The sequence below is a fragment of the Flavobacteriaceae bacterium GSB9 genome (assembly GCA_022749295.1).
Taxonomy (GTDB): Bacteria; Bacteroidota; Bacteroidia; order Flavobacteriales; family Flavobacteriaceae; genus Flavisericum.
This window is the reverse complement of the sequence record CP062007.1, coordinates 1,557,131-1,787,816: the sequence shown is the minus strand read 5'-3', so window position 1 is coordinate 1,787,816 and position 230,686 is coordinate 1,557,131. Positions and strand designations below refer to the sequence as shown.

The 230,686-nt window shown below is 36.9% G+C and carries 195 protein-coding genes, 3 tRNA genes and 2 riboswitches (2 of these 200 cut by a window edge); of the genes, 111 read left to right on the top strand and 87 right to left on the bottom strand.

What is annotated here, in order from left to right:
- From GSB9_01541 to GSB9_01539, 3 genes are all read right to left on the bottom strand, one after another.
- On the bottom strand, positions 1 to 613 hold the 5' end (the start) of the coding sequence (locus GSB9_01541) for a glycoside hydrolase family 28 protein (protein UKM64981.1). The gene continues 929 nt to the left of window position 1, outside the view; the window shows 613 of its 1,542 coding nt (coding positions 1-613); its start codon is at positions 611 to 613; the stop codon falls past the left edge of the window.
- 99 nt (positions 614 to 712) lie between these two features.
- Positions 713 to 1,372 carry a class I SAM-dependent methyltransferase gene (locus GSB9_01540; protein UKM64980.1) on the bottom strand — a complete coding sequence of 220 codons (660 nt, stop codon included), beginning with the start codon at positions 1,370 to 1,372 and terminating at the stop codon, positions 713 to 715.
- Complete coding sequence (locus tag GSB9_01539; protein ID UKM64979.2) at positions 1,373 to 1,912, bottom strand: RNA methyltransferase; 540 nt, start codon at positions 1,910 to 1,912, stop codon at positions 1,373 to 1,375. It abuts the gene before it with no gap.
- 224 nt (positions 1,913 to 2,136) lie between these two features.
- On the opposite strand from GSB9_01539, the gene mutS reads away from it, so the two are divergent.
- The 3 genes from mutS (at position 2,137) to GSB9_01536 (ending at position 5,029) form a co-directional block, all read left to right on the top strand.
- Positions 2,137 to 4,746, top strand: coding sequence for a DNA mismatch repair protein MutS (gene mutS / locus GSB9_01538; GenBank protein UKM64978.2), 2,610 nt, complete (start codon positions 2,137 to 2,139; stop codon positions 4,744 to 4,746).
- Positions 4,747 to 4,842: 96 nt separating this feature from the next.
- A tRNA-Gly gene (locus GSB9_01537) sits at positions 4,843 to 4,914 on the top strand.
- Between the two features lie 30 nt (positions 4,915 to 4,944).
- Positions 4,945 to 5,029: transfer RNA gene (locus GSB9_01536), tRNA-Leu, on the top strand.
- Between the two features lie 95 nt (positions 5,030 to 5,124).
- Here the strand turns inward: GSB9_01536 and GSB9_01535 are convergent.
- Together GSB9_01535 and GSB9_01534 are read right to left on the bottom strand one after the other, a co-directional pair.
- Entirely contained in the window at positions 5,125 to 5,418 is a 294-nt protein-coding gene (locus GSB9_01535; GenBank protein UKM64977.1) for a hypothetical protein, read from the bottom strand.
- A gap of 98 nt (positions 5,419 to 5,516) precedes the next feature.
- Positions 5,517 to 6,758 (bottom strand): 3-deoxy-D-manno-octulosonic acid transferase, encoded by a 1,242-nt coding sequence (locus GSB9_01534; GenBank protein ID UKM64976.1) that lies wholly within the window; start codon positions 6,756 to 6,758, stop codon positions 5,517 to 5,519.
- Positions 6,759 to 6,982: 224 nt separating this feature from the next.
- Between GSB9_01534 and GSB9_01533 the strand changes: the two genes are divergently transcribed.
- The 6 genes from GSB9_01533 (at position 6,983) to GSB9_01528 (ending at position 16,468) form a co-directional block, all read left to right on the top strand.
- Positions 6,983 to 8,137, top strand: a complete 1,155-nt coding sequence (locus tag GSB9_01533; protein ID UKM64975.2) for a DegT/DnrJ/EryC1/StrS family aminotransferase — start codon at positions 6,983 to 6,985, stop codon at positions 8,135 to 8,137.
- Positions 8,130 to 9,155, top strand: coding sequence for a UDP-glucose 4-epimerase GalE (gene galE, locus GSB9_01532; protein UKM64974.1), 1,026 nt, complete (start codon positions 8,130 to 8,132; stop codon positions 9,153 to 9,155). Before GSB9_01533 ends, galE begins: the two co-directional genes overlap by 8 nt.
- Before the next feature lie 204 nt (positions 9,156 to 9,359).
- Positions 9,360 to 10,880: a helix-turn-helix transcriptional regulator gene (locus GSB9_01531; GenBank protein UKM64973.1), complete on the top strand. Its 1,521-nt coding sequence runs from the start codon at positions 9,360 to 9,362 to the stop codon at positions 10,878 to 10,880.
- Positions 10,881 to 11,126: 246 nt separating this feature from the next.
- Positions 11,127 to 14,252 (top strand): TonB-dependent receptor, encoded by a 3,126-nt coding sequence (locus GSB9_01530; protein UKM64972.1) that lies wholly within the window; start codon positions 11,127 to 11,129, stop codon positions 14,250 to 14,252.
- Positions 14,253 to 14,270: 18 nt separating this feature from the next.
- A complete protein-coding gene (locus GSB9_01529) occupies positions 14,271 to 15,740 on the top strand; it encodes a RagB/SusD family nutrient uptake outer membrane protein (GenBank protein ID UKM64971.1) in 1,470 nt (489 codons plus the stop codon).
- A 23-nt stretch (positions 15,741 to 15,763) separates the two neighbouring features.
- The gene (locus tag GSB9_01528; GenBank protein ID UKM64970.2) at positions 15,764 to 16,468 is read left to right on the top strand and encodes a hypothetical protein; all 705 of its coding nucleotides are present in this window, start codon (positions 15,764 to 15,766) and stop codon (positions 16,466 to 16,468) included.
- 62 nt (positions 16,469 to 16,530) lie between these two features.
- On the opposite strand, the gene lspA is transcribed toward GSB9_01528, so the two are convergent.
- The 9 genes from lspA to GSB9_01519 all read right to left on the bottom strand — a co-directional run bounded on the left by lspA (position 16,531) and on the right by GSB9_01519 (position 26,588).
- Positions 16,531 to 17,046, bottom strand: a complete 516-nt coding sequence (gene lspA, locus GSB9_01527; GenBank protein ID UKM64969.1) for a signal peptidase II — start codon at positions 17,044 to 17,046, stop codon at positions 16,531 to 16,533.
- The gene (gene fabD / locus GSB9_01526; GenBank protein ID UKM64968.1) at positions 17,047 to 17,940 is read right to left on the bottom strand and encodes an ACP S-malonyltransferase; all 894 of its coding nucleotides are present in this window, start codon (positions 17,938 to 17,940) and stop codon (positions 17,047 to 17,049) included.
- 47 nt (positions 17,941 to 17,987) lie between these two features.
- Complete coding sequence (locus GSB9_01525) at positions 17,988 to 19,544, bottom strand: FAD-binding protein (GenBank protein ID UKM64967.1); 1,557 nt, start codon at positions 19,542 to 19,544, stop codon at positions 17,988 to 17,990.
- Between the two features lie 144 nt (positions 19,545 to 19,688).
- Positions 19,689 to 20,642, bottom strand: a complete 954-nt coding sequence (locus GSB9_01524; GenBank protein ID UKM64966.1) for a PmoA family protein — start codon at positions 20,640 to 20,642, stop codon at positions 19,689 to 19,691.
- The gene (locus GSB9_01523) at positions 20,639 to 21,898 is read right to left on the bottom strand and encodes a hypothetical protein (GenBank protein ID UKM64965.2); all 1,260 of its coding nucleotides are present in this window, start codon (positions 21,896 to 21,898) and stop codon (positions 20,639 to 20,641) included. Before GSB9_01523 ends, GSB9_01524 begins: the two co-directional genes overlap by 4 nt.
- A 122-nt stretch (positions 21,899 to 22,020) precedes the next feature.
- Complete coding sequence (locus GSB9_01522; GenBank protein ID UKM64964.2) at positions 22,021 to 22,731, bottom strand: hypothetical protein; 711 nt, start codon at positions 22,729 to 22,731, stop codon at positions 22,021 to 22,023.
- On the bottom strand, positions 22,709 to 23,551 hold the full coding sequence (locus tag GSB9_01521; GenBank protein UKM64963.1) for a hypothetical protein: 843 nt from the start codon (positions 23,549 to 23,551) through the stop codon (positions 22,709 to 22,711). Before GSB9_01521 ends, GSB9_01522 begins: the two co-directional genes overlap by 23 nt.
- Before the next feature lie 58 nt (positions 23,552 to 23,609).
- Positions 23,610 to 25,595 (bottom strand): alpha/beta hydrolase family protein, encoded by a 1,986-nt coding sequence (locus tag GSB9_01520; GenBank protein UKM64962.1) that lies wholly within the window; start codon positions 25,593 to 25,595, stop codon positions 23,610 to 23,612.
- A gap of 72 nt (positions 25,596 to 25,667) precedes the next feature.
- Positions 25,668 to 26,588: a dihydrofolate reductase gene (locus tag GSB9_01519; GenBank protein ID UKM64961.1), complete on the bottom strand. Its 921-nt coding sequence runs from the start codon at positions 26,586 to 26,588 to the stop codon at positions 25,668 to 25,670.
- Between the two features lie 307 nt (positions 26,589 to 26,895).
- Between GSB9_01519 and GSB9_01518 the strand changes: the two genes are divergently transcribed.
- Positions 26,896 to 27,192 carry an isoamylase early set domain-containing protein gene (locus GSB9_01518; protein UKM64960.1) on the top strand — a complete coding sequence of 99 codons (297 nt, stop codon included), beginning with the start codon at positions 26,896 to 26,898 and terminating at the stop codon, positions 27,190 to 27,192.
- A 189-nt stretch (positions 27,193 to 27,381) separates the two neighbouring features.
- Here the strand turns inward: GSB9_01518 and GSB9_01517 are convergent, their stop codons facing one another.
- From GSB9_01517 to GSB9_01512, 6 genes are all read right to left on the bottom strand, one after another.
- The gene (locus GSB9_01517) at positions 27,382 to 27,861 is read right to left on the bottom strand and encodes a hypothetical protein (protein UKM64959.1); all 480 of its coding nucleotides are present in this window, start codon (positions 27,859 to 27,861) and stop codon (positions 27,382 to 27,384) included.
- Positions 27,862 to 27,870: 9 nt separating this feature from the next.
- On the bottom strand, positions 27,871 to 28,695 hold the full coding sequence (locus tag GSB9_01516; GenBank protein ID UKM64958.1) for a thymidylate synthase: 825 nt from the start codon (positions 28,693 to 28,695) through the stop codon (positions 27,871 to 27,873).
- Positions 28,696 to 28,881: 186 nt separating this feature from the next.
- The gene (locus GSB9_01515; GenBank protein ID UKM64957.1) at positions 28,882 to 30,405 is read right to left on the bottom strand and encodes a Na+ dependent nucleoside transporter; all 1,524 of its coding nucleotides are present in this window, start codon (positions 30,403 to 30,405) and stop codon (positions 28,882 to 28,884) included.
- 16 nt (positions 30,406 to 30,421) lie between these two features.
- On the bottom strand, positions 30,422 to 31,045 hold the full coding sequence (locus tag GSB9_01514) for a bifunctional nuclease family protein (protein ID UKM64956.1): 624 nt from the start codon (positions 31,043 to 31,045) through the stop codon (positions 30,422 to 30,424).
- A 185-nt stretch (positions 31,046 to 31,230) separates the two neighbouring features.
- Positions 31,231 to 32,187 carry an electron transfer flavoprotein subunit alpha/FixB family protein gene (locus tag GSB9_01513; GenBank protein UKM64955.2) on the bottom strand — a complete coding sequence of 319 codons (957 nt, stop codon included), beginning with the start codon at positions 32,185 to 32,187 and terminating at the stop codon, positions 31,231 to 31,233.
- Between the two features lie 112 nt (positions 32,188 to 32,299).
- Positions 32,300 to 33,046, bottom strand: coding sequence for an electron transfer flavoprotein subunit beta/FixA family protein (locus GSB9_01512; protein UKM64954.1), 747 nt, complete (start codon positions 33,044 to 33,046; stop codon positions 32,300 to 32,302).
- A gap of 158 nt (positions 33,047 to 33,204) precedes the next feature.
- Between GSB9_01512 and GSB9_01511 the strand changes: the two genes are divergently transcribed.
- Complete coding sequence (locus tag GSB9_01511; GenBank protein UKM64953.2) at positions 33,205 to 34,185, top strand: pyruvate dehydrogenase complex E1 component subunit beta; 981 nt, start codon at positions 33,205 to 33,207, stop codon at positions 34,183 to 34,185.
- A gap of 67 nt (positions 34,186 to 34,252) precedes the next feature.
- Positions 34,253 to 36,757, top strand: coding sequence for a DUF5686 and carboxypeptidase regulatory-like domain-containing protein (locus GSB9_01510; protein UKM64952.1), 2,505 nt, complete (start codon positions 34,253 to 34,255; stop codon positions 36,755 to 36,757).
- Between the two features lie 284 nt (positions 36,758 to 37,041).
- On the opposite strand, the gene GSB9_01509 is transcribed toward GSB9_01510, so the two are convergent.
- Both GSB9_01509 and metK read right to left on the bottom strand, forming a co-directional pair.
- On the bottom strand, positions 37,042 to 37,425 hold the full coding sequence (locus GSB9_01509; protein UKM64951.2) for a PorT family protein: 384 nt from the start codon (positions 37,423 to 37,425) through the stop codon (positions 37,042 to 37,044).
- A 369-nt stretch (positions 37,426 to 37,794) separates the two neighbouring features.
- Positions 37,795 to 39,048, bottom strand: coding sequence for a methionine adenosyltransferase (gene metK / locus GSB9_01508; GenBank protein UKM64950.1), 1,254 nt, complete (start codon positions 39,046 to 39,048; stop codon positions 37,795 to 37,797).
- A 685-nt stretch (positions 39,049 to 39,733) separates the two neighbouring features.
- On the opposite strand from metK, the gene ilvD reads away from it, so the two are divergent.
- The 16 genes from ilvD (at position 39,734) to argH (ending at position 58,734) form a co-directional block, all read left to right on the top strand.
- Positions 39,734 to 41,422 carry a dihydroxy-acid dehydratase gene (gene ilvD, locus GSB9_01507; protein ID UKM64949.1) on the top strand — a complete coding sequence of 563 codons (1,689 nt, stop codon included), beginning with the start codon at positions 39,734 to 39,736 and terminating at the stop codon, positions 41,420 to 41,422.
- 48 nt (positions 41,423 to 41,470) lie between these two features.
- Positions 41,471 to 43,204: a biosynthetic-type acetolactate synthase large subunit gene (gene ilvB / locus GSB9_01506; GenBank protein ID UKM64948.1), complete on the top strand. Its 1,734-nt coding sequence runs from the start codon at positions 41,471 to 41,473 to the stop codon at positions 43,202 to 43,204.
- A 10-nt stretch (positions 43,205 to 43,214) separates the two neighbouring features.
- On the top strand, positions 43,215 to 43,748 hold the full coding sequence (gene ilvN / locus GSB9_01505; protein UKM64947.1) for an acetolactate synthase small subunit: 534 nt from the start codon (positions 43,215 to 43,217) through the stop codon (positions 43,746 to 43,748).
- A 30-nt stretch (positions 43,749 to 43,778) separates the two neighbouring features.
- The gene (ilvC, locus tag GSB9_01504) at positions 43,779 to 45,254 is read left to right on the top strand and encodes a ketol-acid reductoisomerase (protein ID UKM64946.1); all 1,476 of its coding nucleotides are present in this window, start codon (positions 43,779 to 43,781) and stop codon (positions 45,252 to 45,254) included.
- 92 nt (positions 45,255 to 45,346) lie between these two features.
- Positions 45,347 to 46,612, top strand: a complete 1,266-nt coding sequence (ilvA, locus tag GSB9_01503; GenBank protein ID UKM64945.1) for a threonine ammonia-lyase IlvA — start codon at positions 45,347 to 45,349, stop codon at positions 46,610 to 46,612.
- A gap of 167 nt (positions 46,613 to 46,779) precedes the next feature.
- Complete coding sequence (locus GSB9_01502) at positions 46,780 to 48,372, top strand: NADP-dependent glyceraldehyde-3-phosphate dehydrogenase (protein ID UKM64944.1); 1,593 nt, start codon at positions 46,780 to 46,782, stop codon at positions 48,370 to 48,372.
- A 10-nt stretch (positions 48,373 to 48,382) separates the two neighbouring features.
- Positions 48,383 to 48,889 (top strand): azurin, encoded by a 507-nt coding sequence (gene azu, locus GSB9_01501; protein ID UKM64943.1) that lies wholly within the window; start codon positions 48,383 to 48,385, stop codon positions 48,887 to 48,889.
- A 390-nt stretch (positions 48,890 to 49,279) separates the two neighbouring features.
- Positions 49,280 to 49,876 (top strand): hypothetical protein, encoded by a 597-nt coding sequence (locus GSB9_01500; GenBank protein UKM64942.1) that lies wholly within the window; start codon positions 49,280 to 49,282, stop codon positions 49,874 to 49,876.
- An 86-nt stretch (positions 49,877 to 49,962) separates the two neighbouring features.
- Positions 49,963 to 51,141, top strand: coding sequence for an argininosuccinate synthase (locus GSB9_01499; GenBank protein ID UKM64941.1), 1,179 nt, complete (start codon positions 49,963 to 49,965; stop codon positions 51,139 to 51,141).
- A 92-nt stretch (positions 51,142 to 51,233) separates the two neighbouring features.
- Positions 51,234 to 52,217, top strand: coding sequence for an N-acetyl-gamma-glutamyl-phosphate reductase (gene argC / locus GSB9_01498; protein UKM64940.1), 984 nt, complete (start codon positions 51,234 to 51,236; stop codon positions 52,215 to 52,217).
- 124 nt (positions 52,218 to 52,341) lie between these two features.
- The gene (locus tag GSB9_01497) at positions 52,342 to 53,499 is read left to right on the top strand and encodes an aminotransferase class III-fold pyridoxal phosphate-dependent enzyme (GenBank protein ID UKM64939.1); all 1,158 of its coding nucleotides are present in this window, start codon (positions 52,342 to 52,344) and stop codon (positions 53,497 to 53,499) included.
- 21 nt (positions 53,500 to 53,520) lie between these two features.
- A complete protein-coding gene (proB, locus tag GSB9_01496; GenBank protein ID UKM64938.1) occupies positions 53,521 to 54,285 on the top strand; it encodes a glutamate 5-kinase in 765 nt (254 codons plus the stop codon).
- A 110-nt stretch (positions 54,286 to 54,395) separates the two neighbouring features.
- On the top strand, positions 54,396 to 55,337 hold the full coding sequence (locus GSB9_01495) for an N-acetylornithine carbamoyltransferase (GenBank protein ID UKM64937.1): 942 nt from the start codon (positions 54,396 to 54,398) through the stop codon (positions 55,335 to 55,337).
- Between the two features lie 75 nt (positions 55,338 to 55,412).
- Positions 55,413 to 56,189, top strand: coding sequence for an acetylglutamate kinase (gene argB, locus GSB9_01494; GenBank protein ID UKM64936.1), 777 nt, complete (start codon positions 55,413 to 55,415; stop codon positions 56,187 to 56,189).
- A gap of 1 nt (position 56,190) precedes the next feature.
- A complete protein-coding gene (locus tag GSB9_01493) occupies positions 56,191 to 57,258 on the top strand; it encodes a M20 family metallo-hydrolase (GenBank protein ID UKM64935.1) in 1,068 nt (355 codons plus the stop codon).
- Positions 57,259 to 57,459: 201 nt separating this feature from the next.
- Entirely contained in the window at positions 57,460 to 58,734 is a 1,275-nt protein-coding gene (argH, locus tag GSB9_01492) for an argininosuccinate lyase (GenBank protein UKM64934.1), read from the top strand.
- Here argH and GSB9_01491 read toward each other — a convergent pair.
- From GSB9_01491 to GSB9_01489, 3 genes are all read right to left on the bottom strand, one after another.
- Positions 58,718 to 59,482 carry an ROK family protein gene (locus GSB9_01491; GenBank protein ID UKM64933.1) on the bottom strand — a complete coding sequence of 255 codons (765 nt, stop codon included), beginning with the start codon at positions 59,480 to 59,482 and terminating at the stop codon, positions 58,718 to 58,720. The two genes, argH and GSB9_01491, sit on opposite strands and share 17 nt — an antisense overlap.
- A 131-nt stretch (positions 59,483 to 59,613) precedes the next feature.
- Positions 59,614 to 60,732 carry a 3-isopropylmalate dehydrogenase gene (leuB, locus tag GSB9_01490; protein UKM64932.1) on the bottom strand — a complete coding sequence of 373 codons (1,119 nt, stop codon included), beginning with the start codon at positions 60,730 to 60,732 and terminating at the stop codon, positions 59,614 to 59,616.
- A 15-nt stretch (positions 60,733 to 60,747) separates the two neighbouring features.
- A complete protein-coding gene (locus tag GSB9_01489) occupies positions 60,748 to 61,923 on the bottom strand; it encodes a 2-isopropylmalate synthase (protein UKM64931.1) in 1,176 nt (391 codons plus the stop codon).
- 149 nt (positions 61,924 to 62,072) lie between these two features.
- Here GSB9_01489 and GSB9_01488 point away from each other — a divergent pair, with 149 nt between their 5' ends.
- The 20 genes from GSB9_01488 to GSB9_01469 all read left to right on the top strand — a co-directional run bounded on the left by GSB9_01488 (position 62,073) and on the right by GSB9_01469 (position 87,114).
- Positions 62,073 to 63,626, top strand: a complete 1,554-nt coding sequence (locus GSB9_01488) for a hypothetical protein (GenBank protein ID UKM64930.1) — start codon at positions 62,073 to 62,075, stop codon at positions 63,624 to 63,626.
- 95 nt (positions 63,627 to 63,721) lie between these two features.
- Positions 63,722 to 63,844: riboswitch (SAM riboswitch) on the top strand.
- A gap of 112 nt (positions 63,845 to 63,956) precedes the next feature.
- Entirely contained in the window at positions 63,957 to 65,231 is a 1,275-nt protein-coding gene (locus tag GSB9_01487) for an O-acetylhomoserine aminocarboxypropyltransferase/cysteine synthase (GenBank protein ID UKM64929.1), read from the top strand.
- A gap of 53 nt (positions 65,232 to 65,284) precedes the next feature.
- Complete coding sequence (thrA, locus tag GSB9_01486; GenBank protein ID UKM64928.1) at positions 65,285 to 68,683, top strand: bifunctional aspartate kinase/homoserine dehydrogenase I; 3,399 nt, start codon at positions 65,285 to 65,287, stop codon at positions 68,681 to 68,683.
- 158 nt (positions 68,684 to 68,841) lie between these two features.
- Positions 68,842 to 70,014 carry an aminotransferase class I/II-fold pyridoxal phosphate-dependent enzyme gene (locus GSB9_01485; GenBank protein ID UKM64927.1) on the top strand — a complete coding sequence of 391 codons (1,173 nt, stop codon included), beginning with the start codon at positions 68,842 to 68,844 and terminating at the stop codon, positions 70,012 to 70,014.
- 13 nt (positions 70,015 to 70,027) lie between these two features.
- On the top strand, positions 70,028 to 70,447 hold the full coding sequence (locus GSB9_01484) for an Rrf2 family transcriptional regulator (GenBank protein UKM64926.1): 420 nt from the start codon (positions 70,028 to 70,030) through the stop codon (positions 70,445 to 70,447).
- 161 nt (positions 70,448 to 70,608) lie between these two features.
- Positions 70,609 to 70,866, top strand: coding sequence for a DUF2061 domain-containing protein (locus GSB9_01483; protein UKM64925.1), 258 nt, complete (start codon positions 70,609 to 70,611; stop codon positions 70,864 to 70,866).
- A gap of 15 nt (positions 70,867 to 70,881) precedes the next feature.
- Entirely contained in the window at positions 70,882 to 71,502 is a 621-nt protein-coding gene (locus GSB9_01482; GenBank protein ID UKM64924.1) for a phosphoadenosine phosphosulfate reductase family protein, read from the top strand.
- A 10-nt stretch (positions 71,503 to 71,512) separates the two neighbouring features.
- Positions 71,513 to 72,418 (top strand): sulfate adenylyltransferase subunit CysD, encoded by a 906-nt coding sequence (cysD, locus tag GSB9_01481; GenBank protein UKM64923.1) that lies wholly within the window; start codon positions 71,513 to 71,515, stop codon positions 72,416 to 72,418.
- A 128-nt stretch (positions 72,419 to 72,546) separates the two neighbouring features.
- Positions 72,547 to 73,794: a GTP-binding protein gene (locus GSB9_01480; protein ID UKM64922.1), complete on the top strand. Its 1,248-nt coding sequence runs from the start codon at positions 72,547 to 72,549 to the stop codon at positions 73,792 to 73,794.
- A 9-nt stretch (positions 73,795 to 73,803) separates the two neighbouring features.
- A complete protein-coding gene (locus GSB9_01479) occupies positions 73,804 to 75,906 on the top strand; it encodes a HEPN domain-containing protein (protein UKM64921.1) in 2,103 nt (700 codons plus the stop codon).
- A gap of 9 nt (positions 75,907 to 75,915) precedes the next feature.
- Positions 75,916 to 76,677 (top strand): uroporphyrinogen-III C-methyltransferase, encoded by a 762-nt coding sequence (cobA, locus tag GSB9_01478; protein ID UKM64920.1) that lies wholly within the window; start codon positions 75,916 to 75,918, stop codon positions 76,675 to 76,677.
- A 3-nt stretch (positions 76,678 to 76,680) separates the two neighbouring features.
- On the top strand, positions 76,681 to 77,262 hold the full coding sequence (locus tag GSB9_01477; GenBank protein UKM64919.1) for a bifunctional precorrin-2 dehydrogenase/sirohydrochlorin ferrochelatase: 582 nt from the start codon (positions 76,681 to 76,683) through the stop codon (positions 77,260 to 77,262).
- 12 nt (positions 77,263 to 77,274) lie between these two features.
- The gene (locus GSB9_01476; protein ID UKM64918.1) at positions 77,275 to 78,327 is read left to right on the top strand and encodes an NAD(P)/FAD-dependent oxidoreductase; all 1,053 of its coding nucleotides are present in this window, start codon (positions 77,275 to 77,277) and stop codon (positions 78,325 to 78,327) included.
- A 125-nt stretch (positions 78,328 to 78,452) separates the two neighbouring features.
- Positions 78,453 to 79,196: a serine O-acetyltransferase gene (locus GSB9_01475; protein UKM64917.1), complete on the top strand. Its 744-nt coding sequence runs from the start codon at positions 78,453 to 78,455 to the stop codon at positions 79,194 to 79,196.
- A complete protein-coding gene (gene cysM, locus GSB9_01474) occupies positions 79,180 to 80,070 on the top strand; it encodes a cysteine synthase CysM (GenBank protein ID UKM64916.1) in 891 nt (296 codons plus the stop codon). The genes GSB9_01475 and cysM overlap by 17 nt, the downstream gene beginning before the upstream one ends.
- Positions 80,071 to 80,161: 91 nt before the next feature.
- Positions 80,162 to 80,288, top strand: a riboswitch (SAM riboswitch).
- A gap of 52 nt (positions 80,289 to 80,340) precedes the next feature.
- Complete coding sequence (locus tag GSB9_01473; GenBank protein ID UKM64915.1) at positions 80,341 to 81,354, top strand: homocysteine S-methyltransferase family protein; 1,014 nt, start codon at positions 80,341 to 80,343, stop codon at positions 81,352 to 81,354.
- Between the two features lie 15 nt (positions 81,355 to 81,369).
- A complete protein-coding gene (gene metH / locus GSB9_01472) occupies positions 81,370 to 84,042 on the top strand; it encodes a methionine synthase (protein ID UKM64914.1) in 2,673 nt (890 codons plus the stop codon).
- A 230-nt stretch (positions 84,043 to 84,272) separates the two neighbouring features.
- On the top strand, positions 84,273 to 85,229 hold the full coding sequence (metF, locus tag GSB9_01471; GenBank protein UKM64913.1) for a methylenetetrahydrofolate reductase [NAD(P)H]: 957 nt from the start codon (positions 84,273 to 84,275) through the stop codon (positions 85,227 to 85,229).
- Positions 85,230 to 85,264: 35 nt separating this feature from the next.
- The gene (locus GSB9_01470; GenBank protein ID UKM64912.1) at positions 85,265 to 86,365 is read left to right on the top strand and encodes an acyloxyacyl hydrolase; all 1,101 of its coding nucleotides are present in this window, start codon (positions 85,265 to 85,267) and stop codon (positions 86,363 to 86,365) included.
- A gap of 2 nt (positions 86,366 to 86,367) precedes the next feature.
- Positions 86,368 to 87,114 (top strand): DUF2807 domain-containing protein, encoded by a 747-nt coding sequence (locus GSB9_01469; protein ID UKM64911.2) that lies wholly within the window; start codon positions 86,368 to 86,370, stop codon positions 87,112 to 87,114.
- On the opposite strand, the gene GSB9_01468 is transcribed toward GSB9_01469, so the two are convergent.
- From GSB9_01468 to gldA, 3 genes are all read right to left on the bottom strand, one after another.
- Positions 87,100 to 88,287 (bottom strand): acetate kinase, encoded by a 1,188-nt coding sequence (locus GSB9_01468; protein UKM64910.1) that lies wholly within the window; start codon positions 88,285 to 88,287, stop codon positions 87,100 to 87,102. The genes GSB9_01469 and GSB9_01468 overlap by 15 nt on opposite strands.
- A gap of 4 nt (positions 88,288 to 88,291) precedes the next feature.
- A complete protein-coding gene (pta, locus tag GSB9_01467; GenBank protein ID UKM64909.1) occupies positions 88,292 to 90,382 on the bottom strand; it encodes a phosphate acetyltransferase in 2,091 nt (696 codons plus the stop codon).
- A 148-nt stretch (positions 90,383 to 90,530) separates the two neighbouring features.
- Complete coding sequence (gene gldA / locus GSB9_01466; GenBank protein ID UKM64908.1) at positions 90,531 to 91,427, bottom strand: gliding motility-associated ABC transporter ATP-binding subunit GldA; 897 nt, start codon at positions 91,425 to 91,427, stop codon at positions 90,531 to 90,533.
- A gap of 334 nt (positions 91,428 to 91,761) precedes the next feature.
- Here gldA and GSB9_01465 point away from each other — a divergent pair, with 334 nt between their 5' ends.
- The 4 genes from GSB9_01465 to GSB9_01462 are packed head-to-tail and all read left to right on the top strand — an operon-like array spanning position 91,762 to position 95,678.
- Entirely contained in the window at positions 91,762 to 92,589 is an 828-nt protein-coding gene (locus GSB9_01465) for a prephenate dehydratase (GenBank protein UKM64907.1), read from the top strand.
- A complete protein-coding gene (locus GSB9_01464; protein UKM64906.1) occupies positions 92,586 to 93,731 on the top strand; it encodes an aminotransferase class I/II-fold pyridoxal phosphate-dependent enzyme in 1,146 nt (381 codons plus the stop codon). Before GSB9_01465 ends, GSB9_01464 begins: the two co-directional genes overlap by 4 nt.
- Positions 93,732 to 93,733: 2 nt before the next feature.
- Positions 93,734 to 94,585, top strand: a complete 852-nt coding sequence (locus tag GSB9_01463) for a prephenate dehydrogenase (protein UKM64905.1) — start codon at positions 93,734 to 93,736, stop codon at positions 94,583 to 94,585.
- A gap of 10 nt (positions 94,586 to 94,595) precedes the next feature.
- Entirely contained in the window at positions 94,596 to 95,678 is a 1,083-nt protein-coding gene (locus GSB9_01462) for a bifunctional 3-deoxy-7-phosphoheptulonate synthase/chorismate mutase type II (protein ID UKM64904.1), read from the top strand.
- 57 nt (positions 95,679 to 95,735) lie between these two features.
- Here the strand turns inward: GSB9_01462 and GSB9_01461 are convergent, their stop codons facing one another.
- The gene (locus GSB9_01461) at positions 95,736 to 96,185 is read right to left on the bottom strand and encodes a hypothetical protein (protein ID UKM64903.1); all 450 of its coding nucleotides are present in this window, start codon (positions 96,183 to 96,185) and stop codon (positions 95,736 to 95,738) included.
- An 82-nt stretch (positions 96,186 to 96,267) separates the two neighbouring features.
- Here GSB9_01461 and rsgA point away from each other — a divergent pair, with 82 nt between their 5' ends.
- The 9 genes from rsgA (at position 96,268) to rlmN (ending at position 106,113) form a co-directional block, all read left to right on the top strand.
- On the top strand, positions 96,268 to 97,218 hold the full coding sequence (gene rsgA / locus GSB9_01460) for a ribosome small subunit-dependent GTPase A (GenBank protein ID UKM64902.1): 951 nt from the start codon (positions 96,268 to 96,270) through the stop codon (positions 97,216 to 97,218).
- Entirely contained in the window at positions 97,219 to 97,671 is a 453-nt protein-coding gene (gene dtd, locus GSB9_01459; GenBank protein UKM64901.1) for a D-aminoacyl-tRNA deacylase, read from the top strand. It abuts the gene before it with no gap.
- On the top strand, positions 97,671 to 97,877 hold the full coding sequence (locus tag GSB9_01458; GenBank protein UKM64900.1) for a metal-dependent hydrolase: 207 nt from the start codon (positions 97,671 to 97,673) through the stop codon (positions 97,875 to 97,877). The genes dtd and GSB9_01458 overlap by 1 nt, the downstream gene beginning before the upstream one ends.
- A 359-nt stretch (positions 97,878 to 98,236) precedes the next feature.
- Positions 98,237 to 100,150 (top strand): DUF3857 domain-containing protein, encoded by a 1,914-nt coding sequence (locus GSB9_01456; GenBank protein ID UKM64898.1) that lies wholly within the window; start codon positions 98,237 to 98,239, stop codon positions 100,148 to 100,150.
- 15 nt (positions 100,151 to 100,165) lie between these two features.
- The gene (locus GSB9_01455) at positions 100,166 to 102,172 is read left to right on the top strand and encodes a DUF3857 domain-containing protein (GenBank protein UKM64897.1); all 2,007 of its coding nucleotides are present in this window, start codon (positions 100,166 to 100,168) and stop codon (positions 102,170 to 102,172) included.
- Complete coding sequence (locus GSB9_01454; GenBank protein ID UKM64896.1) at positions 102,172 to 102,498, top strand: nucleotide pyrophosphohydrolase; 327 nt, start codon at positions 102,172 to 102,174, stop codon at positions 102,496 to 102,498. Before GSB9_01455 ends, GSB9_01454 begins: the two co-directional genes overlap by 1 nt.
- Before the next feature lie 89 nt (positions 102,499 to 102,587).
- Positions 102,588 to 103,814, top strand: a complete 1,227-nt coding sequence (locus GSB9_01453) for a 3-phosphoshikimate 1-carboxyvinyltransferase (GenBank protein ID UKM64895.1) — start codon at positions 102,588 to 102,590, stop codon at positions 103,812 to 103,814.
- 70 nt (positions 103,815 to 103,884) lie between these two features.
- Positions 103,885 to 104,934 carry a tRNA preQ1(34) S-adenosylmethionine ribosyltransferase-isomerase QueA gene (gene queA / locus GSB9_01452; GenBank protein ID UKM64894.1) on the top strand — a complete coding sequence of 350 codons (1,050 nt, stop codon included), beginning with the start codon at positions 103,885 to 103,887 and terminating at the stop codon, positions 104,932 to 104,934.
- A gap of 135 nt (positions 104,935 to 105,069) precedes the next feature.
- A complete protein-coding gene (rlmN, locus tag GSB9_01451) occupies positions 105,070 to 106,113 on the top strand; it encodes a 23S rRNA (adenine(2503)-C(2))-methyltransferase RlmN (protein UKM64893.1) in 1,044 nt (347 codons plus the stop codon).
- A 52-nt stretch (positions 106,114 to 106,165) separates the two neighbouring features.
- Here rlmN and GSB9_01450 read toward each other — a convergent pair whose 3' ends face one another.
- A complete protein-coding gene (locus GSB9_01450; protein UKM64892.1) occupies positions 106,166 to 107,035 on the bottom strand; it encodes a T9SS type A sorting domain-containing protein in 870 nt (289 codons plus the stop codon).
- Positions 107,036 to 107,451: 416 nt separating this feature from the next.
- On the opposite strand from GSB9_01450, the gene GSB9_01449 reads away from it, so the two are divergent.
- On the top strand, positions 107,452 to 108,429 hold the full coding sequence (locus GSB9_01449; protein UKM64891.1) for a polyprenyl synthetase family protein: 978 nt from the start codon (positions 107,452 to 107,454) through the stop codon (positions 108,427 to 108,429).
- 6 nt (positions 108,430 to 108,435) lie between these two features.
- Here GSB9_01449 and GSB9_01448 read toward each other — a convergent pair whose 3' ends face one another.
- The 4 genes from GSB9_01448 to GSB9_01445 form a co-directional block, all read right to left on the bottom strand.
- Positions 108,436 to 109,380 (bottom strand): transglutaminase family protein, encoded by a 945-nt coding sequence (locus tag GSB9_01448; protein UKM64890.1) that lies wholly within the window; start codon positions 109,378 to 109,380, stop codon positions 108,436 to 108,438.
- Positions 109,381 to 109,391: 11 nt separating this feature from the next.
- Positions 109,392 to 110,318: an alpha-E domain-containing protein gene (locus tag GSB9_01447; protein UKM64889.1), complete on the bottom strand. Its 927-nt coding sequence runs from the start codon at positions 110,316 to 110,318 to the stop codon at positions 109,392 to 109,394.
- Positions 110,319 to 110,340: 22 nt separating this feature from the next.
- Positions 110,341 to 111,783, bottom strand: a complete 1,443-nt coding sequence (locus GSB9_01446; GenBank protein ID UKM64888.1) for a circularly permuted type 2 ATP-grasp protein — start codon at positions 111,781 to 111,783, stop codon at positions 110,341 to 110,343.
- A 335-nt stretch (positions 111,784 to 112,118) separates the two neighbouring features.
- On the bottom strand, positions 112,119 to 112,499 hold the full coding sequence (locus GSB9_01445; GenBank protein ID UKM64887.1) for a hypothetical protein: 381 nt from the start codon (positions 112,497 to 112,499) through the stop codon (positions 112,119 to 112,121).
- A gap of 251 nt (positions 112,500 to 112,750) precedes the next feature.
- Here GSB9_01445 and dnaG point away from each other — a divergent pair, with 251 nt between their 5' ends.
- Entirely contained in the window at positions 112,751 to 114,706 is a 1,956-nt protein-coding gene (gene dnaG, locus GSB9_01444; protein ID UKM64886.1) for a DNA primase, read from the top strand.
- Here dnaG and GSB9_01443 read toward each other — a convergent pair.
- Together GSB9_01443 and nadE are read right to left on the bottom strand one after the other, a co-directional pair.
- Positions 114,701 to 115,333: a response regulator transcription factor gene (locus tag GSB9_01443; protein ID UKM64885.1), complete on the bottom strand. Its 633-nt coding sequence runs from the start codon at positions 115,331 to 115,333 to the stop codon at positions 114,701 to 114,703. The two genes, dnaG and GSB9_01443, sit on opposite strands and share 6 nt — an antisense overlap.
- Positions 115,334 to 115,432: 99 nt before the next feature.
- Positions 115,433 to 116,221: an NAD(+) synthase gene (gene nadE / locus GSB9_01442; GenBank protein ID UKM64884.1), complete on the bottom strand. Its 789-nt coding sequence runs from the start codon at positions 116,219 to 116,221 to the stop codon at positions 115,433 to 115,435.
- A gap of 75 nt (positions 116,222 to 116,296) precedes the next feature.
- Between nadE and gldB the strand changes: the two genes are divergently transcribed.
- Both gldB and gldC read left to right on the top strand, forming a co-directional pair.
- Positions 116,297 to 117,277, top strand: a complete 981-nt coding sequence (gldB, locus tag GSB9_01441; protein UKM64883.1) for a gliding motility lipoprotein GldB — start codon at positions 116,297 to 116,299, stop codon at positions 117,275 to 117,277.
- Positions 117,277 to 117,609 (top strand): gliding motility protein GldC, encoded by a 333-nt coding sequence (gene gldC / locus GSB9_01440; protein UKM64882.1) that lies wholly within the window; start codon positions 117,277 to 117,279, stop codon positions 117,607 to 117,609. The genes gldB and gldC overlap by 1 nt, the downstream gene beginning before the upstream one ends.
- Positions 117,610 to 117,614: 5 nt before the next feature.
- Here the strand turns inward: gldC and def are convergent, their stop codons facing one another.
- The 8 genes from def to GSB9_01432 form a co-directional block, all read right to left on the bottom strand.
- Positions 117,615 to 118,241 (bottom strand): peptide deformylase, encoded by a 627-nt coding sequence (def, locus tag GSB9_01439; GenBank protein ID UKM64881.1) that lies wholly within the window; start codon positions 118,239 to 118,241, stop codon positions 117,615 to 117,617.
- Positions 118,242 to 118,309: 68 nt separating this feature from the next.
- Complete coding sequence (gene rodA, locus GSB9_01438) at positions 118,310 to 119,587, bottom strand: rod shape-determining protein RodA (protein ID UKM64880.1); 1,278 nt, start codon at positions 119,585 to 119,587, stop codon at positions 118,310 to 118,312.
- Complete coding sequence (gene mrdA / locus GSB9_01437; protein ID UKM64879.1) at positions 119,587 to 121,524, bottom strand: penicillin-binding protein 2; 1,938 nt, start codon at positions 121,522 to 121,524, stop codon at positions 119,587 to 119,589. Before mrdA ends, rodA begins: the two co-directional genes overlap by 1 nt.
- Positions 121,521 to 122,027, bottom strand: a complete 507-nt coding sequence (mreD, locus tag GSB9_01436) for a rod shape-determining protein MreD (protein UKM64878.1) — start codon at positions 122,025 to 122,027, stop codon at positions 121,521 to 121,523. Before mreD ends, mrdA begins: the two co-directional genes overlap by 4 nt.
- The gene (gene mreC / locus GSB9_01435; protein ID UKM64877.1) at positions 122,028 to 122,846 is read right to left on the bottom strand and encodes a rod shape-determining protein MreC; all 819 of its coding nucleotides are present in this window, start codon (positions 122,844 to 122,846) and stop codon (positions 122,028 to 122,030) included. It lies immediately after the preceding gene.
- A 23-nt stretch (positions 122,847 to 122,869) separates the two neighbouring features.
- Positions 122,870 to 123,898 carry a rod shape-determining protein gene (locus GSB9_01434; GenBank protein ID UKM64876.1) on the bottom strand — a complete coding sequence of 343 codons (1,029 nt, stop codon included), beginning with the start codon at positions 123,896 to 123,898 and terminating at the stop codon, positions 122,870 to 122,872.
- A 180-nt stretch (positions 123,899 to 124,078) separates the two neighbouring features.
- Complete coding sequence (gene purH / locus GSB9_01433; GenBank protein UKM64875.1) at positions 124,079 to 125,611, bottom strand: bifunctional phosphoribosylaminoimidazolecarboxamide formyltransferase/IMP cyclohydrolase; 1,533 nt, start codon at positions 125,609 to 125,611, stop codon at positions 124,079 to 124,081.
- Positions 125,612 to 125,820: 209 nt separating this feature from the next.
- A complete protein-coding gene (locus tag GSB9_01432) occupies positions 125,821 to 126,276 on the bottom strand; it encodes a GAF domain-containing protein (protein ID UKM64874.1) in 456 nt (151 codons plus the stop codon).
- A gap of 174 nt (positions 126,277 to 126,450) precedes the next feature.
- Here GSB9_01432 and xrtF point away from each other — a divergent pair, with 174 nt between their 5' ends.
- The 6 genes from xrtF (at position 126,451) to chrA (ending at position 131,942) form a co-directional block, all read left to right on the top strand.
- Positions 126,451 to 126,987 (top strand): exosortase family protein XrtF, encoded by a 537-nt coding sequence (gene xrtF, locus GSB9_01431; GenBank protein ID UKM64873.1) that lies wholly within the window; start codon positions 126,451 to 126,453, stop codon positions 126,985 to 126,987.
- Positions 126,980 to 127,408 carry an exosortase F system-associated protein gene (locus GSB9_01430; protein UKM64872.1) on the top strand — a complete coding sequence of 143 codons (429 nt, stop codon included), beginning with the start codon at positions 126,980 to 126,982 and terminating at the stop codon, positions 127,406 to 127,408. The genes xrtF and GSB9_01430 overlap by 8 nt, the downstream gene beginning before the upstream one ends.
- A 51-nt stretch (positions 127,409 to 127,459) precedes the next feature.
- Positions 127,460 to 127,882, top strand: a complete 423-nt coding sequence (locus GSB9_01429) for a hypothetical protein (protein ID UKM64871.1) — start codon at positions 127,460 to 127,462, stop codon at positions 127,880 to 127,882.
- 69 nt (positions 127,883 to 127,951) lie between these two features.
- Positions 127,952 to 130,222, top strand: a complete 2,271-nt coding sequence (locus GSB9_01428; protein UKM64870.1) for a TonB-dependent receptor — start codon at positions 127,952 to 127,954, stop codon at positions 130,220 to 130,222.
- A 142-nt stretch (positions 130,223 to 130,364) separates the two neighbouring features.
- A complete protein-coding gene (locus tag GSB9_01427; protein ID UKM64869.1) occupies positions 130,365 to 130,736 on the top strand; it encodes a cation transporter in 372 nt (123 codons plus the stop codon).
- Positions 130,737 to 130,820: 84 nt separating this feature from the next.
- On the top strand, positions 130,821 to 131,942 hold the full coding sequence (gene chrA / locus GSB9_01426; protein UKM64868.1) for a chromate efflux transporter: 1,122 nt from the start codon (positions 130,821 to 130,823) through the stop codon (positions 131,940 to 131,942).
- Positions 131,943 to 132,134: 192 nt separating this feature from the next.
- On the opposite strand, the gene GSB9_01425 is transcribed toward chrA, so the two are convergent.
- The 11 genes from GSB9_01425 to miaB form a co-directional block, all read right to left on the bottom strand.
- Positions 132,135 to 133,214, bottom strand: a complete 1,080-nt coding sequence (locus tag GSB9_01425; GenBank protein UKM64867.1) for a hypothetical protein — start codon at positions 133,212 to 133,214, stop codon at positions 132,135 to 132,137.
- 48 nt (positions 133,215 to 133,262) lie between these two features.
- The gene (locus tag GSB9_01424; protein UKM64866.1) at positions 133,263 to 134,042 is read right to left on the bottom strand and encodes a hypothetical protein; all 780 of its coding nucleotides are present in this window, start codon (positions 134,040 to 134,042) and stop codon (positions 133,263 to 133,265) included.
- A complete protein-coding gene (locus GSB9_01423) occupies positions 134,029 to 134,607 on the bottom strand; it encodes an RNA polymerase sigma factor (GenBank protein UKM64865.1) in 579 nt (192 codons plus the stop codon). The genes GSB9_01424 and GSB9_01423 overlap by 14 nt, the downstream gene beginning before the upstream one ends.
- 440 nt (positions 134,608 to 135,047) lie before the next feature.
- On the bottom strand, positions 135,048 to 136,679 hold the full coding sequence (gene groL / locus GSB9_01422) for a chaperonin GroEL (protein ID UKM64864.1): 1,632 nt from the start codon (positions 136,677 to 136,679) through the stop codon (positions 135,048 to 135,050).
- A gap of 103 nt (positions 136,680 to 136,782) precedes the next feature.
- Positions 136,783 to 137,058 carry a co-chaperone GroES gene (locus tag GSB9_01421; GenBank protein ID UKM64863.1) on the bottom strand — a complete coding sequence of 92 codons (276 nt, stop codon included), beginning with the start codon at positions 137,056 to 137,058 and terminating at the stop codon, positions 136,783 to 136,785.
- Positions 137,059 to 137,229: 171 nt separating this feature from the next.
- On the bottom strand, positions 137,230 to 137,607 hold the full coding sequence (secG, locus tag GSB9_01420) for a preprotein translocase subunit SecG (protein ID UKM64862.1): 378 nt from the start codon (positions 137,605 to 137,607) through the stop codon (positions 137,230 to 137,232).
- Complete coding sequence (locus GSB9_01419) at positions 137,604 to 138,551, bottom strand: hypothetical protein (GenBank protein ID UKM64861.1); 948 nt, start codon at positions 138,549 to 138,551, stop codon at positions 137,604 to 137,606. The genes secG and GSB9_01419 overlap by 4 nt, the downstream gene beginning before the upstream one ends.
- A gap of 144 nt (positions 138,552 to 138,695) precedes the next feature.
- Positions 138,696 to 139,205, bottom strand: a complete 510-nt coding sequence (lptE, locus tag GSB9_01418) for an LPS assembly lipoprotein LptE (GenBank protein ID UKM64860.1) — start codon at positions 139,203 to 139,205, stop codon at positions 138,696 to 138,698.
- Between the two features lie 48 nt (positions 139,206 to 139,253).
- Positions 139,254 to 139,754, bottom strand: a complete 501-nt coding sequence (locus GSB9_01417) for a redoxin domain-containing protein (protein ID UKM64859.1) — start codon at positions 139,752 to 139,754, stop codon at positions 139,254 to 139,256.
- Positions 139,755 to 139,770: 16 nt separating this feature from the next.
- Positions 139,771 to 141,039 (bottom strand): sigma-54 dependent transcriptional regulator, encoded by a 1,269-nt coding sequence (locus GSB9_01416; protein ID UKM64858.1) that lies wholly within the window; start codon positions 141,037 to 141,039, stop codon positions 139,771 to 139,773.
- 18 nt (positions 141,040 to 141,057) lie between these two features.
- A complete protein-coding gene (gene miaB, locus GSB9_01415) occupies positions 141,058 to 142,506 on the bottom strand; it encodes a tRNA (N6-isopentenyl adenosine(37)-C2)-methylthiotransferase MiaB (protein ID UKM64857.1) in 1,449 nt (482 codons plus the stop codon).
- 227 nt (positions 142,507 to 142,733) lie between these two features.
- On the opposite strand from miaB, the gene GSB9_01414 reads away from it, so the two are divergent.
- The 11 genes from GSB9_01414 to GSB9_01404 all read left to right on the top strand — a co-directional run bounded on the left by GSB9_01414 (position 142,734) and on the right by GSB9_01404 (position 156,038).
- Positions 142,734 to 143,123, top strand: a complete 390-nt coding sequence (locus GSB9_01414) for a hypothetical protein (protein UKM64856.2) — start codon at positions 142,734 to 142,736, stop codon at positions 143,121 to 143,123.
- A 205-nt stretch (positions 143,124 to 143,328) separates the two neighbouring features.
- Positions 143,329 to 144,567, top strand: coding sequence for a hypothetical protein (locus tag GSB9_01413; protein ID UKM64855.1), 1,239 nt, complete (start codon positions 143,329 to 143,331; stop codon positions 144,565 to 144,567).
- Positions 144,568 to 144,692: 125 nt separating this feature from the next.
- Positions 144,693 to 145,463, top strand: a complete 771-nt coding sequence (locus GSB9_01412) for a hypothetical protein (GenBank protein ID UKM64854.2) — start codon at positions 144,693 to 144,695, stop codon at positions 145,461 to 145,463.
- Between the two features lie 18 nt (positions 145,464 to 145,481).
- Positions 145,482 to 146,249 (top strand): hypothetical protein, encoded by a 768-nt coding sequence (locus GSB9_01411; GenBank protein ID UKM64853.1) that lies wholly within the window; start codon positions 145,482 to 145,484, stop codon positions 146,247 to 146,249.
- Between the two features lie 139 nt (positions 146,250 to 146,388).
- On the top strand, positions 146,389 to 148,893 hold the full coding sequence (gene topA / locus GSB9_01410; protein ID UKM64852.1) for a type I DNA topoisomerase: 2,505 nt from the start codon (positions 146,389 to 146,391) through the stop codon (positions 148,891 to 148,893).
- A gap of 6 nt (positions 148,894 to 148,899) precedes the next feature.
- Positions 148,900 to 150,066 (top strand): formimidoylglutamase, encoded by a 1,167-nt coding sequence (locus tag GSB9_01409; protein ID UKM64851.1) that lies wholly within the window; start codon positions 148,900 to 148,902, stop codon positions 150,064 to 150,066.
- Positions 150,067 to 150,229: 163 nt separating this feature from the next.
- Positions 150,230 to 151,591, top strand: a complete 1,362-nt coding sequence (gene gldK, locus GSB9_01408; protein ID UKM64850.2) for a gliding motility lipoprotein GldK — start codon at positions 150,230 to 150,232, stop codon at positions 151,589 to 151,591.
- Between the two features lie 90 nt (positions 151,592 to 151,681).
- The gene (gene gldL, locus GSB9_01407) at positions 151,682 to 152,317 is read left to right on the top strand and encodes a gliding motility protein GldL (GenBank protein UKM64849.1); all 636 of its coding nucleotides are present in this window, start codon (positions 151,682 to 151,684) and stop codon (positions 152,315 to 152,317) included.
- A 48-nt stretch (positions 152,318 to 152,365) separates the two neighbouring features.
- Positions 152,366 to 153,928, top strand: a complete 1,563-nt coding sequence (gene gldM, locus GSB9_01406; GenBank protein UKM64848.1) for a gliding motility protein GldM — start codon at positions 152,366 to 152,368, stop codon at positions 153,926 to 153,928.
- Positions 153,929 to 153,994: 66 nt separating this feature from the next.
- On the top strand, positions 153,995 to 154,885 hold the full coding sequence (gene gldN, locus GSB9_01405) for a gliding motility protein GldN (GenBank protein ID UKM64847.1): 891 nt from the start codon (positions 153,995 to 153,997) through the stop codon (positions 154,883 to 154,885).
- 109 nt (positions 154,886 to 154,994) lie between these two features.
- Positions 154,995 to 156,038, top strand: coding sequence for an FAD-binding oxidoreductase (locus GSB9_01404; protein UKM64846.1), 1,044 nt, complete (start codon positions 154,995 to 154,997; stop codon positions 156,036 to 156,038).
- Positions 156,039 to 156,177: 139 nt separating this feature from the next.
- On the opposite strand, the gene GSB9_01403 is transcribed toward GSB9_01404, so the two are convergent.
- The gene (locus GSB9_01403; protein ID UKM64845.1) at positions 156,178 to 156,564 is read right to left on the bottom strand and encodes a DUF983 domain-containing protein; all 387 of its coding nucleotides are present in this window, start codon (positions 156,562 to 156,564) and stop codon (positions 156,178 to 156,180) included.
- A gap of 150 nt (positions 156,565 to 156,714) precedes the next feature.
- On the opposite strand from GSB9_01403, the gene GSB9_01402 reads away from it, so the two are divergent.
- The 6 genes from GSB9_01402 to GSB9_01397 all read left to right on the top strand — a co-directional run bounded on the left by GSB9_01402 (position 156,715) and on the right by GSB9_01397 (position 163,023).
- On the top strand, positions 156,715 to 158,625 hold the full coding sequence (locus GSB9_01402; protein UKM64844.1) for an ATP-binding cassette domain-containing protein: 1,911 nt from the start codon (positions 156,715 to 156,717) through the stop codon (positions 158,623 to 158,625).
- Between the two features lie 110 nt (positions 158,626 to 158,735).
- Positions 158,736 to 159,560: a Two component regulator three Y domain protein gene (locus tag GSB9_01401; GenBank protein UKM64843.2), complete on the top strand. Its 825-nt coding sequence runs from the start codon at positions 158,736 to 158,738 to the stop codon at positions 159,558 to 159,560.
- A 72-nt stretch (positions 159,561 to 159,632) separates the two neighbouring features.
- Entirely contained in the window at positions 159,633 to 159,815 is a 183-nt protein-coding gene (locus tag GSB9_01400; GenBank protein ID UKM64842.2) for a CPXCG motif-containing cysteine-rich protein, read from the top strand.
- 59 nt (positions 159,816 to 159,874) lie between these two features.
- Positions 159,875 to 159,947 (top strand) — tRNA-Met (locus GSB9_01399).
- Positions 159,948 to 160,282: 335 nt separating this feature from the next.
- Positions 160,283 to 162,091, top strand: a complete 1,809-nt coding sequence (locus GSB9_01398) for a M2 family metallopeptidase (protein ID UKM64841.1) — start codon at positions 160,283 to 160,285, stop codon at positions 162,089 to 162,091.
- A gap of 218 nt (positions 162,092 to 162,309) precedes the next feature.
- Complete coding sequence (locus GSB9_01397; protein UKM64840.1) at positions 162,310 to 163,023, top strand: DUF6090 family protein; 714 nt, start codon at positions 162,310 to 162,312, stop codon at positions 163,021 to 163,023.
- A 671-nt stretch (positions 163,024 to 163,694) separates the two neighbouring features.
- On the opposite strand, the gene GSB9_01395 is transcribed toward GSB9_01397, so the two are convergent.
- From GSB9_01395 to GSB9_01391, 5 genes are all read right to left on the bottom strand, one after another.
- On the bottom strand, positions 163,695 to 164,825 hold the full coding sequence (locus GSB9_01395) for a PepSY domain-containing protein (GenBank protein ID UKM64838.1): 1,131 nt from the start codon (positions 164,823 to 164,825) through the stop codon (positions 163,695 to 163,697).
- 63 nt (positions 164,826 to 164,888) lie between these two features.
- Complete coding sequence (locus GSB9_01394) at positions 164,889 to 167,312, bottom strand: TonB-dependent receptor (GenBank protein ID UKM64837.1); 2,424 nt, start codon at positions 167,310 to 167,312, stop codon at positions 164,889 to 164,891.
- Between the two features lie 675 nt (positions 167,313 to 167,987).
- Positions 167,988 to 172,028: a pectinesterase family protein gene (locus GSB9_01393; protein ID UKM64836.1), complete on the bottom strand. Its 4,041-nt coding sequence runs from the start codon at positions 172,026 to 172,028 to the stop codon at positions 167,988 to 167,990.
- A 50-nt stretch (positions 172,029 to 172,078) separates the two neighbouring features.
- Positions 172,079 to 174,016, bottom strand: a complete 1,938-nt coding sequence (locus GSB9_01392; protein UKM64835.1) for a GDSL-type esterase/lipase family protein — start codon at positions 174,014 to 174,016, stop codon at positions 172,079 to 172,081.
- A 74-nt stretch (positions 174,017 to 174,090) separates the two neighbouring features.
- Positions 174,091 to 176,805: a pectinesterase family protein gene (locus GSB9_01391; protein ID UKM64834.1), complete on the bottom strand. Its 2,715-nt coding sequence runs from the start codon at positions 176,803 to 176,805 to the stop codon at positions 174,091 to 174,093.
- 299 nt (positions 176,806 to 177,104) lie between these two features.
- On the opposite strand from GSB9_01391, the gene GSB9_01389 reads away from it, so the two are divergent.
- Positions 177,105 to 181,478, top strand: a complete 4,374-nt coding sequence (locus tag GSB9_01389) for a response regulator (protein UKM64832.1) — start codon at positions 177,105 to 177,107, stop codon at positions 181,476 to 181,478.
- A 294-nt stretch (positions 181,479 to 181,772) separates the two neighbouring features.
- Here the strand turns inward: GSB9_01389 and GSB9_01388 are convergent, their stop codons facing one another.
- Positions 181,773 to 182,834: a LacI family transcriptional regulator gene (locus tag GSB9_01388; protein ID UKM64831.2), complete on the bottom strand. Its 1,062-nt coding sequence runs from the start codon at positions 182,832 to 182,834 to the stop codon at positions 181,773 to 181,775.
- Between the two features lie 129 nt (positions 182,835 to 182,963).
- Between GSB9_01388 and GSB9_01387 the strand changes: the two genes are divergently transcribed.
- The 4 genes from GSB9_01387 (at position 182,964) to era (ending at position 186,639) form a co-directional block, all read left to right on the top strand.
- Positions 182,964 to 184,010, top strand: coding sequence for a sugar kinase (locus GSB9_01387; protein UKM64830.1), 1,047 nt, complete (start codon positions 182,964 to 182,966; stop codon positions 184,008 to 184,010).
- Between the two features lie 119 nt (positions 184,011 to 184,129).
- Entirely contained in the window at positions 184,130 to 184,801 is a 672-nt protein-coding gene (locus tag GSB9_01386; GenBank protein ID UKM64829.1) for a bifunctional 4-hydroxy-2-oxoglutarate aldolase/2-dehydro-3-deoxy-phosphogluconate aldolase, read from the top strand.
- A gap of 121 nt (positions 184,802 to 184,922) precedes the next feature.
- Entirely contained in the window at positions 184,923 to 185,630 is a 708-nt protein-coding gene (locus GSB9_01385) for an FKBP-type peptidyl-prolyl cis-trans isomerase (protein ID UKM64828.1), read from the top strand.
- Positions 185,631 to 185,754: 124 nt separating this feature from the next.
- A complete protein-coding gene (gene era / locus GSB9_01384) occupies positions 185,755 to 186,639 on the top strand; it encodes a GTPase Era (GenBank protein ID UKM64827.1) in 885 nt (294 codons plus the stop codon).
- Positions 186,640 to 186,755: 116 nt separating this feature from the next.
- Here the strand turns inward: era and GSB9_01383 are convergent, their stop codons facing one another.
- Complete coding sequence (locus GSB9_01383) at positions 186,756 to 187,286, bottom strand: GTP-binding protein (GenBank protein ID UKM64826.1); 531 nt, start codon at positions 187,284 to 187,286, stop codon at positions 186,756 to 186,758.
- Between the two features lie 168 nt (positions 187,287 to 187,454).
- Here GSB9_01383 and der point away from each other — a divergent pair, with 168 nt between their 5' ends.
- Together der and GSB9_01381 are read left to right on the top strand one after the other, a co-directional pair.
- A complete protein-coding gene (der, locus tag GSB9_01382) occupies positions 187,455 to 188,759 on the top strand; it encodes a ribosome biogenesis GTPase Der (protein ID UKM64825.1) in 1,305 nt (434 codons plus the stop codon).
- A gap of 81 nt (positions 188,760 to 188,840) precedes the next feature.
- Positions 188,841 to 189,845, top strand: a complete 1,005-nt coding sequence (locus tag GSB9_01381) for a sugar kinase (GenBank protein ID UKM64824.1) — start codon at positions 188,841 to 188,843, stop codon at positions 189,843 to 189,845.
- 220 nt (positions 189,846 to 190,065) lie between these two features.
- On the opposite strand, the gene GSB9_01380 is transcribed toward GSB9_01381, so the two are convergent.
- The 5 genes from GSB9_01380 to GSB9_01376 form a co-directional block, all read right to left on the bottom strand.
- Entirely contained in the window at positions 190,066 to 190,917 is an 852-nt protein-coding gene (locus GSB9_01380) for a TPM domain-containing protein (protein ID UKM64823.2), read from the bottom strand.
- A gap of 10 nt (positions 190,918 to 190,927) precedes the next feature.
- Positions 190,928 to 191,365, bottom strand: coding sequence for a TPM domain-containing protein (locus GSB9_01379; GenBank protein UKM64822.1), 438 nt, complete (start codon positions 191,363 to 191,365; stop codon positions 190,928 to 190,930).
- Entirely contained in the window at positions 191,365 to 191,952 is a 588-nt protein-coding gene (locus GSB9_01378; protein ID UKM64821.1) for a LemA family protein, read from the bottom strand. The genes GSB9_01379 and GSB9_01378 overlap by 1 nt, the downstream gene beginning before the upstream one ends.
- Before the next feature lie 92 nt (positions 191,953 to 192,044).
- Positions 192,045 to 192,374, bottom strand: coding sequence for a MerR family transcriptional regulator (locus GSB9_01377; GenBank protein ID UKM64820.1), 330 nt, complete (start codon positions 192,372 to 192,374; stop codon positions 192,045 to 192,047).
- Complete coding sequence (locus GSB9_01376; protein ID UKM64819.1) at positions 192,374 to 193,345, bottom strand: M23 family metallopeptidase; 972 nt, start codon at positions 193,343 to 193,345, stop codon at positions 192,374 to 192,376. Before GSB9_01376 ends, GSB9_01377 begins: the two co-directional genes overlap by 1 nt.
- Before the next feature lie 185 nt (positions 193,346 to 193,530).
- Between GSB9_01376 and alaS the strand changes: the two genes are divergently transcribed.
- The 6 genes from alaS to GSB9_01369 all read left to right on the top strand — a co-directional run bounded on the left by alaS (position 193,531) and on the right by GSB9_01369 (position 203,116).
- Positions 193,531 to 196,149 carry an alanine--tRNA ligase gene (gene alaS, locus GSB9_01375; GenBank protein ID UKM64818.1) on the top strand — a complete coding sequence of 873 codons (2,619 nt, stop codon included), beginning with the start codon at positions 193,531 to 193,533 and terminating at the stop codon, positions 196,147 to 196,149.
- Positions 196,150 to 196,270: 121 nt separating this feature from the next.
- Positions 196,271 to 197,236, top strand: coding sequence for a GSCFA domain-containing protein (locus GSB9_01374; GenBank protein ID UKM64817.1), 966 nt, complete (start codon positions 196,271 to 196,273; stop codon positions 197,234 to 197,236).
- Positions 197,237 to 197,316: 80 nt separating this feature from the next.
- Positions 197,317 to 199,167 (top strand): PQQ-binding-like beta-propeller repeat protein, encoded by a 1,851-nt coding sequence (locus GSB9_01373; GenBank protein ID UKM64816.1) that lies wholly within the window; start codon positions 197,317 to 197,319, stop codon positions 199,165 to 199,167.
- 522 nt (positions 199,168 to 199,689) lie between these two features.
- Entirely contained in the window at positions 199,690 to 201,636 is a 1,947-nt protein-coding gene (locus tag GSB9_01371; GenBank protein UKM64814.1) for a sensor histidine kinase, read from the top strand.
- Between the two features lie 11 nt (positions 201,637 to 201,647).
- A complete protein-coding gene (locus GSB9_01370; GenBank protein UKM64813.1) occupies positions 201,648 to 202,298 on the top strand; it encodes a response regulator transcription factor in 651 nt (216 codons plus the stop codon).
- 203 nt (positions 202,299 to 202,501) lie between these two features.
- On the top strand, positions 202,502 to 203,116 hold the full coding sequence (locus GSB9_01369; protein UKM64812.1) for a DUF4230 domain-containing protein: 615 nt from the start codon (positions 202,502 to 202,504) through the stop codon (positions 203,114 to 203,116).
- Here GSB9_01369 and GSB9_01368 read toward each other — a convergent pair.
- The gene (locus GSB9_01368) at positions 203,111 to 203,416 is read right to left on the bottom strand and encodes a rhodanese-like domain-containing protein (GenBank protein ID UKM64811.1); all 306 of its coding nucleotides are present in this window, start codon (positions 203,414 to 203,416) and stop codon (positions 203,111 to 203,113) included. The two genes, GSB9_01369 and GSB9_01368, sit on opposite strands and share 6 nt — an antisense overlap.
- 85 nt (positions 203,417 to 203,501) lie before the next feature.
- Here GSB9_01368 and GSB9_01367 point away from each other — a divergent pair, with 85 nt between their 5' ends.
- Entirely contained in the window at positions 203,502 to 204,254 is a 753-nt protein-coding gene (locus GSB9_01367; GenBank protein UKM64810.1) for an enoyl-CoA hydratase/isomerase family protein, read from the top strand.
- Positions 204,255 to 204,319: 65 nt separating this feature from the next.
- Here the strand turns inward: GSB9_01367 and GSB9_01366 are convergent, their stop codons facing one another.
- A complete protein-coding gene (locus GSB9_01366; protein ID UKM64809.1) occupies positions 204,320 to 206,086 on the bottom strand; it encodes an aromatic amino acid hydroxylase in 1,767 nt (588 codons plus the stop codon).
- Between the two features lie 347 nt (positions 206,087 to 206,433).
- On the opposite strand from GSB9_01366, the gene GSB9_03295 reads away from it, so the two are divergent.
- A complete protein-coding gene (locus GSB9_03295; GenBank protein UOR30063.1) occupies positions 206,434 to 206,577 on the top strand; it encodes a thermonuclease family protein in 144 nt (47 codons plus the stop codon).
- Between the two features lie 31 nt (positions 206,578 to 206,608).
- Here GSB9_03295 and GSB9_01365 read toward each other — a convergent pair whose 3' ends face one another.
- Both GSB9_01365 and GSB9_03290 read right to left on the bottom strand, forming a co-directional pair.
- Positions 206,609 to 207,175, bottom strand: coding sequence for a DUF4136 domain-containing protein (locus GSB9_01365; GenBank protein ID UKM64808.1), 567 nt, complete (start codon positions 207,173 to 207,175; stop codon positions 206,609 to 206,611).
- 109 nt (positions 207,176 to 207,284) lie between these two features.
- Positions 207,285 to 207,449, bottom strand: coding sequence for a DUF5522 domain-containing protein (locus tag GSB9_03290; GenBank protein UOR30062.1), 165 nt, complete (start codon positions 207,447 to 207,449; stop codon positions 207,285 to 207,287).
- A gap of 48 nt (positions 207,450 to 207,497) precedes the next feature.
- On the opposite strand from GSB9_03290, the gene GSB9_01364 reads away from it, so the two are divergent.
- Genes GSB9_01364 through hemL form a run of 4 tightly spaced genes read left to right on the top strand, consistent with a single transcriptional unit; the run spans position 207,498 to position 210,838 of the window.
- Positions 207,498 to 207,848 (top strand): hypothetical protein, encoded by a 351-nt coding sequence (locus tag GSB9_01364; protein ID UKM64807.1) that lies wholly within the window; start codon positions 207,498 to 207,500, stop codon positions 207,846 to 207,848.
- The gene (locus GSB9_01363; GenBank protein ID UKM64806.1) at positions 207,826 to 208,737 is read left to right on the top strand and encodes a pyridoxal-phosphate dependent enzyme; all 912 of its coding nucleotides are present in this window, start codon (positions 207,826 to 207,828) and stop codon (positions 208,735 to 208,737) included. Before GSB9_01364 ends, GSB9_01363 begins: the two co-directional genes overlap by 23 nt.
- Positions 208,738 to 208,739: 2 nt before the next feature.
- Positions 208,740 to 209,543, top strand: a complete 804-nt coding sequence (locus tag GSB9_01362; protein UKM64805.2) for a glucosaminidase domain-containing protein — start codon at positions 208,740 to 208,742, stop codon at positions 209,541 to 209,543.
- Between the two features lie 8 nt (positions 209,544 to 209,551).
- The gene (gene hemL, locus GSB9_01361; protein ID UKM64804.1) at positions 209,552 to 210,838 is read left to right on the top strand and encodes a glutamate-1-semialdehyde 2,1-aminomutase; all 1,287 of its coding nucleotides are present in this window, start codon (positions 209,552 to 209,554) and stop codon (positions 210,836 to 210,838) included.
- A gap of 72 nt (positions 210,839 to 210,910) precedes the next feature.
- On the opposite strand, the gene GSB9_01360 is transcribed toward hemL, so the two are convergent.
- From GSB9_01360 to GSB9_01355, 6 genes are all read right to left on the bottom strand, one after another.
- On the bottom strand, positions 210,911 to 211,378 hold the full coding sequence (locus GSB9_01360) for a DUF4890 domain-containing protein (GenBank protein ID UKM64803.1): 468 nt from the start codon (positions 211,376 to 211,378) through the stop codon (positions 210,911 to 210,913).
- A gap of 110 nt (positions 211,379 to 211,488) precedes the next feature.
- Positions 211,489 to 212,709 carry a hypothetical protein gene (locus GSB9_01359; GenBank protein UKM64802.1) on the bottom strand — a complete coding sequence of 407 codons (1,221 nt, stop codon included), beginning with the start codon at positions 212,707 to 212,709 and terminating at the stop codon, positions 211,489 to 211,491.
- Positions 212,710 to 213,017: 308 nt separating this feature from the next.
- Positions 213,018 to 215,072, bottom strand: coding sequence for a response regulator (locus tag GSB9_01358; GenBank protein UKM64801.1), 2,055 nt, complete (start codon positions 215,070 to 215,072; stop codon positions 213,018 to 213,020).
- A 159-nt stretch (positions 215,073 to 215,231) separates the two neighbouring features.
- Positions 215,232 to 216,920, bottom strand: a complete 1,689-nt coding sequence (gene lysS, locus GSB9_01357; GenBank protein ID UKM64800.1) for a lysine--tRNA ligase — start codon at positions 216,918 to 216,920, stop codon at positions 215,232 to 215,234.
- A 118-nt stretch (positions 216,921 to 217,038) separates the two neighbouring features.
- Positions 217,039 to 217,482: a DUF1573 domain-containing protein gene (locus tag GSB9_01356; protein ID UKM64799.1), complete on the bottom strand. Its 444-nt coding sequence runs from the start codon at positions 217,480 to 217,482 to the stop codon at positions 217,039 to 217,041.
- Positions 217,483 to 217,583: 101 nt separating this feature from the next.
- Positions 217,584 to 218,645, bottom strand: a complete 1,062-nt coding sequence (locus GSB9_01355) for a helix-turn-helix transcriptional regulator (protein UKM64798.1) — start codon at positions 218,643 to 218,645, stop codon at positions 217,584 to 217,586.
- A 123-nt stretch (positions 218,646 to 218,768) separates the two neighbouring features.
- On the opposite strand from GSB9_01355, the gene GSB9_03285 reads away from it, so the two are divergent.
- Genes GSB9_03285 through GSB9_01353 form a run of 3 tightly spaced genes read left to right on the top strand, consistent with a single transcriptional unit; the run spans position 218,769 to position 220,519 of the window.
- A complete protein-coding gene (locus GSB9_03285) occupies positions 218,769 to 218,927 on the top strand; it encodes a YqaE/Pmp3 family membrane protein (protein ID UOR30061.1) in 159 nt (52 codons plus the stop codon).
- 29 nt (positions 218,928 to 218,956) lie between these two features.
- The gene (lipB, locus tag GSB9_01354) at positions 218,957 to 219,661 is read left to right on the top strand and encodes a lipoyl(octanoyl) transferase LipB (protein ID UKM64797.1); all 705 of its coding nucleotides are present in this window, start codon (positions 218,957 to 218,959) and stop codon (positions 219,659 to 219,661) included.
- A 57-nt stretch (positions 219,662 to 219,718) separates the two neighbouring features.
- Positions 219,719 to 220,519: a class I SAM-dependent methyltransferase gene (locus GSB9_01353; GenBank protein UKM64796.1), complete on the top strand. Its 801-nt coding sequence runs from the start codon at positions 219,719 to 219,721 to the stop codon at positions 220,517 to 220,519.
- A 107-nt stretch (positions 220,520 to 220,626) separates the two neighbouring features.
- Here the strand turns inward: GSB9_01353 and msrA are convergent, their stop codons facing one another.
- From msrA to GSB9_01350, 3 genes are all read right to left on the bottom strand, one after another.
- Positions 220,627 to 221,286, bottom strand: a complete 660-nt coding sequence (msrA, locus tag GSB9_01352) for a peptide-methionine (S)-S-oxide reductase MsrA (GenBank protein UKM64795.1) — start codon at positions 221,284 to 221,286, stop codon at positions 220,627 to 220,629.
- Between the two features lie 108 nt (positions 221,287 to 221,394).
- Positions 221,395 to 222,177 (bottom strand): hypothetical protein, encoded by a 783-nt coding sequence (locus GSB9_01351; protein ID UKM64794.1) that lies wholly within the window; start codon positions 222,175 to 222,177, stop codon positions 221,395 to 221,397.
- 3 nt (positions 222,178 to 222,180) lie between these two features.
- Positions 222,181 to 223,275: a Nif3-like dinuclear metal center hexameric protein gene (locus GSB9_01350; GenBank protein UKM64793.1), complete on the bottom strand. Its 1,095-nt coding sequence runs from the start codon at positions 223,273 to 223,275 to the stop codon at positions 222,181 to 222,183.
- Positions 223,276 to 223,322: 47 nt separating this feature from the next.
- Here GSB9_01350 and lpxK point away from each other — a divergent pair, with 47 nt between their 5' ends.
- Positions 223,323 to 224,327, top strand: coding sequence for a tetraacyldisaccharide 4'-kinase (gene lpxK, locus GSB9_01349; GenBank protein ID UKM64792.1), 1,005 nt, complete (start codon positions 223,323 to 223,325; stop codon positions 224,325 to 224,327).
- On the opposite strand, the gene GSB9_01348 is transcribed toward lpxK, so the two are convergent.
- The 6 genes in view from GSB9_01348 to GSB9_01343 are tightly spaced (at most 51 nt apart) and all read right to left on the bottom strand, a layout consistent with a single transcriptional unit that may run on beyond the window.
- Positions 224,317 to 226,545 carry an ATP-binding protein gene (locus tag GSB9_01348; GenBank protein UKM64791.1) on the bottom strand — a complete coding sequence of 743 codons (2,229 nt, stop codon included), beginning with the start codon at positions 226,543 to 226,545 and terminating at the stop codon, positions 224,317 to 224,319. The two genes, lpxK and GSB9_01348, sit on opposite strands and share 11 nt — an antisense overlap.
- 36 nt (positions 226,546 to 226,581) lie before the next feature.
- Positions 226,582 to 227,598, bottom strand: coding sequence for a type I glyceraldehyde-3-phosphate dehydrogenase (gap, locus tag GSB9_01347; protein ID UKM64790.1), 1,017 nt, complete (start codon positions 227,596 to 227,598; stop codon positions 226,582 to 226,584).
- Positions 227,599 to 227,600: 2 nt separating this feature from the next.
- On the bottom strand, positions 227,601 to 228,479 hold the full coding sequence (gene lipA / locus GSB9_01346; GenBank protein ID UKM64789.1) for a lipoyl synthase: 879 nt from the start codon (positions 228,477 to 228,479) through the stop codon (positions 227,601 to 227,603).
- Positions 228,480 to 228,530: 51 nt separating this feature from the next.
- Positions 228,531 to 229,745, bottom strand: coding sequence for an Nramp family divalent metal transporter (locus tag GSB9_01345; GenBank protein ID UKM64788.1), 1,215 nt, complete (start codon positions 229,743 to 229,745; stop codon positions 228,531 to 228,533).
- Positions 229,745 to 230,290 (bottom strand): sigma-70 family RNA polymerase sigma factor, encoded by a 546-nt coding sequence (locus GSB9_01344; GenBank protein UKM64787.1) that lies wholly within the window; start codon positions 230,288 to 230,290, stop codon positions 229,745 to 229,747. Before GSB9_01344 ends, GSB9_01345 begins: the two co-directional genes overlap by 1 nt.
- Positions 230,281 to 230,686: the end of a glycosyltransferase gene (locus GSB9_01343; protein UKM64786.1), read on the bottom strand. The gene runs 707 nt beyond the window's last position; the window shows 406 of its 1,113 coding nt (coding positions 708-1,113); the start codon falls outside the window, past its right edge; it ends in the stop codon at positions 230,281 to 230,283. Before GSB9_01343 ends, GSB9_01344 begins: the two co-directional genes overlap by 10 nt.

Below are 230,686 nucleotides of genomic sequence, written 5' to 3'. Positions count from 1 at the left end.
GTTCTTCGGCAGGTTTCGATAAATCGACTAAACTTTCAATGGGTTGGGTGTACGAGCGTTCTTTGATTTCGCCGTCAAACGGACCAATCAATTTTCCTTTTCCGGTAATGGCTATATTTTCTTGTCCGTTAGCATAAATACAAGAACCCAACGCCATGACTTCCAAACTTTCAACACGGGTAAAAACAACGGGTAGGTAATCTTTTATATCGGTGCTAAAACGCAGGGTTGCACCTTCTTCGATATGTAAATTCACGTTGCTTTTTAGCGAAATACGTCCTGTGTACCATTCGCCTTTAGGGATAATGACTGTTCCGCCACCAGTTTCTGTAAGGCTATCTATGGCATTTTGTACCAAATTGGTTATTAGTGTGCTTTTATTTTCCGGAAGTCTGTCTTCTAAATTTATGTTGGTATCAGGAAATGTTGGCTTTTTGAAATTAGGCATGTTAAACGGCACCGAAACAGGGGCAATTGTATCGGGCATAACCAAGTGGCCAACCTCTTCTTTAGTGGGTATGTCGCTTAATTGAGAGTAATCGGCGCCAATGGGAGGAGCTTGTTTGCAGCTAAAAGTTATTGTTAAGATAATCAATGCAATGGAAAGTCTCATAGTTCTAGTGTCGGTTTATGATACGTAAAAGTATAGGATTTATTTTAACAACGATCCAAGTTTTGTTCGTTGTTTTTTCTTATAATAGGGGCTTAGTGTTTAAAAAACACTGTACAATGTGGTAACTATTTTGCCTTTGTTGTTTTCTAAATGGTGTTGGTCGAGGCACTCTTCTTCTTTAACATTAAAATTAAAAGGTGGTTCTAAAATATTAACACCACTATGGTGTTTTGTACGATTGCCTTGCCCGGAAATAATGTCGACATTGGGCGTAAAATGACCTAAAGGAATGTGCTCTGTTAAAATGATGTATTTAAATGAAGTCAATTTTTTTAAGATATTTTGAATTTCAGAGTTGGACAAATGTTGAAGTACTTGTCTTAAAATGATACAATCAGCTTGCGGAATATCGTCTTTTGAAATATCGAGACAATAGAACTCTAAGTTATTAGCGTGAAAACGTTTTTTATTATGTTCAATCAGTTTTTCTACAATATCGACGGCTATATATTTTTGGGAATATGGCGTTAGGTGTTGCCCGATATTAAAATCGCCGCAGCCCAAATCGCAAACAGTCAAAGGGAACTCAAAAGATTTTAAAAAGGAAATTACGGAGTTTAAATACGGATTAACAATATTAGACTCATGTGAGCCTGCGCCAGAATAAAAGTCGAAATCGGTGCCGCCCCAAAGGTGTTTGTCGTAAATCTGCTCCATTACTGCTTTGGTTGGCCAAGGTGTTTTTGTTCTTTTTGTCACTTACTGTTTAATTTCAGAAAGTTTACTAAAAACATCCCAAACCACAACACCGCAGCTCACCGAGATATTCAACGAGTGTTTGCTGCCAAATTGAGGTATTTCTATAACCTGGTCACTTGCAGACACTACATTTTGTGCAACGCCTTTTACTTCGTTACCAAAAACCAAAGCATATTTGGTGTTGCCTACAACTTTAAAATCGCTAAGCATGGTGGCATTTTCGGCTTGTTCGATGGAACAAATTTTTACACCTTCTGCTTTTAATTTTTCTATAGCCTTTAAAGTTTCTTCGGTATATTCCCAATCAACGGTTTCGGTGCTGCCAAGTGCTGTTTTGTGTATGTCTTTGTGGGGCGGTTTCGCGGTAATGCCGCATAGGTAAATTTTTTCAATTAAAAATGCGTCACTTGTTCTAAAAACCGACCCAATGTTGTTAAGGCTTCTAATGTTATCCAACACAATAATAATGGGTGTTTTTTTTGCATTTTTAAAGTCGTCGATACTCAATCGGTCTAATTCGCTGTTTTTCAGTTTTCGCATAATTACTAAGTTCTCCATTATTGCAAAGACAAAAGACGAAGCAACCTGTTCTTTTTAGCTCTGGATAGAAAGATTGCTTTATAGTGTTCGCAATGAGTTACATTGTTGAAATCTTAAAATAATTGTAGATAACTTGATTGTTTCCAATTTCAAGAAACATGAAATTAATAGTACATTGCATGCTACAATTTTTTCAAAAATAACATTAAAAAACCACTTCACCATTGGCTAAAAAGGCAAAAAAAGAAACCCCGTTAATGAAGCAGTACAATACTATAAAAGCAAAGTACCCTGATGCCTTGTTGTTGTTTCGTGTGGGCGATTTTTACGAGACTTTTGGCGACGATGCTGTTAGGGCGGCCGGTATTTTGGGTATTGTGTTAACCAATAGGAATAATGGTGGTGAAAAAACCGAATTGGCCGGATTTCCACACCATTCGTTAAACACCTATTTGCCAAAACTGGTAAAGGCAGGCGAGCGTGTGGCCATTTGCGATCAGCTGGAAGACCCTAAACAAACCAAAAAAATTGTAAAACGCGGTGTAACCGAACTAGTGACGCCTGGTGTGGCACTAAATGATGAGGTGCTGGTGTCTAAATCGAATAACTTTTTGTGCTCGGTGTATTTTGATAAAAAGCAAATTGGTATTTCGTTTTTGGATATTTCAACTGGCGAGTTTTTAACCTCGCAAGGTAATGCTGAGTATATTGATAAATTATTGCAAAACTTCAACCCGAGTGAAGTTTTGGTGTCCAAACAAAAACGTACACTCTTTAAAGATACTTTTGGTGAAGATTTCCATACCTTCTACTTGGAAGACTGGGTCTATCATACAGATTATGCCTACGAAACGTTGATTAAACATTTCGATACTAAAACGCTTAAAGGTTTTGGGATAGAAGATTTATACGAAGGCATTATTGCATCGGGTTCCATTTTACATTATTTGGGCGAAACACAGCACCATAAATTGGAGCATATTACTTCAATTGCCCGAATCGCAGAAAATGAGTATGTGTGGATGGATAAGTTTACCATCCGAAATCTGGAACTTTACAATTCGACCAACAATAATGCGGTAACGTTGTTGAATATTATCGACAAAACCATTTCGCCCATGGGAGGGCGCATGTTAAAACGCTGGTTGGCTTTACCTTTAAAAAGTTTAGATAAAATTAAGCAGCGGCATGAGGTGGTTAGTTTTTTAACCAAGGAAAATAGCGTGCTTCAAAAAATACAAAGCCACATTAAGCATATTGGCGATTTGGAGCGGTTAATTTCAAAAACAGCCACAGGAAAAGTGAATCCACGGGAGGTTATTCAGCTTAAAAATTCCTTGGAAGCCATTGTACCCATTAAAGCTTTGGCAACACATTGTGATAACGAATCGCTTAAAATTATTGGCGATACACTGCAAAGTTGTGATGTGCTCCGTGAAAAAATAAAGCAAATCTTGAATGAAGATGCACCGGTTAACGTTTTAAAGGGTAATACAATTGCTACTGGATTTTCTTCAGAATTAGACGAACTCAGAAACCTTTCAAAATCAGGAAAGGATTATTTGGATAATATGCTGGAACGCGAAAGCGAGCGTACAGGAATAACCTCACTAAAAATAGCATCTAATAATGTTTTTGGGTATTACATAGAAGTACGTAATACGCACAAAGATAAAGTGCCTGACGATTGGATTAGAAAGCAAACTTTAGTAAGTGCTGAGCGTTATATCACCGAAGAGCTAAAAGAATATGAAGCAAAAATTTTAGGAGCCGAAGAACGAATTTTGGCTATTGAGCAACAATTGTTTGCCGAATTGGTAAGTTGGATGAACCAATATATTAAAGCCGTACAGCAAAATGCCTATTTAATTGGGCAGATTGATTGTTTGTGTGGTTTTGCAAAATTAGCTAAAGATAGTCAATACGTGTATCCAACCATCGATCAGTCGCACGATTTGGATATAAAGGAGGGGCGTCATCCCGTTATTGAAAAACAGTTGCCTTTGGGAGAGGCTTATATTGCCAACGATGTGGTTCTAGATCGTACATCACAACAAATCATTATGATTACAGGGCCAAATATGTCTGGTAAATCGGCTATTTTACGTCAAACAGCCTTAATTGTGCTATTGGCTCAAATAGGAAGTTTTGTGCCCGCCAAGGAAGCCAAAATAGGATTGGTGGATAAAATTTTTACTAGAGTAGGAGCTAGCGATAATATTTCTATGGGCGAATCGACTTTTATGGTGGAAATGAACGAAACGGCTTCCATTCTCAACAATATTTCAGATAGAAGTTTAGTGCTTTTAGATGAAATTGGTCGTGGCACCAGTACTTATGACGGTATTTCCATAGCATGGGCCATTAGCGAATATTTGCACGAGCACCCAGCGAAGCCGAAAACACTTTTTGCTACCCATTACCACGAGCTTAATGAAATGACCGAAACTTTCGAACGTATTAAAAATTTCAATGTTTCGGTAAAAGAACTGAAAGACAACGTGCTCTTTTTGAGAAAATTGGTTGAAGGTGGCAGTGAGCATAGTTTTGGTATTCATGTAGCTAAAATGGCAGGAATGCCACAACAAGTTTTGCATCGAGCTAACAAGATTTTGAAGAAATTAGAGCAATCGCATTCCAGTGAAGAGCTTACCGATAAGGTGAAATCTATTCAAGATGACATGCAGCTTAGTTTTTTCAATTTAGACGATCCTTTACTCGAAAATATAAAGGATGAAATTTTACACACTGATATCGATACACTTACACCAGTTGAGGCGCTTATGAAATTGAATGAGATTAAACGCATGTTGGTAAAGAAAAAGCAAGCCTGAAAATAATTTCATTTATTTTTACAAAAGGCTTTGGAATTACTAGAAATATTTTAAATTTGCATCCGCAATACGATATTGCACGTTCAACAACACACTGCGAAAGTAGCTCAGGGGTAGAGCATCACCTTGCCAAGGTGAGGGTCGCGGGTTCAAATCCCGTCTTTCGCTCTGAAAATTATCTTGAAAAAATACCAAGATGCTGAAGTGGTGGAATTGGTAGACACGTTGGACTTAAAATCCAATGGCCATTATGGCCGTGCGGGTTCAAGTCCCGCCTTCAGTACAAAGCCTTTACAAGATTTCTTGTAAAGGCTTTTTTTATTAAAAAAACCACCTGTTTAGGTGGCTTTAATCTCTTTTTTTAAAAAAAAACTAATGTTATTCTTGTAGTTCTTTAGCTTTGTTTTGAACTGCATCACCAGCCTCTTTTATGGCATCGCCAGTTTCTTCAATAGCTTCGTCGGTTGCGTCAACGGCATCATCCATAGCTTTTCCTGCTTCTTCAAGGGCACCTTCAGTGGCATCAGCAGCATCGTCTGCAGCTTCTTCCATAGCATCACCAGTGTTTTCGATAGCTTCTTCTACAGAATCGGCTTTTTTGGTGTCTCTACAAGATGTAAAACTTAAGGTTAATGTTGCCATTAAAATGGTACTTAAGAATAATTTTTTCATTTGATTTTTCATTTTAGTGTTAATTATTAAAGTCGGTCATTAATTTAGTGACTTTTTTTATTAAAACTGTTAAAATTTTAACAAATATTATTTTGACCTCATTTAGATATACGAAGATAGTCTAGGATTTGGATTACGGCACCTTTGTTTTTTTCTATAAACTTTAGATTTGCAAGTCCCGTCTGGTGGCGTTTTTTTTTATTTTTTATTAATTCATTTAGAATCTGGTTGAGTTCTTTTTGGTTGGATACTGAAAACGTGCCGCCATTGGCAATGAGGTCTTTGGCCTCGGGGAATTTGTCGTAGTTGCGGCCAATAATAACAGGCACGCCAAAAACAGCAGGTTCTAAGGTGTTATGCAATCCGGTCTTGCCCATAGCCCCACCAACGTAGGCAATATCGGCGTAATTATAAATTTTGGTTAAAATACCAATGGTGTCAATAATAAAAACATTTTTATTTGAGAGTTGAACACCTTCTTTTTTGGTAAACAATACTTTAGTAACGGTTAAACGTTCTTCAATAGTTTTAATGTGTGAGGGTTTAATGTCGTGGGGAGCTAAAATGAATTTAACATGAGAAGGTGCTTCTTTATTAATGTATTCTGTAAGTAGGGCTTCATCTTCTGGCCAAGAGCTGCCAATAACCACACATAGGTGGTTGTTTTTAAAATTTTCAACAAAAGGTAAGTGATTGTTTAATTCTAATTGACTGGAAACTCTATCAAACCTGGTGTCGCCGCTAACTGTTACCTTATTGTAGTTTATAGATTCCAAAAGTTGCTTTGAAGCCTTATTTTGGGTAAAAATATGTTCGAATGCGAAAAGGGCATTCCTAAGCGGTTTGCCCCAAGTCTTAAAGTAAACTTGATTTTTTCTGAATGCTGCCGAAATTAAAATAGCCCTAAGGTCATGCTGTTTTATTTCATTTAAATAATTGGGCCAAATATCATATTTTACAAATATGGTGAGCTCTGGCCGTAGCAGGTTTATGAAGTGTTTTGCATTAGTTTTAGTGTCGATAGGTAAATATGTTACTATATCAGCTATTGGAGAATTTTTTCTTACTTCGTAACCTGAAGGTGAAAAAAAGGTTAGAACAATTTTGTGATTAGAATAATGTTCCCTTAAGATTTTAAAAACAGGAAGTCCTTGCTCGTATTCTCCTAACGAAGCGCAATGAAACCATAGTGTTTTATCGTTTTGGTTCAAAAACTTGTTTAAAGTTTTAAAAGCAGTTTTTCTACCTTCAACGCCCTGTTTTATTTTTTCGTTGAGCGGAGCTACGCAACGTAAAACAAAGCCAGCAATGTTGATGCCAATATTGTATATAAAAGTCAAAACAATCGTTATTTGTGGCTAAAATACGTTTCTTTGAGAAAATGGGTTTTATAAAATTTAAAAAACAGCTATCACTTTCATTAATACTGTTTTTCAATTAAATATTCGAGTTTGTTTGATTGTATAGCGTTAATGATTTTTGTAGTTTTGAATTCTGTTAATCCGCTAGGATTTACTTTAAAAAAGCTTTCGGGTTTTTACTGAAAGTACTAACATTTTTTTTGATGAAAAAAATTCAAATGGTTGACCTTAAAGGTCAGTATAACGGCATAAAAGATGTTGTTGATCCTTCTATACAAGAGGTTTTTGAAACTACCGCATTTATAAATGGGCCTAAGGTTCACGATTTTCAAAAGGAATTAGAGCATTATCTCGATGTCAAGCACGTTATTCCTTGTGCCAACGGAACTGATGCGCTCCAAATAGCGATGATGGGACTTGGGCTAAAGCCTGGGGATGAGGTGATAACGGCCGATTTTACTTTTGCTGCGACGGTTGAGGTTATTGCACTATTGCAATTAACACCTGTTTTGGTAGATGTTAACGAAGACGATTTCAATATCAACATCGAAGCCATAAAAAAGGCTATAACGCCAAAAACCAAAGCGATTGTTCCTGTGCATTTATTTGGGCAGTGTGCCAATATGGAAGCGATTATGGAAATTGCCGAAGCACATAATTTGTATGTTATAGAAGATAATGCGCAAGCTATTGGGGCAAACTACACTTATAAAAACGGCAAAAAAGTAAAAGCTGGAACCATTGGAGATGTAGGGGCAACTTCTTTTTTTCCTTCAAAAAATCTAGGATGCTATGGCGATGGTGGTGCTATTTTCACCAACAACGACGATTTGGCGCATACCATTAGAGGTATTGTAAACCATGGTATGTACGAGCGTTATCATCACGATGTGGTTGGTGTAAACTCAAGGTTGGATAGTATTCAAGCTGCTGTGTTGAGTGCCAAACTACCCAATTTAGATCGTTATAATGCATGTAGACGAGAAGCGGCCAAAAAGTATAGTGAAGCTTTCAAAACTTTTGAAAATATAATTACACCTAAAACAGTAAATGGCTGTGACGGTATTTGTGAAACTTGCGATTGCCATGTGTTTCATCAATATACTTTAAGAATTCAAGGAATAGACAGGGATGATTTGGTGAAGCATTTAAATGAAAATGAGATTCCTTGTGGCGTGTATTACCCTATACCGCTTCACAGACAAAAAGCTTATACAGACGAAAGATATAATGAATCTGATTTTTCGGTAACAAATCAGTTGGTGAAAGAAGTTATTTCATTGCCTATGCATACCGAGTTGGATGACGAGCAAATTGAATACATTACTTCAACCATAACACAGTTTATAAATGGATAAAATATTAGTTACTGGCGGACTTGGTTTTATAGGGTCGCATACCGTTGTAGAATTGCAAAACGAAGGTTACAACGTTGTTATTATTGACGATTTATCTAATTCTTCTGAAAATGTATTGGAAGGTATAACTGCAATTACGGGTAAAAAACCTGTTTTTGAAAAATTAGATTTAAAAGACAAGTCTAAAGTAGAAGCTTTTTTTGCAAAACATAACGATGTAAAAGGTGTTATCCATTTTGCTGCAAGTAAAGCTGTTGGTGAGAGTGTTCAAGAACCACTTTTGTATTATGAGAACAATATTGGTACATTGGTTTATATATTAAAGGAATTAAAAAAACTTCCGGAAGCCAGTTTTATTTTTAGTTCTTCGTGTACGGTTTATGGGCAAGCAGATGAATTGCCAATTACCGAAAATGCCCCGGTAAAACAAGCTGAATCGCCATACGGAAACACCAAGCAAATAGGAGAGGAAATTATTAGAGACACCTGCAAGGTAACCCCAAACTTAAAAGCTATTGCGCTGCGTTATTTTAATCCAGTTGGAGCTCACGAATCTGCTGAAATAGGAGAATTGCCCATTGGTGTTCCACAAAACCTGGTACCCTTTATTACGCAAACCGCCATTGGTATTCGTGAGCAGCTCTCGGTTTTTGGAGATGATTACCCAACGCCAGACGGAACATGCATTCGCGATTACATTCATGTGGTCGATTTGGCAAAAGCACATGTTGTGGCTTTGCAGCGTTTATTAGAAAATAAAAACAAAGCCAATTACGAAACCTTTAACCTAGGTACGGGAAAAGGAAGTTCTGTGCTCGAAGTGGTTAAATCTTTCGAAAAAGTTTCTGGTGAAAAGCTTAACTATAAAATTGTTGGCAGACGCGAAGGTGATATCATTTCAGCTTATGCCGATACCAAAAAGGCCAACGAAGAACTAGGCTGGAAAACCAAATTAACCCTTGATGACGCCATGCGTTCGGCATGGAAGTGGGAAAAAGCAGTTAGGGGTAAAGAATGAAACATTAATTTTTTTAAATGTTCAAAGCCATTCTAATTTTTAGAATGGCTTTTTTTGTACCCCATTATTGCGTTAAACAAGGTAAAAGATTATCGGCTATTACCTTTTTAAGAAACTTTTAAGAGTAAAAAACGACTTAATTAATAATTTTCAACATAAGTTGTGTCATGCTATATATTTAAACTAGTATTTAATTGTTAACTCATGTTTTCTAGACCAAAAATATTGTTTGTGGTCTTCAGTCTGGTGGTCATTTTTAATGGCTTTTCGGCCACACCATCATTGTATCAAATCGATAGCTTGATACACGAAAAAAATATGAGTCATGACATGACCAAGCTCGATTTGTTGGTTTTATATGAAGAAGCGCTAATAGAAGGCAGTAAAGATTCACTTAACATTTTTAAAGATTTGGCTTTGCTCAATGCCGAGTTAGAACAACCTGAGGATGCCTATAGCTACACTAAAAAATATATTGATAACACTTTAGATTTTTCAATATTAAACAATGGTGTTTATGAAAATATTTCTGGAACGGTATCTTACAAGAAGCTAAAAGATAAGTATATTACTAATGTAGATGTCTTGGCGTTTATATATTTTTACGTGGCACTTATTGGTTTTTTCTTTATGATAACCATAAACTTTACAAAAAAGGCCAATACTTTTGCGAAATTTTTTATCGCTGGTTTTGTTGGGGCACACTCCTTATTTGTTTTGGAGTTTGTGCTGTACATGACTAATATTCAATATCAATTTGCTTTTACCTATCGCATGTCGGCTGCTGCTGCACTTTTGTATGGCCCATTGTTGTATTTTTATTTTAAAAGTGTTACCGAAAAGTTTCAATTTAAGACTAAATATATCCTCCATTTTTTGCCAACAATACTATTGTTGCTATTTCTGTCGCCGGTTTACATGGCAACGTCCTCCGAAAAAGTGAGAATGATGCTGGGCATTCATGCTACTTATAAAACCTACGATATTGTTGTTTTTGTTACAAAAATCGTTTCGCTTTTGGCTTATGTTTATTTCACGGGAAAATTGCTCAAATCAAATACCGATAAGGATACTTCCGACACAAAAGTTCTGCAAAAAAACCGTTGGAAACGCTATGTTTATAAAATACATATAGTCTATGTATTATCGTATTTACTTTATGGTATTTCGGTTTTTGGGGCCTTGGGGTCTGTTTCTAGTTTTATCTACCATGTTCAAATTGGTGTAATGTCTGTAATGATAATATATATTGCTTACATGGCCTATGTGCAACCCAGTATTTTTGATAATGAAATTGCCCTGCTTAAAGGCAAACTCTTTCCTGAAAAATATCAAAAGTCTGGACTTACAGATGGGCTTTCAAAAGAGTTAAGCGAAAACTTAATTAAGCTTATGGTTGAAGAAAAAGTGTATAAGGAAAACAATATTAGCCTCGAAATACTGGCCGACAAGCTAAACACGACGCGCCATAATACTTCACAAATTATAAATGAAAACTTCAATATGAATTTTTTCGAGCTTATCAATAAATTCAGAATTCAGGAAGCTGTTAATTTATTTATTCTAGATGTAAATGGAAACCTAAATATTATTGATGTGGCTTACGAAGTTGGCTATAATAACAAGGTCACCTTCAATAAAGCTTTTAAAAAGGAAATGGAACTTACACCATCAGAGTTCATCAATTCCAAAAAAAAGCAAACCGTAAAGGTAAATATCAGGTAAACTATATTCGGAAGGGTAAACTATTATAGGGTTTACCGCAAATAGTTGTTAAAATCTCTTTTTTTACTTCAAGCAAACTGAAAAAGGAATGGTGGTTTAAAAAGAGCTTTACTAAATACAATTATGATTTCTCTAAACTTTGATTTCATTTTTGTCACGTATAATTTTTTTGAATTAGTCACTTGAAAAAAATCTTTACCACCTTCCTTTCTTCAAGTTGCATGGACTAACTCAAAACATATTTTTATGAATTTAAAGAACTACTACTTAGTAATAGTTTTTGCGCTGTTGTGTGCAATAAAATCTTTCGCACAGCAAAAAACTATTTCAGGACATGTTGTCGATAAAAATAACTTGCCGCTTCCCGGAGCTACAGTAATAATTAAAAAAACAACCGTTGGCACATCAACCGATTTTGATGGTAACTACAAATTAACTGTAAGCCCAAACGATGTACTTGTTTATAGTTATGTGGGGTATATAACATATGAGGTTATGGTTGGTAGTTCCAATCAAATTAATGTCACTTTACATGAAGATACGATGGCCTTAGAAGAAGTTGTAGTTGTGGCCTATGGCGCACAAACTCGAGAGTCTATAGTAGGCTCCGTGGGCGTTGTGTCTAGTTCAACTATTGAAACACAACAAGTAACTTCGCCATTGCGTGCTATACAGGGCGCGGTACCTGGTGTTAGTTTGTTAACGGCGGGTGGACAACCAGGTAGCAATCCAACTATAAGAATTCGGGGGATTTCAAGCGAGAGTTTGGCACGTGGGCCACTAATTGTGGTTGATGGCGCACCATTTAATGGTAATCTGAATACTATTAGCCAAGATCAAATTGAATCGGTCTCTGTGTTAAAAGATGCCTCGTCATCAGCATTGTATGGCTCAAGGGCATCAGGAGGTGTTATCCTTATCACGACAAAAAAAGGGCATATCAATTCTGCTCCCAAAATAACCTTGAGGTCACAAATAGGAATTTCAAACCCAACAACAGGTATACATGATCTAACTGGTCCAGAAGATTATTTGAAGCTTACTTGGCAGGCATTAAAAAATACAAGCCAATATGAAAATGGTTTGTCAGCAAACGATGCCGCACAAAATGCAACTAACGGCTTAATTGATTATTTAGGTTACAATCCGTACAGTGTATCAAACCCTATTGATGTTAATGGCAATTTGGTAGCCGGAGCAAATTTATTATGGAATTCTATCTGGGAAGACGAAGTCATTAAAGAAGATTACTTGAGGGTGAACCATAACTTAAGTTTGTCTGGTGGAAGCGAAAAAACCAGATATTTCATGTCGTTGGATTATTTAAATGAAGAAGGCCCGGTAAGACCATCAGATTTTGAAAGGATATCTTCAAGATTAAATTTAGAAACCCAAGTAAACCATTGGTTAAAAGTTGGCCTCAATTCAAGTTTTTCACGTTCATCATCAAACAATCCCGATCAAACTAGTGGTAGTACTACACAGGCTATTTCCTGGATATATGGTTTGTCGAGCATTTATCCTATTTATGCTAGAGATGCAAACGGAAATCTAATTTTAGATGGTGCAGGCGATAGGATATTTGACTTAGGAAATGGTTTGGTAACAGGGCAGGCCGTAAATAGTTCGCGTCCTGTTTACAGCGGAGAAAATTTATTGGCAAGTTTAATTTTAGGGAGAGAACGGCGGGTGCGAAGCAATTATCTGGCCAATGCTTTTGCCGAATTAAACATTACTAAAAACCTAACTTTTAAATCGCGTTTAAGTTTTGAAAATTATCTTTTCGATTCATATAGTTTTGATGACGACAAAATTGGTTCGGCATCAAATGTGCAGGGTAGGGTGTCTCAAGAACGCAATTTAACGACTACCCTTAATGCGGTTCAATCATTAAATTACAGCAAAAATTTTGGTAAACATAATGTGTCAATTGATGCTTTAACCGAAGCATATACCAACACACAAGACGATGTGCTGGCTCAGGGTACTGGGTTTCTACCTGGTGTAGAAAACCTTGACAGCAGCACTTTACCCGAAGGCGTGGGAGGCAATGTTATCACTTCACGTATCAACAGTTATTTAGGACGTGCCAATTATAATTTCAACCAAAAATATTACGCCGAGTTTTCTTTTAGGCGCGATGGCTCTGCCCGTTTTAATAAAGGGACGCGCTGGGGTAATTTCTTAGCTGGTGGCGCCAGTTGGGTGGCTACAAAAGAAAATTTTTTAAGCGATAGCAATACACTTTCTTATTTAAAACTTCGTGTTTCTTACGGTGAGTTGGGTAATAATAGAACCACAAGTCTTTTTCCTTACCAATCGGTATTTCAAACCGGATTTGTAAACGAAGGTAATTCGGGTATTCTGCTCGAGGGGGTTTCGGATGCCAACCTGAGATGGGAAAAAGTGGAATCATTTAATGTAGGAGCCGATTTTGAATTGTTAAATGGCTTAATTTCTGGTACAGTTGAATATTATAACAAAGAATCTGTCGATTTAATTTTGGATAAACCTTTACCGCGCTCACTTGGCGTTAATAAAATTGTTACCAATATTGGATCGATTAAAAATTACGGGTGGGAGGTTTCCTTGCGCTCTCTTAATATTAGCCGAGATGATTTTACATGGACCACAGGAATCAATTTTTCATTAAATAAAAATCAATGGACTAAATTGCCGCAAGACGAAATTTTAAGTGGTTCAAAACGCTACATTGTTGGCGGTTCCATTTTTGATTTTTTTATTCGTGAATGGGCAGGCGTAGATCCTGCTGATGGCAGAGGAATGTGGTTTATGGATGTAGAAGACGATGAAGGCAATGTAGTAGACAAAGTGGTAACTAAAAACTATGATGATGCTATGCGTTACGACCAAGGAAAATCCTCGCTACCAGATATTGAAGGGGGTTTTACGTCGTTTATAAAATATAAACAGTTCGATTTAAATGTACTTTTCAATTTTAGTTTCGGTGCCTATTTGTTGGATAGTGATTATTCACGACTTATAAATCCTTTTGAAAATCCTGGAGGAAGTGCGCATCCCGATAACTTCAATGCTTGGAAAAATCCCGGTGATATAACAAACTTTCCGTTGTTATTGGCTAGCAATAACGATCATGCCTCAAGATCTACACGCTTTTTATATAAAAACGATTATGTCAGGTTAAAAAGTTTAACCCTCGGCTATAATTTGCCACAAACCACTATAGAACACATTGGGCTGAGTAAGTTTAGGCTGTTTCTTCAGGCCGATAATTTTTTTACATGGCAATCGCACAAGGGCATTGATTCAGAACAGGCATTTAATGGTGTAGCTAACAATAGATCGCCATTATCAAGAACCATTACATCTGGTATCCTTTTAGAGTTTTAATATTAAAAATTGAAAGAAATGAAACGACATATATACTTTAACATATTGATACTTTTGTCTGCTTTGACTTTTTCAGGCTGTTCCGAAGAATTTTTAGATGAACCACAAAACACATCAGGGCTTCCAGAGTCGGTCGTGTTTTCAAATAGGGAAATTGTGCAATCCTTTGTGTCTGGAATTTATGCCAGATACAAGGGGCAATGGGATGATGATTTAACCGATGATGACCTACCTAATGGCAATACGTCAGATACTGATACAGGAGGGCTTTATGCCATGTATTTTGCAAGAACTATAAAAGGTAATGATTTAATACAGGCGCCAAACTGGTTTCTTTTCGATTATGCCCACGAAAATAGGGCGCCAACTTATAGAAGAACCAGTTTTACTTGGACCTTTAATTACGAATTTATCAATTATGCCAATATCTTAATTAATGGTGTTGAAAACAGTCCGGATTTAGATGAAATGACCAAAAAGGAATTCGTTGCTATAGGAAAGGCTATTAGGGCATTCCACTATTTCCAGTTAGCGTTGGAGTTTGCTCCCAATTACAACAACGATAAGAGTGTTGCAAGAATACCAATATATACCCAACCAGCTACTGGTGCTTCCATTGGAAATCCGCCTAGTTCGCTAAGTGAAGTTTACAATTTGATATTGTCCGATTTAAAATCTGCCATTCCCGATTTACCAGAAGAGCGTCTCGGCAAAAGTTACATCAATAAAGCTGTGGCCAACGGATTTTTGGCCAGGGTACTTTTGGTTACACAAGACGATTGGGCCTTAGCTTCATCAGCTGCAAAAGCAGCTTACGGAGGTGATGCGAATGCGGCCGTGGTATCAACAAACTGGGGTACAGGATTTGACGAACTTTCCGGTCAAGATTGGCTGTGGGGCATGTTTCAGGATGGTGCCAACGAGACAAACTTTTATTGGCTGTGTCCTCATGTCATGATGGACCACCTTAATCTATCACAGCAAGCCACATATATCAACAAGTATTTTGTTGAAACTTTTTCGGATACTGATGTCAGGAAATTGTTTGCTAACATTTACCAATCTTCAACACCATATAGAGAATTTATTAGTACAAAATTTGAATTTACTTTTTCTGCCGATGTACCGTTTATGCGAAAATCAGAAATGGTTCTTATTGACGCTGAAGCGCAATTTCATTTGGGCAATGAACCTGCTGCTATAGATTTACTGTTTGCATTGCAAAAAGATAGAGACCCTAATGCTATTAAATCTTCCAGTTCTGGAAATACATTGTTCAACGAAATTTTATTGGAACGCCGTAAAGAACTTTATGGCGAATTGGGGGTAGAGTGGTTTGATGCTAAACGTTTACGACGCCCCATTATTAGAGATGATGTGCACCGTGTACCCATTGATGTACCTTCAGATAGTGAGTTGTTCTATTTAACTATTCCGCAGTCTGAAATTGATGCCAATCCCAATATAGACAACAGCATTAATCAATAGCAGATTTTAATTAAAACTTACAGATGATGAAAAAAATTCTTTTTTTATACGCGATAGTACTAAGTATTTACAGTTGCGATTACGAAGATCAAAATCAAAAAACGATTAATTATGTGGCTTTTCAAACTACCTCTTATGACTTTGGGGTTGATATTGAGGGGAGCAATTCCAACGAAATCAAGGTGTATACAACTACTGTTTCTAACACTGAGCGCGTCTTTAATATTTCGGTTTTAAGCGATTTGTCAACAGCAGATCCTGCGTCGTACAATGTGCCTGCCTCAGTAACTGTACCTGCTAATGTAAATGAGGGCAATTTTACGGTGAATGTATCGGATTTAAATATCGGACCAAATGGTGAAACTTTAGTGCTGGCTTTTTCAGATGAAACCGATGCCTTTATTGGAGAACCGATAACCTTAAACATCAAGCAAATTTGCCCGTATCCAGAAACCATTTTAAATATAACTTTTGATGATTTTCCGGAAGAACAGTATTGGGAACTCTATAACGCTAACGATGTCTTACTGTTTGAAGGAGGTCCTTATCCTGGAGAATCTGAATTAAGCAGAGCACTTTGCTTGGAAAGTGGTAACTATAAAATTGTAATGGGCGATACTTATGGCGATGGTGGTGGCTCCTATACTATAACTTATAACGGTACAGTAATCGTCGCAGGTGATGGCAATCATGGATTTAGTGAAGAGAAAACATTTCAACTAAACTAAACTAACGCTTATTAGCTTCAATCCTGAAGGCGCCGAGCTATTTTGTTATAATCTCGGCGCTTTTATTTTTCAACCAATTTTTTCTTTTTAAAACTAGCAAAAACCAAAATACCCATACCTATGGTTACAGATAAATCCGCTAGGTTAAAAATACCTGTTTTAAAAACGCCGCCTAAATCTATGAAGAGGAAATCGGTTACTTTACCATATACCAGCCTGTCATAAACATTAGCAACACCGCCACCAATAATACTGGAAAAAGCAAAAAGCGACCAGCGATCTAAGCTTTTATCCCTTATGATGTAACTTAGCACAAATCCTAAAACTAAAACAGGTAAAACAAGCAGTAAAACGATGCGCATTGTTTCGTTTAACTCGCTACCCATGCCCAGAAAAGCTCCCGTATTCTCAACGTGCATTAAAACAAAAGCATCACCAATTAAAGGAATACGTTCACCCGAACTGATTTCATTTCTAAGTCCAACGTTGGCTCTAACCAACACTTTCGAAATTTGATCGGCAGCAATGGTTAAAACAATAACCGCGGTGATAAATAAGGAGCGTTTGCTTAGCTTCATTTAGCTCTTGGTTTCAAAAGTTGCAGAAACGGTTTCAGCTTCACGATTTATCTTTTTTACCAAGCCCTGTAATACTTTACCAGGTCCTACTTCTGTAAACAATGTAGCACCGTCAGCAATCATTTGCTGTACAGACTGTGTCCATCGTACAGGTGCGGTAAGTTGAGAAATTAAGTTGGTTTTTATGGCTGCTTCATCATTTACGGCATTGGCCGTAACATTTTGGTAAATTGGGCAGTTGGGTTTGTTAAAAGTGGTGCTCTCAATGGCAGCAGCCAATTCCTCACGAGCTGGTTCCATTAAAGGAGAATGGAAGGCTCCACCAACCGGCAATACCAAAGCACGACGTGCACCTTCTTCTTTTAAAGCTTCGCAGGCTTTATTTATAGCTTCAACTTCACCAGAAATAACTAATTGACCAGGGCAGTTGTAGTTGGCCGCAACTACAACACCTTCGGTGGTAGCACATATTTTTTCAACAATATCATCATCCAAACCTAAAACGGCAGCCATAGTGCTAGGCTGCAATTCACAGGCTTTTTGCATGGCTAAAGCACGTTGTGAAACTAATTTTAATCCGTCTTCAAAATTTAAAGAACCGTTAGCCACCAAAGCTGAAAATTCACCAAGCGAATGGCCAGCAACCATATTGGGCTTAAAACTGTCGCCCAAGGTTTTGGCTAAAATTACAGAGTGTAAAAATATGGCTGGTTGAGTAACCTTAGTTTGTTTTAAGTCTTCAGCAGAGCCTTCAAACATGGTGTCTGTAATGGCAAATCCTAAAATATCATTTGCTTGCTCAAAAAGTTCTTGCGCCATTGGAGAGTTTTCGTAAAGGTCTAAACCCATTCCTGAGAATTGGGCGCCTTGACCTGGAAAAATATATGCGTTCATAAGTTGATTCGTTTTTTAGTGATGCAAAAATAGGAATAAAAATGCAACTATAAATTATTTGTTGCTGCTTCGGCACAACGTTCACCGTCCATGGCTGCCGACACAATACCACCAGCATAGCCTGCGCCTTCACCACAGGGATAAAGGTTAGAAATTTGCAGGTGCACCAATTTTTTATTTCTAGGAATGGAAACAGGTGATGAGGTGCGCGATTCAACCCCAACAATATTGGCCTCGGCAGTGTAATAGCCCTTCATTTTTTTTCCGAAAGCATCAAAACCTTTTCGCAATCGGCTGCCTATTAATTTGGGTAATAATGAATGTAATGGCGCTGATTTTAAACCTGGTTGGTATGAGGATTCATTTAAGCTACTAGACAGTTTCCCTTCTACAAAATCGGTTAGCCGTTGGGCGGGAGCGGTTTGGCTTCTTCCGCCAGCAGTAAAAGCTAGTTTCTCTAAATTCTTTTGGTATTCCAAACCTTTTAAAACACCGTATTTTTCATATTTCGGTAAATCTTTATCTACATTAATCTCAACCACGATACCAGAATTGGCATAGAGGTTGTTCCGTTTTGAGGGCGACATGCCGTTTACCACCACTTCTCCGTTAGCAGTGGCTGCGGGAACGATAAACCCACCCGGGCACATGCAAAAGGAATATACCCCACGGTTGTTAACTTGATGAACTAAACTATACGCAGCAGCAGGCAATAATTCGTGCCGCTCGCCCGAAAAATGGTACTGAATGGAATCGATAATATGCTGCGGATGCTCTACGCGAACCCCCATGGCAAACGATTTGGCTTCTAAAGCCACTTCCTTTTTGTGAAGCATATAAAAGATGTCGCGTGCCGAATGTCCTGTGGCTAAAATAACTTTGTTTACCGCCAACTCATCACCATTTTTTAATGTAATAGTTTGGATTTTATTATCACGTATTTTGAAGTCGGTTACACGCGTTTCAAAATGAATTTCGCCACCGTATTTTAAAATAGTCTCTCGGATATTTTTTACCACTTTAGGGAGTTTGTTAGTGCCAATATGTGGATGAGCATCTACCAAAATTTGATTGGTTGCCCCGTGATATACCAGATTTTCGAAAATACGACGCACATCGCCACGTTTTAAACTTCGGGTGTATAATTTGCCATCGCTGTAAGTACCAGCACCACCTTCGCCAAAGCAGTAATTAGAATCTTCATTTACAATATGGTTTTGGTTAATGGCCCTCAAATCGCGCCTACGGTCGCGTACATTTTTGCCACGTTCCAAAACAATGGGCTTAAATCCTAATTCGATACAGCGTAGCGCCGCGTACATGCCTGCTGGACCAAAACCGATAATATGTATAGGTTTGGCGTTGGAGACGTCTTTGTAATCAAAATGGTATTCGGAAGTTTTTGGAACGTCCTCGTTGATAAAAACAGAAACTTTATAATTAAAAATAATGTTCGGTTTTCGAGCGTCAATCGATTTACGAAGCACTTTAATACCCGAAATATCAGCTTGATCAATAGCTAATTTTTCTGCAGATTTTAAGATTAGAATATCACTGATTTCTTCCTCTTGCAAACTAACCCGAAGCTGAATGTCTTTTACCATACTGCAAAAGTACTTGAATTTTTTCATTCGGAAATTCACAAAAACCGAATAAAAAAAATTCGTGAACTAACAAAGTGGTTACTAATGTGAAACTAAATTTTGCAATTTTTATTAAGGAATAATTTAGTTTTTTACAGAAGAAAATTAGCGAAAATACTTTGTGGTTGTATAAGCCTGATAAATAGTTTCTAGGTCGATAGCATTAGCATTGCCCTGATGGACAACCAAGCGATATTTTAAAGCAGTGGGTTTGGTGGTTGATAAAGGTACGGCTTGTGCTCCTGGAAATGGATACACAGCGTTTTGCATACTATGTTTGGAGCGTAAAATCCAGCGGTTGATGGGGTCAGGGTTATCGGGGTGACATAAAATGGCGATTCCCGAAAGTGTTCCGTTGTCTTCCATAGCACCAGAAATATCCATCCAATTACCCGCTTTTACGGGTAAATTCTTAGGTTCAATTGATCCCGTTGAGCTCGTGAATGTTACATCATCAGGTAGTTTTATTCTTGGTGAAAAGCCACCATAACCTTTTTCGTTTTCCGAGCCGCCAATGTGCAGACTTTCTTCTAAAGCCAACAATGATATGGTAATGTCAATTTCTCGATAATTGATTTTTTTTGGGTGTACGGTAATGGTCGTTATTTCTTTTACAAAGGGTTTTTGCATGCCGTTGTCGTCTAGCCACAAATTTGATTTCCAAAACACTTCGGCCTGTATCGCTTTCGCGGAAGTGTTAGTTGAAACAGGTCTAACTGAAGCCACTTCCCATGAAAAATCTTTGATTTCCCAGCCATCACCAATGCGCTTTTTGCCAATATATAATTGGTGCCACGCCCAAAAAACACCACGTTGGTGCAGGTGGTCTTCAGGAAAGTCTTCGGTTAAAACGGTGCCATTTAATGAATAGAGGGGGTGGATATAATTGGCTCGGCTATATGTTCCTTTGTAGCTTTTTTTGGCGATTTGATATTTTAAAATACTGTCAGTTCCTTCCGTAAAGTGAGCGCCTTCAGTATTAATATGAATCTTAACTGATGATGAATTTGAACATCCTAAAAAGCTAAAAGCGAATAAAAAAAAGAAGAACCATTTCATTTTAAATGCGTTTTAAAAAAGTTGTAAAGTACTGTTAAATCAGAAGAATTTTGTGGCACCGAATGCCCTTTTCCATAGTCAATTAGGGTTGAGGTTGGGACATTTAGGTTATCCAATTTATTTTTAAAAAAACGAATTTGGTCAGCGTAATATGATTCATCGGTGGTGTTGTAAAAAAATAGGGTTGGGGCTGTTTTTTTAGATTCTACCAAATAACTGGCTCCCATGGTTTCCCAAAGTTCTCGGTTATCTTCTAAATCGCCCCATGCCCACGGACAACGTAATTCCAAGTTTTTGTCGCCGTCATCCAAAGTATTGTAGATTTGAGTATAATCGAACACGCCAGGACCGAGAGCCGCGGCTTGTACATCATCTGAAACGCCCAAATGAAAACCAGTATTTTCAAATTCCTGAACTGATTTGTCGCCAATAGCCAAGGATCCTGCTGTCGAGCCACGTGAAAAACCGTAAATGCCAATGTTGCCCGAAAGTCCAAAATCGTCACTTTTAGCACGAAGCGTACGAATAGCCGATTTTACTTTTCGAACCGCATCGGGGTTGGTTTGGTACGATTTGTAGGTGCCGTTTTTCCCACCAACAGGTTTTCCGCTACCCCAAGGCGCGTATTTCGGGTGGTCGGCAATGGCCCAAGCCATGCCGTGTGCCGGTGCGCCTTCCAAAACCGAGTCGTTAAAACCTGCGAAAGTGTAGGGTAAAAAGGAGCGCTTGTTTTTGTTGGTGTTGGTAAGTTGGTTTTTGTCTTCGTTAAACGTGGCGTAGCTGTTACTATATGAAAAGGACAGTACTACGGGAACTTTCTTTTTCGGGTTGGCGGGATAAATAATATCCATGTTTAGAGAGTCGCCCACTGTGTATTGTTTTGGCGTATTGTACACCGTGGGGTCATCCTTAAAATAGGGTACATTTCTGGCAATGCGGTAACCTTCAAAAAGCACGTACGATTGTAACACCGAACAGTCGTTTAAGCCACAAAATGAACCATTGGCAATCGAATCGTTTATGGCCATAATCTCTTGGTTTATTTTGGTAGGAACGTTATTTGGATGGTTTTTATAGTCGAGTTCAACAACCCGATACCCTTGATTGAGCAACCAATTGACATCTTGTTTGTTGCTGTTTTGGCCAATTTTTTCGAAAGCTAAATCTTCGAGATACACGACGGTGAGGTGATTACCTGAAACGTCTTTTATCGGGGATTTGGATTCTGATATTTTGTAGGGAATCGGTTTATTCAATTTATAACTCGCCCATTTTGTCGAAGAACAAGCGGTTATTGAAACCAAAACTATTAACAAGTAAATTTTAACTTTTAACATGCCTAAAAGTAATCAAAAACTTAGTACAAGTTAAATGTGTTTCAATCTTTAATATGAAGTTCTAAATTAAATTCTTGAACGACTAAAGTGTCTTTTTCTCCCAAATTATTATACGATTCAGAAATAAATATATTGTTAATTCTTTGTCTTGCATTTTTGTATTGATTGTAACCTTTATAGCCTATATGGTAGAAATCTAAAAATGGCATAATAAGAGTGTTTCCATTTTTTTTTACATAATAACATTCTTGTAATTCAAATGTATTGCTGTTTATTAAATAATTAAATCCTAAATCTTTATAATACAAAGGTTTGTATTTAAAATGATTTGAATAATAATCATAAACACCAACAGAGCCCTTTCTGATGATTTTATCTTCCCAATAGGTTATGCTCGGGGTTTCATATAAATTAAATAATGTTGGCAATGTATAATATTCGTTGTAAATCTCTAAAGATGTAGGTGATAAATATGTTGCAGAAAATGCATCTGCTATATTATAATTTTCTAATTCAGTTAGGTGATTTTTAATTCGTTCAATTATTTTTAAGGTAGTTTTTGAATCTTTTATTTCACCTTTTTTAGTAAAGACTCTAATCTTTTGACCATGAATTTCAGAGGGAGTGAATGTGGTTGGGTATTCAATAATGTATTCTTCTTCTTTTGAGCAAGAAATAAATACTAAAGCGCAAATAAAAAAACTTAAAATCTTTTTCATGTCATCATAATTAGTTGCTACAATTACCATCAATTAAATTTTGTTTTGTTGGATTATAAGCATTCTTCTCTATTGTCATATCAAGATTAGGAAGGTTTTTAATGAGTGGCTCAACGCCACATAGGTTTGTTAAATTAGAATTCCATCTCACTCTAAGATATCCAGCAGTAGATAAATTTTTTAAACCATTTAGATTAGTTATGCTGCCATTACCAGAGATATCTAAATATCCACCAACAGAATTCAAATTAGTTAAGCCATCCAAGTTTTTTAACTTTGCATTTCCTATAATTTCTAAACGAGCAGCAAAAGGAGAATCATTATTTACATCGCTAATGGTTGAAATATTTTTCAACCCATCAATGTTTTCTAAAGATTCATTTTGCTCAATTCTTAATAATTTTAAGTTGCTACTGATGTTTTCTAATCCATCTATATTTGTTAGTTGCGAATTATCAAAAATCCATAATCTTTCAATATATGTAATTTTTTTAAGTGAGTTTATGTTGGTTAATGCTGTATTGCCTAAAATAGCTAATCCTTCATCAATGGATTTTAGGTTACTGAGTGGCTCTATATTTGACAATACCGTGTTGCCTGAAATTATTAAAGAACCAATAGACGATAAAGTACTCAAACCCTCAATATTCGTTATTGATGATGTTTGATTTCCATAATCAACACCAATCATTACAGCTCCAGTTACTTTAGTGTAGCCTTCTTTTCCAAAATCGTCAACTTGTTGTTGGGTGTTAAAAATGATATCACTCTCATAAACAACTTCGGGTTCTTGGTCCTTGGAGCAGTTGAATAAAAGAATAAAGAAGGAAAGAATAAATGTAATTTTTTTCATTTCGAGATTTATGAGATATCAGTCGAAATATAATAAAAAATAATCTTACATAAATAAATTAATCGACAAAGCGAATCCTTCCCTTTTTTGAAAGTGCCATCAAATCCTGTAAATCGTAAAACTTTAAAACGCCGTATAGTACATTGGTGTACACATCTTTTTGCATGGGGTTTTCCAGAAAGTTGTAAAACGATTTTATGGACCTTGAGATTTCGGTCTTATCAATGCGATTATCCAAATAAGTGGCATGTATGGCAGTTGGCCCATAAAGACCGTTGGCTATGATTTTAATGTTGTGATTTTTTAGGTTTTCAGTTTGTTCAATAAAATCAAGTACGGTCATCACATCCACAACACGTTGCCCCATGATGGGTTTCCCAATGTGCATACTGGCCATGGCGTTGCGGTATTCCCAGTTCCAATATTTGGAGTCGTTGAGGTTTATTGGGTCGGCCGTTTCGCCAAATCCGCGTAAATCGGGCGCCACCAAAATATGGTTTTGGTTGATGTGGTGGTCTATCAGTGATTCGTTATTAAGTACATCTGCTTTTCCGCTTTCATTTAAGTAGATGATGAGCTCGCTTTTTGCGTTGGCCTGTTCGGGCATAAACACCAAACAAGGCAGTGGCATTTGCCCAACTCTATTGATTTGGAATTTGTACAAATCGAATTTTCGATAAGATTTAGAACCGGTTGGGTGGATATCTAGTTTTTCTGTCGGCAGTTTATCAATTCCCAAAAGTTTTAATACTTGGGTTCGTATTTCAATGCTATCTTTTTTCAAAAAAGATATTCTGCTGCTTTTCAATTCTTGAAATTGTTTCCTGTGGAATTCAGGTATGGAAATATTATCAGCAATGGAGGTAATGACCTGTCCTGTTTTAGTGCAATTTAGGTTTTCAATATCGGCTGAACGCGTTTCGGTTTCCTTTACTTGGGCGTTATCATCGTAAAACCATGTTTTAAACCAAGTGGTCATGGCTTCACGCTTAGGTTTTGGCATGCCATGCCCAGCTTCAACCGAAAAAAACTTTACATGAGAAGGTTTTCCAAGAGCAGTGTAGGCCGCTTCCAAATCTTTAAAGGCCTGCTTGGCACCCCAAAAATCTACAAAATCGTATTTACCGGCCATAATCAATATAGGTTTTGGGGCCATCATCAACACAAAATCGGCAAGCTCCAAATGTTCCCTGCCTTCATAGGGAATATGCTGACAGCCATCGGAAGCACCATAAACTTCTAATACCTTTTGACGTTTTGTAAAATAGCTGCATACTGTGGCGACTTTAATGCGCTCGTCGAGCCCCAGCATGTAGGTTGCTTGTGTGCCGCCGCCCGAACTCCCATAAATGCCTATTCTATTTTTGTCGATATCGTTCCGGGTTTCCAGATAATCGATGGCGCGGTGGTTGTCCCAAAATTCATAAGCTGCCAAACTAGACCCCAAAAGGTTAGCACTGGCATTGAGGAGGGTGTGTTCGGTGGTTGCACCTCGTGTACGGGATTTACTAGTGTCGTCAATAAATTGAATGCGTTCGCCCTGTCCAATAGGGTCGACCACCAAAACGGCTATTTTATTTAAAGCCATTAAAGTGGCGACCTTGGATAAAGGTGCTTTTCCTTGTAATCCATGGCCGCACAAATGCAACGTTACAGGAAACGGACCTTTGCCGTTTGGAATATAAAGGTTGGCCGTCACATATCGCTTGGGAAGGCTTTCAAAAATAATATTCTCAACCCTAAAGCCATCCAATTGGGTAACGCCGACTACTTTGACGTTGAGCTTGCTTTTTTCGGGGAAATCGCCGATAATATTTTTGTAACGCTCAATACTTTTATCTCTGTAGTTTTTGAGGCTTTCTTTCGATTTAATGGCTTCAGCAAATACTATATCGCGATTAAGGTATTGTTGTTGAATATTGCGTAACAAAAAATTATTGTATGCTGTGCTCATTCGCCATGAGAGTGCGTTGCCTGACTCTTGTGCTATTCCTTTTAGGCCAATAAAAAGCATGGCGGCATAGGCATATCGAATAAGTTTCATTTGTAAACGGCTTAATAACTTGTTTACAAATTACATAAATTAAATGAAAGAAAAATGAAACTTAATCTGAGTCTACTTTCTTTCGTAGGTAATAAACGAAAAGTCATAATCGTGATCGCTATCTTTTTTATGAAAGATATTTGCAGTTTCTTTCCAAACGCTGTGGTCTATTTCGGGGAAAAAGGCATCGGCTTCAAAACTTTCGTGTACACGTGTTAATTCAATTTTATCGACAAGAGTCATGGCTTGCTCGTAAATTTGTCCGCCACCAATAATGTAAGGCTGTGGGTCACTTTTAGTAGCGTCAAGTGCATCTGCCAAACTGTGCACGACAATAACACCGCTTGGTGCTTTATAATTACTTTGGCGTGTAATGACAACATGAGTACGGTTAGGCAAAGGTTTTGGGAAACTCTCAAAGGTTTTGCGTCCCATAATAATATGGTGGCCACAGGTAAGCGTTTTAAAGCGCTTCAGGTCGTCGCTTAAATGCCAAATAAGCTGATTGCCTCGTCCTATAGCATTGTTTTCTGCTGCGGCAGCTATAATGGTTAAAACTGAATTCTTGTTTTTTAGCTTTTGCGCCGTTTGTTCTGTGTGAACTTTATTCTGGATTAAAAGATCGTCATCCTTAGGAAGGTTTTCTTTTATTTTTCCAATACGCTTTTTTTGTTTGGCAACTAGTTTTTCTAATTGTTGTTGTTCCCAGTCTTTGCCCAAAAATTTATGGGTAACAAAAACGTTAAAAACGTGGTACAGAAGAAAAAATAACCACAACAGAATGGCGAATAAAAACCATTCCATGCCAAACGGCTTGAATGCTTTTCCAATTCCTAAAATGGTATTAGCGATAATCAGAAAAACAGAGCCAATTAAAAACAGTACAAAATGGGTATATAAACGTTTCTTTTGTTTAATACGTTTTTGGGCATTTTCAATTAACTCTAACTGCTCTTTGTCTATTTGCGGACTGGCTTTTTTCTTTCCAAACATATGTGTAAAATAAAGATTGTAAAGTTAAATTTTTTTTCTTCATTACATAGTTAATGTGTAAATACTGAAAAATAAAACTCAATAGAGATCAATTTTCGATTAAAACCCTTGAAAATCAGTCTAAAGCGCATGTGTTGGCTTTAACGATATTCTAAATATTTTAGAGATTTTTTTGTTTACTTCAATTTTAATCGATTGCACGTTAACAAAATGATAATTCTTCATTGTAATATAACTTTAACGAATGTGCCTAACGAATTGTTTTATAAATTTGTACCATAATACAACACAATTTAAAATTACAATTATGGCTATTAAAAAACAATACCTAAAAAGCAAACCGGTTTGTAAGGTAACTTTTTCTTTACCTGCAGAAGATGCGAAAAAAGTTTCTGTAGTAGGGACTTTTAATGACTGGAATGAAAAGAAAACAGCACTTAAAAAACTAAAGAACGGTACGTTTAAAGGTACTGTGGATTTAGAAACAGGAAGTACTCATGAGTTTAAATACATTGTTGATGGTGTATATGTTAATGATGAAGCTGCCGATGCTTACGCCTGGAACGAGTATGCCGGGGCAGAAAACGGTGTGTTAAATCTGTAATTTTCAGTAAAGCATATAAAAATTAAAATGCTCCCATTTTATTTATGGTAGCATTTTTTTTTTGAGTTAACAAAGGTCGGGCTTTTGGTAATCACTGCATCTTTTGTCGAGGAACTCCAATAAACACGCACGCAGTACATAACACTGTCTTAGTTTCCCTGTTTTGAATGTTGCCAGAGCGAAAAGGAGTTACTTTTTCCTTTCTAGGTCCTTTTCAGAGTTGTCTATACCTAGCATTATGGGGATAGCGTAAGGGACAACGACGGGTTTTCCACGGTGATACCCAGGTCTGGTTAATTTCGGTATTAATGCTATTACCCTACGTGCTTCTTTTTCTAATGCACGATGTCCGCCTTTAGCTTTAATTTTAGTAATATTTCCTTGGGTGTCTACTTTAAAAAAGACATTTATTTTCACCAAACCATCTGGCAGTCCTAGGTTGTATGCTATATTGATATTAAAGTGTTTAGCGATGTGTTCTGATATTTTATCAGACATACATTTTTTTAAAATAGCATTGACTAATTTTTTGTTACATCCTTTATAAACAGGAACTTCTTCGACAACTTCAAATGAGGCATCTTCGGAATCATTAACCGTTGGTGTTTTTTGATTTTGAGCAAATATTACATTTGAAAAGATAAAAACTACCAGTGCGAGTTTCTTCATAAAAAATATTTAAACTGCTACGGCGCCTTTTATATGCGGATGCGGATTGTAATCTTCTAAAGTGAAATCGTCAAAAGTAAAATCAAAAATATCTTTTACATCTGGATTTAACTTCATTTTTGGTAACGGTCGAATATCTCTAGATAACTGCAGTTCCAATTGTTCAAAATGGTTACTGTAAATATGTGCATCGCCAAACGTATGGATAAATTCTCCAGCCTCGTAGCCACAAACTTGTGCCATCATCATGGTGAAGAGGGCATAGGACGCAATATTAAAGGGGACACCCAAAAAGATGTCGGCACTACGTTGATACAATTGGCAGGATAATTTTCCGTTGGCCACATAAAACTGAAAAAAGGCATGGCAGGGAGGAAGGGCCGCTTTACCGTTGGCCACATTGTCGCTAAACGATTTTGAGGTGTCGGGTAGTACTGATGGGTTCCAAGCAGAAACTAACATTCTTCTGCTATTGGGGTTGTTTTTTAGGGTGTTTATAACGTCCTTGATTTGGTCGATATCATCACTGTTCCAGTTGCGCCATTGGTGACCGTAAACAGGGCCTAAATCACCATTTTCATCAGCCCATTCGTTCCAAATTCTAACGCCGTTTTCAGTGAGATATTTAATATTGGTATCGCCTTTTAAGAACCACAACAATTCATGGATAATTGATTTTAAATGTAGTTTTTTGGTTGTTACCATCGGAAATCCTTCACTTAAATCAAATCGCATTTGGTAGCCAAAAACACTCTTGGTACCCGTACCGGTACGGTCTCCTTTTTCGTTACCGTTTTCTAAAACGTGTTTTACTAAGTCGTGGTATTGTTTCATAAACATCATTTCCTATAACAAGGAAATCCTCCAATAATTTAAATTAAGCCTGCTTGAAATATTTCAGCGTGAACGAAATTAAGAAATAAGATGCTTTTCAAATTGATTTTTAAAACGTTAATATTAAAAAGTTATTAACGAGATTTTATGCCTTTTTTAATAGCACAAAAGAGAAGAGGTGGGTGGCTACCCAATGATCATTCCTGCGATAGTGGCTGAGATTAATGAGGCTATCGTACCACCAATAAGGGCTTTCATTCCAAATTTAGAAAGTGTTTTGCGCTGTCCAGGAGCTAACGAACCAATGCCCCCAATTTGTATGCCTATAGAAGCAAAATTGGCGAATCCACATAACATGTAGGTGGCCATTATAATTGATTTTTCATAGGTTAAATGTATAGCACTCGTAACATTTTTTAAATCGGCTAACTGAATGTAGCCTACAAATTCACTTGCGGCTAATTTAATTCCAAGTAATTGACCCATTAAAGCCATGTCTTCTTGGGCTACTCCAATTAACCACATAAGTGGCGCAAATATATAACCGAGAACAAATTCAAGAGAAAAACTGTCATAAGAGGTGTTGCTGGCTATCCAACTGTTTAATGACGACCAATCGCCTACCCAGCCCAAAATACCATTTAACATGGCTATAAATGCCACAAAAACCAAAAGCATTGCACCTACGTTTACAGCGAGTTTCAAGCCTTCTGTAGTGCCGTTTGCAATAGCGTCCAAAAAATTAGAACCAATTTTTTCCTGTGAAACAGAAACATCGGTATTAACGGTTTCGGTTTGCGGGTATAAAATTTTAGAAATAACGATGGCACCAGGGGCAGCCATTACCGATGCTGCTAAAAGATGTTTAGCATAAAACAATCGTAATTCTGGATCGTCTCCACCTAAGAACCCAATGTACGCTGCTAAAACGGCTCCCGCTACGGTGGCCATTCCGCCAATCATAACCAAGAGCATTTCGCTTTTGTTCATTTTCTCTAAATAGGCTTTGATTAAAAGTGGCGCTTCTGTTTGGCCCAAAAAAATATTTCCGGCAACGCTAAGACTCTCAGCACCAGAAATTTTTAAGGCTTTAGAAAGTAGCCAAGCCATAGCTTTTACTACTTTTTGGATTATTCCTAAGTAAAATAAAACAGACGTTAAAGCAGAAAAGAAAATGATAGTAGGCAATACTTGAAAAGCAAAAATGAATCCGAAGGTATCCATGTCTACTACTAAGCCCTCAAAAAGAAATTTACTGCCTGCACGTGTAAACTCTAATACCTGAACAAACAAACTGCCAATAAATTCGAACCCAGCTTTTATAAATTCAACTTTTAAAACCCCAATGGCTATGAGTAGCTGGAAAGCCAAGCCAATACCAACTATTTTCCAATTAATAGCTTTTCGGTTACTACTAAAAAGAAAGGCAAGAAACACTAAAGCTACCATGCCTAAAATGCCACGCCATAAACTATCTATCGAAAACCCTTGACTTGGGATGATGTTCGTTTTAGTGAGGTTTTCGGTCTCAGTTTTAACGGTTTTAGAAGCTTCTGGACTTGTGTTGGCTTCAATCAACGAATCTGACTGTGGTTGAGTTACTGAGATGATTTTAGTAGAATCGTTCAGATTAAGGCTGTTTTCACCTTGTGCTGAAATGTTTGCAATGGATAATGAACATACAGCATAAAATAAAAGCAACTTTTTCATATGGTAGATACGGCGTTTATTCTCTTTTGGAAATTTCGTCACGAATATGGGCTGCCTTTTCGTAATCTTCTTTCGCTACGGCTTCATCTAAAAGCTTTTGAAGCTCGGCAAGGGTTTTACCCTTTAGGTTTTCACGAGGTGATTCGGGTTCGAGCTCTTTAGCAACAACTTCGTCCATAAGAATGCTGTCTTCCGTGTCTTCATTTTCATCCTCTTTTTTAGGGTTCACCTTAAGATATATGCCAGCTTTGTCAAGAATGTTTTTATACGTAAATATGGGTGCTTGGAACCGCAGAGCTAAAGCAATCGCATCACTGGTTCTGGCATCAATAATTTCTTCAATTTTATCGCGTTCGCAAATTAAACTTGAATAAAATACGCCATCAACCAATTTGTGGATAATAACCTGTTTGACTACAATTTCAAAACGGTCTGCAAAATTCTTGAAAAGATCGTGTGTTAATGGCCGTGGCGGACTAATTTCCTTTTCTAAGGCAATGGCTATGGATTGTGCTTCAAAAGCACCAATTACTATAGGAAGTTTTCGGTCGCCATCTACTTCGTTTAAAATCAAGGCATAAGCGCCATTTTGGGTCTGGCTATATGAAATACCTTTTATATTTAATCGTACTAAACTCATATTTTTTTCAAAACGCAAAGAACTGTTTAAATTAGAACTTTACCAAGTGCCAAGGCAGAATTATGTATAAAATGCTAATTTAAGCAGTTAAAAAAGACTATCCAATTTATAAAAAAATAAATTATTCGTCTACCGGTGTTTTTATTTTATTGATTAGTCCTGAAATTGAACGTTGGTTTTGTTTCTTATTGCGCTTTAAAGGCTTTCAATTTTTCAATGAGTTCAGGAACCACTTCGAACGCATCACCAACAACGCCATAATCTGCAGCTTTAAAGAAAGGTGCTTCAGGGTCGGTATTGATAACCACTTTTACTTTTGAAGCGTTGATACCAGCTAAATGCTGAATAGCACCAGAAATACCAATGGCAATGTATAGATTTGCAGCAACGGGTTTACCGGTTTGCCCAACGTGCTCACCATGTGGTCGCCAACCTAAATCGGAAACTGGTTTAGAGCAGGCCGTGGCCGCGCCTAAAACATCGGCTAGTTCTTCAATCATGCCCCAATTTTCTGGGCCTTTTAAACCGCGCCCACCAGAAACGACAATCTCGGCATCGGCGATGGTGACCTTATCGGTTGCTTTATCTACGGATTCCACTTTAACTTGTGATTCTGGAAGGGAAGGCGAGAAGTCTTCCACCGAAGCACTTCCCATACTTTCAACCAGGCCAAAAGCATTGTTAGATACACCAACAATTTTTACTTCAGTATTAACTTCAATATTCTCGAAAGCCTTATTGGTAAACGCCGAGCGTTTAACTGTAAATGGACTTGTGCTGGAAGGTGTTGCAACGACATTTGAAGCATAACCTGCATTTAACCCAACAGCTAAAAGGGGGGCTAAATATTTGCTGTCTGCACTTGAACTTACAATAACAACTTTAGAGTTTTCTTGTTCTGCTGCTTGTTGGATTGCCAAAGCGTAAGATTTTGCGTTAAAATCAGTCAATTGGTCGTTAGTTATGTTTAACACCTTGTCAACACCATAATTGCCCAAGGCAGAGATATCATTAGTGTTTACTGCAACAGCTGTAACGGTAGTGCCCAATTGGTCTGCAACGGCTTTGGCGTATGAAGCGACTTCAAAAGCAGTTTTTTTTAACTGGCCTTGTTCTGATTCTGTATATACTAAAACTGACATAATTTTTTTGTTTTTTGTGTTTCCCATTAAAACGGGAGTGTATTAATGTTGCTGAAAATGACAAAACCATTCTACCCAAACGTGTTTGTGGATGTTGGAATGGTTTTTCTTGCTAAATCACTTTGGCTTCGTTGTGAAGTAGGTTTATTAATTCATCTAAATTGTCGGGCTCCACAAGTTTAACCGAGCTTTTAGGAGCTGGTTTTTCAAAAGAAGCTGATGTTGTTTCGGGTTTTGCTTCAACCGGTTCAACAACATTCAATGGTTTTTTTCTTGCCATCATAATACCGCGCATGTTGGGAATGCGAAGGTCGCTTTCTTCAACCAAGCCTTTTTGTCCGCCAATTACAAGAGGTAACGATGTAGAAACGGTTTCTTTACCGCCATCAATTTCACGTGTTGCTTTAGCTGTTTCTCCTTCAATTTCTAGACCTATACAATTGTTAACAAAGTTGGCGTCTGTTAGGCCAGCCAACATGCCAGGAACCATACCGCCATTGTAATCTATAGATTCGCGACCGGCAATAACCAAATCGTAACCTTCTTCTTTAACAACATTAGCCAATTGTTTGGCTACTGAAAACCCATCTGTTGCAGGTGTGTTTACGCGAATAGCTTCATCGGCGCCAATGGCCAAAGCCTTACGCAAAGTCGGTTCTGTTTCAGGTCCACCAACATTAACAACAGTAACACTTGCACCTTGTTTTTCCTTAAACCACATAGCGCGTGTTAATCCAAACTCGTCATTTGGGTTTATAACAAACTGTACGCCATTGCTGTCAAATTTTGTGTTGCCATCGGTAAAATTGATTTTTGATGTCGTATCAGGTACGTGACTTATGCACACTAATATTTTCATAATAGTTTATATATTAAAATGTCTTATTTTTTTCAGGTTACGAAGTTAATTATTTTATTCTGAATATTTGTTATGCGCGCATAGTAAATTTTAAAAAAATCTTATTAGTTAGTATGGCATTTATTGTTATTTTTGCTATTCCAATTAAAATTTTTTTAATGAAAACAATTCAATTTAGAGAGGCTATTTGTGAAGCCATGAGCGAGGAAATGCGTAAAGACGAAAGCATTTATTTAATGGGTGAAGAGGTTGCCGAGTATAACGGTGCCTATAAAGCCTCAAAAGGTATGTTGGATGAATTTGGGCCAAAACGTGTTATTGACACGCCTATTGCCGAACTTGGTTTTGCAGGTATAGCTATTGGTTCAACAATGACGGGTAACAGACCGATTGTAGAATATATGACGTTTAACTTCTCTCTAGTTGGAATTGATCAAATTATAAACAACGCAGCAAAAATCAGACAAATGTCTGGTGGGCAATTTAACTGCCCTATTGTTTTTCGTGGGCCTACTGCTTCGGCAGGTCAATTAGGGGCAACACACTCGCAGGCTTTCGAAAACTGGTTTGCAAATACACCAGGTTTGAAAGTTGTAGTGCCATCAAATCCATATGACGCCAAAGGATTGCTAAAAGCAGCCATTCGTGATGACGATCCGGTTATTTTTATGGAAAGTGAGCAAATGTATGGTGATAAAGGTGAAGTTCCGGAAGGTGAGTACATTGTACCGTTAGGTGTAGCCGATATAAAGCGAAAAGGCGATGATGTAACCATCGTGTCTTTTGGAAAAATTATCAAGGAAGCCTACAAAGCAGCTGATGAGCTTGAAAAAGAAGGCATCTCCTGTGAGATTATCGATTTGCGTACTGTACGTCCAATGGATAGAAAAGCGATTTTAGAATCGGTTAAAAAAACCAACCGATTGGTAGTTGTAGAAGAGGCTTGGCCTTTTGGAAATGTTGCTACCGAAATCACCTATTTAGTGCAGTCTGAAGCTTTCGATTATTTAGATGCTCCTGTTGTGAAAGTCAATACGGCTGATACACCTGCGCCATATTCTCCAGTATTATTGGCAGAATGGTTGCCAAATCACGAAGATGTGATAAAAGCTGTAAAAAAGGTAATGTACCAATTATAAATAAATTAAAATTATTTACGTTATATAAGCTTCATCAGCACTCTGGCTGGTGAAGTTTTTTTGTATTATGAACTTAAGGCTACTTATTCCCCTTTTTCTACTCGTCACTTGTTCTGCTTTTGCCCAAACAAAGGTTAGCGGTCATGTGTTTGATGAAAATGAAATGCCCGTGCCCTTTGCCAATGTTATATTTCAGGGGTCTACGCAAGGTACTATAACTGACGAAAACGGAAGGTTTTATCTCGAATCAGATGAAACTTGGGATGCTCTGGTGGTGTCTTTTATTGGTTATGAGACCTTAATCGTTCCTTTAGAAAAAAAGGTAAACTATAACCTCAGGTATGTGTTACAGGAAGAGCGCGCCGAACTCAGCGAGGTGGTTATTGTGGCGGGTAAGCTTTCAAAAAAAAATAATCCGGCTGTCGATTTGCTCCGTAAAATTTGGGCAAACAAAAGGAGTAATGGCCTCAAACAGTTTAAGCAGTACCAGTTCGATAAATACGAAAAAGTAGAATTCGATTTAAATACCATAGACAGTGCCTTGATAAAAAGCAAGCTCTTTAAGGGAATGGAGTTTGTGTTTAATGAAGTCGATACGTCTCGAGTCACCGGTAAAACCTATTTGCCCATATTTATTAACGAAGCGGTTTCAGAGGTTTATGGCGATAACGACATCAATAAAACAAAAGAAGTTTTAAAGGGCAATAAAAATTCGGGTTTTAGCGATAATCAAGTTATTATCGATTTTATTGGCGACTTGTACAACGATTTTGATATTTACGACAATTACCTCAAGTTTTTCGATAAAAGTTTTGTTAGCCCGCTATCCAGAACCGGTATCAATACCTATAATTATAAATTGTTGGATAGTGCCTATATCGACAACAAATGGTGTTACAATGTAATGTATTACCCACGCCGAAAAAATGAACTGACCTTTAAAGGTGATTTTTGGGTGGCCGATAGCACCTATGCCATTAAGGAAATAAATTTGCAGGCATCAAAAAGTGCCAATATCAACTGGATAAAGGAAATTTATATAGAGCAAGAATTTGAAGTGTTAAACGACTCTGTGTTTTTGGTTAAGCGTGATTATATGATGTCAGATTTTGCATTCAATAAAAAGGAGAAATCGCGTGGTATTTATGGAAAGCGAACCACGCTGTACGATAACTATAAGTTCAATAAAAAGAAAGAAGAAGCATTTTACGAAAAAGATGTTTACAACTACAATTTAGACGTTTACCATCGCGATGATGCATTCTGGGCCGAAAACCGTTTGGAGGGACTCAATAAAGACGAAAAAGGCGTTTACAAAATGCTCGACACCTTAAAAACGGTTAAAAAGTTTAAGCGACTATATAATTTAGGTAGTATTTTGGCGTCGGGCTATGTTGAGTTTAACACCTTGCCCTTGGACTATGGTCCCATTTTTTCAACCTTCGGTTTTAACGAGGTTGAAGGGGTGCGCTTGCGAGCCGGTGGCCGAACGTATTTTGGGCCAAACGATTTATGGCGATTGGAAGGTTTTATGGCTTACGGGTTTCGTGACGATAAATTCAAATATGGCATTTCGGGAAAATGGTTGGTCGATAAAAAAAACCGATTTATTATTTCTGGAGGAAACCGTCGCGATGTAGAACAAATAGGAGCAAGCTTAACAACCAGTACCGATGTTTTGGGACGTAGCTTGGCGTCATCGTCTGTTGTGGGAACAAGTACAAACGATAAGCTTACTAATATAAACCTAACCAGTTTGGCCATTGAAGCCGAACCTTGGCGGAATGTCGTGTTACGGCTGGGGGCAAATTTCCGAACCTTAGAGTCGGCATCGCCAACTTTTAGTTTAGATTATAATACGCCCAATGGGGTGAAATCTGAAATCAAGCAGTACGAATCTACGCTGTCGGTGTCCTATTTTCCAAAACGAAAAATGACGGGTTTTGGTGTTGAGCGTCGAACCGCAAATGATGATTTTGCACGATTGTTTGCTCAGGTGAGCCGAGGTGATAAAACAGTGCTTAATAGTGATTTTGATTATACCAAACTTCAATTTTCGTATTTGCAACCTTGGCAGTTGGGTGGTTTTGGCAGATTGGCCACAACGGTTGAAGCAGGCAAAACCTTCGGGGAAGTGCCACTTGGTTTGTTAAGCGTTATTCCCGGGAACCAATCGTATTTCTCCATTTATAAAACCTTTTCACAACTCGATTTTTACGAGTTCGTTTCAGATACTTATGCTTCGTTTCATTTTGAGCATAATTTTAACGGGAGGCTATTCTCTAGAATTCCGCTGTTGAGAAAGTTGAACCTACGTGAAATTATTAGTGTGCGTGGTGTTTGGGGCGACATTTCTAAAGCAAATATAGCGCTGAGTACCACTAGCAATCCTAATAGTATTGAATTAGTTGCCCCATCAAATGAGCCCTATTACGAATACAGCTTGGGTGTTGGCAATATTTTTAAAGTGTTTAGAATAGATTTTAATTTTCGAGGCAATTACAAAGACAATATTGAATACCCCAACGCCCGAAAATTTGGTGTTACCGGTAGTTTTGGGTTTTATTTTTAGGATGGTTGTTTAATGTGCCTGTATTAGAGTAGTTCGGTTTTATACTGAATTGTGTATTATATTTACACCTTAAATTTGCAGGCGTCATTAAAGAGTTAAACCCCAATTTATATATAATTTAATTGTATTGGATTTAGTCTCAGATATTCTACGGAACTTTGTGTCTCCAATATCTGTAATTCCAAAATCATCTCTAACTTCAAAAGTTAAAATGCTTTTTTCGTTTAATTTAAAAACCGTTCCAATTCCTAGTGATATTCCATATTCTCCTTGTTTTTAAATAGTTAGTTAAAGTCAAAGGCATTCGTGTTTTCTCCAGTTTCTGTATTTATCATTTCATTTGAAATATCAAAAATATGATTGTAGAACAATCCTCCATTTAAAAAGAATTCATTGTCAAAACCAAATTTATATTTTAAGAGAATGTGAATATTTAAATTCTTAAATTTAGTTTCGTCTTCAACTTTAAAAGTGTTTGTCCATACTTGGGAAAAACTTTTATACTCTGACTTATATGATTTGTTTTCGTAATTCAAGTTAGTTAAAACTGAGAACTCTTCATTAATCTGATACTCAAAAGATAATCCGAAAAAATAATTAAAATGGGCATCATGCTTCTCTGCAAAAGAGTCTCCTCTTAAGCTATTATAATTTGGCCCCGCGTTTATTCCGATAATAAAAGCATTAGTGTTGTTTTCTTGTCCAATTAAATTATTTGCGAGAAGTAAAATAGTTAAAGATTAGTAAGAAACTTTTTTTCATAGGACAGTTTAGATTATTGCTAATAAAAAGATGAAAGTTCCGCATCAACAAACCTTATCCTTTCCAAACGAAGATAGTTGAAAATTATTACAAAATAAAATGTATAAAACAAGCGGTTTAAAAGTAAAGCCGTCATTGCGAGGAGGTACGACGTGCCAATCTTTTTGTCAGAACTAAATTTCAAGAGATTCCCACGTCGCTCCAACTGTCGCTCCTCGGGATGACAGTTATATTTACTTTTTAAGCCGCCCTTTTAACTTTGTAAAGGCTAAGGATTATAACCCAAAGGCTTTTTTAATGATATCAACATAATCCAGTTTTTCCCATGTAAACAGTTCTACGTCCAAAGTGATGGTTTCGCCGTTAGGTTGTGAAAATGTTTTGGTTACTGTTTCGTTGGTGCGCCCCATATGGCCGTAAGCAGCGGTTTCACTGTAAATGGGCGAACGCAGTTTTAAGCGGTCTTCAATGGCAAATGGGCGCATATCGAAAATTTCAGATACTTTTGCAGCAATTTCACCATTGGTTAAATTAACCTTCTTCGTGCCAAAAGTATCAATAAAAATACCCATGGGTTCTACAACGCCAATAGCATAGCTTACTTGTACCAAAAGTTCATCAGCCACACCAGCAGCAACTAAATTTTTGGCAATATGTCTTGTGGCATAAGCGGCACTGCGATCTACCTTACTCGGATCTTTTCCTGAAAATGCTCCGCCACCGTGGGCGCCTTTACCACCGTAAGTATCAACAATAATTTTGCGCCCTGTTAAACCCGTATCGCCATGCGGTCCGCCAATTACAAATTTCCCTGTTGGATTGATATGGTATTTAATATCGCTGTTGAATAATTTTTGAATGCCTTCAGGAAGTTTCGCTACCACACGCGGAATTAAAATGTCAACAATGTCTTGCCGAATTTTGGTCAACATGGTTTCGTCGTCGGCAAAATCGTCGTGCTGTGTTGAAATTACAATCGCGTCAATGCGTTGTGGTACATTATCGTCGCTATATTCAATGGTTACCTGGCTTTTGCTGTCTGGGCGCAAATAGGTGATGTCTTTATTTTCGCGACGTATGGCCGATAATTCTTTTAAAATTCTGTGCGACAAATCTAATGCCAGTGGCATATAGTTTTCGGTTTCGTTAGTGGCATAGCCAAACATCATACCTTGGTCGCCAGCACCTTGTTCTTCTTTGCTGCCGCGGTCAACACCTTGGTTGATGTCTTCCGATTGTTCGTGGATAGCCGAAAATACACCGCACGAATTGCCGTCAAACATGTATTCGCCTTTGGTGTAGCCAATTTTGTTAATGGTGTCTCGGGCAATTTTTTGTACGTCTAAATAGGTGGTTGATTTTACCTCACCGGCAAGAACCACTTGGCCAGTAGTAACTAAGGTTTCACAGGCTACTTTCGAGTCGGTGTCAAACGCTAAAAAATTATCGATTAAAGCGTCGCTAATTTGGTCTGCTACTTTGTCTGGATGCCCTTCAGAAACACTTTCTGAAGTGAATAAATAAGCCATATAAATTTGTTTTATTACAAGATTTGACGGAAAACGTCGAAGGAAGTTTGCACTGCCTTTAGCATTTTTTTTAACACTCAACTTTTTCGGTATCTCTTGGTTGGAGGTACTTCGGTTTTCAGTATTAAGAGGTTGCAATCAGTCAAATCTTTCCTCTTGTTGTCATTTTTGATTGGGCAAAAGTAAAAAAATAAAGTAAAATGGTTGTTAAAATTTCCTTTAAAAAATCTGGGGGTGAAAAATCGTCAGAATTTTGGTTTTTTTCTTTAAAAAATTGGCTGTTAAATTTTATTTACAAATATTTGTAGTATTAAATGAGAACAACCATTTTAAATAGCATTTCTACTATTGTCGGCGTCATTGTTGAGCGCCGATTGTAGGAATGGTTTAATATAACAAAATATGAATTTGAGCCTTCCTTTGCGTGAGGGCTTTTTTAATGCATTTTTTTTTCGTTTTGGGCATCATAAAAATAACGGATTAAAAAGTTGTTTTTCAGGTGTTTGTGTTTTTTTTAAGGGTTGTGGATTTAACCCATTATATTAAACTCGGAGTTCGATAACGTAGTAATAAATTAATTTCGAAAACTATTTAATGTTGTTTTGCGGAAAACTTCGAGTTTTCCTTAAAAGAATTAGAAATTCAAATAAAATCTAGATAAAATAAAGTATTATCCATAATAAAAATGAAGGAACTCAATAAATATAGCAGTAGGTTAACCCAAGACGAATCCCAGCCAGCATCTCAGGCCATGTTGTACGCCGTAGGTTTAACGGACGAAGATATGAACAAGGCACAAGTTGGTATTGCCAGTACAGGCTATGATGGTAATCCGTGCAATATGCATTTAAATAATTTGGCCGCCGAGGTTAAAATAGAATGTAAGATTGCAGGAATGGTCGGTTTAGGGTTCAATACTATTGGTGTTAGTGACGGTATTTCCATGGGAACATCGGGGATGAACTACTCTTTGGCTTCGCGCGATATTATAGCAGATTCCATCGAAACCGTTATGAATGCACAAAGCTACGATGCGCTTATTTCTGTGGTCGGCTGTGACAAGAATATGCCTGGTGCCGTTATTGCTATGTTACGGTTAAACCGTCCTTCTATTATGATGTACGGAGGAACTATTGCCTCTGGAAACTACAAAGGAAAAAAATTAAATATTGTTTCGGCATTTGAAGCGCTTGGCCAAAAAGTAGCGGGTGAAATTGATGAAGATGAATACCGTGAAATCATAAAAAGAGCCATTCCGGGTGCAGGTGCTTGTGGCGGTATGTACACAGCAAATACTATGGCATCGGCCATCGAATGTATGGGCTTGGCGCTACCTTATAACTCATCAATTCCTGCCGAAAACCCCAATAAATTGTCAGAGAGCGAAAGAACAGCAATCGCAATAAAAAACCTGTTGGAATTAGACTTAAAACCTTTAGATATCATTTCTAAAAAGTCTATTGAAAACGCCATTGCACTAGTAAATGCATTAGGAGGATCAACTAATGCGGTATTGCATTTCTTGGCCATTGCCCATGCTGCCGATATCGAATTTACTCTAGAAGATTTTCAACGTGTAAGCGACAGAACACCGCTAATTGCCGACTTGAAGCCTAGTGGTAAATATTTAATGGAAGATGTACACGGTATTGGTGGAACGCCAGCCGTAATGAAATACCTGTTGGATAAAGGCTATTTGTATGGCGATTGTATGACCGTAACGGGAAAAACTTTAGCTGAAAACCTTAAAGATGTTGAGCCATTGCAGTTTGAAGAAGATAGCCAAGATGTAATTTATCCAACCGATAAGGCCTTAAAATCTTCAGGAAATCTACAAATCCTTTATGGAAACTTGGCTGAAGAAGGTGCTGTGGCAAAAATATCAGGTAAAGAAGGATTGGTGTTCGAAGGAAAAGCAGTGGTGTTCGATGGTGAGCAAGCTGCCAATACAGGGATTTCCAATGGCGAAGTACAGCGAGGCGATGTCGTCGTCATCCGGTACGTCGGTCCAAAAGGTGGTCCTGGTATGCCGGAAATGCTAAAGCCGACTTCATTGATTATGGGGGCGGGCTTAGGTAAATCGGTCGCTTTAATAACCGACGGACGTTTTTCTGGAGGTACTCACGGTTTTGTAGTAGGGCATATTACCCCAGAAGCGCAAACAGGAGGTGCTATTGGATTGGTGAAAACCGGTGATAAAATTAGGATCAGTGCAGAGGATAATTCCATCAACGTATTGCTTTCTGAAGAAGAACTGGCGAAGAGAAAATCTGAATGGACAGCACCAGAATTAAAACACAAAAAAGGAATATTATACAAATATGCAAAATCGGTAGCTTCAGCATCAAAAGGATGCGTTACTGATGCATTTTAAAATTATAATTCCTGCTAAGGCAGGAATCTCATCATAAACGTTGAGACTATGAAAACACAAACTGCAGATAAGACAAAAGAAGTGGCAAATAAAACAGAACATATTACAGGTAGCGAAGCTGTTATAAAGAGCTTAATAGCCGAAGGGGTAGATGTACTTTATGGCTATCCGGGAGGCGCTATTATGCCTGTTTACGACGAGCTTTTTAAGTTCCAGGATCAAATCCATCACGTATTAACACGCCACGAGCAAGGGGCTGCACATGCTGCGCAAGGCTATGCGCGTATTTCTGGTAAGGTAGGGGTGGCCATGGCAACCTCTGGACCGGGAGCAACCAATTTAATCACAGGAATTGCTGATGCCCAAATAGATTCAACACCTTTGGTTTGCATTACGGGGCAAGTAGCTTCACATTTATTGGGAAGTGATGCGTTTCAGGAAACCGATATTGTGGGTATTTCAACTCCGGTAACCAAGTGGAATTGTCAAGTTACCAAAGCTTCAGAGATTCCTGCGGCACTGGCAAAGGCATTTTATATTGCGCGTAGTGGAAGACCAGGCCCAGTTTTGGTCGATATTACTAAAGATGCTCAAATAAGTGAGCTCGATTTTAAGTATGAGAAATGTGTTGGCGTACGCAGTTACAAGCCCATACCAAAAACAAATCCTGACTCAGTAAAAGCAGCGGCCGAATTGATAAACAACGCTAAAAAACCATTTATTGTTTGGGGGCAAGGCGTTATTTTAGGCGAGGCCGAAGCTGAATTGAAAACGGTAATCGAAAAATCTGGTGTGCCAGCGGCTTGGACTATTTTAGGGGCTTCGGCATTGCCAACCTCGCATCCGCTAAATGTTGGTATGGTAGGTATGCATGGAAACTATGCACCAAATAAGCTAACCAATGAATGCGATGTTTTAATAGCCATCGGAATGCGTTTTGACGACCGTGTTACGGGCGATTTAAATACTTATGCGAAGCAAGCAAAGGTGATTCATTTTGATATTGATCCCGCAGAGATTGATAAAAACGTAAAAACTGATATAGCAGTTTTAGGTAATTCTAAAGAAAGCTTGGCGATGTTGGCTGAGGTTTTAAATGAAAACTCCCATGATTCGTGGTTGCAGAAATTTAAGGACTTGTACAAGATTGAATATGAAAAAGTCATTAAAGATGATATTGAGCCTACCAAGGAAGGTTTAACCATGGGCGAAGTGCTAAAGCAAATCAATATTGAGAGTGAAGGCAAAGCAGCCATTGTATCCGATGTGGGCCAACACCAAATGATTGCTTGTCGTTATGCTGATTTTAATGTTACCAAAAGTAATATTACCTCAGGTGGTTTAGGTACTATGGGCTTTGCACTTCCAGCTGCAATTGGTGCTAAAATGGCGGCTCCAGAGCGTGAAGTTGTTGCTATTATTGGCGACGGCGGTTACCAAATGAATATCCAAGAATTGGGTACCATTTTCCAAACCAAGGCGGCCGTAAAAATAGTGGTTTTAAACAATGAATTTTTAGGCATGGTACGCCAATGGCAACAGTTGTTTTTCGATAAACGATACGCTTCCACAGAGATGACAAACCCTGATTTTGTAACCATTGCAAAGGGCTATCACATTCAGGCAAAACGAGTTGAAAAACGTGAAGATTTGGCCGAAGCCGTTAAGGAAATGATGGCTTCCAAAGAATCGTATTTCCTTGAGGTTTGTGTTGAAAAGGAAGATAATGTGTTTCCAATGGTGCCATCGGGGGCATCAGTTTCAGATATTAGATTAAGTTAAGACTACAGAGATGAACGAAGATATAAAAACATTCACCATATCGGTATATACCGAAAATAACATCGGTTTGTTAAACCGTATTTCGGCCATATTCCAACGAAGACACATAAACATTGAAAGTTTAACCACGTCAAGATCAGAAATTGATGGCGTTAACCGTTTTGTAATTGTAGTAAATATTACAGAAACCAATGCCAAGAAAATAGTTAAGCAAATTGAGAAACAGGTTGAAGCAATTCGAGCGTATTATCACACTGATGATGAAACTATTTTTACAGAATCTTGTATGTTTAAAATTAAGTCGAGCTTGTTATTTGATGAGCCTCAAATACAAAACATCATTAAAGAAAGCGATACCAGAATAGTGACTGTGAACCGCGAGTTTTTTGTGCTTGAAAAATCTGGTCGACGCCATGAAATTGAAGCCTTACGTCGCGATTTAAACGTGTTTGGTATCATGCAGTTTGTGCGTTCTGGTAGAATTGCAGTAACTAAAGATGAAATGAAAGTAACAGAAGTGCTAACAGCATTCAATAACCAATAAAAACAAACCAATAATAACAATAAATTTAAAATGGGAAATTATTTTAACACACTTTCGTTAAGAGACAAATTAAATCAATTATCGAAGTGTAGATTTATGGACACTTCAGAGTTTTCAGATGGAGTAAATGCTTTAAAAGGTAAAAAGATCGTCATTGTAGGATGTGGCGCCCAAGGATTAAACCAAGGGTTGAACATGAGAGATTCTGGATTGGATATTTCTTATGCCTTACGTGATGCAGCGATAGCAGAAAAGCGCGCTTCTTACGTTAATGCAACAGAAAATGGTTTTACGGTAGGTACATATAAAGAATTAATTCCAACGGCCGATTTGGTGTTGAACTTAACACCAGATAAGCAACATACCAATGTTGTAAATGCCGTAATGCCCTTAATGAAAAAAGGAGCGACTTTAGCTTATTCCCACGGATTTAATATTGTTGAAGAAGGCATGCAAATTCGTGAAGACCTTACCGTAATTATGGTAGCGCCTAAGTCGCCTGGTTCAGAGGTTCGTGAAGAGTATAAAAGAGGTTTTGGTGTGCCAACGCTAATCGCTGTACACGAAGAAAACGATCCAGAAGGAAAAGGTTGGGCACAAGCAAAAGCGTATGCTGTGGCCACCGGTGGCGATAGAGCAGGTGTTTTGGCATCGTCTTTTATTGCAGAAGTGAAATCAGACTTAATGGGCGAGCAAACCATTTTATGTGGATTGTTGCAAACCGGTTCTATCCTTTGTTTCGATAAAATGGTTGAAAAAGGCATCGAGCCAGGTTACGCTTCAAAATTAATCCAATACGGTTGGGAAACCATTACAGAAGGACTTAAGTACGGAGGTGTTACCAATATGATGGACCGTTTGTCTAACCCTGCTAAAATCAAAGCGTTTGAATTGGCTGAGGAGATGAAAGATATCATGCGTCCATTATTCCAAAAGCATATGGACGATATCATTGAAGGTGAATTTTCAAAAGGTATGATGGAAGATTGGGCCAACGATGATAAGAAATTGTTAGATTGGAGAGCGGCAACAGGCGAAACTGCATTTGAAAAAACACCGGCTGGTGATGATCAAATCTCTGAGCAAGAGTATTACGACAACGGTGTTTTAATGGTGGCATTTGTAAAAGCAGGTGTAGAGCTAGCATTCGAGGCTATGGTAGATTCTGGAATTATCGATGCCTCTGCTTACTACGAGTCATTACACGAAACGCCACTTATCGCAAATACTATCGCGAGAAAGAAATTATTCGAGATGAACCGTGTAATTTCGGATACTGCAGAATACGGATGCTATTTATTTGATCATGCATGTAAGCCATTGTTGGCCGATTTCATGAAAAAGATAGATACCGATGTAATTGGTAAACCTTATGCAAAAGATAACGGTAAAGCTGTTGATAATGCTAAATTAATTGCAGTTAATAAAGCTTTAAGAAGCCACCCCGTTGAAAAAGTAGGAGAGTTTTTAAGAGCTTCAATGACAGCTATGAAACCAATAGTATAAGCCATTAACTAAACTAAACTAAATTTTGATGGTAAAAACCTGTTGGATTGTTGAGTCCAGCAGGTTTTTTTATTACTAAAAATATCAAGAGAATGAAAGCGCAGCAGAAAACCTATTTCCCCAGTATGGATGACGTGAAGAAAGCAGCCGAAACGATTATAAGCGTTTCAGAAGTAACCGCTTTAAGTCAGAGCTTCAGGTTGTCCAAAAAGTTTGATGCTAATATTTTACTTAAACGTGAAGACCTTCAGCAAGTACGTTCATATAAAATCCGTGGCGCATACAATAAAATTAGCTCACTAACCCAAGCTGAGGCATTAAAAGGGGTAGTGTGTGCTAGTGCCGGTAATCATGCACAAGGAGTGGCCTTATCGTGTAAATTATTGAAAATAAAAGGCACTGTTTTTATGCCGTCGCCCACGCCCAATCAAAAAATAGAGCAGGTCAAAATGTTTGGTGAGGATTTTATTGAGATTAAGCTTGTTGGCGATACTTTTGATGATGCCAGTCGGGCCGCAATGGCCGAATGTAAAGAACAGGGTAAAATATTTATCCACCCTTTTGATGATAAAAAGGTTATTGAAGGCCAAGCGACTATCGGACTCGAAATTTTAGAACAATCAACAGCGCCAATTGATTATGTATTTATTGCCATTGGTGGAGGCGGTTTGGCATCGGGGCTTTCAACCGTATTTAAAACCTTGTCGCCAAAAACAAAAATTATAGGCGTAGAGCCTGAGGGCGCCCCATCGATGAAAGTGTCTATTGAAAACAACAAAAATACCGAGTTGGAACACATTGAAAAGTTTGTTGATGGTGCAGCCGTTAAGCGGGTGGGCGATTTAAACTTTGCCATCTGCAAAAAAAATCTGGATGATGTAATTACCGTACCTGAAGGCAAAGTGTGCGAAACTATTTTGGAACTATATAATAAAGACGCAACTGTAGTCGAGCCCGCTGGAGCATTGAGTATTTCAGCGCTCGATTTTTATGCCGAAAAAATAAAAGGTAAAACCGTAGTTTGTGTAGTTAGTGGCAGTAATAACGATATTACCCGAACGGCAGAGATAAAAGAACGGGCGTTACTTTACGCTAATTTAAAGCATTATTTTATTGTCAACTTTCCACAACGAGCTGGTGCATTAAAGGAATTTGTAGTTGAAATTTTAGGAGAAAACGATGATATTACGTATTTTCAATACGCTAAGAAAACCAACAGGGAAAATGGTTCGGCCGTAGTAGGAGTACGTTTAAAATCTGCCGATGACCTGAAGCCACTAATCTCTAAAATGAAACAACGGAAATTTTATGGCGATTACCTAAATGATAAACCTGATTTGTTTCAGTTCTTGGTTTGATTTATACCATTTAAATGCGAAATCGTTTTCGCGGTATAACTCCTAATTCTGAATGATACAACCCCAAATTCTAACTAATTTTTCTTTACTTTTAACCTTAAATTTAGGTAAAACAACTGAAGTAAAGCCTGTAGTAGGGCATTGGCTATTAATATAAAATCAATCTAATGAGCGATACATTTCAAGACATTCCACAAGAGTTTAAAATCGAATCGATATACCATCAAAACACTTACTTGGCCAATGGCGAATTAAAGCATTGGGAAGGCGATACTGCCGAGGTGTATTCTACAATTTCCTCAACTTCTAAATATCGTCCTACATTGCTGGGTACGGTACCGCAATTGGGTGAAGAAGAGGCTATGGAAGCTTTAAATTCAGCTGTTTCGGCTTATGGAAGCGGACAAGGTTTGTGGCCAACAATGAAGGTGGCCGATAGAATTGCTTGCATGGAGAAGTTTGTTGAACAAATGAAGACCAAACGCGAAGAGGTGGTTAAATTCATCATGTGGGAAATTGGTAAAAATCTGCCAGATTCTCAAAAGGAGTTCGATAGAACGGTTGATTATATTTACGATACTATTGAAGACTACAAACAATTAGATCGTGATTCAGCTAAATTTGAAAAAAACTCGGGTGTTTATGCACACATACGGCGTGGGCCACTTGGTGTTGTTTTGTGTTTGGGACCTTATAATTATCCGTTAAATGAAACTTTTACATTACTTATTCCGGCCTTGATAATGGGGAATACGGTAATTTTTAAACCAGCTAAGCTTGGTGTACTCCTTATTTCCCCGTTGTTGGAGGCCTTTCAAAATAGTTTTCCAAAAGGTGTCGTAAATGTTATTTATGGCCGTGGAAGAGTTTTGGCTAGTCCAATCATGAAATCAGGCAAAATTGATGTTTTGGCATTAATTGGTAACAGCAAATCGGCAAATGCCTTACAAGCACAGCATCCAAAGGGGAATAGGTTGCGTATGGTTTTAGGGTTGGAAGCTAAAAATCCAGCTATTATTTTACCCGATGCCGATTTAGATTTGGCTGTTGAAGAATGTATTTCCGGTACCTTGTCTTTTAACGGGCAACGGTGTACCGCCCTTAAAGTGCTTTATGTACATGAATCGGTTGTTGAAGAGTTTAATCGTCGTTTTTCTTATAAAGTAGATCATCTCAAATTTGGAAATCCTTGGGAAGAAGGAGCAAAATTAACTCCGCTTCCAGAAGTTGATAAGCCCGCTTATATTCAAGAGCTTATTGATGATGCCGTAAGTAAAGGTGCTAAAATATTGAATGAAAAAGGTGGGGCGCTTAGTGAAAACTTTATTTTTCCGGCTGTGCTTTACCCTGTAGATGAAAGTATGCGTGCATTTAAAGAAGAACAGTTTGGACCATTAATTCCTGTTGTACCGTTTTCAGATATTAACGAACCTTTAAATGATATGGCCGAGTCTAATTATGGTCAGCAAGTCAGTTTGTTTGGTAAAAATGTACAAACCTTGTCGCCGCTCATCGACACACTTGTTAACTTAGTTTGCCGTGTAAACCTTAATAGTTCTTGCCAACGTGGACCAGATGTTTATCCATTTACAGGGAGAAAGGATTCGGCTTTTGGAACCTTGAGCGTGCACGATGCGTTACGGTCGTTTTCAATAAGAACCTTTGTTGCTTCAAAAGATAACGAATACAACAATGCCATTTTAGAAGAACTTTTAGAACGTAAAACCTCTAACTTTATAAGCACAGATTATATTTTATAATTTTAAAACAATGAAAACATTTCAAATTTTCGCTTTGTTGCTTTGCTCGGTACTAATGTTTGGATGTGGCAATAAAGCAAAAAATAAAAACGAGGGTTTTACTTATGAAAAAACTTCAGAGCCTTCAAAGGTTGTACCACAAAACCCCAATAACATCGTTATAACAGCTAATGATGCCATGCAATTCAACAAAAAGGAAATAAGGATTGAAGCTGGGAAAGAAGTGAAGGTTACGCTAAGACACATTGGTAAAATGGATAAAAATGTTATGGGGCATAATTTTGTGTTGCTCAAACAAGGTGTTGACGTAATGACCTTTGGAAACAAAGCAGCAGCTTACAAGAATAACGAATTTATACCCGAAAACACTCAAGATGTTATAGCACACACTAAGCTAATAGGAGGAGGCGAAGTTGCCGTGGTAGAATTTGATGCACCGGAGAAGGGAACTTACGAGTTTTTATGTAGTTTCCCTGGACATTATGCTCTTATGCGAGGTAAATTTATTGTAGAGTAATATAATTGTTGGCGCAAATAAACGACTATTTAAAAAATTGGGTATGAATATGCTTAATTCTTGTGTTTTAATGTTGTGTAATTCATAATAAGTTGTAATTTTGCGCCTTATATTAACGAAAGGGGCTCACGCCGACGATTTAGAGTTAATAGTAAGATAGTTATTCAGTGAAAACAGGAAACAACATATCTCCTATCTCTTATATTTTAGCAAAACCTGCTAGAGCTGTTGTTGCGCGTTTTCCTCAAACTCGCCCCTAAGGGGCTATTCAGTTTAAGAAAGTATTCGCTACTTTTAATTTTCGTTATTATTTAGAATAGAAATTTAAAGCCATAGTATGGCTTTTTAAGCCCTTTGTTGTTCAAGCCTAAGGTGTAATTATTGTTGAAAATGGATTCAATATTGGATATAGAGAAAAATACTGTAATTGAGGAAGCAAAAGCCTATTGTGAAACACAAGGTTTAGAAATTGTTTTTACTCATGAGATTTCGGCAACGCATTTGCAGGTTATCTCTGAAAGAACTAAAAACCTTCCGGCCATGTTTCATGCCAATGTTGGGATGTTGTTAGACCGTTTAAAAAATGGTTGCTACCTCCTAATGAAAGACGGTGAAATTTATGGGCATATTTTTGCACACAGGCACGTTGTAGATAAATTTTCTGTATATGAACGTTCCTCGTTGTGGATTCATCAAGCGCATAGAAACCATAATTTGGGGTTGCTTCTCATGGATTTATTGTCGCAAAATTTTAAGAAAGATTTTCTTATTTCAATCGCTCAAGAACCAGCTGTTCATCATAACAATCAGTTATTGGGTATGAGGTTTATTACGCTAAAAGACCTGTCGCCAGTATTAATTTCAACCTTAGAAAAATTAGGAAAACTAAGAGATGAGTACAAATATAGATATTACGTTAACCCTTATTTCGAATCTAAACTTAACCAGATTAATAAGATTTTAAAAAATAAATTTCCGAATATATGAAACATCCATTGCTAAGTATAGCAATGGATAAATAAGCATACTATGGATGTTACATATTTCAATTAAAAAACAATAAATAAAAGTAAATGAAAAAATTAGTGATAGCCTACAGTGGCGGGTTAGATACCTCGTATTGCGCCGTTAGTTTATCTAAAGAATACGACGTACATGCCGTAAGTGTAAACACGGGCGGCTTTACCAAAAAAGAAATTGACCACATAGAGAGCAATGCTTATAAAATGGGGGTTTCAACCTATAAAAACATAGATGCTGTTGCCACATTTTATCAAAAGGTGGTGAAGTATTTAATTTTTGGGAATGTACTTAAAAATAACACGTATCCGTTGTCGGTAAGTGCCGAGCGTATTATACAGGCCATCGAAATTATTGAGTATGCAAAAAGTATAGGGGCAGAGTATATTGCCCACGGTAGCACAGGAGCAGGTAACGATCAAGTACGTTTTGATATGATTTTTCAAACCTTGGCGCCTAATATTAAAATTATCACCCCAATTCGTGATGAAAAATTAACCAGACAACAAGAAATCGATTACCTTAAAGAAAATGGAATTGATATGTCTTGGGAAAAAGCTAAATATTCTATTAATAAAGGCCTTTGGGGGACGAGTGTAGGTGGAGCAGAAACCTTAACTTCTGAAAAACCACTTCCAAATGAAGCATATCCATCGCAATTAAAACATGCCGAAGAAGAAAAAGTAAAATTAACTTTTGAAAAAGGAGAATTGGTTGCTGTAAACGGTGTTGAAAACAGTCCTGAAGTAAATATCGAGGTGCTTAACAATTTGGCTTCAGCCTACGCCATTGGAAGAGATATTCATGTGGGCGATACTATCGTAGGTATTAAAGGACGTGTAGGTTTTGAAGCGGCTGCTGCCCTAATTACTATAAAAGCGCATCACCTTTTGGAAAAACATACGCTTACCAAATGGCAATTGCAACACAAAGAGTACATTGCGAGTTTCTACGGCATGCATCTGCACGAAGGTCAGTATTTAGATCCAGTAATGCGCGATATGGAAGCCTTTTTGCAAAGTAGCCAAGATAAAGTTACGGGTGATGTAACCGTAACGTTGAAGCCATATCATTTTTCATTGGATGGTATTTCATCTGAACACGATTTAATGCGTGCAAAATTTGGAAGCTACGGTGAAGAAAATAAAGGCTGGACTGCCGATGAAGCCAAAGGCTTTATCAAGATTGTAGGCAACCAGAACAAAATATACCAGCAAGTAAACTCGAAATAAAATCGGCTTTTTGTCATGCTAAATTGTCAGGCTGAGCGTTGTTGAAGCCTTATTTAAGCATCTCAATTTCAGGAATTGAAAAAAATATAAAAATGAAACAGATTCAAGTAGGAATAATTGGTGGGGCAGGATACACAGCTGGTGAATTAATTAGATTATTAATAAATCATCCCGAAGCTGAAATTAATTTTGTGTTCAGTACATCAAATGCGGGTAATAAAATAAGCAAGGTGCACCGAGATTTGGTGGGTACATTGGATTTAGAATTTACCGATACTGTAAACCCAAACGTTGATGTGTTGTTCTTATGCTTAGGGCATGGTAATTCGGTAAAATTTTTATCGGCAAATTCGTTCTCTGAAAACACTAAAATTATCGATCTAGGTAACGATTTTAGATTGGAGGCCGGTAAAGTTTTTGATGGAAAAACTTTTGTATATGGCTTACCGGAATTACAGAGAAAAGCTATAACCGAAGCGAACTATATTGCTAATCCAGGCTGTTTTGCTACGGCCATTCAGCTGGGACTGTTGCCATTGGCTAATAAAAATTTGCTTATCACCGATGTGCATATTAACGCTGTAACAGGAGCAACTGGTGCCGGTACATCGTTATCGGCAACCACGCATTATACTTGGCGCGATAACAACTTTTCCTATTATAAGCCTTTTACGCATCAACATTTGGGCGAGATTAACCAATCGGTTAAACAGTTGCAAAATGGTTTTGCAAACGATATTTTGTTTATGCCCAATCGTGGAAATTTTTCAAGGGGGATTTTCGCCACCATTTACACGGATTTTGAAGGTTCGGTAGATGATGCTAAACGCATTTATAACGAATTCTATAAAAATGCTGCTTTTACCTTTGTTTCAGATGATTTTTTACATTTAAAACAGGTAGTAAACACAAACAATTGTTTGGTGCATTTACACAAGTACGAAGGTAAATTGTTGATAACAAGTATTATTGATAATTTATTGAAAGGTGCTTCTGGCCAGGCTGTTCAGAATATGAATTTAATGTTTGGTTTAGACGAAGCAACAGGGTTGCATTTAAAAGCAACCTATTTTTAATAGCTAGCTTGGTGCGTTAGTGATTGCAGTAGAAAGCCCACAGCGAGGCACGAGCGAGGACTTGAAACGTAAAGCGCGACCCTTTGGGTAACGCCATAAAAATTAACTAAAAAAAACAACTAAAATGCCATTATTTGATGTTTATCCATTGTACGATGTAACCCCGGTTTCGGCAAAGGGACTGTATGTTTACGACGATAAGGATAATGAATATTTAGACCTCTACGGCGGGCATGCCGTGATTTCCATTGGCCATGCGCATCCAAAATATGTTGAAGCCGTTTCGAAACAGGTTTCAGAATTAGGGTTTTATTCCAACGCTATTCAAAATCCATTACAAAAGCAACTGGCTGAAAAAATTGAGACACTTTCGGGCTGCACAGACTACCAATTGTTTTTGTGCAATTCTGGTGCCGAAGCTAACGAGAACGCCTTAAAATTAGCCTCGTTTAAAACGGGTAAATCGCGTGTGGTTTCGTTTAAAAATGGATTTCACGGACGTACATCGGCAGCTGTTGCAGCAACAGATAATCCAAATATTATTGCGCCAATTAATGCACAGCAAAAGGTAACGATTTTAGAACTAAATGATATTTTAGGTGTCAAAGCAGAACTTGAAAAGGGCGATGTTTGTGCGGTAATTGTTGAGTTTATTCAGGGGGTTGGTGGATTAGATCAAGGCACGGCCGATTTTTTCGAGCAAGTGTACGCGCTATGCCAAGCTAATAATACGATGTTTATTGCCGATGAGGTGCAGTCGGGCTATGGGCGTTCGGGTAAGTTTTTTGCATTTCAACACTATAATGTAACCCCCGATATTATTTCGATTGCTAAAGGTATGGGCAACGGATTTCCTATTGGCGGTATTTTAATCCACCCAAATATTGAAGCCAAGCATGGTATGTTAGGTACTACGTTTGGTGGTAACCATTTGGCTTGTGCAGCCGGTCTGTCAGTTTTAAATGTTATAGAAGAAGAGGAGTTAATGGATAACGTTAACGCCATGTCGGAATACTTTTTGAAATTGGCAAATAGTGTTCCGCAGATAAAAAATATAAAGGGTAGGGGCTTGATGCTTGGTTTGGAATTTGATTTTGAAGTGGGCGAATTACGAAAAAAGCTCATTTATGAGCATCGCATATTTACCGGAGGCGCTTCCAATAAAAAACTGTTGCGAATTTTACCACCATTAACCATAAAAAAGGACCATATCAATCACTTTTTTGAGGCTTTGATTGAAGCGGTATCGGAAGTTGAAGAAGACCACTTGCAGAATGTTTAACCATCAGCTTATACGATAAACATGCAAAAGAAAACACGTGTTTTACTAAAAGTAGGCTCAAATACCCTCACGAAAGAGACCAACAATATTTCTAGGGGTAAAATTGAAGATATTGCTAATCAGATAGCACAGCTTCAAGATACGCATGAGTTTGTTATTGTGTCATCAGGAGCCATTGCCGTAGCTAAACAATTTGTGAAATTGGAGAGCAAAAAAAAGGACGTTTTTGTAAAACAGGCCTTGGCATCTATTGGTCAGCCACATTTAATTCGTATTTATCAGGAAATTTTTAGGGAATATGGCTTGTTGACCTCACAGTGTTTATTGTCATATTCAGATTTTGAAAAGAAGGAAAGCCGAAAAAACATCGTCAATACCATCAATGTTTTGGTGAACAATAATTATATTCCCATCATTAATGAAAATGACACGGTGGCTACAGACGAAATTAAGTTTGGTGATAACGATAAGTTGGGGGCTTTAACGGCTTCGTTGTTAAAAGCCGATTTGTTTATTATAGCAACTAATACAAATGGTATTTATACGAAGGAATCATTCGAAAACGGTGCACCAAAAACCATTGGAACGGTACATGATTTTGAAGAATTGGCCAATCAAGTGGTCAATTCAAAATCTTCCCACGGTAGTGGCGGTATGCAGTCGAAAATTGAAGCGGCTTCTGTAGCCAAAAATGCTAATATTGAAACCTGGATTGTTAACGGTTTGGCTGATAATTTTATATTGGATGCCATCGAGCATAAGGTGCCTTTTACCAAAATACAATAAATAAAGAACAAAAGATAAAAGATGAAATGAGCCATAATAATTCTTGATGATTACCGAGATATTCAGTGGTGGATTACATCTGACCGATAAAAAAAATGAATTCTAAACAGATGAAACATTACACCTCCATACACGATATAGATAATATCAATTCATGGATTGAGGAAGCTAAAAAATTAAAGCAGACACCTTTAAATAATATAGAATTAGGAAAGAACAAAACCCTTGGGTTGTTGTTTTTTAATTCCAGTTTGCGTACCCGTTTGAGTACGCAAAAGGCGGCTTTAAATTTAGGGATGAATCCTATTGTTATGAATGTTTCTGGCGATGCTTGGGGGCTGGAGTTTGAAGATGGCACGGTAATGAATGGCTCAACGGCCGAACACATAAGGGAAGCTGCTGCGGTGGTGTCGCAATACTGTGATATTATTGCCGTGCGTGCTTTCCCAACGTTAACAGATAAAGTAAAGGATGAAAGCGAACAAGTGCTCAATGCTTTTAAGAGGTACGCATCCGTGCCTATTGTAAATATGGAAAGTGCCACAGGCCATCCATTACAGGGGCTCACAGATGCTTTAACCATTTCGGAGCATGCCAAAACTAAAAGGCCCAAAGTGGTTTTAAGTTGGGCGCCTCATATAAAAGCGTTGCCACATGCCGTAGCCAATAGTTTTACACAAGTGATGCAAAAATTGGATGTAGAATACGTTATTGCCAATCCTGAAGGTTACGATTTGAACCCTGAAATTACGGGGAATACAAAGGTTTATCACAACCAGGAAGAAGCCTTTAAGGATGCCGATTTTGTTTATGTGAAAAATTGGAGTTCATACGAAGATTATGGAAAAGTGCTCAGCACCGACCCCAATTGGATGATTACCAAAGAAAAGTTGGGTGATGCAAAATTTATGCACTGCTTGCCTGTTCGCCGTAACGTAATTGTTGAGGATGCGGTGTTGGATAGCGGTAGTTCATTGGTTATCGAGCAGGCTAATAATCGTACCTATGCCGCGCAGTTGGTGTTGAAGAAACTGTTGGAGAATAATAAATAGAAAACGTCATTGCGAAAGAGGAACAATTGAAGCAATCTTTCAATAGGTTACTTCGTCATAATGATAATTAAAAAAATGGAAAAACTATCCATAGTAAAAATAGGCGGAAACATCATCGAAGATGACAATGCCCTAAACGCATTCTTAAAATTATTTGCTAATTTAGAAGGAAAGAAAATTTTGGTACACGGTGGAGGCAAACGAGCCACGCATGTTGCTTCAAAATTGGGCATAGAATCGAAAATGGTTAATGGCAGGCGTGTCACTGACACCGAAACGCTAGAGGTGATTACCATGGTGTACGGTGGTTTGGTAAATAAAAATGTGGTAGCCAAACTACAAGCATTAAATACTAACGCGATTGGCTTAACAGGTGCAGATATTAACAGTATTAAATCGGTAAAACGCCCAGTAAAGGAAGTCGATTTCGGTTTTGTGGGTGATGTGAAAAGCGTATCTTACCAGTCGGTCAATAAATTGATAGAGGCCGATTTTACTCCTGTTTTTTGTGCGATTACTCACGACGGAAATGGCCAATTGCTCAATACTAATGCAGATACCATTACATCGCAAGTAGCAGTGGGTATGAGTCAACTTTACGAAACATCCATTTATTATTGTTTCGAATTGAATGGAGTTTTAAGAGATATTAACGATAAAAGTTCGGTAATAAAACACATCGATTCCAAAACCTACAAAGAACTTTTAGAGCAGGGTATTATTGCCGATGGGATGCTTCCGAAGCTTGAAAACTGTTTTGAAGCGCTTAACAACGGCGTGAGCAATATCAACATGGGAAATACATCGATGTTAACACAAACCGATAACAATTTTACAACCATAACTTTATAATATGGCGCTACAGGAATTAACTCAAAAAGCCATTACGCTTTTAAAAACACTCATTGAAACGCAGTCTTTTTCTTCTGAAGAAGACGCTACTGCAGCACATGTTGAAGCTTGGTTTAAACAATTCAATATTGATTATACGCGTACTAAAAACAACGTTTGGGCAATCAATAAACACTTTGACGAAAGTAAGCCAACGCTGTTGTTGAATTCGCATCACGATACGGTAAAACCAAATAGTGCATACGTCAAAAATCCTTTTAAAGCTATTGTTGAAGATGGCAAATTATATGGTTTGGGCAGTAACGATGCCGGCGGGTGTTTAGTGTCTTTAATTGCGACGTTTACCCATTTTTATAACCATAAGGATTTAAAATATAATTTGGTAATGGTTGCTTCCGCAGAAGAGGAAAGTAGCGGTCCCAATGGGCTCAACAGTATGTTGTCCATTATTCCAAAAGTAGATGTGGCCATTGTGGGCGAACCCACTTTGATGAATTTGGCTGTAGCGGAAAAAGGGCTCGTGGTTTTTGATGCCGTAGTAGGCGGAACGCCTAGCCATGCAGCTCATCCCAACGATAACAACGCTATCTATAACACTATTGAGGTGTTACAGTGGTTTAAAGATTTTAAATTCGAAAAAAGCACTGATGCTTTAGGGGAGGTTAAGTTGACGGTAACCCAAATTAATGCCGGTTCGCAGCATAATGTGGTGCCTGGTCATGTCGATTTGGTGGTCGATGTACGCGTTAACGATGCTTATAGTAATGCCGAAATAGCTGAAATTTTACAAACCCAATCACCCTGTACTAGCATAACGCCCCGTAGTTTGCGCTTAAATTCGTCATCTATACCTGTGGATCACGATTTGGTGAAAGCTGGAATAGCCATGGGTAGAAGCACTTATGGGTCACCAACATTATCGGACCAAGCGGTACTGAAATGCCCAAGTTTAAAATTGGGGCCTGGAGATAGTACGCGCTCACATTCGGCAGACGAATTCATTTATATCAACGAAATAGAAGAAGGCATTCAAATGTATGTTGAATTGTTGAATCGGGTTATCGTATAACGTCATAGTGAAGAGCGGAGGAACTTGGTTATCTCTAAGAATATAAAATAGCTTTATCTTAGCCTGTCTTGAGCATAATAGTAAGGTTCACAATGAGAGTAATAGAAATTGTCACCCTGAGCAGAGTCGAAGGGCCTAAAAAATTAAAACTAAAGAATTATAAGATTCCTGCCCTCGCGGGAATGACAAAAAACATAATAAATGAAACTCTGGGACAAAGGTATATCCATCGATAAAAAAATAGAACAATTTACAGTAGGTAACGATAGAGAAATCGATATCCATATTGCAAAATACGATGTTATGGCATCAAAAGCCCATGCTAAAATGTTGCACAAAATAGGCATTTTAAACCAGGCTGAACTTGAGCAGTTATTAGGTGGTTTGCAAGATTTGGACAATCAAATTGAAACTGGCGAATTTGTTATTGATGAGCAGTTTGAAGATGTACATTCCAAAATAGAATTCGAACTCACCAAAACCCTAGGCGATGTGGGTAAAAAAATTCATACAGCTCGTTCCAGAAATGATCAAGTTTTAGTGGCACTTCATCTGTACTACAAAGAAAATTTGACTTTGGTAAAAGAAAAAACCAAAACGCTTTTCAATACGCTATTGGATCAAGCTGAAAACTATAAAAATAAAGTACTGCCGGGTTATACGCACTTACAGGTGGCTATGCCGTCGTCGTTCGGGTTGTGGTTTTCCGCCTATGCCGAGTTAATGGTTGATGATGTATTTTTAATCGATGCCGCTAAAAAAACGGTGGATCAAAATCCGTTGGGTTCAGCTGCAGGCTACGGAAGTTCTTTTCCAATCGACAGAACGTTCACAACAAAAGAAATGGATTTTGCCACCTTAAAATACAATGTAGTAGCAGCCCAAATGGGACGTGGAAAAAATGAAAGAACTATTGCAGCGGCTCTAGGAAGTTTAGCAAATACTATGGCGCGTTTTGCAATGGATACTTGTTTGTATATGAGTCAGAATTTTGGATTTATTTCCTTTCCAGATGAATTGACCACAGGAAGCAGTATTATGCCGCATAAAAAGAATCCCGATGTTTTTGAATTGATACGTGGAAAATGTAATAAAATACAAGCTTTGCAGAGTGAAATGGTGTTAATCACCAATAATTTACCAAGTGGTTATCACCGCGATTTTCAGTTGTTGAAAGAGAGTATGATTGCTGCTTTTGAGGAAATAAAGGATATTTTGGATATTTTTAATTATTCCATTCAGCAAATTATAGTGAAAGATGTTGATATCAACAGCGATTTGTACAAATACCTGTTTACGGTTGATAACATCAATAATTTAGTGGTTGATGGCCAAACCTTCCGCGAGGCGTATCAAAAAATCGGAGGGCAAGTTCAGGATGGAACCTATGTGCCCGACACCTCAAAAAAGCATACCCACGAAGGTAGTATTCATAATTTATGTTTGGATGAAATTCGCGCTAAATTTCCTGCTTAAGATTTATTTGTTGGGGGTGCAAAGCTGCGACTGCTGCCCCTATTAAGCCGGCATAATTGCCTAATTCGGCAGGAAGTACGGGAGTGGAGACGGTAATCCGTTTTTTGAATGCATCAAAATCTTTTGATGTGCCACCACCGAGAATAATATAATCGGGGCATAAAACAGTTTCTACGATTTCCAGAAAAGTATTAAATCGTTTGCCCCATTTTTTATAGCTTAAGTCTTTCCGATCTTTAACGGAGGCCGCTGCCCAATGTTCAATTTTCCTGTACTTTTTATAGGGTATTTGGCCTAATTCGAAATTAGGAATCAGTTCGCCGTTATAAAATGCGCCACTTCCAAGGCCAGTTCCAATAGTGATGATGATAACAAGACCTAGTTTGTCTTTTCCAATACCGTAGTTCATTACGGCATACCCAGCTGCATCAGCATCATTAATTACGGTAACCGGTAGTCCACAAGCATCAGAAAATAAGGTTTCGGCATTAACGTTTACCCAGCTGGAATCTAGGTTCCCTTTGGCTTGGCAAACGCCATTTTTTACAATACTTGGAAACCCGCATCCTATTGGGCCCTTGTAATTAAAATGATTAACAATGTCTTTAAATGTTTTAGCCATGCCTTTGGGTTTTCGAGATGGTGGGGTTGGAATCCGAAAGCGTTCTGTAATAAGTTCTCCTGTTTCTGAATTTATAATCGCACCCTTCATTCCCGATCCGCCAATATCGATTCCTAGTAATTCCATTTATGTTTTAAATTTTGATCCAGCTTAAAAATACAACAGTTTCAATAAATTAAAAAAGCGCATGGTTTACATGCGCTTTTAAGGACTTCCAAAAATGTTTAGTTTAATATGTTGGTGACTAACTCAAATAATTAAATAATCGTGGACTGTCCTAAATGTATGTTAGTAAAGTTTAAATTGGTCTCATCCGGATTATTGATAAAGTCTTCAATAAAATCGCCCACTTTTGTGGTGCTTATATTGTCGTATTTGTTGTTTAAATCGGGAGTGGTGATGTGTAGTTTTAGAGATTTATCTACACCTTCCCTTACCAAGGCAGCTTCTTCATCGAGTCCGAAATGATCTAACAGCATGGCTGCCGACAAAATTGAAGCAATGGGGTTGGCAATACCTTTGTTGGCCGCTTTGGTGTAAGCCCCGTGAATAGGCTCAAACATGGCATGCTCATCACCTACAGATGCTGAAGCTAGAAGGCCTATAGAACCTACAATTACACTCGCTTCTTCCGACAGGATATCTCCGAACATATTTTCGGTTAATATAACATCAAATTGTCTTGGACGGATAATGAGTTCCATCGCTGCATTATCAATGTATAGATAATTAACTCTTACATCGGGGTATTGCGGTGCTATTTCTTGAACCACACGCCTCCAAAGCCTTGAACTTTCCAAAACGTTCGCTTTATCAACTAAAGCTAATTTACGCTTTCTTGTTTGTGCCGCCTTAAAGGCTTGGTGGGCAATACGTTCAATTTCAAACCGATGGTATGTGCAAACATCCGAGGCTGTGTTGCCATCTTCACTTAATGTCCGTTCTCCAAAATATATGCCACTGGTTAACTCGCGGTAAATGAGAATGTTTGTGTCTTTAATTTGTCTGACTTTAAGTGATGATTTGCTTAATAAATCGTTATAAGCAATGATAGGCCTAATGTTTGTATGTAAACCCAATGCTTTTCGGATGCCTAAAAGGCCTTGTTCTGGTCTAATTTTGGCATCGGGATCTAAATCGTACGATGTTTTTCCTATGGCTCCAAACAGTACAGCGTCAGATTTTTTACAAAGATCGATGGTTTCTTGTGGTAGGGCTTTGCCTGTTTTATCGATTGCACTGGCACCAACCAAACCGTTTTCGAAAGTAAATACGTGATTAAATTCCATAGCAATAGCTTTCAAAACCTTAACGGCTTGAGCTATAACTTCTGGGCCTATACCATCGCCAGGTAAAACGGCAATATTTAACTTCATTTCGTATTTACTTGTTTAAGCAGAAGTGATTTCTTTATATACTTTGCTGTTTTCTATAATATGATGAATATCGTTATCGTCAACTTCCTTTTTTGTATCGGCAAAATCTAAGAAATTAGCATAGATTTCATCCAATTGTAGCTTCGTTAACTCGTATCCAATATTTTTTGCTCTATAAGCTAAAGCCGCTCTACCACTTCGGGCTGTTAATACGATGGCCGATTCGGTAACACCAACATCTTTTGGGTCTATAATTTCGTAAGTTTCGCGATTTTTAATAACCCCATCTTGGTGAATTCCAGAACTGTGTGCAAAGGCATTCGCTCCAACAATAGCTTTATTAGGCTGGGTATAGATACCCATGTTATCTGAAACCAATTGGCTTAAACCATAAAGCATTTCAGATTTTATATTAGTATCTAAATTCAAGTAAGGATGCTGTCTTAAAATCATAACCACTTCTTCTAGGGCCGTATTACCTGCACGCTCACCAATACCGTTAATGGTACATTCTATTTGGCGGGCACCATTGATTACACCCTCTATGGAGTTTGCAGTGGCTAAACCAAGGTCGTTGTGGCAGTGGCAAGATAAAATGGCTTTATCAATACCTTTTACGTTTTCTTTAAGGTATTTTATTTTGTTACCATATTCATTGGGTAGGCAATATCCAGTGGTGTCTGGAATATTTAATACCGTTGCACCAGCTTTTATGACCTCTTCACAAATCTGAGCCAAATAATCGTTATCTGTCCTGCCTGCATCTTCAGCATAAAACTCTACATCTTCCACAAAAGTTTTAGCAAAACTAACCGCTCTTACGGCACGCTCAATAATAGCCTCTCTGTTAGATTTAAACTTATATTTAATATGAGAATCTGAAGTACCAATACCCGTATGGATTCTTGGTGTCTTGGCATGTTTCAAAGCTTCGGCAGCCACTTTAATATCGTTCTCTACAGAACGTGTTAAACCACAAACCGTTGCGTTTTTTACAATTTTTGAAATGGCTTCAACCGATTTAAAATCTCCAGGGCTAGATACCGGGAAACCAGCTTCAATAATATCAACACCTAATTTATCAAGCTGTTCGGCTATGATTAATTTTTGGTCGGTATTAAGCTTACAACCAGGTACTTGCTCTCCATCTCTTAGCGTTGTGTCAAAAATTTGTACTTTGTTATCAGACATTTAATTAAAATATATTTTCTTTTTGTTTTACGAATGTATATTTTGGTTTCTAAAATACAGAATTCAATAAATAGTTTTTACGATGTTTAAGCCTTGTGATGTTTTGTTAAAAACCTGAAAATCAGAATTATGAATCAATAATTGTAACTATGACAAAAGAGCTAAAAGATAATTTGTTTGTTTTGGTAAAGTCCCTCTCGAAGTCTGAAAAAAGACAATTTAAGCTTTATGTTGGTCGATTAGGGGTTAATGAAGATTCTAAGTTTTTGATGCTTTTTAACATTTTAGATAAGCTTTCGGTCTACGATGAGGCCGCTATCCTTAAAAAAGGCATTGTTAAAAAGCAGCAGTTATCTAACCTAAAAGCGCATTTGTACAAACAAATCCTGATTAGCTTGAGGTTGAATCCGTCACATCAAAATGTTAGGATCCAAATACGCGAACAGTTAGATTTTGCTACAATACTCTATCACAAAGGACTTTATAAGCAAAGTTTAAAGATTTTGGACAAGGCCAAGAATTTGGCTATTTCGCATGAAGAAAAAAATGTGGCCTACGAAATTGTTGAACTGGAGAAGGTCATTGAGTCGCAATACATAACAAGGAGCTTGAGTAATAGGGCCGACGAGCTTTCTATCCAAGCTAAGGAGTTAAGCCAACAAAATGTATTGGCCAGTAAGCTATCTAACCTTTCGTTGCAACTTTATGGTTTGTTTTTAAAAACGGGCTATATAAAAAACGACGAAGAACATAAAATTATAACCCAGTATTTTAACGACAGGCTGCCAAAGTACGACATCAACAAGTTAGGTTTTAGAGAGAAATTGTGGCTGTACAAATCGTATTTGTGGTATAGTTTTCTAACGGTCGATTTTTTGTCCTGTTACAAGTATGCGCTAAAGTGGGTCGACCTGTTTTATGAAAACAAAGACATGATAATTCTAAACCCCGTGTTCTTTTTGCGAGGCAACCATTACTTGTTGGAAGCCTTATTTTATTTACGCCAGTATGAAAAATTTAAATCGGCATTACACAAATTAGAAAAGATCACACAAGAAAAATGGTTTCCGCTTGACGACAATAACGAAAGCCTCGCCTTTTTGTATATCTATAATAATAAATTCAACCTGCATTTCATAGAGGGAAGCTTTAAAGAAGGTTTGCCTTTAATAGATGAGGTGTTAGAACGTTTGAAAAATTACCAAAGCCGTATAGACGAACATCACATTATGGTGTTTTACTACAAAATAGCAAGTATGTATTTTGGTGCTGGGGAGAACAAAAAGTGCATCCAGTTTCTCGATAAGATAATAAGCAATAAGTCGTTACAAATGCGGGAAGATTTGTTGTGCTTTTCAAGAATTTTAAACCTTGTGGCCCATTATGAAGCGGGTCTGGATTATAATTTAGATGCTTTGATTAGAAGTACTTATAAGTTTTTAATCAAAATGGAAGACCTTTACGAAGTTCAAAAAGAGTTTATTAAATTTTTAAGGAGCTTGGGTGATATTTATCCACACGAGGTTAAAAACGAATTCATCAAACTTCATAAGAAACTAAAGGAATTTGAAGACGACCCCTACCAAAGCAGGGCCTTTTTGTATTTGGATATCATTTCGTGGTTAGAGTCTAAAATTCAGAACAGGCCAATTGGATTAGTTATAAGAAATAAATTTCATGAAAGGCGGCACGAAAAGCATTAATCTTTGGCAAAAACAAAAATTTCTCTATAAAAAATTTGGATATTAACTTTTTCTGAACGAATATTTGCATTCATAAAGTTCAAACACTTATTGAAATGTTATCAAGAAAGGTGGAGGGATTAGACCCTATGAAGCCTTAGCAACCCTTTATCTGTAAAGAAGGTGCTACATTCTACCCCGTTCTACCCTAATATAGAGCACGATCGGATAGATAACCTAAAAAAATTGCTTTCTGTAGTTTTAAATTCTTTGTAACATTTTTCTATTAAGTACGCTTTTTAAAGTGCATTGGCTTTTTTAATTAAATCATAATAAGAAAAAACTAGAAAAATGAGTGAAAACAAATTAGCAACAAACGCCTTACATGCGGGCCACGATGTAACCACTAATGCTGGAACCAGAGCTGTGCCTATTTACCAAACAACATCTTATGTGTTTAATAATACAGACCATGCAGCGAATTTATTTGCCCTAAAAGAACTGGGCTTTATTTATACACGGTTAAATAATCCCACAAACCAGATTTTACAAGAGCGTTTGGCAGCTGTAGAAGGTGGTATTGGTGCCGTAGTTTTTGCATCTGGAACAGCGGCCATATCAACTGGGTTACTGACTCTATTGAAAGCAGGTGACCATATTGTAGCTTCAAGCAGTTTATATGGGGGAACGTACAACCTTTTAAACGTAACCTTACCAAGGTTGGGTATTACAACAACCTTTGTAGATGCCGATAATCCAGATAATTTTGCCCAAGCGGTACAAGACAATACCAGAGCATTTTTTGTGGAATCCTTAGGAAACCCGAAATTAGATGTGTTGGATTTAAATGCCATTTCAGTACATGCAAAAGTAGCAGGAGTACCGTTTATTGTAGATAATACCGTTGCTACACCAGCATTGTTGAATCCTATTGAACATGGGGCAAATATTGTAATCCATTCCTTAACTAAGTACATAGGTGGTCAGGGTACGTCGCTTGGCGGGGCCATTATTGATGCCGGTACTTTTGATTGGACCAACGGAAAATTCCCAGAATTCACTGAGCCTTCAGCCGGTTATCACGGCTTAGTGTACAGCGAAGCATTGGGTGAAGCCGCATACACGTTTAAATTAATTTTAGAAGGCTTAAGAGATTTTGGTGGTGCCCTGAGTCCAACAAATGCCTTCAATATTATTCAAGGTTTGGAAACCTTACCAGTTCGTATAAAACAACATAGCGAAAACGCATTGGAATTGGCTAAATGGTTAGAGCAACAACCTGAAGTGGCTTGGGTGAATTACCCTGGGTTGGAAAGTAGTAAATACAAAGCTTTGGCCGATAAGTATTTGCCAAAAGGACAGAGCAGTGTGGTTACCTTTGGTGCAAAAGGCGGATTTGAAGCGGCTAAGACCATTTCAGATAACACGAAATTATTTTCACTATTAGCAAACATTGGTGATACAAAATCATTAATTATTCACCCGGCGAGTACAACACACCAGCAGTTGACAGAAGAACAGCAAGAGTCTGCGGGAGTAACAGCAGATTTAATAAGATTATCTGTAGGAATTGAAGATGTCGACGACTTAAAAGCCGATTTAAAAGGAGCTTTTAGCAAAATATAAATCTATAAACGCCATCAAACAGGTTTGGTGGCGTTTATTAAAATCAGTAAAATTTGGAGCATCAATTGCAACATATCAAATTAAAAAATTACACGACCGAAAACGGTGTGCTTGTTCCTGAAATCAAGCTCAGCTACCAAGTATTCGGTCAAAATTTGGGTACGGCACCTTTAATTTTGGTGAATCATGCGCTTACTGGAAACAGTAATGTGGCTGGTGAAGACGGCTGGTGGAAAGATTTAATTGGCCCCGGAAAAGTTATCGACACAAAGCTTTATACCATTTTGGCATTCAACATTCCCGGGAACGGTTACGATGGTTTTGTCATTACAAACTACAAAGATTTTGTAGCTAGAGATGTAGCCAATATGTTTTTAATTGGGTTGAAAGAATTGCAGGTTGATAAGGTGTTTGCCACTATTGGAGGTTCTTTAGGAGGCGGTATTGCTTGGGAAATGGCTGTGAACAAGCCCGATTTTACAGAGCATTTAATTACCGTAGCCACCGATTGGAAATCTACCGATTGGCTAATTGCCAACTGCCAAATTCAGGAACAGTTCCTTTTGAATTCCAAAAATCCGGTACACGATGCGCGCATGCATGCTATGTTGTGTTACCGAACGCCAGAATCGTTTAAAGAACGTTTTAAGCGCTCCAAGAATGAGGATTTGGAAATTTTTAATGTTGAAAGCTGGTTGCTTCACCACGGAAAAAAATTGCAAGAGCGTTTTCAGCTTTCAGCCTATAAATTGATGAACCAATTGCTAAAAACCATCGACGTAACCAAAGGACGTTCTGATGATTTTAATGTGCTGGACAACATAAAGGCAAACATCCATATTATTGGTGTGGATTCCGATTTGTTTTTTACGGCCGAAGAAAACCGCGAAACGCATAAACAGTTAGCGTTAACAAATCCAAATGTAACGTATAACGAGATACACTCGGTGCATGGACACGATGCTTTTTTAATGGAGTACGAGCAATTGGAAAAAATAATTGAAGGCATTTTTGTGCCAGATTCTAAAAGAAAAAGAATGAAAGTATTAAAATTTGGGGGTAAATCGTTGGCCAACGGCAAAGGTTTGGAAACGGTACTTTCAATTATAGAAGATAAGGTAAGTGCAGGTGAGCGTATTAGTGTCGTAGTTTCGGCCAGGGGCTCGGCTACAGATGATTTAGAATCCATTTTAAACAAAGCCCTAAAAGGAAAACCTTATCAAGAGGCCTTGGAAGCGTTTAAGGCATACCAAGCAGAACCTTCAGAAACTATCGATTTTTCGGAAGAGTTTTCTGTGCTCGATAAACTTTTTGAGGGGGTTAGCCTGTTGCGCGACTACAGTAAAAAAACCAAAGACAATATTTTAGCTCAAGGGGAATTGTTGTCGGTCAAGCTTATAGCCAATTTATTGAACGAACATGGCGTTAAGGCAAAGGCTACAGATGCCCGAGAGTTGATAAAAACAGACGAATCCTTTGGTAATGCACAACCGCTCTCAAAGTTATCAAAAGAAAATACTGAGGCGTATTTTAAAGCCAATAGAGATGTGGTAAATGTGGTTACAGGGTTTATTGCTTCAAATTTAAAAAACGAGACTACCACGTTGGGAAGAAATGGTAGCAATTACACAGCGGCACTATTGGCCAATTTTTTAGATGCCGAAGAATTACAAAATTACACTCACGTTAATGGTATTTATACAGCCGATCCTAGTTTAGTTGCCGATGCGCAGCAAATACGTGAGCTTTCGTATGGTGAGGCTAACGAATTGGCTAATTTTGGTACGTCGGTATTGCATGCCAAAACCATTATTCCGTTGGTTGAAAAAAATATTAACCTTCGTATTTTAAATACCTTTAATCCTGATGATGAGGGTACGCTAATTACAGCAAAGCCGAGTACAAAGGAAGTAACTTCATTATCGGTTTTAGATGATGTGGCACTGTTGAATTTGGAAGGCCGCGGACTTTTAGGCAAGAGCGGTGTTGATGCCCGAATTTTTGGAGCGCTAGGTAACCATGGCATAAGTGTAAGCATTGTATCGCAAGGGTCGTCAGAACGAGGAATTGGCCTTATAATAGACGCTAACCAAGCGACGCAAGCGGTTATTGCATTGGAGCGTGAATTTGAAAGCGATTTTTATTCGCAAGACGTTAATAAAATTGATGTGGTTGACGATGTTTCAGTGATTTCCATTGTGGGCATTGAGTTGAGTTCGTTCCACAAACCATTCAATGCATTGATTAAAAACCAAATTACGCCGTTGCTTTTCAATAATACCGTAACAGGTAAAAACGTAAGTTTGGTGGTGAAAAAGTCCCAGCTTCATAAGGCAGTTAACGTTATTCATGGTGAGGTTTTTGGGATTTCCAAAAAGATTAATATTGCCATTTTTGGCCACGGAGGTGTAGGAGGGGCCTTAATCAATCAAATTTTAAAATCTAAAGAAGATATAGAAAACCGAAGGGGCATAAACCTTAATGTTTTTGCTATTGCAAACTCCAAACAAGTACTTTTGAATAAAAACGGAGCGACTAAAACTTGGAAAACCGATATTGCCAAAGTGGATAGTGATTTGTCAATAGACGATATCATCACATTTGCAAAAAACCATCACTTAGAAAATTTAATAGCAGTTGATAATACGGCAAGTTCAACATTTTATAACAACTATGTGCCTTTAGTTGAAGCCGGTTTTGATTTGGTGTCGTCAAACAAAGTGGCCAATACCATTTCGCACGATTTTTACAGAGATTTGCGACTCCAACTAAAAGAGCACAATAAACAGTATCTTTACGAAACAACTGTTGGTGCAGGTTTGCCGTTAATTGATACTATTAAGTTACTGCACGAATCGGGCGAAAATATAACCAGAATTCGTGGGGTGTTTTCCGGGACATTAAGTTATTTGTTCAATAATTTTTCGGTACAAGACAAACCATTCAGCGTAATTATACAGGAAACGATTAATAAAGGCTTTACCGAGCCTGATCCACGTGAAGATTTTTCTGGAAACGATGTGGCGAGGAAGCTATTAATTCTTGCTAGGGAGTTGGATTTACAAAATGAATTTGAAGATGTTACGGTTCAAAATTTAATACCTGAAGCCTACCAAAACATTTCCGTTGAAGAGTTTTTAAGTCAGCTTAATGTGTTGGATGCGCAGTATCAGCAAATAAAACAAGATCAAAAACCTGGACATGTGTTGCGTTACGTTGGTGATTTAAGTGGAGACCTTTCAAAAGACAAAGGAACTTTAGAAGTAAAATTGGTGTCCATTCCCGAAGATAGTACTTTGGGCCACGTAAAAGGCAGCGATGCTATTTTTGAAATTTTTACTGAAAGTTACGGCGAACAGCCCATTGTTATTCAAGGCGCCGGAGCAGGAGCCGAAGTTACGGCCAGAGGTGTTTTTGGCGATATATTAAGGTTGTCGAAACATATAAATTAGAAAAAGAACTTCTCAAATTTATTTTGAGATTTTCTTAGGAATTGTCATTCCTGCGAAGGCGGGAATCTACGTTAAAATAAAGCCACAAACACACAAATATTTACAAAGATTAATTTGTGATTCCTGTAGCAATCGGAACGTGGTAAAAAAAGAATAAAATGAAAGTGAACAAAAAGAATTTTGAAACAGAAGCTATACGCACCCAATCTGAAACTACACAGTTTTCAGAACATTCCGTACCGTTATATTTAACATCGGGGTTTGTTTTTGAAGATGCCGAAGAGATGAGAGCCTCTTTTGCAGAAGAAAAACAGCGCGATTTATATAGCCGCTATAGTAACCCCAATGTTAACGAATTCATAGATAAAGTGTGCGCCATGGAAGGTGCTGAAGCTGGTTTTGCTTTCGCAAGCGGCATGGCAGCCGTGTTTTCAACATTTGCAACCTTATTGGATGCCGGAGACCATGTGGTGTCGTGCAGTTCGGTTTTTGGAGCAACCCATGGTTTGTTTACCAAGTATTTTCCAAAGTGGGATATTGAGTGCTCCTATTTTAGTGTGGCCGAAGTAGATACTGTTGAAGATTTAATTCAGCCCAATACCAAGTTCATATATGCCGAAACTCCAACAAACCCTGGAGTTGATGTGTTAGATTTAGAATTTTTAAGTGCTATTTGTAAAAAACACAATATATTGTTGGTGATAGACAATTGTTTTGCGACTCCATATTTGCAAAACCCTATTAAACACGGTGCCGATTTGGTAATTCACTCGGCCACAAAATTAATGGACGGACAAGGGCGTGTTCTTGGAGGCGTTACCGTGGGCAAAAAAGAGTTAATACGTGAAATATATCTGTTCTCTAGGCTCACAGGGCCTGCTATGAGTGCTTTTAATGCTTGGGTGTTATCGAAATCTTTAGAAACTCTCGCCGTAAGAGTTGAAAAACATTGTGAGAATGCTTTGAAAATTGCCACCTATTTGGAAGCGCATCCTAAGGTAAAGTGGGTTAAATACCCATTTTTAAAATCCCACCCTAAGCACGAAGTGGCCAAAAAGCAGATGCGTTTGGGTGGTAATATTGTAGCTTTTGAGGTAGAAGGTGGTTTAGAAGGCGGAAAAACGTTTTTAGATAGCTTAAAAATGTGTTCGCTATCGGCAAATTTGGGCGATACCCGAACTATTGTGACCCATCCGGCCAGTACCACACATGCTAAAGTGGAACCCGTAGTAAAGGCCGCAGCTGGTATTACCGATGGTATGGCTCGTGTTTCAGTAGGACTAGAACATGTAGATGATATTATTGCCGATTTGGAGCAAGCACTAAATTAAGTATCTTAGCCAAATGCTATCTAAAAAAACCAAATACGGCCTCAAGGCACTTACTTATATTGCCAGGCGAGTAGAAGATAAACCTGTACAGGTTAGTGAAATTGCTAAAAGTGAGAGTATACCTCAAAAATTTTTAGAAAGTATTTTACTCACGTTAAGGAAATCGGGAGTGTTAGGCTCTAAAAAAGGAAAACACGGTGGCTATTATCTGCGTAAAGAGCCATCAGAGATTTTAATGACTGAAATCATGCGCGTACTTGAAGGTCCCATTGCCATGGTACCTTGCGTAAGTCTGAATTACTATGAAAAATGCGATGACTGTCCGGATGAGAATGAATGCAGTGTTCATAGATTAATGATACAAGTGCGGGATAGCACACTTAACGTGTTCAGAAATACAACGTTAGCGGATTTGTCAAAGAAAAATGGCTGAAGATTTCATAATAAAATTGGTTTTTATTTTTGATTTTATTCAGTTTAACCACAAAAAACACCATTATTCTAAAAAGTTGTCGTTACAATTTGTCATCCAAAAAAAAGTATTACTTTTGTAATTCCTATTAAATTGATAGGATTAATATAATTCAACAGCAAATGATTGGACAAATGTTAATAAAAGATAAAGAAAAGTCAACTTATAAAGCAGATGCTTCAAGCGAAAAACCAATAAGAAGTGTTGTTAAATCGCTAAGCTGGAGAACTGTTGGTACTTTAGATACCATTTTAATATCTTGGGTTATTACAGGAAAGTTAGATTTGGCATTCTCAATTGGAGGGGTTGAATTAATAACAAAAATGGTATTGTACTTTTTCCATGAGCGTATTTGGAATTCGATTAAATGGGGGAAATAAAAAGCAAAAATTAAGATGTTTACAGAAATTCAAATAAAAGAATTAAATGAAGCGTATAAAGACGCTTCGCCGGCCGAAATCATAAAAAAGGCTTTTGAGCTTAATGATGAAGCGGTTGTTACGACTAACTTTAGACCCTACGAAGCGGCAATATTACATGCCGTAAGTTCGGTTGAAGCTAAAATACCGGTAGTTTGGTGCGATACGGGTTACAATACCCCACAAACGTACAAGCATGCTGAGCAAGTGATTAAGGATTTGGATTTAAACATTTTTTTGTATGTGCCAAAACAAACTGCTGCTCACCGCGACGTGGTAATGGGTATTCCATCAATAGATGCACCCGAACACGCTTTGTTTACAGAGCAGGTAAAGTTAGAGCCATTTAAAAGAGCCATGGAAGAGCACAAACCAAAAATATGGTTTACAAATTTGCGCCAAGGGCAAACGGCTTTTAGAAACAGTATCGGTATTTTTAGTTTAAGTAAAGATGGCGTTTTAAAAGTGAGTCCGTTTTATTATTGGTCTGACGAAAAATTAGATGGTTATTTAAAAGACAACAAATTGCCAAACGAATTTAAATATTTTGATCCAACTAAAGCATTAGAAAATAGAGAGTGTGGTTTGCACGCTTAAAAATAAGATTATGAAGAAAGATACATCACATATCAACTCGCTAGAAAACGAAGCGATTTACATTATGAGAGAAGTGGCAGCACAGTTTGAAAAACCTGTACTGTTATTTTCAGGAGGAAAAGATTCAATCACTTTGGTAAGATTGGCGGTTAAGGCCTTCTACCCTGCAAAAGTGCCGTTTCCTTTAATGCACATCGATACGGGGCACAACTTCCCTGAAACCATTGAGTTTAGAGATCGTTTGGTTAAAGAATTGGGCTTGGAACTTATTGTAAGAAATGTTCAAGACTCTATTGATCAAGGAAAGGTTAAAGAAGAATCTGGTCGTTATGCGAGTAGAAACCAATTGCAAACTACGACGCTTTTAGATGCTATTGAAGAGTTTAAGTTCGATGCTTGTATTGGTGGTGCACGTCGTGATGAGGAAAAAGCAAGGGCGAAAGAACGTATTTTCTCGGTACGTGACGATTTTGGTCAGTGGGATGAAAAGAACCAACGTCCAGAGTTATTTGATATGCTGAATGGAGATATTGAGCACGGACAAAATGTACGTGTATTTCCAATTTCCAACTGGACAGAATTGGATGTTTGGTCGTATATCGAGAAAGAAAACATCGAAATTCCATCCATTTATTTTGCGCATAAACGCAAGGTGTTTTTAAGAGATGGTATGATATGGTCGGCTGATGACGAAGTCGTTTACAGAGACGAACACGAAGAAGTGATTGAAGAAATGGTGCGTTTCCGTACCGTTGGTGATATGAGCTGTACCGCAGCCGTATTGTCTGAAGCTTCAACCATCTCAAAAGTTGTTGAAGAGATTAGAGACTCAACAATTTCTGAGCGTGGAGCGCGAATTGACGATAAGCGTTCCGAAGCCGCCATGGAGAAACGTAAACAACAAGGGTACTTTTAAAATTTGCAAAGCAAATTTTGCCTTTAGCTTTTGGCAATTAGCCCTAAGCAAATAATAAAAATGAATTTTAAATAGGTGAAGGCAATTAGCCTATAGCTAAAAGCCAAGAACCAACAGCCAAATAAAAAATGGAAGTATTAAAAATTGCAACAGCAGGAAGTGTAGATGACGGGAAAAGTACGTTGATTGGGCGTATTCTTTACGATACAAAATCATTGACCACCGATAAATTGGAAGCTATTGAAAAAACCAGCAAACAACGTGGATACGATTACTTAGATTTTTCACTGGCCACAGATGGGTTGGTTGCCGAAAGAGAACAAGGTATTACAATTGATGTAGCGCATATCTATTTTTCAACAGCAAAGAAAAGTTATATTATAGCCGATACTCCCGGTCACGTAGAATATACTCGAAACATGGTAACCGGAGCTTCAACATCGCAAGCATCAATCATTTTAATCGATGCCCGTAAAGGGGTGATTGAGCAAACCAACCGCCACTTTTTTATCAATAATTTATTGAGAATTAAAGATGTGGTTGTTGCCATAAATAAAATGGATTTGGTAGATTATTCCGAAGAGGTTTACAATAAAATTAAAGCCGATTTTGAAGAATTGATGAGCAAACGCGATTACCAAGACCAAAAAATAACATTTATTCCAGTTAGTGCCTTAAAAGGGGATAACGTGGTGCATAAATCAGAAAAAATGCCTTGGTACAAAGGCGAAGCCCTTTTAGAGCATTTAGAGCAATTGGATAAAGCCGATATTTTTAACGTTGGTACCCCACGTTTTCCGGTTCAGTATGTTATTCGTCCCAAAACCGAAGATTTCCACGATTTTAGAGGTTATGCAGGAAAAGTATATGGTGGAAATTTAAGTGTGGGCGACGATATTATTGTATTGCCTTCAAAAACACGTTCAAAAATAAAAGATATTTATTTCTACGATGAGAAATACGAAACAGCGTCGCGTCGTTCGTCGGTAACCATCACTTTAGAAAACGATATAAATGTGAGCCGTGGCGATATGATTGTTAAAGAAGGCGATTTGCCAACGATCGATAAGCAATTTACAGCCAATGTATGCTGGATGGATTCCGACCACTTAACGACTGGCGGAAAGTATATTGTTCAGCACGGTGTAAATAAAGTGTTAGCAAAAGTTGACAGAATCAACCATAAAATCAATCCAGATTATTCTGGTTTTGAAAAAGGGGTGACTAGTTTAGGTGTTAACGATATCGCTTCGGTAACATTTAAGTTAAACAAACCTATTTTTTACGACCAATTTAAAAACCACAGAACCAATGGATCGTTTATTTTAATAGATCCACAAACCAACCATACTGTTGGGGCAGGATTCATTCAATAAAAAAAGAAAATGCAAAGTTTTAGAACAGAAATAGAAAATCCAGTTGTTGAAAAAGATATTATTGAATTAGCTAATAAAATCGAATTGTTCAACAATGGAAAAATTGACGAAGAAAAATTTAGAAGTCTGCGTTTAGCCCGTGGGGTTTACGGTCAGCGTCAAGAGGGCGTGCAAATGATTCGTATAAAACTACCTTACGGAAAAGTTAAGAGTAACCAGTTACGAAGAATTTCGGATGTTTCTGATGAGTATTCTCGTGGCCGTTTACATATTACTACACGTCAAGATATTCAAATTCACTATGTTGATTTGAACAGAACACCTGAACTATGGGCAGAATTAGAGCGCGACGATGTTACTTTAAGAGAAGCCTGTGGTAATACGGTAAGAAATGTTACAGCAAGCGAAACAGCTGGTATCGACGTAAACGAACCGTTTGATGTATCGCCGTATGCTGATGCTCTTTTCAAGTTTTTCTTAAGAAACCCTATTTGTCAAGAAATGGGACGTAAGTTCAAAGTGTCATTTTCATCTTCAGATGAAGATACTGGACTTTCATATATGCATGATTTAGGCTTTATTGCAAAAGTTAAAGATGGAGTTCGCGGTTTTAAAGTGATGATTGGTGGCGGATTAGGTTCACAACCCCGTGAGGCTGATGTACTTTTTGATTTTGTTGAAACTGACAAGATTATTCCAATCATGGAAGGCGTTTTAAGAATTTTTGATCGTCATGGTGAGCGTAAAAGCCGCGCTAAAGCCCGTATGAAGTTCTTAATCAAAGATATCGGCCTTGAGGCTTTTAAAGAATTAGTTGAAGCAGAGCAGGATGCGATTGCACAAAAATCGGTTGAAATTGATGCTGATGCTTACGTGGCTTCAAAACCTGTTGAGGTTAAAGAAATCCCTCAGGTTAATTTAAAAGACGAACAAGCGTTTGAAACATGGAAGTCAACCAACTTAATTCCTCAAAAACAAGAGGGGTATGTAGCCATCGGAATTAAAGTGCTTTTAGGTGATTTTTATACCGATAAAGCGAGATTGTTGGCCGATTTAGTTGAAAAATATGCGGCAGGTGAAATCCGCTTGTCTTTGCGCCAAAACATCGTAATTCCTTTTGTGAAAGAAGAATTGGTGCCGTTTTTCTACACCGAGTTGGAAAAATTAGGTTTCGTTGAGGCGGGATACAATAAAGCGGTAGATATTACAGCTTGCCCGGGAACTGATACTTGTAACTTAGGTATTGCCAGTAGTACAGGTATTGCCGATGAGTTAGAGCGCGTTATAAAAGCTGAATATCCGCAATATTTAAACAATGAAGATTTAGTTATAAAAATTAGTGGTTGTATGAATGCCTGCGGACAACACAACATGGCTAATATTGGTTTCCAAGGGATGTCTGTTCGTACGCCAGATAAATTGGTTGCACCTGCCTTACAAGTGCTTTTAGGTGGTGGAAATTTAGGAGATGGCAATGGCGTTTTTGCTGATAAAGTCGTGAAGGTGCCAAGTAAAAGAGGCCCAGAAGCCTTGCGAAGAATCTTGAATGATTTTGAAGCTAATGCCGGAGAAAAGAAATTCGTGGAGTATTATAAAGAAACGGGTGACCGTTATTTCTACGATTTGTTGAACGACCTTCAGGATGTAAGTAACTTAACCCCGGATGATTTTATAGACTGGGGTAACGAAGAAGAATATGTAAAAGAAATTGGTATTGGTGAGTGTGCCGGTGTGGTTATCGATCTAATTGCTACTTTGTTTTTAGAAAGTGAAGAAAAAATTGAAAATGCCAAAGAAGCCTTGGGTAACAAAGTATATTCGTATGCTATTTACCACGCTTACAGTTCTTTGGTTAATTCTGCAAAAGCATTATTATTGGCCGAAAATAAAAAGACCAATACACAAGCAGGTATCATAAAAGACTTTGATACGCTGTTTGTTGAAGGTGGTAAAATCGAGCTTGGTGGTTCATTTTCAGAATTGATTTACCAAATCAATAAAAATGCGCCAACACAAGAGTTTGCTGAGAAATATATTGAAGACGCCAACAAATTTTTAGAAAAAGTAAAAGCTTTTAGGGAAGCAGAAACTTTAGAGAAAAAAGCGGTTTAAAATAAAACAATGATTTTAAAAACCCCAAAATTAACGATTGTAGGTGCTGGTCCTGGCGACGAAGATTTAATAACCCTTAAAGCTATTAAGGCTATTGAATCGGCAAACGTCATCCTGTATGATGCCCTTATTAACGAAGCGCTGCTGAAATATGCCTCGGAAGATGCTGAGCTTATTTTCGTGGGCAAACGCAAGGGGTGTTATGCATTTCAACAAGAACAAATCAATGAATTGATTGTTTCGAAAGCCAAAGAAAAAGGACATGTTGTACGATTAAAAGGCGGCGACCCATTTATTTTTGGCCGTGGAGCGGAAGAAATCGATTATGTTCGTGCGTTTGGTTTAGAAACCTTTGTAGTGCCCGGCATATCGTCATCGGTGGCCGTACCTGCTTACCAAGGTATTCCCTTAACAAAACGTGGAGCTTCCGAAAGTTTTTGGGTCATTACGGGTACCACAAAAAAACACCAAATTTCGGATGATGTGGCTTTAGCAGCCAAGTCTACCGCTACGGTTGTTGTTTTAATGGGTATGGGCAAGCTTGGTGAAATAGTTCGCATTTTTTCAGCAGAAAACAAACAAGATGCGCCCATAGCTATTATCCAAAACGGGACAAGAGACAACGAAAAAGTGGGCATTGGTACCATAAGTACCATTCAAAATATTGTTGCTGAAAAACAGTTGTCGTCACCGGCCATTATTGTTATTGGTGAAGTAGTTAAAGAGCGAGCGGTTTTAAGTTCTATCTGTACAGAAGTAATAAAAAAATAGGTTGTGGAAAGAAATAATTTATATCCTATTTTTTTAAAAGCGAAAAGCTTAAACGTTCTTATTGTTGGTGGTGGTTTTGTGGCCGAAGAAAAGTTAACTTTTCTTTTAAAATCGAGCCCTGATGCTTGTGTAACAATGGTATCGCCAATGTTTCGCGAAGGCACTGTGGAATTAGCCAAAAAGGGTAACGTAACCTTGATTGAAAGCAAATACAAAAAAAAGTATTTAAAAGGTAAACACATTGTGGTGGCCACAACTGATAAGCCAAAAGTTAATGTTAAAGTGCACAAGCATTGCCGCAAAAAAAGCATTTTGGTAAATGTGGCCGATAACCCGCCATATTGCGATTTTTACATGGGCGGAATCGTAACCAAAGGAAACGTAAAAATAGCAATTTCAACCAATGGAAAATCGCCTACAACAGCAAAACGTTTGCGCCAGTTTTTTGAGGATGTTATACCAGAAAATGTAGATGATTTGGTAAAGAACTTAAACGAATATAGAAAAACGATAAAAGGAGATTTCGAAGAAAAAGTGGAAACACTTAACGAATTCACTAAAGGATTAATTGAAAAAAAAGAGTAAAACAGTCATAAAATGATTAAAACAGATATACTTATCATAGGAGCAGGACCAACAGGGTTATTTACGGTTTTTGAAGCTGGGTTGTTAAAGCTTAAATGCCACTTAATTGATGCATTGCCACAACCAGGTGGCCAGTGTTCTGAGATTTACCCTAAAAAGCCAATTTACGATATTCCAGGGTTTCCAGAAATTTTAGCTGGCGATTTAACCAGAAATTTATTGGAACAAGGCAAGCAGTTCGAGCCTGGATTTACTTTGGGTGAACGTGCCGAAACTATCGAAAAGCAAGACGATGGTACTTTTATCGTTACTACAAACAAAGGGACAAAACACCATGCGCCGGTAGTAGCTATTGCTGGTGGATTGGGGTCGTTCGAACCTAGAAAACCAGCCATTGATGGTATAGCGGATTATGAAGATAACGGTGTGGAATACATCATTAAAGATCCAGAATTTTACCGCGATAAAAAAGTAGTGATTTCTGGAGGAGGTGATTCAGCGTTAGATTGGAGTATCTTTTTAACCGATGTGGCTTCAGAAGTAACCTTAATCCACAGGAGAAACGAGTTTAGAGGTGCTTTGGATTCGGTTGAAAAAGTAAGAGAGCTTACCCAAGAAGGTAAAATTAATTTGGTAACGCCTGCCGAAGTAAAAGAATTGCATGGCGACGGTAAAATTGAAGCGGTAACCTATGTAAGAGACGGTGAGGCTACTAAAATTGAAACCGATCACTTTGTGCCGTTGTTTGGTTTATCACCAAAATTAGGTCCAATTGGAAATTGGGGCTTAGAGATAGAAAAAAATGCTATTAAAGTGGACAATACTTTAAACTATCAAACCAATATTCCGGGCGTTTTTGCTATTGGTGATGTTAATACCTATCCAGAAAAATTAAAATTGATTCTTTGTGGATTCCACGAAGCGACTTTAATGTGCCAAGCAGCTTATAGAATCATCAACCCAGGTAAAAAATATGTATTGAAATATACAACTGTTAGTGGAATTGATGGTTTTGACGGATCGCGAAAAGAAGCACCAAAAGCGGTAGTGCAAGCAATAAACTAAAATAAACCAAATAAGAGGTTAAAAAAATCCCGCAAGGTTTCATTAACCTTGTGGGATTTAATATTTTTGAATGGTTTTCAACAGTAAAACTGTTTTATAAAAAAACCGACAAACATAAAAAGAGCATGAAAAGTTACAATGTTTGCTTAAAGGATACCGTAAAATCGTTTACAAAAAAAATATTTTATTCGTTGTTCGATTGCGAACATGAAGAGGCCAATAGCCAATATTTGGAAGATACGTTTTTGAAGATACTTTCTAATCTAGAAATAGAAAACGGGGCAGCTATTTGGGAAAAGTTTAAAACTGAACTACCCTCAATTCGAAAGAAATTAGACGCTGATGCGATAGCCTTCGAAAAGAATGACCCCGCTTCCCATAGTTTGGCCGAAATTTATATGGCTTACCCTGGGTTTTATGCGATTTCAATTTACAGATTGAGTCATGCGCTACATAAATTGGGCATTTATATTTTGCCAAGAATGATGAGTGAGTTTATTCACGGCATAACCGGAATTGACATTCACCCGGGAGCTACTATTGGCGAATCGTTTTATATCGATCACGGAACGGGAATTGTAATTGGTGAAACCTCAATTATTGGTAAAAACGTAAAAATATATCAAGGGGTAACTTTAGGAGGTATTTCGGTCGCGAAAAGTTTAGCGTCAACAAAGCGTCACCCTACCATCGAAGACAATGTGTGCATTTACGCCAACGCCACTATTTTAGGTGGCGATATTGTTATTGGGAAAAATAGCATCATAGGAGCCAATGTTTGGATAACGGAATCGGTACCCGAAAATTCATTGGTAACCTACCAAACAGAAATAAAAATCAGACCTAAAAAGAATGGCATACGAGAATAGTATTATTGGTCAAATTGGCAACACGCCGTTAGTGGAAGCCACACATCTTATTAAAAAAAAAGGAGTACGTTTGTTTTTAAAGTTGGAAGGCAATAACCCTGGAGGAAGTGTAAAAGATCGTCCGGCGTTTAATATGATAAACGAAGCTTTGAAACGTGGCGATATAAAAAAGGGAGGAACTTTAGTTGAAGCTACTAGTGGCAATACGGGTATTGCATTAGCGTTTATTGCAAAATTATTAGGGTTGAACATGATACTAATAATGCCCGAAAACTCTACTGAAGAACGCGTAAAGACCATGCGGGCATATGGCGCCGAGGTCATTTTAACACCAGCCGATGTAGGTATAGAAGGTTCGCGCGATTTGGCTTTTAAATTACGGGACGAAAAAGGATATACTTTACTCAACCAATTTGAGAATGATGACAATTGGAAAGCCCATTATAAAACTACAGGCCCAGAAATTTGGAGAGATACCAAAGGCGAAGTCACGCATTTTGTATCAGCTATGGGTACTACAGGAACGATTATGGGCGTTTCAAGCTATTTAAAGGAGCAAAATAAAGATATTACTATTGTTGGTGCGCAACCCGATGACGATTCTAGAATTCCTGGTATCAGAAAATGGCCTGAAGAATACATACCTAAGTTTTTTGATAGAAGTAAAGTTGATGAGGTTATCGAAGTTACGGAAGCTGATGCCAAGAAGACAACGGTTAAATTAGCCAAGGAAGAAGGTGTGTTTGCCGGAATGAGTAGCGGTGGTTCTGTATTTTGTGCATTGCAAGTTGCCGAAAAAATAGATAAAGGGGTTATTGTTGCAATAATTTGTGATCGCGGCGATAGGTATTTGTCATCTACCTTATTTGAGTAGAGAAGAGAGTGTTCAATAAAATAGGAAAACAAAAATATAGTCACTATTTTTGCGTTTCAAATTAAAGAACAAAGAGTTCATTCATATAGTAGTGTTATCAAGAAAGGTAGAGGGATTAGACCCGGTGAAACCTTGGCAACCCTTTAACTCGTAAAGAAGGTGCTACGTTCTACCGCTTGTCCTGAATTTTGTTCAGGTGTTTTGCGGACAGATAACGAATAGTATTTTTACTTTTCTTGATGATATTATATGCTTAAAATAATATCAAAAATGTCAAACATCAAAGAAGCTTTAAAAGAACGAATTTTAGTTTTAGATGGTGCTATGGGTACCATGTTACAAGCCTATAAGTTTACTGAAGACGATTTTCGAGGCGAGCGTTTTAAAGATTTTCCTGTGCCGTTACAGGGCAATAACGATTTGTTGTCAATAACGCAGCCAGAAGCCATAAAAACCATTCACGCCAAGTATTTTGAAGCAGGTGCTGATATTGTTGAAACCAATACCTTTTCTGGAACAACCATTGCAATGGCTGATTACCAGATGGAAGATTTGGTTTATGAACTGAATTATCAATCGGCAAAAATAGCAAAAGAAATTGCTGAGGAATTTACGGCAAAAGAACCAAACAAACCGCGTTTTGTTGCGGGATCAATAGGACCAACCAACCGTACCGCAAGCATGTCCCCCGATGTTAATGACCCAGGTTATAGAGCGGTAACATTTGATGAGTTGCGAGTGGCTTACAAACAACAGGTAGAAGCCTTGGTTGACGGAGGTATAGATTTATTGTTGGTTGAAACCGTTTTTGATACCTTAAATGCAAAAGCAGCCCTGTTTGCCATCGAGCAGGTTAAGGAAGAGCGAAATATGGATATTCCAATTATGTTGAGTGGGACCATAACCGATGCATCTGGAAGAACACTTTCAGGGCAAACAGCAGAAGCTTTTTTAATTTCGGTATCGCATATCCCGTTGCTATCTATAGGTTTTAACTGTGCCTTGGGAGCCAATTTATTGCAGCCTCACTTAGAGGCCATTGCCAATAAAACTGACTTTGCCATCTCGGCACACCCTAATGCAGGGTTACCAAATGCATTTGGAGAATACGATGAAACTCCAGAAGAAATGGGTGAGCAAATAGAAGAATACTTAAAGAAAAACTTAATCAATATTATAGGTGGATGTTGTGGTACTTCACCAGAACATATAAAAGTCATTGCAAAAATAGCAGCAAAATATAAGCCACGTCAGTATGCTGAACTTATTTCGGCATCTCAATAGAATGGAAGAAAGGTAATGAAAGTGAAACAAACAAAATATATGAAATTGTCTGGTTTAGAACCTTTGGTCTTAAACGAAAACAGCAATTTTATCAATGTAGGAGAACGAACTAATGTAGCGGGGTCGCGAAAATTTCTTCGGTTGATCAAAGAAGAAAAGTTCGACGAAGCCCTTGATATCGCTCGTCACCAAGTGGATGGTGGTGCCCAGATTGTAGATGTGAATTTTGACGACGGACTCATAGATGGTAAAGCCGCTATGGTGAAGTTTTTAAATCTCATTGCTGCTGAGCCCGATATTTGTCGGGTGCCAATAATGATTGATAGCTCTAAATGGGAAATTATTGAAGCGGGGCTACAAGTAGTGCAAGGAAAATGTGTTGTAAATTCCATTTCACTCAAAGAAGGCGAAGAAAAATTCATATGGGAAGCCAAGCAGATTTTACGCTACGGTGCTGCTGTTATCGTTATGGCCTTCGATGAGGTAGGACAAGCCGATAATTATGAGCGCCGTATTGAAATAGCCAAACGCTCCTATGATATTTTGGTGAATAAAGTTGGTTTTCCTTCCGAAGATATTATTTTCGATTTAAACGTCTTCCCCGTGGCCACGGGCATGGAAGAGCACCGAAAAAATGCGATTGATTTTATTGAGGCTACCCGTTGGGTTCGTGAAAACTTGCCCAATGTAAGCGTAAGTGGCGGGGTTAGTAACGTCTCGTTTTCGTTCCGTGGAAACAATATTGTGCGTGAGGCGATGCACTCGGTATTTTTATATTATGCTATTCAAGCAGGGATGAATATGGGTATTGTGAACCCGGCCATGCTAGAGGTTTATGACGATATTCCAAAAGATTTGCTCGAATATATCGAGGATGTAATCTTAGATAGACGGGACGATGCTACCGAACGTTTACTGGAGTTTGCTGAAACCATTAAAGGTACAAAAGCCGAAAAAACGGTGGATTTGTCTTGGCGAGAAAATCCGCTACAAGACCGAATTACCCACGCTTTGGTAAAAGGTGTTGATGCCTATATTATTGAAGATGTGGAGCAGGCTAGGCAAGAGGCAGATAAGCCCATTGAGGTCATTGAAGGCCACTTGATGATAGGTATGGATGTGGTTGGTGATTTGTTTGGTGCCGGGAAAATGTTTTTACCGCAGGTAGTAAAATCGGCTCGTGTTATGAAAAAAGCCGTAGCCTATCTTAACCCCTTTATTGAGGCCGAGAAATCCGATAAATCAGAGCCCGTTGGTAAAATTTTAATGGCCACTGTAAAGGGCGATGTACACGATATAGGTAAAAATATTGTTAGTGTGGTGTTGGCCTGTAACAATTACGAAATTGTTGATTTGGGCGTTATGGTACCACCCGAAAAAATTATTGAAACAGCCATAAAAGAGCGTGTTGATGCTATTGGGCTTTCGGGGTTGATTACGCCTTCTTTAGATGAAATGGTGTACCTCGCTAAAGAGATGCAACGTCAAAAATTTGAATTGCCATTGCTTATTGGTGGAGCAACAACCTCAAAAGCACACACGGCTGTAAAAATTGATACCCAATACAAAAATGCGGTGGTGCATGTAAACGACGCCTCTAGAGCCGTAACCGTTGTGGGTGATTTGCTGAACAAGAAAACATCGCACGAATATGTGGCGAAATTGAAAAAGGATTATGACGAATTCCGAACTAAGTTTTTAAAACGAGGAAAGGAAAAATCATATATTTCAATTGAAGAAGCCCGAAAAAGAAAATATAAAATTGATTGGGAATCCACTGAAATAGTAAAACCCAACGAAATGGGCGTACAAGTGCTTAAGCAATTGAGTTTAAAGGAGCTGTTGCCGTTTATTGATTGGAGTCCGTTTTTTAGAAGTTGGGATTTGCACGGTAAATTTCCTGATATTTTAAAAGATAAGGTGGTTGGCGAGCAAGCGACGCTTATGTACAATGAGGCCCAAGTAATGATAGAAGACATTATAGCTAAACAATCCTTAAAACCTAAAGCTGTTTTTGGTTTGTTTGAGGCGAATTCTATAAATGATGATGATATTTTAGTCAAGAAAAAAGGCAAGGAAATTGCTGTTTTTAGAACTTTACGTCAGCAATTAAGCAAGCGAGAGGGGATACCAAATCATGCTTTGGCCGATTTTATAGCACCAGAGGACACAGAAAAAACGGATTATGTAGGAGCATTTTGCGTGGGTATTTTTGGAGCACAAGAATTGGCAGATAGTTACAAGGAAAGGCATGACGATTACAATGCCATTATGGCTCAAGCCATAGCCGACAGGTTTGCTGAAGCTTTTGCTGAATATTTACACCAACAAATACGAACCAAACATTGGGGGTATGCTGCAAATGAAGATTTGAGTAATGTCGAATTAATAAAAGAAAGCTATAAAGGTATTCGTCCGGCGCCAGGATACCCAGCGTGTCCAGACCATTTGGAAAAAGAAACCATTTGGGAGCTGTTGGAGGTAGAAAAACTAATAGGTGTTAAACTAACGGAAAGTTTAGCGATGTGGCCAGCAGCAGCGGTTTCGGGATATTATTTTGCTAATGCTGAAGCCAAATATTTTGGATTGGGTAAAATTACCGATGACCAAGTGACCGATTATGCTACCAGAAAAGGCATAAAAAAAGAGGTGGCCAGAAAATGGTTGCACGCCAATATCGCTGATTAAAGGTGTTATACTGAACTCCTATGCTGAGCGCAGTTGAAGTGTGTTTCAGCATTGTATAACAGTGGTGAGTGGTGCGTTAGGGATGGTAGTGGAAAGCCCACAGCGATAGCGAGGACTTGTAATGGATAGCCCGACCCAAGCTTAGGCGAAGTAGTTGGAAGGGTAACGCCATGAAAGATAAGTAAAAGAAAAAGTAATAAAAAAGAAGTCTCTATTGGAGATTTAAGGAAATGAAAGTAACAGACCACATAAAGAATGCTAACGGAAAGACTTTATTTTCGTTTGAAGTTATACCACCAAAAAAAGGTAAGAATATTCAGGATTTATACGACAATATAGATCCGTTAATGGAGTTTAATCCGCCATTTATAGATGTAACAACATCGCGTGAAGAGTACGTTTATATTGACCGAGGCGATGGCTTGTTGGATAAGCGTATTACGCGTATGCGTCCGGGAACGGTAGGTATTTGTGCGTCTATTATGCATAAGTATAAGGTTGATGCCATTCCACATTTATTGTGCGGTGGGTTTACCAAAGAAGAGACCGAATACGTTTTGGTGGATTGCCATTATTTGGGGTTGGATAACGTTATGGCCTTACGTGGCGATTCGATGAAAGATGAGGCGTATTTTAAACCATCAAAAGGAGGAAATGCTTTTGCTAGCGAATTGGTTGAGCAGATTGCAAACCTTAATAAAGGGCAATATTTGCATGATAATATTGAGGTAGAGCATAAGTCGGATTTTTGCATTGGCGTGGCTGGTTATCCAGAAAAACACATGGAAGCCCCGTCGTTAGAAACCGATTTAAAGCGTTTAAAAGCAAAGGTTGATGCTGGTGCCGATTATGTGGTTACCCAAATGTTTTTCGATAATCAAAAATATTTCGATTTTGTAAAAAAAGCTCGCGAAAAGGGCATTAATGTGCCTATTATTCCGGGTATAAAACCATTGGCCGTTAAGCGTCATTTACAATTGTTGCCGCAGGTTTTTAAAATAGATTTGCCTCAAGATTTAATCGACGCGGTTGAGGATTGTAAAGACAACAAAGCTGTTCGACAGGTGGGTATTGAATTTGCCATTCAGCAATCCAAAGAATTGTTAGATTTTGGTGTGCCCGTATTACACTATTATTCTATGGGCAAAAGTGATAACATTCAATCTATTGCTTCGGCGTTGTTCTAAATATTCCTTTACATTTGTGGTATAGAAAGCCCATCATGAAGTTATTTTATACCTACGCTTTATTTTTTTGTTTCGGTATTGTTTTGGCTCAAGATAAAACGCATACAACGTATGTAGATGTTAATTATTTTAGAGGTAATATCGCTTTGCACAATAATGAGATTCTGCATTTAATAAAAGGACATCCAGAAGGCGCTATTATAGGTTGGAACAAAAAAACATACGGATTTGAGGCGTGGGAACAACGATTTAACTATCCCGATTATGGGGTGTCGTTCGCATATCAAAATTTAAAAAATGATGTGCTGGGGAATAACTATTCGCTTTATGCGCACTACAATTTTTACTTTTTCAAAAGAAATTTGATGTTCCGAATCGGGCAGGGGCTAGCCTACAATACCAACCCTTACCATAAAGAAAACAATTATAAAAATGTAGCCTTTGGTTCGACCTTTATGAGCAGTACGTATGTGATGCTCAATTATAAAAAGGAAAGGCTATTTAATAAGTTTGGTTTACAAGCAGGTTTTTCATTAATTCACTATTCCAACGCTAATGTAACCTCCCCCAACAACGGAACAAATTCTGTAACTCTTAATGTCGGGTTGAATTATAGTTTGGACAAAGATGTCCCCGAATACCAAAATACGATTGATAAAAAAGATGATCGAGCCTTTTCGGAACCCATAAAATATAATTTAGTTTTTAGAAGTGGAATTAACGAAAGCGACATTATTGACAGCGGGCAATTTGCCATGTACGTCGGCTCTGTTTTTGCTGATAAGCGTATTAATAAATCGAGCGCTTTGCAGTTTGGTGCCGAAGTGTTTTTTTCAAACTTTTTAAAAGAATTAATTTATTACGAAAGTGTCGCCTTTCCTGAAAAAAAAGTCTCGGGTGATGAAGATTACAAACGCGTTGGCGTATTTGCGGGGCACGAGTTGTTTATAAATAAGATATCGTTAATCACCCAATTGGGCTATTATGTGTATTATCCGTTTGATTTTGAAGGAAGAACCTATTTTAGGTTAGGGTTAAAACGTTACATAAATAAAAAATGGTTTGGAGTGTTATCCTTAAAGTCGCATGGCGCTCGAGCCGAAGGTGTTGAATTGGGTATTGGTGTACGCTTGTAATGATGAAAAAGTTAATTTACATATTCGGTTTAATAGTATTGTTGTCGTGTGATAGCGAAAATGCTGGTGACTGTTTTCAAAAAACTGGCGCGATTGTTCAAAAGGAAGTGGACTTAAGCACTTTTAATAAAATTTTGGTGAATCGTGATGTTGAATTGATAATTTCTGAAGGTACAGAACAGCAAGTTGTTATTGAAACAGGGAAAAATTTAATGAACGATGTTACGGCAGAGGTTATTAAGAATGAACTCATTTTAACCGATAATAACAGCTGTAATTACATACGCGAATATGGTACTACAAAAGTATTTGTTAGCTCTCCAAATATCACGCAAATACGAAGTTCAACGCAGTACGATGTTAGTTCGGAAGGTGTTTTAACCTATCCTGATTTAATGATTCTTTCTGAAGATTTTGGAGCGCCCGATTCTTTTACCATTGGCGATTTTAGATTGGAAATTGATAATAGCAATTTTTCGGTAGTGTTCAATAACTTGTCGGTTTGCCATATTTCAGGAGCGACAGATAACTTGTCGGTGCGTTTTGCAGCAGGGAATTCACGTTTTGAAGGCCAGAGCCTTGTGGCTCAGAATGTTTTTGTAGATAACAGAAGCTCAAATGATATGATAGTTAACCCCCAACAAGAACTAAAAGGAACAATTAGAGGAGTGGGCGACGTTATTTCGGTTAACGAGCCGCCCACTGTTGATGTTCAAGAACTTTATAAAGGTCGGTTAATTTTCGAATAACCTGACTGACTGTTTGGCTATTTCCAACTCTTCATTTGTTGGAATAACCAGTATTTTAGTTTTTGAGTTTTTACTGCTTATATCATGTGTGCCGTTAGCACGGATTTTATTTTCTTCCTTGTCTAATTCAATACCCAAGAAATCTAAATCTTGACATACCAATTCACGTATTAAACTAGAATTTTCACCAATTCCAGCAGTAAATACAATGGCATCCAAGCCGTTTAAAATAGCGGCGTAGCTTCCAATATATTTTTTTATGCGGTAGGCGTTCATTTGTAAAGCTAGTTCACATTGTTTGATGCCTTTGTCAGCTTCGTCTATAATATCCCTTAAATCGCTAAAACCTGTTAAGCCCAGCATACCACTTTTCTTTAACAAGAGGGTGTTTACATCGTTAAGGTCGTAGTTTAATTTATCGGCTAAATAGAAAGCAAATGCGGGATCAATGTCGCCAGAGCGCGTGCCCATTATCAGTCCGCCCAACGGCGAAAAGCCCATAGAGTGGTCAACACTTTTTCCGTCTTTTACTGCAGTCATGCTACAGCCATTTCCTAAATGTATGGTAATGATTTTTGATTTCGGTTTTTCCAGATATTCAATAGCCTTTTCTGAAACAAATTTGTGGCTAGTGCCATGAAATCCGTAAAGTCGGATGTTGTATTTGTCTGAAAATTCATTTGGAATAGCATATTTATAAACATGCTCTGGGATAGATTGATGGAACGCTGTATCGAAAACCGCTACTTGTTTGGCATGAGGGAAAATTTCTTCGGCCACTTCAATACCTTCTAAATTGGGTGGATTGTGCAAAGGTGCCAATGTTGATAGTGCTTTTATTTTATCTTTTACCTCTTTGGTGATTTCGGTGGTGTCGCTAAAATGTTTTCCACCGTGAACCACACGATGCCCAACAATATCAATTTCATCTGAAGAAGCAATAACGCCTGTTTCTTTATCCAATAATTGATCGGACAAAAGCTTTAGTCCGGTTTTATGGTTGGGTATTGAAGTAGTTGTCTCTATTTTTTTACCATTGGTTTTGAACGTAAATTTACCATCATCTAATCCAATACGTTCAATTAAACCCGAGCACAAAATGGTTTTTTCGGGCATTGAAAAAAGTTGAAATTTTAAAGAGGAACTTCCTGAGTTTAAAACGAGTACTTGCATGTTTTTATAAGTCTTGAGCTTGAATAGCGGTTATAATTACGGTGCTGTAAATGTCGTCTGCAGTACAGCCACGGCTTAAATCATTAACGGGTTTGTTGAGGCCTTGTAGCATGGGGCCAATAGCCAATGCGCCAGTTTCACGTTGTACGGCTTTGTACGTATTGTTTCCTGTGTTTAAATCGGGGAAAATAAGTACGCTGGCTTGACCGGCAACTTCAGAGTTTGGTAATTTACTTTTACCAATACGCATATCTACAGCCGCATCATATTGAATAGGTCCTTCAATTTTAAGTTCGGGCGCTTTTGCTTTCGCTATTTCTGTTGCTTCCCTAACTTTATCAACATGCTCACCTTTTCCGGATGAACCTGATGAATAAGATAACATGGCCACTTTAGGTTCAACACCAAAGTTTAACGCGGTTTGTGCCGATGAAATAGCGATTTCTGCCAACTGTTCGGCATTTGGATTTGGGTTAATGGCACAGTCGCCAAAAATGGAAACGCGATCTTCTAAACACATGAAGAATACAGACGAAACAATGTTAACACCTGGTTTGGTTTTAATAAATTGAAGTGCTGGGCGTAATGTGTGTTGGGTGGTGTTTACAGCACCCGAAACCATACCGTCTGCATGGCCTTTGTAAATCATCATGGTGCCAAAATAGGACACATCAGACATGGCATCTCTTGCCATATCCATGTTTACGTTTTTGTGCTTACGCAGTTCGTAAAAGGTTTTTACGTAATCTTCAAAATGTGGTGATTTTGTGGGAGATACGATATTAACTTCATTCAAATCCAAAGGGATATCAAGATTTTTAACGCGTTCTGTTATTTTATCTTCTTCGCCAATTAATGTTAAATCGACCACTTGAGCGTGAATTAATCGAGCTGCAGCACGTAAAATACGTTCGTCGTGTCCTTCAGGTAAAACAATATGTTTTTTGTCTTTTAGGGCACGTTGCAATAAATTATATTGGAACATTCGTGGCGTGAAAATACCCGACTTAAAAGTAATCAGGTCGTTGGCTAGTTTATCTGTGTCGATGTGTTTTTCGAAAGAAGCAATGGCGGTTTCAATTTTTTCAACGTTATCGGCGTAAATTCTTGTTTTAATTTTTCCAATTTTATTAGTAGTTGCAAAAGTTCCTTCCTTAACGCTTATTATTGGAATTACGCTAGACAATCCTTCAACTAATTTTAAGATGGTGTTTTCAGGAATTAAACCACCCGTTAGCACAATACCAGCAACTTTAGGGTAGTTTTTAGAAATATGTGCCTGCATACCTCCTAAAAGTATATCTGCTCTATCGCCAGATGTAATAATTAAGCAGTTGTCTTTTATGTGATTTAAAAAGTTACGTAGTTGCATAGCTCCTAAAATGGAACTGTCAACCTGGTTATTTAGTAAATCTTTACCATGTAGAACTTCGCCATCTACTTGTTTGATAATCTCTTTAATCGTAGGGTTTGCTAAACTTGGAATGTTGGGGATTACCGAAACATCTGTGCCTCCTGAAATTCTTTCTTTTAATAAGGCTTGTAAGTCGTTTACAGAATTAGGGGCTACCTTATTTGCCATAATGGACAATACATCTACTTCTTCCCTAAAGGTGTCGTACGCCAACTGAACGTGGTCTACCACCTCTGAAACCATTTTGCCATCGCCTTGGCATACTATAATGACTGGTAAGCCAAGGTTTTTTGAAATAAGAATGTTAATGTCTAATTCCAAACTCGAATTTTCATGTGAAAAATCGGTGCCTTCCACCAAAACAAAATCGAAATTTTCCTCAAGATATTTATATTTTTTGATGATTTCATCAATAACATCACCCGCTTTACCTTTATTGTATAAGTTAAGGACTTCGTTTCTTGTAAACGCAAATGTTTTTTTGTAATTAAGGTCTATTTCAAAATGGGAGAGAACCGTATTGATATGGTTGTCCATTTCACCATCCTCGGTATCTTCAATAATGGGCCTAAAATATCCTACTTTTGCTGTTTTCCCTAGGAGCATTCGCATTAAGCCCAATACAACAACAGACTTTCCGCTGTTGGGTTCTAATGTTGCTACATAAATTCCTTTACTCATATTAATCTTGTTTTTTTTCAGCAGTTTAATCGATTACACAAATTGAAAAAATACTGAACTTGAATTGTTTTTTAATTTAACGCTGACAAAATTAAGGCGTAAACCCTTTTCCAAAGATGACAATTGTCATTCTTGAGGCTTATTTTGATTAATTGGATGTTAAATCTTTGAAAAGCGACTCCAGACTTGCGTTTTTTTGATTGAGCTGAAGTATCTTCAACTGGTTGTCATGAGCAAAATCGAAAACATGGGAGCGCATGTCTTCAGATGTTTTAAAAGTTATTTCGTAAATAAACCCATGTGTATTGGCAACGCTTTTTACTTTAGGCAGCTTTAGCAAAAAGGCATCTTCCACGCGGTAATCAAATTCTACAATAACTACTTGTTCTTTTTCATCCCGCAAATCTTTTAGTTTTTTATCGGCCACAATTTCACCTTTGTTGATGATGATAACACGGTCGCACATCGCTTCAACTTCCTGCATAATGTGTGTGGAGAGAAAAACGGTTTTTTTTTGTCCTATGGATTTTATCAGGTTTCTTATGTCAATAAGCTGATTGGGGTCTAAACCTGTTGTGGGCTCGTCTAAAATTAAAACTTCGGGGTCGTGCAAAAGCGCATTGGCCAATCCAACACGTTGGCGATACCCTTTAGAGAGTTGCCCAATTTTTTTATGCGCTTCGGGCGTTAACCCAGTAAGTTCAATCACTTCTTTGATGCGCTTTTTGTCAACACCATATATACTGGCATTAAATGCCAAATATTCTTTAATGTATAAATCTAAGTATAGCGGATTGTGTTCTGGAAGGTAACCAACACTTTGCTGCACTTGCTTGGCATTATTGTTAACATTGTAACTATTTACTTGTGTATCTCCGTCATCAGCATTTAGGTAAGTGGTCAAAATTTTCATCATAGTCGATTTTCCAGCACCGTTAGGGCCCAAAAAACCAACAATTTCCGGTTTTTTAACCTTAAAAGACACGTTGTTTAACGCTTTTTGATTACCATAAGTTTTAGAAACACCTTGAACTTCAATAGACATATTTAAAATTGTTTCTTCAAAAATAATGATTATCTAATGCAAAGTAGCATTTGCTTAAAAATCTTTAAATCTTTGCAAAAAATAACAAAAAAGATTTTAATGTGTTTTTATTTCTTAAAATAATATTTACTTTAGCGCCGTAATTATGACAGCAACAGTATATTATACATATTTTAACAACTATTTCTTTTTTAGCGGAAGAAACGAGGCGTTGTATGTATAATTTATAAACATAAATTTCAATATGAGTCTCGATGAAAATCGGGACTTTTTTTTGTCAAGAATTGGTTGAAAAACATTTAAAATTGAACATTAATTAAAATAAAGTAATACGGTGATTAAAACGGTGGCCATACAAGGAATCAAGGGGTCTTTTCATCATATTGTGTCGCAGCAATTTTTTGAAAATCCTGTAGACTGTATCGATTGCTTAACTTTCGATAGGGTGGTCGATGCGCTTATCACCAAAGAGTGTGATGCGGCTATTATGGCTCTCGAAAACTCTATCGCAGGTTCTATTATTCCAAACTATGCTTTAATTGATAAGTATAAGTTACATATTGTTGGCGAGCATTATTTGGATATTCAGCACAATTTAATGGTGTGGCCCGGTCAAAAGATTGAAGACATTAAAGAAGTATACTCGCACCCCATGGCCTTGTTGCAGTGTAAAGAGTTTTTTAAACAATATCCGCACATAAAATTGGTTGAAGATAAAGATACGGCCGAAGTTGCCGAGCGCATCCGAAACCAAGAATTAAAAGGGATAGGAGCCATTGCCAGTACGACGGCCGCCGAGATTTTTCAGTTGGATGTTTTGGCCCATAGCATACAAACCATAAAACACAACGAAACGCGTTTTGTTATTGTAAAGCGTGTTAATTCTGAAGTTCCAGAAAGTGAAATTAACAAGGCTTCGGTTAAGTTTGAAGCCAACCACAAACGCGGCAGTTTGGCAACTATATTAAACGTAATGAGTGATTGCAGGTTAAACTTAACAAAAATACAATCATTGCCCATTGTTGAAAAGCCATGGAAATATGCCTTTTTTGTTGATGTAACGTTCGAAACTTACGACGATTTTAAAAAAGCAAAATCGTTAATAGATATAATGGCTGATGGCTTTAAAATTTTAGGGGAATATAAAAATGCCAAGTTATGATAGAGGTAGCAAAAAGGTTACAAACCGTTGAAGAATATTACTTTTCAAAAAAATTAAGAGAAGTAAACTTGTTGATAGCCAACGGCAAGCCCGTAATTAATTTGGGTATTGGGAGCCCAGATATGCAGCCTCCAAAGAAGGTTATAGATGCTATTTTGGAAAGTTTCAATAATCCAGGGGCCCATAAATACCAAAGCTATCAAGGCTTGCCAGAATTGCGAGAGGCGATGGCTAAGTTTTATAAATCGAATTTTTCGGTAAACTTAAGTCCCAGCTCCGAGATTTTACCATTAATGGGAAGTAAGGAAGGCATTATGCACATTTCTATGGCCTATTTAAACGAGGGCGACGAGGTGTTGATTCCAAATCCAGGGTACCCAACTTACCAATCGGTTACCAAATTGGTTGGTGCTAAAGGGGTGCTTTACGAACTGGATGAAGCCAATAATTGGCTACCCGATTTTGAGGCCATTGAAAAACAAGATTTGAGCAAGGTAAAATTGATGTGGGTAAACTATCCGCACATGCCAACAGGAGCCAATGCAACAAAATCGTTGTTTGAAGCTTTGGTAGCTTTCGGGAAGCGAAACAATATTTTAATTGTAAACGATAATCCGTACAGTTTCATTTTAAACGATGCTCCAAAAAGTTTATTGAGCGTTGATGGTGCTAAAGAGGTTTGTTTAGAGCTTAATTCGCTAAGTAAAACCTTTAACATGGCGGGCTGGCGTGTAGGTATGGTCGTTGGCGATAGCGTTCATATTTCAAATATTTTAAAAGTGAAAAGTAATATGGATTCTGGTATGTTTTACGGTATCCAAAAAGGGGCTATCGAGGCTTTAAAATGCTCAAGTATGTGGTTTGCTACATTGAATAATGTGTATCAGGAGAGGCGGCAATTAGTGTGGAAATTAGCTGAAGCACTAAACTGTACATGCGATAAAAATGCATCCGGATTGTTTGTATGGGCAAAATTGCCTTCCCATTTAAAGGCCGAAGCGTTTATCGATAAGGTGTTGAAGGAGAATCACATTTTTATCACTCCGGGAACCATTTTTGGAACCCAAGGAGAAGGTTATATTAGGTTTTCGCTTTGTGCACCAACCGAAGTTTTAGAAGAAGCCATAGAAAGATTGCAATAAATATGAAAAATATATACGCCATAGGAGTTGGATTAATTGGAGGTAGCTTGGCTATTGACATCAAAAAGAATGACCCTAGTGTGGTTATTCATGGCGTTAGTAGAAAGCAAACCACACTCGATAAGGCTTTGGAGCTCAGTATAATAGATAAAAAAGCTACGTTAGATGATATAGAAAATGCCGATTTGGTAATCGTATCCATCCCCGTTGATGCCACGGTTAAACTGTTGCCTACTATATTAGATAAAATACCCGATACCGCTTTAGTTGTTGATGCCGGTTCTACAAAAGTAGATATTTGTAGAGCAGTTGAAAACCACCCCAAGCGAAGAAACTTTTTGGCTATGCATCCTATTGCAGGAACAGAACATTCGGGGCCAAGTGCTGCTATGGAAGGTTTGTTTGTGGGCAAAACCAATATTGTCTGTGAGGTGGAAAAAACAACCTTCAAACTGCAAGAAAAAGCCTTGAAGTTGTTTGCCGATATAGGTATGCGTATTCGATATATGAATCCCGAGGCACACGATAAGCATATTGCCTATGTGTCGCATTTATCGCATATCAGTTCGTTTATGTTGGGTAAAACGGTTATTGAAAAAGAAAAAAATGAGCGTGATATTTTTGACATGGCAGGCAGTGGATTTGCATCAACGGTGCGTTTGGCAAAAAGTTCGCCAGAAATGTGGACACCCATTTTCGAACAAAATAAAACCAATGTTATTGAAACACTTGAAGAATACATCTCAAACTTGTCTCACTTTAAAGACATGATGAAACAGAATGATTTTGACGGTATTTTCAATGAAATGAAAAACACCAATCACATAAAAGATATTTTAAAAGGAATTAGTTAAGAGTAAAATTATGGAAAACACAAAAGAAATGAGAGCATGGTTGGATGATTTAAAACTGGATCATCCTTTAGTAATTGCAGGGCCATGTAGCGCCGAAACCGAAGAACAGGTTTTAAAAATAGCCCATGAGCTAAAGGATACCGATGTAAACTATTTTAGAGCGGGTATCTGGAAACCCAGAACACGCCCGGGAAATTTTGAAGGCGTTGGTGCTTTAGGATTAAAATGGTTACAAAAGGTAAAAGCCGAAACTGGTATGAAGGTGTGTACCGAGGTAGCTAATGCAGCACACGTAAAATTGGCTTTAGAACATGATATTGATATGTTGTGGATCGGGGCGCGTTCAACAGTAAGCCCGTTCATTATGCAAGAAATTGCAGATGCATTGGAAGGTACCGATAAACCAGTTTTGATTAAAAATCCAGTAAACCCAGATTTATCATTGTGGTTGGGTGGTATTGAAAGAATTTATTCTTCTGGAGTTAAAAATATTGGAGCCATCCACAGAGGGTTTTCAACATACGAAAAAACAAAATACAGAAACAACCCAGAATGGCAATTGGCTATTGAGTTTCAAAATAAATTTCCAGATATTCCTTTAATTAGTGATCCTTCACATATTACAGGGAAGCGCGATATGATTTTTGATGTGTCGCAAACGGCTTTAGACTTGAACTACGACGGGTTAATGATTGAAACACATTACGATCCAGATAACGCTTGGAGTGATGCTGCGCAGCAAGTAACACCATCTAGTTTGGTACAAATCATGAAAGATTTAAAAATTAGAAAAGAAACAGATTCTGAAGCCGCTTACAATAAAGCATTAGAAAACCTAAGAGCGCAAATTGATGTGGTTGATAACCAAATTATCGATTTGTTAGGAAAGCGAATGAAAGCAGCTGATGGTATTGGCGAATTGAAAAAGAAGAAAAACGTTGCTGTTTTACAATCTAAACGTTGGAATGAGATTTTAGGTAAAATGGTATTGGAAGGAGAAGAGCACGGTTTAAGTGAAGAGTTCATTTTAAGAATGTTCAAAGCCATTCACCAAGAGTCGATTAATCATCAAGAAAAGATTATTAACGGTTAGTAATAATTTTAGTAAAAAGGCTCGCAATTGCGAGCCTTTTTACTTATAATAGTGAACTTATTTATTTCTCTTGAAAATATATCGAGTAATAAAAATACCTTGATTATCATCTTTGCCGGCATCACTCTCTACAGCACTGGTAACAAAAGCCAGTTCCCAACCTTCTTCAACCATCGTATTTATTTTAGAGCTAACAACAGCATCGTTAGCCGCTATATTTTGAAAACGGATACCAGCTATATTATAAAAGTTCAATAATTTGGTTTCTTCAAAATCTTTAACGCGTATGTCTTTTCTGTTTGATTTGTTTCGAGAATTATCATCTTCAGTTTGTTCTGTTGTGAATTCTTTGTAATCCCGTTCTTCTACAGAAGAAATTATACGGGAGCGCCCCATCCCGCTAGGTACAATAGACTCAACACTAGTAATTACTTTATACTCAGTCTGAGCGTTAGTTTCAATAAAGTTAAATAAGACAATTACTGATACAATTAAAATTTTTTTCATACTGTTTGTTTTTGGTTTTAATGTCTAATATAATATTTTTCTTAACTTGAAAAGTTGTTAATTTGCAACATAATTGTTTTAAATGACAGGACGCGTTTATAAATCTACAGGTAGCTGGTACACGGTAAAAACCGATTCAGGCAACACTTACGAGTGCCGTATAAAAGGTAAGTTCCGTATAAAGGGTATTAAAAGTACTAATCCTATTGCGGTTGGCGATGTGGTAGATTTTGAGTTGGAAACCGATAACAATCAAGAGTCGGGTATTATTTACAATATTCAAGATCGCAAAAACTATATTGTTCGTAAATCGGTAAACCTGTCAAAACAAACACATGTTATTGCAGCCAATTTAGACTTGGTTTTTTTAATGATTACCATTAATAATCCGCCTACGTTAACGAGTTTTATCGACCGGTTTTTGGTTACGGCCGAGGCTTATTCGGTAAAAACCGTACTGCTTTTCAATAAAATTGATGCTTACGATCAAGATACCCTAAACGAAGTCCGTTATTTGGCCCATGTGTACCGAAAAATTGGATACGAATGCATTGGGGTGTCGGCAAAAACAGGAAAAAATGTCGACAAGGTTAAAGCCTTAATGCTGAATAAAGTAAGTATGTTTTCGGGGCATTCAGGAGTTGGAAAATCTACTTTAATAAATGCCATTGAGCCCAGTTTGAATATTAAAACCAAAGAAATTTCAACACTTCATATGCAAGGGCAACATACCACTACTTTTGCAGAAATGTTCGATTTAAGTTTTGGGGCAAAAATTATTGATACGCCAGGAATAAAAGGTTTTGGTGTTGTTGATATGGACAAAGAAGAAGTGGGCGATTATTTTCCGGAGTTTTTTGCGCTTAAACAAGATTGTAAATTCAATAATTGCCTCCATATAAACGAGCCCAAATGTGCCGTTAAAAATGCATTGGAAGGAGGCGAGATAGAATACTCTAGGTACCGTAGTTATTTGCAGATTATTGAGGGTGATGAAGAAAATTATAGGATTGATATTTGGGATAAAGAATAAATGAAAGTCGTAATACAGCGTGTTACAAAAGCAAGTGTAACCATTGAAGGAGAGAAAGTAGCCTCTATTAACCACGGAATGTTGGTTTTGTTGGGGATAGTAAACGATGATACCCAAGAGGATACAAAATGGCTTTGCAATAAGTTGGCCAACCTTCGTATTTTTAATGATGAAAACGGTGTTATGAACCGGTCTGTTAAAGATGTAAATGGAGACGTAATTTTGGTTAGTCAGTTTACACTTCATGCAGCAACAAAAAAAGGAAATCGACCGAGTTACATTAAGGCAGCGAAACCAGACGTGGCTATTCCGTTATATGAAAGTTTTGTAAAACAACTTGAAATAGATTTATGCAAAAAAGTACAAACCGGTGAGTTTGGTGCCGATATGAAAGTGGAGTTGCTTAACGATGGTCCCGTTACTATCATTATTGATTCCCAAAATAGAGAATAATGGCATCAATTTTCGGTCATAGTGCTGTTGGGTTTACTTTGGCTAAGTTGATGGATTCAAAAAACTCTAAATGGCTACTTTTGGTGGCTATATTCTCAACAATTTTACCAGATTTTGATGTGCTTGCCTTTAAATTTGGTATCCCTTATGAGCATCCTTTTGGTCACCGTGGTTTTACCCACTCTATTCTTTTTGCATTAATATAGGCTATATTAATGATGTTTGCTTTTGGTAAAAGCCGTAAGTTATTATGGTTTTCAGTGGTTTTTTTATCCACACTATCGCACGGTTTTTTTGATGCTATGACATCTGGAGGTGAGGGGGTTGGATTTTTTGTTCCCTTCGATAATAACCGTTATTTTTTTGATTTTAGAGCGATTAAAGTGTCTCCTATTGGGGAATAAAAGTGCTTTTTAGCGAAATTAAGTATATTATTTTCCCATGTTTTCTTATATTGGTCGTAAGATTTTTACCCTTAAAATTTAAGGGTCAGAAAAATACTAAAGAATGATAAAACTCATCTTTTTTCTTTAGGAGACTTTTTATTTTTAGCTAAACTATACTTATGCGATTAACTTTTTTGCCCAAAATCCTTGTCTTTTTTACTGTTTTTCAGTGTTTTTCCCAAGATAATTTATATACAAGTCTAACAGTTCCTCCTTCACTATCAGAGCACGCCAATGCAGTTATTAGGTTAGATGATGTTCTCATTAACCTAGAGTCTACAGACGAAATGCTTATCCGTAGGAAGCGCATCATAACCGTTTTAAACAAAGCGGGAGACAAAAGTGTTGATGCTTACATGCACTATGACGATAATGTGAAAATAAAAGACTTAGAAGTAAAGGTCTATAACAAGTTTGGTGCTAACATTAAAAGAATAAGAAAAAAAGATTTTAAAGATGTAAGTGCTGTTGATGGCGGTACGTTATATACCGATTCTAGGGTAAAATACCTGGAATATACGCCAACAGATTATCCATATACTGTTGAATTTGTTTGCGAAATCCAAACCACTAACACGGCCTTTATTCCGCCCTTTGTTCCAGTTACCGATTATTTTGTTGGTGTAGAAAATAGTCGCTATGATATAATTTTTCCAGAACATATTAAAATTAGAAAAAAGGAAAAAAACCTTGATGGCTTTAGTGTTCATAAAGAGGAAATGTCGAGAGAATTCATCTATCAAATTAAAAATTTGAAATCGTTCAAGCCAGAGGAGTATAGTCCTTCAGTAAACGACCTTGCACCAAAAGTTTTGTTCTCTGCCGAACAATTTACCTTAGAAGGGGTGGCTGCCGAAGTTAAAGACTGGGATTCTTTTGGAAAGTGGATGTACCATGATTTAATAAAAGATACTTACGATTTGTCTGAAACAACAATTAAAAAAGTCCAGGATTTGGTTAAAAACGAAACTAATGATATAGATAAAGCTAAGAAGATTTATCAATATGTTCAAGATAAGGTGAGGTACATTAGTGTGCAAGTCGGTATTGGAGGTTGGAAACCCTTTAGGGCTTCAGAGGTTGATGCACTGGGTTATGGCGATTGTAAGGGATTAACAAACTATACCATGTCGCTTTTAAAGGCTGTTGGTGTTGAGTCAAATTACAGTGTTATATATGCAGGACAATCCCAGCGAAGTTTGGAAAAAGATTTTGCTGCCATGCAGGGTAACCATGTGATTTTATCTATTCCAAACGACGGCAATACAATTTGGCTTGAGTGTACCAGCCAAAAGCTTCCATTTGGTTTTATTGGCGACTTTACCGATGATCGGGATGCCTTAGTAATTACTCCCGAAGGAGGAAAGATTAAACACACAAAAAAATATACAACCCAAGAGAATTCACAAGACATAAAAGGACGCTACACTATAAACAGTAATGGAGGAATAGAAGCCGAGGTACAGTTAATATCAAAAGGGATTCAATACGATGATAAATACTGGTTGGAAACAGAAACAGAACGTGATTTGGATATGCATTACAAAAAAAGGTGGCGGTATATAAACAGCATAGCAATTAATAGTATGGCTATCGACAATGATAAATCGTCGATAGCCTTTAACGAAAAAATAAGCTTTAAGGCTCCAAATTATACCAAAAAAGCGGGCAATAGAATGTTGCTAACGGTAAATGCTTTTAATAGAAGCACACATGTACCAGACAGGTACAGAAATAGAAAATATCCATTAAAGATTAGACGCGGTTTTGTTGATATTGACCATGTTGAAATTACTTTACCTGCTAATTACATTTTAGAGGCATTGCCAAACGATATAACGATTGAAAATAAATTTGGAAGTTATAAGACCACATTTGTTAAAAAGGATGAAACAAAGTTAATTTATCGCCGAACATTTATAGTTAACGACGGTGAATATCCAAAAGAAGACTATAAGGCCTTTAGGGAATTTTATAAAGAAGTTTCAAAAATGGACAATGCTAAAGCGGCATTGATCAAGAAAGAATTATAAAAACTTATACTAAACATGAAAACCATTACCATGATTATTGCACTGTGTTTTTGCATGCCAGTGTTGTCTCAAAACTATAAATTCGGTAAAGTTTCAAAAGAAGAATTACAGGAAAAATTTTATCCTCTAGATTCATCTGCAAGTGCCGCTTATTTGCATAAATACAGACGAACATTTATAAAGTATAGGCAAGAACAAGGCTGGTATATGGAAACGGAAGTGCGCGAACGCATAAAAATATATAATAAAGAGGGTTTTGAATATGCTACAAAGCAAATAGATTTACATGTTAGTGATAATGAAGAAGAAGAGGTTTCTGGATTAAAAGCCTACACTTACAATTTAGTGAACGGGAAAGTTGAGGACGAAAAATTGGATAAGCAAAGTGTTTATGAAACAGAAAAGTCTAAGTTTAGAAACCAGGTGAAGTTTACTATGCCCAATATCAAAGCAGGTAGTGTGGTTGAGCTAAAATACAATGTGATTTCGCCGTTTTATTGGTATGTTGATGATTTTCTTTTTCAGCACGATATTCCAGTCAAAAACTTATATGCCAAGTTTGAATCTCCAGAATATTTTAATTTTAAAATAAACACTAAAGGCTATTTATTGCTCAAACCCGTTTATAGTAAAGAGCGTGGGACTGTTCAATTTACTATAAAATCAAGAGGGACAGGTGTGTCTAATAGTGGGACCAAATTTGGGCGTTCAGAGTTGTCTTTTGTAATCAATACTACAACTTTTGAGTTGAAAGACATCCCTGCCTTAAAAGATGAACCTTATGTAAACAACATTAACAATTACCGCTCAACTATTGAATATGAACTTTCTTATACAAATTTTCCGCAATCTCCATTAAAATATTACAGCACTACATGGGAGGATGTGGTTAAAACCATTTATAAGAGTTCCAATTTTGGAAAGGAATTAGATAGAAAAGGATATTTTGAGAGCGAAATAGATGCTTTAACGGCCAATACTTCCAGTGCAATGGAAAAGGCTGCTTTGGTTTATAACTTTGTTAAGTCGCACGTAACGTGGAATGGATATTATGGCAAGTTTGCAGATTTGGGCGTTAAAAAAGCCTTTCAAACAAAATCAGGAAACGTTGCCGATATTAATTTAATGCTCACCGCCATGCTACGTTATGTTGGGCTAAATGCCAATCCTGTTTTGATAAGTACAAGGCATAACGGAGTGCCTTTATTCCCAACGATAGATGGGTATAATTATGTAATAACAGCTATTGAATCACCCCAAGGCAATATATTGTTGGATGCTACAAACCAATATGGTACGCCCAATGTCTTGCCGGTTAGGGCATTGAATTGGGAAGGTCGAATTGTGCGAAAGGATGAGAGTACTTCAACTATTGGGCTGTATCCAAAATCAAAATCTCAAAATTCTGTATCAATGATGGTAAATTTGGATAACAATGGAGCCTTGGAAGGAAATATCAGATCCATTAAAAGTAGCCATTCTGCCATGTCCTACAGAAAAAAATATCTGGAAACGAATCAAGATCAGTTTTTAGAAGATTTAGAAAATAAATTTGAAGGTATTCAAATTGATGCATTCAAAGTTAAAAACGATAAAGATTTTTCTAAGCCAGTTATGGAATCTTTTAAATTTTTAATGGAAAGTCAGGCCGATGTCATAAATGATAAAATATACTTTTCTCCACTTTTTTTCTTAAGGTCGAAAGAAAATCCATTTAAATTGGAAAAGCGTGAGTTTCCGGTAGATTTTAGTTACCCAATAAGTAAGAAGTATATGGTTATTATTAATCTGCCAGAAGGCTATAAAGTAGAATCTGTTCCAGAACCAGCGGCTATGATGTTGCCCGATAATTTAGGAGTATTTAAGTATAATTTACAAGCCCAAGGTAAAAAAATTCAAATAATTGTTGAAGAAGAAATTAACCAAGCCATTATCTCACCTATTTATTATGAGGCTTTAAAAGCGTATTTTAGCAAACTCGTAGAAAAAGAATCAGAACAAATAGTATTAACTAAAGCATAATGGATATAAAAAACGCCCAAAAAGTAGTTGACAATTGGATTAACGAGCATGGAGTTCGCTATTTTAATGAACTTACCAATATGGCACAACTTACCGAAGAAGTAGGAGAGGTAGCCCGGATAATTGCTCGTCGCTACGGCGAACAAAGTGAAAAGGAAAGTGACAAGGACAAAGATTTAGGTGAAGAATTGGCTGATGTGCTTTTTGTGGTTTTGTGCCTGGCTAATCAAACTGGTTTGGATCTTCAGGCTGCTTTCGACAAGCGCATGGATAAAAAAGCTAAACGGGATCACGATAGGCACCATAATAACGAAAAATTAAAATAAATTATAAGTATCTTTGGGCGCTTCTATTAAAGAAGCGCTTTTTTTGTGTACTCGACCATTTTGGGTATCAAACTTGTTAATTTTTTATAATGAATTTTACGCTTCACAAATCGCAACTAGCAAACAAAAAATCGAATATAACCATAACAGGCTCAAAAAGCGAATCGAATAGATTATTGCTTTTGCAAGCGCTTTATCCCGAGTTTAAATTAGAAAACGTTTCAAACTCAGACGATAGTAATTTAATGACAAATGCACTATCTTCCGAAGGAAAAGTGGTTGATATCCACCATGCCGGAACAGCCATGCGTTTTTTAACCGCTTATTTCTCCATTCAAGAAGGAAGGGAAACGATTCTAACAGGGTCAAAGCGTATGAAAGAGCGACCTATAAAAATTTTGGTTGAAGCATTAAAAGAATTGGGCGCTGAAATAAGTTATGAAGAAAATGAAGGGTTTCCGCCCATAAAACTTAAAGGAAAAAGGTTGGCTAAAAATAAAGTGTCGTTAAAGGCTAACGTTAGTAGTCAGTACATTTCGGCATTGTTGCTCATCGCTTCCAAATTGGAAAACGGTATCGAGTTAACTCTGGAAGGTGAAATTACTTCAGTTCCTTATATAAAAATGACCTTGGCTTTGCTGGATGAAATTGGTGTGGAATCTTCTTTCACCGGAAATTTGATTTCAGTAAAACCCGTTTCAAAACCCTTAAAACCAAAAACCTTGGTCGTGGAGTCTGACTGGTCTTCGGCATCCTATTATTTCAGTATTGTAGCGCTTTGCGAGCCTGGTACGGAAATTACGCTTTCATCATACAAAGAAAACTCATTACAAGGCGATTCTTCATTAGTCGATATTTATAAACACTTTGGAGTGTCAACGGTTTTTAAAGGCAACACCGTAACTCTAAAAAAGGAGGAAAAAGAATTGAAACCTCTAAATTTAGATCTTGTAAATGCCCCCGATATTGCCCAAACTATTGCTGTAACGTGTTTTGCATTGGGAGTACCTTGTGATTTAATGGGGCTTCACACATTAAAGATCAAAGAAACCGATAGACTCGTGGCCTTAAAAACCGAAATTGAAAAATTAGGTGGCGAAGTAAAAATCACTAACAAGTCTTTACATCTTTCAGCTTCGAATACTATTAAAGAAATGGTGCCTATAGCAACCTACAACGATCACAGAATGGCTATGGCCTTTGCGCCTTTGGCGCTAAAAACAGCTTTGATTATCGAAGATGCCATGGTAGTTTCAAAGTCGTACCCTACATTTTGGGACGATTTAAAGTCTATAGGATTTAAAATAAGCAAATAATAATCACCCATTTACTTGACAACCCCTGTATTCAGGTTGTATATTTGCAACTTTATAAAAATATATATAAATGAAATTATCAAATTTTGGTTTCGATTTACCGAACGAATTATTAGCAGAATATCCAGCAGAAAATAGAGATGAATCGCGTTTAATGGTTTTGAATAGAAAAGAACAGACTATTGAACATAAAATGTTTAAAGATTTAATCGATTATTTTGATGAAGATGACGTATTAATTCTGAATAATACCAAAGTATTTCCAGCGCGATTGTACGGAAACAAGGAAAAAACCGGGGCCAGAATTGAGGTGTTTTTGTTAAGAGAGCTTAACGAAGAGCAACGCCTTTGGGACGTATTGGTTGATCCAGCCAGAAAAATAAGAATTGGAAACAAACTTTATTTTGGTGAAGACGAATCGTTAGTTGCTGAGGTTATCGATAATACAACATCAAGAGGACGTACGCTACGATTTTTATACGACGGGTCGTACCGAGAGTTTCGATTAAAGCTAAACGAACTGGGAGAAACACCGCTTCCAAAATATATAAAAAGAGATGTAGAACCAGAAGATGAAGAGCGTTACCAAACCATCTTTGCTAAAAATGAAGGAGCTGTTGCGGCACCAACGGCAGGACTTCACTTTTCAAAACATTTATTGAAACGTTTGGAGATTAAGGGGGTAAACTTTGCCGAAGTAACGTTGCACGTTGGTTTAGGAACATTTAATCCTGTTGAAGTTGAGGATTTGTCCAAACATAAAATGGATAGCGAAGAGCTAAAAATTGATTCAAAAGCTGTTGAAACAGTTAATACCGCTAAAATGGAAAAACGTCGTGTTTGTGCGGTGGGTACAACGGCTATGCGAGCGATAGAAAGTGCAGTGTCGTCAAACGGTATGCTTAACGAATTTGAAGGGTGGACCAATAAGTTTATCTTCCCACCTTACGATTTTAGTATCGCCAACTGCATGGTTACTAATTTTCACACACCAAAGTCAACCTTGTTGATGATGGTTTCGGCCTTTGCCGGTCACGATTTTATAAAGCGTGCTTATGAAGAAGCTGTTAAAGAAAAATATAAATTTTACAGTTATGGTGATGCCATGTTGATTCTATAATGGAATATTAATTGTAATTTATAAAAACGAAAAGGCTGCCTTTAAACTTGAGGCAGCCTTTGTTGTAATTATATTTTTGAATAAGCGTTTCCGATAGGCAATTAAGGATACGTTTTTATATTTTTGTACGAAACCATGAAGACCAATAAAAAGGACATACGGGCATTGACTAAAGAGCAGCTTCGCGATTTCTTTGTGCAAGAAGGCGATAAAGCTTTCCGCGGAAACCAAGTTTATGAATGGTTGTGGCAAAAATCGGTACATTCGTTTCAGGATATGACCAATATATCCAAAGAAACACGCCAAATGCTTGAAGATCATTTTGTGATTAACCACATTCAGGTCGATACGATGCAGCGAAGTAGCGACGGTACTATAAAAAATGCTGTGCGTTTGCATGATGATTTAGTGGTTGAATCGGTACTGATTCCAACACCAACCCGAACTACAGCTTGTGTTTCAAGCCAGGTTGGCTGTAGTTTAGATTGTAGGTTTTGTGCAACAGCACGTTTAAAACGTATGCGTAATTTAAACCCCGATGAAATTTATGATCAGGTTGTTGCTATAGATAACGAAAGCAGATTGTATCATGATAGGCCATTAAGTAATATTGTTTTTATGGGCATGGGCGAACCCTTAATGAATTACAACAATGTTTTAAAGGCTATTGATAAAATTACTTCACCAGAGGGTTTGGGCATGTCGCCAAAACGTATTGTGGTTTCAACTTCGGGGGTGCCAAAAATGATAAAAAAAATGGCAAATGATGAGGTGAAATTCAAATTGGCGGTGTCGTTACATTCAGCTATCGACAAGGTGCGAACATCTATTATGCCTTTTAATGCTACTTTTCCGTTGAAAGATTTACGCGAAGCACTGCAATATTGGTATGATAAAACAAAGAATAGAATCACTTACGAATATGTCGTTTGGCAAGGCATAAACGATAAAAGAAAGGATGTTGATGCATTGGTGGAGTTCTGTAAATTCGCGCCAAGTAAAGTTAATCTTATTGAATATAATCCTATTGATGGCGGTGAATTTCAACAGGCACATTCCTCAGCTTTAGATATGTACGTTCAAGTGCTCGAGTCCAATAATATTACCGTAACCGTACGCCGAAGCCGAGGTAAAGATATTGATGCGGCATGTGGACAATTGGCTAACAAAGAAACATAAAAAAAGCTGCTTTACTGCAGCTTTTTTTGTGACCTTATATTTAATAAAATTGTTATTTAATAAATTTGAAAGTTTTGGTTTGTTCATTGCTTAAGCTAGCTTTTACAATGTAGAGACCATTCATTAAACTTGATACATTCAACTCTTTTGAAGATGAATTAAGCTTTTTGTTCAAAACAATTTGCCCCATGGCATTATAAATGTTTACATTTTCAAGCTTTACATCGGCCGAAATTAGATTTAATACTTGATTGACTTCATTGTAATAATACTTAAACTGTGATAATGCACTTGTTTCTTGAGTGCTTAATGTGCCACTTGTAATCTCTAATGTGTCTATGGCAATACCATTTGAGTTAGGTCCAGTCGGGCCACCATCGGTAACATAATATCTAAAAGCTATTCTTGCATTAACAGGTGTTGTTCCTATCCCCGTTATTGTTGCCTCATATTGTGTATATTCTGTCGGATAGATTCCAGCCGTTAGGTCTGGGTTTATTTCTAACAAAAGGTTGGTGTAATCGCCAACAGAATTACTATCAGTTGGGTCGGCCGAACTCTCAACATTTGTGCTTAGCCTTACTTCCAGTCGATCAGGGAAAGTCTGGGGAGTAGCAGCTATAGTATAGAAACTTACTTTGTCACCGTCTTTTAATGATAGTGCTGGTAATATCAACCAATCAGAATTAGTTCCTGTCCCAGATACTGATTGTGCATTGGTTGCTATGTAGGACGTTTCAGAGCCAGAATGCGGACCTAATTCTCCAGTTCCCTGTTGCCATTGATATGTTCCAATGGGTTCGCTTACATTTATAAATTTCCAATCTGATAAGCTTGAAACATCATCAAAGCTTTCAGATAAAATTTGACCATTTAAAAGTGTTGTGGATACCACAAAAAAAAGTAGAATAATTCTTTTCATAAGCTGTGTTATTTGTTAAATTTCGATTAGACTAGGGCAACATGGTTGCTATACAAAATTAACTTTAAATATTTATACGAATAGAGAAAGGGCATCTTTTTCGATGAAAAGTAGCTTACTAGGGATTTGTTGTGGGTTTTTTGAAAATCTATCGTTATAATTTAGGCTATAAGAAAATTAGATAGTTTTGTTTTGCACAAGTTTAAGACGGCAATAAGCGCATATTTAGATTGTAACTTCACTCCTGCATCTTTGTTACTTACAAAGTTTAGTAATAATTAAGTTGCTTTTAGTCAAATTATGTTTATTGAAGCGTGTTTTACTATACTGTTTTATTAAATTTTGGGTTTTGTTTTTCATGATTATAGCATAGATATAACTTTATTAGTAGATTTGTCAAAATTCAATTTTATTATTTGAAAATAGTAGAGCAAATAAAACAGCCCATAGCCTTCGAGATGGATCTCTTTGAGCAAAAGTTCCAGCTTTCAATGTCCAGTAAAGTGGCTCTGCTCAATCGTATAACGCATTATATTGTTAACAGAAAGGGCAAGCAGATGCGGCCCATGTTTGTGTTTTTGGTGTCTAAAATGGTGTCTAATGGAGAGGTTAGCGAACGCACTTACCGTGGGGCTTCGGTTATAGAATTGATCCATACGGCCACTTTGGTTCATGATGATGTGGTAGATGATAGTAATAGACGAAGAGGCTTTTTCTCCGTTAATGCCCTTTGGAAAAATAAAATTGCAGTTTTAATTGGTGATTTTTTGCTGTCAAAAGGATTGTTGTTATCAATAGATAATAATGATTTCGATTTATTGAAGATTATTTCAATTGCCGTTCGAGAAATGAGTGAGGGCGAGTTGCTTCAAATTGAAAAGGCTAGAAAACTTGATATAACCGAAACGGTTTATTATGAAATTATCCGTCAAAAAACAGCTACTTTAATTGCGGCCTGTTGCGGTTTGGGAGCCGCATCGGTAAAACCCGATTCGCCTCATGTGGAAACTATGCGGAAGTTTGGAGAACTTATAGGTATGGCTTTTCAAATTAAAGATGATTTATTTGATTATGGAGAAACGCAAATCGGTAAGCCAACAGGAATTGATATTAAGGAGCAAAAGATGACATTGCCGTTAATTTATGTGTTGAACCAAGTACCAAAAAAGGAAAAAGATTGGCTTATCAATTCCATTAAAAACCATAATAAAGACACTAAACGTGTTAAAGAAGTGATTGCCTTTGTGAAACAACACGGCGGTTTGGATTATGCGATAGATAAAATGAAACAATTTCAGGCAGAAGCTTTACAGATGTTGGAGGTTTATCCGGAATCAGAGTATAAAAATTCGCTAAAACTAATGGTAAATTACGTGATAGATCGAAAAAAATAGTGCGTTTTATTGCTGTTGCTGGTTTTGTTGTTTGCTTAATTCTAAATTTCTTTGAAAACTATTATTGTAGTCAGTCGTAGAACTGATGGGGACGGTTTTTTGATGTTTATCGGTTTTTACTTCAACCGATACTTCCATTTTTGATTCAACATTGCCTTTAAAAACACCTTTTACAGGTGAGCAGTCACTATATTTTCTTCCAATGGCCAATCTAACATGGTTTTCGTCCGCTATGGCATTGTTTGTAGGGTCTATTCCGAGCCACCCATAAAAAGGAATGTAGGCTTCAATCCAGGCATGTGTTGCATCTTCGCCAATTGTATCATTATTGCTAGAGCAAATATAACCGCTTACGTAGCGGGCAGGTATTCCCAACATTCTGAACATTTGTAATAAAACAGCTGTAAAATCTTGACAAACACCAGCCTTTAAATTCCAAATATCATCCAAACTCGTATTAACATTGGTTATTCCTTTTTTGTATTCAAAATTTTCATAAATGTATTCGCAAAGTTCTAATACCGCTTTATAAGGGGTTTTGGAATGTATTTTTATTGTTTTAAACAAATCTAGAATCTCTTGGCTGCCCGTAAATGGCCTGTGCATTAAAAAATCAAGGAAATCAACATGGTGCTTGTTGGTTTTTAGGTAATTCCATTGAATTTCAGCCTCTGTAAGGTCGTTAGGAAGCAACCTGCTCGTGGTTTCTACTTCAATTTCAGATGTAATGCTCAGCTCGTAATGGGGTTCAGTTACCATAAACGTACCCACATGGTTGTTGTAAAAATCAAAAAACGTATCGATGTAGGGGTTGTTGGTGATTGTAATAAAGTGCGAGTTCACTTTTTGGTAGGCATCATTAATTGGGTGAAGCCTGATGAAGTTTGCTCCATCAATTACTTTATCGGAGTAACTATATTTGGTAATATGCTTTATAAAGAAAGTAGCCATAAGTGTTTAAATCAATTGTTTTGCGAAAAGTAAACTGCGTTTATGTTTGAAGATATGTTTTTTATGTCTTCTTTTATGCCATTGATAAAATGGTTTAATCCCATATTATTAATATTTTCGATGGTAGTATATTTTATTTCGCTTTCTAATTTGCCTAACAAAAATTCTAAGTTGTTTTTTTCTAATTGCCCTGTTTCAATCAGTTTGTTGATATGCCGGTTTAATTTGTCAATACAATAATGAACCGACTTAGGGAACTGTTTATCCTGAAAAACCATTTGTATAATATGTTCCTCTTTAAACACCGATTTATAGGTTTTTAAATAAAGTTGGTAGCCCCCAATGGACAGTAATAGGTTTTTCCAATAAAATATTTTTTCTAAACTATCAGAAGTATTGCCAATATCTTTCAGTTTTAGTACTGTAAAATCAGATATTTGAAGGACTCTTTCAAGATACTTTCCAACATTCATAAAATAGTAGGGGGTTCCTCGTTCTTGAGTAATGTCGCAAGTGCCATTGTATACTAAATGATGTCTTCTCAATTCCTCAAGAAATTGAATAGGGTCTTCCTCTTTCAGCTTTTTTGGTAAACCTTTGTTAGTAAGGAACAAATAATAACTGTTGATGGACAACCACAATTCTCTGGAAATATGTTCTTGAGCACTTCTTGCATTTTCCCTAGCTTTAGTTACTAGATTTAAAATTGAGTTAGGGTTTTTGGAGTTGAAAACCATGAAGTCAATGCATTCAATGGCATCTTCAGTGTAAAAATCGTTATCATATGACGTAAAGTTTTTTATTATTGGAGACCAAGAAAACAGTTCCGGTGAGTCTTGATTGGCATAAAAATTAACTTTAAGTAAGCCTAAAATGCCATTGCCTCTTTCCATGTATCTTTCTAACCAAATTAGGTTGTTTGCAACTCTACTTAACATATAATAATCTGTTTGTGAAATTTTAATCTATTACCCACGTGTCTTTACTACCGCCGCCTTGGGAACTGTTAACTACTAGTGAACCTTTTTTTAAAGCTACTCGTGTTAAGCCACCGGGACAAATATCAATACCATCTTTTCCGGAGAGTGCAAAAGGTCTTAAATCGATACATCTTGGTGATAGCTTACCGTTTATAAAACATGGCGCTGTTGATAGTTTTAAAATGGGCTGAGCAATAAAGTTTTCGGGCTTCTTTTTAACCGTTTCAAGGTAGTCTTTGATTTCTTGGTCTGTAGCTTCGTGTCCCATAAGCATACCATAACCACCACTGCCATCTGTTTTTTTAATGACCATATCTTTCACGTTTTTTATAACGTGCTCTAAATCGTCGGGTTTTGCTAATTGATAGGTTTCTATATTTTTTAAAATTGGGTCTTCCTGCAAATAGTATCTTATCATATCTGGAACATAAGTATATATAGCCTTGTCGTCGGCAACACCGGTTCCGGGTGCATTAACTATAACAACATTACCCTTTCTGTAAGCAGCCATAATGCCTGCTGCCCCCAAAACACTTTTTGCATTGAATTCTAAAGGGTCTAAGAAATCATCATCAACACGTCTGTAAATAACATCAACCTGTTTTAAGCCATGGGTGGTTTTCATGTAAACAATGTGGTTTTTTACAACAAGGTCGGTACCTTCCACCAATTCTATACCCATTAGTCTGGCTAAAGTGGTATGCTCATAATAGGCAGAATTGTAAATACCTGGTGTTAAGAGAACAACGTTTGGGCTTGCCTTGTCAGAAAGTCCTTTAAGCTTTTTGTACAACACGTTTGGGTACTCTGATACCGAACGCACCTTACTTTTTGGCAAAACACCAGGAAACAAACGCTTTGAAATTTCGCGATTTTCAAGCATGTAACTTACTCCAGAAGGAGTCCTTAAATTATCCTCAAGCACATAAAATTCGCCATCGTAATTGCGTATCAAGTCAACTCCAGAAATATGGACGTAAATATCATGCGGAACCTTTACACCTTTCATTTCCCTTAAAAAATAAGGGCATGAATAAATCAATTTAGCCGGAATAATCCCGTCATTAATTATAAACTGTTCATGGTAAATGTCTTTAATAAAAAGGTTTAAGGCTTTTAAGCGTTGTTTAATGCCCCGTTCAATTTTTTTCCATTCTATAGTCGTAATGATTCTTGGTACAATATCAAAAGGGAAAATCTTTTCAATGCCTTCGTTGTCATTATAAACAGTGAAAGTAACCCCTTGGTTGATGAACAATTGTTTGGAGAGTTCTTCTTTTTTTGTAAGTCTTTTTGCTGTAGTGCTTTCTAGGTACTTTACAAAACCTTCGTATTGAGTTCTAAATTCTGATTGTTCATTGTACATCTCGTCCCAAGTCTTAGGGAGTTTGTCGTAAGAGGAGAAAAGGTTATCGTTTTTCATAGATTAGAGATATCTTATCAAATATAAGGAATTAATAAAAAAAACTCTATGATTAGGTGTTTTATGTGAATAAAATTTAGTGATTATTAAAATTCAGTAGAAATTATATCATTAATTGATTTTGCAAGTGTTTTATTTAAAGGATTTTCACAAGCGGTACAAATTTGTTTGACTCCTTTTTTGTTTTAGTCGAAATAATAAGAAAAAAGGAAAGGGAGGAGCCTTTTTGAGAATGATAAAAGTTCATTCCGCAATAAAGAAATTGGCCGCCCTAAAAAAATAAAACGACCATTTGATGCTTTAAAAAGTTATTTTGAAGCTTACTGTAAGCCTAATTAATTGAACAAGGGTTGGTATTTTTCTTTGAAACGTAATAACAGCAATACATTTAAAATAGCAACGACTACAGCGGGCCAAATTTTAATTAAATCGTTATTGGATAGGTTAAAAACTAAAAATGAAATGGTTAGCGGAAACAATACAATTATAATAAAAGGCGTCCACTTATTTATAATTAACAAGACCCCGATTAAAATTTCAAAGAGGTACAAAAAGGGTAAGTAGTGTGCAACGGCGTCAATAAAATCTCTTGTGTTCTCGGGCATATCACCATAAGTGAATGGTATAAAATGAATGAATTGGTTTAATGCATATATAATTAGAAATAGTCCCAATATAATTCTCAACCAGTTTGAAGTTTTGGTTTGTGTTTCCATGAATGTTTATTTTTGAGTTAACTGTAAGTTGGTTTTAATAAAACAACTGTAAGGTACTTTAAGTGGTTTGAATAAAATATGATTAATGTCATGTTGAAAACTTTCAATGAAATTTTATCTTTAATTTTTTCAGTGCTTTTTAAATTTATAAAACGAATAGTTTATATTACTTTTACATGCATTCTTAAAATTGACCAAAAACTAAGTTTGATTTTAAATCTTCAAACGTTTTTTCGCCAAAAACAAACAATTTGATATCACAATCATCCATAGACCAAGTTTTTGATACTGCTCGTGTAGAGGAGGTTATCGGTGATTTTGTTCAACTCAAAAAATCGGGAAGTAACTTTAAAGGGTTAAGTCCGTTTAGCGATGAGCGAACGCCGAGTTTCATGGTATCACCTGTAAAACAGATTTGGAAAGATTTTTCGACCGGCAAGGGCGGTACGGCGGTTTCTTTTTTAATGGAACACGAGCATTTTACCTACCCCGAAGCTATTAGGTATTTGGCAAAAAAATATAATATTGAGCTAGAAGAAACAGAGCAAACCTCAGAGCAAAAAGAAAAAGCCGATGAACGCGAAAGCCTATATTTGGTAAGTGAGTTTGCCAACATCTATTTTCAGAAAATTTTACACAAAACCGACCAAGGGAAAAGTATAGGTTTAAGTTATTTTAAAGAACGCGGTTTTACAGAAGAAACGATTAAAAAATTCGATTTAGGCTATTCGCTGGATGAATGGCAGGCCTTTACCGATGAGGCTTTAAAGAAGGGCTACAATATTGAGTATCTAGAAAAAACAGGACTTACCATTGTAAAAGATGAAAAACGTTTTGATCGGTTTAAAGGGCGCGTTATGTTCCCTATAAAAAGTATGAGTGGTCGTGTTTTGGGGTTTGGTGGGCGTATATTGATTACAGATAAAAAAGCGGCTAAATACCTCAATTCACCCGAAAGCGATATTTACCATAAAAGTAAGGTGCTTTACGGTATTTACAATGCCAAACAGAGCATAGCTAAAGAAGATAATTGTTTTTTGGTTGAAGGTTATACCGATGTTATCCAGTTTCACCAAACAGGAATAAAAAATGTAGTGTCTTCATCCGGAACGGCTTTAACATCAGAGCAGATTAGGTTGATAAACCGATTGACTAAAAACATCACGGTGCTTTTTGATGGAGACGCAGCTGGTATGCGGGCCTCGCTCCGTGGTATCGATTTAATTCTGGAACAGGGCATGAACGTTAAGGTATGCACTTTTCCTGAAGGCGAAGATCCTGATAGTTTCGCTAAGCAAAATACACTTCAAGAGCTTACTGAGTATTTGTCTGAAAACGCAAAAGATTTTATTCAATTTAAAGCGTCTGTGCTTTATGAAGAGTCCAAAGGCGATCCCATTAAAAAAGCTGAAACGGTTCGTGATATTGTAAATAGTATAGCTAAAATCCCCGACCGTATAAAAAAAGAGATTTACGTACAGGAATGTGCGCGCATCATGGATATTAGTGAGGATGTGCTATTTAGTACCTTGGCACAAATTGATAAAAAGGATTTTCAGCAAGAAAGTAAAAAGCATAAAAGTGAACAAAAAGCTTTTGAAGTTATCAAGCAGCAATCTGTTAAAAAAGTAGATGTTCAGTATGTTTTAGAACGAAAAATTATTGAAATTCTATTACTTTATGGTAATAAAACTGAAGATTTTGAAGATTTGGTTTTAAAGGAAGATGACCATGGAGATTTGGGTTTAGAGCCCGTAATACAGAAAGCCAAGGTGTTTGAAAAGGTTTTTTTGGATTTACAGGATGATGAAATGGAATTTTCCAATCCACATTTTAAAACATTATATTACACGGTTATTGAAAGGCTTAATCAAGATGCCGAGTTCGATTTAAAAAATTTCATTAACTCGGTTGACCAAGATATGGCCAATGAAATAACAACGATTCTTATGGAAGATGAGCGTTATTCTCTAGATAATTGGAATCGAATGAATATTTATCCGAAAGAAAAACAGCATAGTGTAGCACAACTTGTAAGTGAAACGATTTTAAGCTTAAGATGCTTTTTGATAGATCAAAAAGTTAAAGGCTTTCAGCACGAAACCTTACGAAATAAAGCAGACTCGAATAGAAATGTACTTGAAGAAGTAAAAGACTATTCGAGCCTGAAAATGTTGTTGTCTAGAAAATTAAATAGGGTTCTATGATATTTCTTGGCTAAGTTTAGCCTGATTTACCAAGTCAACCAAATTAGTTACTTTCAATTTACGCATTAAACGTGCTTTGTAAGTACTAACGGTTTTTTCGTTAATATCTAATTCTTTAGAGATTTCTTTGTTCTTTTTACCAATAGTTAAAAGTTTTAAAACTTCGGCTTCACGGGTAGAAAGCTTTTTGTAGTAATTACCACTTTTGTTAGTTCTAGTACCAAAAGCAAGTTGCTGTGTAAGCTCGTTACTCAAGTAAATGCCACCATCGCTAACCTTTGTAATGGCTTCGCTAATGGTAATCACATTTTCCGATTTGTTTATGTAGCCAGAAGCGCCAGCTTTAATGGCGTTAATGGCATAAACCTCTTCGGGTTGTGCACTAAAAATAATGGTTTTTACGTCTGGATGATCATTTTTTAAGTAACGAAGCAATGTTAAACCGTTAAGTTTAGGCAAATCGGCTTCGGTTAAAAGAATGTCAACAGAATTTTTCTTTAAAAATTCCAGAATGGCTTCGCCATTGTCTACGCTGCCAACAACTTTAATGTTGGGCGCTGCCGAAAAAAGAACTTCTAGTCCTTTTCTTGTGATAGGGTGGTTGTCTGCTATTAATAATTTAATCATAATGGTAAGCTTTTTTAATAAAACTATTTGAGAGATAGTTTAAGGTTGAGAGAATAAGCTTGCCGTAAATGTACTACTTTTTTAATGATTCTGCAACAATCACAATAAATCGGTAGGTATTTCGCAAATGGGTATGGGAATCATCTTATGTTTGTTAGCATTGTTAAATCGTTTATAGATTTTAAACACTTCTTTTTCCTTCCCAGAGAAGTCTTCAGCGGTTTTTCTTTGTTCATCCATTTCCATGGCCCACTCCAGCTCTGGATAACTGGCTCCTATTTGGTCTTCATCACTTCTGGCGTCGCCAAAAAGGCCGTCGCTTGGTGTGGCGTTCATGATGGATTCAGGAACGCCTAAAATTTCGCCCAATTTATAAACTTGCGATTTCAACAAGTCGGCTATGGGACTCAAATCAACACCACCGTCGCCATATTTTGTGTAGAAGCCAACGCCAAAATCTTCTACTTTGTTTCCGGTTCCGGCCACCAAGAGTTTGTAAAGCCCAGCATAATAATAAAGGGTGGTCATTCTTAGTCTGGCTCGCGTGTTTGCTAATGCCATATCAACTGTGGCTTGGTTGCCATCTAAAGATACTTCGGTTTTAAATTCTTCAAAAACAGGAGTGAGGTCGGTACGGGTTTCATCTACATTTTTAAAGTTTTGTTTAAGTTGTGCTATATGTTCGTGAGCCCTGCTTACATGGCTTTCGGCTTGGTGTATTGGCATTTCAACGCAAAGTACCTTGAGCCCGGTTTTTGCACATAATGTAGAGGTTACGGCCGAATCTATTCCGCCAGAAATCCCAACAACAAAACCATTAACACCAGCTTTAGTGGCATAATCTTTTAGCCAGTTTACAATATAATCTACAACTTTTTCTGTTTGCATTTTTAATCGAATTTAAATCTAAGAATAGTACCTTTGCTAACAAAAATAGCCCATACGCTCAATTTATAAAAATTTATGACGTTTAAGTTTTTTATGAAGACCGTTTTTTATGTTTTTTTATGTTTTTTAATGTTGTTTTCCTGTAAAGACGAAAATGCATTAGAAGAAAAAATAGCCGAAATAAATACCGATATTAAGGTTGAACGTTTTGATGTCATGTTTAAAAATGTTGACTCCCAAGGTTTTCCAGATTTAAAAAAGGCTTATCCTTTTATGTTTCCTGAGAAGTATACCGATTCGTTTTGGTTGGCAAGAAAGACAGATGCTTTACAAGTACAGTTGCTAAAAGAGGTTACAGAAAAAATAGCAAATTTTAAAGCTACTGAAATCGAGATAGAATCGATGTTCAATCATTTGAGGTATTACTTTTCAGAGTTTAATACGCCAAGGGTCATCAGCGTTACCAACGATGTTGATTATAGAAATAGCGTTATTGTTACCGATACTATTGCCTTGATTGCCCTAGATTCTTATTTGGGTAGTGACCACGAATTTTATCGCGGTATTCCTAAATATATTCGAGCGAATTTAAACCAAGAGCAAATAGTGGTTGACTTGGCAAATGCCTATGCGGAGAAACTAATTTACCAACCAAAAAGAAAAACATTTTTAGATGAAATGATTTACTTTGGAAAGCAACTATATTTTAAGGATAAGATTATTCCTTTTAAAACCGATGCTGAAAAAATAGCCTATACTCCTGAGGAATTAGATTGGGCACAAGCTAACGAAAGTTATATGTGGCGCTACTTTGTTGAACGCGAACTTTTGTATAGTACCGATACCGAGTTGACAAGCCGATTTATTAACCCGGCTCCGTTCAGTAAATTTTACCTTGAGGGCATTGATGCTAATTCGCCGGGCCGATTGGGCAGATATATAGGTTGGCAGATTGTACGGGCATATATGAAAAATAACAGCGTACCTTTTAACGATATGCTGATAAAAAGTACTGAAGAAATTTTTAACAATTCAAAGTTTAAACCAAGAAAATAATGGCCAATATAAAATCGAAAATAGAACTAAACGTAGAATTAGACGAAAACCGGGTACCTGAAAACTTACAATGGACGGCCAAAGATGGAGGCATTACAAACCAAGATGCTAAGGCCATGATGCTCTCTGTGTGGGACTCAGCCGCACAAGAGTCGTTGCGTATTGATTTATGGACCAAAGATATGCCCGTGGATGAGATGAAAGTATTTTTTCATCAAACCCTAGTGGCTATGAGCGATACATTTTATCGCGCTACGCAAGACGACAAAATGAGTGCCACTATGAAGGATTTTTGTGATTATTTTGCCGAAAAATTAGAGCTGAAAAAATAATCTTTCTAATTTTTGGTATTGTTTCTCTCCTTTTTCAGGTGGTCTAAATACAGTATGCCATTTAAATGATCTATTTCATGCTGAAAAATAACCGAAGTAAAACTTTCAACGGTTTCAGTTTTATGTTGCCCAGCCATTGTATCGTATTCAATTCTAATTTGGAAAGATCGGCAATTTAAAGTATCCGATCTATTGGGTATAGACAAACAACCTTCTCGAACCGTTTGCTTGTTCTTTGAATATTCCATAATTTCTGGGTTTAAGTACACTTCAAACGGAAAGTTTTCTTTATCGAAGCGTTGCACCCAAATGATGTTTTTTAAAATTCCCACTTGTGGTGCTGCAATGCCAACACCCAGGCTCTTGCTATCTGTAACGGTGGCGTATAACCGGTTTACAAAGCGTCTTAAAACCACATCTTTAGGGTTGGGTTTTATGTGGCTGCTTTTCGACCGAAGTAATATAGAATCGGTCTTGTTGGTTATTCTATAAACCCGCATGGGTTTTAGGCTATTGGCGTTTAAAATCAATTTTGTTTCTTTTGAAGTAAACCCATGGTTCGAAATATTTTTGGTGCTTGAACAGCTCGCTATTACAAGTAGGACAGTGGTTAAGAAAACAAAATTTTTCATGAACAGGGAAGCCATTAAATGTAGTGTTCGAGCATTCAACAAACACTTGATTAAATATCGATTGCCGACTACCACTCGTTAATGCGGTTAGAATCTAATTTAATAAATATAAATATCAATATGGTAAAAGCCCAAAGTCCTGATCCGCCGTAGCTAAACATGGGCAATGGAATTCCAATAGTTGGAATTAATCCCATCACCATTCCAATATTTATAAAAAAGTGAATAAATATGATAGATGCAACACCATAGCCATACACCCTGCTAAATTGCGACTTTTGCAATTCGGCCAAGTGAAGAATGCGTAAAATTAATAGAACAAAAGTAATAACTACTAAGCTACTGCCTAAAAAGCCCCATTCTTCGCCAACGGTACTAAATATATAATCGGTGTGCTGCTCGGGTACAAATTTACCCGTCGTTCGTGTGCCTTCCATAAAGCCCCGTCCACTAAAACCTCCCGAGCTAATGGCTTTTTCAGACTCATTTAAGTTATAGGCAAAGGTTTGTTTCATACGCTCCAACTTTTCGGGGTCCTTTTCCAAATTTAACCAAAGGCTAATTCGGTCTTGTTGGTGTGGTTGTAATATACTTTGATAAAAGAATTTTACTCCAAACGATATACCAATGGCAAATAAAGAGACAAAAATCGACTGGTAAATTCTTAGTTTCTTTTTACTTAAAAAGTGATAGCTTACAACGGCTATAATTGCCAAAATAGACGTAATTACAGCGCCAAATTTTAAGGCCAAAACAGATATTAAGATGATGGAGATAGCAAAAGTTAAATAGTACTTTGGTAACCCTTCGCGATAAAGTACAAAAAAGAAAGCGCCATAAACAATGGTACTTCCAGTGTCGTTTTGTAACAGTACCAAAACCGCAGGAATAAGTATAATGATAAAAAGCTGTATTTGATTTTTAAAGGACTTAATATTGAAATTTAAATCACTCATATATTTAGCGACAGCTAGTGCAGTGGCCATTTTTGCAAACTCACTGGGTTGAATGGTCATACCGCCAATAGCATACCACGACGTGGCACCGTTAACATTCTTACCGAAAATAAAAAGCCCAACCAGCGATAACATTGATACAATATATATTATGCTGGAAAACCGTTCGTAAAATTTGGCATCTATGGCTAACAGTAAAACGATAAGCCCTAGAGTTAAAAAAATAAAGATAAGCTGTTTGCCAAAGGGCTGCGAAAAGTCTAAATAATCTATTGTTGTCCCAGTGTGTGAAGCCGATAAGATGTTTAACCAGCCAAATCCAACCAACAATAAAAAAAGAATAATGGTAATCCAGTCAAATTTAAAATGTCTGTTAGTGTCTCTAACCATTAATCGTCCTGTTTGTTTATTCTACTTAATTCGTTTTTTAGTTTGTTGTATTCTTTATCTTCAACAAGTTGCAAGCTTGTATAGCCATTAATTTTAAACGGTTCGCCCGAGTAAGGTTTGGCGTATTCGTTTTCTAAACTGTGTTTTAGGAGCCATTCTTCCAGGTCGGTTCTGGTGATATATCCCTTAATATGTTTTTCAATCATCAAACTTGCTACTTTACCAGCAAATCTACTTCCCCAATAACCATTTTCTACAAATACGGCAATAGCAATTTCGGGATCGTCTTTGGGTGCAAATGCCACAAATATGGAGTGGTCTGTAAGCTGCGTTTTTACACTGTCAATAATGGCAAAGTTTTCAACGGTTCCGGTTTTTCCGCAGATTTCAATATCCTTTACCTGAAGAGAGGCAGCCGTTCCTTTTTTGTAAACTTGATACATGCCTTCAATAACAGGTTCAAAGTTTTCTCTGTCTATGGTCGTGTACTTGGGTTTTGTAAATTGTTCGGGGATTGTTTCGTTTTCTATTTTTTTTATGATATGCGGCGTGTAATAATATCCTCTATTAGCAATAGCAGCCACCATATTAGCTAATTGAATAGGCGTTGTTGCGACTTCACCCTGGCCAATGGCGTTTGATATGGTATAGGTAGAATAAAAGGTTCTTGGGTAAATGTGTTTGTAGTAGTCTCTGTCGGGAATTCTTCCTTTTTGTCCGACGTAAAGATCGTTGTTCAAAAAATTACCTAAACCAAAACTCTTGGCATGTTTGCTCCAAGTATCGATACCTTCTGAAGCATTGCCGGTTTTGTCCAATATTTTTCGATAAGTTGTTGCAAAATAGGCGTTGCAGGAGCGTTGAATGCCCGATATTAAATTATTTCTTGTACCATAATTGCAGTGGCATTTCATAAATCGGTTACCATAGCGGTAGCCTCTGTAACAGGTTACAGTTTCTTGGGGAGAAATAACGTTTTCCTGTAAACCTATTAGGGCGTTCATGAGTTTAAAAGGCGAACCAGGTTCGTAAACCCCTTGTAGGCTTCTATTAAACAACGGTTTGGCGATAGAGTCGTTATAGAGTTTAGTGAAGTTTTTAGAACGTTCGCGCCCCACCAAAATATTGGGGTCATAGGTTGGCGCGGCTACCATGGCTAAAATTTCTCCCGATGAAGGTTCAATAGCTATAACCCCACCGCGTTTGTTTTTCATAAGCAACTCACCATAGGCTTGTAGTTGAGCATCAATCGTGATGGTGATGTCTTTGCCTTGAACAGGAACGGTGTCGAATTTCCCATCTTTATACGGGCCAATATCTCTGTTGAAACGGTCTTTTTGGATAAACTTTTTACCTTTTACGCCACGTAGTGTTTTTTCGTACGAAGCCTCGACTCCCTGTTTGCCAATTAAATCGCCCATACGGTAATAGGGGTCGTTTTGTATAATACGGTTGTTTACCTCGCCAATGTCGCCCAATACATTGGCGCCAATGGTAGTTTCGTAATGCCTAAGGGAACGTTTTTGAATGTAAAACCCTTTGAACTTCCGCATTTTTTCCTGTAAAACAGCGTAATCTTCTTTAGAAAGGTGCGATACAAAAACCGATTCCAACCTTGGGGAATAGTGGTAAGCGCGATTATACTTCCTAATAAAATCTTCTTTGTCAATTTTTAAAAGATTACAAAATTCCAAAGTATCCAACGGTTCTACTTCCCTTGGTATCACCATAACGTCGTACGAGGGTTGGTTAGAAACCAAAAGTTTTCCATTACGGTCGTAAACAAAGCCACGTTTTGGTAAGTCAAAAACTTTTCTAATGGCATTGTCATCATACAAGCTTTGCATATTGGTGTTGTAAATCTGCAAGTAGAAAAGCCTTGAGATAAACATGAGGCCAGCAGCAATTACCGTGAAAAAAAGTAAAAATTGTCTCATTTCGTTTTTCTACTGAAAATAATGGTTACTATCACACTCAATAAGATAGTAAATATACTGGAGAATAACGTTTTTTGTAGCACCAAAAGTATTTTTGAAAAGCTAAAAATTTCTAAAGAAAATAGAACAAAATGATGTATTACAGTTAGAAATGTGAAATAGGTGAGTTTTGAACCAAAATCTATAGAGTTGAACTTAACACTTTGGTGTTCGTAAACGGTGCCGAAAGAAGATTTTAATATCGTTGGGCGTAAATAGGCAATAACCACAGAGGCCCCGGCATGAATACCGCCAGTGTCTAGAAACAAATCGATAATTAGCCCAAGTAAAAACCCCAGTAGCATTACGATAATACGGTTATGTTTAATAGGGAACAGCGCAATAAACAAAATATAAATATATGGGTTGATATAGCCCAAAAAGTTTATGTGGTTTAAAATCAAAACTTGAACCAAAATCAAGGTTATAAAACGGACGGTATGAATGGAGAATAGATTGTTCATTTATTCGTCGTTATCCAATAGGTTATTGATTTCGGCCCGGTTAACGTTTTCAATAATATAAACATGCTCCAGATTTGTCATGTCGTTAAATAGATTGATGTCTATTTCATAGTAGTTTTCGGCGGCATCCAATGCAAAACCTTCAACAACTCCAATAGGAACTCCTTTTGGGAAAATAGAGGAACGCCCAGAAGTTATTATAGTATCACCTTTTTGTACTGGAGCTATTTTAGGAATATCGATAAGCTGGACCAAAGCAGGGTTCTTGCCATCCCATTTTAGAGTACCAAAATGATTGGTTCTTTTTAGTTGAGCACTAATTCTGCTTGTTGTGTTTAATATTGAAAGTACCGTTGCGAATCGGCGACTGGTTTTGTCAATTATACCCACAATGCCCTTCGACGAAATAACACCAAAATCTTGTTTAATGCTGTCTTTCTTGCCTTTGTTGATGGTTAAGTAGTTATCGGTTAGCGAATAGCTGTTCTTTATGATGTTGGCTGTGTAAAACCGATAGGCTTTGTTGAATGTAACACTATCTACGTATACGGAATCTTCTTTGATTACAGCATTTTGAAGCATGGCCCGTAGTTTACGGTTTTCATCAGAAAGTATTTTGTTTTGCGATTTTAAATTAAAATAGCTACTGATGCTGTTTATGGAATTGTAAACCCCACCAGTTAAGAAATTGGCTGAGTTGATGAATTTACTCGTGTGATACGTATGCGACTGAATGGTGAACAGCAAAGACAAGCAAAACAGCAACAAGAACAACAAAAAGTTTTTGTTTCTTATTATAAAATTAATAATCTGTTGCATCTGCCTCTGCCTCTTTTTTCTGCTTATTTAATCAATACACTTTTGTATTTAGTTAGGTTTTTTAGCGTAATACCGGTTCCTCTTACAACGGCACGCAATGGGTCTTCTGCAATGTAAACAGGCAAGTCTGTTTTTTGCGATAAACGTTTGTCTAAACCGCGTAGCATCGAGCCTCCACCAGCTAAGTAAATACCTGTATTGTAAATATCGGCAGCTAATTCTGGTGGGGTTTGCGATAAGGTTTCCATAACGGCATCTTCAATTCGTAAAATAGATTTATCCAACGCTTTAGCAATTTCACGGTACGAAATCGATACTTGTTTAGGCTTACCGGTTAACAAATCACGCCCTTGAACGCTCATGTCTTCTGGTGGCAACTCCAAATCTTCGGTAGCTGCACCAATCTGGATTTTTATTTTTTCGGCTGTACGCTCACCCACATACAGGTTGTGTTGGGTACGCATATAATACACAATATCGTTGGTAAACACATCGCCCGCAATTTTAACCGATTTATCACAAACAATCCCGCCTAAAGCAATCACGGCAATTTCGGTAGTACCACCACCTATATCGACCACCATGTTACCTTTTGGTTGCATAATGTCAACACCAATACCAATAGCCGCTGCCATAGGCTCGTGGATAAGGTAAACTTCTTTTCCGTTAACGCGCTCGGCACTTTCTTTTACGGCACGCATTTCTACTTCAGTAATTCCTGAAGGAATACAAATAACCATACGTAGAGCTGGTGTAAAAAACTTCTTTTTTAATGCTGGAATGTTTTTAATGAACATACTTATCATTTGCTCCGAAGCATCAAAATCGGCAATTACACCGTCTTTTAAAGGACGGATGGTTTTTATGTTTTCATGGGTTTTGCCTTGCATTAAACTGGCTTGCTGCCCCACAGCAATTATTTTTCCAGAAATTCTGTCACGAGCTACTATTGAAGGGGCGTCAACAACAACCTTGTCGTTGTGAATAATAAGTGTATTTGCAGTACCTAAATCTATTGCAATTTCTTCTGTTAAGAAATCAAAAAATCCCATGTGCTATTAAAAGTTGTTTACGGTTAAAAAACGAATCTCGTAAAAGTAATAAAAGTTAGTAAATATATGAGTTTTAAAAGGTTCAAATTAAATTTTAAATAATGCCTATGGTACTTATACGCCTTTTGTGGGTTTTTGGATGGTTTAAAATAGAATTTGAACCTAATTTTGATGTGTTTACTAATGTTTGAAATGGCGCGTACCTGTCATCACCATTGCTACACCATTTTCATTGCAATAATCAATACTCAATTGATCTTTTATAGAGCCTCCTGGTTGGATTACTGCTGAAATTCCTGCTTTGTTGGCGATTTCAACACAGTCTGGAAATGGGAAAAAGGCATCGCTGGCCATAACGGCACCGTTCAATTCAAAATCAAAAGATTTTGCTTTATGAATAGCTTGCTGAAGGGCATCAACACGACTGGTTTGTCCTGTTCCGCTGGCACAAAGTTGCTTATTTTTTGCCAAGACAATGGTGTTCGATTTGGTATGCTTGCATATTTTTGATGCGAACAATAAATCTTCAATTTGCTCCTGTGTTGGCTGAGTCTCGGTTACATTTTTTAAATCTTCTGCTTTATCGGTAACTTCATTTCTATCTTGAACCAAAATACCGTTTAGGCAACTTCTAACGTTGGTTTTTGGCATGTCGATATCATGAATTTTCAATAAAATTCTGTTTTTCTTGCCTTGTAACAACTCTAAAGCTTCGGAAGCAAAATCTGGAGCAATAACCACTTCACAGAACAGTTTGTGGATTTCTTCGGCAGTAGCCAAATCAATTGTTGTGTTACTAATTAACACGCCACCAAACGCCGAAACAGGGTCGCCGGCTAGGGCGTCAACATAAGCTTGATGCAACGTATCTCGCTGCGCCAAACCACAGGCGTTGTTATGTTTTAAAATGGCGAATGTTGGTGCATCGTTCTTAAATTCTAACATTAAATTTACTGCGGCATCAACATCCAAAAGGTTGTTGTAGCTCAATTCCTTGCCGTGAAGCTTGGTAAACAGTTCATCAAAATCGCCAAAGAAAAAGCCTTTTTGGTGTGGGTTTTCCCCGTAACGCAATACTTTGCCTTTGTTTTCGCTGATTTTCAATACAGTTTCTTCGTTGTTTTGATTGAAGTAGTTGAAAATAGCGGAATCGTAGTGTGATGACACATTAAAGGCTTTAGTTGCAAAACGCTTTCTGTTTTCTTCAGAAATAGAACCTTTGTTGGCAGAAATTAATTCTAAAAATTCGGCATAGTCATCAACTGAAGATACACAAATAACATCGGCGTAATTTTTTGCTGCTGCACGGATTAATGAAATACCACCGATGTCGATTTTTTCAATAATATCTTGGTTACTAGCGCCAGACGCTACGGTTTTTTCAAAAGGGTAAAGATCTACAATTACCACATCGATTTGTGGGATGTCGTATTCGGACAATTCGGCCACATCGCCTTCATGGTTTTGGCGGTTTAAAATACCTCCAAAAACTTTTGGGTGTAAGGTTTTTACACGCCCACCAAGAATGGAAGGGTAGGAGGTCACGTCTTCAACAGGAACAACTTTGATACCTAAATCATTTATAAATTTTTCGGTGCCACCAGTAGAATAAATGGTAACGCCTTGTTTGTCTAATTCTTTAACGATTGGCTCTAAGCCATCTTTACTAAATACAGAGATTAATGCCGATTTAATGGTTTTTTCGTTGCTCATTGCTGATAATTATGTGTTAATTTTTGCCGTTTAAAAGGGAGTTTCCCGAAAGTTTTAAATAATTGCAAAAGTACTTATTTCCAATAAAAAATTGGTTGAAACCTCCTGAAAAAAGGGGTGATTTTTTAACGAAAAACCAAAGTTGTTAACATAGATTGCGAAATCAATAAAACTGAGGTGCTAATTTTTTGTTTCGCTTTTGGCTATCATTATAAAATTTCGGTCACTTTAGCACAAATAAACTCCAAAAAACGTTCGTCGTCTTCAGTAAACGGGTCGGTCGTGTTCGAGTCGATATCAATCTGCCCAATGTTTTCGCCATTTACAAAAATAGGAATAACAATTTCGGCCTTTACCGTAATACTACATGCTATATAGTTGTCTTGTGCAGAAACATCGGGTACTACAAAATTTTGGTTGCTTACGGCTACTTGCCCACAAATACCCTTTCCGAAGGGGATAATGGTATGGTCTGTAGGTGCGCCAACATAAGGGCCTAACTTTAGTTCTTCTTTATCGCCATTTTTAAAATAAAAACCCACCCAATTGTAGTAGTTGATGTGTTTTTCGAGCAATTGGCAAATGTCCAAAAGGCGTTCGTCAACCGTTTTTTTTTCATTTAAAATAATGTTATTTACCTCTGGTTTTAGCTGCTCAAAAATCATAATTTGAAAAATTAGGTGTATGCGAATCAATCGAAATTATTAGTTTTAAGTCGAAAATTTTCAAATTTCAATAGAAAATCCAAGCTAATAAATCCTCGATTGTTGAGCAAAAGTATTTAAAAAGACGTAATTTCGGAATTCAGTTTTTAATTAATTTTTTTGAAAACACTTTTTTTGAAATATAAATCGGTAATAAAATTTATTTTGACGTTTTTGGTTGTGTATGGTATTTTGTCTGTGGCTTACAAATTTTACCTGCAATCTTCTAATGGAACCAATTTTTATCCAGATTACATGACCTACATGGTGGGCAAGCAAAGTGGAGCTATTATTGAAACATTAGGTTATAATGTTGAAGTAATACCACACCCTGATGAGCCGTCCTTAAAAATGATTTTAAACGGAAATTATTTGGCGCGCGTGATAGAAGGCTGCAATGCCATTAGTGTAATTATTCTGTTTCTGTCGTTTATTGTAGCCTTTGCTGGTACATGGAAAACGACGTTTTTTTATATCCTTTCGGGAAGTGTTTTAATTTATTCGGTAAACTTGTTACGAATTGCGCTTTTAACTTTGGGGCTATACCACTATCCGGAATACGAAGATATGTTGCATGCCGTAATTTTTCCGGCGATAATTTACGGTATGGTATTTTTGCTTTGGATTTTTTGGGTAAACCGGTTTTCTAAAATAAAGAATAGCCATGAGTAAAGCCATAAAATACTTGAGCATTGCCACGCTGTTTTTTTTACTGGTTTTAATTCGGTTTTTTGAAGACACACTGTTTTATGATCCTTATCTTTCTTTTTTTCAAAACGACTATTTATATGTTGATAGTCCGCGCCGCGAAGTAGCTAAACTGCTGGCTTTTACAACATTGCGTTATAGCTTGAATACGGTGATTTCATTGGGCATATTATATCTTTTTTTTAGGGATAGAAGTATCGTTAAATTTTCGGCAATTATTTATGCAATAGCTTTTGCTGTGCTCATTTTTATGTATTTGTATTTTGTGATCAATCCCAGGCAGGAAGATTATTATTTGTTTTTCAATATTCGTAGGTTTTTAATTCAGCCTATAATATTGATTTTGTTACTGCCCGCTTTTTATTACCATAAATTGAAACATTGAGCGTTAAGCCATCAACAAAACATTCCATATTTTTTTTTGTAATTTTGCAACATGATAAAACAGCTATTTAATAAGTTATTTTTGTCTGTAATGGCACTATTGATTGTGTTTTCAACAGCCTCCTATGCGGTTGAAAAACACTATTGTGGTGATGTTTTGGTAGATGTAACCGTATTTATTGAAGCTGAAAATTGTGATACAAAACCGATAACAATACTTCAGAAAGAAACTTGTTGCAGTCAAGAAAAAACGTGCTGTAAGAGTGAAATTGAGCTTATAAAAGGTCAAGAAGAGCTCTATGTGTCATCATTTGAAGATTTTAATTTTGAGTTTCAGCAAATGCAAGCAGTTTTAGCTGTTTCCCATATACAGGGTTTAGAAAGCTTACCTAAACAAAACAGTCTACATAAACATTATTCCCCTCCAAAACTGGTCGCTAATATTTATTTGCTCGACCAAGTTTTCATTATTTGATTTTGAATATCACCAAAGAATTGGTTTTTACCAAATCACTTTTAATAACAATATTCAATTTCATTACTAATGAAACATATATTTTATGTGCTTTTTACGCTTCCAGCAATGCTGTTTTCTCAGGAAAAAATAGAGGGCATTATTTTGGAAGCCAATTCAAAAAACGACAACATTGGGTTAGTGGGCGCCAATGTGTATTGGTTAAATACCGAAGTGGGTACGGTAACCAATATTGATGGAAAATTTACGCTTCCATACAAACCTGAATACAAAAAAATGGTGGTTAGCTATGTGGGGTTTAAAACCGATACACTAACTATTACAAGACCCGAAAAAATAAAACATTGGCTTCAGCCCACCGATAATTTAGATGCCGTTACGGTTACTTCGCGAAATCAAGCAACATCAAAATCGTATTTAAAAGCAGATAATACCTTTACGGTAAGTAGCGACGAACTTTTAAAGGCGGCTTGCTGTAACCTGTCCGAAAGCTTTGAAACCAACCCATCTATCGATGTGAATTTTGCCGATGCCATAACCGGAACGCGACAAATAAAAATGTTGGGACTTACCAGTCCGTATATCTTAATAGCAACCGAAAATATCCCATCTATTCGAGGGGCATCGCAAGCGTTTGGGTTGAGTTTTATTCCCGGAACCTGGGTGGAGAGCATTCAAATCACAAAAGGAGCGGGCAGTGTAGTAAACGGTTTCGAGAGTATTGCCGGGCAAATAAACGCCGAGTTGGTTAAACCTGCAAAAGACGATAGACTGTTTGTTAATTTGTACGGAGCATCAAGCGAACGGTTAGAACTAAATACCCACTTGAATACAAAAGTTACGGACAAATGGCATACGGGGTTGTATCTGCATGGTAATTTGCACAACAACAAACACGATGTTAATGACGATGGTTTTTTAGATATGCCACTATACCATCAAATTAATGTGATGAACCGTTGGCAGTATTCCGATACAGAAAAAGGCTTTGTAAGTTTCATCAATTTGAAGTTTTTAAATGATGAAAAGCAAACGGGGCAATTAAACTTTAATCCGGATACAGATAAATTAACTGATAATGAACCTGTGCTGAGCGGAGACGAACTATGGGGAAGTGAAATCGATACCAAACGCTTCGAGCTTTCGGCTAAATTTGGCTACGTTAACCCTGAAGTTCCTTGGCAGAGCATAGGTGTGCAAACAGCATTTAGTAGCCACAAACAGGAGTCGTATTTTGGCTTAAAGCAATATGGTATAACACATAATAGTTTGTACGCTAACGCTATATATAATTCAATTATTAGCGACTCACGTCATAAAATAAAAACCGGGTTGAGTTATACATACGATCATTACGATGAAATGTTAGATGTGGAAAATTTAAACCAAGATTACGAACGCACCGAGCGTTCGGTGGGCGCTTTTTTTGAGTATAACTACAATAATTTAGATAAATTAAATTTAACCGCAGGTATTCGTGTCGATAACCATAATTTAATGGGAACGTTTGTAACGCCCCGGTTCCATGCGCGCTACACGCCTTGGGAAAAGTCGGCTATTAGGGCTTCCTTTGGAAGGGGAAAGCGCAGTGCTAATATTTTTGCTGAGAACCAAAAAATATTTTCAACATCAAGACACGTTAATATTTTGAATACAACCGGAAATATTTATGGTTTAGACCCAGAAATAGCATGGAATTATGGCTTTTCGTATTTACAGGGGTTTAATCTTTTTGGACGAAAAGCAGATGTTACTTTTGATTATTATCGAACCGCTTTTGAAAATCAAGTTATTGTCGATTTCGAAAATCCGCAGGAAGTCAATTTTTATAATTTAGAAGGGAAAAGTTATGCTAACAGTTTTCAACTCGAAATGAATTATGATGTGTTCAACCGGTTTAATTTACGAACAGCCTATAAACTTTATGACGTAAAAACAGATTACAATAGTGGAAAATTAGAAAAACCATTGGTGCCCAAACACCGTATTTTTGCAAATATAGGATACGAAACTGCTATTAAAAACAATAGCAAATGGAAGTTTGATGCTACATTTAATTGGTTGGGGCAACAACGGTTGTCTTCAACAGAGGACAGCCCAGAGCAGTATCGATTACCAAAAAGGACACCAACTGTAGCGACTTTAAATGCGCAGATAACAAAAGTGTTTTCACCGCGATTGGAATTGTATTTTGGAGGAGAGAACATTACCAATTTAAGGCAGCCTAACCCAATTGTTGGAGCAAATGACCCATTTGGTTCAAATTTTGATACTACTTTTGTGTACGGTCCAATTTTTGGAAGTTTATATTATGCGGGTCTTAGATTTAACATAAAATAGAAAATTAACCGTATTAACGAAGACAGTGGTAATTGGCAATCTCGTGTTTGAACTTAAAAGAATAAGATTGTTGCGCCTCCTTAAAGTCTCGCATGATGACGGAAAAGTAGAATAAAATAAATAATTTATAAAACTTAGAAATATGAAAAACATAACAACAGCAGTATTGCTTTTTATAGCAACAGCAACATTTGCCCAAAATAAAAATGCAAAGGCCAGTTTAGAAGTCGATGGCGTTTGTATGATGTGTAAGGGCAGAATAGAGAAAGCCTGTTTAAATACTAAAGGCGTGAAAAGTGCCAATTGGAATGTAAAAACACACGAACTTAAAGTTTATTTTGACGAGCGTAAAACCAATCTAGACAGCATAAAAGTACAGATTCTTGGTGTTGGTCATGATTTAAAAGATTTAAAGGCAACTGATGAAGCTTACGCTACAGTACACCCGTGTTGCCGGTATCGTGATGTGGGTGTGGTTGATGAGCATAAAGATGGAGATAGCACAGAAGAATAAAAAACTAAAAGCCCGAACTTAAATGTTTGGGTTTTTAATTTTATAATAACTTAGTTAATTTTCGACCTAGTCAATTTTAAAAGCATGAACAACAACAATAAAATAAAAGAAGTTGCTGGGTTATTTTTTAAATTAGGTTGTATTGCATTTGGAGGACCAGCGGCGCATATAGCCATGATGGAAGATGAGGTTGTGAAAAAAAGAAAATGGATGAACCAAGAACATTTTCTTGACCTTATAGGAGCCACTAATCTAATTCCTGGCCCCAATTCTACCGAAATGACCATGCATTGCGGTTACGAACGTGCGGGCTGGAAAGGACTTTTTGTTGCAGGAATTTGTTTTATTTTCCCAGCGGTTGTAATTACCGGTGTTTTTGCATGGCTGTATCAACAATATGGTCAGTTGCCCAATGTGGAACCTTTTATTTATGGTATAAAACCAGCCGTAATCGCCATTATTTTTATAGCAGCTTACAGGCTAGGTAAAAAGGCTGTTAAATCTGTTCAAATTGCCATTTTGGGAGTTGTAGCTCTAATAGCTTGTTTATTGGGGTTAAATGAAATTATTGTACTTTTTGGTTGTGGGGTATTGGGCTTTGTATTTTCTTTTTTTAAAAAAAATATGTCTTCTCTAAATAGTTTATTCCCACTTGTATTGTTGCAAAGCCAAAACATAATTTCGGCTGGAGTGTTCAAAATATTTCTCACTTTTTTAAAAGTAGGAGCTATTTTATATGGGAGTGGTTATGTGTTGTTTGCTTTTTTAGATGCTGAATTAGTGGCAAACGGCTGGCTAACACGGCAAGCATTAATAGATGCTGTAGCCGTTGGACAAATCACACCAGGGCCAGTGCTGTCTACCGCAACTTTTATTGGTTGGCAAATGCATGGATTAATGGGTGCCATCGCGGCAACTCTTGGTATCTTTTTGCCTTCATTTGTTTTTGTGCTCGTCCTGAACTCATTAATTCCTAAAATGAGAAAATCTAAAATAGTTAGGGCCATTTTGGATGCAGTAAACGTAGCGGCAGTCGCATTAATTATATCCGTTTGTATCGAAATGGGAAAAGATACATTAACAGACTGGCGTACAATTATTATTGCCGCTATAAGTTTAATAGTGGTATTTTATTTTAAAAAAGTAAACAGTGCTTTTATAGTTTTAGGAGGCGCCTTGTTAGGTTACTTGTTCAGTCACCTGTAAATTCGATTTATAAAACAATTTTAAAAACACGAGAATCGTTGTTTTTTGTTAACTTAATAATATATAAACCTTTAAAATCTAACACTATTTGATTAAGGTTGTTTTGTAATTCCTCCTTATGGATTAATCGACCGTTTAAATCGTAAATAGAAACGGTGGTTTCTGGTTGGCTTTTTTGTGTTTTATCATAAATTAATCCATATCGAATCGTAGACCTATTGAAATATTATTTTGGTCGATATTTTGGTTTTTGAAAATAGTGGATAGGTCGTACTTTACGTAGAGGGCTACCTCGTCGAATGCAATATAACTGCTTATGCCATAAACTAAATTAGTAGAATTGAAACCTCTTTTTTGTTTGTCTTTAATGCGTTCGCCATTTAGTTCATATTTTAATTTTTGTCGCGTGCCTATGTTAAAACCTGCATAACCCCCAATACCTATTTTAAATTGGTTATCGGTATTGTACCTAAAATATGTGTCTTTATCAATTCTTCTTGATGGGCCAAACTCAAAGTGTACAGGGAATACCAAGTTTGTAATGGACAGTTTTGATTTTTTTAATTCCTCAGGAAATTCAAGTAAAATGGTTTCGTTGTCTTGTTGAACAAAATATTGGTTATTATCTGGTTTGAGGCCATTTATTTGAAGCGACCATCCGTATTTTATTCTCATAAAGTTTGTGTTTTTAAACACTCGGGTTTTCCATGCCCAGCCTATTTCAAAAAACCGAGAGCCTCCAAATTTATAGGGCGAATCATCCAGGTTTTCTCCCTCAATAATAGCATTGTTCAAACCAAAGGCCAACACAAAATCGCTAGTGGTTTTCAAATCGTATTTTTTGGGTTCGTTTTTTTCTTTGATTTTTATACCAGCAAAGCTGCCCTCTTCACCGCCTAAGCTAACTCCAATCTTAGATGTTTCCCCTTCATTATTGGTGTAATAGCCGTCTTCATTTCGTTTTAAAAGTTCAATTTTATTGTTAACTATAGCTGTTCTGTTTTCAATATTCAAAGCACGTTTTTTTGCAGCTTCTTTTTTTAGTTTTTCAGCTTCTTCGCTGGTGATTTCACCATTGCTTTGTCGTAAATTTATGGCTTCAACTTCAGTTTTTAAAAATTCCCGTTCCTGCGATTGAATGTCTGCTTTTAAACGTTCTAGCGTTTCAATTTTGAGTTTGTTGTGTACATTTTGAATAGTGTCTTGCGCATTGATTAATGGTGGGCTAAGGTATAGTACTGTTAGTACTAAAAGTTTAGTAATGGTTTGCATAACTGTTCGTTTCTTTGCCCGTTTGGGCGATGATTGATTTGATTGAATTTAATCGTTACGTTGGGCAACTGCAGTTTTTACCGAATTGTAACTTGATTTGATGGCTTCGAAAACCTTATTTCTAAAGGATTGGTCTAATTCTGCTCCAACGTCTTCGAGTAACGCTTCGGCGTCAACCATTCCTGTGCTTTTGTTGATTAATTTGTTTAACTGTATTTCTTTCTGTGCCTGAAACAGTAATGCGTCAATGTCACTATCTGTTACATTGCTGTTTTTTTGTTTCATGGCCTCAACTTTTGCTGCTACTTCCTGTATTTTTTGCTCTTCGAACGATAAGATCCTTGTTGACTCTTGTTTAGTGGATGTGACTTCGTTTTCTTTTTCTACTTTTTCTAAAGAAGCTTCATTAATTGCAACTTGTGTTGGAGTAGTACTATCTTGTTGGAAAATGATTTCGGTTTTTGGTTTGTCCTTTTCTACAGCAGTGTTTACAGTTTTTAAAATGTTTGTTTCAACGTTTTCTTTTGCTATTTGGTTATTTAAATCTTCAGCGTTGATTTCCGTATTGATTTCAACTTTTGGTGTGTTAACCACTTTGGGAGTACTTTCGGTTTTGGAATCTTGAGGCCAAAATTGTAACCCCAAAAACAATAGGCCAACAACACTGGCTGCTATGCCAATAAACCAAACGGTTTTATTTTTATTGATTTCGGTCTTTTCAGTGCTATCTAGACGCTCTGATAATTTGTTCCATGCTTCAGCTGAGGGCTGTATTTTGCGTTGTTCAAGCTTACTTTTGAACTCCTGTTCGTGTTTATATGGTTCCATAGCTTGCTGTTTTATTTAATTCTTTAATTTTTTCTTGAAGCATTTTTCGTGCTTTAAAAAGTTGTGATTTTGATGTGCCCTCACTTATACCGAGCATATCGGATATTTCATGGTGTTTGTAGCCTTCAATAGTGTACATCACAAAAACCGTTTTGTAGCCATTGGGAAGGCTGTCTATGAGTTCTTGAATTTCATTGACCTCTATATCGGTTTTAATGTTTTCAAAATGTTCGGCTTCATTGCTAAGGTCTTCTAATGGAAATTCAATTTTTTTTTGCTGTCTTAAAAATGAAATGGCTTCCCTGACCATGATACGACGAATCCATCCTTCAAAACTTCCTTTATGTTCAAAGTTTTTTAAATTGGTGAATACTTTAAAAAAACCGTTAAGCATCGTGTCCTCGGCATGTTGTATGTCTTTAATGTAATAGCGGCATACACTTAACATCTTTGGGGCATACATCTCGAATAAGGCGTGTTGCGCTTCGCGGTTTTGTTTTATGGCTCTTTTTATAAGTTTCGCTTCGTTTTTATGGAGTTGTATAACTTTCAAAAATGCTTTCATTTGGTCTTCTATTTATAAAGACGCATATTTTTCACAAATGGTTGCCTGAAGAATAATATTTTTTTGAAATTTAGTTAAATTTTTCCCAACGGAATGATAGCGGATTTAACTTCTCACTACCTTTAATATATTCTTTTTAAATTAATAAATATGGGACAATTAAAGTCTAAAAGAAAGTCCGTTTTACCAAAATAAGTGGTAAACAAGACACCACAGGCTCCTGCAAAAAAGAAGTAGTTTGTATTTGGTTTATTTAGAATAAACCGCATCTTTTGATAAAGAAATATTATGGCCACCTTTAAAAGAGGTGGTTTTATTTTTAGAATAATTTAGAATCAAAAAAACGCTTCCCAAAATTTCTTGAGAAGCGTTTTTACTATTTTATTTTCACTCACTTATTAAAAGTACGAGTGAGATAATTTTCGTGTCGAGGCTCTCGACTACATCATGCCTGGCATTCCACCGCCACCCATTGGAGGCATAGCAGGCGCATCTTCTTTAATATCAATTAAAGCGCACTCTGTTGTTAAGATCATTCCAGAAACAGATGCAGCATTCTCTAAAGCAATACGTGTTACTTTCTTAGGGTCGATAATACCTGCTTTAAGCATGTCGACATAGCTTTCAGACTTCGCATCGTAACCAAAATCTTTCTTGCCTTCTAACACTTTGTTGATAACAACAGAACCTTCGCCACCAGCATTTTCAACTATAGTGCGCAATGGCGACTCAATAGCTTTGTTGACGATTTGTACACCCGTAGTTTCGTCTAAATTAACGGTTTCTATTTTTTCTAGAACAGCTTTAGCTCTAACCAAGGCCACACCACCACCGGCTACAATGCCTTCTTCAACGGCAGCACGGGTAGCATGTAAGGCGTCATCAACGCGATCTTTTTTCTCTTTCATTTCAACTTCAGAAGCTGCGCCAACATAAAGTACTGCAACACCGCCAGCTAATTTTGCCAAACGCTCTTGAAGTTTTTCTTTGTCGTAATCGCTAGTAGTCGTTTCAATTTGCGCTTTGATTTGGTTTACACGAGCTTTTATAGCTTCAGCATCGCCAGAACCGTTAACGATGGTGGTGTTGTCTTTATCAACCGTTACTGTTTCAGCAGTACCCAACATAGAAAGGTCGGCGTTTTCTAAGGTAAACCCTCTTTCTTCAGAAATTACCGTTCCGCCAGTTAAGATAGCGATATCTTCTAGCATAGCTTTACGTCTGTCGCCAAAACCAGGTGCTTTAACAGCAGCGATTTTTAATCCACCACGTAATTTGTTAACTACTAAAGTAGCTAAAGCTTGGCCGTCAACATCTTCAGCGATGATTAAAAGTGGACGACCAGATTGCGCCACAGGCTCTAAAATAGGAAGGATTTCCTGTAGGTTAGAAATCTTTTTGTCGAACAATAAAATGTACGGATTTTCTAAATCGGCAATCATTTTATCAGAATCAGTTACGAAGTAAGGTGATAAATAACCTCTGTCAAACTGCATACCTTCAACCACATCAACATAAGTGTCTAATCCTTTGGCCTCTTCAACGGTAATAACACCTTCTTTGCCTACTTTTTCGAAAGCTTTGGCAATCAACTCACCAATAGTGTCGTCGTTATTGGCTGAAATGGCAGCCACTTGCTTAATTTTTTCTGAAGAGTTGCCAACTTCTTGAGATTGTTTTTCAAGGTCTCTTGTAATGGCCTCAACAGCTTTGTCGATACCACGTTTTAAGTCCATTGGATTAGCGCCCGATGCTACGTTTTTCAAACCTTCTTTTACGATAGCTTGAGCAAGAACGGTAGCGGTAGTGGTTCCGTCACCAGCCAAGTCGTTGGTTTTACTAGCAACTTCTTTAACCATTTGGGCACCCATGTTTTCGTGCTCGTCTTCCAATTCGATTTCTTTAGCTACAGAAACACCATCTTTGGTTACAGAAGGTGCTCCAAAACTTTTAGAAATAATTACGTTACGACCTTTAGGGCCTAAAGTTACTTTTACTGCATTTGCCAATGCATCAACGCCACGTTTTAGTCCGTCGCGAGCTTCAATATCAAATTTTATATCTTTTGCCATAATGAAAACTATTTTTTGTCATTCCCGCAAAGGCGGGAATCTGTTTAATGTTAATTTTATTTTTATAAGATTTCCGCTTTTGCGGAAATGAAAAAGCAATAATTTAAACAATCGCCAAAATATCGGTTTCGCGCATGATTAAATAATCGGTGCCTTCCAGTTTAAGTTCGGTTCCAGCATATTTACCATATAAAACAGTATCGCCAACTTTTACGGTAATAGGGTCGTCTTTGGTGCCAGGACCGGCAGCAACAACGGTACCTCTTTGTGGTTTTTCTTTAGCGTTGTCTGGAATGATAATTCCTGAAGCTGTTTTAGTTTCAGCGGCAGCAGGTTCTATAAGAACGCGGTCTGCCAATGGTTTAATGTTCAATGCCATTTGTTGTATATTTTTAAGTTTAAAAAATTAATATTTAACGTTAAGGCATTAAGCCAAAAATGTGCCAATACAGTAATACTGACAAACTTTCAGACCTGCCAGCCGAACGAGTAAAAACAAAAATGCCAGCTTTTCCAGCTGGCATTTTTTATGTGTGTAAAAAACAAATTATTATTTTTCTGCTGGTGCATCGGTAGCCCCATCGGTTGTTGTGGCAGGTGCAGCGTCTTGTGCGTTAGGTAGAGCTTGTGGCTCAGGCAAAGGTTGCGCTGTTGCATCGGGGTCTAAGGCTTTAGAATCTACAGTTTCTGAACTTCTGTTAATTGCAACGTTTGATAGTAAAATTAATACTAAAAGCAACGTAGCCAAGGTCCAGGTACTTTTATCTAAAAAATCGGTGGTCTTTTTTACACCGCCCAATTGTTGTGTGCCTCCGCCACCAAAAGATGATGACAATCCGCCGCCTTTAGGGTTTTGAACCATTACTACTACGATTAGTAAGAAGGCTACAACCACTATAAGGACTAAAAATATTGTAAACGTACTCATTGTTCTTTATTGTTTTGTTCTTGTAATTGTTCTATTGCTTTAATTTGGTTTGCAAAGAAACCACTTTTTTCTGGATATTTCAAACTTAAAATTTTATAAGATTGAATGGCCTTTTTGTAGTTTTTTTGCTCTACATAAATACGAGCTAAAGTCTCGGTCATTAAGGCTTCTGGTTGAATCATCTGGGCTTTTGCCAAATTGCCCTTTTTTGAACCAGATTTTATTGGACTTATTTTAGGGTTTTCGGAAATAAATTTATCAATCAGTTTGAATTTTTTTGCTTTTTCTAAGGTTGAGATTTTTGGGATTTCAGCTTTAATTTCTTCAGTGGGTTCATCACGCTCAATAGGTTTGAAGCGTGTAAGTTTCAACCATTCATTAAAGGAGTGTTTTTCACGTTTATCGAACTGAAGCGGTTGCCCAAGTTTTAAAATATCTTCGACCGATGCTTCTTGGGTCTTGGTGCCTTGGGTAACCTCTTCGATAGCTTCAGATTCATCTAAAACAAATGCTTTTTCCTTTTTGGGACGCGGCTCTTTAGGAGAAAATAATTCAGGGTCTAAAGTAGCTTCGGTATCCTTTATTTGTTGATTGAGTGCCTCATCGGTTTCCAGACTTTTTTCAATCGAAATGGTTTCAGTTTCAACATCAAAATCTTTTAGGTTTGACGTGTTTTGCTTGATAAACTTCGAAATTTTATTTTGAATAAAGGTTTCTGAAGTAATAAAATCGAACAAAATACTACGGTCTGTAGTGTAAGCCGCCGTAGTTTTTAGTGCTTGGTTGTAATTGATGCTGCCTTGGTCTTTAAGGCCTTTTAAGTAAATGGCGCGTGCCGACTGAAAATACGGAAACTCATCAAGTATGGATTTGATGCCCTCGGTTTGCTCGTGTGCAATATTTTGAGGGTTTTGAAGAATATGTATAAATTCAGTATGGGTCATTGGCTCTGCCAAATTTATTCATTTTTTATTTAATGCGAGATATATTGTTATTGAAGGGCTTAAAAAATGGTGGTAACCTGTTAAAATAATCTCGGAATAATGAGATTACTACGTCGCTTCACTCCTCGTAATGACGTTATAAATTTACCATTTGGCTAAAGTAGCATTAAAAATATCTTGTGTGATGCGCTCAAAAATGGTTTCATGTGCGGTTGTTTTGTCTGCACCAATAAGTTGTGCTCTTCCATCATAATCGTAAAAGAAAGTAAAGTTTTGCTCTAAATCGTCCTCCTCCTTTTTGGTGTTGAAAAAGCGCAGTTTAACAGTTATGGTTAATCGGTTTTGTGCCGCTGTGTTTTGCGAAGTTGCGGTGGTTGGCGATACCCTATATTCGGTTATTTCACCTTCGTAAACCAAGTCGCCGTTAGATTGAACCAAGGTTAAATTGGTTTGGTTTTGTATTAAATCTTCCAGTGCCAATTTAAAATCACGTTCTAGACCGGGCTCTACCAAAAGCGCTGTGTTTTCAAAACGGTTAACTTGGTAGGTTTCCGTTCCTGGGGGGATGGAAGCCCCAGTGAAGGAGTAAAAGCCACATCCAAAAAGCGAAACACTTAAGATTAAAATTGAAACGGATATTATGGTTTTTTTCATGTGGTTGTATTGTTTGGACTCCGTAAAACTTCGGGTAATTTATGAATATTAATGGTTTGACTTGTAATTTTGAATTAGTTGGTTGATGGTTGTCTCTGTTAATTCAAAACCTTTTAGTTGCGGCCAGCCCTCCCAAACTACAATGCCATTCGGGTCAATAATTACGCAATGCGGAATTCCTTTAACCTCATAAATGTTTTTTAGCCTTTCTTTAGTGTCGATTGCGCTGAAATATTCCATTTTGGGTTTTTTCATTTTTTTTACTGTCCACTTAGGTTCATCACTGATACCAATAACAACTAAATTATCTTTGAATTTATTGTGAAACGCGTTTAGTTCAGGAATGGCTTTTCTGCAAGGTCCGCACCAAGTAGCCCAGAAGTCAATTAAAACAAACTTGTCTTTGGTTTTTGGGGTATCGGTTAACCATTTTTCAACAATAATTTCAGGGGCTTTTTTGTTAATAAACGATTTTGCCCATATCTGTTTTTTTTGCGCATAGAAATTTGAAACGGAAAGTATGGTTATTAGTAAAAATAGTTTTTTCATGGCACTCAATGTTAAACTACAAATCGTACTGCTTAATCTTCCTATATAGCGTTCGTTCACTAATGCCCAATTCGGCAGCAGCCAATTTACGTTTTCCGTTGTGGCGCTCCAACGATTTTTTAATTAATTCCAATTCTTTGTCTTGTAGCGACAGGGTTTCCTCTTCTTCAATTTCTTCGGCAAAATGGTACTTGTCTTGTGTGCCGTTATTTTCGGTGTTGGCTTCAACGTGCTCGGGAATAGACAGTACTTCGGTGTCTTCCATCGATTCTTCAAAATCAATGTTATCCTCATCATCGCTACCGTAAATTTTTTGAATTAACCCCTCGTTTTCCTTTTCAACCTCTTTAACGTTACCTGTTTTCATGAGCTCTAAAGTGAGTTTTTTGAGGTCGTTGAGGTCACTTTTCATATCAAAAAGCACTTTATAAAGAATCTCACGCTCGCTACTAAAATCGCTATCCGATTTTGAAGTTTTTATAACCGCCGGTAAATTGCTCCCTGTAGTGGGCAAATAACTTCTTAGTGTTTCTGCAGTAATAGTGCGGTCTTGCTCTAATACCGAAAGTTGTTCGGCGATATTTCGTAGCTGACGGATGTTACCACCCCAACGATACTTCGTGAGCACCTGTACGGCATTGTCGGTAAGTTTTACCGTGGGCATTTTATACTTTAATGCGAAATCGCTGGCAAACTTTCTGAATAACAAATGAATATCATCGTGGCGCTCACGTAATGGAGGCAGATGAATATCGACCGTACTTAAGCGGTAAAATAAGTCTTCACGAAACTTTTCTTTTTGAATGGCCTCGTGCATATTTACGTTTGTGGCCGCCACAATGCGCACATTGGTTTTTTGCACTTTACTGGAACCCACTTTTAAAAATTCGCCATTTTCCAAAACACGCAGTAAACGCACTTGAGTAGTTAAAGGCAGTTCGCCCACTTCGTCTAAAAAAATGGTGCCGCCGTCGGCCACTTCAAAATAGCCCTCACGGGTTTGTGTAGCGCCAGTAAATGCGCCTTTCTCATGGCCAAAGAGTTCACTGTCAATGGTGCCTTCAGGAATGGCGCCGCAGTTTACAGCAATGTATTTATTGTGTTTTCTGTGCGAAAGCTGGTGAATGATTTTAGGAATACTTTCTTTTCCCACGCCACTTTCACCTGTTACCAGTACCGAAATATCGGTTGGTGCCACTTGAATCGCCTTTTCAATAGCGCGGTTTAAACCAGGCGTGTTTCCAATAATACCAAAACGTTGCTTTATAGCTTGAACTGATTCCATGTAACTTAGATTTCGTTATTAATTGTTTTCAGAATAGCCAATAGCTTCACCTATCAAGGTTGCCGTGGTACAGTCGCTGGTTTTTACGTTTACGAAATCACCAATTTTGTAATTTTCTTTTGGGAAGACACAAACAATATTTTCTGAGGTCCGGCCCGACCAGTGTGCATCCGATTTTTTTGATTCTTTTTCAATCAACACTTCAACAACAGTATTCAAGTGCTCTTTTGTGCGTATACCACTGTGCTTTTGCTGAAGCTCCACAATTTTTGCCAATCTGCGTTTTTTGTCGGCTTCTGGCACATCATCTTTCATTTTTCTTTCTGCTAATGTGCCGGGGCGTTCTGAGTACGCAAACATATACCCGAAATGATATTTAACGTATTCCATAAGGGTGACGGTATCTTCAAAATCTTTTTCGGATTCGGTTGGGAATCCTACAATCATATCTTGACTGATGCCACAATTTGGTATAAGCCTACGGATGTTATCGATAATTTCAATGTATTCCTCGCGCGTATGCAAACGGTTCATTTCTTTTAAAATACGGTCGCTTCCACTTTGTACAGGCAAGTGGATATAGTTGCAAATATTACGGTGTTTCGCCATGACTTCGATGACATCAATCGTAAAATCTTGCGGATTTGAGGTAGAAAAACGAAAACGCATTTTAGGTTGTGATTTAGCGCACATATCCAGTAGTTTGGCAAAATTTACCGCCGTGGCTTTTTGTAGGTCGCTTGCTTTTTCAAAATCTTTTTTAAGTCCACCACCGTACCAAAGGTAACTATCTACATTTTGTCCAAGAAGGGTTACTTCCTTGTAACCTTTGTTCCATAAGTCGTTAATTTCTTCAATAATACTTTGAGGGTCTCGGCTACGCTCGCGTCCACGGGTAAAAGGCACTACGCAAAACGTACACATGTTATCACAACCACGAGTAATGGAAACAAAAGCCGTTACGCCGTTTGAGTTTAAGCGAACAGGGGCAATATCGCCATAGGTTTCTTCTTTTGAAAGAATAACATTTATGGCATCGCGGCCTTCTTCAACCTCGCTCAATAGGTTAGGTAAATCTTTATAGGCGTCTGGGCCAACTACCAAATCGACAATTTTTTCCTCCTCTAAAAATTTAGCTTTTAAACGTTCGGCCATACAGCCCAAAACGCCTACTTTCATTTTAGGGTTGTGATCGCGTTTTACAGCATTGTATTTTTCAAGGCGTTTCCGTACGGTTTGTTCGGCTTTATCGCGAATAGAGCAGGTGTTTACCAAAACCAAATCGGCTTCTTCCAATTTTTGGGTGGTATTAAAGCCTTCGGTGGCCAAAATGGAGGCCACAATTTCACTGTCGCTAAAATTCATGGCGCAGCCATAACTTTCAATAAAAAGTTTACGTTTGTTGCCTTCTTTTTGCTCTAATACAAGCGATTCGCCCTGTTTATTTTCGTCTATAATTTTTTCCATGGTCAATGTTGAAACTCGTCATTGTCAATAAGCATGCAAAGATACAATATTATTTGTGTTTGTGACAAAGTGGCAGTTTAAATTTGTTTTTCATTTTCATAAAAAATGTTAATTTATTTACGCAACCAAAAGTCAGATTTTGTATCTAAATATTAAAGTGCTTTTTGATGAATAAAAAGTTGAATGTCATTTTGTTGTTAGTTTTATTTGTGTTGTGTTTTGTGAATATGACATGCGATAAAAATGACGCGGCCGGCATCGGCAACGGAAAATGCGCCCAATCAACTTTAGTCGATACTGAGATGTACAATAATTTGCAAACAGCACAGTTTACTTTTATTGATGCGGAAATCGTTGATGATTGCTTAAATATAGAAATAGGAGCTTCGGGATGCGATAGTGAAACTTGGTTGTTTAATTTGGTGGATTCGGGTGCTGTTGCAGAATCACGCCCAGAGCAGCGTTATTTAAAGCTTCAGCTTATTAATGAAGAAGACTGTTTGGCGTACTTTACCAAAACTGTAGCGTTTGATTTAATGCCTGTTCGGGTTAGTGGTAGTAACGAAATAATTTTGCACCTTGAAGGTTTGGAAGCGTCCTTAAATTATAAATATTGAAATCTCGTTGAGCGTTTTTGGATAAAATTAGTTTAGATATTAGGTTGAGTGGTTTTGAGGAACGAAAAATTATATCGAGAACTTTTAGTTACTTAAATTTTAATTCTTGATGTGAATTTTTCTCATTTCAATAGGAAAACCCACTCGAATTAACGATTTTTATCTAAATATAAAACGGGTTTACAGATAATAAAAAAATGATGTTATGAATTGGAAGTATCTTGTGTTATCACTAATTGTCGTATTAGCATTTTCTTGCGACCCTAAAGATGAAGATTACGAATTTGTACAAGTGGCCACGCCGCAATTAATGAGTAAAAGTGCCTTTAGAAGCGCCGTAAAAGTTGATGCGCCGCGTGAGATTGAAAACGTCGGAAAAATTTATGCATATAAAGATTTGATTTTTGTTGGTGACGATGGAAAGGGTATTCATGTAATTGATAATTCTAATCCAACCGCCCCGCAATCCATTAAGTTTATTGAAATTCCGAGGAATGAAGATATTTCGGTTAAAAATGATTTTTTGTATGCCGATAGCGCCACAGATTTAGTGGTTTTCGATATTTCGGATATTAATAACGTAAGCATTGTTGAGCGCTTAGAGGATGTTTTTAATGTTTATGATTACGCCATTCCACTCGAGGCGCAAGCTATCGATTACGGCAATTTTGATTTTGAAAACGAAATCATCGTTGGGTGGAGCCTAACTACCGAACGGCGTAAAAAAGTGGAGAATGATATTTTAATTGATACAGCTTTAAATGACGGCTCGGTTTTAAGTGCCAGCGAATCAACAACGGGTACTGGCGGGTCTTTGGCGCGTTTTCAAATTGTTGATCATTATTTGTACGCTGTTGGAACTAACGAAATGGCCATTTTTAATATCCAGGATTTATCTAAGCCCGTGCTAGCAAACACACAATATGCCGGTTGGAATATCGAAACCATGTTTCAGGCCGAAGGGTATTTGTATTTGGGCAGTACCAATGGTATGTATATTTATAGTTTGAACAACCCTGCATTGCCCGATTATGTATCGGAGTTTACCCATTGGGAAGGTTGCGACCCCGTGGTTGTTGACGGTAATTATGCTTATTTGACGCTTCGTGGTGGCAATGCTTGCGGACAATTGGAAAGCGTTTTGGAAGTCATTGATGTGAGCGATAAATCGAAACCGGCATTAGTGGCTCGTCACGAACTCGAAAACCCTTATGGTTTGGGTGCTAAGGGGCATTCACTTTTTGTGTGCGACGGTACGGCGGGGTTGAAACTGTTTGATAAAACCAACCCTTTGGAGGTAAGTTTTGTTAAATCGTATGCCGAAATTCAGGCTAAAGATGTCATTCCTTTAGAAGATAAGTTATTAATGATTGGCGGCGATACACTTTATCAATACAATTATGTTGAAAATGGCGTGGAATTGTTAAGCACTTTTCAGTTGTGAAAATAAAAACCTATTTAGAATTTTGAAAATCCTGCTTTATGGCAGGATTTTTTTGTGCGTACATACTGAGGGTTTTTAAAAAACAATTACATTTATGCCAAAATAACACTAACCAAATTTCAAAAATGAGCTCATACAATAGTTTGTTGCATAAAATTGAAAATGCTAAACCTCTAGAATTCAGTGCTATTTTTGATAATGTGATAGAACTTTTCAAAAAAGTTTGGTTAAAAGGCTTTTTGATGGTTTTGATAATGGTGGGGTTTGCCATTGTTGTCGGTGTACTGTTTTCTTTAATTGGATTGGCGCCTAAAGGCAACCCGTTTATTGATGGTTTTAGTTTAGAAATTTACGCTGAGTTTTATTCGTCCAGTATCATTCAAAATGTTCCACAAACCATTTTAACAACAACCATTACACTGGCATTGGTTGCAGCATTTTATAAAATGTGCATTCAGTTCGATTCTGGAAAAACTATGGTAGACGATTACTTTTATTTTTTCAAAAAAGAGTATTTCTCCAAATTATTAATGTTGGGTATTATTCATACAGGAATAGCCACGGTAGCCCAACTTCTGTTTTTTGTACCATATATCTATGCGTTCGTGCCATTGGCTTATTTTGCCATAGTTTTTACTAATAATCCAAAGTTAAGTGAAATGGAAATTGTAAAAGCCAGTTTTGCATTGGGTAATAAAAAATGGTTAATTACTTTCGGGACTCTCTTTGTTGCCGGTATATTGGGCTTTTTAGGGATTCTTGGTTGTGGCATAGGTATATTATTTACTATTTCTATAGTGTATTTGCCCACATTCTTTATTTACAAAGCTGTAGTAGGCTTTGATGATACTAGTGAAATAGACCTGATAGGAAGTCATAACGATACCAATTATTAAAATTTTAAAAATAAAAATATGAGTACAATTACCAGTTTGTTGGAAAAAGTAGAAAATGCCAAAGCATTAGAGTTCGGCGATATTTTCAATAGAAGCATCGAGTTGTTTAAAAAAGTGTGGCTTCAGGGCTTGGTTATGCTATTACTTACTATGGTGCTAATGATACCTTTTTATATTATTATGTATGCGCCCTTAATTGCTATGGGCGTTTTAGATCCGGAAGCGATGCAGCAAGGTGGGCAGCCAGATGTTGCCATGTTGATACCGTTCTATATATTAATGGTGGTTTTTATGTTTTTCGCTATGGTTATCGCCTTTGCATTAAAGTCGGCATTTTACAGGATATGTAAATTCAAGGATTTTAATGAAGCCACGTCAGATGATTATTTTTATTTTTTCAAGAAACCTTATTTAGGAAAAACCATTAAACTATCAGCTATAACTTTTGGTATTTCGCTATTGGCTATGTTGCTCTGTGTATTGCCCATAATTTATATAATGGTGCCCGTTGCGTTAATTAACGTTATATATGCCTTTAACCCTGATATGGAAGCTTCCGATATTGTAAAATTAGGCTTCAAGCTAGGCAATAAAAAGTGGTTGATTACCTTTGGTTTAATGCTTGTGGCTGGACTTTTAGCTCAAATAGTGGGAATGATTATGTGTTTTGTTGGTGTTTTTGTTACTGCAGCATTTGCGTATTTGCCACAGTATTTTATATATAAAGATGTTATTGGTTTTAAAGAACAAAATGTTATCGATCAAATAGGAACATCAATTGAATAAAATTTAAATGTACAAACAATAAAGCCTGTTTTTAAGTCCTTAAAAGCAGGTGTTTTTATTTAGTTTGCACACAGATAATCCACAAAATGCTACAGATAAACTTTTTTTGATATACATTTGTAGCCTTAAAAAGTGAAGTATGGCGAAGAATTTAGTGATAGTAGAGTCACCTGCAAAGGCAAAAACCATTGAAAAATTCCTTGGAAAAGATTTTAAGGTCGAGTCTAGTTTTGGGCATATTGCCGACCTGCCTTCCAAAGAATTGGGGGTTGATGTTGATGGTGATTTCGAACCAAAATATGAAGTTTCAAAAGATAAAAAAGCAGTAGTAAAGAAATTAAAAGATTTAGCAAAAAAAGCCGAAACAGTTTGGTTGGCTAGTGATGAAGACCGAGAGGGAGAGGCTATTGCTTGGCACTTAGCGGAGACTTTAAAACTGGACAAAGAAAAGACAAAGCGTATTGTTTTTCATGAAATCACCAAATCGGCTATTCAAAAAGCTATTGAAAACCCAAGAGGTATTGATTACGACTTGGTAGATGCACAACAGGCGCGCCGCGTTTTAGACAGAATAGTGGGCTACGAACTGTCTCCCGTATTATGGAGAAAGGTAAAGGGCGGATTATCGGCAGGGCGTGTGCAGTCCGTTTCTGTGAGATTGATTGTTGAAAAAGAACGCGAAATAGAAGCGTTTACCCCTGTGGCATCCTATCGAATAGATGCTGAGTTTTCAAACGAAGATGGACAAACTTTTAAAGCTAAGCTTCCAAAAAACTTTTCAACCAAAGAAGAGGCTCAAAAGTTTTTAGAACAAAACGCCAAAGCCGATTTTAAGGTAGCCGACTTAACCAAAAAACCGGCTAAAAAATCACCTGCAGCTCCATTTACCACATCAACACTACAACAGGAAGCATCGCGTAAATTGTATTTTTCGGTAAGTAAAACCATGACATTGGCGCAACGCCTTTACGAAGCGGGTTTAATTACCTATATGAGAACCGATAGTGTAAATTTATCGGATGAAGCCAGAAAGGGTGCTGAAACAGAAATAAAAAATGCTTACGGAAACGAGTATAGCCAACCGAGAAATTACACAGGAAAATCTAAGGGAGCACAAGAAGCGCATGAGGCTATTCGTCCAACCAGTTTTGCAACGCACTCGGTTGATATTGATAGGGACCAAGCTCGTTTATACGATTTAATTTGGAAACGTGCTATAGCATCGCAAATGAGCGAAGCCAAATTAGAGCGTACCAATGTGAAAATTAGTGCCACAACCCATAACGAAACCTTTACAGCTAATGGAGAAGTCATTACTTTCGATGGGTTCTTAAAGGTTTATTTAGAAGGTACCGATGACGAAGATGTCGAGCAAGACGGTATGTTGCCAGCCATGAAGGTAAACGAAGCCTTACTGAATAGTTATATTACGGCTACCGAGCGTTATACGCGTCCGCCAGCTAGATACACAGAGGCTTCATTGGTGAAAAAATTAGAGGAATTGGGTATTGGTCGTCCGTCCACTTATGCGCCAACGATTTCTACCATTCAGAATAGAAATTATATTGAAAAAGGTTCCGTTGATGGCGATGAGCGCAATTATTCGCAACTCAAACTTCAAAACGGAGAAATAAAAGATAAAACCCTAACCGAAAAAGTAGGCTCCGATAAAGGAAAGTTGGTGCCAACGGATATAGGTATGATTGTAACCGACTTTTTGGTGAATCATTTTGATGCCATTCTAGATTATAACTTTACAGCAAAAGTTGAAGCAGATTTTGATGAAATCGCCGAGGGTAAAGAAGATTGGAGCAAAATGATGAAGTCGTTTTATAAAGATTTTCATCCTGTTGTTGAAGATGTAAAAGAAAACGCCGACAGGGAATCGGGCGAACGTGTTTTGGGGACGGACCCCAAAACAGGAAAGCAGGTAAGTGTGCGTTTAGGAAGATTTGGGCCTATGGTTCAGATTGGAACTGTTGACGATGATGAAAAACCACAATTTGCCAGTTTGAGTCCAGATCAGCAATTAAACACCATTACTTATGAGGAGGCGATGGATTTGTTTAAGCTTCCAAAACAACTTGGCGATTATGAAGGGGAACCCGTAGAGGTCAATAATGGGCGATATGGACCTTATGTCAAGTTTGGTAAAGCTTATGTGTCCTTGCCAAAGGGAACTGATCCATTGAGTGTTGAGCTAGATGATGCCATTGTTTTGATTAAAGAAAAGCAAAAGGCCGATGCACCTATATATATGTATAAAGATTTGCCAGTACAAAAAGGCAAAGGCCGCTTTGGCCCCTATATAAAGTGGAACAATATGTTCATTAACGTGAACAAAAAGTACGATTGGGATAACCTCTCTGACGAAGATATTGTAGAGTTGATTGAAGCAAAAATTCAAAAGGAAAAAGAAAAGGTTATCCATAACTGGGAAGACGAAGGCATTCGCGTTGAAAAGGCGCGTTGGGGAAGGCATAACGTTATAAAAGGCAAGGTGAAGGTAGAATTAGCTAAAACCGTTGAGGTTAAGGATATGACACTAGATGAGGCCAAAGCCATCATCGAAGCCAATGCGCCAAAGAAAAAGACAACCAAAAGAAAGACTACAAAAAAGAAAACATCAGCAAAAAAGAAGTAATAGCCTATGAACTTTAATTTTCTCTCCCCGGTTTCAGATTTAGTACTTGCACACAACGAGTTGCTGTCTGCACAAGCATTAGGAAGGAAAATTAAAATTCATTCGGAGCGCGACGGCGTCCCTGATTTAGAGGGGGTCGATATAGCTGTTTTAGGTGTCCTGGAGAATCGAAATGATGTTGACTATATAGGTGAAGAGTTTCAGTTAAACGAAATTAGAAAATCATTTTATAGCCTCTTTCCTGGAAGCTGGAATACCAATATTGCCGATTTAGGCGATATAAATAAGGGTGAAAGTGTTGAAGATACATACTTTGCTCTTAAAGAAGCAATTGGTATTTTGGTTAAGAAAAAAGTGATTCCGGTAATTTTGGGAGGATCCCAAGACCTAACTTATGCCAATTACCGTGCATACGACGCATTAATACCTATGGTCAACATTGTTAATGTTGATGCACAGTTCAACCTTGGCGATTCAACAAAGCCCATAAAGAATAACAGTTTTGTTGGGAAAATTATTCTAGATAAACCCTACAATCTATTTAATTACGCCAATATAGGTTATCAAACCTATTTTAATTCACAAGAAGAAATCGACTTGATGGATAGCCTGTATTTTGAATCTTATCGTTTGGGGGAGGTGTCAAAAGATATAACTACTGTAGAACCGGCTTTGCGAGATGCTCATATTGTGAGTGTAGACCTAAAGGCAGTAAAAAGTTCTGAAGTTAGCCTAAAGCAAAAATTTTCACCCAATGGACTGGATGGAAAGGAAATTTGTGCCATTGCCCGTTATGCAGGCATAAGTAATAAAGTAAGTTCCTTTGGGGTTTATGAGTATAAGCCCTCAAAAGATGATGAAATGACGGCTATGCTTGTGGCACAAATACTTTGGTATTTTGTTGAAGGTGTTAATTACAGGGTTAAAGATGATGATTTTTCGGATGACAGAAGTTACCAAAAATTCATCACATTGGTTGAGGATCAAGAGCTTGTGTTTTATAAAAGTAATAAAACAGGACGATGGTGGATTGAGATTCCTTTTTTGGCTGAAGTCAATAATAAATTAAAAAGACATACGTTATTACCATGCATGCATCAAGATTATCTAGATGCATGTAATAATAAGGTGCCAGAGCGTTGGTATAAGGCGTTTAGAAAGAATAGTGTTTAACCAACGAACAAGGGTTAAACCGCTCATTTTATCGTTGAAATGCTATTTTTTCACGATGAAACGTTATTTTTTTAGATAAAAAGTTGTTTTTTAAAAAATATATAAATATGTTTACGCTCTCAAAATTGAAGCATGAATAATTAACCTCGAGTTTTCTATGGATATGAAGAAGTTTATATTATTAACCGCAGTATTTGCAATACTAACCAGTTGTGGCTCTAAAGATAGAGGAGAATTGGTAGGTGTTAAAGGAAAAAAATGGCACCCAGAAAAACCTTATGGAATGGAACTAATTCCAGGAGGTGCATTTATAATGGGTAAAGCCGATGATGATTTAGCAGGTGTGCAAGATGCACCCTCTAAAACGGTAACCGTAAGAGCCTTTTATATGGATGCTACCGAAATTACAAATAGCGAATATCGCCAGTTTGTAAATTGGGTTAGAGATTCCATTATAAGATATAGGTTGGCTGTTTTGGCCGATGAAGTTGGCATGTTACCAGAAGATGGTGGTATTGGTGAATATGCATTTAAAGATGCCGATACCGCTAATATGTCCGTCTATGAAAAGTATATGTTTGAAAACTATACAGGTTTGGGCCCAACAGGTTACGAAGGTAGAAAAATAAATAAAGATATCGAGTTAGTATTCGATACCTCAGATTATCCAGATGAGTATTATACCGAGGTTATGGATACCATGTATTTACCGTTGGAAGAGTCTTATAATGGACAACGGACTTGGGATGTTACAAAATTCAAGTTTCAGTACAGCCACATGGATATCCAAGAAGCGGCAAGAAACAGAGGTGTTAAGCGTAAAGATCTTATTATCAAAGAAGAAATTGAAGTATACCCAGATACGACTGTTTGGATTAGAGATTTCGCTTACTCATACAACGAACCTATGCACAACGATTATTTTTGGCACGATGCATACAGTGAATATCCTGTTGTTGGAGTAACTTGGGATCAGGCTAAAGCGTTTTGTGAATGGAGAACCATTAACAAAAACTCTTACCAAAAATCCAAAAAAGGAGCTGCTTTAGTCAATACTTTCAGGTTGCCATCTGAGGCAGAGTGGGAGTATGCTGCAAGAGGTGGGCTTCAAGCCGCAACTTACCCTTGGGGTGGCCCATACACAAAAAGTGATAGAGGTTGTTTTATGGCAAACTTTAAACCAGTACGTGGCGATTATGCCGCAGACCAAGCACTTTATACGGTAGAGGCTAAATCGTACGAGCCAAACGATTATAATCTTTATAACATGGCTGGTAACGTGGCAGAATGGGTAAATGCATCTTACGATCCATCGTCATATCAATATACATCAACAATCAATCCAAGTGTGAACGATGATGACAACCAACGTAAAATCGTTCGCGGGGGATCTTGGAAAGATGTAGCCTACTTTTTACAAGTAAGTTCTAGAGATTATGAATATGCAGATTCTGCAAGAAGTTATATAGGTTTCAGAACCGTTCAAGATTACATGGGGACAAAAGTAACAAGCAACGGTAACTAACATTTAATCAAATCAAATCAAAATCATAAACTATTAATTAACCTACTTAAGTAGAAGAAGGATCTACTTAAAATTTAAAAACCGAAAATTATGGCAAAGTCAAAAGCAAACAAGAAATTCATGAATATGGCCTATGGATTAGGGGCTGCAATTGTAATTGTTGGAGCACTATTTAAAATTATTCACTTTGAAATAGGGCCACTTACAGGTAATGTTATGTTAACCATTGGTTTGGTAACAGAAGCAATTATTTTCGCCTTATCGGCATTCGAACCTGTTGATGAAGATTTAGATTGGTCTTTAGTTTACCCAGAATTAGCTGGAGGACAATCAAACCGAAGCGAATCAAATGAAGAAGCTCAAGGTATGTTGTCTAAAAAATTAGATAATTTATTAAAAGAAGCTAAAATTGATGGCGAATTAATCGCAAGTTTAGGCGATAGCATCAAAAACTTTGAAGGTGCAGCCAAAAATATGTCAACTACTGTTGATTCAATTGAAGCAACTAAGAAATATGGTGAAGAATTATCATTGGCCGCTGCACAAATGGAGTCTTTAAATAGCTTGTACAAAGTACAGTTAGAGAGCATTAACAAGCAAGCCGCTATTAATGAAGAATCTGTAGAAAATGCTGCTAAATTAAAAGAACAAATGCAATCATTAGCATCTAATCTTTCATCACTAAATGGTGTTTACGGTGGTATGCTGTCTGCTATGAACAAATAATTAGGGGTTAATCCTAAATTTATTAATTAACCAAAAACCTAATTAAACATGGCACAAGGAAATTTATCACCTAGACAGAAAATGATTAATCTGATGTACTTGATATTCATTGCAATGCTTGCATTGAATATGTCGAAGGAAGTTCTTTCAGCATTCGGATTAATGAACGAAAAGCTTACAAAGTCTAACCAAGCTACAGAACAAAGAAATAATAACTTTGTAGCAAGCTTAGAACAAAAAGCGGCAGATCAGCCAGAAAAATATAAGCCTTTAAAAGCTAAAGCCGATCAAATTGATGCCTTGGCGCATGAGTTCGATGCTTATTTAGAAGATTTAAAAGGTAAAATGACAGAAGATCTTGATGATGCTACCGATTACGAAATTATGGACAAAGGTACTTACCTTGACGAGAATTTCTTTAAAGGCGACAAGTTAAAACCAGCGGGACAAGAATTTTTAAATCAAATCAACTCGTTTAGAGAAGGCGTGGTTAAAATTCTTGATGACCAACCGGGTATGGAACACATTGTTAAGGATGTGAAGGAAAAATTCAGCACTGATAAGGAAATCAATAGAGATGGTATTAAAATCGATTGGTTGGATTATCATTATAAAGGTTTCCCTTTAGTCGCGTCATTAACTAAAATGACCCAACTGCAAGCCGATATCAAAACAACTGAGTCTGAGATTTTATCAAATATGTTGCAAGGTACACTTTCTAGCGAGGTGTCTATGACCAATTACACCACTTTGATGGAGACTTCTAAATCAGCTTACTTTAACGGTGAGCAATTTGATGGACAAATTGTTTTAGGACGTAAAGATGCTACAACGAAACCAAAACGAGTAGAGTTGACTTTAGATGGCAGAAAACTTTCCGAAGATCAATATTCTATTGAAGATGGTAAAGTAAAACTGAAGATAGGTACAGGCGGTGTTGGTGAGCACAAGATTGAAGGTAAATTAATCTTTGGAGAAGATGGTGAAGAAATTGAAGTACCAGTTAACTCTTCTTTCGCTACTGTAGCCAAGCCTAATGCAGCAACTATATCGGCTGATAAAATGAACGTGGTTTACCGTGGTGTTAAGAACCCAATGACCATTTCGTTTGCCGGTATTCCAGATAACAAAGTTAATGCCAGCGCACAAGGTTTATCTAGTGCTGGTGGTAGCCGTTATGTAATGGATGCTACAAGAATTAGAGGTAGAGAAGTAACTATTAACGTTACAGGTACTTTACCAGATGGTAAAAAAGTTAGCGATAACGCTAAATTCCGAATTAAAGATTTACCAAAACCAACAGGAACCATTAGAGGTGAAGACGGTCAGGTTAAAATGCAACGTAACAGTCTTGAAATCTCTACCGTTGGCGCTATGTTCGACGATTTCGATTTCGAATTGCCATTGCGTGTAACTGGATTTAAATTTAAAGTTCCAGGGCAGCCTACAATAAATGTTAACGGTAATAAGTTAGATAGTAGAGCAAAAAGTGCATTGCGTAAAGCAAAACGTGGTTCTTCGGTTCAAATATTTGATATTGAAGCCAAAGCAAGTGGAGTTAGTGTGATACTTAAAAAAGTGTCTCCAGTACTTATCGAGCTTACAAACTAGAAAAACTATTTGGGGTGGTTGTGCTTAAACCATCCCAAATATTGATAATGCAAAATACAATTTAAGATGAATCTAAAAAGTTTTTTATTAACCGCTGCAACTGTTATAACGGCCTCAAGTACGTTTGCTCAAGCGAATATACTTAATGCCAAAAGTCCCGAGGAAATTGGTGTTCGTACCGAATCCCAAAAAGCAGTTGACAATGATAAGCCATTGGAATATGGTTATGTTGATGATAGGGATATCTTGTATTCTAAACAAGTATGGGAAAAAATTGTTCTTGATGAACGTGCAAACTTCCCTTTGTACTATCCTATAGATACCAACAATATCGGTAGCAACAGAAGATCGTTGTACGATGTGCTTATGAAGAATATCGAAAACGGTAATATAAAGAATATTTACGACGATTCTTATTTTACCACAAAACGAACCTTAAAAGATATAGAAGGTGCATTAACATTAATTGATACTACAGAACTGGGTATTGAGCAGATTAATGCCGGGGAAGAATTATCTCCACAGTATATCATAAGAAGAGACATCACTGCAGCAGATATTAAAGAATATCGTATAAGAGGACTTTGGTATTTCGATAAGCGCCAAGCTGAAATGAAATATAGGTTGTTGGGAATTGCCCCAGTTGCACCAGATGTTAACTTTATTGATTCTGATACACCAGATTTAGTTGAGTTGTTTTGGGTGTTTTTCCCAGATGCCAGAGCGGTATTGCATGAAGCTAAATCGTTCAATAACAAAAACAGCTCTATGCCATTTTCTTTCGACCATGTGTTAAATGCAAGACGTTTTCAAGCCTATATTTATAAAGAAGAAAATGTACAGCAAGACCGAGCCATTTCGGACTATGTTTCTGACAATGCGTTGATGCAGCTGTTGGAATCTGAAAGGATTAAAGATAAAATTAGAGATTTTGAATTGGATATGTGGACCTACTAATCCGTTTGAAACATCATTAATACTAAAAAGATCATCGCCATAACGATGGTCTTTTTTTTGTGTATTGCTTTACGAAAACTGGTTTTCTAAGTATATTCGTTTTAAAATTATGCAGGTAGATTATATTATAGTAGGTATTGGTATTGCGGGCATTAGTTTTTGCGAACAACTCAAGGCAAACAATAAATCGTTTGTGGTTTTTGATGATGCTTCGCAACAGTCGTCGGTTGTTGCGGGTGGTTTGTACAATCCGGTTGTATTAAAGCGTTTTACCTCGGTTTGGAAAAGTAAAGAACAGCTTGAAATAGCCTTGCCACTTTACGCAAAAATTGAAAAGGAGCTGAACGTAAAATTAGATTATAAAATACCGGTTTACCGAAAATTTGCATCACTCGAAGAGCAAAACGATTGGTTTGCCGCTTCAGATAAGCCTTTACTTTCGGGGTGTTTGTCAACAAACATCATTAAAAACAATAACAAAGCGATTAATGCACCTTTTGGGTTTGGTAAAGTTTTGCATACTGGTAGAATTGATGTAAAAGAACTAGTTGAAGCTTATACCTCCAATTTAGAAAAGCAGGGGCAATTAATAAGGCAATCTTTTGATTATGGAGCTTTGCATTCGGAAAATAACAGCATTGTGTATAACAACATTACATCAAAATGTATTGTTTTTGCCGAAGGGTTTGGATTGGTGAAGAATCCTTTTTTTAAAGATTTACCCTTGGTGCCAACAAAAGGCGAATTATTAATTATTGAAGCGCCTAATTTGAACATCGATTATGTTTTAAAGGCAGGTGTGTTTTTAATTCCCATTGAAGGCAACCTTTATATTGTTGGTGCAACCTACGAGTGGAAAGATCTGAATCATGCCACAACAGAACGAGCAAAAGAGAATCTTTTGAGCAAACTAACGAAGTTGGTTAAATGCGAATTTAAAATCGTTAACCAAGTGGCTGGTGTTAGGCCAACAGTTAAAGATCGTAGGCCTTTGGTGGGGCAACACCAAAGCCATAAAAATATGTTTGTACTAAATGGTTTGGGTACGCGAGGCGTTATGATTGGTCCGTATGTAGCCCGCCAACTTTATAAGTTTATTGAAGATGGTACTCCGTTAGAAAAAGCGATTGATATTAATCGGTTTCAGGAATAGTTTTTGGGGTTGTTTATGAAATGTTCTGTGCCTTAGCATTGGGGGTTGTTGCGCTAGGGATTGCAGTGAAAAGCCCACAGCGAGGTACGAGCGCGGACTTGTAGCGTAAAGCCCGACCCTTATGGTAGCGCCCAAAACATCATTTTTTCTTGGCAAGCGATTTATCGTAGCTCATAAAAAAGTTAATCCATATGTTTCTGGAAAGTCGCATAATTACAGGCATAAATACAATTAAGGTGCCAATAATCGAGGCAAATATGTAATTAAGGCCCGCATTAAAAACAAAGTAGCTTATTACAAAGGCTGCTACAGCAAAGGCAATGCCCACAGCGTAGCTTACGTACATAGCGCCATAAAAAAAAGAAGGTTCGATTTTGTATTTAGTGCCGCAGTTACTGCATTTTTCGTGCATATCTAAAAGTTCGGGTAATGCATAAGGGTTCTTGTTGATGTACATTGATTCCTCATGGCATTTTGGGCATGTTCCCATAAATATGCTATATAATTTAGTTCCTTTTTTAAACATATAATTTAACGTATTTTTGCAACCGAATTCAGGAATAAATTTCGTTTTATGTAAAAAAATGAAACCTAGAATTTATTGCCAATAAAGCGAAAAATAAGGTCAAAAGTACTATTTTAATAACAAAGCCACTGTAATAAAAGTTACATTTCTATGATGAATATTCATAACTTATCGATTTCATTTCAAGGAGAATATCTCTTTGAAGATATAACGTTTAAACTTGGCAATGGCGACAGAGTAGGGCTTATAGGCAAGAACGGCGCAGGTAAATCAACCATGCTCAAGATTTTATCGAAAGAAATGGAACCCGATACCGGGCAAATTGCAGCAGATAAAGAGTTGAAAATAGGGTTTTTAAAACAAGACATAGATTTTATTTTTGGGCGGACCGTTTTGGAGGAATCTTACGAAGCATTTACCGAAATTAAAGCTTTGGAAGCCCAAATGGAAGCTGTAAATACCCAAATGGCAGAGCGCACCGATTATGAAAGCGATGGGTACCATCAACTTATGGTCGATATCAATGAGTTGCAGCACCAATACGAAATATTGGGAGGTTACAACTATCAGGGTGATACCGAAAAGATACTTCAAGGTTTAGGGTTTAAACGTGAAGATTTTGATAAGCTTACCGATACGTTTTCAGGAGGATGGCGTATGCGTATAGAGCTGGCCAAATTGCTGCTTCAAAATAATGATATTTTGCTTTTGGATGAGCCCACAAACCATTTGGATATTGAATCTATTATCTGGTTGGAAGGGTTCTTGAAAAATTATACAGGTGCCGTGGTTATTGTATCGCACGATAAAATGTTTTTAGATAATGTAACCAACCGAACCATCGAGATTTCGTTAGGCAGAATATACGATTACCCAAAACCTTATTCCAAGTACTTAGTGCTTCGCGAAGAATTGAGAGAACAGCAGTTAGCGTCGCAAAAAAACCAACAAAAACAAATTGAGCATACCGAAAAACTCATTGAAAAGTTTCGTGCCAAAGCTTCAAAAGCAACAATGGCTCAGTCGCTGATAAAAAAACTGGATAAAATTGACAGAATTGAAGTTGATGAAGACGACAACAGTGTCATGACCCTTAATTTTCCAATATCGGTTACTCCAGGCAAAGTTGTGGTTGAGGCAGAAGGAATTTCTAAAAACTATGGTGACAACCAAGTGCTTAACAATATCGATTTGCTTATTGAGCGCGACAGTAAAACAGCGTTTGTTGGCCAAAATGGGCAAGGAAAATCTACCCTAGCTAAAATTATAATAGGAGAAATAAAACATAAGGGCGACCTAAAACTTGGGCATAATGTGCAAATAGGCTATTTTGCCCAAAACCAAGCTGAATATTTAGATGGTAATAAAACAGTACTCGATACAATGATTGATGCTGCCAATGAAACCAATCGTAGTAAAGTAAGAGATATCTTGGGGTCGTTTTTGTTCCGTGGCGATGAAGTAGAGAAGTATGTGCGGGTTTTGTCTGGAGGTGAGCGTAACCGTTTGGCATTGGCTAAACTTATGTTACAGCCCTTTAATGTTTTGGTGATGGATGAGCCAACAAACCATTTAGACATTAAATCGAAAAATGTTTTGAAAGAAGCTTTAAAGCGTTTTGAAGGTACTTTAATATTGGTGTCGCACGACCGTGATTTTCTGCAGGGGTTGACTAATGTTGTTTATGAGTTTAAAGACCAAAAACTTAAAGAATATCTGGGAGATATTGATTATTATTTAGAGCAGCGAAAAGTAGACAGTTTACGAGAAGTAGAGAAGCGTACCGTTATAAAGGAAACCCCTAAAGAAAAAAAGCATCAAAGCTACGAGGAACAAAAAAAGCTAAAATCTCTGAATAATAAACTCAGCAACGTAGAGGCCAAGATAAGTGATTTGGAGCGCAAAATAAAAAGCATTGATTTAGAGCTTGAAACAAACTACGAGGAAACCACTTCCAAGCCTAATTTCTTTGATAGTTACCAAAAAATGAAAACAGATTTGCAGAACCATATGGAAAAATGGGAAGATATACAACTTAAAATTGAAGCTTTTGATATGTAGTTTGTCGATAGCTAAATGTTAAAAAAACATGTATTTCGTCGAATAAAATAGTTTTTAGTCTGTTGTTGGGTTATTTTCGTAAGAGAATTAATCCCAAATCTAATTTTGACATGAAGACTTTAAAACTTTTAGTTGTTTGTTTATTTACAACAGCACTTTCATTTGCAAATATATCCCAGTCTGAAAAAAATGCTTTAGAAGCATTATACAATGCCACGAACGGGGCTAATTGGAATACCACTTGGGATTTAAATGCTTCCGTAGAGACTTGGTACGGTTTAAAAATAGAGCATGGCAAGGTTGTTGAAATTAATTTACAGTTTAACAATCTAGAAGGAAACCTTCCTGAAGTAATCGGAAATTTAACTAGCTTGCAAAAACTTAATTTAGGTTTCAATAAATTAAGTGGTACACTGCCTTCATCATTAAAAAACTTACAAGAGTTGGTGGCTTTAGAACTTTTTATGAACAGGTTTGAAGGTAATATTCCCGCAGAGTTGGGCACTTTGGCAAACTTAGAGGTGTTAAAACTTTACAGTAATAAGTTTACGGGTGAAATACCAAGTTCATTAATGAAATTAACCAACTTAAAAGAACTTTTATTAGGCAGTAATTTTTTAACGGGCCAAATTCCCAATGACATTTATGCCCTTTCAAAACTTCAAAAATTAAGTTTGATGGATAATCAGATGTATGGGGAGATTCCTTCAGAAATCGCTCAGTTAAAAGATTTAGAAGAATTGTTGTTGTCTACCAACCAATTTACTGGTAATGTACCTGAGGAATTTATAAACTTAAGAAAGTTAAATACTTTAATGGTTAGCGACAATAACTTAAATGAAGAATATATTACTGTTTCAGGGAACAATCCGCCAGGAATAAAGATGTTGAATTTCCAAAACTCTACAGCAGTTATGGATATTGAAAAAGAATAATTTTAAGTCTTTCTTTATAAAATTAACACATTTAAAGCCATCAAGTTTGATGGCTTTTTTAATTTTATGCATGTGATAGAACATTATTTTACTTGTCCCCATTGTTGGCAAAACATTTCAATGCTATTGGACAACACTATTTCGGGCCAAAAGTACATTGAAGATTGCGAGGTTTGTTGTAATCCCATTCAAGTTACGCTTCGGTTTTCTGGTGCCGAATTAGAACATTTTCAAGCAGATAGTATAGAACAGTAAATTTTTATCTTTTTATGCTTGCAGAAACTAAAAAGGATTGTATATTTGCAGTCCAATATCGCGGGATAGAGCAGTAGGTAGCTCGTCGGGCTCATAACCCGAAGGTCACTGGTTCGAGTCCAGTTCCCGCTACACAGAAGCTTCTTGAGAAATCAAGGAGCTTTTCTTTTTTTGTTTAGAACCATTTAGAGGATAAAGAACCTAATAAATTATGTTCCACATCTTACCATTACAAATGTTCCTATACATGGAAGATTTCTAGACTCAACGCCCACTAAAATTTAATGTCTTATCTTTAGGAATACATACCGATGAACAAAACAACGATTATTGTTGTTTCTGAGCTGAATTGTAGCAGTAGACCCTATTTTATCATCAGATAATCATTTCATTCCTTAAATCTAGCCCAATTTTTGCTACATATCTAAAATCATCTATTATTCTTATGGCAATTAAAACATTTCAAAATGAAAAAAATCATTCTATTAATTACCCTCGTAATTTTATTCAGTAGCTGCAAACATGAAAACAAAAACGGTTCAGCCATTAAAAATGAAGTACAATCCTATTTGGACAACTACAATACTGTTTACAAAAAACTTCATTATAAATCAGGGCTTGCAAAGTGGGACGCCAATACACATATTGTACCTGGCGACACTATAAATGCATATAAGGTTCAAAAGGCTGAAGAGGCACTTGCCAATTTTACGGGAAGTAATGAAAATATAAATAAAGCCAGACAATTCCTGAAAAACAAAGATGTTTTAGATATTGAACAGGTCCGCCAACTGAATGTAATTTTATACAAAGCTGCCAACAGCCCTGAAATTGTTTCTGATTTAGTATCCCAAAGAATAACAGCCAAAAATGCTACAACTGAAACTCTTTTTGGTTTTGATTTTAAACTAAATGGAAAGTCTATAACTACAGGTGAAATAGATAAAGTACTAAGAGAATCTAATAATTTAAATGAACGTTTAGCCATTTGGGAAGTCTCTAAAGAAGTTGGCATAGATTTGAAAGATGGCTTAGAAAAATTAAGGGACCTACGTAATGGAACTGTAAAGGCTCTAGATTATGATGATTTTTTCAGCTACCAAGTGTCTGACTATGGAATGACAAGGGAGGAAATGCTTTCTGAAATGAAAAAAATGGTAAAAGAAATCTGGCCACTTTATCGAGAACTTCATACATGGGCACGTTATGAATTGGCAAAAAAATATAATGAAGGTGTGCCTGAATATTTACCAGCACATTGGTTACCAAATCGATGGGGACAAGATTGGACAGCATTGGTCAATGTAGAAGGATTAGATATCGATGCTGCTATTGCAGACAAAAATCCTGAATGGATGGTCAAAGAGGCTGAAAGATTTTATATAAGTATTGGTTTTGATGCCTTGCCAAATAGTTTTTATGAAAAATCAAGTTTGTACCCGCTTTCTGCGGATGCAGCTTATAATAAATTCGACCTTGCTTCTGCTTGGCATTTGGATTTAGATAATGACTTACGTTGTATAATGAGTATTGAACCAACAGCTGAATATTATGAAATAGTTCATCATGAACTGGGCCATATTTATTATTACCAATCCTTTTCAAACCCTGATGTGCCGCTAATATTACGAAAACCAGCGAACAGAGGTTTCGATGAAGCTATTGGAAGTTTATTAGGACTTGCCGCTATGCAAAAACCTTTTTTGGAAGAAAAAGGATTAATAGATTCTGATTTTGAAGTAGATACAACTCAAAACTTATTACAAGAAGCTTTAAATTATGTTGTTCTCATTCCATGGTCAGCGGGTGTGATGACCGAATTTGAAAATAAACTGTATTCAGAAAATTTATCGAAAGACGAATTCAATAAAGTTTGGTGGGAATTAGTTAAAAAATATCAGGGCATTTTACCTCCTACAGAAAGAGGTGAAGCCTATTGTGATGCCGCCACTAAAGGCCATATTATTGTGGATGCCGCTCAATATTACGATTATGCGGTGTCCTATATATTGTTATTCCAGTTTCATGAGTACATTTCCAAGAATATACTCCAACAAGACTCTCATGCTACTAATTATTATGGAAGTAAAGAGGTAGGAGAATTTTTGAGAGGCATACTAAAAACTGGAGCCAACAATGATTGGCGAACATTGCTCAAAGAAAGTGTTGGAAGCGGTATGAGTGCAAAACCTATGTTGGATTATTTTGCTCCCTTGATGACGTATCTCAAAGAGAAAAATAAAAACAGAGTATATACCTTACCCACAACTATTTAAAAACAGTAATACCCCCTACATTTAATACTATAACAGATGTCCCTATACGATGGGGATTTCTAGACTCAACACCCACTAGAATTTAATGCTTATCTTTAGGATTACATAGTGATGAACAAAACAACTATTATTGTTGTTCCTGAGTTGAATTGTGGAAATAAAGAGATATACAAATAATAAATCACGGTTTTTCCCTCAATAATACTAACCACTAACCAATGATAAAATTTTTTAGAAACATACGAAAAACCCTTTTGAATGAGGGCAAGACCACCAAATATCTAAAATATGCCATTGGTGAAATTATATTAGTTATGATTGGAATTCTATTGGCAATTCAAGTTAACAACTGGAATGAGGAAAGAAAGAAAAATATAAGCCTCGGAAAATCTCTTGGCCAAATAATAAATGACTTGAAGCAAGATGAAGAAACTTTGAAAATTTATGAAGAGATGGAACATAAACATCTTCAATATCTGGAGGCAATCTCAAACAGGAATTATAACAACATTAAGTTAGATTCATTACTGCATAATCTAGACCACTACTGGTACTTTTTTGAGAGTGATAACGCTTATTCAACTTTAAAATCAAATGGTCTGTTCTCGGAAATTAAAAATGAGGGTCTAAAAGGTAATTTGACAAACTATTACGAAAGGCAATATGACCATTTAGAAGCTTCTTCTGAATTTGCTGAAACCTTTACCAATGATAGAATAGTACCTTTTGTACTATCGAATTTGGATTGGGATGAAAACAGAATAGTTGATGAAAAGCTAGTTAAAGAAAGGATGGCTACGACCAATCTTTTGCAACTTGTCAAATTTCAAATAGATGTAAAAAGATATTGTATTAATCAAATTAACTATGCACTTGCACTAAATAATACTTTGAGAATAGAAATTAAAAAGGAAATAGATAATTTGAAATAACAAAAGCGTAAGCATTTCTATAATCAATAGCTTATTGAACACTAGAGATATTGCATCTATTTAATAATGTACCCCACCCACATTTATTACTTACACAGACGATGGTTTAACTGGAGGTTGATTTTTCAAAATCAATTATTTTGATGAAGTCAGTGATAAAGTTATTTTGGTTCAATAAATCAAAGCTTCCCGCTACTAAGTCTAAAGATTGAAAATCAAAGGGTTGTGTTCTCATAATCCTTTTTTTATGTCCTCAATTTTTTTACTTTTACAAAACGTACACGATTCCGTAAACGTTTTGTTCATGAAGCGAACTATTCTGAACCTAAAATATTTACCGGCAACAACGACCTCTCCTAACGCTTGTACGTTTACTTTTCGTTCTGGAATCAGAAACCGGTTATTTAAACGCCAGATGCCCATAATTACAAGGCCAAGGAAGAACGTTTGGAAGTTCCGGCTGTTACCGAAAAGTGCTTTTGGATTTACTGAAAATGGGATTCAACCCTTACACGGGCAATGCCTAGCTCAGGAGCATAATAAATATGCAACCGACTTACTCAAAAGTTTTATTCTCAAATGTTCCTTTTACGACGTAATCTAAGACACTGTTTTGTTTGGATGTGGAGTTTGTGTGAAAGTGAATGGAATGGTAATTTAAGTACTAAACTTTAAACCTTTCGATAACTTTTTCTTTTATAATTCCGTCCGTACCACAATAAAAATCCCGTTACAGGTAAACTCGCGGTTAGCAAACTAACTAAAAATGCAATAATTTTTCCTGCAATTCCGCCAATTGCTCCAATGTGTATATCATAATTCATTCGTTGGATTTTGTCCGCTATTTTCGCATTTTCATATTTTCCGTAAATGCTTGGCGTATCTATTTCCTCCAGCGTATTTTGGTCGAAAAATCTAAAATCGGAATCGTAATACAATCCTTTGCTGTTCGAAACTTCTACGTAAATACTTTCGTCCGCTGTTTTTGGGTAATGCAGTTCAAAACTTTCGGCATTTGGATTTTCTTTTGAAAGTTTTGTAATTAAATAGTCCATTGGAATTTCACTATCTCTTTCACTAATTTCACTTTCATTTTCAGGAATAATAAAACGTGCCTCTTTTTCGCCACCAGTAGATTTGTAAACTACATATTTAAGCCAATTATAAGACATCATTGAACCTGTAAAAGCCAAAATTAATGCAAGTGAACAAATGTAAAAACCAACTACAGCATGTAAATCAAAGTTTTTACGTTTCCAACGTGTGGATTTTTTCCAATCAAATTTTAAACGTTGCTTTAGGTTTTTACGTTTTTTAGGCAACCATAGAATAAATCCCGAAATGATGATCACTATGAAAATTAGAATGGAAACACCAACTACTTGTTCGCCAATTGCTTTTGGTAACCAAAGTCGCATATGACCTTTTAGAATAAACGCAAAAAATCCTGAAAGATGATTTTCTACCTGAATAACTTCGCCAGAATAAGGGTTTAAGAAAACGCTTTGATAAAATTCTGGCTCAGCATCATAGAATATCACTTCTATTGCATCTTCCTCTTTTTTGAATAAAGTCCCGTGAACTGTGTTATTTGGAAAAATCTCTTTTGCTAATTCCTTGGCTCTTGTGGGCGTTAAAATAGGTGAATTTTGTGGTGCTACTTTTTTGTAGTCACCGTAAAGGCTTTCAATCTCATCTCTAAAAGCCCAACAGCAACCAGTAACAGCAACGATAAAAACAACTAAACCTGTGGAAAGGCCTAATATTTTATGAAGTTGAAAAATAATTTTTTTGAAGGTCATTGATGAAAAATTTAAAAAAGAGCAAGTCCTTTTAAAAACACCTGCTCTTTCTCACTTGACTAATTAAAATTGATATGAAATATTTGCCAGTAACGCTCTTGGTGTTTGCGGATTTATGGTTGTCCAACCTTTGTAATATTCTTTGTTAAAAGCGTTATTTAACTTTAAGCCAATTCTGTATTTATCTGCTTGGTAAAAAACGGAAGTGTTTGCAATGGTATAGCTTGGCAAAATAAATTCGCCAGTCGATTCGTAGTTTATCGCAAAACGCTCACTTGCTCCGTTAAATCCTAACCCAATGCCAAAATGGTCTAAAGCTCCGTCTTGAAATTCATAGTTTGCCCAAAAATTGTAAAGTGTTTCTGGTCCAGCTTCAAGTGGTCTTCTATTTAGGATTTCAGTGTTATCAGATTTGGTTGTTTCGCTATCGTTATTGCTATAACCAGCTCTAATATTTAAGCCTGTTATTGGATTGGCATTTATTTCAATTTCAAAACCTTTGCTTACCACTTCGCCACCTTGAATTTTGTTGAAAGGCGATGAAGGATCGGTAATTACACGGTCTTTCACTTTAATATCATAATAACTAATCGTGACATTTAAGCGATTATTAAAAAGGTTTGTCTTGATACCAAATTCGAGTTGATTCGCTTGTTCTGGGTCAAAAGTTTGTAACGTTTGCGGGCCGTCATCAGGATTGCCCACCAATTGAGGAGCTACATTGGTAAATCCATTTTGATAGTTGCCAAACACAGAAAGCTTGTCTTTTATAGGTTGATATAATAAGCCAAATTTTGGTGAAAAAGTTGTTTGGTCAAAGTCATCATCAAGATTTGCTAATTTGCCTTCATTGTCAAAATGGTCTAATCTCAATCCTATCATTGCAGAAAGCTTATCCGTGAAATTGATAACATCAGATGCGTACAAACTATATATGTGGTATTTTGACTTTACGTTGCTAACGCCTTGTGATACTAAAGCAGCATCAACTCCAGAAGTTGAAAGCGGATATAAATCATCTTCCACATCTGGTGTAAAAGGATTATCACCATTTGAACCACCATCTGGGGTTATATTACCGTAGAAAGCATATCCTGTACTGTTGTTTGTTTGTGTTTCGTTAAAATAATCAATACCTACAACCATTCTGTTTCGTAGTGAAGCAATTTTGAAATCTCCAATAAAGTTTTGTTGAATATCGGTTGTTTGTGTATTTGCATTCTGTTTGTTGATGAAACGAGAATACGTATTGCCTTCTAAAATACCGTAATCAAATAAGTATGAATAATAACCTTTTGTAGATGTCGAACTTTTGGAAAGTAACGTTTGCGACTGCCAAGTGTCAGACAGTTTGTAATCCATTTCAATTCTATAATTTTGGGTTGGGTTTTGTAAGGTTAAATCGTTACTCGTAAATGATAGCTTATTATTATAACCCAATTCGTCAAGATTTGATGCTACTGTTGGTGCGCTTCTATTCAAGAATAAAAAAGTAGGATTTGTTTGTTCCGCTTGCGTAATTTCACCATAAAAAGAAAAGGAAAGTCTGTTGTTTACTTTATATGATAACGATGGTGCTATAAAAAATGACTTTCTAAATCCAGCATCTTGAAAACTTTGCTCGGTTGTATATGCGGTGTTTAATCTAAAATATAAGTTATCGTCTTTACTTAAAGCAGTGTTATAATCTCCAACGATTTGATTTAGGCCGTAAGTTCCGGAAGTGAAAGATAATTCGCCGCCAGTTCCAACATAAGGTTTTTTAGTGACCACGTTTATAAGTCCACCATAAGCACTTACTGCATTTCCGAACAAAGTTGCAGAAGGGCCTTTTAATACTTCAATACGTTCAATGTTGGCAGGGTTTATGGTTCCGTTTGTCAGACCTGGAAGCCCATTAACCAATTGTGGTTGAACTGAAAATCCACGAAGCGAAAAATAACCAGCACCATCGCCACCTCGACCAGTTGAAGTCCAAAGTTGTTCAACACCTGTTGCATTTTTTAATGCATCATCAAAATTTATAGCAACTTGTGATTTTAAAATTTCGTTGGTAACTGTAGTATAAACTTGTGTGTTTTCGATATCTTTTAAAGGAAGTTTTGAAACATAAGCCGTTTTCTTTCTGGAAAACTTGTTACGACGTTCTCCTTCAACGATAACCTCGCTCAAAATTTCATTTCCTTCATAAAGTGTAATTGTTTCTAACTTTATGTTTTGGTTATTTGTAACTGAAAGTTGAATTTCTCTTGTTTTAAAGCCTAAATAAGAAATTAAAAGCGTGTAATCGCCATTTTCCAAATTAGAGATTTCAAAGTCTCCAGTCTCGTTTGTTTGTGTGCCTTTAGTTGTGTTTTTTAAAGAAACACTTACACCGAAAAGTGGTATTTGATTGTTGTCTTTTACAGTTCCAGTTAGGGTTCCGTTTTGTGCTAATGCTAAATTTGTAAGCAGAAATACAGTTAAGATTATTAATAGGTTTTTCATTTGTTTTTATTTAGACTTAATATAAATAATTAATTTTTGACAAAAATATTTAGGTCTTTAGACATAACCAAATTATTTATAATAAATCTAAATAATGATTTTTAAGAGTCTGATTTACTGATGTTAGTAGTGTGGTTTTTTTGTTTAGAAGACAAAAAGTAGAGTAGTAAGTACAATGAAATTATATTACAGAGTAATTTTTGCTCTTACATGATTTTGGTGTTAAATTTCCTGAAAACTTTTAAGCGAGAAACATTGTATATAATCCCATTTTTATATGTTTTAGATGTTCATGAATAGTTCCTTAAATTAATTAAAACTGTTTGTGATAAGAATGTATAGCTGTCCTTGTTTCTTTTTGTGTCATTTATTTTAATCATCATTCTTTTACTTTCAATGTCCTCTATTTTAGGTTAATTAATTCATTTCGTCTTAAGCCTTGTAGGGTCGAGTAAGGATAGTATACTGCGATGTTTTAAATTGTTTGTCGCATCAATTATCTTACTGCTTCAAAACACTTGAGGTTTACATTTTAAAGACCAGAATTAATATTCCAATCAATATTACGTTTATATAGATTAATCTTATCATTTATCGAGTTAACCTCAAAAATAAAAAGGCCTGAATCTTTACGGTTCAGGCCTTTTTGGTTTTTTAAAGATAAAATCTTAAACTCTATAGTTTAGAAACTTTTAGAGTGCGTTTTGCAGAACCTCTTTCAATATTAAGCAGGTACATACCTTTTGAGAATTGTTGTAAACTTACAGAAATAGTTTTGTTATTACCAGTTTCTACTTTGTTTGTCCATAGTAGTTGCCCAGTGATAGTATATAGAGACAGCTGCGTTTTTTCGATCGCCCCACCAATTTTTATATTTATAATATCACTTGTGGGGTTTGGACTAAATACCAGTTTTTTTAGTGCTAAAGAATTCTCATCTAAACCTAAAGTGCTAGCATCAAATTCATTAGATTTAATACTCAATCCGCCCATTCCGTTGGCGGCTCTTACCGAAAAGATTCCAGAATTAGTTCCTGAAATATCATAACTATTTGTAGTTACAAAATCCATAAATACATCATCTTTAAAAATAGCCCAGCCTAACACGTAATCGCTATTGTTCCAGGTTAATACAGATTCTGATATTGAGAGTTCAGGAGCTTCGGCTTGTTCGGTAGCAAGTTTAGGTTGCCAAGCATCTTCACCTGCTAATACGTTTTGAATTGTGTATTGAGCAGCTTCCGCTTCATCTAGAGTAGGATCTAATGTAACAGATGTAGCATCTTTGGTATAATCAGTTCTTCTTTGACTTAAATCGACCTCAATTCCTGATGATGTTAAACTTTTATATTCAGCAAATCGATTGGGTACAACATTCATTGGATCTCCCCAAGCACCTGCCGTAGGCAATTTATTCATAATCGTATTTATATAAACTACTTTAGGAGCATTATTCCAAGGGCGACCTAATAAATAAATTCCATCTTGTTGTGCGTCACCATCAATGGTACAGTTGTTAAATACGTAACCCCAATCTGAACTGGTAGCTGCTGCGGTAACAATGCCTCCACCACCAGAAGCTCTGTTTTCCATATACATTAGGCATTCATTAAAGAAAACATCTCCGTCGCCAAAAATGTAATCAACGGTCCCATGAATTTCTCCATTTTCCCAATATGTTCTTCCTGCTCCAGTAAAATAGGTGTCTTGATTACTTAACAATCTCACGTTCTTGAATATGTTTTTATCACCTTGATGCCGTAAAGCTACGGCACGCTTTTCAGGGATGCCCAAGCGATAATCCATTTTATTAAGCAAAGTGAGGTCTTGCATGTAAATATTATCAGCGTTAGATGTAAAGTTGATTGTTGGTGTTTTGTCTATTCCCTCTTGAGCTTGAGTGGGATTGTTAAATAGTGTTACACCTTCGGTACTTTGCCCAATAAAAGAAATGTTTGGAAGCCCAATAAAGGTTTGCTGTGTCGCATCTCCTGTTGTAGTTCCTAAATCATAATCTCCATTCGGGAAGAAAATATAAAATCTATTGCCACTATTTTTAGCAGCATCGGCTGCAGCCAAAGCTGCTGCAAAATCACCATCAACGCCGACTATAAAATCATAAGCTCTTTTTGTTACAGTTGGTTTATCAAGTGTAGTAAACGAAATAGAAATAGCATCGGTTAGTGTATTGTCTGCTAAATCCGAAATAACATTACCTACTAAATCAAACGTATAAGTTGTGTTATAATCTAAGCCAGAGTATTCAAACGATATTGATTCTCCAAATACCACGGGAGTCAAATTTTCTCCATTAAGAGTTGCGGTTGTATTATCGGCAATTTTAACGCGTTCATCAAAATTTAGTATCACTTTTCCTGTTGCCGAGGCCCCTGTTGCATTGTTGGCAGGAACGGAGCTAGTAAGAACAGGTGCTGTACCATCATTAAAAACACTTTCTGTACCGTAAACATAAATATCTGAAATAGAAGTTCCATCATTACCACTTCCAACTGCTGCAGACGTATAATCTGGAATCCATCTTATATAAACCTCGGCTTGATTATTAGCATCTGCAGGTAGGTTGAATGAACCATCAACCCAGGTGTTTATGGTTGAAGTATCATAAGTCCCTATTTCAACAAAATTAGTACCGTCTATTGAGTACTCGCATTTTTGAACAGTATACCCTGAATAGCTAATAAGCATCGCTGCTTGAACACTAATATCAGTATAATCAGTAGCATTAATTTTAATTTGGTAATAGAACTTGTCTTCTAATCCTTGCCAGTTAATTCGGCAATTTTTACCATACCAACTATTGCCCGATACATAAGAAAAGTTGAGGCCGTTAGTTGTGGTTCCTGCAGCATCTCTTAATACAAGTGTTGTAGCATCATTTATAACATTCGATGAAAAATCTACAGTAATCACGTCATCATAAAAATCCCATCCTACAATATAGTCAGCTGCATTGTAATTTGCAGTAATAGCTTTGTTGTCGTCCATAGTAACAATAAGTTCGCCATTGGTTTCTCCTGTTCCCCAATTCGAAAAATTAAGGATTGGGTTACTACTTGCAGTTAAAGTCACATTAGTGCCAGCTTCATACATTCGTTTTCCATCGACCATAGTTCCAGAAGGAGCAATTTCTATCATATAATCGTTAGCACCACCTTCAACGGTAAGACTTAACTCATATGTAGTTAACTGATTAAATACGGCAGTATAGCTTACATTATCGGTTACTGTAATTTGGAATGGGTTATCAGTTGAAACTGTAGCACCTAAATCGTCTTGCCATTCAACAAATTCATAACCAAAATTAGCATTAGCTGTTAGGTTAACAACCGTACCATCATCTACAGTGGCAGGATTGTCTGAAATTATTGCGCCGCCTTCAGAAGGGGATGCGGCTGTTGTAACTGTATATTGTGCCACATCTGCTATTGTACCATTTAGGTGACCCGTTATGGAAATATTTGCTAGCGCAACTTCTTTACCGTTACCAAGGCTGTGGATATAAATTTCTAAAGTAGATTTACCGCCAAGTGCCGGAATTGATAAGCCAGAAACATCCATATTAAATGTGTTGGTATCATTAGCTTCACTTGTTGCATCTCCATCTCTCGCAGGTTTAATGTCTTTTGCTATTAGTGTAGATGTTCCATCAGATGATTTCCAGTAGACATCTATAACGCCAGTACCCGTTCCATATCTTTGGCAGTCAAAAGACACATTTGTTGGAACAAAATCCAGTCCGGTAACTGGGGTAAATTCAAAACCAATCAAGTTATTAGCTTCAGCACCTGCTGGTGTTGTAGCTCCAGTTTCATTTTTAAAAGACGTATAAGTCACCGTAGGATTAGATCCAGTTCTTGTTCCAAAATATGAATAGTTACTGCCTTTCGATACATTATCAGGTTTGTAATAACTGGCGTCGGTATAGGTGGCGGTTTGTCCTTCAGTGCCCAAATCGAAGGCCCAGTCGATTGTAGAAACCGTATCTGTTGGTAATGTAGTGGATGTACCACTCACCTTAAAAGAGTCTATATAAAAATAATTACCTGTCGATCCGCCGTCTTGTACACCCATTAACCTTACCAAAACATTACTTTTGTTTTTGGCAACAATATCTAATTGAGCTGTTTTAAGCGTCCACCAACAACAGTTTCCGCTTGCTTGACCTGCTGATGCCCAACTGGTTCCTCCGTCAACAGAATAATAAACATCGAGAATATCTGTTTCTACATTTTGTGTAGTGTAAGAAAGGTCTAGTGTAATTTGATTGTAGCCTGTTGTTGGAAATGAGAACTGAAAATAATTGGCATGATTGGAAGGGTTTGTGAAATCTGCAGGAGATATAGCACCTTGCATTCTTGCTGAATTATGATAGGTTGTTGTTCCTTGATAAACATTTTTTATTTGTCCACCTTCGGAAGGAGTCATCGACATTTCGTAATCTGTAAGTGTTCCTTCTGCAGTATTAGGATAAAAAATATCATTTGAATTAACACTTATATCCAGTCCATCGGCAGCACTTCTTGCTGTTGCATTTGGGGTATAAGTGTAGGGGCCAGTGCCACTTTGGTCATAATCATTGTCAAAAGTCCACTCTGCGAGTATGGTTTGCGCATCTATTTGCAAACTAACGGACAGAAGAACAATAAAAAAAGAGTAAAAAGTCCAATGCTTTTTTAGTTTTAAAGTTAATTTCATAATGTTATGGTTTTAGTTTAGTTATTACTTAATAATTTTGTGCGCTTTATTTAAGGCACAAAAAACTTTATTGTTTGTATACCTTGTTGAGATTCAATTTTACCAATATAAATACCTTTAGTAGAAGGTGATTTTATATATAATAAATCGCTATTGTTTTTTAATGATTCACGAATTACCCTGCCTGTTAAGTCATAGATTGTAACTTTACTGTTTACAGGCGCATTTTTAATCTTAATAAAACCATTCTGCAGTATCCATTTTAATTTATTTTCCAACGACTTCTCCGTGGAAAGTGTTGGAGTGGCTACACCGTGTATATTAACATCTGCAAGACAAATGGTTTTTCCTGTTGCCTCATTGCTATACCACGGATAAATTCGAAGTTTTAAAGTTTCTCCATATGCAAGCTTTAAAGTAGGGATTTTTGAAACGGCATACATGGTATTGGCTGTCATACTTGAAAACTCTTCAATGACCGATGTTGTTGCAAAATCGTCTGTAGAATAGGAAATGCGACAACGCATACCATTACCACCGGCTCCACCAACATATAACCTTATTTTATCAATATTCAACTCTGTTCCCTCACTTGCTGAAATTCCAAACTGTATATAGCGCGTAGATACCTCATCAATTTCTCCGGCAGGCCAAACATCACCATCTATTAGGTTTCTTTGTGTTTTTCTGGTTGTATCGTAACCACTGTCTTCTGGCCAGGTTGTATTTGAGTTAGGGGCAGAATACCGTTGCACATACATATTACTGTGGGATTCATCAAGAGGAATGGCAGGGCCTTCTAAAACATAACTATCATCTGCTGATAGTTCCCAAAGCAGGTTCACTTCGGTACCACCGGTTAACTCAATGAAATTAGCGGTTAAGGGGATTTCTTTGGTAACTGTTCCATTGGTTACGGTAACTGTTCCATCTTTAGTACCTCCAATCGACTGAGATACTGAAATATAAAATTTTGAGAATTCAAGATTGTTGTTTACATAATCCATAGTAATGGACGAAGTAAATGTGTCGGTTTTATCAGCCGCTATTAAAAAACCATCGCTTACAGAAAGTGTAAATGTTCCTGAAGCTGGCTCAAGGTCAAACCCCGTTATGGTAAATTCTTTGGTGAGAGTCTGTCCGGTATAGGCATCACCAAAATCACAATTACTTGGGTTGATTAATACATCGGTTGACGTATTAATATATTCAGCCAAAATATTTTGACTTGTCATGTCCTGAGCACATAACCTAGCAACCAATGTTGCTCCCAATGCATTAGGGTGAGTAGAGTCAGAAGATACAAAAAGTTGAGCAGTAGCTTCAGCATCACCATAAGATTCTAGCAACCCTTTTGTTAATGTGGTCAAGTCGATTAGCTTAACATTTTTTTCCGTAGCAACTTCTTGCATGGCGTAACTATAGTCATATGTGTGGTCTGATTCAGGGACACCAAAATTTTCTCCTAAATCATGGCGTCCTTTGCGTGTGATAGTGCCGCCGCTAAAATACTTTCTACACATGGGTGTCGCTAAAATAGGTGTAGCCCCTAAAGCACGTGTTTCGTCAATGTACTTTCTAAGGTATTCTTTATAAGTACCTTGAGCCGATGTACCACGATAGTCTGTTCCATTTATTGGATTGTTGGGGTCGGTTCCACCATCCAGGCCACCATTTTTCTCATCGTTATGTCCAAATTGAATGATAACGTAATCACCACTTGCTATTTGTTGTTTTACAGTTGCCCAATAAGGTGATTCCAGATAAAAGCTTTTGCTACTGGCTCCACTTTTTGCACGGTTGTTAACAGAAACATCTGATGTGAAAAACTGTTGGAACATCATAGACCAACCTCTTTTGTCCGTAGTATTTTCATCATAATCGGCCATTGTAGAATCGCCAATGGTATGTAAGGTAATTTGTGCATTTGCAAAAATAATATTGCAAAACGCAAAAACTCCAATGAGTAATTTTAATACTGATTTCATTTTTAGCTTAGTTAAAAGGATGAAATACTTGTATTTCATCCTTATTTCTGTTGAGGTAAATTAAGTTTTGAACCTTAATTTTTATAAATTTTAATAGCGCCTAATTTGCCATCGACCTTGTAAAGAACTATATAGATTCCTGATTTTAACCATTTAATATCGATTTCTTTGGAGGTATTTGTTTTATGAACGCTTTGGCCTAACATATTGTAAATTTCAAGGTTTTCAAGGTTGCCATTAATTTTTAGCATACCGTATTCAACCAAAACCTTATCATCTATACTTAAGCTGGAATCGACAGTAATAGACCCAGTACCTGTAAGTAAGCCAGGATGTGTTGAAGCATCGTAAGTGCCATCTCCGAGCGAAGAGCCGTTTAAAGTAAATTGTTGTACCGTAACCGCTACATTTAAAACAGCTGTAGCATTACCAGCAATATTCATATTTAGAACATTACCAGCACATTTTGCATGATTGAAAATAGCTTGGTTGTTTTCACCCAAATCGATTAAAGCATTTCCAAAGGCATTTTCTGCCAAACCGTTAATGGCTGAATAGCCACTTGCATTGTAAGCTGCAATGGTTAAGTCCCATATTCCAGTAAAATTACTGTTATCTCCCCCTAAATTCGCTGTAGCACTATTGGCAATATCTCTTGTGTTTCGTACAGATACTTTATAATTTCCGGAAAACGTTCCTGGCAATTCCATGGTACTACCGGCAACATTGGCACTATTCATAAAAAGGGAAATATCGCCTTCTAATATAATATTGGCATCCAAATAAAAGCCTGTTCCACTTGTAGCATAAGAAATATTAGTGCCTTGGTACATGGTAATTGGGCCTAAACATTCAGAATCTTGTCGTCTTAAGCGAATACTTCCAGCATTTTGCACGTACATATCGCCAGCAAATGGGGCGCTTTGAGCTTCAATGGTTACGCCATCAACAATAACCTTTTCTCCTGCTTCAGGCAATAATGCTGGAGAATAATTATTAGCATCGTCCCAATTTCCTCCAAGAAACGTAAATTCACTTGGCCTTCCAATAATTATTTTACCAGAACCAGTAATGGTTGAGGCATTTGTAGTAGCATCATATTGTCCAATGGGTTGTATAACACCGTCAATATACCATTCACTAATAGTAATATCTTGGTTAAGCACTAATTGTCCAGAGCCTTCTGTATAAAGTGCTGTATTAACATCAATAGCATTACTAGTGTCAATAGTTAGAGTTCCGCTTGTTTTTACCGTTATTTTTCCTGAAGTCCCTAGGGCACTTTCAACTTTAGCTTGTAAATCTCCAGATTCAATAACGATATCTCCGGTAAAGCCCGTATTTCCATTGCTAAGTTGAGAAATTCCAGAACCTACTTTAGTAATTTGATGCACACCAATAAGGGCAGCTGTAATATCAAGGTTATTTGAGGCATCAATACTTACATCACCTTTGGTTTTAATTGTTCCTGCAAAAGAGACATTTGCAGCAGAAGAAAGCGTTGATTGGTTTAATGTTAATAGGGTTGCAGAGCTATTGGCTGAAACATCTACTGTTGCTCCATTTACTAAATTTAAATCGGCTGCAAAATTTCCTCCGTTGGCATCTATGGTTATACTGCCATCAACATTTGCAACTTCAGAAGTAGCAGGTACACCGTCAGGGTTCCAGTTATTAGCTTCCATCCATCCATTATTGGCAGCTCCGCCATCCCAATCAAAAACTGTTACTGTCGGTGCTATTGCTGTCGGATCCCAGTTGTCAGTACCAGCCAAAACGATTTCAGGTTCGTATAAGTCAGCTTCCGTTTGATCAACCATAGCTCTCAAACCTGCCCAATCTGCTCTTCCGCTCATATCGGCACCAGCACCAGTATTCATCCATTCATATAAATGAAGCTCTGTACTAGTATCTGAATATTCCATGTTCCATTTATCGCCCCAGCCTTCTGGATGGATAAAATCAGGCATATTACAATACAGCCAAGCTACCTTTGGATATTCATGCCAAGGACGACCGAAACGAACAAGGGCTCCATCATCACCAGATCTCGGACTGTTATCCTGATAGGTTAAATTACACTCATAAAATACAAATCCATAATCTTGGTTAATTGTTGATGATGGTGCTGTAATCCAGCCTCCGCCATAGCTTCTAATTTCACATTTATTGAAGAACCCTACTCCTCTACCGTAGATATAATCGGTACGGCCCAAAATCATACAGGTCTCGAAATAAGCACGTGATGCTTCTGCCATCCAAAAATAAATAGTGTCTTGATAGGCTTTAATATCACAGTTCACAAAAACATTTCGGTCAGCTTGGAGTGTTATGGCTTGGGCTTGGCCAACAGGGTCAGCAGTATTTTGGATAGTTAAATTCTCGGCTCTAAAATCGTTGGCTTGAATGGTTAGGGTTGCAGCGGTTCTTACTAAGTCGCTATTACTATCCCAAAGCGCTACTTTTTCATCAGGACATAGTCCGTCTCCACCGTCATTACAATTGTAAATATCGTAAGAAATAATGGTTTCCGCTCTACTCTCACCAATTAGTGTAATATTGGTTTTGTTGGCAGGAATGATTAGCTTTTCTTGGTCGTACAGCCCACGTTTTACATAAATAATTGTAGGTGTGCCAGCCGGTGTGGCATCAAAAGCTGCTTGAATTGAAGTGAAGTCCCCCGTGCCATTAATGTCGACGACAATATCAGGACTGAAACTTTGTGCATAACCTGTTATTGATAACAATAGGCTAATAAAAAAGAAGCTTGTTTTTTTAATTGATTTCATAAGTAATAAGTAGTTTTTGTTTAATATAGTATAGTTTTATAGCGGTTAAATTATCTCAAGAAAATATGAGGTTGTAATCGATTACAAAGTTATATGGTAATTTAGAATAAGGTGGGGTCAAATTACAATTTAAAGGGGGGTATATAACAGAACACAGGATTTTTGGGGCTATATTGTGTTGAAAATAAATTATATATCCTTTATTTGAGTTAATTTTTAAAAGGCATTTGTAAATGCTCATGTTAGTTGTTTTTTAATATTTTTTAGTTTTATTAGTTTACCTTTTAGAACCAATTTGAATGAAACTAGTCGGAAAATTTTACTTTTTACTAATAATGTTTTTTGGGGTTTTCCATGAATTGGAAGGTCAGCAAAATTTCTCGGTGGAACACTTTTTGGTTGAAGATGGTCTTCCTCACAATACAATAAGCCAAATTATCCAAGACAAAAAAGGGTTTATTTGGTTGGCCACTTTTAATGGGCTTAGTAAATATGACGGATATACTTTTCAGAACTTCAAGCCGCAATCGTCTGATAAAGTTTTGATGAAGAATAACCGCATAGATAAAATTTCAGAGGACGAATATGGTCGTATCTGGATACAGTCTAACTCAAATAAGGCAAACACATATTGTTTTGATCCTAAAAACGAAACGTTTTGGAGTACTGAGTTAATTCCAGATTTGCCGAAAGAAGGATTTGTGCATAGTAGTGTAAAAACAAGTAAATCTGGGTTGGTCTGGCTGCTTTCTGAAACGGATGGATGTATTTTAGTTTCAGACTCTTCGTTTAATACCAAAGTATACAGTAAAAGGCTAAATACCCTTAATGCTTCGGCTGTACATTCGGTTTATGAAGACGCACAAAAAAACTCATGGCTGCTAACCAATAATGGACTAACGCTTTTAACGAAAAATAAATTAAATGACCCTTATTACTATTTTTCAAACCCAGCGGGGCAAGCCAAGTCTTTTTACACAACAGTAGAGTTTGATGATGAGATTTGGTTTGGAGGGGCTAACGGAACAATAGCCAAATATTCAAAACGCGGCCGTTCTTTTAGAACGCAAAAAATTGAACTGGATGCTCATATTACATGGATGAAAAAGCTTGATCAACAAACCGTTTTAGCGTTTACAGACCAAGAAGGGTTTTGTACTGTAAATATTTACAATGGCGACATTCAGTATTATAATTCAGAAACGCTACCAGGTCTTAAAACCAAAGATATGTCTCCAGTGGCTCTGACACAAAATAGACGATTATGGTTTTTAAGCAACGAAGAAACAGGCATCAACCTTTTTGATTTCTCTACGCAACAACTTTATTCTTATTCGTCTAACATTCATGGCTTAGAGATTCCAGCGGCAATTCCAAGGTCTTATGTTTTTACCGACTATATGGGCGATATTTGGGTACAGCCCCGTGGTGGTGGGTTTTCAAAATTTAACCCAGACAATCATGAACTTAAACCATTTGATTATAAAGGGTATTTCCCTAAAGGGAATTTTTCAAATAGTTTTCTAGCTGCTTTTTTCGATAAGCAAGGCAATTTGTGGTACAGTACGAGGTCATCAGGGTTGGTTAAAGTGGTGTTTAGCGAAAATAACTTTAAAACTACTAGCGTTATTAATGAATTTATTCCATCTTCAGTAAATGATGTTAGGGCGATTTTTCAGGACAAAGAAGGAAATGTTTGGGTCGCTAACAAACAGAACCAAATAGTCCTTTTAGATAAAGACTTAAATAAAATTGGTCACCTTTCTCCATCAGGACAATTAATTGAAAATGCTAAATGGAATAAGCCTGCTTACAAGATAATACAAGACAGCCAATCGAATATTTGGATTGGAACCCGAGGTGATGGCCTCTATAAATTAACTCCTCAAGAAGTTCCTTTTTCATATAAAGTTATTCATTTCAAAGAAGATGAGTCAAATCCTTATAGTATAAGCAGCAATGATATTTACAGTATATTCCAAGATAAAAGTAATCGCATATGGATAGGAACTTTTGATGGCGGAGTTAATCTTGTTGACAACAACGCAAATGGTGAAACCCATTTTATCAACTATAAAAATGAATGGAGAAATTATCCCATTGATGATTTTAATAAAGTCCGCTGTATAAACCAAACACCAGAAGGGTTATTATGTGCAGGAGCCACCAATGGGTTGCTTGTTTTTAATCCTAACGGTATATTAAATCCCCAAGCTGAGATTAAGAGATATGAAGCTGGTTTTGATGGGACAAATATTGGATTAAACGGAAATGATGTTATTGATATATGTATCACCAAAAAGGAAGAGATTTTTATAGCAACAACCTCTGGAGGTATTAACAAAGTGACTGGAAAAGATTCTTTAGGCTTTCCTTTAACATTCAAAAGCTTTACTAAAAGTGACGGTTTACCATCCGATAATATACTATCCCTATTGGAGGATGTTGACGGCAAAATATGGATAGCAACCGATTATACTTTATCACGCTTTAACCCTGAGCAAGAATTTTTTGAAGTTTTCCATGAAGTGAAATCAATTATTTCGAATAACAATTTTTCTGAGGCCACTAGCATACAATTAAGTTCTGGTAAACTGATGTTTGGTTACTCAGAGGGAGTTTTACACTTCTTTCCCGGGTACATTAAAACCAATAATTATGTGCCTTATTTAGCGTTATCCAATTTCAAGTTGTTTAACCAAAAAGTATCTATTAACGAAGACGCTCCATTGAGGATATCTTTAGACCAAAGTGAAACGTTGGTTTTATCTCATAATCAAAATTTCTTTACCATTGAGTTTGCTGCACTTGATTATAAGAATCCAGAAAATATTAATTATACTTACAAACTAGAGGGGTTCGATAAAAACTGGAATTACAGTCAAACACACGGTGCAGCAACCTACACTAATGTTCCTAAAGGGGAATATGTTTTTAAGGTAAAGTCTACCAATAGCCAAGGTGTTTGGACAAACAACCAACGCAAGCTACCAATAATCATTAAGCCTTCTATATGGAATACCAATTTAGCCTATGTGCTGTATGTGCTGGCCTTTATTGCTGCTGTTTTACTGGTTAACCATGCAATAATTACAATATACCGATTAAAAACTAAAGTAAAACTCGAGAAAGAAATGTCTAATATGAAACAAAAGTTTTTTATTGACATTTCCCATGAATTGCGTACCCCATTAACTCTTATTTCATCACCTATAGAATATTTGTTAAATGATAGTAGGACTCCAGAATCCATAAAAAAACAACTGTCATTTATAGCGCATAGTTCAAATAGGTTACAGCGTTTGGTCAATCAAATTCTGGATTTCCGTAAAATAGAGGAAACAAAAATGAAAGTTTCAGAAATAAACCTGGTTTCTTTCGTAAAAGATATTTTTGACGATTTTTCTGAAGTGGCAAAAGAACAAGACATTGATTTTTCCTTTCATAGCAACGCCAACCAAGTTACAATCTGGGCAGATAGGAACGGTCTGGAAAAAATTATTATCAACCTCTTATCAAATGCATTTAAGTACACACCAAAAGGAAAATCCATTGATGTTAAAATAACCAAACATGAAAAAGAATTGGGGTTTCATGTTATCGACCAAGGGATTGGAATTTCAAAGAACAACCAAAACAAACTCTTTAATCGATTTGTTTCATTCAATAATAAAAGTAACAATCCTAGTACGGGCATTGGGCTGTCTTTAGTGAAAGAAATTGCAGATAAGCACCGTGCCAAACTACAGTTTGATAGCGAAGTAGGGAGTGGGAGCTCATTTTCAGTTTATTTTAAGTTGGGTAAAGCGCATTTTTCAGATGAAGTGGATTTTACGGTTGACGTCGAAAAGTCAGATTCAAATTTGGTTGAGCCAACAAAATCGGCAAAACAAGGTGCTGATGAAAAAATTAAAGTTTTGCTGGTTGAAGATGAGCCCGATTTACGGGCGTTCATTAAATCTATCCTCGAAGATGAATATGAAATAATAGAGGCAGAAGACGGTGAGATAGGCTATGCCATGGCTACCAAAGAAACGCCGGCATTTATAATTAGCGATATCATGATGCCGAAGCTAAATGGGGTAGACCTTCTAAAAAAGATTAGAAATAATGTAGAAACAAGTCATATACCCGTAATTCTTTTAACCGCGAAAACCAATATTGAAAGTAAACTTGAAGGTCTTTCCTATGGTGCAGACGATTATATAACGAAACCATTTAGCGTGCCTTATTTCAAAGCAAGGATTGAAAACTTACTTAATCAGCGAAAGCGGCTTCAGGATATTTTTAGTGTTTTCGATAAAAGTGTAAAAAATTATAAACCTATGCCCAGTTTAATAACAGAACGGGATGAAGACATAATGAAAAAAGTAATGCAGACCATTGAAGAAAATATAGATAATAATAATTTTTCAGTAGAAGAATTAGGTTCCATTATAGGGATTAACCGGACTACGTTTGGTAATAAAATAAAAAGTTTGACAGGCTTAACCCCAGTTGAATTCATTAGGGATATAAGGTTGAAGCGAGCGGAACAACTTATTGTAGATACACAATTATTGATAAAACAAGTGGCCGAAATGACGGGCTTTTCAGATATGAAATATTTCAGTAAAAGTTTCAAAAAGAAATATGGAGTCGCTCCAATAGAATACAGAAAACAGAATAAGTAGGTTGAAGTTTTTAATAATTAGAATACTTAAATTGCATAGTGTTTTTTAATTAGAGCAGCAGGGAAGACCATAAACAAGTAGGATACGCTTTAGTCTATCACAAAAGTTGTATTTAGGTAAAATTGGATTAAGGTTTCTTAGAAAGACGATGATTTTTCCAATCTAGAGCTAAGTAATTAGAAAACCGATTTGCCTTAAAAGGCCATTGACTTTTTTTGTGGTCTAAAGCGACGGTGCACTCCAGAAAATTCAATGGATGCAATAGGAGGCTCTAAGCCCCCTTAATAAACTACTTTACTTTTTAATATTCGAAGAATCCCTAACCACTAATTCAGCGTCTAAAATAATTTTATTTAAACTTTGTTTAATTACAGGTTGTTGGGCGTACTCTAAAAAGCGTTTGGCCGCTTGTTTCCCTATTCCAGCACTATGTTGGTTAATGCTGGTAATACTTGGGGTTACAAGTGCGGTAAAAGGCTCGTCTCCAAAACCAACCAAAGCCATCTCTTCGGGAACCTTTATATTATGTTTTTTTAAAACCTCTAAAGCACCAAGGGCAGCATTGTCGCTGGCCACATAAACAGCGTCTGGTCTATTGTTTAGTTTTAGAAGCTGTTCCATTTTTTCGCTCCCGTCCTCTATGTTAAGATGGCTTTCAATAAGCAGTTCTTTGTCAAGGGGTAAGTTGTGCTTTTTCAGGGCATCGAGGTAGCCTTTTATACGGTTATTAAATATCCGGGTGTGCCGATAACCACCAATATGGGCAATGCGTTTGCAGCCCTGTTCAACTAAATGCTCCACAATCATATGGCTGCTGTGGTAATCATTAATCCCTATATAATCTACATCCAAATCATTTTCACCACGGTCAAATAAAATTAAGGGGATTCCTTTCGATTTTATCTTTTCGTAATAATCTAACTCAATAGTTTCGTTGGCCATAGAGGCAATAATGCCGTCCACTTGGGTAAAAAGTAAGGTGTCAATATTATTGCATTCCTTTTTGTACGATTCGTTAGATTGGGTCATTATAATACTATACCCTTCCTTGTTAAGAACTTCTTCTATATTTTGGATAACCGACGAGAAAAAATTACTGTTGGTTCGGGGTACAATAACGCCCACCAACTTACTTTTTCCTTTCCTAAGGGCACTGGCCAAGTGGTTAGGTTGGTAGTTTAAGTTTTTTGCTACCTGCTTAACGGCCTGTTTGGTTTTTTCGCTAATGCGCGAATCGTCATGCAAGGCTTTAGAAACTGCCGCAGTCGATATGTTTAACACATTCGCAATATCTTTTATGGTGGTTTTTCTTTTGATATTTAAATTTTTTATATATTTGCTTAATCGATTAAGCAAATATAGTGCGATAATTTTTATAATCAAAACTTAATTAACTTTAGTGAGATTGCGGGTTATTGCAGTTTTTTAAGAGGTTTGTTTAAACGTTTAACTTATTCTTTAATTAAAACTAAATACAATTCAAAAATGAAAAAAGTAGTCACTTTTGGGGAAATTATGCTTCGTTTGGCACCTCAAGGATTTTTAAGATTTTCGCAAGCTAACAACTTCGATGTAGTTTATGGTGGTGGAGAATCAAATGTTGCGGTATCTTTAGCCAATTATGGTGTTCCTGTAGATTTTGTTACACGTTTACCAAAAAATGATATTGGTGAATGTGCCATGATGGAAATGCGTAAAAGAGGTGTAAATGTCGATAAGATTGTTTGGGGTGGAGACCGTTTGGGGATTTACTTTTTAGAAACCGGAGCCGTTTCAAGAGGTTCAAAAGTAGTTTACGATAGAGCACATTCTGCCATGTCTGAAATCAAATCAGGAATGATTGATTGGGACGAAGTTTTCGAAGGTGTTGAGTGGTTCCACTGGACAGGTATTACACCTGCAATCTCTCAAGGTGCTGCCGATGTGTGTTTAGAAGCTGTAAAAGCTGCTAGCGCAAAAGGCGTTACTATTTCAACCGATTTGAACTACCGTGCTAAACTATGGAAATACTGTGACGATGCACATAGAGAAGCTGTTATGACCGAATTGACTTCTTACTGTGATGTAGTTTTAGGAAACGAAGAAGATGCCGAAATGCACTTTGGTATCAAACCAGAAGGTATTAGCGTACAAACTGAAGGGCACAACGTAAAAGCTGAAGCTTTCCTTTCTGTTTGTAAGCAAATGATGGAGAAATTCCCTAGAGCTAAAAAAGTAATTACTACACTAAGAGGTTCTATTTCTGCTTCTCACAATACATGGGCTGGTGTATTATACGATGGAGAAAAAATGTACGAAACACGTCAGTACCAAATTACCGATATTGTTGATAGAGTTGGTGGTGGTGATTCGTTTATGGGTGGATTAATCTATGGATTGTTAAAATACCCGGAAGACGATCAAAACGCACTTGATTTCGCTGTTGCTGCATCTTGTCTAAAACACACGATTAAAGGTGATGCGAACTTGGTTACTGTAGCCGAAGTTGAAAAACTTATGGGCGGTGACGCTTCGGGTCGTGTAGCAAGATAAAAAAAGAGTTTAGAGCTAGAAGGATGAAGTAGGAGCCTTCCAACTTCTTGCTTCTAGCTTCCAGCATAATTATAAACTTCGGAACTTCCAACTTCGGACTTCCGACTTAAAACAAAGAAATGGCACAATTTTCAAGATTAGAAGTGGCACAAGCCATGAAAGACACGGGGATGATTCCGTTGTTTTTCAATAGCGATATAGAATTAAGTAAAAAAGTATTAAAAGCGTGTTACGACGGTGGCGCTCGTTTAATGGAGTTTACTGCACGTGGCGATTTTGCTCACGAAGTTTTTGGCGAATTAACAAAATACGCCATTAAAGAATTGCCTGGAATGATTATGGGTGTTGGTTCTGTCACCGATGGTGCAGCAGCATCATTGTACATGGCTCTTGGCGCGAATTTTATTGTAACTCCAGTGTTAAGGGAAGACATCGCTATAGCGTGTAACCGCAAAAAAGTATTGTGGTCGCCAGGTTGTGGTACCTTATCCGAAATTGCTAGAGCAGAGGAATTGGGTTGCGAAATCGTAAAACTATTCCCTGGTGATATTTATGGCCCACAGTTTGTAAAAGGTATAAAAGGCCCACAACCATGGACCAGCATTATGCCAACAGGTGGTGTATCACCAACCGAAGAAAATTTAAAAGGTTGGTTCGACGCCGGTGTAACCTGTGTTGGAATGGGGTCTAAATTAATTTCAAAAGATATTATTGCCAATAAAGACTACGCCAAATTAGAGCAGGATGTTAAGAACGCTTTAAGCATAGTAAAAAAAGTTAGAGGCTTTTAATACAAGTTTGCGTTAAAAACATGTTAAACCTAAAAACCTTCTCGAGTGTCGGGAAGGTTTTCTTTTTTTACTCACTTTAATTTTGTTACATTTGGCAACTCATAAAAAATAATACAACGAAATGAAAATAATGAAATTTTTAAGTTTAGTAGCACTTGTTTTGATTGTGGTGTCTTGTAACGGTAAAAGTGGTGTAACCAACAAACCATTAAAAACAGAGTTGGACTCGGTTAGCTATGCTATTGGTTTAGATGTAGCCAACAATGTAAAGCGAACTTTTGATGAAGGTTTTGATAACGATTTGTTCATTCAAGGTTTTGTAAATGCTTCCGATTCAACTGATCTTCAAATTGATGCCACTAAAGCACAGCAAATCGTTAGAGCTTACTTCCAAAAGAAGCAACAAGAAGAAATGGCAAAAAGAAAGGAAGAAGGAGAAAAAAACAAAGTTGAAGGCGAAAAATTCTTAGCAGAAAACAAAAATAAAGAAGGCGTTGTTACTACCGAAAGTGGTTTACAATATATCGTTTTAAAAGAAGGTGAAGGCGAAATGCCAACAGCAGATTCTAAGGTTAAAGTACACTACCACGGTACTCTGCTTGATGGAACGGTGTTTGATAGCTCTGTTGATAGAGGTGAACCTGCAGAATTTGGTGTAGGCCAAGTAATTAAAGGATGGACTGAAGGTTTACAATTAATGAAAGAAGGGGCCAAATACAAATTCTTTATTCCTCAAAACCTAGCTTATGGTGCAAACCCAAGACCAGGAGGAGCGATTAAGCCATATGCAACATTGGTTTTTGATGTTGAATTGATTGAGGTAAAATAAAGCATACCTTTTACAATAAATAAAATTAAAGAGCAGGAAGGTTGTCTTCCTGCTTTTTTGTTGCAGCTATTTGGGCTGCAGTAAATTTCAAGTTGTAAATTTGCAAAAACAAAAAACATTATAAATGAGCCATAAAGCAGGTTTTGTAAATATTATCGGGAACCCCAATGTGGGCAAATCAACATTGATGAATGCCTTTGTGGGCGAAAAGCTATCCATAATTACATCGAAAGCTCAAACTACGCGTCACCGAATTCTAGGTATAGTAAACGGCGATAATTTTCAAGTGGTTTTAAGCGATACACCTGGCATAATAAAACCCGCTTATGAGTTGCAGGAGTCGATGATGGACTTTGTGAAATCTGCCTTTGAAGATGCCGATGTGTTGCTCTATATGGTAGAAATAGGTGAAAAGGAATTAAAGGACGAAGCCTTTTTCAATAAAATAACGCAATCTAAAATACCGGTTTTATTATTGCTCAATAAAATTGACACGTCTAACCAAGAACAGTTGGAAGAGCAGGTGCAACTTTGGGCAGAAAAAGTGCCCAATGCCGAGATTTTTCCTGTTTCGGCCTTAGAAGGATTCAATGTAAAAGAAGTCTTTAACAGAATTATTGATTTACTTCCAGAATCACCACCGTTTTATCCAAAAGATCAATTAACAGATAAACCGGAACGTTTTTTCATAAACGAAACCATTCGCGAAAAAATTCTGCTTCATTATAAAAAAGAAATCCCGTATGCCGTTGAAGTAGAAACCGAAGAATTTTTTGAGGAAGAAAATATCATCCGGGTACGTTCGGTAATTATGGTAGAGCGCGACACCCAAAAAGGCATTATTATTGGGCATAAAGGCAGTGCGTTAAAGCGTGTGGGCATGGAGGCCAGAAAAGATTTGGAGGCGTTTTTCGGTAAACAGATCCATATAGAACTTTATGTAAAAGTGAACAAAAATTGGCGAAGTAATCAAAACCAGTTAAGGCGTTTTGGTTATAATACCAAATAGGGCACAAAAGCTAACGCTAACTTGTTGGTTAAGTAACATTTACTTAATGTTATTGATTCATATTTGCAGCAATCAAATTTGTTTATCACGTTTTGAGTTAGTTAGTTTTTAAAGCTTTAATTGGTCTTTTCTTCGCATTCAATTAAGGCTTTTTTTTTGTTTAAAACAGAATGCATAAAGTTATTTAAAGCAACCATATCTTGTTTGCTAGAAGCTTTTCCTATACTTCCGGCAAAATACAAGCCAATCCATATTACAATCATTAGTAACATAATACTAAGCTGTAAAGCATAACTTTGCTTTAGCGACCAATTGGAATAAGCCCAAATAGCAAATGCTACGAAAATAACTGCGACTATAAAGTGAAGAAACATGAAGAGCGTCCAAACGGTAGGGTTTGGTCCAAATAACCCGTAAAGCATGCATGAGTCTTGGTTTACTTCATTGATTTCCAAATGTAGCTGAGGTGACCAAAAGTGTTGCTTTTCCTTAGGGAACTTTATAAAAACATGATCGTCAACACGATTTACAATAAAATCCGATTGTGTTGATTTAGCGTTTTCAAAGTCATCTAAAACAATCGTATTGCTCCTCGGAATTTCAAATTTAAATCGAGGTCTTAAAACAATATCATTAGGTAATGCCATAAGTTTAATAATTGGTATTGTAAATTACTATTTTTTATTCAAATGCGGCTTAAGTATTATTCATCAAAAAACGAAAAGAGCATTGGTATATTTCCTATTTTTGCAAAAGTTTTCAGGAGGCCTTTTTTGGCGTTTAAACATTCAGCCTGATACCATTAAATTTTAAGTATGAGCAATATCGTAGCTATAGTAGGACGCCCCAATGTTGGTAAATCCACTTTTTTTAATCGATTAATTCAGCGGAGAGAGGCCATTGTTGATGCCGTAAGTGGCGTAACACGCGATCGTCATTATGGCAAAACCGATTGGAACGGTAGGGAGTTTTCGTTAATCGATACCGGTGGATATGTCGTTGGCAGTGATGATATTTTTGAAGCCGAAATCGACAAACAGGTAGAGTTGGCTATCGATGAAGCCGATGCCATAATTTTTATGGTTGATGTGGAATCGGGTGTGACTGGAATGGATGAAGATGTCGCCAATTTGCTCAGAAAAGTTAAGAAGCCTGTGTTTTTAGTGGTGAATAAAGTAGATAACGCCAAGCGTGCTGAAGACGCCGTAGAATTCTATGCGTTGGGATTGGGCGATTATTTCACTATTGCCAGTATAAATGGAAGTGGTACTGGTGATCTTTTGGATGCTGTTGTTAAGGCACTTCCGGAAAAAGAAGAAGTTATTGAAGAGGAATTGCCTCGTTTTGCTGTAGTGGGGCGCCCAAATGCTGGAAAGTCATCATTTATAAATGCATTAATTGGTGAAGACCGATATATCGTAACCGATATTGCCGGAACAACAAGAGATGCTATAGATACCAAATACAACCGTTTTGGTTTTGAGTTTAATTTAGTCGATACGGCCGGAATACGCAGAAAATCTAAAGTAAAAGAAGATTTAGAGTTTTATTCGGTAATGCGCAGTATCCGTGCTATCGAGCATGCTGATGTATGCCTTTTGGTTTTGGATGCCAATAGAGGGTTCGACGGGCAGGTGCAAAACATTTTTTGGTTGGCTGAACGTAACCGAAAAGGGATTGTGATTTTGGTTAACAAGTGGGATTTGGTAGAGAAAGACCACAAATCTGTCAAGGAATACGAAAAGGCTATAAAAAGGCAAATGGAACCATTTACCGATGTGCCAATTGTTTTTATTTCGGCATTGACCAAACAACGTATTTATAAAGCCATCGAAACAGCTGTTGAGGTTTATAAAAACCGTGCTAAAAAGATAAAAACAAGCAAACTTAACGAGGTGTTGCTGCCTATTATTGAAAACTACCCGCCTCCAGCTTATAAGGGTAAATTCGTGAAAATAAAATACATTATGCAATTGCCTACGCCGCAGCCACAGTTTGCTTTTTTCTGTAACTTGCCACAGTACATTAAAGATCCCTATAAACGCTATTTGGAAAATAAACTTCGACAACATTTTGGTTTTCATGGGGTGCCGATAAGTGTTTACATGCGGAAAAAATAAGGGAATTTTTCAAAAATCATATCCTATTCATTGTTTGATTATCGGGTAGATTGATTATTTTTAAGAACTAAAACTAATCAAATGAACCAAATTATAACCTTTGGAGAAGTGCTGATGCGCTTGTCGCCTTTTGGCAATAAAAAATTTATACAAGCTAATACTTTAGAGTTTTATTTTGGAGGTACCGAAGTTAATGTTGGACTTTCCATTGCACATTTTGGAGGACATGTAAAACACATTACAGCCATTTCAGACGATTTTATTGGTGATACCGCCATTGCTTACCTTAATAAATTCGATTTGGATACTACGGCCATTGTACGGTCAAACAGGCCGCTGGGCGTATATTTTCTTGAAGTGGGCGCTGTTATGAGGCCTAGTTCCATTTCCTATAACCGTTCCCATTCGGCATTTTCGAGTATTGAACCAAATATGGTAGATTGGGAAAAGGCATTGCGAAAAGGCAACTGGTTTCATTGGACAGGTATTACTCCGGCTTTAACAAAAGGTGCTTTTGATACGCTAAAGGAAGGACTGAAATTGGCCAAGGAAAAAGGTATGGAAGTTTCTGCCGATCCAACATACAGAAGTGGTTTGTGGAAATACGGTGCCAATCCCAAAGACGCTTTAACCGAGTTGTTGCACTGTTCTACTGTATTTATTGGTGGTATAAATGAGATAAATGAAGTTTTAGATGCCAATTACGGGTATAGTAACGAAGAATTTATTGAAGCCAGTAAAAAACTAATGGAAGCCTTTCCGTCAATCAATAAAGTGTTCGATAAAATTAGAACATCAATAAACGCCTCTTGGCACAAGATTAGGGCCCGAATGTGGAATGGCAAAGAGTTTAGGGAAACGGAAGATTTTGATATTACGCATATTGTGGATAGAATTGGTACAGGCGATGCTTTTGCGGCCGGATTAATTTACGGACTGCAAAATTACGACGATTTTAAATCCATGCAGTTTGCCAGTGCGGCCTGTGCTCTAAAGCATACATATGTTGGCGATGTAAATTACGCTACTACAGAAGAAGTTACTAGAATTTTGGACGGAAATGTTACAGGACGTTTCAATAGATAGTATTCCCTCCTTAAGGGAGGGATAGGGAGGTGTTTTTTATTCTTATTAAAAAGCAAATGCTTCATTTACAGCTTGAATAGAAATTTTTACCGTCATTGAAAGGAAAGAGGAATGCATGACGAAGCAATCCCTCCCTATTAAAACAGACTATTTCAGTCATGCTTCCTTCATAACGACGGTAAAAAGGAATTTTGTTGTTGTAGAATTAGTTAAAAAGACATTACCATCCACCAGAAGCACCGCCACCACCAAAGCCACCGCCACCAAAGCCTCCTCCAAAGCCTCCTCCAGAGGACCATCCGCCGCCGCCAGAGCTGCCGCCCCAGCCCGAAGAACCTCTGCGGTAACTACCGCGCCCCATATTGCTTAAAATAAGCGCTTCCAATAAATCTTGTCCAGCTGAACGATGGCCCCTGTTGCCGCCACCGCCGCCACGTCGGTTTTGCGAAATGGATAGTAGGATGATAATAAATACAAAAATCAAGAAAATAATGGCCCCAATAGGAAATTCGCTTTCATTCGGCTGCCTTGTGCCTTTGTATTCGCCATTTAAAACTTCAAAAATAGCATCAGCACCGCGGTTCAGTCCACCGTAATAATCGCTTTGTTTGAAAAAAGGAATAATGTCTCGCTCTATTATGCGTTTCGAAAGTGCATCGGTCAGTAAATGTTCAATACCGTAGCCTGTATTTATAGCAATTCGTCGGTCGTTTAAAGCAAGTAAAATTAAAATGCCGTTATCTTCTTTGGCTTGCCCAATGCCCCATTTTTGACCCCATTCGGCACCTAAAAAATTAATATTTTCGCCGTTGGTTGAATGTATAATGGCAACAACAATTTGTGTTGAGGTGGTATCAGAATATTTAACCAGCTTTTGCTCTAAACCACCTTTTTGAGTTGTAGATAGTAAGTTGGTGTAATCGTAGACGCTGGTTTGGAATTCGGGTTTTTCAGGGATATCAAACTGTGCAAACGAAGAATTGAAACATAAAAGCCCAACCAACAAGCTAAGAATTACAGATTTACTTGGTAGTTTAAATTGCGACTGGATATTGAACATTGAATACTGCATACTGAGGTGACTATCCTTTAGAAATATCGTTTGGAAGTTCGTTGATGTCTGATGCTTTATAAGGAAAAAATGTTTTAAGTTGCTCGCCCGATTTTATGACGCCATCAATTAAACCCTGTTTGAAATGTCCGTTTTTAAAATGTGCTTGTATGATGTTTTTTGTGCTTTCCCAAAAATCGTTTGGTACGGCATTGTTGATTCCTTCATCGCCATAAATGGCAAAGTGCTTGTCGTCAACAGCGACATAAATCAATACACCGTTTTTAAGCTGGGTATTGTCCATTTTTAACATGTGAAAGACCTCCAGAGCTCTGTTTTTTGGGTCACCATTAGTGGTTTTTTCAATATGTACCCGTATTTCGCCAGAAGTATTAAGTTCGGCTTGCCTAATAGCTTCAACAATATCCTGCTCTTCGTCTTGTGTTAAAAAATCTTCAATATTAGACATTAAAATTCAACTTTAGGAGCATTTTCACTACCAGGAGCACTTTTAAAGCGGGCCATTTCTTCAAAACCAAATAAACCGGCCAACAATTTACCTGGGAATTTAGTAGTGAATATATCGTAAGTGTTTACGGCTTCATTGTATCGGTTACGTTCAACATTAATTCTGTTTTCGGTACCTTCTAGTTGCGACTGTAGTTCTTGAAAACTTCTATCGGCCTTCAAATCAGGGTAACGCTCAACGGTTACCAAAAGCCTCGATAATGCACCGCTCAATCCTTGTTGGGCTTGTTGGAATTGGGCTATTTTATCGGGAGTTAAATTGTCAACATCGATGTTAGTTTTAGTCGCCTCAGAACGCGCTTTTATAACGCCTTCTAAAGTTTCTTTTTCGTGGGCAGCGTAACCTTTAACGGTATTAACCAAATTTGGAATTAAATCTGAACGGCGTTGGTAGGCACTTTCAACGTTACTCCAAGCTGTTTTTGCATTGGCTTCGTATTCTACAGCAGTATTGTTGAATCCCTTTGCCCAAGAGTAGATTCCAAAAATAACAACGGCAACAAGTATCCAAGGTAAAAATTTTTTCATGATTAAATAAGTTTAAATTTTATTGTTTGATTATTTGACACAGTTTTTATGCAGAAGTTACGCTTTAAACGTGTTTTTTTGTAAGATTGATTTTAAAGATGTTCTTTTATTTTTATCAACTGGATTTTTATGTTTTCCAGTTTGCTTACAATTTCAAAATTGCTAAGCGCTTGCTTTTTTTCTTCTTTTAAGTGGATTTTTGCACCTTCTAAAGTAAAACCGCGTTCTTTTACCAAGTGGTAGATAAACTTGAGGTTTTTAATGTCTTCGGGAGTAAATTTACGGTTGCCTTTAGCATTTTTTTTGGGTTTAAGTAAATCAAATTCCTTTTCCCAAAACCGAATGAGCGATGTGTTGACACCAAACGCTTTGGCAACTTCGCCAATACCATAATATCGTTTTTCGGGTAGTTCTATATGCATTAGTCAAGCGATTGGTTTTCTAATGAAGCGTGCTCCAATAGTTTGTTAAACTCTTCGGCTGTTAAGCTGCCATAATAGAAGTTAATGGGGTTAATACGGTTACCGTCTTTAAATATTTCGTAGTGCAGATGTGGTGCTTCAGAGCGGCCGGTGCTGCCCACAAAACCAATAAGGTCGCCACGTTTTACCTTTTGGTTTCTTCTAACGTTGTATTTGTAAAGGTGTGCATAAAGGCTGGTGTAGCCATAACCATGATCTATTCTTATGTGTTTGCCATAACCTGATGAATTGCTATCTGCACGCGCAATAACGCCATCACCCGAGGCGTAAACAGGTGTTCCGCGAGGTGCGGTAAAATCCATACCCCAATGCATTTTTCTAACTTTTGTAAATGGGTCTGATCGCATGCCGTAGCCCGAGGCCATTCTGGTTAAATCTTCGTTGCTTACAGGTTGAATGGCCGGAATGGCAGCCAGCAACTTTTCTTTTTCCTCCGCAAGCTTAGCGATTTCGTCTAACGATTTAGATTGAACCACTATTTGCTTTTGAAGCACATCTAAACGCTTATTGCTTTCAATAATCAATTTCGAATTATCAAAACCTTCTAAACTTTTATAGCGATTGATCCCTCCAAAACCAGCTTTTCGCTGTTCGTCAGGAATTGGGTTTGCCTCAAAATAAACACGGTAAATATTGTTGTCTCTTTCGGCTACATTGGCTAAAACGGCTTCGGCTTGATCCATTTTTTTATTCAGCAATTCAAACTGTAATTTTGTGTTTTCCAATTCACGTTTTAAAGCGCGTTCCTTGGGCGATTCCAGAAACTGACTGGCTATAAAAATAAAGATAAAGGCAAAGAAACCTGAGGCTAAAATAAACAAAGAAGCATACTTAAACGTGGTTCTTTTCTTTCGCTCTATCTTTCGGTAAGAAAGCGATTCTGGATCGTAATAATATTTTACCTTACTCATTGTTTAAATTATACTATTTTTGCGCTTGATAAACTTTGATTACAAACGGCAAATTTTGTAAAAAACGAACAAACCAATAAAATATTATAGACCAAATTGGTTTGGCTGATTTAAAATTAGGGAGAGTAAAGATAAAAATTGTTTTGTAATTAATACTAAATAACTGAAAAGAGAATAATTGATATATGAAGTCTCAAGACATCCGTTCTAAGTTTTTAAGTTTTTTTGAAGATAAAAAGCATAGTATTGTGCCATCTGCTCCAATGGTGTTGAAAAACGACCCTACGTTAATGTTTGTAAATGCAGGGATGGTGCCTTTTAAGGAATATTTTTTGGGAAATGCCAAACCAAAAAATACCCGTGTTACCGATTCCCAAAAGTGTTTGCGCGTTTCTGGTAAACATAACGATTTAGATGAGGTGGGCTACGATACTTATCACCACACTCTATTTGAAATGTTGGGAAACTGGAGTTTTGGCGATTACTTTAAAAAGGAAGCCATTGCATGGTCTTGGGAATTGCTTACCGAAGTTTTCGGCATCGATAAAGATATTTTATATGTTACCGTTTTTGAAGGAAGTAAAGAAGACGGGTTAGGTATGGATACCGAAGCTTACGATCTTTGGAAACAGCATATTTCTGAAGACCGCATTTTAAAAGGCGACAAAAAGGATAATTTCTGGGAAATGGGTGACCAAGGTCCATGTGGGCCATGTAGCGAAATTCATGTGGATATCCGTTCGGCTGAAGAAAAAGCGAAAATTCCAGGAAAAGATTTAGTAAACCAAGACCATCCTCAAGTTGTGGAAATCTGGAACTTGGTTTTTATCCAATTTAACCGCAAAGCCAACGGAAGTTTAGAAACGTTGCCCAACAAACACATCGATACTGGTATGGGCTTCGAGCGTTTGTGTATGGTGCTTCAAGGGGTGCAGTCTAATTACGATACCGATGTGTTTACGCCGCTAATTCGTGAACTGGAGACCATCACCGATAAAAAATATGGCAAAGACGAGATGACCGATGTGGCCATTCGCGTGATTTCAGACCATGTCCGTGCCGTGGCCTTTTCAATTGCCGATGGTCAATTGCCTAGCAGCACAGGTGCCGGTTATGTTATCCGCAGGATTTTACGCCGAGCTGTGCGTTACGGGTTCACTTTTCTAGATAAAAAGGAACCGTTTATTTATAGGTTGGTCGATGTGTTGAATGAAAAAATGGGACAGGCCTTTCCTGAAATAAAAAACCAAAAAACACTCGTAGAAAATGTTATAAAGGAAGAGGAACAGTCCTTTTTGCGCACTTTAGATCAAGGTTTGGTGTTGTTGAACCGAATAGTTGAAGAAACCCAAGGTAATACCGTTTCTGGCGAAAAGGCTTTCGAATTATATGATACCTACGGTTTTCCAATCGATTTAACGGGCTTGATCCTTTCTGAAAAAGGCTTGAAACTTGATGAAAAAGGATTTAATAAAGAACTTCAAAAGCAAAAAGACCGTTCGCGTGCCGCTAGTGGAATCAATGCCGACGATTGGGTAATTGTAAAGGAAGATGCCGAAACTGAGTTTGTGGGTTACGATACGCTTGAAACCCAAGTGAAATTAACCCGTTACCGAAAAGTTTGTACAAAAAAAGAGGGCGATATGTACCAGTTGGTGTTCAATATAACGCCGTTTTATCCTGAAGGTGGCGGACAAGTGGGCGATAAGGGGTATTTAGAAGATGCCCATGGCGATGTGGTTTATATTCTCGATACCAAAAAGGAAAACAATTTGATTATCCATTTTGCGAAAAACTTACCAGAGCACATCAACGAATCGTTTAAAGCCGTTGTAGATGAAACGCATAGAAGTCAAATCGAAAGCAATCACACCGCAACGCATTTGTTGCACCAAGCGTTAAGGGAAGTTTTGGGAACACATGTAGAACAAAAGGGAAGTGCTGTAAATGCTGATTATTTACGCTTCGATTTTTCACATTTCTCAAAATTAACACCTGAAGAACTTCAAGATGTTGAAGATTTTGTAAATCGAAGAATTGAAGGTAAACTGCCTTTAGAAGAAAAACGAAATACACCAAAAGAAGAAGCCATAGCCGATGGTGCCATGAGTTTGTTTGGCGAAAAATATGGTGATACAGTAAGATCTGTAAGATTTGGAAAGTCTATTGAGCTGTGCGGTGGCACCCACGTTAACAATACGGCCGATATTTGGCATTTTAAAATTTTATCTGAAGGAGCCGTGGCAGCGGGAATAAGAAGGATAGAGGCTATTACCAATAACGCTACTAAAAATTATTATTTTGAAAATAACCAGGCGTTTATTGAAATGAAAGCCTTGTTGAATAATGCCAAAGAACCTGTAAAAGCGCTGACTAATCTGCAGGAAGAAAACAATACGCTTAAAAAACAGATTGAAGCACTATTAAAGGATAAAGCCAAAAATATAAAGAGTGAGTTAAAAAGTGAACTTCAAGATGTCAATGGTGTGCAGTTTTTAGCTAAAAAATTAGATTTGGATGCTGCTGGATTAAAGGATGTTGCATTCGAGTTGGGTGGTGAGCAAAACAATTTGTTTTTACTCTTGGCAGCCGAGCAAAACGGTAAGGCGCTTTTATCGTGCTATATTTCAAAAGAATTGGTAGCTGAAAAAGGTTTGAATGCCGGACAGGTAGTTAGAGAACTTGGAAAGTTTATTCAAGGCGGCGGTGGCGGACAGCCATTTTTTGCGACAGCGGGCGGTAAAAATCCAGCCGGAATAGATCAAGCACTTAAACAAGCTGGTGAAATCATTAAGGTGATATAAATTCGTTACAAACTTGTTTTGTTCTAAACATATACAAAAGTTACTGGGACATATATTTTATGGCTCAGTAACTTTCCTGTTTTTGGAGCCATAGGATTTAGAAACTTTGTAACTTTAACAGATGAAACTTCAAACTCAAATACCATTAAAAAAACAGTCTGAAAATTTAATAGACTACCATGCTGATATTTTGCTTTTGGGGTCATGCTTTTCAGATAATATTGGGAAAAAGCTGGATTATTTCAAATTTAAAAACCTTAAAAACCCTTTCGGAATTTTATTCCATCCAAAAGCTATAGAAAATTTAGTTGAGCGTGCTTTAAATGAAGATACATATTCAGAAAAGGATATTTTTTTTCTTAATGAGCAGTGGCATTGTTTTGATGGGCATTCTAAACTGAGCTCGGTTTCGAAAGACGAATTGCTTGGCAACCTAAACAGCAGTATTGAATTAATGCGGCAACAGATTAAGCATTCAACGCATGTTGTAATCACTTTGGGTACAGCTTGGGTATACCGATTCAACAAAACAGAAAACATAGTAGCCAATTGCCATAAAGTACCTCAAAAAGAATTTTCAAAGGAATTATTGTCGGTTGAAGACATTTCAAATTCATTAAAAAACATTTCAGCATCTATTATAAAGGTAAATCCAAAGACTACAATCATTTTTACGGTTTCTCCAATCCGTCACCTCAAAGATGGTTTTGTTGAAAATAGCAGAAGCAAAGCGCATTTAATTTCTGGAATTTATCAATTTTTGAATAAGAATTCGAGTACTTACCTTAACCAATTGTTCTATTTTCCATCGTACGAAATCATGATGGACGAATTGCGTGATTACCGCTATTACGCAGAAGATATGCTTCATCCCAACCAAACGGCAATAAACTATATTTGGGAAAAATTTTTATTGGTATGGATGTCTTCAAAAGCCTTGAAAACTATGGAAGAAGTTGAGCATATTCAAAAAGGACTTCAGCATAAACCTTTCAACCCAAAGTCTGAAGCGCATCTTCTATTTCTTCAAAAGTTAGAATCTGAAAAACAGCTGATTAAGTCTCAATTTTCTCATATCGTATTTTAAATATACGTAATTCATCGTATTGATTGCCCTCGTTTAAAATTGCAGATTTGTTGAACTATTAACCAATAAAATATTCAACAATGAGACATTTAAGAGCTTATATATTGCTGTTCGCAGTTTTGTTAATAGCAAATGTAACACAGGCGCAAAAAGCAGAAGCGCCAGATTTCAAGTACGAACTTGATGGAAATATAGAAAAAATGACACTAACCAGTTCTGGCGTGTTGCTGATTACGCACGGTAAGGGACTGGCTGGAATTAAACCAGGTCAAGATGGATTGTTATTCAATTTCAATGATTACGGAAAGGTAAAAGAAGAAGAAGTATACATTGTCCCCAATTCACCGTATGTTATGGTGGGGCAGGCTGGCTTTGGCGGAATTTCAGCGAAACAGAGCGTTATTGATGTGGTTTCCGGAAAACGCTTGTTCGATACCAAAGCCAATGGTTGGAAAGCTGCAGGGCAGCCAACATTATTACTGCCTGAAAATAAACTGATAGTTTCTGGGCAACGTACTGCCAAGGAAAAATATGCCCAAGCCGTTGGAATTTATGATTTGGGAACCGGTAATGAAGAAAAACTCTTCAAACTAAAAGGGAGTAACTCGCTAACTGGAAGTGCTTCCATTATTAATGGTGGCGTTATTTTACCAACTTTTAAAGGCATTTACAGAATTGATATGGCTACTGGTGCCGAAAGTTGGGTGGTAGACCTCAAAAATGTAGCTTACGTTATTGAAGCAGAAGATGGGAAGTCGATGTATGCCTTTCAGGTTAAAGGTAAGAACCACGAAATTCATAAAATAGGTGCTAACGGTAATGAAATGTGGAGCGATGGTAAAAAACTTAAAGGTATGGTTTCCAATTTTGAAGTTACCCCAAAAGGTTTGGCTATAGTTAGCGATGTTGCAGACACGGGTAAAAAAGGCTTGGCAAAGTTAGCTGCTGCAAAAGCCCAAAGTAATATTTCATTCCTCTCATCGAGTACAGGTGAAGATTTATGGGAAAAGGCACCTAAAACCAAAGGCTATGTGCAGCATTTTTATATTATGGATGACGGTATTCTTTTCGGAATTGGTGAAGGCGGAATTAACAAAATCTCATACGATGGTAATCCGTTGTTTAAAAAGCCTTTAAAAACAGGGGAAAACATTCACACCATGGCTTTGACCAAACAAGGTATGATTTACATTACCGATAGTGATGCCGATATTATTAATTTGGATACTGGTGAATCCATTTGGAACAAACCCATAAAATACAAAAGTGCTAAATCGGTTTCTAGTACTTACGATGAGGCCCACGGCCGTTACTTAATTAGCACTGGTGAAGAAATTATCGCTATTGATGAAAACTCGGGCGATATCGGTACTTTGGCTACATATAAGTTCGACGGCAAAGAATATCCATCAAGTATCGATTTGAGAGACGATGGGTTATTGTTGGCATCAGATCAAAACTTGATGATGCTAGATTTTGATGGTAAAGAAAAGTTTCATGAATATTATCGTCCGCCAGGTAAAAGTGCTTTTGCCGTTGTTGCTTTGGCAGCTATGACAGTAGCTTCGACCGTGATGATGGCCGACGCATCAGCCCGAGCAGGTGCCAACAAAAACTATTTGGGCCAATACAACCAATATGGTGCACAGAAAAAGCGAGAGGCCGATATGTTTGCTGCTATTGCAACCGCATCGTTTAATGAGATGGCCAAAAGGTTTAGAGCAACTGCCGCTACAGAAAATGCGCAGTTCATTTTAACAAAATTGGATGATGGCGTTGGGCTTGTAAAAGTGAATAAAGATTCAGGAACAGTTGATAAAGAAATCATCTTAAAAGATAAAAAACCAACCTACGAAGTTGATAAATTTGGGGGAATGCTTTACTATCAGGCAGGCAAGAATGGCATTTACGCCTACGACCTTCAAAAATAAATCTTGTTGTTGTGATTTTTCATGATTAAGTGTGATATTAACACTATTGCGCTTAATCTTTTTTTATCACATTTTGTCGAAAAATTAGCTAAGGTTCAACATATTACGTTAAATTTAGGATGCTATTAATCAGTTCATATCAAAAGGCACCAATTCTTCATTATGGTAAAACATTTGAAGATTGGTGTTTTTTCGTTCAAGATTTAAATATTGTATTCAAAATTGATTTGTAATCATGATGTTCGATGTTTTGACTGTGGTAATTATTTTAATGTTTAAGGCATTAGTAATTTTTTTGGTTAGGGTTTTTGTAGGTACCCAAAGTTTGAAAAAAGAAGGACGCACTAACCTACAATTATTGGAAAATAGTCTTGTTCGAGAAGGCAAGAAAAACACCTTATATATGAATAAGCTAAATTTAATAGACCAATTTCACGAATCGCTTTTTAATCGGCTTTTCAAAATAACTAGGGAGATTCTCTTACTGCAAAAGTTAACCCTAGATGAGTATCCCTAATATTTATGTTGAAAAAAGTCTTCTCAGCCTTATTTGTACTATTTGCGTTTTACGGACTCTCTCAAAGTCCTAAAAAGCACATTGATAGTTTAAAACAAGTTTTGGCTTCAAATCCTAAAGATTCCATTCGGGTTAAATCGTATAGCGATTTATGTTGGTATTATCGAACGGTTTCGGCCGACTCAGCTTTCGCCTACGGAAAAAAAGCGCTTAGCCTAGCAAAACAAACCAAAAATGAGCAGGGTATTGCCCAAGCTTATAACGATTTGGGTATTTTATATTATGATATTTCCGATTTTAATACGGCCATCGCCTACTACAAAAATGCGATGGACTACCGTGAAGGAGTAAAAGATTCCATGGGCATGGCTAGTGCCTATAATAAATTAGGAATTGCCTATAAACGGTTGTTTAAAATGGATTCCGCCATATTTTATGCTACCAACGCATTAAAAATATATCAGGCTAAAAACCATTTAAAATATGCGTCAATCATAAAAAATAACATAGGGAATATATATCACGATCTCAAGCAGTACGATAAAGCTCTAGAAACCTATTTAGAAGTAGTAAGCACTTATAAAGGCATTAACGATTTAATTGGATTGTCTCATTCATATACCAACATAGGTAATGTTTATTTGTCTTTAAAAGATACTGTACAATCTTTAAACTATTACAAAAAGGGTGTTGAGATATCTAAAAGTAACGGTTTTAAAAAGGAGCTTGGTACACTTTACAATAATATTGGCGGAATTTATAAAGAGCAAAATAAATACCGTGAAGCTATGGAAGCTTTTGAAAAATCCTTAAAAATAAGACAAGAAATTCGTGACAATTATGGCGTGGCAAGTACGGTAATTAATATGGGGAGTGTACTTGTTTCCACTGGAGCGCTGCGTAGCGCCGAAAAAAATTTGAGATTAGGACTAAAACTGGCTAAAGAAACCGATGCAAAAGAACTTCAACAAGGGGCCTATAGTTCATTGTTATCGTATTATGCAATTAAGAAAAATGCAGACAGTGTACTTCATTACCAAAAGCTGTACAAAAGTATTCAGGACTCTATTTTTAGTGATCGCGTAACAAAAGAGGTGGCCGAGATTCAGGAAAAATACAATGCCTCACAACGAGAAAAGCAAATTTTAATGCAACGTACCAATTTGGCCGAAAAGGAGCTGGATATCTCTAGGAAAAATATGCAGTTGTTGGGTTTAGGGGTGTTGGTAGTTGTTGCCTTACTATTGGGTTATATGCTCTATGCAAAACAAAAACTAAAAACCCGTCAGTTACGAAAGGAAAGTGAGCTAAAAGAGGCTTTAATCAAAATAGAAACACAAAACAGATTACAAGAGCAACGCTTAAGAATATCAAGAGATTTGCACGATAATATTGGCGCCCAACTTACTTTTATTATTTCGTCTGTAGAGAATTTGCAGTACGGATTTAAAATAACCAACGAAAAACTAACCGATAAGTTAAATGGTATCAGCAATTTTACAAAAAAAACCATTGCTGAGTTACGCGATACGATTTGGGCCATGAATAAAAGAGCCATTACTTTAGAGGATTTACAGGCGAGAATATCCAATTTTATCGATAATGCCAACTTGTCGTCTAGCGGAATTAACTTCGAGTTTAATGTCAATTCAAATGTGGAAAAAACGGTAGGATTTACATCGGTAAAAGGTATGAATATTTATAGAATTATGCAGGAATCTATTAACAATGCTTTAAAATATGCCCAGCCAACAGTAGTCCAAATCGATATAAAAAAAGACAAAGGCAAGATTGTGTTTGCTGTTACCGATAACGGGGTTGGGTTTAACGAAACCGAAGTAGAAAAAGGTAACGGCCTTAACAATATGCAAAAACGCGCAGACGAAATAGGGGCCGTTTTAAAAATAGAAAGTCGTCTTAATTCGGGAACAAAAATAGCTTTAACCTGTTAAAAATCTGTAATGTGAAAATAAAAATAGCCATAGCAGACGATAACACATTTTTAATAAACATGGTGGCCGAAAAATTATCATTTTTTGATGATTTGGAATTAAAATTTTCTGCCTTGAACGGTGCTGTTTTGCTTGAAAAAATTGAAGAAAATCATAATATTGATGTGGTTTTAATGGATATAGAAATGCCTGTTTTGAACGGTATCGATGCCACCGAACAGATTAAGAAAAAGTATCCGCATATTAAAATAATTATGCTCACTGTGTTTGATAACGACGAGAATATCTTTAATGCCATAAAAGCAGGGGCTGATGGCTATTTGCTTAAAGAGATTAATGCAAAAGGTTTGCAATCGGGTATTATTGAAACACTAAATGGAGGTGCTGCAATGAATCCGTCAATTGCATTAAAAACCCTAAAATTGTTAAGAAATCCGTTCGAAATTCAAGGGGAGCAAGAAAAGGAAAATATAAAATTAACAGGAAGGGAAATAGATGTTTTAGAGCAGCTGAGTAAAGGGTTAAGTTATAACGCCATTGCCGATAACCTTATTCTGTCGGTAGGCACGGTAAGGAAACATATTGAAAATATCTACAAAAAACTACAAGTTCACAACAAATTAGAGGCGGTACAAAAGGCTAAAAAAAATAACTTGATTTAATAATTGCTTAACTCCGCGTTAATATTTAAAATGCTTAAATAGCATAATTTTACACCGTAAATAAAAAATAGTTTTTGCATTAGTTAGACTTCATATGTCGAAGGAAACTAATGTTTTTTTTGCTGTTTATACAAATGCCTATTCTAAACTCCAACGGTAATTTTTTAAGCGGTTTCTTGCCAAATTATTTATAAATTAGCTTTATGAGAAAAATTCTATTTGGCGTTGTTATTACCTTGGTCGTGCTTTTTACTTTAAAATATTGTGGAGAAAAAAAAGAAGACAAAATAGTGCTCCGCGAAAATTCGGCGCTTATCCAAAAGCAAATAAAAAACGTTGGTAAACTAATCGTAACCGAAGGCCATTTCAGTGAGGTGTTTAATTATAAAAATTCAAAGGATATTTTTGGAGATTACCTCACCGTTGAAAAAAAGGCTCTTGTTGTTGTAAATGCCGATGTAACGGTAGCCTACGATTTAAGTAAAATTGAATTTGAAATCAATGAAGAGACCAAAACACTAACCGTTCTTAACATTCCAGATGAAGAAATAAAGATTAGTCCAGATTTTGAGTATTACGATATCCAAGCAGACTTTTTAAACCCGTTTGAAGCCAAAGATTATAATGACATAAAAAATATTGTAACAGCTTCATTGAATAAAAAAATCGCCGCTTCAGATTTAAAGAAAAATGCCAAAAATCGATTGATTAGTGAGCTTTCAAAATTCTATATATTAACCAATTCTTTAGGTTGGACCATGACATACAATCATATCCCAATTTCTACACCCGAAATGCTTGAAAAAATAAATTTATAATTTGCTTTTCAGGCTAATCCAACCGCCACCATTAGTAGCGTCAATATTGTTAAGATTTAAAAATTTGGCGGCTTTGGCCGATCTTACACCGCTTTGGCAGCAAACTACCACCGGCTTGTTTAGGCGCTTAATTTTATCTACGTTTTCGGTTAAATCATCCAAAGGTACGTGCATGGCATTTTCAATATGCCCGGCATCCCACTCTCTTTTGCTCCTAACGTCTAAAATTATGGCTCCTTTTTCCAAATATCGCTTTACCTGTCGCTTTTTTGATCCAAAAATAAAATCTAAAAATCCCATAATTTTTACTTTTTTTAAAACTAGCTAAATAATTTTACAAAATGAAATTTGTATATTCCTCATTTAAATAATTCCTAAAAAAAACATGGAAAACCCTTATGTTACGCTCACAATAGACAATGGTGTAGGTTATGTTGAGTTTTTTCACCCTAGTAGAAACGCTATGCCCACAGAGGTGCTCAATAATTTGGAGCAAACCATAATTGAAGCGGGTAACAACAAGAGTATAAAAGTAGTTGTTTTAAAAAGCGGAGGTAACCGAACGTTCTGTGCAGGTGCCAGTTTCAATGAGCTTATTGCGATTGAAGATTCTAAAACTGGAAAACAATTTTTTATGGGGTTTGCCAATGTAATAAATACCATGCGTAAATGCCCTAAACCAATTATTGGCAGAGTGCAAGGAAAAGCCGTAGGCGGTGGTGTAGGGCTAATTGCTGCAGCCGATTATTGTTTGGCAACAACATACGCCTCTATCAAATTAAGCGAGCTTAGTATTGGTATTGGCCCTTTTGTGATAGAACCAGCGGTGTCTAGAAAAATAGGAAGTACGGCTATGTCCCAAATGACAATTAATGCAGAAGCATTTTTTTCGGCTGAATACGGAAAAGACAAAGGGTTGTTTGCTGAAGTGTTTGAAACCACCGAAGCATTAGATGAAGCCGTAAAAAGTTTAGCCGAAAAACTAGCTGCATATAATCCCGAAGCTTTAAAAGAAATGAAAAAAGTATTTTGGAAAAATACCGATCATTGGGATGACCTGTTGCCAGAAAGAGCCGAAATTAGCGGCCAATTGGTTTTAAGTAAGTTTACCAAAAAAAACTTAAAGCGATTTAGGTAGCAATTAAAATAATGTCAACTGAACTTGTTTTAAGGCACGTCATTAATACAGGTTTTACAAAGAGTTTAGAGTGAAGAAATACTTTGCTTATTGTGAATTATTTCCAGACCATTGTCAATCAAGTGTCCTAAATTTGGGCTGTTTTGTTTTATGTTTTTCAGGTGTTCTAAAATAATTTCGCATAATTTCTTTTCATTACCATTAAAGGCTAATTCATAAATTTCAACAGGGAGTAGCCAATCGTTGGGGTGTTTTTCAATGAGTTGCTCTAAAACTTTGGTCCTTGAAATAGTACGATTTTTACCTTCTCTGTAATCTCTAACTTGTTGGTATAGTGTTTCGAGTTCAATACGTTCTTTAGATTTTTTAATGTGAATAGTTTCCGAAGACGGTTTGTGGGTTATCAAATCAAAACTATTGTAGTCGGCCGGTCCCGCAAAAGCTGATGTTATTTCTTTGCCAATTGCCATATGATAAATGCCACATTCAGGTTTAAATAACAATTTATCGAGGTGTTTAACCGTACAGTTTTTAAAACTGATTAAAATAATTTTTCCTTGAAGGTTGCGTTTGCCGGTAATAATTTCACCAGTTACGGTTATGTCACCTTCAAATTCTAAAGTTGTACTTTTTTCTTCGTAAATATTATAGGCATTTAAATCTCTAGGGCTCATATCTTCAATGGCTAAATTAATGCCTTTTAGTTTGCCAATAGGAAAACCAAATTGCTTGGAGTGTACATTGATACCATGGCCAACAAGCTCTTTTTCTCGGTAAGAAAGGGCTGTTTTTCCACAAGTTTGAACGTAAATGGGCTTTCCTTCATGCTCAAAAACCTCGTTGAAGATGCCTGATATTTGTAACCCTGTACTGAGTTCTATCGTGCCTAAAGCTTCAGATTCTATAAGCTTCTTTACACCCGATAGACCACCTTTGCGTAGCACCATGGTGTTTGCAAATTCTTCTAAAACTAAGCTAAGATGTGCAAAATCGGGTGTTACAAAAAGTTGTGGTTGGGGTTTGGTAATGTCAAAATCTTGGTAAGCGGCTTCAATGGTGTAGGCTTCTTTTTTGACTTCATCGGTTAGGCACCAAGCACTTTCGCCAATAGATGATAGAAGTCCCGCACCATATATTTTCGGGTTGTCAATTGTGCCTATCAAGCCGTATTCTACGGTCCACCAATGTAAATTTCTTATCAGGGCCATTTCACTTGGTTTTCCCATGTTTTTTTGAAGGCTTTCTACTTTTTTTTCCGCGGAAGCGATATCACCTGTATTGCTGTTGGGCGCTTCTTTTATAATAGATAAATGCCTGACGGCTTCGTAAAGCTCGTAGTCTTTGGCAGATGAGATTGCCTTACAGCCAATTTCTCCAAAGCGCCGTAAATACTCGGCATATTCGGGGTTAGCTATTATTGGGGCATGACCGGCACCCTCATGGATAATGTCTGGGGCAGGGGTGTATTCAATATGTTCCAATTGCCTGATATCGCTGGCGATTACCAAAACATTGTAGGCTTGAAACTCCATAAAAGCGTTGGGTGGAATAAAACCATCAACGGCAACGGCTGCCCAGCCTATGTCTTTTAAAATGCGGTTCATACCGTACATGTTAGGTATGCTGTTAACCGATATGCCCGTTTGGTTTAGTCCCACAACGTAAGATTTGTGAGCCACTTGACTTAAAAAGTCAACATTTTTGCGCATAACGTAACGCCAAACGGCTTGATCGACCGCAGAATATTGCTCGTAATTTTGCGGCTTTATAAACTGCTTTAAATGTTTGGGTAAACGATTTAAAATAGGATTGGTCTCAATGTTATTGGGCATGGTCTGGATTTCTAAGTGAACTAATATAAAAATACGAAATATTCATTAAATGAAGGTTTTTATTGATTTAATCTAATTACTGTTATTTGAAACTACAGGAATACTGAATATTTTTAAATATTTTACAAAAACAATCGTTATTTAAAAATTAAGAAGTTATGTATAGTTGCCGAACAAAAATTATTGATGTTTACGAAGCCGACATGGTTACAGCCCTTTTAGTTTTAGGTTTTCAACATTTTTAGAAAATGAAACTTGATTTATATGGAATATATACCCAGAGCTGCGAGGTGAAGAAAGGGAAGAAGGTTTGAAAGTCCTTGATATTTTAGGGGGATATGAAATAATTGGATAAAGAGGTGGGAATACTTTCGTATAAAGACAAACAAGGAAAATACGGCCGCTACTTGGCTAATATCGTATTAGAAGATGGTTTAGAAGTCAACCAATGGTTAGTGGATAATGGCCATGCCAAACCTTATTTTCCATAAAAAAAGTACCAAATTGGTACTTTTTTGTGTTTTATTGTTGCGTATTGGGCGGATATTTCATCATTATTTCAGAAACAAATTCTTTAATACGTTCTTCCTTTTTCTCAACATTTTTGCTCAGATACCCTGTGCCCATACCTTGCCAAACCAGTTCTTTTTTATCGGCATCAATAAGGTCTATGTAAAGCGTTCCTTGGGTGCTCACCGATGTGCTAGGTTGGTTCCAACCCCATCCCCAACCGGGTCCGAAGCCGCCCCAAGGGCCCCAACCGCCCCATCCCCAGGCACCGTAGCCCCAGGCGTTGTTATATACATCAACACGTTGTTGTGATTTTGTAAACAGGCTTACTAATAAATCGGGGTTTTCAGATTTGGTAAAGCCTTTGGCTAATAGTTCGGCCTCTATGGCACGTAAAATGCGGCGTTTGTCTAAATCGCTTATTTCGGCTTTATCAATGCCCGTTTTAAAAAAGGCAAAGGTTTTGTAATCGCTAAACGTTGCATTTTTATCATAATCGGCAGCTGTTCGGATGGAACTGCACGAACTCATCACAAGTAGCAAAGCTAAAAGCGGTATGGTTTTTAGTAATTTTTTCATAGCAGATTAAAATTAATAGTTCTAATGCATTTGTTACAAAGAAAACGGTTCATTTTTCTTTACTTATGTAGCATCAATAATCATACCAAGTAAAGGTGCCGATTATTTACTAGTTTTTTATGGTATTCGTCTTTAAGCTATAACCATAAGGGCAGTGTCTGCATCCGCTTTCGCAACAATAGCCTCTTTTTAAGTGATATTGCTCGGTAAAACAGCGGTAACCTTCGGGCGTTAAATAATAATCGCCTTCTTCAATAGGGATAATTTTTTTCATTTATACAAAGATAATGTAATTTGGTTTGATTTTTGAGCTGGCCAAAGCATGATATTTATTTCAAAATTTTTAGTTCCGAATGGGTATACAGGAATTGCCTTGTTTCCCTTTGTTTTTATAAAATCGAAACATTTTGCTAAAAATAGAGTTCTTTTAAATCACGAAAGAATTCATTTAAGGCAACAATTGGAACTATTGGTAATTCCATTCTATATTTTTTATGTTTTAGAGTTTGCTATCCGCTTATTTTATTATAAAAGTCGTAAAATGGCCTATAAGAATATCTCTTTTGAACGGGAAGCTTACCAAAAAGAATGCTGTTTAGAATATCTCGATAAACGCCCTATTTGGGCTTTTTTAAAGTATATTCGCAATAATGGAATTTCAACTTCAAAATAGCATAAACCAACGCGTAGCATTGCCTAAAAGTATGGACGTTGAATTGTTTTTGAAACGCGAAGACCGCATCCATCCTTTTGTTTCTGGTAACAAATACCGTAAATTAAAGTACAACTTATCTGAAGTAAAAAAACAGGGATTTACTACACTGTTAACCTTTGGTGGCGCATTTTCAAACCATATAGCTGCAGTAGCTTCGGCAGGAAATAGCATTGGTTTTAAAACCATTGGTATTATTCGTGGCGAAGAGTTGAAAAGTAAAATAAACGTCAACCCAACCTTGGGCTTTGCAAAACAAAAAGGCATGCAACTCGAGTTTGTGTCGCGCGAGTTTTACAGAGAAAAACACTCTACAAGGTTTCTGAACATTCTAAGGGAAAGGTTTGGCGATTTTTATTTGATTCCAGAGGGGGGAACTAATAATTTGGCTGTTAAAGGTTGTGAGGAAATTTTAACGGAAGATGATAAGCAGTTCGACTTTATTTGTTGTTCGGTTGGAACGGGAGGTACCATTTCGGGGCTTATCAATTGTTCAAAAGTCCGTCAACAAGTTTTAGGTTTTCCAGCTCTAAAAGGTGACTTTTTACAGCAAGATATTAGTAAATTTGCAAACAAGAACAATTGGGAACTCATTACCAATTACCATTTTGGAGGCTACGCCAAAATAAATGAAGAATTGGTGACGTTTATCAATAGGTTTAAAAATAATTTTTCTATACCGCTAGACCCCGTTTATACGGGAAAAATGATGTATGGTATTTTCAATATGATTGAGAAAAAATATTTTCCTGAAGGATCCAAAATCTTGGCAATTCATACCGGTGGTTTGCAAGGGGTTGAAGGTATGAATGCGTACTTGAAAAAGAAAAAACTACCAATAATTATTTGATGATGAAAAAAATAATCATAATGCTTTGTATTGGGGGCGTAATTTTTAGTTGTAAGTCTAAAAAAGCGATCGTAACCAGAAAAACAAACGAAACTACAAGGCAAATTGACAAGACTGAAGAAAGTAAAACCGTTATCCCGGTAGAGGCGCCTAAAACGTATGCTAACAGCACCGAAAGGTATATCGATACATATAAAGAGGTTGCACAAAGTGAAATGAAACTGTATGGTATTCCAGCAAGTATCACTCTAGCTCAGGGTATATTGGAATCGGCTTCGGGTACAGGGCGATTGACTGTTGAGGCGAATAACCATTTTGGAATTAAATGCCACGAATGGACGGGAGCTAAAATTTATCACGATGACGATAGGCGACAAGAGTGTTTCAGGAAATATAAAGATGCTAAATACTCGTTTCGTGATCATTCGTTATTTCTAACAGAGCGTAAGCGTTATTCCAAGCTTTTTACTCTTAAAAAAGAAGATTACAAAGGGTGGGCCAGAGGATTGAGGGCTGCAGGGTATGCAACTGACAGAAGGTACCCTGAAAAACTGATTAGTTTAATAGAGCGCTATAATTTATATGAATACGACAAAGCCATCATGGGAGATTCTTACAAAGTGTACAAACCAGAATTGACCCAAAACAAACAAACTACATATACCGTTTCAAAAGGCGATACCCTGTATTCTATTTCCAAAAGATATAATACAACAGTTGAAGAACTTCAAAATTTGAATGGTTTAAGCGGAACGACTTTAAGTATCGGACAAATTTTGTTGGTGAAACCCACATCAAAAAACTAAAACCCAATATGATTTATAAACGAAGCAGCGCATTGTTCGCTGATGCAGAAAAAGTAATTCCTGGCGGTGTAAATTCTCCTGTTCGCGCTTTTAAAGGCGTTGGCGGCACCCCTATTTTTGTGAAAGAAGCCAAAGGCGCTTATTTGTACGACGAAGATGGCAATAGGCTTATAGACTACATCAATTCCTGGGGTCCCATGATTTTAGGGCATGCCTACAAACCCGTTGTTGATGCTGTTGTTGAAAAAGCCAGAAAAGGGACATCGTTTGGAACACCAACAGAAATTGAAACTAAAATTGCAGAACTGGCGGTTTCGATGGTGCCTAATATAGATAAAATACGTTTTGTGAATTCGGGTACAGAAGCCTGTATGAGTGCTGTGCGCTTAGCTCGCGGTTTTACGGGAAAAGATAAAATTATAAAATTCGCAGGGTGTTACCATGGACATTCCGATTCGTTTTTAATACAGGCGGGCAGTGGCGCTAGTACATTTGGTACGCCTAATAGTCCTGGGGTAACACAGGGTACAGCAAAAGACACCTTGTTGGCCAAGTACAACGATATTGACAATGTAAGAGAATTAATTGAAGCTAACCAAGGCGAAATAGCTTGCGTTATTATTGAGCCGGTTGCAGGTAATATGGGATGTATTCCGCCAAGATCCGGTTTTTTGGAGAACTTAAGAAAGTTATGCGGCGCGAATAATATTTTGCTAATTTTTGATGAGGTTATGACAGGGTTCCGTTTGGCTAAAGGAGGGGCACAAGAGTTTTTAAAAGTAGATGCCGACATCGTTTGTTTCGGAAAAGTAATTGGTGGCGGTTTGCCTGTTGGTGCTTTTGCATCGAGAAACGAAATTATGAATCATTTAGCACCGTTGGGGCCTGTTTATCAAGCGGGGACCCTAAGTGGTAATCCGTTGGCCATGGCGGCAGGTTTAGCAATGCTAACAACCCTTAATAACGATAACGAAATCTTTAATCGGTTGGCCGAAAAAACGGAATACCTCCACCGGGGTATTGCCAAGGTTTTAGGTGATAACAATATAGCGCACACCATTAACCGAACGGGGTCCATGATATCCGTACATTTTGATAAAGATGAGGTTGTGGATTTTGACACTGCGGCAAAAGGGAACAATGCTACTTTTAAAAAGTTTTTTCATGGGATGCTTAAAGCAGGTGTTTATATTGCGCCAAGTGCCTTTGAAACTTGGTTTATAACCGATGCGCTAACGTTTGAAGATTTAGATTTCACGATTAACGCTGTAAATGAGGTTGCAAAAAGTTTATAAAAAGAGAAAACGCATTTCCGAGAAATTAGAAATGCGTTTTCATCAACAAACTAAACTAAAATCAACCAAATTTTATTTTTTGTAAACTTTCTTTTTCATAGCCATTTTTTTCTGTTTCTTTTTCATGGACCTTTTGGCTAGTGATTTTTCCCATTTTGCGTATTGCTCCTCGTTTAAAATCTTCTTCATTTTGGCTTTCATCGCAATTTGATGATCTAATCTGGCATTCATCATTTTCAAACGCTTTTCTTTTGTTGGTCTTTCAGATGTCCCATTTTCTTTTCTAGCTTTCCAAGTTTCTTGCATTTCCTTTCGCTTGGTAGCATTTTCTAGGTTTATTTTATAAATCTGGTCTTGTTGCACCTTGTTTAAGTCTAAATTCAAGGTCATACGCTTTGTTTTCAGTGTGGCAGATTCCTCGGGCGTTAAAGTATGCATTAAGTGCATTTTGTCTTTTCCACCGGGTTTAGGAGCCTGTTGTGCAAATGCAGTGCCTTGTGCCAAAACAAAGGCTATTGCAATGATTATCAGTTTTTTCATTTTAATTGTTTTTTAGGTCCTTACTGCTTTTAAGACCATTAAAAATGAAAAAGGTTTAAGCCAGCTCAGTTTTTTAACTAAAGTTAACAATTGTATTGCGTTAAAATGAATTATTTAAGCAGGGGAACCCTTAAACTGATGCCCGTTTGAAAATCTGGCGCATTGTTTACTTCAAAATCTTCTTTAATGTAGATTGAAAGTTGAAAATTGGGCCTGCCATAGGTGTAAACAAAATTCCAGTTTTGGATAGTACTGTAAAGTGTATAGACTCCATTTTGCCAACCTCCGTTTATTTCGCGCCATTTGCCCAACAGTTTAAAATAGCCGTATTCTTCTTTTTTGTTGTAACGCGTTTGTGACTGAAAGTTTATTCCGAAAGCATTGTAATTACCTTTTTGGGTGTATTTTGTGATTTCAAAATTGGCTTCAAGCGTGCCTAAATATTTATTGTTGCCCAGGTCGATTACGTCCTTGAAATTAATAAGATTTTTTCTAAGTACATTGGCGCCAAAGGCCACATTGATGTCGTAGTTGTTTTTTAAGTTGAATTTTTTAATGGTATTTACCGACAAACCAGCATCTATTGACGAATTAAATCTTGAGGTGTTAAGTCCTAAATGACTTCCAAAATTGATAAATATATTGTGGGTTTTGTTAAATGAGAATTTAGGATAATAGTAGTGGCTTAGCTCAATACCGCCAAGGAAAAAGTTGTTTTGCCTTAATGTCATTGTGTTTCCGTTTCGGTCTAGATACCGAAAATTTACTTGGTTCAAGCCATAGTAGCGCCTGCCATAGGGGTCTTCGCCGCCAGCTATATGGCTATGAAACCATTCGATAGATTCGTCGCTTGTAAAAAATGAAAAAGGGTATTTACCCTTGGTAATTAAGTAAGACCTAAAGTTTAAACTGAGTTCGTTTTGTTTATTTATAGGTATGTCGAACTTTACTCTAAACTCCTTTATAACGGCATCAACAACTATATTCATATAATCTGCGGGAGTAGTTTCTTGGTCGAGAAATGTAAACCTACGGTCGTGCCAAATTACTTGAGACATCTGTTTTCTAATTTCAGGGTCTTTAGGATAATATGCTTCTACATACGGATGAAATATGTTGCCGCTAGCATGATCAATAGTTAACGTTGGCGTTTTTGCAGGTGAATATTTAAAGTTTGTGTTTAGTCTAGAACTAAAAATGCCAAAATGATGTGTTGCTAAAAAACTAGGGTTTCTTATACCATTTTTAAATATAAGAGTATCTCGTTCTTGAGCGTTTGCAGTATTAAGGCCAAGCAAGAATACAATGAAGCAAAATAGTTTTTTTAGCATCGGGCAAAAATAAATAATTATGAATGGCCTATTCAAATCTTCTTAAAAAATTTAACATATTGATTAAGCACTCTTAATGAAGTTATAAATCTGTAAAATAGAGTGTTAAACATTTCAAAAATACTTTAATAGTTGAAAAATATTGCGTCTATTTGTAGTGTTAGTTTAGTTAGTGCATTGTGAAAATGCAGAAAAGTTAAAGTTTAGTTTGTTAATGAAAGCCAGTTATTTTATAACTGGCTTTTTGTTTTTAATGGTGGTTATGTAAGGGCATATACATGTTTTACTGATTAATGTATAATCTCTATTTATTCGTTTCCAAAATAGAAAAACAATAATTTGTATAGGTGTTCTTTTTTAAATGGTTTTGAAAGATAATTGTTCATGCCACTTTCTAGAGCTTTATCGATGGCTTCCGTTGTTACATTTGCTGAAAGCCCAAAAATGATAACTTCATTATTGTGTTTTCTAATCTCTTTTGTAGCTTCCCATCCATCCATTTCTGGCATGTGGATATCCATAAAAATTAACTGGTAGTCCTTTTGGCTAAATTTATCAAGAGCCAGTTTTCCGTTTTTTGCCGAATCGGCTTCAATACCTATATCTTCAAGGAATTTTTTAAGAACTATAACGTTTAGATTGTTGTCATCAACTATTAAAACATTTAGGTCGGTATGGTTAATTTTCTTGCTTGATGGGGTGTTTTTTTCTGGGGCTTGATTTTTAGCAATAGGGAACACCATGTTAAACTTAAACGAGGTACCTTCGTTTGGAGTACTATTAACCATTATCTGTCCTCCCATCATGTTAATTAAAACTTTGCAAATAGCGAGGCCTAAACCACTGCCTTCGTATTGTTTTTTTACGGTGTTTTCAACTTGCGTAAACCTATCAAAAATAGTGTTTATTCTATCTTCAGGAATGCCAATCCCTGTATCCTTAATCGTTAATTTTATATTTAATTTGTTTCCAGGCAGTAGCGCTTCACTGTAGCTTAAACTCACACCTCCTGTGTTGGTAAATTTTAGACCGTTTTTTACAATATTGTTTATTACTTGAATAAACTTGCTTTCATCTCCAATAACATTTAGCCCATGTACATTTTTAATGTTGGAATTTAGATAAAGATTCTTTTTTAAAAAGATGAATTGGTTAACATCTAATAAGTCTTTTATTTTTTCAAGTGGGTTAAAGTTGGTTTGGATAAGTTCGGTTTCGCCAGATTCTATTTTTTCAATATCTAATATGTCGTTTATAATATTTAATAAGTTGTTTGACGATTTTTCCATTAGCCCTAAATACTCATGATCTGTTCTGTTTAGTTTGCTGCCTTTCAAAACTTCAATAAAGCCTAAAATGGCGTGGAGAGGAGTTCGTATTTCGTGGCTCATGTTCGAGAGGAATTCCGATTTAGCTTTCGAGGCTTTTTCTGCACGGTTACGTTCAATATTTAATTTTTCGTTGGTATGCTGTAGCTTGGCGTTTGATTGTAAAGCCAATTTGGTTCCCGCTCTTGCCCTTAAATAAAAGTAAACTAAAAAGCTGGTTAAAAAACAAAACACAAAACCAATGCCCAAAGCAATGTTTGTAATTAGCCTGTTATCTAAATCTAAAAGCTTATTGCTTGCGTATACTGCCAATTGCCATTCCTGATTATCTAGGTTATCGACTAAAATGTATTCTTTGTAGAACAGGTTTTTTTCTTTTTCAATTTTGTTTCCGGTATTAAGGCTGTAGAAAAGGTTGTTTTTATGGTCGCGTAATTCAATAGAATATTGGCCTTCAAGACTTGTGGCCAATTTGTTGAATTTTTTCCTAAAATCCATGCCACCGGTTATGGTGCCTTGAAATTGGCCCTGAAAGTTAACAGGGAAATCTACTAAAAAAGCATGTCCGCTTTGTGTGAGCTTAACCCAGTGTGTGATGTTTGCCGAATTGTTCTCGCGATGTTTTAACCATTCGTCCCGGCGGTAATCTAACTGAGAAATATCTAGGTTTAAAGCATCTTCATTGCCTTTTAGCGGCATTATTTTTCGAATTACCATCGTGCTGTCTATCCATTCGAGAAATTTAAACGAAGGGTTTTGTTCGATAAGCATGCTAGCATCCTTTTCCCAATGGTTAAGGTATAAGCCATTGGTGAACTCAATCCTGTTTTTAAGGTTCTGGATTTGAGCTAAATCGGTTTCAACAATGTTTTTAAACTCCTTAGAAATAAGCCTTCCGGTTTGGATAACATTGTCTTCAATGAGCTTATTATTGCTTTTTGCGTATTTATTCCAAACTGTTAAAACAATTAGCAATGTTATAATAAACGATGCCAAAGGTAAAAGAATAACTTTTTTGTTGAGCTTGCTTAACATTGCATTTATAAGTTAGGGGCTATTTAAGAGAGAAGTGCAATAGCGTTGTGATTGTAAGCTACAATAGGTGTTGCATAGCAACTATAATTGGTGTCGAATTTATAATATTTTTTTTGAATTTAAAAAATAAAGGTTTTTGCTGAAAGGGGGATTTTAAATTTAAACCATCTCAACAAATAACCCATCCTCTGTTTTTTCAACTTTCGCTAAGTTATTTTTGGTGAGTTCTTTTATGGTTTTGTCCCATTTTTTGTTCGAAAGCCCAGATTGTGTTTTTAAATCTACAAGTTCGAGTTTTTCCGATTTTTTCAATATTTCAATAACAGCTTTCGCATCTTCACTAACGGCTATGGCTTTTTTCTCAGGTCGCATTTGAGGGAAAAACAATACCTCTTGTATCGACTGGTTGTTAGTTAAAAACATAATTAAACGGTCCATGCCAATACCCATGCCCGATGTAGGTGGCATACCATATTCTAAAGCACGAAGAAAATCGTAATCGATAAACTCGGTCGCTTCATCATCACCTTTTGCTGCCAATTTTAATTGGTGTTCAAAACGTTCGCGTTGATCAATAGGATCGTTAAGTTCAGAATAGGCGTTGGCAATTTCTTTACCACAGACCATAAGCTCAAAACGTTCGGTCAATTCTGGGTTGTCTCGATGTTCTTTACAAAGCGGGCTCATTTCCTTTGGGTAGTCTGTTATGAAGGTTGGTTGGATGTAATTACCTTCACATTTTTCGCCGAATATTTCATCAATTAATTTGCCTTTGCCCATGGTTTCATCTACTTCAACACCTAGGTCTTTAGCTGCCTGACGTATTTCAGCTTCAGTTTTTCCCGTGATGTCGAAACCTGTAAAATGCTTTATGGAATCGGCCATAGTTACTCTGGCATAAGGCGCTTTAAAGTCTATTTCGTGTTCGCCAAAAGTTACTTTTGTGGTTCCGTTTACTGCAGTAGCACAATGTTCTAAAAGACGCTCGCAAAAATCCATCATCCAATTGTAGTCTTTATAGGCTACATAAATTTCCATGGCGGTGAACTCTGGGTTGTGGGTTCTGTCCATCCCTTCGTTCCTGAAATTTTTAGAAAACTCATAAACACCATCAAAACCACCTACAATTAGTCTTTTTAAATACAATTCGTTGGCAATTCGCATGTATAACGGAACATCGAGCGAGTTGTGGTGCGTTACAAATGGTCGTGCAGCAGCACCTCCCGGAATAGGTTGTAAAACAGGAGTTTCTACTTCAAAATAACCAGCGTCATTAAAAAATTGACGCATGGCATTAAATAGTTTTGTGCGTTTTACAAATACATCTTTTACTTTCGGATTTACCACTAGATCGGCATACCGTTGTCTGTAACGTTGCTCGGGATCAGTAAAGGCATCGTATATTTTGCCATCCTTTTCTTTTGGAACAGGTAGTGGTTTTAAAGCCTTACTAAGCAGTGTAAAATCTTTAACCTTTATTGTTTTTTCGCCGACTTTGGTTTTAAACAATTCGCCTTCAATGCCTATAAAGTCACCAAAATCGAGCAATTTTTTAAAAACATCGTTGTATTTGGTTTTGTCTTCACCGGGGCAAATTTCGTCACGGTTAAAGTATATTTGGATTTTTCCTTCAGCATCCTGTAATTGCGCAAAACTTGCTTTACCTTGAACTTTAACCATCATTAAGCGTCCTGCAACCACGACTTGTTTGCCTTCTTCAAATAGGTCTTTTACCTCTTTAGAAGTATGGGTTACGGGGTACAGTTCGGCTGGATAAGGATTGATTCCTAAATCGCGAAGTTTGTTTAATTTCTCTCTTCTAACTAATTCTTGTTCTGAAAGCTGCATGCTAATTATTGATTTTGAATTTTGCCTTTTTTAAAGACGAGTGCAAAATTACGTTATTTTCAAAAAATTAGCATACAACTATCACATAGATTTTTTTTGTAAATAATATATGTTCAAATTATTTTTCAGCTGGTACAGGTTCTGGTTTTAAAACCGTACCTTTTATTCTGATAACCTTTGAAGGTTCTGTAGCGTTAGATAGTACTGTAATGGTTTTTTTGAAGGCGCCAATTCTATTTGTGGCATATTTCACCTTAATTTCGCTGGACTCTCCAGGTAAAATTGGCTCTTTTGCGTAAGAAGGAACGGTGCAGCCACATGATGTTTTTACGTTTGAAATTACAATAGGAGCATCGCCCGTGTTAGTAAATTCAAAAGTACGTTCACCATTGGCTTTATGTTCTATTGTTCCGTAATCAATAACATCGGTTTTAAAGGATAGCACTCCAACTTTTTCATTTTTGGCTTCTTCTTGCGAAAAACTTGTGGCTGAAATAACCAAAAAGGTGAGTAGGATTAATTTGGAAGTTACGGTTTGAGGTAATTTAATGGTTGTATTCATAAGTCTTATTTTTGATTTATATTAACACAAACATCATAAAATACTTTCGTAAAAGAAACTTTTATAGGGTTGAAAAAAGGACTAGTACCGGGGTTGGTATTTTATAAGTTTTTGTTGAACAGTGATTTAGCTTCCTTTCGAGATTGCACGTTTAGTTTTTTGTAAACATTGTTTATGTGTGTTTTTACTGTGCTTATGCTTACAAAAAGTGTGTCGGCAATCTCTTTATTAGTCTTTTCCTGCAGTAGTAAATCCAAAATATTTTGTTCTTGTTTGGTAAGTTGTTCTTTGGCTTTTGAGATTGAATTAATTTTGTCTTTTCTGCTCGAAGACCAAAACCAAATATTTAGCCCTACTGAACCAGCTAGTAAAAAGTAAAGCAAAAAATTCCAGTTGAAATCAGCTTCTGTGGTACTATTGACTATATATTTGTCAGAATTTAATTCAGATTTATACTGCGCGGTATAAGTTGAGTTTGGATAAGTTTTTTTCAATCGGTTTAGCAAGCCTTCGTAATAGTTGTTGTTTTTAAGATCTTCTAAATAATGTTCGTGAAAATTATTGCCCCGATTCGATAAGAAGGCATATATGTAGAGTTCGGCCAGAGGTTCGTTAAGGTTTTTGCCGTAATTTTGAAGTGTTTCAAACCACTTTTTGGTGTTCAGCTTTCGGTTGGCCTCACTTCTAAATTCACTAAAGGCAAATTTCATTTCTTCTTTCAAAGAATCAATTTTTACAAATGCTGCCGATTTTTGGTTTGTTGATTTTATGTCGCAAAACATTTGGTTGCCAAAAGTAACGGGCAATACAATGGTGTCGGTGTTTTTGGCAATAAAAATAACCTCTTTGCTATCGTCGCAGTGCCCGTCAAAATGGTTTTGGTTTTGTTCGTTTTCAAAACAGTTGTCTACATGTATTCTGTAAATGCGGTTTTTGTCTTCCAGTTGGTCGCCTTTAAAGCTGAAATATCCAAGGCTATCGGTAGAGGTTCGGGCCACAATCTGCTCAAAATAAACACCAGAAATTTTTCGGTAGTCTTCAATAGCAGAAAGGTAAACATAGTTGTGCCATTGGTTGTTATCAATATGCCCAGTAAATTTGTATTGGCCTTTAGCTGTAAAGCCAACAAGCAGTAAAAGTAAGATTAGCCATGGTTTTGTCATGGCTACTAAACTAATAATTATTTCTTTAAAATTTTAGTTAATAATAGTGTCGTTTTCTTTGTAACGAAGTCGTGTTTTTTGCGTCATATAGATAATCATCAATCAATAAAATCAAATTTAAAAATGAGTATTTGGAGAGTTATACTTTCAATTATATGTCCGCCCCTTGCTGTGCTAGATAAAGGCTGCGGTTCCATAATTATTGTTTTCTTACTTTGGCTATGCGGTTGGGTACCAGGTGTTATTGCAGCATTGGTTATACTTAACAACCCAAATCGCTAAAACATAAAAATATCGTAATTTTGTTGCCTATGAATAAAACCGTTCAGTTACAGGATTTAGGCTTTAAAGATTACAAACAAACTTGGGATTTTCAAGAAGAGCTTTTTAAAGGTATTGTTGATACCAAAATAAAAAATAGGCGAGAAGATGTCCATAACGAAACGAATAACTATTTTTTGTTTGTTGAGCATCCGCATGTTTATACACTAGGTAAAAGTGGCGATTTGTCAAATTTGTTGCTTGATGAAGAGCAACTAACCGAAAAAGGAGCCACGTTTTATAAAATTAATCGTGGTGGTGATATAACGTATCATGGTCCTGGGCAAATTGTAGGCTATCCCATTTTAGATCTTGATAATTTTTTCACAGACATCCACAAGTATCTTCGATTGCTCGAAGAAATGATTATTTTAACCTTGGCCGAATATGGTTTAAAAGCTGAGCGAAGCGAGGGTGAAACCGGTGTTTGGCTAGATGTAGGCACGCCTTTTGCCCGAAAAATTTGTGCCATGGGTGTACGTGCCAGCCGCTGGGTAACCATGCATGGTTTTGCTTTAAATGTAAATGCTAATTTGGGGTATTTTGATAATATTATTCCGTGTGGGATACGCGGAAAGGCCGTAACGTCTTTAAATGTTGAACTTGGAAAAAAACGAGTGGCTGAAGCTGAGGTTAAAGAGAAGCTATTAAAGCATTTTTCAAATCTTTTTGAAGCAGAATTTGTAAGCGGTTAAAGAACTGTTTACGGCCCATTTTGCCTATTTTTAATTCTTTTCATAATATAACTATAAATGGATGCCAACAAAACCTATTTCGAAACCAATAAACAAACTTGGAACGATAAAGTAAAGGTACACGCTAAAAGTGCTATGTATAATCTTGAAGCGTTTAAACAAGGAAAATCGTCTTTAATGCGCTACGAGTTGGAAGCTTTGGGAGATGTTAAAGGAAAGTCGTTATTGCATTTGCAGTGTCATTTCGGACAAGACACCTTGAGTTGGGGTAGAATGGGTGCCAATTGCACAGGGATTGATATTAGTGAAGAGGGCATCAAATTGGCCAAAAAGCTGAATGATCAATTACAGTTGAATGCCCAATTTGTATGCTGCAATGTATTGGACACCTCAAAATACATTAGTGAGCAATTTGATATCGTGTTTACAAGCTATGGCGTGATAGGTTGGTTACCCGATTTAAAACCTTGGGGAAAAATGATTGCCGAGCGATTAAAAGTGGGCGGTACCTTTTTTATAGCCGAATTCCATCCCATTGTTTGGATGTTCGATTATTTAAGCGAACCACCAAAAATGAGGTACGGCTATATGCAGGACGACGTAATTTACGAAGAATACGAAGGCACTTATGCTAACGAAAATGCTAAAATTACCAGCAAAGAATACGGCTGGAACCACGGATTGAGCGAAGTCATTAACGCTTTAACCGAAGCGGGTTTGCACATAGACTGTTTAAACGAGCACAACGAAAGCCCATACAACGTCTTACCCGATTTAACCAAAACGGAAGACGGTATGTTTGTAACAAAAAACCAATTATACCCTTTGATTTTTACGATTAAAGCAACAAAATTGTAGTGTTCGTTTAACTTCAAGGATATGCGTCGTTTTTTTTAATGACTTATATCCGTCGTTAAACGAAGATAGTTGAAAATTTTTACAAAGTCAAATACGGGTATGGTGTTTTAATGGCTGTCTTCTTTTAAAACCTCAGGCATTTTTGCTTTAAACCGATTCAATCTTGGGATGGATACATTTTTAATATACGGGTGATTGGGATGCCGTTTTTCGTAATCTTGATGGTAGTCTTCGGCAATCCAAAACTTTTGAAACGGGTACACTTCGGCAGCAATTTTAACATTTAATTTTTTAGCCAAGGCCTCTTTTTTCTTTAAAACAATTTGCTTTTGTTCGTCATTCTGGTAAAAAATAATAGAACGGTACTGTGAACCTCTGTCGTTACCTTGACCGTTTACTTGAGTGACTTTCTGCGAAGCAAAATATACATCAACCAAGGTTTCAAAACTAACAACCTTGGGGTCATAAATGATTTCAACAGATTCTGCATGTCCGGTCCTGCCGGTATTACTATCGGCGTAGGTTGGGTTTTGGGTATGCCCGCCAGAATATCCAGAAATCGATTCTTTTACACCTTTTACGCTTTCGTAAATAGCTTCGACACACCAAAAGCACCCGCTGGCAAAATAGGCTTTGGCCAGTCCGTTTTCCATTGGAATTTCAACCGGGTCGGCATTAATTATGGCATCTTGTTTTGGGGTGTTTTGTGCCGAGTTATGGCAACTAAACAATAGAATAAGGGTAATTAAGGGAACTAAGGTTTTCATAGAAGTGTTTTTTATTCTTTATGAGGTAGACGAATAAAAACTAAAAACCTTAAATAAAAAAGCCTTCAATTTTAAAATTGAAGGCTTTTAAATATCTTGAAAATAGACTTAGTTTAATTTGGTAAACAGTTTGCCCATTTTTTCTTTTTCTTCTTCAGCTAAAACCGGATCAACCAAAATACGGCCACTGTGCTCGTCGGTAATTACTTTTTTACGCGATGCAATTTCAACCTGTATTTGTGGAGGAATGGTAAAGAATGAACCACCTGAAGCACCTCTTTCAACGGGTACAACGGCTAAGCCATTTTTTACGTTGGTTCTAATTCTTGTGTAAGCTTTTACTAGACGTTCTTCAATTTGTTTTTTGTATTCTTCCGATTTTTCTAAAAGCGCTTGTTCTTCTTTTTCGGTTTCGGCCAAAATATCATCAAGCTCACCTTTTTTGTGCTTTAAATGCGTCTCGCGCTCTTTTAAACGCTCTTTGGTATCAGCTATAACTTCTTTTTTCTGCTCGATTTGTGCCTTGAATTCTTTTATGTGCTTTTCGGCTAACTCTATTTCAAGCTCTTGGAACTCGATTTCTTTGGTTAGTGAGTTGTATTCTCTGTTATTTCTAACATTTTTTTGTTGCTCACCATATTTTTTAATCAAAGCTTTAGATTCTTCAATTAAATTCTTTTTACCTGCAATATCGTTATCGATAACTTCTAAACTGGCAACAAGTTTTTCTAATCTTATGTTTAATCCAGCTACTTCATCTTCTAAATCGCGAACTTCTAAAGGCAGTTCTCCACGAACATTTCTAATTTCATCAATTCGGGAATCGATGAGTTGTAAATCGTATAAAGCTCTTAAACGCTCTTCTACAGTTGCTTCTTTCTTTTTAGCCATACTTTAAAAATACTTAACAGGATTGGTGTTTGTCTTTGATAAAATGATTGCAAAATTAGGAATTTTTTTTGTAAGATAGGCTACTAAAAGATTTTTTGTGAACTGTTCGCTTTCATAATGGCCAATATCGGCCAAAAGCATGTTGTTTTCGGCTTGAAAAAAGTCGTGATATTTAAGGTCGGCAGTTACAAAAGCATCAGCACCAGCACCTTTGGCAGCCGAAATAGCAAAACTACCCGAGCCCCCTAAAACGACAACTTTCTTGATAGTTTTGCCTAGAAATGCCGAATGGCGTATGCAGGGCGTGCCCATTTTAGTTTTTAAATGCTTTAAGAATGCGGTTTCATCTAAAGGTTTTTTTAATTCGCCAACCATACCAATGCCAATATTTTGGTTTTTGTTTTCTAAAGTGGTTATTTCGTAAGCGACTTCTTCGTAAGAATGCGATTTAAACAACGTTTGGAGCAATTGTTGTTCCAAATGCTTTTCATAAGTAATGGTTATTTTCGTTTCGGCCTCGGTATGTATGTGCCCTTTTTGCCCTTTTGTTGGATTTGAGGCTTCGTTGCCATTAAACGTGCCATAACCTTCTACATTAAAACTACAATCGTCATAGTTTCCAATACTGCCCGCACCAGTTTTAAAAAGCGCCGCTCTTAAGTTATCGGCCTCATCTTTTGGTACATAGGTGGTAAGTTTTTTTATGGTTGCGCTTTGCGGAATTAAAATGCGTTTGTTTTCTAGTTCAAGCTGATTGCAAATCATATCATTTACACCTTGCAACGCATTGTCTAGGGCGGTGTGCATACTGTAGATAGCTATGTCGTGCTTTATGGCTTTAATCACCACACGCTCTACGTACGATTTTCCCGTAAGTTTTTTAAGCCCTTTAAAAATAATAGGGTGAAAACTCACAATTAGATTACAGTTTTTTTCAATAGCTTCATCTACCACGGTTTCAAGTGTATCTAATGTGACCAAAACACCTGTGATGTTGGTGTTTTTGTCGCCCACCAAAAGGCCTACATTATCAAAATCTTCGGCATAAGCCAAAGGCGCCAAGGTTTCTAAGTGGTTTATGACGTCTTGTACAATCATAATAATTTAAGTTTTACTTCAAAGATAAAATAATTACTTTCGCTGTAATGAAAATATTGCGATACTTGCTTTTTCCTGTGGTGCCCATTTATTTTATGGTGACTTGGTTGCGGAATACATTGTATGATTGGGGAGTTAAGAAATCGGTATCATACAACTTTCCTGTGATTTGCGTTGGAAACCTAAGTGTTGGTGGCACAGGAAAAACACCTATGGTTGAATATTTGGTTAAACTATTGAAAGAAGATAAGCAGATTGCAACCTTAAGCCGCGGGTACAAACGTAAGTCTAAAGGGTTTCAAGTTGCTGACAAATATACAACGGTCGAAACCATCGGAGATGAGCCGTTTCAATTCTTCAATAAATTTAAGGATAGTATTGCTGTTGCTGTAGATGCCGACAGACAAAACGGTATTGAAAAGTTAAGAGCGTTAAACAACCGTCCAGAAGTAATTATTCTTGATGATGCTTTTCAGCACAGAAAAGTAAAGCCAGGTTTTAATATTTTGCTTACTACTTTCGCAAACCCTTATTTTAAAGATATTGTATTGCCTACAGGGAATTTACGCGAACCACGCCGTGGAGCAAAACGGGCTGATGTTATTATGGTAACCAAATGCCCTGAACATTTAAATTCGACTAAGAAAGCAGCCATTATTGACCGAATTTCTCCGTTATCGCATCAACAGGTGTTTTTTAGTTCAATCGTTTATTCCGAGATTTTGCTAGCTGAAAATAAAAGTCTGGATGTAAATACATTAAATAATTTTGCCTTAGTTACCGGTATAGCCAATGCCAGCCATTTGGTTAAATTTTTAAAGAAAAAAGGCCTGAAATTTGAACACTTTAATTTTAAAGACCACCACAATTTTGAACCACAGGAGATAAAAACCTTCGTTAATAATGATGTTATTGTTACAACCGAAAAAGATTTTATGAGGTTGAAACAATTTGATGCGTTAAAAGAAAAATTATATTACTTGCCAATACAAGCAACTATTGAGAATGAAAAAGAGTTTAATGCGCTAATTAAGCGTTTTGTTAAGCGCTAGGAGTCTTGTCTTTTTTGCTGGTCAGGGCGTTGTATAATTTTTTCTCGAATTCTTCCTGCTTGAAGGGTTTAGGGATAATGTCGGTAAAACCAGCTTCTTCAAACTCGTGCATTTTGTCTTCAATGGTTACTGCCGTAAGCGCAAAAATGGTGAGTTCTTTGTCAAAAGACCTAACAATTTTTGTGGCTTCAATACCACTAATTCCCGGCATGTGGATGTCCATTAAAACAATATTATAATCATTGGCTTTAATTAGCTCAACGGCATCCTCACCATTGTCTACAATATCGCACTTAAGTTCCATTTTAGTTAAAATTTTCTTGGTAATCATTTGGTTGATTTTGTTGTCTTCAACCACTAAAATTTTAACACTGCTTAGGTCAATTTCGTCTTTGTTGCCATCAAAGTAGGTCGTTTTATTGTCTTCGGCTTCTTTAACAGTCGTTTTTTCAAGAGGAATTTCAAAGTAAAAAGTAGTACCAACGTTAAGTTCACTTTTTACATATATTTTTCCTTTTAAGATATCAATTAAGCCTTTAACGATAGAAAGTCCAAGACCTGTACCTCCGTATTTTCTGTTAATTTGAATAGAACCTTGCGAGAAACTTTCAAACATATGGTCCTGTTTCTCTTGGCTAATGCCAATACCGTTGTCTTCTATCTCGAAACGCAAGGTATAAATTTTGTCTTTTTCCTCTATTTTGTAAACTCGAATCCAAATATCGCCGTCTTTGGTGAATTTAATGGAGTTACCAACCAAGTTTATCAAGATTTGGGAAATCTTTAATTGATCGGCAATGAAGTTTTCGGGGAGGTCTTTATCGTACTCAAAATGAATGTTTACGTTGTTGTCTTGCGCCGAATTGTTTAGGGCAAGAATAATATTGTTTATTTTTTTGTTGAGGTTAAAAACCTCGGGTTCAACATCAACTTTGTTTGCTTCAATTTTATTTATTTGAAGGATATCGTTAATGAATGTAAGTAAATAATCACCCGAAAATTTTAACGATTTTAAGTGCTGTATTTGTTCTGGTTTGGGGTCTTCATCCAGTAACATGTTGCTTAAACCAGTAACGGCGTAAAGCGGTGTACGCAACTCATGGGTTACCGTAGAAAGGAAATTAGCCTTGGTTTTAGAAGCCAGTTCTGCTTTTTCTTTGGCAATAATAAGCTCAGAATTTTTCTTGTGAAGCATATTATTGGTTTTCAGCCTAATGTTGTTATTCTTGTACAACGATAGGGTTAAAAGCGATAAAATTGTAATTAGCGCAACACTAAGTATTGAGGTTAATGTTTGTAGGTTGTTGCTGTCTTCGGCCTTTTCAAGTTGTTCAGAATACAGTTTATTTTTCTCAATCTCTTCACTCAAAAGATACTGTGTCTCTAGGTCTCGTGTAGAATTAATACGTGTTAAGCTCCTGATGGAATCAGACAATGTTACAAAGGCGCTTAAATAATCCCTGGAAGTTTTAAAGTTTTGTTTGTTCTCATAGAGGTTGCTCAAAACAAAGTACCCTTGGTTTAAGATACTGGTGTATTGATTTGTTTTTGCAATTTGAACGCCTTCGTGGGCTATTTCAAGAGCTTTTTCGTTATCACCTAATTTTTCAAATATTATGGCTTGTTGAATAAGCGCTTCACTCAATATTTTTTGGTACCCATAGTTTTTGGATAAAGCGATAGATTGTTCAATAACATCACGAGCTTTATTATAGTTTTTTAATTCTTCGTGCGTTTTACCTTCTTGAAGAAGGGTTTCAGATAAATATTCGTTTAACCCTTCTTCCTCAAATTTAGATTTTGCAGCAGTGTACGAGTCTAAAGCCGAGTAATAGTTTTTCTTTGATAAATATACATCCCCAAAGGTTTTGTAAGAAACTCCCAGGTTTTTGTTGTCGTTAATAATACGCTGGATTTCAATCGCCTTGTTTAACGATTTTATAGCTTTTTCTTTTTCGTCAATAATGAGTTGAATGCGCCCTTTTAAAGTGTGTACTAAACCAATACTTTTTTTGTTATCGGCAATTTTTGCCAACTTTAAAGCCTCATCCAAGTTTTTTTGGGCTTTATAATAGTTGAAGTTTTCCAACTCCACTTGAGATTCAGAAATACGATAGTTTATATTATTCTGTGCCAACTCGGGGTCGTTATCGATTGATTTTTGCGACCAAGAACACAGGCTATAAAGCACAATTATAATAAAAATGTAGTTCTTCATTTGGGACTTTATTCAAAACTATTGCGACAAATATAATTATTTTATCGATAAAACGCATTTTTTTTCCGATAAATTGCGTAGTAAGTCAATAATTCTATTGGAATAGCCCGTTTCATTATCGTACCAACCTATTATTTTTACCATGTTTCCTATAACCGACGTCATTTGAGAATCAAAAATGCAAGAATGTGTGTTTCCAACAATATCGATGGAGACAATTGGAGCATCGGTATATTCAATAATGCCTTTGTAATGATTATTTGAGGCTTCTCTGAAGGCATGGTTAATGTCGTCAATTGAAACGTTTTTTTTAACGTTAAATGTAATGTCGGTTAAAGAGCCGTTTATAACAGGAACCCGAATGCCGCAGCCACCAATAACATCGGAAAGGCTAGGGAAAATCTTAGTCAAAGCCTTAGCAGCCCCCGTGGTTGTAGGAACTATAGATTGACCTGCAGCTCTTGATCGTCGTAAATCGCGATGGGGTTGGTCGTGCAAACTTTGATCGGTGGTATACGAATGCACCGTTGTAATATAAGCTTGGTCTATACCGCAAAACTTGTTAATGATGTCTATCATTGGAGCCGCATTGTTGGTTGTGCACGATGCATTTGAAATAATGGGTTCGTTACCTTCAATTAAATGATCATTAACGCCCATAACAATGGTTTTTATATCGTCTTCAACGGGCGGAACGCTCAAGATAACCTGCTTAGCGCCATTTTGTATATGGTGCTTTAGTTGCGACGATGTTTTAAATTTTCCTGTGGATTCGATAAGAAAATCAACATCGAAAGGTTTCCAATTGATGTCTTTAGGGTGCGAATGGTTTAGCAACGGAACATGTTCTCCATTAACCAAAATGGCTTTATCATGGTTTGAAATCTCACCGTTAAAAATGCCGTGAACACTGTCGTACTTTAGTAGATGGCCCAAGGTTCTTGCGTCGGCCAAATCGTTAATGGCAACAACCTTAATGTTGTCGTGATTTTGAAGAAGCCTAAAAACGCGTCTGCCAATTCTTCCAAATCCGTTGATGGCAACTTTAATCATCCTTAATTAATATGTTTTTGAGCCTTGTATGATGAGCGTACCAATGCGCTGCTTTCTACATGGCGAAAACCAAGGGCGAGCCCTATTTCTTCGTATTCCTTAAATTGGTCTGGTGTTATAAACTGCTTTACGGGTAAGTGTTTTTTGCTTGGCTGGAGGTATTGCCCAATAGTAACCACGTCTACATCGTTTTCCTTTAAATCGTGTAATGTTTCAATCACTTCTTCACGAGTTTCGCCCAATCCTAACATTATTCCAGATTTTGTGCGTCTTTGTCCCTGAGATTTTAAATATTTTAAAACCCCCATGCTTCGGTCGTATTGTGCTTGTATCCTTACTTCGCGAGTTAACCTACGAACGGTTTCAATGTTATGCGACACCACTTCTGGTGCAACATCAACAATGCGATCTATGTGTTTTTCTATGCCTTGAAAATCGGGAATAAGGGTTTCTAGTGTCGTTTCGGAGTTCATTCGCCTCACGGCCTTGACCGTTTCGGCCCACATAATACTGCCCATGTCTTTTAAGTCGTCACGGTCAACACTAGTTAGTACAGCATGTTTTATTTTCATGATCTTTATGGAACGTGCTACCTTCTCTGGTTCGTCCCAGTCTACTGTTTCCGGTCGGCCTGTTTTTACACCACAAAAACCGCAAGAACGGGTACATACATTTCCTAAAATCATGAATGTAGCGGTGCCTTCTCCCCAACACTCGCCCATATTGGGGCAACTTCCAGAAGTACAAATAGTGTTTAATTTGTATTTGTCAACCAATCCACGTAATTCAGTGTACTTTTTGCCCGTTGGAAGCTTTACACGAAGCCATTTGGGTTTGGTTTTGCGTTCTGGTAGTATATTTGAAGCGGTATCCGTTTTCATATCGTAAAAAAAATTGACAACAAAGATACGAAGTATTCTTTTAAATGAAGGTTATAAGGTGCTTAGATACCAAATACTGAATCCAATTAAAAACGCAATGCCTAAAACGCTTAAAACATGCATTTTTTTTGAGGGTCGCCAGGCTTCTGGCATATGTTTGCTCGATACCAACTTGTAATTGATTATGGCGTAAAAAGGAGCAGTTACGAACGACAAAGTGGTTGCTATTTCAATAAGCAATCCCATTTCTGAAACTAAAAACAGAAAAATGCAGATTGTTCCTATGGAAAGCAGGGCAATCCAGAACGTATAGTTAAATTTTGAGGTTTTTTTAAAAAGTAATTGTGTGGTTTTTTCCATGGCTCGCGGTGAAGCATCTAAAGTAGTCAGTGTTGTACTAAACATTGTTGTGAATGCTGCAATACCAATAGCAACATAGGCCCAATTGCCTAAGTTGGCGGTGTACATACCAATTAACTGGCTTGAGAATACAGTTGCCGAATTACTAAATGTTTCACCGCTATTGAACATTACAAGGGTTCCTAAAAGTACAAAACAGATTCCCAAAAAAACAGTGCCCATGTAGCCTACGTTAAAATCGAACAGGGCCGATTTTGTATTGTAATTTTGGCTGTCTTTGTTTTTTTCAATAGCCCATAACGATTGCCAAACAGCAACATCTAGAGGAGCAGGCATCCAGCCCATAAAAGCGATTAAAAATATAATTTCGAGTTTGTTGTCAGGAAGTATTTGGGTTAATAAAATACTTTCGGTATTGTTAAGCAGGGCAATACTCACGGCTGCAACGGTACTTACTGTTAAGGTGATAATAATAATTTTCATCAGCTTATCGAGTAGCCTATAGCGTCCTAAAATTAAAAGCACCAAACAGGTTATAATGATAATGATAGTCCAGGTTTGAACACCCATAAAATCACCAAAAAGGGTCGAGGCCAAGCCTGCGGTAACAATGGTAACCCCTGCTTGAATGGTAAAAATTGTGGCTAGGTTAAGTAAAAAGTATACCATTAAAATGCCCCTACCTAGCTTTTTATAGCCTTCTAAAAGGCTTTCTCCGGTTGCTGTGGCATATCTTGGGCCAAACTGAAAAAAGGGATATTTAAATAAGTGCACTAAAAGTAGGGCCCATAATAAGCCCAAACCAAAATCGGCGCCAGCTCGAGTAGATTGCACCAAATGCGAAACGCCAATTGCTGCCCCAGCAAACAATAATCCGGGACCTAGGTTTTTTAGTTTAGTAAGCATTATTTTTCTCTAATAACCTCGGCAAGAAGTTTCTTGGCACGAAGCAGTTTCACTTTAACGTTATTAATGGGCTCATCCAGTTTCTTTGAAATTTCTTTATAACTGAGCTCTTGAAAGTAGCGTAAATTAATAATTTCTTGGTAATGTGGCTTCAGTTTTTTTATATCGCGCAATAGTTTGGCTAAATGCTGTTCGGTAATAAGTTTATCTTCGGGTGAAGGTGATTCGTCCATTACTTGAAAAGCTTCCTTATCATCTTTTGAAATGACTTGCCCTATTGTGTTTTTTTCTTTCCGTAGTAAATCAATATGGATGTTTTTGGAGATAGTGATTAACCAGGTTTTGAAAGTGTATTTTTCGTTAAACGTTTCAATTCTGTCAAATGCCCTAGAAAATGTCTGGATGGTGATGTCTTCAGCATCGTTTTCGTTTTGGGTGCGTTTTAGTTGAAAACCGTAAACATCATCCCAAAACAGGTCCAACAAATAATTGAAGGCTTTTTGGTCGTTTTTTTTTGCACGTTTAATGGCTTCCGTTATTTCCAATGGTTGGGTTTTGAAATGAGATTGATTATAAATATAGCCATTTGTGTCGCAATGAGAAAAATTTCGAGAAAAGGCATCCAAAATAATAAATCGGTTTCATTAAGTTTTTTTGCTGATAATCCTAAAAAGGTGTATTGAATAACGAGGCGTAATAGTAACAAACCAACAACAATTTCCCAGCGATATAGGGTTATAAGTAGGGTAATGGCAAGTGCCCAAAATAGAAGCCCTGAGATGTATAGAGCAGCTAGCATAATTTTGTCTTTGGGTTTGTAATACTTCGCTGTTGAAACATGTCGCCGTTTTTGTTTAAACCATGATTTTAATGTAGTTTTTGGTATTGATTCCGTAAAGCTTTCTTTTGAAACACATATAGTCGTATTGTCTTTTGTAGCT

What these genes read in the sequence shown, in the direction of transcription:
- GSB9_01539 (UKM64979.2), bottom strand. Translation starts at nt 1,912, where the DNA reads ATGCGAAAACTGAAAAACAGCGAATTAGACCGATTGAGTATCGACGAC.
- GSB9_01535 (UKM64977.1), bottom strand. Translation starts at nt 5,418, where the DNA reads ATGAAAAAATTATTCTTAAGTACCATTTTAATGGCAACATTAACCTTA.
- GSB9_01533 (UKM64975.2), top strand. Translation starts at nt 6,983, where the DNA reads ATGAAAAAAATTCAAATGGTTGACCTTAAAGGTCAGTATAACGGCATA.
- galE (UKM64974.1), top strand. Translation starts at nt 8,130, where the DNA reads ATGGATAAAATATTAGTTACTGGCGGACTTGGTTTTATAGGGTCGCAT.
- GSB9_01531 (UKM64973.1), top strand. Translation starts at nt 9,360, where the DNA reads ATGTTTTCTAGACCAAAAATATTGTTTGTGGTCTTCAGTCTGGTGGTC.
- GSB9_01530 (UKM64972.1), top strand. Translation starts at nt 11,127, where the DNA reads ATGAATTTAAAGAACTACTACTTAGTAATAGTTTTTGCGCTGTTGTGT.
- GSB9_01529 (UKM64971.1), top strand. Translation starts at nt 14,271, where the DNA reads ATGAAACGACATATATACTTTAACATATTGATACTTTTGTCTGCTTTG.
- GSB9_01528 (UKM64970.2), top strand. Translation starts at nt 15,764, where the DNA reads ATGATGAAAAAAATTCTTTTTTTATACGCGATAGTACTAAGTATTTAC.
- lspA (UKM64969.1), bottom strand. Translation starts at nt 17,046, where the DNA reads ATGAAGCTAAGCAAACGCTCCTTATTTATCACCGCGGTTATTGTTTTA.
- fabD (UKM64968.1), bottom strand. Translation starts at nt 17,940, where the DNA reads ATGAACGCATATATTTTTCCAGGTCAAGGCGCCCAATTCTCAGGAATG.
- GSB9_01525 (UKM64967.1), bottom strand. Translation starts at nt 19,544, where the DNA reads ATGGTAAAAGACATTCAGCTTCGGGTTAGTTTGCAAGAGGAAGAAATC.
- GSB9_01524 (UKM64966.1), bottom strand. Translation starts at nt 20,642, where the DNA reads ATGAAATGGTTCTTCTTTTTTTTATTCGCTTTTAGCTTTTTAGGATGT.
- GSB9_01521 (UKM64963.1), bottom strand. Translation starts at nt 23,551, where the DNA reads ATGAAAAAAATTACATTTATTCTTTCCTTCTTTATTCTTTTATTCAAC.
- GSB9_01520 (UKM64962.1), bottom strand. Translation starts at nt 25,595, where the DNA reads ATGAAACTTATTCGATATGCCTATGCCGCCATGCTTTTTATTGGCCTA.
- GSB9_01519 (UKM64961.1), bottom strand. Translation starts at nt 26,588, where the DNA reads ATGTTTGGAAAGAAAAAAGCCAGTCCGCAAATAGACAAAGAGCAGTTA.
- GSB9_01518 (UKM64960.1), top strand. Translation starts at nt 26,896, where the DNA reads ATGGCTATTAAAAAACAATACCTAAAAAGCAAACCGGTTTGTAAGGTA.
- GSB9_01517 (UKM64959.1), bottom strand. Translation starts at nt 27,861, where the DNA reads ATGAAGAAACTCGCACTGGTAGTTTTTATCTTTTCAAATGTAATATTT.
- GSB9_01516 (UKM64958.1), bottom strand. Translation starts at nt 28,695, where the DNA reads ATGAAACAATACCACGACTTAGTAAAACACGTTTTAGAAAACGGTAAC.
- GSB9_01515 (UKM64957.1), bottom strand. Translation starts at nt 30,405, where the DNA reads ATGAAAAAGTTGCTTTTATTTTATGCTGTATGTTCATTATCCATTGCA.
- GSB9_01514 (UKM64956.1), bottom strand. Translation starts at nt 31,045, where the DNA reads ATGAGTTTAGTACGATTAAATATAAAAGGTATTTCATATAGCCAGACC.
- GSB9_01513 (UKM64955.2), bottom strand. Translation starts at nt 32,187, where the DNA reads ATGTCAGTTTTAGTATATACAGAATCAGAACAAGGCCAGTTAAAAAAA.
- GSB9_01512 (UKM64954.1), bottom strand. Translation starts at nt 33,046, where the DNA reads ATGAAAATATTAGTGTGCATAAGTCACGTACCTGATACGACATCAAAA.
- GSB9_01511 (UKM64953.2), top strand. Translation starts at nt 33,205, where the DNA reads ATGAAAACAATTCAATTTAGAGAGGCTATTTGTGAAGCCATGAGCGAG.
- GSB9_01510 (UKM64952.1), top strand. Translation starts at nt 34,253, where the DNA reads ATGAACTTAAGGCTACTTATTCCCCTTTTTCTACTCGTCACTTGTTCT.
- metK (UKM64950.1), bottom strand. Translation starts at nt 39,048, where the DNA reads ATGGCTTATTTATTCACTTCAGAAAGTGTTTCTGAAGGGCATCCAGAC.
- ilvD (UKM64949.1), top strand. Translation starts at nt 39,734, where the DNA reads ATGAAGGAACTCAATAAATATAGCAGTAGGTTAACCCAAGACGAATCC.
- ilvB (UKM64948.1), top strand. Translation starts at nt 41,471, where the DNA reads ATGAAAACACAAACTGCAGATAAGACAAAAGAAGTGGCAAATAAAACA.
- ilvN (UKM64947.1), top strand. Translation starts at nt 43,215, where the DNA reads ATGAACGAAGATATAAAAACATTCACCATATCGGTATATACCGAAAAT.
- ilvC (UKM64946.1), top strand. Translation starts at nt 43,779, where the DNA reads ATGGGAAATTATTTTAACACACTTTCGTTAAGAGACAAATTAAATCAA.
- ilvA (UKM64945.1), top strand. Translation starts at nt 45,347, where the DNA reads ATGAAAGCGCAGCAGAAAACCTATTTCCCCAGTATGGATGACGTGAAG.
- GSB9_01502 (UKM64944.1), top strand. Translation starts at nt 46,780, where the DNA reads ATGAGCGATACATTTCAAGACATTCCACAAGAGTTTAAAATCGAATCG.
- azu (UKM64943.1), top strand. Translation starts at nt 48,383, where the DNA reads ATGAAAACATTTCAAATTTTCGCTTTGTTGCTTTGCTCGGTACTAATG.
- GSB9_01500 (UKM64942.1), top strand. Translation starts at nt 49,280, where the DNA reads ATGGATTCAATATTGGATATAGAGAAAAATACTGTAATTGAGGAAGCA.
- GSB9_01499 (UKM64941.1), top strand. Translation starts at nt 49,963, where the DNA reads ATGAAAAAATTAGTGATAGCCTACAGTGGCGGGTTAGATACCTCGTAT.
- argC (UKM64940.1), top strand. Translation starts at nt 51,234, where the DNA reads ATGAAACAGATTCAAGTAGGAATAATTGGTGGGGCAGGATACACAGCT.
- GSB9_01497 (UKM64939.1), top strand. Translation starts at nt 52,342, where the DNA reads ATGCCATTATTTGATGTTTATCCATTGTACGATGTAACCCCGGTTTCG.
- proB (UKM64938.1), top strand. Translation starts at nt 53,521, where the DNA reads ATGCAAAAGAAAACACGTGTTTTACTAAAAGTAGGCTCAAATACCCTC.
- GSB9_01495 (UKM64937.1), top strand. Translation starts at nt 54,396, where the DNA reads ATGAAACATTACACCTCCATACACGATATAGATAATATCAATTCATGG.
- argB (UKM64936.1), top strand. Translation starts at nt 55,413, where the DNA reads ATGGAAAAACTATCCATAGTAAAAATAGGCGGAAACATCATCGAAGAT.
- GSB9_01493 (UKM64935.1), top strand. Translation starts at nt 56,191, where the DNA reads ATGGCGCTACAGGAATTAACTCAAAAAGCCATTACGCTTTTAAAAACA.
- argH (UKM64934.1), top strand. Translation starts at nt 57,460, where the DNA reads ATGAAACTCTGGGACAAAGGTATATCCATCGATAAAAAAATAGAACAA.
- GSB9_01491 (UKM64933.1), bottom strand. Translation starts at nt 59,482, where the DNA reads ATGGAATTACTAGGAATCGATATTGGCGGATCGGGAATGAAGGGTGCG.
- leuB (UKM64932.1), bottom strand. Translation starts at nt 60,732, where the DNA reads ATGAAGTTAAATATTGCCGTTTTACCTGGCGATGGTATAGGCCCAGAA.
- GSB9_01489 (UKM64931.1), bottom strand. Translation starts at nt 61,923, where the DNA reads ATGTCTGATAACAAAGTACAAATTTTTGACACAACGCTAAGAGATGGA.
- GSB9_01488 (UKM64930.1), top strand. Translation starts at nt 62,073, where the DNA reads ATGACAAAAGAGCTAAAAGATAATTTGTTTGTTTTGGTAAAGTCCCTC.
- GSB9_01487 (UKM64929.1), top strand. Translation starts at nt 63,957, where the DNA reads ATGAGTGAAAACAAATTAGCAACAAACGCCTTACATGCGGGCCACGAT.
- GSB9_01485 (UKM64927.1), top strand. Translation starts at nt 68,842, where the DNA reads ATGAAAGTGAACAAAAAGAATTTTGAAACAGAAGCTATACGCACCCAA.
- GSB9_01484 (UKM64926.1), top strand. Translation starts at nt 70,028, where the DNA reads ATGCTATCTAAAAAAACCAAATACGGCCTCAAGGCACTTACTTATATT.
- GSB9_01483 (UKM64925.1), top strand. Translation starts at nt 70,609, where the DNA reads ATGATTGGACAAATGTTAATAAAAGATAAAGAAAAGTCAACTTATAAA.
- GSB9_01482 (UKM64924.1), top strand. Translation starts at nt 70,882, where the DNA reads ATGTTTACAGAAATTCAAATAAAAGAATTAAATGAAGCGTATAAAGAC.
- cysD (UKM64923.1), top strand. Translation starts at nt 71,513, where the DNA reads ATGAAGAAAGATACATCACATATCAACTCGCTAGAAAACGAAGCGATT.
- GSB9_01480 (UKM64922.1), top strand. Translation starts at nt 72,547, where the DNA reads ATGGAAGTATTAAAAATTGCAACAGCAGGAAGTGTAGATGACGGGAAA.
- GSB9_01479 (UKM64921.1), top strand. Translation starts at nt 73,804, where the DNA reads ATGCAAAGTTTTAGAACAGAAATAGAAAATCCAGTTGTTGAAAAAGAT.
- cobA (UKM64920.1), top strand. Translation starts at nt 75,916, where the DNA reads ATGATTTTAAAAACCCCAAAATTAACGATTGTAGGTGCTGGTCCTGGC.
- GSB9_01476 (UKM64918.1), top strand. Translation starts at nt 77,275, where the DNA reads ATGATTAAAACAGATATACTTATCATAGGAGCAGGACCAACAGGGTTA.
- GSB9_01475 (UKM64917.1), top strand. Translation starts at nt 78,453, where the DNA reads ATGAAAAGTTACAATGTTTGCTTAAAGGATACCGTAAAATCGTTTACA.
- cysM (UKM64916.1), top strand. Translation starts at nt 79,180, where the DNA reads ATGGCATACGAGAATAGTATTATTGGTCAAATTGGCAACACGCCGTTA.
- GSB9_01473 (UKM64915.1), top strand. Translation starts at nt 80,341, where the DNA reads ATGTCAAACATCAAAGAAGCTTTAAAAGAACGAATTTTAGTTTTAGAT.
- metH (UKM64914.1), top strand. Translation starts at nt 81,370, where the DNA reads ATGAAAGTGAAACAAACAAAATATATGAAATTGTCTGGTTTAGAACCT.
- metF (UKM64913.1), top strand. Translation starts at nt 84,273, where the DNA reads ATGAAAGTAACAGACCACATAAAGAATGCTAACGGAAAGACTTTATTT.
- GSB9_01470 (UKM64912.1), top strand. Translation starts at nt 85,265, where the DNA reads ATGAAGTTATTTTATACCTACGCTTTATTTTTTTGTTTCGGTATTGTT.
- GSB9_01469 (UKM64911.2), top strand. Translation starts at nt 86,368, where the DNA reads ATGAAAAAGTTAATTTACATATTCGGTTTAATAGTATTGTTGTCGTGT.
- GSB9_01468 (UKM64910.1), bottom strand. Translation starts at nt 88,287, where the DNA reads ATGCAAGTACTCGTTTTAAACTCAGGAAGTTCCTCTTTAAAATTTCAA.
- pta (UKM64909.1), bottom strand. Translation starts at nt 90,382, where the DNA reads ATGAGTAAAGGAATTTATGTAGCAACATTAGAACCCAACAGCGGAAAG.
- gldA (UKM64908.1), bottom strand. Translation starts at nt 91,427, where the DNA reads ATGTCTATTGAAGTTCAAGGTGTTTCTAAAACTTATGGTAATCAAAAA.
- GSB9_01464 (UKM64906.1), top strand. Translation starts at nt 92,586, where the DNA reads ATGATAGAGGTAGCAAAAAGGTTACAAACCGTTGAAGAATATTACTTT.
- GSB9_01463 (UKM64905.1), top strand. Translation starts at nt 93,734, where the DNA reads ATGAAAAATATATACGCCATAGGAGTTGGATTAATTGGAGGTAGCTTG.
- GSB9_01462 (UKM64904.1), top strand. Translation starts at nt 94,596, where the DNA reads ATGGAAAACACAAAAGAAATGAGAGCATGGTTGGATGATTTAAAACTG.
- GSB9_01461 (UKM64903.1), bottom strand. Translation starts at nt 96,185, where the DNA reads ATGAAAAAAATTTTAATTGTATCAGTAATTGTCTTATTTAACTTTATT.
- rsgA (UKM64902.1), top strand. Translation starts at nt 96,268, where the DNA reads ATGACAGGACGCGTTTATAAATCTACAGGTAGCTGGTACACGGTAAAA.
- dtd (UKM64901.1), top strand. Translation starts at nt 97,219, where the DNA reads ATGAAAGTCGTAATACAGCGTGTTACAAAAGCAAGTGTAACCATTGAA.
- GSB9_01458 (UKM64900.1), top strand. Translation starts at nt 97,671, where the DNA reads ATGGCATCAATTTTCGGTCATAGTGCTGTTGGGTTTACTTTGGCTAAG.
- GSB9_01456 (UKM64898.1), top strand. Translation starts at nt 98,237, where the DNA reads ATGCGATTAACTTTTTTGCCCAAAATCCTTGTCTTTTTTACTGTTTTT.
- GSB9_01455 (UKM64897.1), top strand. Translation starts at nt 100,166, where the DNA reads ATGAAAACCATTACCATGATTATTGCACTGTGTTTTTGCATGCCAGTG.
- GSB9_01454 (UKM64896.1), top strand. Translation starts at nt 102,172, where the DNA reads ATGGATATAAAAAACGCCCAAAAAGTAGTTGACAATTGGATTAACGAG.
- GSB9_01453 (UKM64895.1), top strand. Translation starts at nt 102,588, where the DNA reads ATGAATTTTACGCTTCACAAATCGCAACTAGCAAACAAAAAATCGAAT.
- queA (UKM64894.1), top strand. Translation starts at nt 103,885, where the DNA reads ATGAAATTATCAAATTTTGGTTTCGATTTACCGAACGAATTATTAGCA.
- rlmN (UKM64893.1), top strand. Translation starts at nt 105,070, where the DNA reads ATGAAGACCAATAAAAAGGACATACGGGCATTGACTAAAGAGCAGCTT.
- GSB9_01450 (UKM64892.1), bottom strand. Translation starts at nt 107,035, where the DNA reads ATGAAAAGAATTATTCTACTTTTTTTTGTGGTATCCACAACACTTTTA.
- GSB9_01448 (UKM64890.1), bottom strand. Translation starts at nt 109,380, where the DNA reads ATGGCTACTTTCTTTATAAAGCATATTACCAAATATAGTTACTCCGAT.
- GSB9_01447 (UKM64889.1), bottom strand. Translation starts at nt 110,318, where the DNA reads ATGTTAAGTAGAGTTGCAAACAACCTAATTTGGTTAGAAAGATACATG.
- GSB9_01446 (UKM64888.1), bottom strand. Translation starts at nt 111,783, where the DNA reads ATGAAAAACGATAACCTTTTCTCCTCTTACGACAAACTCCCTAAGACT.
- GSB9_01445 (UKM64887.1), bottom strand. Translation starts at nt 112,499, where the DNA reads ATGGAAACACAAACCAAAACTTCAAACTGGTTGAGAATTATATTGGGA.
- GSB9_01443 (UKM64885.1), bottom strand. Translation starts at nt 115,333, where the DNA reads ATGATTAAATTATTAATAGCAGACAACCACCCTATCACAAGAAAAGGA.
- nadE (UKM64884.1), bottom strand. Translation starts at nt 116,221, where the DNA reads ATGCAAACAGAAAAAGTTGTAGATTATATTGTAAACTGGCTAAAAGAT.
- gldB (UKM64883.1), top strand. Translation starts at nt 116,297, where the DNA reads ATGACGTTTAAGTTTTTTATGAAGACCGTTTTTTATGTTTTTTTATGT.
- gldC (UKM64882.1), top strand. Translation starts at nt 117,277, where the DNA reads ATGGCCAATATAAAATCGAAAATAGAACTAAACGTAGAATTAGACGAA.
- def (UKM64881.1), bottom strand. Translation starts at nt 118,241, where the DNA reads ATGAAAAATTTTGTTTTCTTAACCACTGTCCTACTTGTAATAGCGAGC.
- rodA (UKM64880.1), bottom strand. Translation starts at nt 119,587, where the DNA reads ATGGTTAGAGACACTAACAGACATTTTAAATTTGACTGGATTACCATT.
- mrdA (UKM64879.1), bottom strand. Translation starts at nt 121,524, where the DNA reads ATGAGACAATTTTTACTTTTTTTCACGGTAATTGCTGCTGGCCTCATG.
- mreD (UKM64878.1), bottom strand. Translation starts at nt 122,027, where the DNA reads ATGAACAATCTATTCTCCATTCATACCGTCCGTTTTATAACCTTGATT.
- mreC (UKM64877.1), bottom strand. Translation starts at nt 122,846, where the DNA reads ATGCAACAGATTATTAATTTTATAATAAGAAACAAAAACTTTTTGTTG.
- GSB9_01434 (UKM64876.1), bottom strand. Translation starts at nt 123,898, where the DNA reads ATGGGATTTTTTGATTTCTTAACAGAAGAAATTGCAATAGATTTAGGT.
- purH (UKM64875.1), bottom strand. Translation starts at nt 125,611, where the DNA reads ATGAGCAACGAAAAAACCATTAAATCGGCATTAATCTCTGTATTTAGT.
- GSB9_01432 (UKM64874.1), bottom strand. Translation starts at nt 126,276, where the DNA reads ATGATTTTTGAGCAGCTAAAACCAGAGGTAAATAACATTATTTTAAAT.
- GSB9_01430 (UKM64872.1), top strand. Translation starts at nt 126,980, where the DNA reads ATGAGTAAAGCCATAAAATACTTGAGCATTGCCACGCTGTTTTTTTTA.
- GSB9_01429 (UKM64871.1), top strand. Translation starts at nt 127,460, where the DNA reads ATGATAAAACAGCTATTTAATAAGTTATTTTTGTCTGTAATGGCACTA.
- GSB9_01428 (UKM64870.1), top strand. Translation starts at nt 127,952, where the DNA reads ATGAAACATATATTTTATGTGCTTTTTACGCTTCCAGCAATGCTGTTT.
- GSB9_01427 (UKM64869.1), top strand. Translation starts at nt 130,365, where the DNA reads ATGAAAAACATAACAACAGCAGTATTGCTTTTTATAGCAACAGCAACA.
- chrA (UKM64868.1), top strand. Translation starts at nt 130,821, where the DNA reads ATGAACAACAACAATAAAATAAAAGAAGTTGCTGGGTTATTTTTTAAA.
- GSB9_01425 (UKM64867.1), bottom strand. Translation starts at nt 133,214, where the DNA reads ATGCAAACCATTACTAAACTTTTAGTACTAACAGTACTATACCTTAGC.
- GSB9_01424 (UKM64866.1), bottom strand. Translation starts at nt 134,042, where the DNA reads ATGGAACCATATAAACACGAACAGGAGTTCAAAAGTAAGCTTGAACAA.
- GSB9_01423 (UKM64865.1), bottom strand. Translation starts at nt 134,607, where the DNA reads ATGAAAGCATTTTTGAAAGTTATACAACTCCATAAAAACGAAGCGAAA.
- groL (UKM64864.1), bottom strand. Translation starts at nt 136,679, where the DNA reads ATGGCAAAAGATATAAAATTTGATATTGAAGCTCGCGACGGACTAAAA.
- GSB9_01421 (UKM64863.1), bottom strand. Translation starts at nt 137,058, where the DNA reads ATGGCATTGAACATTAAACCATTGGCAGACCGCGTTCTTATAGAACCT.
- secG (UKM64862.1), bottom strand. Translation starts at nt 137,607, where the DNA reads ATGAGTACGTTTACAATATTTTTAGTCCTTATAGTGGTTGTAGCCTTC.
- GSB9_01419 (UKM64861.1), bottom strand. Translation starts at nt 138,551, where the DNA reads ATGACCCATACTGAATTTATACATATTCTTCAAAACCCTCAAAATATT.
- lptE (UKM64860.1), bottom strand. Translation starts at nt 139,205, where the DNA reads ATGAAAAAAACCATAATATCCGTTTCAATTTTAATCTTAAGTGTTTCG.
- GSB9_01417 (UKM64859.1), bottom strand. Translation starts at nt 139,754, where the DNA reads ATGAAAAAACTATTTTTACTAATAACCATACTTTCCGTTTCAAATTTC.
- GSB9_01416 (UKM64858.1), bottom strand. Translation starts at nt 141,039, where the DNA reads ATGGAATCAGTTCAAGCTATAAAGCAACGTTTTGGTATTATTGGAAAC.
- miaB (UKM64857.1), bottom strand. Translation starts at nt 142,506, where the DNA reads ATGGAAAAAATTATAGACGAAAATAAACAGGGCGAATCGCTTGTATTA.
- GSB9_01414 (UKM64856.2), top strand. Translation starts at nt 142,734, where the DNA reads ATGACATGCGATAAAAATGACGCGGCCGGCATCGGCAACGGAAAATGC.
- GSB9_01413 (UKM64855.1), top strand. Translation starts at nt 143,329, where the DNA reads ATGAATTGGAAGTATCTTGTGTTATCACTAATTGTCGTATTAGCATTT.
- GSB9_01412 (UKM64854.2), top strand. Translation starts at nt 144,693, where the DNA reads ATGAGCTCATACAATAGTTTGTTGCATAAAATTGAAAATGCTAAACCT.
- GSB9_01411 (UKM64853.1), top strand. Translation starts at nt 145,482, where the DNA reads ATGAGTACAATTACCAGTTTGTTGGAAAAAGTAGAAAATGCCAAAGCA.
- topA (UKM64852.1), top strand. Translation starts at nt 146,389, where the DNA reads ATGGCGAAGAATTTAGTGATAGTAGAGTCACCTGCAAAGGCAAAAACC.
- GSB9_01409 (UKM64851.1), top strand. Translation starts at nt 148,900, where the DNA reads ATGAACTTTAATTTTCTCTCCCCGGTTTCAGATTTAGTACTTGCACAC.
- gldK (UKM64850.2), top strand. Translation starts at nt 150,230, where the DNA reads ATGAAGAAGTTTATATTATTAACCGCAGTATTTGCAATACTAACCAGT.
- gldL (UKM64849.1), top strand. Translation starts at nt 151,682, where the DNA reads ATGGCAAAGTCAAAAGCAAACAAGAAATTCATGAATATGGCCTATGGA.
- gldM (UKM64848.1), top strand. Translation starts at nt 152,366, where the DNA reads ATGGCACAAGGAAATTTATCACCTAGACAGAAAATGATTAATCTGATG.
- gldN (UKM64847.1), top strand. Translation starts at nt 153,995, where the DNA reads ATGAATCTAAAAAGTTTTTTATTAACCGCTGCAACTGTTATAACGGCC.
- GSB9_01404 (UKM64846.1), top strand. Translation starts at nt 154,995, where the DNA reads ATGCAGGTAGATTATATTATAGTAGGTATTGGTATTGCGGGCATTAGT.
- GSB9_01403 (UKM64845.1), bottom strand. Translation starts at nt 156,564, where the DNA reads ATGTTTAAAAAAGGAACTAAATTATATAGCATATTTATGGGAACATGC.
- GSB9_01402 (UKM64844.1), top strand. Translation starts at nt 156,715, where the DNA reads ATGATGAATATTCATAACTTATCGATTTCATTTCAAGGAGAATATCTC.
- GSB9_01401 (UKM64843.2), top strand. Translation starts at nt 158,736, where the DNA reads ATGAAGACTTTAAAACTTTTAGTTGTTTGTTTATTTACAACAGCACTT.
- GSB9_01398 (UKM64841.1), top strand. Translation starts at nt 160,283, where the DNA reads ATGAAAAAAATCATTCTATTAATTACCCTCGTAATTTTATTCAGTAGC.
- GSB9_01397 (UKM64840.1), top strand. Translation starts at nt 162,310, where the DNA reads ATGATAAAATTTTTTAGAAACATACGAAAAACCCTTTTGAATGAGGGC.
- GSB9_01395 (UKM64838.1), bottom strand. Translation starts at nt 164,825, where the DNA reads ATGACCTTCAAAAAAATTATTTTTCAACTTCATAAAATATTAGGCCTT.
- GSB9_01394 (UKM64837.1), bottom strand. Translation starts at nt 167,312, where the DNA reads ATGAAAAACCTATTAATAATCTTAACTGTATTTCTGCTTACAAATTTA.
- GSB9_01393 (UKM64836.1), bottom strand. Translation starts at nt 172,028, where the DNA reads ATGAAATTAACTTTAAAACTAAAAAAGCATTGGACTTTTTACTCTTTT.
- GSB9_01392 (UKM64835.1), bottom strand. Translation starts at nt 174,016, where the DNA reads ATGAAATCAGTATTAAAATTACTCATTGGAGTTTTTGCGTTTTGCAAT.
- GSB9_01391 (UKM64834.1), bottom strand. Translation starts at nt 176,805, where the DNA reads ATGAAATCAATTAAAAAAACAAGCTTCTTTTTTATTAGCCTATTGTTA.
- GSB9_01389 (UKM64832.1), top strand. Translation starts at nt 177,105, where the DNA reads ATGAAACTAGTCGGAAAATTTTACTTTTTACTAATAATGTTTTTTGGG.
- GSB9_01387 (UKM64830.1), top strand. Translation starts at nt 182,964, where the DNA reads ATGAAAAAAGTAGTCACTTTTGGGGAAATTATGCTTCGTTTGGCACCT.
- GSB9_01386 (UKM64829.1), top strand. Translation starts at nt 184,130, where the DNA reads ATGGCACAATTTTCAAGATTAGAAGTGGCACAAGCCATGAAAGACACG.
- GSB9_01385 (UKM64828.1), top strand. Translation starts at nt 184,923, where the DNA reads ATGAAAATAATGAAATTTTTAAGTTTAGTAGCACTTGTTTTGATTGTG.
- era (UKM64827.1), top strand. Translation starts at nt 185,755, where the DNA reads ATGAGCCATAAAGCAGGTTTTGTAAATATTATCGGGAACCCCAATGTG.
- GSB9_01383 (UKM64826.1), bottom strand. Translation starts at nt 187,286, where the DNA reads ATGGCATTACCTAATGATATTGTTTTAAGACCTCGATTTAAATTTGAA.
- der (UKM64825.1), top strand. Translation starts at nt 187,455, where the DNA reads ATGAGCAATATCGTAGCTATAGTAGGACGCCCCAATGTTGGTAAATCC.
- GSB9_01381 (UKM64824.1), top strand. Translation starts at nt 188,841, where the DNA reads ATGAACCAAATTATAACCTTTGGAGAAGTGCTGATGCGCTTGTCGCCT.
- GSB9_01380 (UKM64823.2), bottom strand. Translation starts at nt 190,917, where the DNA reads ATGCAGTATTCAATGTTCAATATCCAGTCGCAATTTAAACTACCAAGT.
- GSB9_01379 (UKM64822.1), bottom strand. Translation starts at nt 191,365, where the DNA reads ATGTCTAATATTGAAGATTTTTTAACACAAGACGAAGAGCAGGATATT.
- GSB9_01378 (UKM64821.1), bottom strand. Translation starts at nt 191,952, where the DNA reads ATGAAAAAATTTTTACCTTGGATACTTGTTGCCGTTGTTATTTTTGGA.
- GSB9_01377 (UKM64820.1), bottom strand. Translation starts at nt 192,374, where the DNA reads ATGCATATAGAACTACCCGAAAAACGATATTATGGTATTGGCGAAGTT.
- GSB9_01376 (UKM64819.1), bottom strand. Translation starts at nt 193,345, where the DNA reads ATGAGTAAGGTAAAATATTATTACGATCCAGAATCGCTTTCTTACCGA.
- alaS (UKM64818.1), top strand. Translation starts at nt 193,531, where the DNA reads ATGAAGTCTCAAGACATCCGTTCTAAGTTTTTAAGTTTTTTTGAAGAT.
- GSB9_01374 (UKM64817.1), top strand. Translation starts at nt 196,271, where the DNA reads ATGAAACTTCAAACTCAAATACCATTAAAAAAACAGTCTGAAAATTTA.
- GSB9_01373 (UKM64816.1), top strand. Translation starts at nt 197,317, where the DNA reads ATGAGACATTTAAGAGCTTATATATTGCTGTTCGCAGTTTTGTTAATA.
- GSB9_01371 (UKM64814.1), top strand. Translation starts at nt 199,690, where the DNA reads ATGTTGAAAAAAGTCTTCTCAGCCTTATTTGTACTATTTGCGTTTTAC.
- GSB9_01369 (UKM64812.1), top strand. Translation starts at nt 202,502, where the DNA reads ATGAGAAAAATTCTATTTGGCGTTGTTATTACCTTGGTCGTGCTTTTT.
- GSB9_01368 (UKM64811.1), bottom strand. Translation starts at nt 203,416, where the DNA reads ATGGGATTTTTAGATTTTATTTTTGGATCAAAAAAGCGACAGGTAAAG.
- GSB9_01367 (UKM64810.1), top strand. Translation starts at nt 203,502, where the DNA reads ATGGAAAACCCTTATGTTACGCTCACAATAGACAATGGTGTAGGTTAT.
- GSB9_01366 (UKM64809.1), bottom strand. Translation starts at nt 206,086, where the DNA reads ATGCCCAATAACATTGAGACCAATCCTATTTTAAATCGTTTACCCAAA.
- GSB9_01365 (UKM64808.1), bottom strand. Translation starts at nt 207,175, where the DNA reads ATGAAAAAATTACTAAAAACCATACCGCTTTTAGCTTTGCTACTTGTG.
- GSB9_03290 (UOR30062.1), bottom strand. Translation starts at nt 207,449, where the DNA reads ATGAAAAAAATTATCCCTATTGAAGAAGGCGATTATTATTTAACGCCC.
- GSB9_01364 (UKM64807.1), top strand. Translation starts at nt 207,498, where the DNA reads ATGATATTTATTTCAAAATTTTTAGTTCCGAATGGGTATACAGGAATT.
- GSB9_01363 (UKM64806.1), top strand. Translation starts at nt 207,826, where the DNA reads ATGGAATTTCAACTTCAAAATAGCATAAACCAACGCGTAGCATTGCCT.
- GSB9_01362 (UKM64805.2), top strand. Translation starts at nt 208,740, where the DNA reads ATGAAAAAAATAATCATAATGCTTTGTATTGGGGGCGTAATTTTTAGT.
- hemL (UKM64804.1), top strand. Translation starts at nt 209,552, where the DNA reads ATGATTTATAAACGAAGCAGCGCATTGTTCGCTGATGCAGAAAAAGTA.
- GSB9_01360 (UKM64803.1), bottom strand. Translation starts at nt 211,378, where the DNA reads ATGAAAAAACTGATAATCATTGCAATAGCCTTTGTTTTGGCACAAGGC.
- GSB9_01359 (UKM64802.1), bottom strand. Translation starts at nt 212,709, where the DNA reads ATGCTAAAAAAACTATTTTGCTTCATTGTATTCTTGCTTGGCCTTAAT.
- GSB9_01358 (UKM64801.1), bottom strand. Translation starts at nt 215,072, where the DNA reads ATGTTAAGCAAGCTCAACAAAAAAGTTATTCTTTTACCTTTGGCATCG.
- lysS (UKM64800.1), bottom strand. Translation starts at nt 216,920, where the DNA reads ATGCAGCTTTCAGAACAAGAATTAGTTAGAAGAGAGAAATTAAACAAA.
- GSB9_01356 (UKM64799.1), bottom strand. Translation starts at nt 217,482, where the DNA reads ATGAATACAACCATTAAATTACCTCAAACCGTAACTTCCAAATTAATC.
- GSB9_01355 (UKM64798.1), bottom strand. Translation starts at nt 218,645, where the DNA reads ATGACAAAACCATGGCTAATCTTACTTTTACTGCTTGTTGGCTTTACA.
- GSB9_03285 (UOR30061.1), top strand. Translation starts at nt 218,769, where the DNA reads ATGAGTATTTGGAGAGTTATACTTTCAATTATATGTCCGCCCCTTGCT.
- lipB (UKM64797.1), top strand. Translation starts at nt 218,957, where the DNA reads ATGAATAAAACCGTTCAGTTACAGGATTTAGGCTTTAAAGATTACAAA.
- GSB9_01353 (UKM64796.1), top strand. Translation starts at nt 219,719, where the DNA reads ATGGATGCCAACAAAACCTATTTCGAAACCAATAAACAAACTTGGAAC.
- msrA (UKM64795.1), bottom strand. Translation starts at nt 221,286, where the DNA reads ATGAAAACCTTAGTTCCCTTAATTACCCTTATTCTATTGTTTAGTTGC.
- GSB9_01351 (UKM64794.1), bottom strand. Translation starts at nt 222,177, where the DNA reads ATGGCTAAAAAGAAAGAAGCAACTGTAGAAGAGCGTTTAAGAGCTTTA.
- GSB9_01350 (UKM64793.1), bottom strand. Translation starts at nt 223,275, where the DNA reads ATGATTGTACAAGACGTCATAAACCACTTAGAAACCTTGGCGCCTTTG.
- lpxK (UKM64792.1), top strand. Translation starts at nt 223,323, where the DNA reads ATGAAAATATTGCGATACTTGCTTTTTCCTGTGGTGCCCATTTATTTT.
- GSB9_01348 (UKM64791.1), bottom strand. Translation starts at nt 226,545, where the DNA reads ATGAAGAACTACATTTTTATTATAATTGTGCTTTATAGCCTGTGTTCT.
- gap (UKM64790.1), bottom strand. Translation starts at nt 227,598, where the DNA reads ATGATTAAAGTTGCCATCAACGGATTTGGAAGAATTGGCAGACGCGTT.
- lipA (UKM64789.1), bottom strand. Translation starts at nt 228,479, where the DNA reads ATGAAAACGGATACCGCTTCAAATATACTACCAGAACGCAAAACCAAA.
- GSB9_01345 (UKM64788.1), bottom strand. Translation starts at nt 229,745, where the DNA reads ATGCTTACTAAACTAAAAAACCTAGGTCCCGGATTATTGTTTGCTGGG.